Origin of the sequence: Streptomyces sp. NBC_00568, assembly GCF_026341855.1 — a bacterium.
Lineage (GTDB): Bacteria > Actinomycetota > Actinomycetes > Streptomycetales > Streptomycetaceae > Streptomyces.
Window position 1 is genome coordinate 4,776,799 of record NZ_JAPENW010000001.1, and the last position, 229,199, is coordinate 5,005,997.

Annotated in this window: 196 protein-coding genes, 2 tRNA genes, 1 other RNA gene, 3 pseudogenes and 1 riboswitch (2 of these 203 only partly in view); of the genes and pseudogenes, 92 read left to right on the top strand and 110 right to left on the bottom strand. The window is 71.7% G+C overall.

Annotated features, from left to right (window positions below; all coding sequences use genetic code 11):
- From OOK38_RS20685 to OOK38_RS20725, 9 genes are all read right to left on the bottom strand, one after another.
- Positions 1-962, bottom strand: the 5' portion of a protein-coding gene (locus OOK38_RS20685) for an extracellular solute-binding protein (RefSeq protein ID WP_266758367.1). 307 nt of this gene lie to the left of the window's left edge; 962 of the gene's 1,269 nt are visible here — the first part of the coding sequence; it begins with the start codon at positions 960-962; the stop codon falls past the left edge of the window.
- Between the two features lie 411 nt (positions 963-1,373).
- Positions 1,374-3,044, bottom strand: coding sequence for a histidinol-phosphate transaminase (locus tag OOK38_RS20690; RefSeq protein ID WP_266758365.1), 1,671 nt, complete (start codon positions 3,042-3,044; stop codon positions 1,374-1,376).
- A 181-nt stretch (positions 3,045-3,225) separates the two neighbouring features.
- Positions 3,226-4,371 (bottom strand): aldose epimerase family protein, encoded by a 1,146-nt coding sequence (locus OOK38_RS20695; RefSeq protein ID WP_266758363.1) that lies wholly within the window; start codon positions 4,369-4,371, stop codon positions 3,226-3,228.
- Between the two features lie 55 nt (positions 4,372-4,426).
- Complete coding sequence (gene mmsB, locus OOK38_RS20700) at positions 4,427-5,671, bottom strand: multiple monosaccharide ABC transporter permease (RefSeq protein ID WP_266758361.1); 1,245 nt, start codon at positions 5,669-5,671, stop codon at positions 4,427-4,429.
- Positions 5,668-7,218: a multiple monosaccharide ABC transporter ATP-binding protein gene (gene mmsA, locus OOK38_RS20705; protein ID WP_266758359.1), complete on the bottom strand. Its 1,551-nt coding sequence runs from the start codon at positions 7,216-7,218 to the stop codon at positions 5,668-5,670. The genes mmsB and mmsA overlap by 4 nt, the downstream gene beginning before the upstream one ends.
- A gap of 32 nt (positions 7,219-7,250) precedes the next feature.
- On the bottom strand, positions 7,251-8,363 hold the full coding sequence (gene chvE / locus OOK38_RS20710) for a multiple monosaccharide ABC transporter substrate-binding protein (protein WP_353962497.1): 1,113 nt from the start codon (positions 8,361-8,363) through the stop codon (positions 7,251-7,253).
- A gap of 140 nt (positions 8,364-8,503) precedes the next feature.
- Entirely contained in the window at positions 8,504-9,472 is a 969-nt protein-coding gene (locus OOK38_RS20715) for a hypothetical protein (protein WP_266758357.1), read from the bottom strand.
- 121 nt (positions 9,473-9,593) lie between these two features.
- Positions 9,594-10,598 carry a zinc-binding dehydrogenase gene (locus tag OOK38_RS20720; protein WP_266758355.1) on the bottom strand — a complete coding sequence of 335 codons (1,005 nt, stop codon included), beginning with the start codon at positions 10,596-10,598 and terminating at the stop codon, positions 9,594-9,596.
- Complete coding sequence (locus OOK38_RS20725; protein WP_266758353.1) at positions 10,595-11,752, bottom strand: mandelate racemase/muconate lactonizing enzyme family protein; 1,158 nt, start codon at positions 11,750-11,752, stop codon at positions 10,595-10,597. Before OOK38_RS20725 ends, OOK38_RS20720 begins: the two co-directional genes overlap by 4 nt.
- A gap of 252 nt (positions 11,753-12,004) precedes the next feature.
- Here OOK38_RS20725 and OOK38_RS20730 point away from each other — a divergent pair, with 252 nt between their 5' ends.
- Positions 12,005-12,784: a hypothetical protein gene (locus OOK38_RS20730; protein WP_266758351.1), complete on the top strand. Its 780-nt coding sequence runs from the start codon at positions 12,005-12,007 to the stop codon at positions 12,782-12,784.
- 579 nt (positions 12,785-13,363) lie between these two features.
- On the opposite strand, the gene OOK38_RS20735 is transcribed toward OOK38_RS20730, so the two are convergent.
- Positions 13,364-13,813, bottom strand: coding sequence for a MarR family winged helix-turn-helix transcriptional regulator (locus tag OOK38_RS20735; protein ID WP_266758349.1), 450 nt, complete (start codon positions 13,811-13,813; stop codon positions 13,364-13,366).
- Positions 13,814-13,922: 109 nt separating this feature from the next.
- Here OOK38_RS20735 and OOK38_RS20740 point away from each other — a divergent pair, with 109 nt between their 5' ends.
- Together OOK38_RS20740 and OOK38_RS20745 are read left to right on the top strand one after the other, a co-directional pair.
- Positions 13,923-14,945, top strand: coding sequence for an NADP-dependent oxidoreductase (locus OOK38_RS20740; protein ID WP_266758347.1), 1,023 nt, complete (start codon positions 13,923-13,925; stop codon positions 14,943-14,945).
- A 92-nt stretch (positions 14,946-15,037) separates the two neighbouring features.
- Entirely contained in the window at positions 15,038-15,457 is a 420-nt protein-coding gene (locus tag OOK38_RS20745; protein ID WP_266758345.1) for an organic hydroperoxide resistance protein, read from the top strand.
- 63 nt (positions 15,458-15,520) lie between these two features.
- On the opposite strand, the gene OOK38_RS20750 is transcribed toward OOK38_RS20745, so the two are convergent.
- Positions 15,521-18,103 (bottom strand): M14 family zinc carboxypeptidase, encoded by a 2,583-nt coding sequence (locus OOK38_RS20750; protein WP_266758343.1) that lies wholly within the window; start codon positions 18,101-18,103, stop codon positions 15,521-15,523.
- 289 nt (positions 18,104-18,392) lie between these two features.
- Between OOK38_RS20750 and OOK38_RS20755 the strand changes: the two genes are divergently transcribed.
- Together OOK38_RS20755 and OOK38_RS20760 are read left to right on the top strand one after the other, a co-directional pair.
- Positions 18,393-19,256: a hypothetical protein gene (locus tag OOK38_RS20755; RefSeq protein WP_266758341.1), complete on the top strand. Its 864-nt coding sequence runs from the start codon at positions 18,393-18,395 to the stop codon at positions 19,254-19,256.
- Positions 19,257-19,866: 610 nt separating this feature from the next.
- Entirely contained in the window at positions 19,867-20,697 is an 831-nt protein-coding gene (locus OOK38_RS20760; protein WP_266758339.1) for an EI24 domain-containing protein, read from the top strand.
- Positions 20,698-20,745: 48 nt separating this feature from the next.
- On the opposite strand, the gene OOK38_RS20765 is transcribed toward OOK38_RS20760, so the two are convergent.
- Together OOK38_RS20765 and OOK38_RS20770 are read right to left on the bottom strand one after the other, a co-directional pair.
- On the bottom strand, positions 20,746-22,053 hold the full coding sequence (locus OOK38_RS20765; RefSeq protein ID WP_266758337.1) for a pyroglutamyl peptidase: 1,308 nt from the start codon (positions 22,051-22,053) through the stop codon (positions 20,746-20,748).
- A 183-nt stretch (positions 22,054-22,236) separates the two neighbouring features.
- Complete coding sequence (locus OOK38_RS20770) at positions 22,237-23,265, bottom strand: LysR family transcriptional regulator (protein WP_266758335.1); 1,029 nt, start codon at positions 23,263-23,265, stop codon at positions 22,237-22,239.
- 58 nt (positions 23,266-23,323) lie between these two features.
- Here OOK38_RS20770 and OOK38_RS20775 point away from each other — a divergent pair, with 58 nt between their 5' ends.
- A complete protein-coding gene (locus OOK38_RS20775; RefSeq protein ID WP_266758333.1) occupies positions 23,324-24,136 on the top strand; it encodes an NAD(P)-dependent oxidoreductase in 813 nt (270 codons plus the stop codon).
- 8 nt (positions 24,137-24,144) lie between these two features.
- Positions 24,145-24,540 carry a RidA family protein gene (locus OOK38_RS20780; protein WP_266758331.1) on the top strand — a complete coding sequence of 132 codons (396 nt, stop codon included), beginning with the start codon at positions 24,145-24,147 and terminating at the stop codon, positions 24,538-24,540.
- 33 nt (positions 24,541-24,573) lie between these two features.
- Here OOK38_RS20780 and OOK38_RS20785 read toward each other — a convergent pair whose 3' ends face one another.
- The gene (locus OOK38_RS20785) at positions 24,574-25,149 is read right to left on the bottom strand and encodes a TetR/AcrR family transcriptional regulator (RefSeq protein ID WP_266758329.1); all 576 of its coding nucleotides are present in this window, start codon (positions 25,147-25,149) and stop codon (positions 24,574-24,576) included.
- Between the two features lie 102 nt (positions 25,150-25,251).
- Between OOK38_RS20785 and OOK38_RS20790 the strand changes: the two genes are divergently transcribed.
- A complete protein-coding gene (locus tag OOK38_RS20790) occupies positions 25,252-27,714 on the top strand; it encodes a glycoside hydrolase family 3 C-terminal domain-containing protein (RefSeq protein ID WP_266848660.1) in 2,463 nt (820 codons plus the stop codon).
- 111 nt (positions 27,715-27,825) lie between these two features.
- Here OOK38_RS20790 and OOK38_RS20795 read toward each other — a convergent pair whose 3' ends face one another.
- Positions 27,826-28,800, bottom strand: a complete 975-nt coding sequence (locus OOK38_RS20795; RefSeq protein ID WP_266758325.1) for an aldose epimerase family protein — start codon at positions 28,798-28,800, stop codon at positions 27,826-27,828.
- Positions 28,801-28,810: 10 nt separating this feature from the next.
- A complete protein-coding gene (locus tag OOK38_RS20800; protein ID WP_266848662.1) occupies positions 28,811-29,710 on the bottom strand; it encodes an SGNH/GDSL hydrolase family protein in 900 nt (299 codons plus the stop codon).
- A gap of 308 nt (positions 29,711-30,018) precedes the next feature.
- On the opposite strand from OOK38_RS20800, the gene OOK38_RS20805 reads away from it, so the two are divergent.
- Positions 30,019-30,513, top strand: a complete 495-nt coding sequence (locus OOK38_RS20805) for a DUF3145 domain-containing protein (RefSeq protein WP_261702513.1) — start codon at positions 30,019-30,021, stop codon at positions 30,511-30,513.
- A gap of 129 nt (positions 30,514-30,642) precedes the next feature.
- Here the strand turns inward: OOK38_RS20805 and fabF are convergent, their stop codons facing one another.
- The 5 genes from fabF to OOK38_RS20830 form a co-directional block, all read right to left on the bottom strand.
- Positions 30,643-31,914 carry a beta-ketoacyl-ACP synthase II gene (fabF, locus tag OOK38_RS20810; RefSeq protein ID WP_266758319.1) on the bottom strand — a complete coding sequence of 424 codons (1,272 nt, stop codon included), beginning with the start codon at positions 31,912-31,914 and terminating at the stop codon, positions 30,643-30,645.
- A 127-nt stretch (positions 31,915-32,041) separates the two neighbouring features.
- The gene (locus OOK38_RS20815) at positions 32,042-32,290 is read right to left on the bottom strand and encodes an acyl carrier protein (protein WP_028800941.1); all 249 of its coding nucleotides are present in this window, start codon (positions 32,288-32,290) and stop codon (positions 32,042-32,044) included.
- Between the two features lie 75 nt (positions 32,291-32,365).
- The gene (locus tag OOK38_RS20820; protein ID WP_266758317.1) at positions 32,366-33,397 is read right to left on the bottom strand and encodes a ketoacyl-ACP synthase III; all 1,032 of its coding nucleotides are present in this window, start codon (positions 33,395-33,397) and stop codon (positions 32,366-32,368) included.
- A gap of 13 nt (positions 33,398-33,410) precedes the next feature.
- Positions 33,411-34,328, bottom strand: coding sequence for an ACP S-malonyltransferase (locus OOK38_RS20825; RefSeq protein ID WP_266758315.1), 918 nt, complete (start codon positions 34,326-34,328; stop codon positions 33,411-33,413).
- Between the two features lie 89 nt (positions 34,329-34,417).
- Positions 34,418-35,623 (bottom strand): CdaR family transcriptional regulator, encoded by a 1,206-nt coding sequence (locus OOK38_RS20830; RefSeq protein WP_266758314.1) that lies wholly within the window; start codon positions 35,621-35,623, stop codon positions 34,418-34,420.
- A gap of 95 nt (positions 35,624-35,718) precedes the next feature.
- Between OOK38_RS20830 and OOK38_RS20835 the strand changes: the two genes are divergently transcribed.
- A complete protein-coding gene (locus OOK38_RS20835; RefSeq protein WP_266849366.1) occupies positions 35,719-36,375 on the top strand; it encodes a pirin family protein in 657 nt (218 codons plus the stop codon).
- Positions 36,376-36,401: 26 nt separating this feature from the next.
- Here the strand turns inward: OOK38_RS20835 and OOK38_RS20840 are convergent, their stop codons facing one another.
- Positions 36,402-36,995 (bottom strand): TetR/AcrR family transcriptional regulator, encoded by a 594-nt coding sequence (locus OOK38_RS20840; protein WP_266848664.1) that lies wholly within the window; start codon positions 36,993-36,995, stop codon positions 36,402-36,404.
- Between the two features lie 105 nt (positions 36,996-37,100).
- Between OOK38_RS20840 and OOK38_RS20845 the strand changes: the two genes are divergently transcribed.
- Positions 37,101-37,922, top strand: coding sequence for an NAD(P)H-binding protein (locus tag OOK38_RS20845; RefSeq protein WP_266848666.1), 822 nt, complete (start codon positions 37,101-37,103; stop codon positions 37,920-37,922).
- Positions 37,923-37,949: 27 nt separating this feature from the next.
- On the opposite strand, the gene OOK38_RS20850 is transcribed toward OOK38_RS20845, so the two are convergent.
- The gene (locus OOK38_RS20850; RefSeq protein WP_266758309.1) at positions 37,950-38,771 is read right to left on the bottom strand and encodes a serine hydrolase; all 822 of its coding nucleotides are present in this window, start codon (positions 38,769-38,771) and stop codon (positions 37,950-37,952) included.
- A 19-nt stretch (positions 38,772-38,790) separates the two neighbouring features.
- The gene (locus tag OOK38_RS20855) at positions 38,791-39,261 is read right to left on the bottom strand and encodes a GNAT family N-acetyltransferase (protein WP_266758308.1); all 471 of its coding nucleotides are present in this window, start codon (positions 39,259-39,261) and stop codon (positions 38,791-38,793) included.
- 96 nt (positions 39,262-39,357) lie between these two features.
- Between OOK38_RS20855 and OOK38_RS20860 the strand changes: the two genes are divergently transcribed.
- Complete coding sequence (locus tag OOK38_RS20860) at positions 39,358-39,831, top strand: MerR family transcriptional regulator (protein WP_266758306.1); 474 nt, start codon at positions 39,358-39,360, stop codon at positions 39,829-39,831.
- 60 nt (positions 39,832-39,891) lie between these two features.
- Here OOK38_RS20860 and OOK38_RS20865 read toward each other — a convergent pair whose 3' ends face one another.
- The 3 genes from OOK38_RS20865 to OOK38_RS20875 form a co-directional block, all read right to left on the bottom strand.
- Entirely contained in the window at positions 39,892-40,746 is an 855-nt protein-coding gene (locus tag OOK38_RS20865) for a DUF4429 domain-containing protein (protein WP_266758304.1), read from the bottom strand.
- Between the two features lie 75 nt (positions 40,747-40,821).
- Positions 40,822-42,030 (bottom strand): alpha/beta hydrolase, encoded by a 1,209-nt coding sequence (locus OOK38_RS20870; RefSeq protein WP_266758302.1) that lies wholly within the window; start codon positions 42,028-42,030, stop codon positions 40,822-40,824.
- 350 nt (positions 42,031-42,380) lie between these two features.
- Positions 42,381-43,055: a TetR/AcrR family transcriptional regulator gene (locus tag OOK38_RS20875; RefSeq protein WP_266758300.1), complete on the bottom strand. Its 675-nt coding sequence runs from the start codon at positions 43,053-43,055 to the stop codon at positions 42,381-42,383.
- 120 nt (positions 43,056-43,175) lie between these two features.
- On the opposite strand from OOK38_RS20875, the gene OOK38_RS20880 reads away from it, so the two are divergent.
- Together OOK38_RS20880 and OOK38_RS20885 are read left to right on the top strand one after the other, a co-directional pair.
- Entirely contained in the window at positions 43,176-44,798 is a 1,623-nt protein-coding gene (locus tag OOK38_RS20880) for an MFS transporter (RefSeq protein WP_266758298.1), read from the top strand.
- A 246-nt stretch (positions 44,799-45,044) separates the two neighbouring features.
- On the top strand, positions 45,045-45,347 hold the full coding sequence (locus tag OOK38_RS20885) for a small hydrophobic protein (protein WP_266758296.1): 303 nt from the start codon (positions 45,045-45,047) through the stop codon (positions 45,345-45,347).
- Positions 45,348-45,482: 135 nt separating this feature from the next.
- On the opposite strand, the gene OOK38_RS20890 is transcribed toward OOK38_RS20885, so the two are convergent.
- Together OOK38_RS20890 and aceE are read right to left on the bottom strand one after the other, a co-directional pair.
- Complete coding sequence (locus OOK38_RS20890) at positions 45,483-46,262, bottom strand: potassium channel family protein (protein ID WP_266758295.1); 780 nt, start codon at positions 46,260-46,262, stop codon at positions 45,483-45,485.
- A 78-nt stretch (positions 46,263-46,340) separates the two neighbouring features.
- Positions 46,341-49,088, bottom strand: coding sequence for a pyruvate dehydrogenase (acetyl-transferring), homodimeric type (gene aceE / locus OOK38_RS20895; RefSeq protein ID WP_266848668.1), 2,748 nt, complete (start codon positions 49,086-49,088; stop codon positions 46,341-46,343).
- Between the two features lie 467 nt (positions 49,089-49,555).
- Here aceE and OOK38_RS20900 point away from each other — a divergent pair, with 467 nt between their 5' ends.
- From OOK38_RS20900 to OOK38_RS20925, 6 genes are all read left to right on the top strand, one after another.
- Positions 49,556-49,984: a DUF3052 domain-containing protein gene (locus OOK38_RS20900; RefSeq protein WP_081217087.1), complete on the top strand. Its 429-nt coding sequence runs from the start codon at positions 49,556-49,558 to the stop codon at positions 49,982-49,984.
- 173 nt (positions 49,985-50,157) lie between these two features.
- Positions 50,158-50,616, top strand: a complete 459-nt coding sequence (locus OOK38_RS20905; protein ID WP_266758292.1) for a peroxiredoxin — start codon at positions 50,158-50,160, stop codon at positions 50,614-50,616.
- A gap of 114 nt (positions 50,617-50,730) precedes the next feature.
- Positions 50,731-51,306 carry a TerD family protein gene (locus tag OOK38_RS20910; RefSeq protein ID WP_266758290.1) on the top strand — a complete coding sequence of 192 codons (576 nt, stop codon included), beginning with the start codon at positions 50,731-50,733 and terminating at the stop codon, positions 51,304-51,306.
- A 101-nt stretch (positions 51,307-51,407) separates the two neighbouring features.
- On the top strand, positions 51,408-51,983 hold the full coding sequence (locus tag OOK38_RS20915) for a TerD family protein (RefSeq protein WP_266758288.1): 576 nt from the start codon (positions 51,408-51,410) through the stop codon (positions 51,981-51,983).
- A 135-nt stretch (positions 51,984-52,118) separates the two neighbouring features.
- A complete protein-coding gene (locus tag OOK38_RS20920; RefSeq protein WP_266758286.1) occupies positions 52,119-53,267 on the top strand; it encodes a DUF475 domain-containing protein in 1,149 nt (382 codons plus the stop codon).
- 96 nt (positions 53,268-53,363) lie between these two features.
- Positions 53,364-54,101: a Tellurium resistance gene (locus OOK38_RS20925; protein ID WP_266758285.1), complete on the top strand. Its 738-nt coding sequence runs from the start codon at positions 53,364-53,366 to the stop codon at positions 54,099-54,101.
- Positions 54,102-54,210: 109 nt separating this feature from the next.
- Here OOK38_RS20925 and OOK38_RS20930 read toward each other — a convergent pair whose 3' ends face one another.
- Positions 54,211-55,113 carry a TerD family protein gene (locus OOK38_RS20930; protein WP_266758283.1) on the bottom strand — a complete coding sequence of 301 codons (903 nt, stop codon included), beginning with the start codon at positions 55,111-55,113 and terminating at the stop codon, positions 54,211-54,213.
- 181 nt (positions 55,114-55,294) lie between these two features.
- Here OOK38_RS20930 and OOK38_RS20935 point away from each other — a divergent pair, with 181 nt between their 5' ends.
- From OOK38_RS20935 to OOK38_RS20945, 3 genes are read left to right on the top strand one after another with little or no spacing between them, the layout of a single operon-like run.
- Positions 55,295-56,464 (top strand): HpcH/HpaI aldolase/citrate lyase family protein, encoded by a 1,170-nt coding sequence (locus OOK38_RS20935; protein WP_266758281.1) that lies wholly within the window; start codon positions 55,295-55,297, stop codon positions 56,462-56,464.
- 44 nt (positions 56,465-56,508) lie between these two features.
- The gene (locus OOK38_RS20940) at positions 56,509-59,004 is read left to right on the top strand and encodes a phosphoribosyltransferase (RefSeq protein ID WP_266848670.1); all 2,496 of its coding nucleotides are present in this window, start codon (positions 56,509-56,511) and stop codon (positions 59,002-59,004) included.
- Positions 59,004-59,831, top strand: coding sequence for an HAD family hydrolase (locus tag OOK38_RS20945; protein ID WP_266758278.1), 828 nt, complete (start codon positions 59,004-59,006; stop codon positions 59,829-59,831). The genes OOK38_RS20940 and OOK38_RS20945 overlap by 1 nt, the downstream gene beginning before the upstream one ends.
- Positions 59,832-60,214: 383 nt before the next feature.
- Here the strand turns inward: OOK38_RS20945 and OOK38_RS20950 are convergent, their stop codons facing one another.
- On the bottom strand, positions 60,215-60,442 hold the full coding sequence (locus tag OOK38_RS20950; RefSeq protein WP_266758276.1) for a zinc ribbon domain-containing protein: 228 nt from the start codon (positions 60,440-60,442) through the stop codon (positions 60,215-60,217).
- A gap of 368 nt (positions 60,443-60,810) precedes the next feature.
- Between OOK38_RS20950 and OOK38_RS20955 the strand changes: the two genes are divergently transcribed.
- The 3 genes from OOK38_RS20955 to OOK38_RS20965 all read left to right on the top strand — a co-directional run bounded on the left by OOK38_RS20955 (position 60,811) and on the right by OOK38_RS20965 (position 65,564).
- Positions 60,811-62,844, top strand: coding sequence for a transglycosylase domain-containing protein (locus OOK38_RS20955; protein ID WP_323178818.1), 2,034 nt, complete (start codon positions 60,811-60,813; stop codon positions 62,842-62,844).
- A 177-nt stretch (positions 62,845-63,021) separates the two neighbouring features.
- Complete coding sequence (locus OOK38_RS20960; RefSeq protein ID WP_266765669.1) at positions 63,022-64,236, top strand: hypothetical protein; 1,215 nt, start codon at positions 63,022-63,024, stop codon at positions 64,234-64,236.
- 194 nt (positions 64,237-64,430) lie between these two features.
- Positions 64,431-65,564, top strand: a complete 1,134-nt coding sequence (locus OOK38_RS20965; protein WP_266758274.1) for an amidase domain-containing protein — start codon at positions 64,431-64,433, stop codon at positions 65,562-65,564.
- 225 nt (positions 65,565-65,789) lie between these two features.
- On the opposite strand, the gene OOK38_RS20970 is transcribed toward OOK38_RS20965, so the two are convergent.
- Positions 65,790-67,226 (bottom strand): hypothetical protein, encoded by a 1,437-nt coding sequence (locus tag OOK38_RS20970; protein ID WP_266758272.1) that lies wholly within the window; start codon positions 67,224-67,226, stop codon positions 65,790-65,792.
- Positions 67,227-67,301: 75 nt separating this feature from the next.
- Positions 67,302-68,117 carry a DUF4097 family beta strand repeat-containing protein gene (locus tag OOK38_RS20975; protein WP_266758270.1) on the bottom strand — a complete coding sequence of 272 codons (816 nt, stop codon included), beginning with the start codon at positions 68,115-68,117 and terminating at the stop codon, positions 67,302-67,304.
- A 488-nt stretch (positions 68,118-68,605) separates the two neighbouring features.
- Between OOK38_RS20975 and OOK38_RS20980 the strand changes: the two genes are divergently transcribed.
- Positions 68,606-68,680 (top strand) — tRNA-Val (locus OOK38_RS20980).
- A 67-nt stretch (positions 68,681-68,747) separates the two neighbouring features.
- On the opposite strand, the pseudogene OOK38_RS20985 reads toward OOK38_RS20980, so the two are convergent.
- Positions 68,748-69,758, bottom strand: a pseudogene (locus tag OOK38_RS20985) (tyrosine-type recombinase/integrase); the annotation flags it as partial.
- Here OOK38_RS20985 and OOK38_RS20990 point away from each other — a divergent pair.
- Together OOK38_RS20990 and OOK38_RS20995 are read left to right on the top strand one after the other, a co-directional pair.
- Complete coding sequence (locus OOK38_RS20990) at positions 69,698-70,063, top strand: GntR family transcriptional regulator (protein WP_266758268.1); 366 nt, start codon at positions 69,698-69,700, stop codon at positions 70,061-70,063. The pseudogene OOK38_RS20985 and the gene OOK38_RS20990 overlap by 61 nt on opposite strands.
- A 248-nt stretch (positions 70,064-70,311) precedes the next feature.
- On the top strand, positions 70,312-70,818 hold the full coding sequence (locus OOK38_RS20995) for a hypothetical protein (RefSeq protein WP_266765668.1): 507 nt from the start codon (positions 70,312-70,314) through the stop codon (positions 70,816-70,818).
- Here OOK38_RS20995 and OOK38_RS21000 read toward each other — a convergent pair.
- Positions 70,760-71,566 (bottom strand): IS5 family transposase, encoded by an 807-nt coding sequence (locus tag OOK38_RS21000; protein WP_266758267.1) that lies wholly within the window; start codon positions 71,564-71,566, stop codon positions 70,760-70,762. The two genes, OOK38_RS20995 and OOK38_RS21000, sit on opposite strands and share 59 nt — an antisense overlap.
- A gap of 513 nt (positions 71,567-72,079) precedes the next feature.
- Here OOK38_RS21000 and OOK38_RS21005 point away from each other — a divergent pair.
- Both OOK38_RS21005 and OOK38_RS21010 read left to right on the top strand, forming a co-directional pair.
- A protein-coding gene (locus tag OOK38_RS21005) for an IS5 family transposase (protein WP_266755043.1) occupies positions 72,080-72,897 on the top strand; the annotation gives its coding sequence in 2 pieces (ribosomal slippage) (positions 72,080-72,431 and positions 72,431-72,897; 819 coding nt in all).
- A 391-nt stretch (positions 72,898-73,288) separates the two neighbouring features.
- Positions 73,289-74,221, top strand: coding sequence for a hypothetical protein (locus OOK38_RS21010; RefSeq protein WP_266758265.1), 933 nt, complete (start codon positions 73,289-73,291; stop codon positions 74,219-74,221).
- 469 nt (positions 74,222-74,690) lie between these two features.
- Here OOK38_RS21010 and OOK38_RS21015 read toward each other — a convergent pair whose 3' ends face one another.
- A complete protein-coding gene (locus tag OOK38_RS21015) occupies positions 74,691-75,569 on the bottom strand; it encodes a tyrosine-type recombinase/integrase (RefSeq protein WP_323178846.1) in 879 nt (292 codons plus the stop codon).
- A gap of 3 nt (positions 75,570-75,572) precedes the next feature.
- On the opposite strand from OOK38_RS21015, the gene OOK38_RS21020 reads away from it, so the two are divergent.
- A complete protein-coding gene (locus tag OOK38_RS21020; RefSeq protein ID WP_266758263.1) occupies positions 75,573-76,037 on the top strand; it encodes a hypothetical protein in 465 nt (154 codons plus the stop codon).
- 124 nt (positions 76,038-76,161) lie between these two features.
- Here OOK38_RS21020 and OOK38_RS21025 read toward each other — a convergent pair.
- A tRNA-Ser gene (locus OOK38_RS21025) sits at positions 76,162-76,260 on the bottom strand.
- Positions 76,261-76,745: 485 nt separating this feature from the next.
- Here OOK38_RS21025 and OOK38_RS21030 point away from each other — a divergent pair.
- Positions 76,746-77,510, top strand: coding sequence for a hypothetical protein (locus OOK38_RS21030; RefSeq protein WP_266758261.1), 765 nt, complete (start codon positions 76,746-76,748; stop codon positions 77,508-77,510).
- Positions 77,511-77,836: 326 nt separating this feature from the next.
- Here the strand turns inward: OOK38_RS21030 and OOK38_RS21035 are convergent, their stop codons facing one another.
- Entirely contained in the window at positions 77,837-78,517 is a 681-nt protein-coding gene (locus OOK38_RS21035; RefSeq protein WP_266758259.1) for an adenylate kinase, read from the bottom strand.
- Positions 78,518-79,239: 722 nt separating this feature from the next.
- The gene (locus tag OOK38_RS21040) at positions 79,240-80,433 is read right to left on the bottom strand and encodes a lipase (protein ID WP_266848673.1); all 1,194 of its coding nucleotides are present in this window, start codon (positions 80,431-80,433) and stop codon (positions 79,240-79,242) included.
- A gap of 469 nt (positions 80,434-80,902) precedes the next feature.
- Here OOK38_RS21040 and OOK38_RS21045 point away from each other — a divergent pair, with 469 nt between their 5' ends.
- Positions 80,903-82,378: an APC family permease gene (locus OOK38_RS21045; RefSeq protein WP_266758255.1), complete on the top strand. Its 1,476-nt coding sequence runs from the start codon at positions 80,903-80,905 to the stop codon at positions 82,376-82,378.
- Positions 82,379-82,530: 152 nt separating this feature from the next.
- On the opposite strand, the gene OOK38_RS21050 is transcribed toward OOK38_RS21045, so the two are convergent.
- Both OOK38_RS21050 and OOK38_RS21055 read right to left on the bottom strand, forming a co-directional pair.
- Positions 82,531-84,711, bottom strand: a complete 2,181-nt coding sequence (locus OOK38_RS21050; protein ID WP_266758253.1) for a VCBS repeat-containing protein — start codon at positions 84,709-84,711, stop codon at positions 82,531-82,533.
- A gap of 221 nt (positions 84,712-84,932) precedes the next feature.
- Positions 84,933-85,379: an Lrp/AsnC family transcriptional regulator gene (locus tag OOK38_RS21055; protein WP_266758251.1), complete on the bottom strand. Its 447-nt coding sequence runs from the start codon at positions 85,377-85,379 to the stop codon at positions 84,933-84,935.
- Between the two features lie 76 nt (positions 85,380-85,455).
- Between OOK38_RS21055 and OOK38_RS21060 the strand changes: the two genes are divergently transcribed.
- Entirely contained in the window at positions 85,456-86,364 is a 909-nt protein-coding gene (locus OOK38_RS21060; protein WP_266758249.1) for an SMP-30/gluconolactonase/LRE family protein, read from the top strand.
- Positions 86,365-86,611: 247 nt separating this feature from the next.
- On the opposite strand, the gene OOK38_RS21065 is transcribed toward OOK38_RS21060, so the two are convergent.
- A complete protein-coding gene (locus OOK38_RS21065) occupies positions 86,612-86,944 on the bottom strand; it encodes a hypothetical protein (RefSeq protein ID WP_266758248.1) in 333 nt (110 codons plus the stop codon).
- A gap of 197 nt (positions 86,945-87,141) precedes the next feature.
- Between OOK38_RS21065 and OOK38_RS21070 the strand changes: the two genes are divergently transcribed.
- From OOK38_RS21070 to OOK38_RS21085, 4 genes are read left to right on the top strand one after another with little or no spacing between them, the layout of a single operon-like run.
- The gene (locus tag OOK38_RS21070) at positions 87,142-87,606 is read left to right on the top strand and encodes a MarR family winged helix-turn-helix transcriptional regulator (RefSeq protein WP_266758244.1); all 465 of its coding nucleotides are present in this window, start codon (positions 87,142-87,144) and stop codon (positions 87,604-87,606) included.
- Positions 87,607-87,644: 38 nt separating this feature from the next.
- A complete protein-coding gene (locus OOK38_RS21075) occupies positions 87,645-89,177 on the top strand; it encodes an MFS transporter (protein WP_266765666.1) in 1,533 nt (510 codons plus the stop codon).
- Positions 89,178-89,180: 3 nt separating this feature from the next.
- A complete protein-coding gene (locus OOK38_RS21080) occupies positions 89,181-89,768 on the top strand; it encodes a hydrolase (RefSeq protein ID WP_266758242.1) in 588 nt (195 codons plus the stop codon).
- Between the two features lie 38 nt (positions 89,769-89,806).
- Complete coding sequence (locus tag OOK38_RS21085; RefSeq protein ID WP_266758240.1) at positions 89,807-90,721, top strand: LysR family transcriptional regulator; 915 nt, start codon at positions 89,807-89,809, stop codon at positions 90,719-90,721.
- A 212-nt stretch (positions 90,722-90,933) separates the two neighbouring features.
- Here the strand turns inward: OOK38_RS21085 and OOK38_RS21090 are convergent, their stop codons facing one another.
- Both OOK38_RS21090 and OOK38_RS21095 read right to left on the bottom strand, forming a co-directional pair.
- Positions 90,934-91,848: a ketopantoate reductase family protein gene (locus OOK38_RS21090; protein WP_266758238.1), complete on the bottom strand. Its 915-nt coding sequence runs from the start codon at positions 91,846-91,848 to the stop codon at positions 90,934-90,936.
- A gap of 140 nt (positions 91,849-91,988) precedes the next feature.
- Entirely contained in the window at positions 91,989-92,762 is a 774-nt protein-coding gene (locus OOK38_RS21095; RefSeq protein WP_266758236.1) for an MBL fold metallo-hydrolase, read from the bottom strand.
- 102 nt (positions 92,763-92,864) lie between these two features.
- Here OOK38_RS21095 and OOK38_RS21100 point away from each other — a divergent pair, with 102 nt between their 5' ends.
- Positions 92,865-93,095, top strand: a complete 231-nt coding sequence (locus tag OOK38_RS21100; protein ID WP_266758234.1) for a DUF2277 domain-containing protein — start codon at positions 92,865-92,867, stop codon at positions 93,093-93,095.
- A 13-nt stretch (positions 93,096-93,108) separates the two neighbouring features.
- On the opposite strand, the gene OOK38_RS21105 is transcribed toward OOK38_RS21100, so the two are convergent.
- The 5 genes from OOK38_RS21105 to OOK38_RS21125 all read right to left on the bottom strand — a co-directional run bounded on the left by OOK38_RS21105 (position 93,109) and on the right by OOK38_RS21125 (position 99,203).
- Positions 93,109-93,741, bottom strand: a complete 633-nt coding sequence (locus OOK38_RS21105) for a DedA family protein (RefSeq protein WP_266758232.1) — start codon at positions 93,739-93,741, stop codon at positions 93,109-93,111.
- A gap of 303 nt (positions 93,742-94,044) precedes the next feature.
- A complete protein-coding gene (locus OOK38_RS21110) occupies positions 94,045-94,500 on the bottom strand; it encodes a DoxX family protein (protein ID WP_266758230.1) in 456 nt (151 codons plus the stop codon).
- Between the two features lie 85 nt (positions 94,501-94,585).
- Positions 94,586-96,454, bottom strand: coding sequence for an FAD/NAD(P)-binding protein (locus OOK38_RS21115; RefSeq protein ID WP_266765665.1), 1,869 nt, complete (start codon positions 96,452-96,454; stop codon positions 94,586-94,588).
- Positions 96,455-96,723: 269 nt separating this feature from the next.
- Positions 96,724-98,391 (bottom strand): alkaline phosphatase D family protein, encoded by a 1,668-nt coding sequence (locus tag OOK38_RS21120; protein WP_266758228.1) that lies wholly within the window; start codon positions 98,389-98,391, stop codon positions 96,724-96,726.
- Positions 98,392-98,558: 167 nt separating this feature from the next.
- Positions 98,559-99,203 carry an HNH endonuclease family protein gene (locus OOK38_RS21125; protein ID WP_266758227.1) on the bottom strand — a complete coding sequence of 215 codons (645 nt, stop codon included), beginning with the start codon at positions 99,201-99,203 and terminating at the stop codon, positions 98,559-98,561.
- A gap of 482 nt (positions 99,204-99,685) precedes the next feature.
- On the opposite strand from OOK38_RS21125, the gene OOK38_RS21130 reads away from it, so the two are divergent.
- Together OOK38_RS21130 and OOK38_RS21135 are read left to right on the top strand one after the other, a co-directional pair.
- Positions 99,686-100,267, top strand: coding sequence for a TMEM165/GDT1 family protein (locus OOK38_RS21130; protein WP_266758225.1), 582 nt, complete (start codon positions 99,686-99,688; stop codon positions 100,265-100,267).
- A gap of 613 nt (positions 100,268-100,880) precedes the next feature.
- Positions 100,881-101,543, top strand: a complete 663-nt coding sequence (locus tag OOK38_RS21135; RefSeq protein ID WP_266758223.1) for an HAD-IA family hydrolase — start codon at positions 100,881-100,883, stop codon at positions 101,541-101,543.
- A 340-nt stretch (positions 101,544-101,883) separates the two neighbouring features.
- Here OOK38_RS21135 and OOK38_RS21140 read toward each other — a convergent pair whose 3' ends face one another.
- Complete coding sequence (locus tag OOK38_RS21140; RefSeq protein ID WP_266758221.1) at positions 101,884-103,155, bottom strand: peptidoglycan-binding protein; 1,272 nt, start codon at positions 103,153-103,155, stop codon at positions 101,884-101,886.
- Between the two features lie 382 nt (positions 103,156-103,537).
- On the opposite strand from OOK38_RS21140, the gene OOK38_RS21145 reads away from it, so the two are divergent.
- Positions 103,538-105,496: an MDR family MFS transporter gene (locus OOK38_RS21145; RefSeq protein WP_266765664.1), complete on the top strand. Its 1,959-nt coding sequence runs from the start codon at positions 103,538-103,540 to the stop codon at positions 105,494-105,496.
- Positions 105,497-105,499: 3 nt separating this feature from the next.
- Here OOK38_RS21145 and OOK38_RS21150 read toward each other — a convergent pair whose 3' ends face one another.
- A complete protein-coding gene (locus OOK38_RS21150) occupies positions 105,500-106,021 on the bottom strand; it encodes a GNAT family N-acetyltransferase (RefSeq protein ID WP_266758219.1) in 522 nt (173 codons plus the stop codon).
- Positions 106,022-106,259: 238 nt separating this feature from the next.
- Here OOK38_RS21150 and OOK38_RS21155 point away from each other — a divergent pair, with 238 nt between their 5' ends.
- Complete coding sequence (locus OOK38_RS21155) at positions 106,260-107,069, top strand: hypothetical protein (protein ID WP_266758217.1); 810 nt, start codon at positions 106,260-106,262, stop codon at positions 107,067-107,069.
- Positions 107,070-107,479: 410 nt separating this feature from the next.
- Positions 107,480-107,893 carry a hypothetical protein gene (locus OOK38_RS21160; RefSeq protein ID WP_266765663.1) on the top strand — a complete coding sequence of 138 codons (414 nt, stop codon included), beginning with the start codon at positions 107,480-107,482 and terminating at the stop codon, positions 107,891-107,893.
- A gap of 171 nt (positions 107,894-108,064) precedes the next feature.
- On the opposite strand, the gene OOK38_RS21165 is transcribed toward OOK38_RS21160, so the two are convergent.
- Positions 108,065-108,520: a DUF1992 domain-containing protein gene (locus OOK38_RS21165; RefSeq protein ID WP_266758216.1), complete on the bottom strand. Its 456-nt coding sequence runs from the start codon at positions 108,518-108,520 to the stop codon at positions 108,065-108,067.
- 119 nt (positions 108,521-108,639) lie between these two features.
- Between OOK38_RS21165 and OOK38_RS21170 the strand changes: the two genes are divergently transcribed.
- Positions 108,640-109,035: a hypothetical protein gene (locus tag OOK38_RS21170; protein ID WP_266758215.1), complete on the top strand. Its 396-nt coding sequence runs from the start codon at positions 108,640-108,642 to the stop codon at positions 109,033-109,035.
- An 87-nt stretch (positions 109,036-109,122) separates the two neighbouring features.
- Here OOK38_RS21170 and OOK38_RS21175 read toward each other — a convergent pair whose 3' ends face one another.
- The 3 genes from OOK38_RS21175 to proP form a co-directional block, all read right to left on the bottom strand.
- Positions 109,123-109,794, bottom strand: coding sequence for an O-methyltransferase (locus OOK38_RS21175; RefSeq protein ID WP_266758214.1), 672 nt, complete (start codon positions 109,792-109,794; stop codon positions 109,123-109,125).
- A gap of 109 nt (positions 109,795-109,903) precedes the next feature.
- The gene (locus OOK38_RS21180; protein ID WP_266848675.1) at positions 109,904-111,046 is read right to left on the bottom strand and encodes a DUF2330 domain-containing protein; all 1,143 of its coding nucleotides are present in this window, start codon (positions 111,044-111,046) and stop codon (positions 109,904-109,906) included.
- 106 nt (positions 111,047-111,152) lie between these two features.
- Entirely contained in the window at positions 111,153-112,538 is a 1,386-nt protein-coding gene (gene proP, locus OOK38_RS21185) for a glycine betaine/L-proline transporter ProP (RefSeq protein ID WP_266758213.1), read from the bottom strand.
- Between the two features lie 423 nt (positions 112,539-112,961).
- Between proP and OOK38_RS21190 the strand changes: the two genes are divergently transcribed.
- A complete protein-coding gene (locus tag OOK38_RS21190) occupies positions 112,962-115,010 on the top strand; it encodes a bifunctional glycosyltransferase 87/phosphatase PAP2 family protein (RefSeq protein ID WP_266758212.1) in 2,049 nt (682 codons plus the stop codon).
- Between the two features lie 98 nt (positions 115,011-115,108).
- Here the strand turns inward: OOK38_RS21190 and OOK38_RS21195 are convergent, their stop codons facing one another.
- On the bottom strand, positions 115,109-116,353 hold the full coding sequence (locus OOK38_RS21195) for a cytochrome P450 (RefSeq protein ID WP_266758211.1): 1,245 nt from the start codon (positions 116,351-116,353) through the stop codon (positions 115,109-115,111).
- 329 nt (positions 116,354-116,682) lie between these two features.
- Between OOK38_RS21195 and OOK38_RS21200 the strand changes: the two genes are divergently transcribed.
- Positions 116,683-117,852 carry a steroid 3-ketoacyl-CoA thiolase gene (locus tag OOK38_RS21200; protein WP_266758210.1) on the top strand — a complete coding sequence of 390 codons (1,170 nt, stop codon included), beginning with the start codon at positions 116,683-116,685 and terminating at the stop codon, positions 117,850-117,852.
- Between the two features lie 190 nt (positions 117,853-118,042).
- Here OOK38_RS21200 and OOK38_RS21205 read toward each other — a convergent pair whose 3' ends face one another.
- The 11 genes from OOK38_RS21205 to OOK38_RS21255 form a co-directional block, all read right to left on the bottom strand.
- Entirely contained in the window at positions 118,043-118,729 is a 687-nt protein-coding gene (locus OOK38_RS21205; RefSeq protein WP_266758209.1) for a YoaK family protein, read from the bottom strand.
- 193 nt (positions 118,730-118,922) lie between these two features.
- Complete coding sequence (locus OOK38_RS21210; RefSeq protein WP_266758208.1) at positions 118,923-119,714, bottom strand: ABC transporter permease; 792 nt, start codon at positions 119,712-119,714, stop codon at positions 118,923-118,925.
- The gene (locus OOK38_RS21215) at positions 119,711-120,736 is read right to left on the bottom strand and encodes an ATP-binding cassette domain-containing protein (RefSeq protein WP_266758207.1); all 1,026 of its coding nucleotides are present in this window, start codon (positions 120,734-120,736) and stop codon (positions 119,711-119,713) included. The genes OOK38_RS21210 and OOK38_RS21215 overlap by 4 nt, the downstream gene beginning before the upstream one ends.
- Before the next feature lie 60 nt (positions 120,737-120,796).
- On the bottom strand, positions 120,797-121,639 hold the full coding sequence (locus OOK38_RS21220) for a DUF4097 family beta strand repeat-containing protein (protein WP_266758206.1): 843 nt from the start codon (positions 121,637-121,639) through the stop codon (positions 120,797-120,799).
- Between the two features lie 82 nt (positions 121,640-121,721).
- On the bottom strand, positions 121,722-122,240 hold the full coding sequence (locus tag OOK38_RS21225; protein WP_266758205.1) for a toxin-antitoxin system HicB family antitoxin: 519 nt from the start codon (positions 122,238-122,240) through the stop codon (positions 121,722-121,724).
- 477 nt (positions 122,241-122,717) lie between these two features.
- The gene (locus tag OOK38_RS21230; protein WP_266758204.1) at positions 122,718-123,137 is read right to left on the bottom strand and encodes a transglycosylase SLT domain-containing protein; all 420 of its coding nucleotides are present in this window, start codon (positions 123,135-123,137) and stop codon (positions 122,718-122,720) included.
- A 376-nt stretch (positions 123,138-123,513) separates the two neighbouring features.
- Positions 123,514-124,374 carry an ECF transporter S component gene (locus OOK38_RS21235; protein WP_266758202.1) on the bottom strand — a complete coding sequence of 287 codons (861 nt, stop codon included), beginning with the start codon at positions 124,372-124,374 and terminating at the stop codon, positions 123,514-123,516.
- Positions 124,371-126,161 (bottom strand): ABC transporter ATP-binding protein, encoded by a 1,791-nt coding sequence (locus tag OOK38_RS21240; protein ID WP_266758200.1) that lies wholly within the window; start codon positions 126,159-126,161, stop codon positions 124,371-124,373. The genes OOK38_RS21235 and OOK38_RS21240 overlap by 4 nt, the downstream gene beginning before the upstream one ends.
- The gene (locus OOK38_RS21245; protein ID WP_266765661.1) at positions 126,158-127,231 is read right to left on the bottom strand and encodes an energy-coupling factor transporter transmembrane component T; all 1,074 of its coding nucleotides are present in this window, start codon (positions 127,229-127,231) and stop codon (positions 126,158-126,160) included. The genes OOK38_RS21240 and OOK38_RS21245 overlap by 4 nt, the downstream gene beginning before the upstream one ends.
- 730 nt (positions 127,232-127,961) lie before the next feature.
- The gene (locus OOK38_RS21250; RefSeq protein ID WP_266758198.1) at positions 127,962-128,618 is read right to left on the bottom strand and encodes an SCO2322 family protein; all 657 of its coding nucleotides are present in this window, start codon (positions 128,616-128,618) and stop codon (positions 127,962-127,964) included.
- Positions 128,615-129,856 carry a prenyltransferase/squalene oxidase repeat-containing protein gene (locus tag OOK38_RS21255; RefSeq protein WP_266758196.1) on the bottom strand — a complete coding sequence of 414 codons (1,242 nt, stop codon included), beginning with the start codon at positions 129,854-129,856 and terminating at the stop codon, positions 128,615-128,617. Before OOK38_RS21255 ends, OOK38_RS21250 begins: the two co-directional genes overlap by 4 nt.
- A gap of 133 nt (positions 129,857-129,989) precedes the next feature.
- A riboswitch (cobalamin riboswitch) is annotated at positions 129,990-130,053 on the bottom strand.
- A 113-nt stretch (positions 130,054-130,166) separates the two neighbouring features.
- Between OOK38_RS21255 and OOK38_RS21260 the strand changes: the two genes are divergently transcribed.
- Positions 130,167-130,829 carry a phosphotransferase gene (locus tag OOK38_RS21260; protein WP_266758194.1) on the top strand — a complete coding sequence of 221 codons (663 nt, stop codon included), beginning with the start codon at positions 130,167-130,169 and terminating at the stop codon, positions 130,827-130,829.
- A gap of 20 nt (positions 130,830-130,849) precedes the next feature.
- Here the strand turns inward: OOK38_RS21260 and OOK38_RS21265 are convergent, their stop codons facing one another.
- A complete protein-coding gene (locus OOK38_RS21265; protein ID WP_266758192.1) occupies positions 130,850-131,959 on the bottom strand; it encodes a PP2C family protein-serine/threonine phosphatase in 1,110 nt (369 codons plus the stop codon).
- A 160-nt stretch (positions 131,960-132,119) separates the two neighbouring features.
- Between OOK38_RS21265 and OOK38_RS21270 the strand changes: the two genes are divergently transcribed.
- A complete protein-coding gene (locus OOK38_RS21270) occupies positions 132,120-134,198 on the top strand; it encodes an NB-ARC domain-containing protein (protein ID WP_266758190.1) in 2,079 nt (692 codons plus the stop codon).
- Between the two features lie 16 nt (positions 134,199-134,214).
- On the opposite strand, the gene OOK38_RS21275 is transcribed toward OOK38_RS21270, so the two are convergent.
- Complete coding sequence (locus OOK38_RS21275) at positions 134,215-135,294, bottom strand: MBL fold metallo-hydrolase (protein WP_266758188.1); 1,080 nt, start codon at positions 135,292-135,294, stop codon at positions 134,215-134,217.
- A gap of 193 nt (positions 135,295-135,487) precedes the next feature.
- Here OOK38_RS21275 and OOK38_RS21280 point away from each other — a divergent pair, with 193 nt between their 5' ends.
- Together OOK38_RS21280 and OOK38_RS21285 are read left to right on the top strand one after the other, a co-directional pair.
- Positions 135,488-136,945 (top strand): aldehyde dehydrogenase, encoded by a 1,458-nt coding sequence (locus OOK38_RS21280; RefSeq protein WP_266758187.1) that lies wholly within the window; start codon positions 135,488-135,490, stop codon positions 136,943-136,945.
- 2 nt (positions 136,946-136,947) lie between these two features.
- Complete coding sequence (locus OOK38_RS21285; RefSeq protein WP_261708451.1) at positions 136,948-137,181, top strand: ferredoxin; 234 nt, start codon at positions 136,948-136,950, stop codon at positions 137,179-137,181.
- Positions 137,182-137,566: 385 nt separating this feature from the next.
- On the opposite strand, the gene OOK38_RS21290 is transcribed toward OOK38_RS21285, so the two are convergent.
- Entirely contained in the window at positions 137,567-138,268 is a 702-nt protein-coding gene (locus OOK38_RS21290) for a TetR family transcriptional regulator (protein ID WP_266758184.1), read from the bottom strand.
- 240 nt (positions 138,269-138,508) lie between these two features.
- Between OOK38_RS21290 and OOK38_RS21295 the strand changes: the two genes are divergently transcribed.
- The 3 genes from OOK38_RS21295 to OOK38_RS21305 are packed head-to-tail and all read left to right on the top strand — an operon-like array spanning position 138,509 to position 141,827.
- Positions 138,509-139,984, top strand: coding sequence for a glycosyltransferase family 4 protein (locus tag OOK38_RS21295; protein ID WP_266758182.1), 1,476 nt, complete (start codon positions 138,509-138,511; stop codon positions 139,982-139,984).
- Positions 139,978-140,751 (top strand): class I SAM-dependent methyltransferase, encoded by a 774-nt coding sequence (locus OOK38_RS21300; protein WP_266758180.1) that lies wholly within the window; start codon positions 139,978-139,980, stop codon positions 140,749-140,751. Before OOK38_RS21295 ends, OOK38_RS21300 begins: the two co-directional genes overlap by 7 nt.
- Positions 140,748-141,827 carry a prenyltransferase/squalene oxidase repeat-containing protein gene (locus OOK38_RS21305; RefSeq protein ID WP_266758178.1) on the top strand — a complete coding sequence of 360 codons (1,080 nt, stop codon included), beginning with the start codon at positions 140,748-140,750 and terminating at the stop codon, positions 141,825-141,827. Before OOK38_RS21300 ends, OOK38_RS21305 begins: the two co-directional genes overlap by 4 nt.
- 103 nt (positions 141,828-141,930) lie before the next feature.
- Here the strand turns inward: OOK38_RS21305 and OOK38_RS21310 are convergent, their stop codons facing one another.
- A complete protein-coding gene (locus OOK38_RS21310; RefSeq protein WP_266758176.1) occupies positions 141,931-142,224 on the bottom strand; it encodes a hypothetical protein in 294 nt (97 codons plus the stop codon).
- Positions 142,225-142,385: 161 nt separating this feature from the next.
- Between OOK38_RS21310 and OOK38_RS21315 the strand changes: the two genes are divergently transcribed.
- Positions 142,386-142,949 (top strand): hypothetical protein, encoded by a 564-nt coding sequence (locus OOK38_RS21315; RefSeq protein ID WP_266758174.1) that lies wholly within the window; start codon positions 142,386-142,388, stop codon positions 142,947-142,949.
- On the opposite strand, the gene OOK38_RS21320 is transcribed toward OOK38_RS21315, so the two are convergent.
- The 5 genes from OOK38_RS21320 to OOK38_RS21340 form a co-directional block, all read right to left on the bottom strand.
- Positions 142,946-143,956 carry an LLM class F420-dependent oxidoreductase gene (locus tag OOK38_RS21320; protein WP_266758173.1) on the bottom strand — a complete coding sequence of 337 codons (1,011 nt, stop codon included), beginning with the start codon at positions 143,954-143,956 and terminating at the stop codon, positions 142,946-142,948. The genes OOK38_RS21315 and OOK38_RS21320 overlap by 4 nt on opposite strands.
- Positions 143,957-144,072: 116 nt before the next feature.
- Positions 144,073-144,894 (bottom strand): DUF5336 domain-containing protein, encoded by an 822-nt coding sequence (locus OOK38_RS21325; RefSeq protein WP_266758172.1) that lies wholly within the window; start codon positions 144,892-144,894, stop codon positions 144,073-144,075.
- A 173-nt stretch (positions 144,895-145,067) separates the two neighbouring features.
- Entirely contained in the window at positions 145,068-146,033 is a 966-nt protein-coding gene (locus OOK38_RS21330; protein ID WP_266758170.1) for an N-acetylmuramoyl-L-alanine amidase, read from the bottom strand.
- 22 nt (positions 146,034-146,055) lie between these two features.
- Positions 146,056-146,706, bottom strand: coding sequence for a class I SAM-dependent methyltransferase (locus tag OOK38_RS21335; RefSeq protein ID WP_266758168.1), 651 nt, complete (start codon positions 146,704-146,706; stop codon positions 146,056-146,058).
- Positions 146,707-146,933: 227 nt separating this feature from the next.
- On the bottom strand, positions 146,934-148,679 hold the full coding sequence (locus OOK38_RS21340) for an MFS transporter (protein WP_266848678.1): 1,746 nt from the start codon (positions 148,677-148,679) through the stop codon (positions 146,934-146,936).
- Positions 148,680-148,972: 293 nt separating this feature from the next.
- On the opposite strand from OOK38_RS21340, the gene OOK38_RS21345 reads away from it, so the two are divergent.
- The 4 genes from OOK38_RS21345 to OOK38_RS21360 all read left to right on the top strand — a co-directional run bounded on the left by OOK38_RS21345 (position 148,973) and on the right by OOK38_RS21360 (position 154,346).
- Complete coding sequence (locus OOK38_RS21345; protein ID WP_266758164.1) at positions 148,973-151,387, top strand: acyl-CoA dehydrogenase; 2,415 nt, start codon at positions 148,973-148,975, stop codon at positions 151,385-151,387.
- 7 nt (positions 151,388-151,394) lie between these two features.
- Complete coding sequence (locus OOK38_RS21350; RefSeq protein ID WP_266758162.1) at positions 151,395-152,588, top strand: lipid-transfer protein; 1,194 nt, start codon at positions 151,395-151,397, stop codon at positions 152,586-152,588.
- Between the two features lie 170 nt (positions 152,589-152,758).
- A complete protein-coding gene (locus tag OOK38_RS21355) occupies positions 152,759-154,186 on the top strand; it encodes an MFS transporter (RefSeq protein ID WP_266758160.1) in 1,428 nt (475 codons plus the stop codon).
- A gap of 34 nt (positions 154,187-154,220) precedes the next feature.
- Complete coding sequence (locus tag OOK38_RS21360) at positions 154,221-154,346, top strand: hypothetical protein (protein WP_266758158.1); 126 nt, start codon at positions 154,221-154,223, stop codon at positions 154,344-154,346.
- Positions 154,347-154,364: 18 nt separating this feature from the next.
- Here OOK38_RS21360 and OOK38_RS21365 read toward each other — a convergent pair whose 3' ends face one another.
- The 4 genes from OOK38_RS21365 to OOK38_RS21380 all read right to left on the bottom strand — a co-directional run bounded on the left by OOK38_RS21365 (position 154,365) and on the right by OOK38_RS21380 (position 158,050).
- The gene (locus tag OOK38_RS21365; protein WP_266765660.1) at positions 154,365-154,997 is read right to left on the bottom strand and encodes a response regulator transcription factor; all 633 of its coding nucleotides are present in this window, start codon (positions 154,995-154,997) and stop codon (positions 154,365-154,367) included.
- Between the two features lie 130 nt (positions 154,998-155,127).
- A complete protein-coding gene (locus tag OOK38_RS21370; protein ID WP_266758156.1) occupies positions 155,128-156,375 on the bottom strand; it encodes a sensor histidine kinase in 1,248 nt (415 codons plus the stop codon).
- A 14-nt stretch (positions 156,376-156,389) separates the two neighbouring features.
- Positions 156,390-157,109: an ABC transporter permease gene (locus OOK38_RS21375; protein ID WP_266758154.1), complete on the bottom strand. Its 720-nt coding sequence runs from the start codon at positions 157,107-157,109 to the stop codon at positions 156,390-156,392.
- Entirely contained in the window at positions 157,109-158,050 is a 942-nt protein-coding gene (locus OOK38_RS21380) for an ABC transporter ATP-binding protein (RefSeq protein WP_266758152.1), read from the bottom strand. Before OOK38_RS21380 ends, OOK38_RS21375 begins: the two co-directional genes overlap by 1 nt.
- 297 nt (positions 158,051-158,347) lie before the next feature.
- Here OOK38_RS21380 and OOK38_RS21385 point away from each other — a divergent pair, with 297 nt between their 5' ends.
- The 3 genes from OOK38_RS21385 (at position 158,348) to OOK38_RS21395 (ending at position 161,436) form a co-directional block, all read left to right on the top strand.
- Positions 158,348-159,205: a MaoC/PaaZ C-terminal domain-containing protein gene (locus OOK38_RS21385; protein ID WP_266848680.1), complete on the top strand. Its 858-nt coding sequence runs from the start codon at positions 158,348-158,350 to the stop codon at positions 159,203-159,205.
- Positions 159,206-159,239: 34 nt separating this feature from the next.
- Positions 159,240-160,316, top strand: coding sequence for a Zn-dependent alcohol dehydrogenase (locus tag OOK38_RS21390; RefSeq protein ID WP_266758149.1), 1,077 nt, complete (start codon positions 159,240-159,242; stop codon positions 160,314-160,316).
- 163 nt (positions 160,317-160,479) lie between these two features.
- Positions 160,480-161,436, top strand: a complete 957-nt coding sequence (locus OOK38_RS21395) for a 3-oxoacyl-ACP reductase (protein ID WP_266758147.1) — start codon at positions 160,480-160,482, stop codon at positions 161,434-161,436.
- Positions 161,437-161,538: 102 nt separating this feature from the next.
- Here OOK38_RS21395 and OOK38_RS21400 read toward each other — a convergent pair whose 3' ends face one another.
- Both OOK38_RS21400 and OOK38_RS21405 read right to left on the bottom strand, forming a co-directional pair.
- Positions 161,539-161,724, bottom strand: a complete 186-nt coding sequence (locus OOK38_RS21400; protein WP_266766034.1) for a hypothetical protein — start codon at positions 161,722-161,724, stop codon at positions 161,539-161,541.
- 1,494 nt (positions 161,725-163,218) lie between these two features.
- Positions 163,219-164,262 (bottom strand): annotated as a pseudogene (locus tag OOK38_RS21405) (hypothetical protein); the annotation flags it as partial.
- Positions 164,263-164,506: 244 nt separating this feature from the next.
- Here OOK38_RS21405 and OOK38_RS21410 point away from each other — a divergent pair.
- The 3 genes from OOK38_RS21410 to OOK38_RS21420 are packed head-to-tail and all read left to right on the top strand — an operon-like array spanning position 164,507 to position 167,619.
- Complete coding sequence (locus tag OOK38_RS21410; RefSeq protein WP_266758145.1) at positions 164,507-165,358, top strand: Nif3-like dinuclear metal center hexameric protein; 852 nt, start codon at positions 164,507-164,509, stop codon at positions 165,356-165,358.
- The gene (locus OOK38_RS21415) at positions 165,355-166,098 is read left to right on the top strand and encodes a zinc ribbon domain-containing protein (protein ID WP_266765659.1); all 744 of its coding nucleotides are present in this window, start codon (positions 165,355-165,357) and stop codon (positions 166,096-166,098) included. Before OOK38_RS21410 ends, OOK38_RS21415 begins: the two co-directional genes overlap by 4 nt.
- 12 nt (positions 166,099-166,110) lie before the next feature.
- Positions 166,111-167,619: a bifunctional RNase H/acid phosphatase gene (locus tag OOK38_RS21420; RefSeq protein WP_266758143.1), complete on the top strand. Its 1,509-nt coding sequence runs from the start codon at positions 166,111-166,113 to the stop codon at positions 167,617-167,619.
- Positions 167,620-167,631: 12 nt separating this feature from the next.
- Here OOK38_RS21420 and OOK38_RS21425 read toward each other — a convergent pair whose 3' ends face one another.
- Positions 167,632-168,432, bottom strand: coding sequence for a helix-turn-helix domain-containing protein (locus tag OOK38_RS21425; protein WP_266758141.1), 801 nt, complete (start codon positions 168,430-168,432; stop codon positions 167,632-167,634).
- Positions 168,433-168,651: 219 nt separating this feature from the next.
- Between OOK38_RS21425 and OOK38_RS21430 the strand changes: the two genes are divergently transcribed.
- A complete protein-coding gene (locus OOK38_RS21430; protein ID WP_266758139.1) occupies positions 168,652-169,668 on the top strand; it encodes an NAD(P)-dependent alcohol dehydrogenase in 1,017 nt (338 codons plus the stop codon).
- 7 nt (positions 169,669-169,675) lie between these two features.
- Here OOK38_RS21430 and eda read toward each other — a convergent pair whose 3' ends face one another.
- Complete coding sequence (gene eda, locus OOK38_RS21435; protein ID WP_266758137.1) at positions 169,676-170,320, bottom strand: bifunctional 4-hydroxy-2-oxoglutarate aldolase/2-dehydro-3-deoxy-phosphogluconate aldolase; 645 nt, start codon at positions 170,318-170,320, stop codon at positions 169,676-169,678.
- A gap of 190 nt (positions 170,321-170,510) precedes the next feature.
- A complete protein-coding gene (yaaA, locus tag OOK38_RS21440; protein WP_266758135.1) occupies positions 170,511-171,311 on the bottom strand; it encodes a peroxide stress protein YaaA in 801 nt (266 codons plus the stop codon).
- 271 nt (positions 171,312-171,582) lie between these two features.
- Here yaaA and OOK38_RS21445 point away from each other — a divergent pair, with 271 nt between their 5' ends.
- The 4 genes and pseudogenes from OOK38_RS21445 to rnpB all read left to right on the top strand — a co-directional run bounded on the left by OOK38_RS21445 (position 171,583) and on the right by rnpB (position 175,573).
- Positions 171,583-173,016, top strand: coding sequence for an RNB domain-containing ribonuclease (locus OOK38_RS21445; protein WP_266758133.1), 1,434 nt, complete (start codon positions 171,583-171,585; stop codon positions 173,014-173,016).
- A gap of 333 nt (positions 173,017-173,349) precedes the next feature.
- Positions 173,350-174,168 (top strand): AraC family transcriptional regulator, encoded by an 819-nt coding sequence (locus OOK38_RS21450; protein WP_266765658.1) that lies wholly within the window; start codon positions 173,350-173,352, stop codon positions 174,166-174,168.
- Between the two features lie 156 nt (positions 174,169-174,324).
- Positions 174,325-175,089, top strand: a pseudogene (locus tag OOK38_RS34625) (DMT family transporter); the annotation flags it as partial.
- Between the two features lie 70 nt (positions 175,090-175,159).
- Positions 175,160-175,573: RNase P RNA component class A (gene rnpB / locus OOK38_RS21460), an RNA gene on the top strand.
- An 87-nt stretch (positions 175,574-175,660) separates the two neighbouring features.
- Here rnpB and OOK38_RS21465 read toward each other — a convergent pair.
- The 3 genes from OOK38_RS21465 to OOK38_RS21475 form a co-directional block, all read right to left on the bottom strand.
- Positions 175,661-177,013, bottom strand: coding sequence for a hypothetical protein (locus OOK38_RS21465; protein ID WP_266765657.1), 1,353 nt, complete (start codon positions 177,011-177,013; stop codon positions 175,661-175,663).
- 185 nt (positions 177,014-177,198) lie between these two features.
- A complete protein-coding gene (locus OOK38_RS21470) occupies positions 177,199-177,534 on the bottom strand; it encodes a MazG-like family protein (protein ID WP_266765656.1) in 336 nt (111 codons plus the stop codon).
- A 170-nt stretch (positions 177,535-177,704) separates the two neighbouring features.
- Positions 177,705-178,250, bottom strand: a complete 546-nt coding sequence (locus OOK38_RS21475; RefSeq protein WP_266758129.1) for a DoxX family protein — start codon at positions 178,248-178,250, stop codon at positions 177,705-177,707.
- Positions 178,251-178,382: 132 nt separating this feature from the next.
- Between OOK38_RS21475 and OOK38_RS21480 the strand changes: the two genes are divergently transcribed.
- Positions 178,383-178,709: a nuclear transport factor 2 family protein gene (locus tag OOK38_RS21480; RefSeq protein ID WP_266848682.1), complete on the top strand. Its 327-nt coding sequence runs from the start codon at positions 178,383-178,385 to the stop codon at positions 178,707-178,709.
- Between the two features lie 131 nt (positions 178,710-178,840).
- On the top strand, positions 178,841-179,833 hold the full coding sequence (locus OOK38_RS21485) for an aldo/keto reductase (RefSeq protein WP_266758125.1): 993 nt from the start codon (positions 178,841-178,843) through the stop codon (positions 179,831-179,833).
- Positions 179,834-179,932: 99 nt separating this feature from the next.
- Here the strand turns inward: OOK38_RS21485 and OOK38_RS21490 are convergent, their stop codons facing one another.
- A complete protein-coding gene (locus tag OOK38_RS21490; RefSeq protein ID WP_266758124.1) occupies positions 179,933-180,700 on the bottom strand; it encodes an ABC transporter ATP-binding protein in 768 nt (255 codons plus the stop codon).
- Between the two features lie 92 nt (positions 180,701-180,792).
- Positions 180,793-182,262 (bottom strand): ABC transporter permease, encoded by a 1,470-nt coding sequence (locus tag OOK38_RS21495; RefSeq protein WP_266758122.1) that lies wholly within the window; start codon positions 182,260-182,262, stop codon positions 180,793-180,795.
- Positions 182,263-182,623: 361 nt separating this feature from the next.
- Between OOK38_RS21495 and OOK38_RS21500 the strand changes: the two genes are divergently transcribed.
- Positions 182,624-183,808, top strand: a complete 1,185-nt coding sequence (locus tag OOK38_RS21500; RefSeq protein WP_266758120.1) for a D-alanyl-D-alanine carboxypeptidase family protein — start codon at positions 182,624-182,626, stop codon at positions 183,806-183,808.
- Positions 183,809-184,078: 270 nt separating this feature from the next.
- Here OOK38_RS21500 and OOK38_RS21505 read toward each other — a convergent pair whose 3' ends face one another.
- On the bottom strand, positions 184,079-184,837 hold the full coding sequence (locus OOK38_RS21505) for an SDR family oxidoreductase (RefSeq protein ID WP_266765655.1): 759 nt from the start codon (positions 184,835-184,837) through the stop codon (positions 184,079-184,081).
- A 154-nt stretch (positions 184,838-184,991) separates the two neighbouring features.
- Here OOK38_RS21505 and OOK38_RS21510 point away from each other — a divergent pair, with 154 nt between their 5' ends.
- Positions 184,992-186,638 (top strand): alkaline phosphatase, encoded by a 1,647-nt coding sequence (locus tag OOK38_RS21510; protein WP_266758118.1) that lies wholly within the window; start codon positions 184,992-184,994, stop codon positions 186,636-186,638.
- 4 nt (positions 186,639-186,642) lie between these two features.
- Here the strand turns inward: OOK38_RS21510 and OOK38_RS21515 are convergent, their stop codons facing one another.
- The gene (locus tag OOK38_RS21515) at positions 186,643-187,653 is read right to left on the bottom strand and encodes a Gfo/Idh/MocA family protein (RefSeq protein WP_266758117.1); all 1,011 of its coding nucleotides are present in this window, start codon (positions 187,651-187,653) and stop codon (positions 186,643-186,645) included.
- A gap of 81 nt (positions 187,654-187,734) precedes the next feature.
- On the opposite strand from OOK38_RS21515, the gene OOK38_RS21520 reads away from it, so the two are divergent.
- From OOK38_RS21520 to OOK38_RS21530, 3 genes are read left to right on the top strand one after another with little or no spacing between them, the layout of a single operon-like run.
- Positions 187,735-189,123, top strand: coding sequence for a multidrug effflux MFS transporter (locus tag OOK38_RS21520; RefSeq protein ID WP_266758115.1), 1,389 nt, complete (start codon positions 187,735-187,737; stop codon positions 189,121-189,123).
- Positions 189,069-190,250, top strand: a complete 1,182-nt coding sequence (locus OOK38_RS21525; protein ID WP_266758113.1) for a serine hydrolase — start codon at positions 189,069-189,071, stop codon at positions 190,248-190,250. Before OOK38_RS21520 ends, OOK38_RS21525 begins: the two co-directional genes overlap by 55 nt.
- Before the next feature lie 51 nt (positions 190,251-190,301).
- The gene (locus tag OOK38_RS21530; RefSeq protein WP_266758111.1) at positions 190,302-191,297 is read left to right on the top strand and encodes a small ribosomal subunit Rsm22 family protein; all 996 of its coding nucleotides are present in this window, start codon (positions 190,302-190,304) and stop codon (positions 191,295-191,297) included.
- A 34-nt stretch (positions 191,298-191,331) separates the two neighbouring features.
- Here OOK38_RS21530 and ddaH read toward each other — a convergent pair whose 3' ends face one another.
- Positions 191,332-192,165 (bottom strand): dimethylargininase, encoded by an 834-nt coding sequence (gene ddaH / locus OOK38_RS21535; protein WP_354006128.1) that lies wholly within the window; start codon positions 192,163-192,165, stop codon positions 191,332-191,334.
- A gap of 155 nt (positions 192,166-192,320) precedes the next feature.
- On the opposite strand from ddaH, the gene OOK38_RS21540 reads away from it, so the two are divergent.
- Both OOK38_RS21540 and OOK38_RS21545 read left to right on the top strand, forming a co-directional pair.
- Positions 192,321-192,941 carry a TetR/AcrR family transcriptional regulator gene (locus tag OOK38_RS21540; protein ID WP_266758109.1) on the top strand — a complete coding sequence of 207 codons (621 nt, stop codon included), beginning with the start codon at positions 192,321-192,323 and terminating at the stop codon, positions 192,939-192,941.
- 160 nt (positions 192,942-193,101) lie between these two features.
- Positions 193,102-193,836, top strand: coding sequence for a bifunctional DNA primase/polymerase (locus OOK38_RS21545; protein WP_266848684.1), 735 nt, complete (start codon positions 193,102-193,104; stop codon positions 193,834-193,836).
- A 33-nt stretch (positions 193,837-193,869) separates the two neighbouring features.
- Here the strand turns inward: OOK38_RS21545 and OOK38_RS21550 are convergent, their stop codons facing one another.
- From OOK38_RS21550 to OOK38_RS21580, 7 genes are all read right to left on the bottom strand, one after another.
- Positions 193,870-194,883, bottom strand: coding sequence for a hypothetical protein (locus OOK38_RS21550; protein ID WP_266758106.1), 1,014 nt, complete (start codon positions 194,881-194,883; stop codon positions 193,870-193,872).
- The gene (gene efeU / locus OOK38_RS21555; RefSeq protein ID WP_266848686.1) at positions 194,840-195,715 is read right to left on the bottom strand and encodes an iron uptake transporter permease EfeU; all 876 of its coding nucleotides are present in this window, start codon (positions 195,713-195,715) and stop codon (positions 194,840-194,842) included. The genes OOK38_RS21550 and efeU overlap by 44 nt, the downstream gene beginning before the upstream one ends.
- 2 nt (positions 195,716-195,717) lie before the next feature.
- Entirely contained in the window at positions 195,718-197,028 is a 1,311-nt protein-coding gene (efeB, locus tag OOK38_RS21560) for an iron uptake transporter deferrochelatase/peroxidase subunit (RefSeq protein WP_266758103.1), read from the bottom strand.
- A gap of 10 nt (positions 197,029-197,038) precedes the next feature.
- Positions 197,039-198,187, bottom strand: coding sequence for an iron uptake system protein EfeO (gene efeO / locus OOK38_RS21565; RefSeq protein WP_266758102.1), 1,149 nt, complete (start codon positions 198,185-198,187; stop codon positions 197,039-197,041).
- Positions 198,188-198,377: 190 nt separating this feature from the next.
- The gene (locus tag OOK38_RS21570; protein WP_266765653.1) at positions 198,378-199,199 is read right to left on the bottom strand and encodes a heme ABC transporter ATP-binding protein; all 822 of its coding nucleotides are present in this window, start codon (positions 199,197-199,199) and stop codon (positions 198,378-198,380) included.
- A gap of 59 nt (positions 199,200-199,258) precedes the next feature.
- Entirely contained in the window at positions 199,259-200,266 is a 1,008-nt protein-coding gene (locus OOK38_RS21575; protein WP_266765652.1) for an iron ABC transporter permease, read from the bottom strand.
- A gap of 107 nt (positions 200,267-200,373) precedes the next feature.
- The gene (locus tag OOK38_RS21580; RefSeq protein ID WP_266758101.1) at positions 200,374-201,390 is read right to left on the bottom strand and encodes a hemin ABC transporter substrate-binding protein; all 1,017 of its coding nucleotides are present in this window, start codon (positions 201,388-201,390) and stop codon (positions 200,374-200,376) included.
- A gap of 110 nt (positions 201,391-201,500) precedes the next feature.
- On the opposite strand from OOK38_RS21580, the gene OOK38_RS21585 reads away from it, so the two are divergent.
- The 3 genes from OOK38_RS21585 to OOK38_RS21595 all read left to right on the top strand — a co-directional run bounded on the left by OOK38_RS21585 (position 201,501) and on the right by OOK38_RS21595 (position 205,495).
- Positions 201,501-203,141, top strand: a complete 1,641-nt coding sequence (locus tag OOK38_RS21585; RefSeq protein WP_266848687.1) for an HtaA domain-containing protein — start codon at positions 201,501-201,503, stop codon at positions 203,139-203,141.
- Between the two features lie 60 nt (positions 203,142-203,201).
- Positions 203,202-204,725, top strand: a complete 1,524-nt coding sequence (locus OOK38_RS21590; RefSeq protein ID WP_266758098.1) for an HtaA domain-containing protein — start codon at positions 203,202-203,204, stop codon at positions 204,723-204,725.
- A 125-nt stretch (positions 204,726-204,850) separates the two neighbouring features.
- Positions 204,851-205,495 carry a PhzF family phenazine biosynthesis protein gene (locus OOK38_RS21595; protein WP_266758096.1) on the top strand — a complete coding sequence of 215 codons (645 nt, stop codon included), beginning with the start codon at positions 204,851-204,853 and terminating at the stop codon, positions 205,493-205,495.
- Between the two features lie 385 nt (positions 205,496-205,880).
- On the opposite strand, the gene OOK38_RS21600 is transcribed toward OOK38_RS21595, so the two are convergent.
- Both OOK38_RS21600 and map read right to left on the bottom strand, forming a co-directional pair.
- Positions 205,881-206,558 (bottom strand): heme oxygenase (biliverdin-producing), encoded by a 678-nt coding sequence (locus OOK38_RS21600; RefSeq protein ID WP_266765651.1) that lies wholly within the window; start codon positions 206,556-206,558, stop codon positions 205,881-205,883.
- 223 nt (positions 206,559-206,781) lie between these two features.
- Complete coding sequence (gene map, locus OOK38_RS21605; protein ID WP_266758094.1) at positions 206,782-207,639, bottom strand: type I methionyl aminopeptidase; 858 nt, start codon at positions 207,637-207,639, stop codon at positions 206,782-206,784.
- Between the two features lie 58 nt (positions 207,640-207,697).
- On the opposite strand from map, the gene OOK38_RS21610 reads away from it, so the two are divergent.
- Positions 207,698-207,934, top strand: coding sequence for a hypothetical protein (locus OOK38_RS21610; protein WP_266758093.1), 237 nt, complete (start codon positions 207,698-207,700; stop codon positions 207,932-207,934).
- 178 nt (positions 207,935-208,112) lie between these two features.
- On the opposite strand, the gene OOK38_RS21615 is transcribed toward OOK38_RS21610, so the two are convergent.
- Together OOK38_RS21615 and OOK38_RS21620 are read right to left on the bottom strand one after the other, a co-directional pair.
- The gene (locus OOK38_RS21615; RefSeq protein ID WP_266758091.1) at positions 208,113-209,429 is read right to left on the bottom strand and encodes an MFS transporter; all 1,317 of its coding nucleotides are present in this window, start codon (positions 209,427-209,429) and stop codon (positions 208,113-208,115) included.
- A gap of 136 nt (positions 209,430-209,565) precedes the next feature.
- Positions 209,566-210,168, bottom strand: coding sequence for a hypothetical protein (locus tag OOK38_RS21620; RefSeq protein ID WP_266758089.1), 603 nt, complete (start codon positions 210,166-210,168; stop codon positions 209,566-209,568).
- A gap of 185 nt (positions 210,169-210,353) precedes the next feature.
- Here OOK38_RS21620 and OOK38_RS21625 point away from each other — a divergent pair, with 185 nt between their 5' ends.
- From OOK38_RS21625 to OOK38_RS21635, 3 genes are all read left to right on the top strand, one after another.
- Positions 210,354-211,460: an exo-alpha-sialidase gene (locus tag OOK38_RS21625; RefSeq protein WP_266765650.1), complete on the top strand. Its 1,107-nt coding sequence runs from the start codon at positions 210,354-210,356 to the stop codon at positions 211,458-211,460.
- 68 nt (positions 211,461-211,528) lie between these two features.
- Positions 211,529-212,233, top strand: coding sequence for an NADPH-dependent F420 reductase (gene npdG / locus OOK38_RS21630; RefSeq protein WP_266758087.1), 705 nt, complete (start codon positions 211,529-211,531; stop codon positions 212,231-212,233).
- Positions 212,234-212,287: 54 nt separating this feature from the next.
- Entirely contained in the window at positions 212,288-212,449 is a 162-nt protein-coding gene (locus OOK38_RS21635) for a hypothetical protein (RefSeq protein ID WP_266758085.1), read from the top strand.
- A 59-nt stretch (positions 212,450-212,508) separates the two neighbouring features.
- Here OOK38_RS21635 and OOK38_RS21640 read toward each other — a convergent pair whose 3' ends face one another.
- Entirely contained in the window at positions 212,509-213,306 is a 798-nt protein-coding gene (locus OOK38_RS21640; protein ID WP_266758083.1) for a site-2 protease family protein, read from the bottom strand.
- Between the two features lie 475 nt (positions 213,307-213,781).
- On the opposite strand from OOK38_RS21640, the gene OOK38_RS21645 reads away from it, so the two are divergent.
- A complete protein-coding gene (locus tag OOK38_RS21645) occupies positions 213,782-217,360 on the top strand; it encodes a BTAD domain-containing putative transcriptional regulator (protein ID WP_266765649.1) in 3,579 nt (1,192 codons plus the stop codon).
- A 62-nt stretch (positions 217,361-217,422) separates the two neighbouring features.
- Here OOK38_RS21645 and OOK38_RS21650 read toward each other — a convergent pair whose 3' ends face one another.
- The 3 genes from OOK38_RS21650 to panB form a co-directional block, all read right to left on the bottom strand.
- Positions 217,423-218,247, bottom strand: a complete 825-nt coding sequence (locus OOK38_RS21650; protein WP_266758081.1) for an ABC transporter permease — start codon at positions 218,245-218,247, stop codon at positions 217,423-217,425.
- A complete protein-coding gene (locus tag OOK38_RS21655) occupies positions 218,244-219,278 on the bottom strand; it encodes an ATP-binding cassette domain-containing protein (protein ID WP_266758079.1) in 1,035 nt (344 codons plus the stop codon). Before OOK38_RS21655 ends, OOK38_RS21650 begins: the two co-directional genes overlap by 4 nt.
- A gap of 188 nt (positions 219,279-219,466) precedes the next feature.
- Positions 219,467-220,351: a 3-methyl-2-oxobutanoate hydroxymethyltransferase gene (panB, locus tag OOK38_RS21660; RefSeq protein WP_266758077.1), complete on the bottom strand. Its 885-nt coding sequence runs from the start codon at positions 220,349-220,351 to the stop codon at positions 219,467-219,469.
- 239 nt (positions 220,352-220,590) lie between these two features.
- Between panB and OOK38_RS21665 the strand changes: the two genes are divergently transcribed.
- The 4 genes from OOK38_RS21665 to OOK38_RS21680 all read left to right on the top strand — a co-directional run bounded on the left by OOK38_RS21665 (position 220,591) and on the right by OOK38_RS21680 (position 225,559).
- Positions 220,591-222,192 (top strand): MFS transporter, encoded by a 1,602-nt coding sequence (locus OOK38_RS21665; protein WP_266758075.1) that lies wholly within the window; start codon positions 220,591-220,593, stop codon positions 222,190-222,192.
- Between the two features lie 99 nt (positions 222,193-222,291).
- Positions 222,292-222,912: a TetR/AcrR family transcriptional regulator gene (locus OOK38_RS21670; protein ID WP_266758073.1), complete on the top strand. Its 621-nt coding sequence runs from the start codon at positions 222,292-222,294 to the stop codon at positions 222,910-222,912.
- A 200-nt stretch (positions 222,913-223,112) separates the two neighbouring features.
- The gene (locus OOK38_RS21675; RefSeq protein WP_266848689.1) at positions 223,113-224,150 is read left to right on the top strand and encodes an endonuclease/exonuclease/phosphatase family protein; all 1,038 of its coding nucleotides are present in this window, start codon (positions 223,113-223,115) and stop codon (positions 224,148-224,150) included.
- Positions 224,151-224,338: 188 nt separating this feature from the next.
- Complete coding sequence (locus OOK38_RS21680) at positions 224,339-225,559, top strand: MFS transporter (protein WP_266758069.1); 1,221 nt, start codon at positions 224,339-224,341, stop codon at positions 225,557-225,559.
- Between the two features lie 4 nt (positions 225,560-225,563).
- Here OOK38_RS21680 and OOK38_RS21685 read toward each other — a convergent pair whose 3' ends face one another.
- Positions 225,564-227,618, bottom strand: a complete 2,055-nt coding sequence (locus OOK38_RS21685; protein ID WP_266758067.1) for an NAD(+) synthase — start codon at positions 227,616-227,618, stop codon at positions 225,564-225,566.
- A 224-nt stretch (positions 227,619-227,842) separates the two neighbouring features.
- Positions 227,843-229,199, bottom strand: the 3' portion of a protein-coding gene (locus OOK38_RS21690) for a protease pro-enzyme activation domain-containing protein (RefSeq protein WP_266848691.1). Its footprint extends 584 nt past the window's final position; the window shows 1,357 of its 1,941 coding nt (coding positions 585-1,941); its start codon lies beyond the right edge, outside the window; the stop codon is at positions 227,843-227,845.

Here is a 229,199-nt window from a genome sequence, read left to right on the forward strand (position 1 = left end):
CCCTGCTTGAAGGCGGTGATCCAGTCGGCCGTGCCCATGGTCGGCACGGTCTTGCCGGTCCTGCTCGGCAGGTCGACGGTGCCGTAGGACACATGCGTCGAGGAGTCCTCTATCTGCCGCATCAGGGAGAGCGGGGCGTTCACCATGGCGGCCTCGCCGTCGATGAAGGCGCTCATCGCCGCGCCCCGGTCGAGCCTGCCGGGCGCGACCGGGCCCGTGAGGCCCGGCTCGACCAGTTTCGACCTGAGCCAGGTGAGGGTCGCGACGTTGGCGTCGGAGGCGAGGTCGTAGCCGCCGCCGGGGTTGGTGTAGCCGCCCTCTCCCGCCAGCAGCCACCCCAGGGTCTCGGCCTCCGCCTCCTCGGGCCCCAGCGGAAGCGCGATCGGGTACTTCACGCCCTGGGCCTTCAGCACCCGCGCGTCGACCAGGAGTTCCTGCCAGGTCGTCGGCGGTTCGAGGCCGGCCTGCCGGAACAGGCCCTTGTTGTAGTAGAGCAGCCGGGTGCTCGCGGTGAACGGCAGCGCGTACTGGGTGCCCGCCACCTCGCCCGCCTGGGCGAGGCTCCGTACGAACCCGGCCTGGACGGGGATCGAGAGCAGCTCCTCGGCGGAGTACAGCTGCCCGGCGGCCGCGTACTCGGCGAAGCTGCCGGTCTGTACGACGTCGGGCGCCTTGCCCCGCTTCACCAGCGCGGCGACCTTCGCGTCCACGGTGTCGGCCGGGTAGACCGTCGTCACCACCCGCACGTCCGGGTGGGCGGCCTGGAAGGCGAGCCCGACCCGGTCCCAGTAGCCCTGCGAGTTCTTGTGGACGCTGTCGCCGTAGTTGGTCGCCACGACGGTCAGGGTGGTGGTCTTCGCGTCCTTCGTCCCCGACCCCGCGCCGCAGCCGCCCGCGCCCGCCGTGAGCCCGAACGCGGCGATCATCGTCATCATGATCCGAGCACTGCGACGCACGGCCATCACTCCTGTTCCAGCCATTCTTGACGCGCGTAGACGAAGAGCGTCGATCGTAGGCCGGGCGGCGGGCGGCGCACAGGGCCGCGACGGTTGCGTTTTGGTTCCGGCGGTGTGTCGGCGGTGGCGCGAGATCACCGGGCTGTGACGGAGGGCGGGGACGCGTGTACCGCAAACGCGTCCGCGCTTCGATTCCGCCGGCCGTCCGACGTCGTGTCCGGTGCCGGTGCCGGTGCCGGTGCCGGTGCCGGTGTCCGTGGCGCCGTGCGCCAGGCCCGTGCGGCGCCGGACACGTGGATCCTCCGGCGCCGGGCGCGGGGTCACCGTCGCCCCGCCCGCGCCGTCGGACACGGATGGCTCCCGGCGGCCGGCCCATGGCCGGTCGTCGGGTGTCCGCCCGCTGATGTGAGTGGCCTGCTAACCGGCCTGGTTGTACAGCATCGCGCCCACGGCTCCCCAGCCGCCGTCCGACTGGGGCGGCGGTGGCTCCGGCTGGGTTCTGCCCCTGACCTGGGCCGCCGTCAGGCCGCCCTGAGCGCCCAGGGAGGCGGCGCTGGCCATGCCGGGCATCCCCGTCTGGGCGGCCGGCTGGAGACCCGCCGACTGGGCCGGGGCGGGCATGGCCGCCGGGGGCATCTGCGCGGGCATCGCACCCGGACCCTGGGCCGCGGCAGGCCAGGCGGTGGGCTGCGGAGGAGCGGGATAGCCAGGGGCCGCCGCGGGCTGCTGCGGGGCGGAGTAGCTCGCGGCCGCCACGGGCTGCTGAGCGGGGTAGTTCGCGGCGGGCTGACCGGACGGCAGGGGCTGGGGGGCGGGCGGGGCCTGCACCTGCGCGGGCTGTCCGGGCCAGGCGTTGGCCTGGGCGGCCAGTCCCTGCATGCCGGCTCCGTTGGTCGCGCCGACGAGCCGGTCCACCGCCGCCGTACCCGAGCTGTAGCCGGTCCCTTGGCTCAGCTCGGGTACGGCGGTTCCCCTCCTGGACCCGTAGAGCACCTGCTCCAGGCCGGACACCAGGCGACGCACGTCCGTCTGGGGGCGCACCACGAGTCTCAGGAAGCGGCTGGACGAACCGACCTTGTTGCCGCACTCGCGGACCAGGATGCGGTGCTCGGTGAGCAGCCGGTCCCGGACCACGGTGCCTTCGGCGCCGACGGGGAGGCGTACGAACAGGAAGTTGCCCTGTGAGGGGTAGATCGTCAGGCCGGGCAGCGCGGAGAGCTGGCGAGCCATGTCGAGCCGGTCGCGGCGGACCATGTGCAGGCTCTCCATGTACTCCTTGCCGTGGTTCTTGAGCATGAACACCACGGTCTCCGCGAAGGAGTTGAGGTTCCACTTCGGCAGCATCGAACGGACCTTGCCCGCGAGCGAGGGGTTGGCGACCATGTAGCCGAAGCGGATGCCGTGCAGGCCGAAGTTCTTGCCGAGGCTGCGCAGCACGATGACGTTGGGCCGCATCACGGCGTCCTCGACCACGCTCGGCTCCGACTCGGCGTCGGCGAACTCCAGGAAGGACTCGTCGATGATGACCAGGTCCAGGTCGGCCATCGCGTCCATGAACTGGATGAGGGACTGGCGCGGCAGGAAGCCGCCGTCGGGGTTGTTCGGGTTGCAGATGACGGCGACCTTGGTGCCGCGGGCGCGGATGAACTTGGCGTACGCGGCGAGGTCGAGGGCGAAGCCGGTGGACTCCTGGAGCGGGAACATGTCGACCCGCTTGCCGGTCTCCATCGGCTGGTCGGTCCAGCGGCCGAACGTGGGGACGGGTATCGCGAGGGACTCACGGACCAGCAAGTGATCGATCCATGTGATCAGTTCGGTGGAACCGTTGCCCATCGCGACGCACTGCGGCGGAAGTTGGAGCAGCGAGCACAGCTCACTGGTGATCGTGTCGGCGCTGCTCGGGTAGTACGTGATGATCTCGCGCAACCGGCCCGCGAGTTCGTCGAACATCGCGGGGGTGGGGAAGTACGGGTTGCACGGAATACAGAAATCCACGGGCCCGGCTCCGTCGCCCTCCCGCGTCAGTGCGGCCATCGACGGGCTGTGCGCCGCGGTGCCGCGAAAGAGCGAGGTGACATTGCCGGCCATGGAACCTCCGTATGGGCGGGCCCGCTGGGGAGGACGGGCCCTCCGTCTTTGGGTGGCCCGTGCGGGGGAGCACGGGCCGCCCTCTCATACGGATACGGATGTGTCGCTGTTCAACCGCTGCGAAATCGTGCGGACTTTGTGAACCGGCTGTGAAGCCCGGTCACGCGCCGCTCGGTTCCGGTCACGCACCGAACGAGTGCACCGTGGTGGTCCGGTAGATCTGTCCGGGCCGCAGCACCGTCGAGGGGAACGACGGATGGTTCGGGGAGTCCGGGAAGTGCTGGGTCTCCAGGCACAGGGCGTCGCCCTGGCGGTAGATGTGACCGCCGGTGCCGACCAGGGTGCCGTCCAGGAAGTTGCCCGAGTAGAACTGCAGGCCGGGCTCGGTCGTCGCGATCTTCAGGGTGCGCCCGGAGGAGGGGTCGCGGAGCGTCGCGACCTGCTGGGGCTTCGCCGTGATGCCCTTGTCGAGGGCCCAGTTGTGGTCGATGCCCTTGCCGTACAGAAGCTGCTGGTGGGCGACCCGGATGTCCTTGCCGACGGTCTTCGTCCGGCGGAAGTCGAAGGGGGTGCCGGCGACCCTGGCCAGTTCACCGGTCGGGATCAGACCCGAGTCGACGGGGGTGTAGCGGGCGGCCGCGATCTCCAGCTCATGGTCGTAGATCGAGCCGCTGCCCTCACCGGCGAGGTTCCAGTAGACGTGGCTGGTGAGGTTGACGACGGTGGCCTTGTCGGTGGTGGCCTCGTAGTCGACGCGCCAGTCGCCGTGCCTGGTCAGGGTGTAGGTGACCTTCGTCCTGAGCGTGCCCGGGTAACCCATCTCGCCGTCGATGCTCGTGTAGTGCAGGACGAGTCCGACGTCGGAGCCGGACGTGAAACCCTCCACGTCCCAGACGCGCTTGTCGAAGCCCTTCGCGCCGCCGTGCAGGCTGTTGACGCCGTCGTTGACGGAGAGCTGGTGACTCTTGCCGTCCAGGGTGAACTGCCCCTTGGCGATCCGGTTGCCGTACCGGCCGATCAGCGCGCCGAAGTACGGGCTGGAGGCGACGTAGTCGTCGATGTTGTCGAAGCCCAGCGAGACGTTCTTGTACCTGCCGTGCCGGTCGGGGATCTCCAGGGACTGGACGATCCCGCCGTACGACAGGACCTTGAGCCGTGTCCCGCCGTTCTCCAGCGACCACCGGTGGACCTTCGTCCCGTCGGTGAGCCTGCCGAAGAGCTCCTTCTCGGGCTTCCTGCCGCCCGAGGCGTGCGCCGTGCCGATGGTGGCCGCGGTTAATCCCGCTGCCGCCGCCGCTGCTATGACCGTACGTCTGCTCGTGTCCATTTTGCGGCTCCTGCCCCATGGAGGGGCCCCGCCTTCCGGCGGGGCCCCGGCTGACTTACGAACCGACCTTGCGCTTGTTCCACACGTCGAAGCCGACCGCTGCCAGCAGGACGAGACCCTTGATGACCTGCTGGTAGTCGCTGCCGATGCCGACGAGGTTCATACCGTTGTTCAGCACGCCCAGGACGAGACCACCGATGATCGCGCCGAGGACCGTGCCCACGCCGCCGCTCATCGACGCACCGCCGATGAAGGAGGCCGCGATGGCTTCGAGTTCGAAGTTCAGGCCCGCCTTCGGGGAGGCCGCGTTGAAGCGGGCCGCGAAGACCAGGCCCGCGAGTGCGGCGAGCATGCCCATGTTGAGGAAGACCAGGAAGGTGACCTTCTTGTCCTTCACACCCGACAGCTTGGCCGCCGGAAGGTTGCCGCCGATCGCGTAGATGTGCCGGCCGATGACCGCGTTGCGCATCAGGTAGCCGAAGCCGGCGACCAGGACCCCGAGGATCAGCAGGACCACCGGAGCACCCTTGTAGCTGGCGAGCAGCATGGTGACGGTGAGCACGGCGGCGACCAGCGCGACGAGCTTGAGCAGGAAGAGGTTCTTCGGCAGGACGTCGAGCGAGAACTCCTGCTGCCGCTTGCGGTCGCGGACCTCCTGGAACACCACGAACGCGACCAGGCCGAGGCCGAGCAGCAGCGTGAGGTTGTGGTAGTTGGTGGTGGGTCCGACCTCGGGCAGGAAGCTGTTGGCGACCTTCTGCAGGCCCTCGGGGAACGGGCCGATCGTCTGGCCCTCGAGGAAGATCTCCGTCAGACCGCGGAAGGTCAGCATGCCCGCCAGGGTCACGATGAACGACGGTATGCCGGCATACGCGATGAGGAAGCCCTGCGCCGCACCCGCCAGCGCGCCCATGGCCAGGCACAGCACCACGGCTATGGGCCACGGTATGTCGTGGTTGACCATCAGCACGGCTCCCACCGCGCCGACGAACGCCGTCAGCGAGCCGACCGACAGGTCGATGTGGCCCGCGATGATGACGAGCATCATGCCGATCGCGAGGATCAGGATGTAGCTGTTCTGCAGCACCAGGTTGGAGACGTTGCGCGGCAGCAGCAGGTCGCCGCCGGTCCACACGGCGAACAGCACCACGATCAGGCCGAGGGCGAACAGCATGCCGTACTGCCGCATGTTGCGGCGCATGCCGTTCAGCATCAGCTGAAGCAGGTTCTCTCCCGTGTCCGGGCCGCTCTTGCCGGCCGGCGCCGGGGCCGGCGTCTTGGCGGTCACATCCGTGCTCATCGGGTTACCTCTTTGTCCTTCGTCATCTGGCGCATCAGCGTTTCCTGCGAGGCCTCCGCCCGCGAGAACTCACCCGTCAGCCGTCCTGCGGCCATCGTGTAGATGCGGTCGCACATACCGAGCAGCTCCGGCAGCTCGGAGGAGATGAAGACGACCGCCTTGCCCTCGGCCGCCAGCTTGTCGATGACCGTGTAGATCTCGAACTTGGCGCCCACGTCGATCCCGCGGGTCGGCTCGTCGAGGATCAGCACCTCGGGCCCCGCGAAGATCCACTTGCTGAGGACGACCTTCTGCTGGTTGCCGCCGGACAGCTTGCCCACCGGCTCGAAGACGGTCGGCGCCTTGATGTTCATGGAGGTGCGGAAGCCCTCGGAGACCTGCCGCTCCTCGTGCTCGTCGACCACACCGCGCTTCGCGACCTTGTTCAGGGCACTGAGCGTGATGTTGCGGTTGATGGTGTCGATGAGGTTGAGCCCGTAGTGCTTGCGGTCCTCGGTGACGTACGCGATCCCGTGCTTGACCGCTTCGGACACGGACTTCGTACGGATCTCGTTGCCGTCCCTGACCACCGTGCCGCCCGCGTACCGGCCGTAGGAGCGCCCGAAGACGCTCATCGCCAGTTCGGTACGGCCGGCGCCCATGAGTCCCGCGATGCCGACGATCTCGCCGCGCCGCACGGAGATCGACACGTCGTCGACCACCTTGCGCTGCTGGTCGATCGGGTGGAACACGGTCCAGTCGCGGATCTCCAGGGCGGGAGCGGCGCCCGCCTCCGGCTCGTGCGGCGTCCGCTCCGGGAAGCGGTGCTCGAGGTCGCGGCCGACCATGCCGCTGATGATCCGGTCCTCGGTGGTCTCCGGGGCCTTCACGTCGAGCGTCTCGATCGTCCGCCCGTCGCGCAGGATGGTCACCGAGTCCGCGACCCGTTCGATCTCGTTCAGCTTGTGGGAGATGATGATCGAGGTGATGCCCTGGGCCTTCAGCTCCAGGATGAGATCGAGGAGTTTGCCGCTGTCCTCGTCGTTCAGGGCGGCCGTCGGCTCATCCAGGATGAGCAGCTTCACCTTCTTCGACAGCGCCTTCGCGATCTCGACGAGCTGCTGCTTGCCCACGCCGATGTCGGCGACGCGGGTCTGCGGGTTCTCGTCGAGCCCGACCCGCCGCAGCAGCTCGGCGGCGTGCCGCAGCGTCTCGGGCCAGCTGATGAGCCCGCGCGTGGCGTGCTCGTTGCCGAGGAAGATGTTCTCCGCGATGGAGAGGTAGGGCACCAGGGCCAGTTCCTGGTGGATGATCACGATGCCGTGATGCTCACTGGCCCTGATGTCCTTGAAGGAGCAGACCTCCCCCTCGAAGAGGATGTCCCCCTCGTAACTGCCGCTCGGGTGAACGCCGGAGAGGACCTTCATGAGGGTCGACTTGCCGGCGCCGTTCTCGCCGCAGATGGCGTGGACCTCGCCCTGCTGGACGGTCAGAGTGACGTCCGAGAGCGCCTTGACACCGGGAAAGGTCTTGACGATCGAGCGCATTTCCAGGACGGGTCCCGCCATGGTCGTGCCTTCCAATCACTAGGGGGTGGCGGTTACTTGAGGTCGCTGTCCTTGTAGTAGCCCGTGGCGACGAGCTCCTTCTCGTAGTTGCTCTTGTCGACGCTGACCGGCTGCAGCAGGTAGGCGGGGATCACCTTGGTGCCGTTGTCGTACGTCTTGTCGTCGTTGATCTCGGGCTTCTTGCCCTTGAGCGCGGCGTCGACCATGTTCCCGGCGACCTTCGCGAGCTGGCGGGTGTCCTTGTAGACGGTCATCGTCTGCTCGTCCGCGATGATCGACTTCACCGACGCGAGCTCGGCGTCCTGGCCGGTGACGACCGGCAGCGGCTTGCTCTTGGAGCCGTAGTCGTCCGACTTCAGCGCGGAGAGGATGCCGATGGAGATGCCGTCGTAGGGCGAGAGCACGGCGTCGACCCGGGCGCTCTTGTACGAGGAGGTCAGGATGTCGTCCATGCGCTTCTGGGCGGTGCCGCCGTCCCAGCGCAGGGTGGTGACCTGGTTCAGCGCGGTCTGGCCGGACTTGACGACGAGCTGCTTCTTGTCGATGTACGGCTGCAGGACCTTCATCGCGCCGCCGAAGAAGTACTTCGTGTTGTTGTCGTCGTTCGAGCCGGCGAAGAGCTCGACGTTGAACGGGCCCTTCTTGGAGCCGTCCGCGAGACCGAGCTTCTGCAGGATGTAGTTGCCCTGGAGCTCGCCGACCTTCGAGTTGTCGAAGGACGCGTAGTAGTCGACGTTCTTCGTGCCGAGGATCAGGCGGTCGTAGGAGATGACCGGGATCTTCGCGTCGGCGGCCTGCTGGAGCACGTTGTTCATCGACTTGTTGTCGATGGCCGCGATGATCAGGGCCTTCACACCCTGCGTGATCATGTTCTCGATCTGCGAGACCTGCTGGTCCGGGTCGTCCTCACCGAACGCGAGCTTGGTCTTGTAGCCCTTGGCCTCAAGGTCCTTGACCACGTTGTTGCCGTCGCCGATCCAGCGCTCGGAGGACTTCGTCGGCATCGAGATGCCGATCGTGGCGCCCTTGGTGTCCCCCGACTTGTCCTTGCTGCCGCCGTCGCTGTTCTGGCCGCAGGCGGACAGGGCGAGGGCGAGGGAGGCTGCTCCGGCTATGGCGGTGAGGGCGGCTCTGCGGTTACGCATGATCATCATCCTTGATGTCTTGGACCGGGCTCGGTCTCGCGGAACTCGAACGCTCCGGGAGGGTGGAGAGGGAAGGCTGAGAAGGTGTGTTGGATTGTGCGCGACTGTGTCGGCTTGTGTGAAGGGGGTTTGTGCGAACGTTATGAGGGAGTGTCGAACCGTGTGAGCGCCCCGGGCAGGCGGCTGCCGAGCGGCGCCATGTCGCCGTCCGCTCCGTGCCGCGCGAGGAGGTCCAGGGCGAGCCGGCCGCGCCGCACTCTCTCCCGGGCCGTGCTCAGGGTCAGGTCCCGCAGATGGTGGCCGTACGGGTATATCCCGGGGGTCTTGGACAGCCCGAACTTCAGATAGAGCGGTGCGCCGCGCCTGATCAGCTCGGCGACCTCGTACATCCGCACGTACCCGCCGAGATCGTCGGGGGCCTCGATGTACATGTCCATGGGGGCGGCGGAGACCCGCCGGATCTCGGTGAGGTGATCGAGCGTCAGATCGCTCGGCACGTTCACCGAGTCGGCGCCGAGGTTCTCGTACACGGCGTACGAGGCCGGATTGACCGGACCGATCAGCGCCGAGACCTTGAGGGTGGTGTCGGCCGGGATGATCCCGGTGGCCCGTGCCCGGTGCAGCGTCCACAGCACGCCCTCGTCCGCGACGAGCAGGCACTTGACGCCCAGCTCCGTCGCCCGGACGGCGTCCTCGACACAGCCGGCCACCGCGTCGTGGCCGCGGGCGCGCAGCCCGCCGCCGCGCGAGTCGGTACGGACCGAGGCGCCGATGTCCCAGGTGCCGCGCGGGCCGGTGAACAGGCAGAGCTCGATGTCGCGTTCACCGGTGGCCTCGACCATCTCGGTGATCTCGGCGTCGGTCAGCATCCAGACACCGCTGCCCTGACTGATCCGGTGGATCGGCACGTCGAGCCGCGAGGACTCCTTGAGGACCACGGCGAGCGCCTCGGGCCCCTCCACGGAGGGAACCTCGGTGCGCCAGCGACCGCCTCCGGGGAAGGTGTGCGGCGAGGCGTCGGCGGGGGAGAGGGCGGGCGCGCCCAGGCCGAGCGCGGCGAGTGCCTGCTCACCGGGTCGACGGGCTGCCTTAGGGGAGGCGTCGGTCACGAGCTGTCCTTCATGTTCGATATTTCGGGCAAGGTTCGCGGCTATGGGTGTGCGGGGGCCCGGAGTACGCCGGTACGGAGCCGTCAGGGATCCCCGTACCGGCGTACGGCTCGGGTGGCGGTCACGGCTTCAGCAGGACCTTTCCGACCTTGGGATCACCGGACCCCACCAGCTCGATGGCCTCCGCGAAGGAGGCGAGCGGCAGCTCGTGCGTCACCAGCGGCGACGGGTTCAGCAGACCGGCCCCGAACACCCGCACCGTGTGCGCCCAGGCCTCCGGCGGCGCCCCGAACACGGTGTGCACCTCCAGCTGCCGTACGACGAGATCGGTCGGGTCGAGCCCCTCGGCGCCCGGCGCCGGGATCCCCGTGAGGACCAGGCGTCCGCCGCGCCGCAGCAGGGAGGCGGCGGTGCGCGCGGCGGACGCGGACCCGGCGGTCTCGATCACGACGTCGAAGTCGTCGGGCAGTTCCTGGTCCCTGGTACGGAAGTCGGTGGCGCCGAAGTCCTTCGACAGCGCGGCCCGGTCCGGGCGGGTGCCGACCACGAGCAGTTCGGCCGGGGAACCCGCCTTCAGGAACTGCACGGCGAACATGCCGAGCGTTCCGGTGCCCACCACGGCCACGCGCTCCCCGGGCCGCGCGTTCGCCTTGAGCGCGGCGGCCGCGATGCAGGCGGCCGGTTCGAGCAGGGCGGCGGCGGTCAGATCGGCGTCGTCGGGCAGGACGTGGAGCAGTCGCGCCGGGAGCGTCAGCGTGCTCGCCATCGCGCCGGGCTGGGTGAAGCCGGTCTCCTCGTACCCGGCCGTGCACAACGTTGTCTCGCCCGCGTGGCAACGGTCGCAGACCTGGCAGTTGCGGAAGCCCTCACCGACGACCTTGCGGCCGACCAGCGTCCCGGGGACACCGGCGCCGACCTCCTCGACGGTCCCGGACCACTCGTGACCCGGGGTCAGGGGGTAGCGGACGTACCCCTCGGGCCGGTTGCCCTGGTAGACCTCGCGGTCGCTGCCGCAGATGCCGACCGCGTGCACCCGCACGAGCGCCTCGCCCGCCGACGGCCGCCGCGGCTCGTGCGCGGTCAGCCGGTGCTCGCCCGGCCCCTCGACGACGACCGCGGTGCTCACTGGGCCCCCTTGGGCTTGCGCTGCTCCCAGCCGTCGGCCCACAGGTCGAACCGCGCCTGCTGCTGCGGGAACTCGGCCGCCGCGTCGACGTCCAGCTCGACGCCGAGACCGGGCTCGTGGGACAGCTGGAAGTAGCCGTCGACGACCTGCGGGGCGCCCTTCACGACCTTCTTGATCTCCGCGTCCGCGAAGTCGTTGAAGTGCTCCAGGATCTTGAAGTTCGGCGAGGTGAAGCCGACCTGGAGGGAGGCGGCGGTCAGGACCGGGCCGCCGACGTTGTGCGGCGCGACCAGGACGTAGTGGGCCTCAGCGGTGGCGGCGAGCTTCCGGGTCTCCCAGATGCCGCCGATGTGGCCGACGTCGGGCTGGATGATGTCGACCGCCTGGCTCTCGAAGAGCTCGCGGAACTCGATGCGGTCGTGGATCCGCTCACCCGTGGCGACCGGGATGTCGACCTTGGCGGCCACCTTCTCCAGCGCCTTGAGGTTCTCCGGCGGCACCGGCTCCTCCAGCCACGCGGGCTTGAAGGGTGCGAGCTCGTGGGCGAGCCGGACGGCGGTGGACGGCGAGAAGCGGCCGTGCATCTCCAGCATCAGCTCGGTGTCGGGCCCGATCGCGTCGCGCACCGCCTCGATGAGCGACACCGAGTAGAGAGTGGCCTCGTGGTCGAGCTCGAAGTGGCCGGTGCCGAAGGGGTCGATCTTGAGGGCCTTGTAGCCCCGCGCGACGACCTCCTGCGCGGCCTTGTGGTAGGCCTCCGGTGTCCGTTCGGTGGTGTACCACCCGTTGGCGTACGCCTTGACCTTGTCGGTCACCTTGCCGCCGAGAAGCTGCCAGACCGGCACCCCGAGCGCCTTGCCCTTGATGTCCCAGCAGGCCATCTCGATGACCGCGATGCCGGACATCACGATCTCGCCGGCGCGCCCGTAGTCGCCGTACTTCATCCGGCGGACCAGGTCCTCGACAGCGAACGGGTCCGAGCCGAGAATATGGTTGGCCTGCGCCTCGTGCAGATAGCCGATGAGCGCGTCGGTGTGGCCCAGCATGCGAGTCTCGCCGACTCCGGTGATGCCCTCGTCGGTGTGCACCTGGACGTAGGTCAGGTTCCGCCAGGGTGTCCCGACCACGTGTGTGGTGATTCCCGTGATGCGCACGGCAGATGCCCCCTGTGCTTCAGCTCTGTTCGAAATTTCGTCACACGTTCGAAATGCTGGCGTGACAGTAAGGACGCGGCCCCGCGAGTGTCAATGGGTCGGGCGCATAACGGTTTCGATGAGATGGGCGCAGGATGGCGGGGAATGTTCGGGGGTGTCTCTATCTGCCGTACCGGAACCTGGGATTCCGCACAGAACATTCACAACTGCGCCTAGGAACGTTACCCGCGGCGAACTTAGTCTTCCCGCGTCATGGACTACTGCCACGTGTGCCGCAGGCACCTCAACGGCGCCCTCGCCTGTCCTGGGTGCGGCACTCCGGTCGAAGAACTCGACGCGGATGCGGAGGACACCGACGCGCGCCCCGAGGCGGGCGCCGACGCCGACGCGTACGACGGCGGGGGCGACGGCGGGGACGACGACGAGGTGCGCTCCGGACGGGCCGCCGACCGGCGGCGTGGCCGGAACCGCGACCGGGACGCCGGGAGCCCGGGCGGCCCGCAGGGCCCGGCGGCTCCGGCCGGCACCAGCCGGCGCGACCGCAAGGCCGCCGCGCACCGCCGGCGCCGTCGCCGCACCCTGTTCGTCGCGGTGGGCTTCGTCCTCGCGGCCGCCGGTCTGAGTCTCGCCGAACTCGGCGTCGACGCACCCGGGTTGGGCCCCAGTCCCGCCGTGGCCGGAGGCGAGTCGCCGGACGGTTCCGCCTCGGCGAAGGCGACCGCCCACGTGAAGAAGAACCCGTCCGACCGCGGCAGCGCGTCGGCCGACGGTACGCCCGACGCCTCGGCGTCGCCCTCCGGTTCCGCCTCCGCCTCCCCCTCCGTGTCAGCCTCGGCGACGAGCGAGAAGAGTGCCGGCGGCGAACGGTCGGCGACCGCGGGTACGCTCCCGGGCCACTTCACCTCGGCCCCGGCGGTCTCCTCTCCTCCCCGGACGTCGGCACCCGCCACAGCGGCACCGACGACCTCGGCCCCCGGATCGGACCCCTCACCGTCGGAGACGTGCGACCGCTTCCTGTGGTGGTGCAGCTGACGCCCGCCGTCGTACGCCGGGGCCCGCACCGGCCCCGGTACGGCAACGGCGAGGCGACACCGGGCTCTTGAGGCGGTCGCGCGACGGTCCGCGTTCCGGGACATCCCCGGCGATTCCACCCGCCGTCCATCGGCGGTTCGCGTCGGACATCCCGGACGCCGACAGCCACGACAGCCACGACAGCCCCTACGGGCCACCGCGAGCCGCTGCGAGCCACCACCCCGCGCCCGCGAGCCACCACCCCGCGCCCGCGAGCCGCTACGAGCCAGTGCGCCGCGTCCGCCAGCCGCTGCGAGACACTGCGCCGCGTCCGCCAGCCGCTGCGAGACACTGCGCCGCGCCCGTGAGCCACCATCCCGCGCCTGCCAGCCGCTACGAGCCACCGCCCCGCGCCCGCGAGCCACGGCGCCGCGATGCGTTCCGTTTCCCGCGCCGCGATCCGTTCCGTTTCCTGCGCGGTGGCGTGCTGCGGTCTCCGCGCGGTGACGTGCTGCGGTTCCCGCGCGGTGACGTGCTGCCTCCCGGCAGGTGGCCCGACTGCGGCCCCGCCGGTCCGCCGCCGCGCCGCCGCGCGGACCCTCAGCGCTCCGTGCCGTCCGTGCCCAGCATGCGGCGCAGCAGGTCGCGCAGTGTGAGGCGTTCCTCGTCCGAGAGTTCCGCGAGGGGTTCGCGGGCGAAGTTCAGTGAGTCGCGCAGGCCGCGGGCGACGCCGCGCCCCTCGGCCGTCGCCGCGGCCAGTTTCACCCGGCGGTCCGCCGGGTCGGGGCGACGCTCCACCAGGCCCCGCGCCTCCAGCCGGTCCACGATCCCGGTGACGTTCGACGGCTCGCACTTCAGCTGCTGCGCCAGACGCCGCATCGGCAGCGGCTCCAGCGAGAGCAGGCTCAGCAGCCGCGCCTGCGCGCCGGTGAGGGCGTGCTCGGCGGCGGCGTCCTCGTACTCCTCGTGGTAGCGGGCCACGACCGTACCGATCAGCTCGACGACCTCGATGGTCAAAGGGTCGATCCGGGGTCTCTTATGGGTGGCCATGCCGACGAGAGTACCGCGTTACTTGACATCATGAAATATTCAGGCGCATGGTTGTTTCAGGTACTGAAGTATTAGAGCCGCTCGCCGGTCACCGTGAAAGGCGCACCTCATGTCCGAGACCCCCCAGCTTCCCTCCGTCGGCCGCGCATGGCACCTCGTCAGCCGTCCGGTCGGCTGGCCCGAGCCCGCGGACTTCGCCCTCGTAGAGGCCGAGGTCCCGCAGCCGGGTCCGGGTGAGGTCCTGGTGCGGAACAGCTATGTGTCCGTCGACCCGTACATGCGCGGCCGCATGAGCGCCGCCAAGTCCTACGTCGCCCCCTTCGAGCTCGGCAAGACCATGCAGGGCGGCGCGGTCGGCGAGGTCATCGCCTCGAACGCCGAGGGTGTCTCCGTGGGCGACCACGTGCTGCACTTCTTCGGCTGGCGCGAGTACGCCGTCGTGGACGCCAAGCAGGCCGTCAAGGTGGACCCGGGGGCCGCGCCGCTGTCGACGTACCTCGGCGTCCTCGGCATGACCGGCCTCACCGCGTACGCCGGCCTCCTGCGCACCGCCTCCTTCAAGGAGGGCGACTCCGTCTTCGTGTCCGGCGCCGCCGGTGCCGTCGGCAGCCAGGTGGGCCAGATCGCCCGGCTCAAGGGCGCCTCGCGCGTCATCGGCTCCGCGGGGTCCGACGAGAAGGTCAAGCTGCTCGTCGAGGAGTACGGCTTCGACGCCGCCTTCAACTACAAGAACGGCCCGGTCGCCCAGCAGCTGCGCGAGGCCGCCCCCGACGGCGTCGACGTCTACTTCGACAACGTGGGCGGTGACCACCTGGAGGCGGCCATCGGCTCGCTGAACCAGGGCGGCCGCATCGCGATCTGCGGCATGATCTCCGTCTACAACAGCACCGAGCCCGTCCCCGGCCCGAAGAACCTGGCCCGCCTGATCCAGACCCGCGGCCGCATCCAGGGCTTCCTGGTCGGCGACCACTACGACCTCCAGAAGGAGTTCGTCCAGGAAGTCGGCGGCTGGATCCGTTCCGGTGAGCTGAAGTACTCCGAGACGGTCGTGGAGGGCATCGAGAACAACCTGGAGGCCTTCTTCGGCGTCCTGCGCGGCGACAACATCGGAAAGATGATCGTCAAGCTCTGACCTGTCGCTGGACTTCCGGCATACGGTAACTTCTTTCCGAAGTCGTCGCGATCGTGGGCGCGAGTCGCGGCGGACCAAGGAGGAACGCACCTATGTCCATCCAGCAGACCGACGTCCTGTACACGGCCGTCGCCACCGCCGAGAACGGCCGCGACGGCCGGGTCGCCACCGACGACGGGGGGCTCGACGTCGTCGTCAACCCGCCCAAGGAGCTGGGCGGAAGCGGCGCCGGAACCAACCCGGAGCAGCTCTTCGCCGCCGGGTACAGCGCCTGCTTCCAGGGTGCCCTCGGGGTCGTCGCACGCCAGGAGAACGCCGACGTCTCCGGCTCGACAGTGACCGCGAAGGTCGGCATAGGCAGGAACGACGACGGCTTCGGGCTCGTCGTCGAGATCTCCGCGGTGATCCCGAACGTCGACGCCACCACCGCCCGCGCACTCCTGGAGAAGGCCCACCAGGTCTGCCCGTACTCGAAGGCGACCCGCGGCGACATCACCGTGACGCTTGCCTGACGGCGCTCGTTGCACACGGCGGAGGCCGCACCCCGGGACGTGGGGTGCGGCCTCCGCCTTTCCTCAGAGCCCTCGGGACACCGTCAGCAGCGCCCTCGCCACCTGCGGGAACTCTCCCTTCGGGTGATCGCGGAAGAGCGGCTCGGTACCGAACAGCACGGCGCGCGGCCCCGAGACCACCGAGGCCCGGCCGCCGGCCGCCGTCGGCCCGCCCGATCCGTCGGCCAGCGGCCGCCAGTGCCCGGAGACCAGGGGATCGCCGGTCGCGTACGACTGCTCGACGCGGACCCCGGAGCCCGGGTCGGTGAACCAGACGGGCGCGTAGACGAAGCTGTGGTCGGGGGCGCCCGCCGTCACGGAACCGCCCGAATTCACCACGCGCACCACGCCGTTGGCGTCCTGGTCGCCCTCCACCGGGCGCACGTCGAGCAGTCCGGCGGCCGCGTTGAGTGCCGCACCCGTGGCGCCGCGTCCGACGAGGCCGTGCGTGCCCAGGAAGGTGTCGAGAGCGGATCGCGCGGCGGGCGTGAGGGCCGCGTGGTCCAGCCCCGACGACACGAACAGCACGTCCGCCGCCGACCAGTCGAAGCCCGCGTCGAGGATCGCCGTCGACACCGGCACCACGTCGAAGTTCATCTCGCGGAGCGCGAAGAGCTCGCCGGGCGTGACGGCGGCGGCGACGCGGACACGCCGCAGCGGGACGCCCCGCGCCGCCGCGCCGGAGGAGTCGTCACGCGCCGCCCCCGCCGCGTCGAAGGAGACGTCGTACGCGCGGGCGGCCTCGACCGCCTTCGCACGGGCCGACGCCGGCACGACCACCCCGCCGTCACCGTCCTGCCGTACCGGAACACCCTGCTTCAGAAGGGAGTTGAGAGCGGCGACCTCCTGCGGTGTGCCGAGCCGGAGCCGCAGGTCGCCGCGTGCGGCGACCCGTCCGGCGCGCGGCGCCGCGTCGACCGCGCGCAGCGGGAGGGCCGACAGGCCCCCGCTCTCCACCCGCTCGACCGTCGCGCCCCACAGACGGCCGAGGCTCCAGCCCGAGATGTCGTACATCGTCGACACCTTGTCGCTGATGTCCCGCCCGTCCGCGAGCATGACATTGGCCAGGCCTCGCTTGGGCTGACGCAGACTGACGACGAAGGAGCCCTTCGGGTACGAGCGTCCCGCGAGCCGGAAACCGCGCGCGGCGCGGGTGACGCGCACGTCATTGGCGATCAGGTGGTCCACCAGACGCGCGGCGGCGGCGCCCGAACGCTGGGCCGCGCCCGCCGGAATGACGTACGCGCTCGGGAAGTCGGTCGTGTAGACATCCTCGGGGCCGATGCCCGGGACGCCGGGGACCGTCTCGGCGGAGACCGGTACCTGCGCTGCACCGGTCGCGCCCCGCCGGAAGACCTCGATCTGGTCGGCGATGAGCGAAGTCCGGTGCGTCCGGGCGAAGTCGAGCGTGGCACGCAGCGCGGCGCCCGCGACATCGACGTTGATCGCCGAGCGGCGCCTCAGCTCGGTCACCGGCAGGGTGTCGTACGCCGTGCCGTTCACGTTCATCGGGATCTCGACGGTGTGCGCGGCGACCGTGCCGTGGAAGGCCGCGTACTGCGGGGTGAAGATCGGCGGCCAGTCGTCCCAGCCCTCCTGCTGGTCACGGAAGGGGATCTGGGCGGGCTCCACACCGTCGGCGGCGGGGGTGTATCCGAGGCCGTTGACGGCGGCCTCCATGCCGAGGGCGTTGGCGTAGGTGTTCTTCAGGAAGAGGTCGTACTCGTAGTTCTCGCCGTGCGGCGGGGTCGTCGGCTCGATGAGCGTGCCGTTGACGTAGCCGTGCAGATCGAGCATCACGGCCGGCTGCTTGTCGATCGCGATCTGCCGCATCGCGCGTGCCTCGGGCTGCGAGGCGGTGATGAGGTCCCGGTTCAGGTCGAAGCCGTTCGCGTTGGCGCGGGTGCCCGCGATCCGGCCGTCCGGGTTCGCGGTGATGTTGAAGTAGATCCGGCTGTGGGCGAGAAGGTCCTTCGTCCTCGCGTCCGTGTCCGTGGCGAGCTGCTCGATGACAGAGAGGGCGGCGTCCGTTCCCTCCCACTCGTTGCCGTGGATGTTGCTGTTGAAGAAGACCGGCGTCTTGTAACCGCTCTTGACCGCGGGGTCCCCGGCGGCGGCGCCCGGCGCGTTCTCGATGAGCTCGCGCATCCGCTCCTGGGCGCGGGTCCGGGCGGCGGACTCCGGGGCGGTGACCGTGACGAGGAACAGACGGTGGCCGCCCGCGGACCGCCCCGCGACCTCGACGCTCACCCGGTCGCCCAGCCGCTGCAGGGCGTTCAGCTTCGGCGCGATGGCGTGGTACGGGGTGAGGCCGAGCTTGATGGACTTGTCGGCGAGGTTCACCGGGTCGGGGGTGAGGACCTGTTGGCGGGGGTAACCGCGGGTGCTCGCCGAGAGGCCGGTGACGGGGGCGGTGAGCGCGGCGCGGGCGGCGCTCGCGGGCGCCCGGGCGGCACTGTCGGCCGCGGCGGCGCCCTCGCGGACCGGTGGCCTGCGGTCGGCGGTGGCGCTGGTGGGGGCGAGCACCAGCGAACCGGCCGCGACCGCCGCGACGGCGGCGAGCAGGGCGGCTCTCGGCTGGGGTCGGCGAGGCTTCGGTAAGCGCATGCGTCGTACCTCCGGGGCAGGGGTTTCCTGAGGGCGTGCCGGCGGCTTCCCGAGGTCGGTCCGAGGCCCGCACGGACCGGCTCGGGTCGGTACGGCGAGGTGTACCTGTTCGACTCTCGCGCAACAAGAGCGCCTTCCCGTCACAACAGTCCTCGCGTCCGCCCCGACGGCCGTCATGGATGCCCCGGACGGCGCATCACCGGGGGGCCGGAGCGGGCATGCTGAGTGCGGCACCCGGCCCGATCCGCCGGACAGGTCCCGGCGGCGACACGTGCGGCGAGGAGAGCCCATGTCCCCGATTCCGTCGCTCCCCAGCGGGGAGGACGTGCTGCGCATGATGCGCACCACGACCGAGATCACCGGCCAACTCCTCGACACGGCGGGGAACATCACCAGAATCGCCGTCAACACCCTCGACCCCCGGGACGGCTCCGGGACCGAGGCGCTGCGCGTCCTGCGCGAGACGACGGCCGAACTGGCCGAGGCGAGCGCCTCCCCGCAGGCGCAGGAGGCCTTCTACAAGATCGTCGACACGCTGACCCGGCTCGGCACCAGCGGGGCGCCGCTCGCCGTGCACCCCGTGAGCGAACCCGCCCAGGCGCTGCTCGCCGCGATCGGCGACAGCCTGCTGCCCGTCCTCGACGCGGTGGAACCCGCGGTTCAGGAGGCCGTCGTCGCGCTCGGCGAGCTCGTCGAGGCCACCTCGCCGCTGCTGCCCGCGGCGGCCGGCGTCGCCGCCGGGGCCCTGCTCGCGCTCACTCCGGTGCTCCGGGCGGCGGCGGGCGTCCTGCGTGACTCCTCGCCCGAACTCCAGCGCGTCGCCGACGCGTTGACGGCCGCGCTGGCTCCCCTGCTGCCCCTGCAGGTGGCCCTGGCCGAGCGGGCGGCCGCCGCGGGGGCCGGTGTCGTCCGGGCCGGGCTTCCCCCGCTCGCCGACCTCGCCGAGGCCGCTGCCGCCGCCGCGACGGCGGCGCGCCCGCTTCTCGTCGCGAGCGAGGAACTCCTCGTCGCCGGCCTCGAGCAGCTCCAGCCCGTGATGCTGAGCTCCGCCCGGCGCGCCGGCCGCGTCGCCCGGGCCGCCGCGGTCCGCGTCACCGCCGCGATGGCGCCCGCGGCGGATCAGGGGGTGGTGGTCGCCGTCACCGTCGCCTAGCACCGCCTCGACCGTGCGGCCCGTCCCCGTGGCCGGTGACGGGCCCACCCCCACTGCGCGGGCCGTCACCGCCCAGCGGGCGGTCACCGCGCCCGGTGCCGGTGCCGACCCGCTGTGTCGAGGCCGTCGCCGCAGCATCGAGGCGGTCGCCACCGCCCGGTGCCGGGGCGCCCCCCGCAGCGTCGAGGCCGTCCCACCACCCGGTTCCGGGGGCCCTCCCAACATCGTCGAGGCGGCGCCCACCGCCCGGCACGAGGCGGCGCCCACCGCCCGGTGTCGAGGCGCTCCCCGCAGCGTCGAGGCGGCGCCCACCGCTCGGTGCCGGGGCGCTCCCCGCAGCGTCGAGACGGCGCCCACCGCTCGGTGCCGGGGCGCTCCCCGCAGCGTCGAGGCGGCGCCCACCGCCCGGCACAAGGCGGTCACCACCGTCCGGTGTCGAGGCCGTCGCCGCAGCATCGAGGCGGTCGCCACCGCCCGGTGCCGGGGCCCTCGCCGCAGCGTCGAGGTGGTCGCCACCGCCCGACACGGGGACAGCCTCGCCACCGCCCGGTGGCGAGACCGTCCCCACCGCCCGGTGCCCTCTCCCGCGGCAGCCCGATAAAGTTTCCCCATGCGCGATCTTGGGGTGGGCTTCGGTTACTTGCTGCGCGGCCAGCGATGGGTGGCCCGGCACGGGAAGAGCTATGGGTTCGGGCTGTTGCCGGGGCTCATCACGCTCGTGCTCTACGCGGCGGCGCTGGTCGCCCTCGGCGTCTACGGAGAGGACTTCGTCACCTGGGCGACCCCGTTCGCGGACGACTGGACCAGCCCCTGGTCGGGCCTGTTCCGCGGCTTCCTCACCGCCGTGCTCTTCGCGCTCGCCCTTCTCCTCTCGGTGCTCACCTTCACCGCGGTCACCCTGCTCGTAGGACAGCCCTTCTACGAGAGCCTCTCGGAGCGGGTCGACCGCGACGTCTCCCCGGACGGCACGGCCCCCGAGTCGGGGCTGCCGCTCTGGCGAGAGCTGTGGATCTCCGGACGCGACAGCCTCCGCATCCTCGTGCGGGCCCTTGTCTGGGCGATCCTCCTCTTCGCGCTCGGCTTCGTCCCGTTCATCGGCCAGACCGTCGTCCCGGTGCTCGGCTTCGTGGTCACCGGGTTCTTCCTCACCGAGGAACTCGTCGCCGTCGCCATGCAACGCCGCCGCGTCGACCTCCGGGAGCGCCTCGCCCTGCTCCGCTCCCGCAAGACGCTGGTCTGGGGCTTCGGCACCCCGCTGGGCCTCGCCTTCCTCGTTCCGTTCGTCGCCGTCTTCCTGATGCCGGGAGCCGTCGCGGGCGCCACCCTGATGGCCCGCGACCTGCTCGGCGAGGAGATCGGCGAGGGTGCCGGCGACGACCCCGGGACAGCCGCCGACGGAGACCCCGAGACGCTTGCCGAGGGGGAGAGGGCCACCCCCTGACGGAGATCCTCGCCGTCGCCGTCAGCACCGTCCCGGCCGGACTCGGCGTCACCCCCGCGTGCGCCCCGTCCCCCTGACGGCCGGGGCGGCCGCGTCCGCGGCCACCGTCAGGATCGCCCGCACCTGATCGATGATGTCGAGGCGGTTGCGCACGAACTCGGGGTCCGTCACCGTCCCGGTCGCCGGGTCCGTGTTGCCCGTGCCGAACTGCAGGACGGGCGTGTGGACATGACCGCCGGGCAGGTTCGCACCGAGGCCGAGACGGTCGCGCAGCAGCGTCGCCCGGTAGGCGATCTCGTTCGACAGATAGTCCCCGCCGCCGCCCGCCCGGGCCCGCGAACCCGGAGTCGGTCCGTCGGGGCGCACGACGGGCTCGGTCCCTCCCGCCGGGATCTCGGTCACCGAGGTGTGGTCGTAGACCGGGAAGCGGCCCGTGTGCTCGGCGACGATCTGCTTGTACGGGAGGGTCGTCGACGTCCACTCGGGCTGCGAGGCCGGGTCGGTGACCGGGACGGTCCCCGTCCGGGAGACGTTCTCGTTGTCCGGAAAGCCGCCCCGCCAGGCCCCGTTGGTCCGCTCCACGTCGAACCGGCCGACGCGGCCCTGGCTGACCGTCGCGAACAGGTCCACGTGCGGGAGATACGGCCGCAGGGTCCGCTCCACCGTCCCCTCCCCGGAACCGGAGGTCCGGGAGGTGTCCCCGGCGAAGTCCCGCCAGCGGACCGGGAACACGACGGTCTCCACGCGCGCCGGACCGTCCGCCGTCCGGATCGTCGTGCCGTCGAGGGCGAGCGCGGTCGCCCCGGACGGGTTGGAGATCCGGATGTCGCGGTCGAGCGTGAACGGGTCGAACCCGGTGACCAGGATGCGCTTCACCCCGTTACGCGACGGGTAACGCACGGCGTCCTGGCCGCGCGAGCTCCGCTCCAGGCCGTCCAGCAGACGGGCGCGTCCGGCATCGGTCAGCGCGAACCCGGGCTCCCAGCCCCGCACTTCGCGGGCCAGGCCGAGCCGCGCCCAGTACAGCGGCCGGTCGTCGTCCCGGCTCAGGTCCCCGCCCGCCGGCCCCCGGCCCTGTGCCCGGTCGACCGCCCGCCGCCACAGCCGCGCACCCTGCCGCCGCACGATCCGCTCGGCCTGCGCGTACGACTCGGCCCGGCCGAGCGCCCGGACGAACTCCGGTGCCACCGTGTCGAATCCGGAGCGCCGCAGGATCTCCTGGGGTGCCGCTCCGTCCAGTCGTCGCTCCTCGGCCGTGGGGGTCCCGGCGGCCGTCGCCGACGGGGCGGGCGTCGCGGCGAGTCCCGCCAGCAGCGTCAGCCCGAGTATGCCGATCCGAACGCGTAACCGAGTCAAGGGAGTTCGTGCCTTCCGTCGCGTGGAGGTGCTGCCGGACGGCGGCAGTATCCCGTGACGGGCGGGGCGTTCACCACGGTGCGGGGCGGAAGTGGCCGAAGGGCGTGGGGTGTTGAGCGGGGCGGAAGGGCGATGCCTCCGGGGCCCGGCAGGCGGCTTCGTCCGCCGGCTTCCGCGCGGTGGTCAGACGGGTATCCTCGCCGCCGACTCCCGCAGCGCGGCCAGGAACGCCTCCGCCGCCGGCGTCAGGGACCGCCCGCGCACCGTCGCCGCGTACACCGCCCGGGCCGGCGCCTCCTCGTCGAGCACCGGCAGCAGCGCGATGTCCGGGCGTACGGACTCGGCGGCGAGCGCGGGGATCAGGGTCACTCCGAGCCCGGCGGCCACGTACCCCTGTTTCGCGGTCCACTCGGCGACGACGTGCGCCACCCGTGGCCGGAACCCGTGCCGCAGGGCCGCGTCGAGCAGAGTGCCCTCGGGCCGGGGACTGCCGGATATCCAGTCCGCGTCGGAGAGTTGGGGCAGGCGTACGGAGGGCTCGGCCGCGAGGGGGTGGGCGGCGGGGACGGCGACGTAGAGGGACTCGTCGAGCAGGTGGTGCAGGGTGTACGCGTCCAGCGGGGCGCGGCCCGTCGTCGAGACCACCGCCAGATCGAGACGGTCGGCGGTCAGCCGGTCCAGCAGGACGGGGGTGAACCCCTCCTGGCGGGTGAGCCGGACCGCGGGGTGCCGGGCGCGGAAGGCCGCGATGGCCCGTGGCACCAGCGCCGCGTCCGCCGTGGCGAAGGAGCCCACCCGCAACCGCCCGCCCGCCGCCTCCCGCAGCGCGGCCAGCTCGCGTCCCGCCCCGCGCAGCCGCTCCAGCACCGCCTCGGCGTGCGGCACGAGGACCCGGCCGGCCTCCGTCAGCCGCACACCCCGGGGCAGCCGGTCGAAGAGCGGCGCTCCGCCGAGCGCCGCCTCCAGCGCGGAGATCTGCCGTGACACCGCGGACTGCGTCCACCCCAGCGTCCGGGCGGCCACGGTGAACGAACCGTGCCGCGCGACCTCGACAAGGACACGCAGCCACACGGTGGAGAGATCGGGGGCTCCGTACGGAGCCGTGTCGTACGGAGCCGTGTCGTACGGAGCCGTGTCGTGCGGCGGCGCGGGGTGCGAGGCATCGTCGTGCACGGTTTCGTCGTGCACGGCTTCGTCATGCGGGTTCGGCATGGCACACATGCTAGACATTCGCTTGTCGCATCAATGCCCCGCGCCTAGCGTCCCGTTCATGGAAAAGATCGCTTTTCTCGGACTCGGCCACATGGGCGCCGCCATGGCCCGCCGACTCCTCGGCGCACAGCACCCGTTGACGGTGTGGAACCGCACCCCCGCGAAGGCGGAGCCGCTCGTCGCGGCGGGCGCCGTGCTCGCCGCCTCGCCGGCCGGAGCGGTGCGGGACGCGGACGTGGTGATCACGATGCTCGCCGATCCCGCGGCTCTCCAGGCGGTCGCCGAGGCTGTCGTGCCCCAACTGCGCCCCGGCACCCACTGGGTGGAGATGTCGACGGTCGGCCCGGACATGATCGAGGAACTGGCCGCCCGGCTGGGGGAGGGGGTGACCCTGGTCGACGCACCGGTCATGGGCAGCACCGACAGGGCCGGATCCGGCCGGCTCGGCGTTCTCGCGGGCGGCGACGCCGCCGGTGTCGAGCACGTGCTCGCCCGCTTCGGGACCGTGACCCGCACCGGCCCGCTCGGCTCGGGCGCCGCGCTGAAACTCGTCCTCAACGCCGCCGCCCTCGGCGGCGTGGCCCTGGTCACCGAGGCCCTGGTCCTCGCGGACGCCCTCGGCCTGGACGAGGACACCGCACGCACCGCGCTGGCGAACGGTCCCCTCGGCGGCGCCGTCGGCCGCGCCTTCGCCGAGGGCGCGCACTTCGGCACCTCGCTCGCCGTGAAGGACATCGCGCTCGCCACGAAGTCGGCCCGGCTTCCCGCCATGGAAGCGGTGCTCGAGCACTACCGGCACGCGGCCGAGGACCCCGCCGTGGCCGGTGCGGACATCACGCGAGCCGTCACCCGCATCCGCCACCCGGCCTGAGGAGCGCCATGCGCATCACACTCGACAACCCGGCCTCCGCGCCGCAGCCCGCCAACGCCTACTACTCCCAGGTCGCCCGCGTCGAACTCCCCGGCGGCGGCGCCCTCCTGTACCTCTCCGGTCAGGTCGCGGACGGCGCGGACCTCGCCACCCAGAGCCGCGGCGTCTTCGAGACCATCGCCGCGCTGCTCCACGCGCACGGGGCGACCCTCGCCGACGTCATCAACATCCGGACGTATCTGACCGACATCGACAGGCTGGACGAATACGGCGCCGTACGCCGGGAGTTCCTGACCGGGACCGCACCGACCAGCATGACCTTCGAGGCCTCGCGCCTGTTCAAGCCGGACGCCCTCGTGGAGGTGGAGGTCGTCGCGGCGGTCAGTGCCCGGCCGGAGTCCTGAAGGGATCGGCGCCCGGCCGGAACCCGAGGACGCTCAGCGCTCGCCGAGCAGCGTGAGGAAGTCCCGGAACGCGGCCGGCATGTCCACCGACTCCGGGTCCAGCAGCCATTGGTACTGGAGCCCGTCCATCACGGCGACGAGCAGGGGGGCGGCCCGCTCCGGGGTGAGGCCGCTCGGCAGCCGCTCCCCGTACTCGGCGCGCAGCACCGAGGCCATGTTCGCGCGCACCGCCGTGTAGCGCTTCGTGAAGAACTCGCGCGCCGGGTGCCCCTCGGTGACGCTCTCGCCGAGCAGTGCCGAGAACGTCTGGATGATCCCGGGCCGCATGGCGTTGTACTCGACCAGCGAGACGAGCAGATCGGCCCGCCAGGTGGTGTCCGGCACGGCGTCCCACTGGTCCCGCTCCTTGAGCACGGCGACGAGCAGGGCCTCCTTGGTCGGGAAGTGGTGGAGCAGGCCCTGCTGGGTGAGACCCACGCGCTCGGCGACCGCGGCGAGGCTCGCGCCCCGGTAGCCGCGTTCGGCGATCACCTCCAGCGCCGCGCGCACGATCTCCGCGCGCCGCTCCTCGCTCCTGGTCCTGGTCGCCATGGCGTCACCGTACGGCATCCGACCACCTCATTGTAACGGCGAAGTCACGAAACCTACCGCTCTACAGGTAGCCGATGCAGGATGTGGGGGACCGACGGCTTTCAACGAGGAGGTGCCGCCATGGCGGAGACTGCGGTGGAGACGGCGAAGGACCGGAACGGCACGGAGGCGGACGCGGCCCGCGAGGCCGTCGTCGAGGCGGCCCTCGGCAGGCTCGACCTGGACGCGAAGGCCCGGCTGTTGTCCGGCCGGAACATGTGGACGCTGCCCGCGCTCCCCGAGATCGGACTGGAGTCCCTCGTCATGTCCGACGGGCCCATCGGCGTCCGGGGCGTCCACTGGACCGCCGACGACCCCTCCGTCGCCCTCCCCTCGCCCACCGCGCTCGCCGCCACCTGGGACCCGGACCTGGCCCGCCGCGCGGGCACGCTGCTCGCCCAGGAGGCCCGCCGCAAGGGCGTCCACGTCCTGCTCGCCCCGACCGTCAATCTGCACCGCTCGCCGCTCGGCGGCCGCCACTTCGAGGCCTACAGCGAGGACCCGCTCCTGACCGGCGCGATCGGCAGTGGCTACGTCCGGGGCGTGCAGTCCGGCGGAGTCGGCACCACCGTCAAGCACTTCGTCGCCAACGACGCCGAGACCGACCGCTTCACGGTGAACAACCTCGTCTCCGAACGCGCGCTGCGCGAGCTCTACCTGGCCCCCTTCGAGACCATCGTCGAGAACGCCCACCCCTGGGGCATCATGACCGCCTACAACTCGGTCAACGGCACGACGATGTCCGAGCACCGCTATCTCGTGAACGAGATCCTGCGCGGCGAATGGGGCTTCGACGGCTTCAACGTCTCCGACTGGATGGCCGCCCGCTCGACCGGGGCCGCGATCGAGGGCGGCCTCGACGTCGCCATGCCCGGCCCGAGGACCGTCTACGGCGCACCGCTCGCCGCCGCCGTCCGCGCCGGCGAGGTGGCGGAGGCCACGGTGGACGCGGCCGTCCGCAACGTGCTCCGCCTCGCCGCCCGCGTCGGCGTCCTGGAGGGCGCCGAGCCGGTCGTGACCGAGCCGCCCCAAGCCGTGGACGGGGAGGCGCTGGCCCGCGAGATCGCCCGTCGCGGCTTCGTCCTCGTCCGCAACGAAGGCGCCCTGCCACTGGCCGAGGGGCACCGGGTGGCCCTCATCGGTGCCGCCGCCCGCGACGCCCGCGTCCTCGGCGGCGGTTCCGCCACCGTCTTCCCCGCCCGGATCGTCTCGCCCCTCGACGGACTCACCGCCGCCCTCCCCGAAGGCAGTCTCAGCTACGCCGTCGGCGCCGACCCGACGGTGGAACTCCCCGTCGCCGACAAGGGGTTCGAGCTGCGCGCGGTCTGCCGTGACGCGGCCGGCGAGATCATCGCCACCGCCTCCGCCCCGAACGGCCAGATCCAGTGGATGGGCGACGACCTGCCCGAGGGCGTCACCCCCGACACCCTCCACACCGTCGAGCTCACCGGCACCTTCACCCCGCGCGACAGCGGCCCGCACACCTTCGGGATCAAGGGCCTCGGCGCGTTCACCCTCACCGTCGACGGCACGACGTACTTCGACGACGTCCAGGGCGCCGCCAAGGACGACCCCTTCGTGACGTTCTTCGGCGCCCCGGTACCCCGCGGTCAGGCCGAACTCACCGCGGGCGAACCGGTCGAGGTCTCCCTCACCCACGTCGTCGCGTTCCCCGAGGGCGTCCCGATGAAGGTCGTCGGCTTCTCGCTCGCCCACCAGGAGCCGGTGCGCGACCCGGACGAGCTGATCGCCGAGGCGGTCGAGGCGGCCCGCGCCGCCGACACCGCCGTCGTCGTGGTCGCCACCACCGACCGCGTCGAGTCCGAGGGCTTCGACCGGGCGGACCTCCGGCTCCCGGGCCGGCAGGACGAGCTGGTGCACGCCGTCGCCGCCGCCAACCCGAACACCGTCGTGGTCGTCAACTCGGGCTCCCCGGTGGAACTCCCGTGGCGTGACGAGGTCGCCGCCGTGCTCCTCAGCTGGTTCCCCGGCCAGGAGGGCGGCGCCGCCCTCGCAGACGTCCTCACCGGTGCCCATGAGCCGGGCGGCCGCCTCCCCACCACCTGGGGCTCCCTCGCCGACGCCCCGGTCACCCAGGTACGCCCGGCCGACGGCGAACTCCCGTACACCGAGGACGTCTTCATCGGCTACCGCGCCTGGGAGAAGGAGGGCAGGACCCCCTCGTACGCCTTCGGCCACGGCCTCGGCTACACCGAGTGGACGTACGAGTCGATCGCGGTCGAGGGCCGCACCGTCACCGTCCGTGTCCGCAACTCCGGGGAGCGCGCCGGGCGTGAGGTCGTCCAGGTCTACCTCGCCCCGGCGGAACCCGACGCCGAGCGGCCCGTCCGCGCGCTCGCCGGTTTCGCGGGGGTCGAGGCCGGACCCGGCGACAGCGTCGAGGCCGTCGTGGAACTCCCGCGCCGCGCTTTCGAGGTCTGGGACACCGCCGCGGGCGCCTGGGCGTTTGTGAAGGGTTCGTACGAGATTCAGGCAGGCCGTTCCCTCACGGACCGCCGACTGAGCACGATCATCGAGGCGTGACCGGCGTACGCCCCTCGAGCAGCCCCGGTCCGGAACCTGACCTCCGGACCGGGGCTCGCCGCTCTCTCCTCCGCCCCGTGTCACGCGGAACGAGGACCGGCCGCCCAGCCCTCAGTCCCGCACGGAGAACCCGTACACCGTCTCCGACCTGAACACGTCGCCCGGCCGCAGTTCCGTGCTCGGGAACTCCGGCCGGTTGGGGGAGTCGGGGAAGTGCTGGGTCTCCAGCGCGATGCCGTCGTTGGGGGCGAAGGGGCCGCTCAGGTGATCGGCGGTGTAGAGCTGGAGGCCGGGTTCGGTGGTCGACACGGTCAGCACCCGCCCGGACGCCGGATCGTGCAGCTCGGCGACCTCCACGGGAGCGGCGGTGACCCCCTTGTCGAGCACGTAGTTGTGGTCGTATCCCGCGCCGGTCTTGCGGGGTTCCCGGAAGTCGAACCGCGTGCCCTCGACGGGGTCGATCTCCCCGGTCGGAATGAGGTCCGCGGCCACCCGCGTCAACCGCGAGGCGTCGAGGCGGAGTTCGTGCCCCAGCGCGCTGCCCGAGCCGCTCAGGTTCCAGTACGTGTGGTTCGTCAGGTTCAGGACGGTCGGCGCGTCGGTGACCGCCTCGTAGGCGATGTGCAGCGCACCCCGCTCGTCGAGCGTGTACGTCGCCGAGACCTCCAGGCGGCCAGGGAAGCCCTCCTCGCCGTCCGGGCTGACCCGGGAGAGCCGAACGCCGTGTCCGACCGGCTCGGCGTCCCACACGCGCTTGTCGAAGCCGCCGTCACCGCCGTGCAGCGAGTTGGACCCGTCGTTCGGGTCCAGGTGGTGGTCCGATCCGTCCAGCGAGAAGCGGGCGCCCCCGATCCGGTTCGCGTACCGCCCCACCAGCGCCCCGAGATACGGCCCCGGATGCGCCGTGTAGCCCGCCAGGTCGGGGAAGCCCAGCGTCACGTCCACGGCCCGCCCGTCCCGGTCCGGCACCTCGGCCGACTGCACGACCCCGCCGTACGTGAGCACGCGCACCCGGACCCCGGACCGCTCCAGCGTCCAGCGGTGGACCGGGGTGCCGTCGGAAAGTGTGCCGAAAAGTTCACTCATGAGGGAAACCCTAGGTCACCGGTTTGCGGGCGGTGACGGTCCGGTAGGCGATCTCCGCGAGTCGCGCCTGTCCGTTCTTGCTCGGATGGAACCAGTCCCAGTGGCTCAACTGGTCGGTCCCGAAGCGGTAGTCGAACACCGCGCCCCCGTCGAAGCGGCAGCGCCGGTCCTTGGCGCACACCTCTTGGAGCACCTGGTTGTACGCCTCCACCCGGTCCTGCACCTTTCCGCGCCGCAGTGTCGCCGCCGAGTCCAGCGAGTCCGCGTCGCCGAGCATCGAGGGGCAGATGCCCAGCTTCCAGACCTGCTTGCCGAGCGGATTGCCGCGCCCCTCGGACCACAGCCGCTTCAGATCCGGAACGCTCGACACGTACACCTGGGCCTTGGGCAGAGTGCCGCGCAGGGTGTCCATCGCGTCCTGGAAGGCGGTACGGAAGTCGGCGACGGAGGTCATCGCCGATGTGGAGGAGCGGCAGGCGTCGTTGGCGCCCGCCATCACCGTGACCAGCTCCGGCTTCCGGGTCGCGGCCTGCGCCATCTGACCGGGCAGGTCGGCCATCCGGGCACCGGTCACCGCGTAGTTCCAACTGCGATCGGCCGCCCCGGTCGTGCCGAGCAGGCGTACGGCGAGACTGTTGACCTGCGGATCGCTGCCGGTCGCCCACGACACCTCGGGGCAGTCGGACAGCACGCTGCACGCGTCGAAGCCGCGGGTGATGGAGTCTCCGACCGCGGCCATGGACTCCGGACTGCGGTCCCAGACCGGCGCGGGTTTCGGGGACGGCCGCGCTCCCGTGCCGCTCGGCGCGGAGGAATTGCCACCGGTGGCGTCGCACGCGGCGATGGCCAGAAGAGCCGTCGCCGCCGAGAAGGCGAGGACGGCCCGTGAACGGTGGCTGCGATTCCGCATCCCCTGGTCCCCTCGTTCGTTGTACAGGGTTGGTCGGCACCCGTTCCGCACGGTCGGTCGCACCACGTCGTACACGGTCGGTCGCACCGCGTTTCCCTGGGCGGCCGTCTCTGCCCGGGGGACGACCCCGGCCCCCCGGCAAGGGGGTCCGGACGCGTCCCGCCGGGTGAAACCTCGGAGGTTCACGGCGCTTGGACCGACGGTACGTCACACTCCTTGCGCCGCCGCACGGTAGCCTCGCCCCGTGGCCGCCCTGCCACTGCCGTTCCGCTAAGTTACAAGATGTCTCGCTCTGTCCGGAGGCCCCAGTGACGACACGTGGAGTTCTCTACGTGCACTCCGCGCCCCGCGCGTTGTGCCCGCACGTCGAGTGGGCGGTCGCGGGGGTGCTCGGCACGCGCGTCAACCTCGACTGGATCCGGCAGCCCGCCGCGCCGGGCACCTGGAGATCCGAGTTCTCCTGGAAGGGCGAGGTCGGCACCGCCTCCAAGCTCGCCTCCGCGCTGCGCGGCTGGCACCTGCTGCGCTTCGAGGTCACCGCCGAGCCCTGCCCCACCGCCGAGGGCGAGCGCTACAGCTGCACCCCCGAGCTCGGCATCTTCCACGCGGTCACCGGCATCCACGGCGACATCCTCATCCCCGAGGACCGCCTGCGCGCCGCGCTCCTGCGCTCCCAGCGCGGCGAGAGCGACCTGGAGGCCGACCTCGCCAAGCTTCTCGGCAAGCCCTGGGACGACGAACTGGAGCCCTTCCGCTACGCGGGCGAGGGCGCCCCGGTCCGCTGGCTGCACCAGGTGGTGTGACCCGTACGGACAAGCACCCCGCGGGGGAGCGGTCCGCGGAAGGCACCCGACCGACGACGAACGGCGTGTGGCCCGCACCCCCGGCAAGGGGATGCGGGCCACACGCCGTTCAGCGGAGAGAACCCGGCGTCAGACGGTACGGAACGCCAGGACCACGTTGTGCCCACCGAAGCCGAACGAGTCGTTCAGCGCGGCGATCCGGCCCTCGACGGGCAGCTTGCGCGCCTCGCCGCGGACGATGTCGGCGGCGGCCTCGGCCTCGGGGTCGAGGTTCTCGACGTTGATGGTCGGCGGCGCGACCCGGTGGTACAGGGCGAGCACGGCCGCGACCGACTCGACGCCGCCGGCGCCACCGAGGAGGTGACCGGTCATCGACTTGGTGGCGGAGACCGCGAAGTGGTCGGCCTCGTCGCCGAACACCTTGCGCAGCGCCTTCAGCTCGGCCACGTCACCGGCCGGCGTCGAGGTGGCGTGCGCGTTCACGTGCACGATCTCGGCGGGGTCCAGGTCGGTGTTGTCGAGCAGGTTCTGCAGGGCGTGCGAGATGCCGCGGCCCTCGGGCTCCGGCTGCACGATGTCGTGCGCGTCGGCCGAGATGCCCTGGCCGACCGCCTCGGCGTACACCCGGGCACCGCGCTTGGCGGCGTGCTCGGCGGACTCCAGGACGAGGACGCCGGCGCCCTCGCCGAGGACGAAGCCGTCACGGGCGACGTCGTAGGGGCGCGAGGCACCCTGCGGGTCGTCGTTGTTCTTGGACATCGCCATCATGTTGCCGAACGCGGCGATGGGAAGGGGGTGGATGGCCGCCTCGGTGCCACCGGCGACGACGACGTCGGCGCGGCCCGTGCGGATCATCTCGATGGCGTAGCCGATGGCCTCGGCGCCGGAGGCGCAGGCCGAGACCGGGGTGTGCACACCGGCGCGGGCGCCCACGGCGAGCCCCACGTTGGCGGACGGACCGTTCGGCATCAGCATCGGAACGGTGTGCGGGGAGACGCGGCGTACGCCCTTCTCCTTCAGCACGTCGTACTGGTCGAGCAGGGTCGTTACGCCACCGATGCCGGAGGCGATGACAGCGCCCAGCCGGTCGGGGTCGACGCTCGGGTCCTCGCCCGCCTTGTCGGTGAAACCGGCGTTCGCCCAGGCCTCCTTGGCCGCGATCAGCGCGAACTGCGCCGAGCGGTCCAGGCGGCGGGCCTGCGGGCGGGGAATGACCTCGCTCGGCTCCACGGCGATCTGCGCCGCGATACGGACCGCCTGGTCGGCGGCCCAGTCCTGCTCCAGGGGGCGTACACCGGAACGTCCGGCGATCAGGCCCTCCCAGGTAGAGGCTGCGTCGCCACCCAGCGGTGTGGTTGCGCCGATACCGGTGACGACCACGGTGCGATTGGTCGGGCTCACGGGAATTCTTTCTCCAACGGATACGAGGATTCAGCGGCGCCACCGCCGGGTGGCGGGGCATCAGTCCGGGCGAACCAGGGCACGGGGCCCGGGCGAACCCGGGCGGTCGGCCCAGGTGACCGGAAGATCAGGCCTGGTGCTTGAGGATGTAGTCGGTCGCGTCGCCGACGGTCTTGAGGTTCTTGACGTCGTCGTCCGGGATCTTGACGTCGAAGCGCTCTTCGGCGGCGACGACGACCTCGACCATGGACAGCGAGTCGACGTCCAGGTCGTCGGTGAAGGACTTGTCCAGCTGGACGTCCTCGGTGGGGATCCCGGCGATCTCGTTGACGATCTCGGCGAGACCTTCGACGATCTCTTCCTGAGTGGCGGCCATGTCAGGCGCTCCTTCGGTGTGTTTCCAGAGGGGTGGCGGTTTTCCGTACGGACCGGGTGATCCGGTACGGAGTGCCTAGGGGAGGGTAACGACCGTCGCGGCGTACACGAGACCCGCCCCGAAGCCGATGACGAGCGCGGTGTCGCCGCTCTTCGCCGCACCGGTCGCCAGGAGCCGCTCCATTGCGAGCGGGATCGAGGCGGCCGAGGTGTTGCCGGTGGTGCGCACGTCACGCGCGACCGTGACGTGTCCCGGCAGTTTCAGCGTCTTCACCATCGAGTCGATGATCCGCTCGTTGGCCTGGTGGGGAATGAAGACATCCAGGTCGTCCGAGCTGATCCCGGCCGCGTCCAGCGCCTGCTGGGCGACCTTCGCCATCTCGAACACGGCCCAGCGGAACACCGCCTGGCCCTCCTGCGTGATGGCAGGGAACTTGATCTCGCCCTTGGAGTCGAGCGGGAGCTGGGAGACGTCGCCGATCCTGAAGCGGTCCCACGGCACGGTCTGCTTGATCGTGCCGGCCTTGTCGCCCTCGCTGCCCCAGACGGTGGGGCCGATGTGCGGCTCCTCGGAGGGACCCACGACGACCGCGCCCGCGCCGTCGCCGAAGAGGAAGGCCGTCGCGCGGTCCTCCAGGTCGGTGAGGTCGGACAGCCGCTCCACGCCGATGACGAGGACGTACTCGGCCGAACCCTCGACGATCATGCCCTTGGCGAGGGTCAGGCCGTAGCCGAAGCCCGCGCAGCCGGCCGAGATGTCGAAGGCCGCGGCCTTGTTCGTGCCGAGCTTGTCGGCGATCTCGGTGGCGATGGCCGGGGTCTGGCTGAAGTGCGACACGGTGGAGACCACCACGGCGCCGATCTGGTCGGCGTTGATCCCGGCGTCGGCGATGGCCTTGCCGGACGCCTCGATCGACATCGCGGCGACGGTCTCCTCGTCGGAGGCCCAGTGCCGCGTCTCGATGCCGGAGCGCGAGCGGATCCACTCGTCGGACGAGTCGATCGTCTCCAGGATCACTTCGTTGGGCACCACCCGGACGGGACGGTAGCCGCCGACGCCGAGGATGCGCGCGTAGGGGGCGCCCTTGGGTGCCTTGATCTTCGACATGCTCTCGGGCTCCTTAGGCCGCGCTGTGCTCGGCGATGAGCTCGCGAGCCGCGTCGAGGTCGTCGGGTGTCTTCAGGGCCAGCGTCGTGACGCCGGGCAGCGCGCGCTTGGCCAGACCGGTCAGCGTGCCGCCGGGGCACACCTCGATCAGCGCGGTGGCGCCGAGCTCCTTGAAGGTCTCCATGCACAGGTCCCAGCGGACCGGGTTGGCGACCTGGCCGACCAGGCGCGAGACGACCTCGGCACCGGAGCCGACGGCCTGACCGTCGCGGTTCGAGACGTAGGTGATCCGCGGGTCGGCCGGGCTCAGGTCCTCGGCGGCCTTCGCCAGCGCCTCGACCGCGGGGGCCATGTGGACGGTGTGGAACGCGCCCGCCACCTTCAGGGCCACGACGCGCCGGACGCCCTCGGGCTTGTCCGCCTCCAGGGCGGCCAGCTGCTCCAGCGTGCCGGCGGCCACGATCTGGCCCGCGCCGTTCACGTTGGCCGGGGTCAGTCCCAGTTTCTCCAGGTGCGCGACCGTCGTGTCGGGGTCTCCGCCGAGCAGCGCCGACATACCGGTCTGCGTGATGGCGGCGGCCTCGGCCATCGCCAGGCCGCGCTTGCGTACGAGGGTCAGCGCGGCGGTGTCGTCGAGCACGCCCGCGAACGCCGCGGCGGTGATCTCGCCGACGCTGTGGCCGGCGACGGCACCGGGGGTCACGTCACCGAGTGCCGCGGCGGACAGGAGACCGGCGGCGACCAGGAGCGGCTGGGCGACAGCCGTGTCGCGGATCGCGTCCGCGTCGGCCTGCGTGCCGTAGTGGGCAAGGTCCAGCCCGATGGCGTCCGACCACGCGGCGAGGCGTTCGGCGGCGCCGGGGAGGTCGAGCCAAGGAGTCAGGAAGCCGGGCGTCTGAGCGCCCTGGCCGGGAGCGACGAGTACGAGCACTCTCACACTCTCTCTTGTGGACGGCCACGGCCGCCCGTGGGGACAGGGACGAAGAACACGAGGGGGAATTGTAGGTCCCCGACAAAAGCCTAGGTTTGGGGATCTCCATCGGCCAGACGCCCCAGGATGAGCGCGATCCGCAGCGTGAACGCGGATCGTACATCCGAGGGCGACCAGCCGGTGACGTCAGTCACACGTCGGAGCCGGTAGCGCACGGTGTTGGGATGGACGAAGAGCATCCGGGCGGCGCCTTCGAGGCTGCTCGCCTGCTCCAGATAGACGCTGAGCGTCTCCAGCAGCGCGGAGCCGGCTTCCTCCAGCGGTCTGTAGATCTCCTCCACCAACTGCTCGCGGGCGGACGGGTCTCCGGCGATCGCGCGCTCCGGCAGCAGATCGTCCGCCAGGACCGGGCGCGGGGCGTCCTGCCAGGCGAAACATGCCTTCAGCCCGGCCGCCGCGGCCTGCGCGGACCGGGTCGCGGCGAGCAGATCGGGCACGATCGGCCCGGCGACGACGGATCCGGCGGCGTACGGACCGATCAGTGACTTGGCGACGGCGAGCGGGTTGTCGCTGCCGCCCGCGATGACGACCAGCCGGTCCCCGAGCACCCCCGTCAGCACCTGCAGCTTGGCGTGCCGGGCGGCCCGGCGGATCGCCTCGACCGTCAGTTCGCTGTCACCGTCGGGTGCCGTGCCCAGCACCACGCAGACATGTTCGGGCGAGTTCCAGCCGAGCGCGGCGGCCCGGGAGACGGCGCCCTCGTCGGCCTCGCCGGAGAGCACCGCGTTCACGACGAGCGATTCGAGCCGGGCGTCCCAGGCACCGCGTGCCTCCGCCGCCTGCGCGTACACCTGGGCGGTGGCGAAGGCGATCTCGCGGGCGTAGACCAGGAGCGCCTCGCGCAGCACGGACTCGTCGCCGGGAGCCGCCACCTCGTCGATGGCCGATTCCATGACCTCGATTGTGGTCCGCACCATCTCCACCGTCTGGCGCAGCGTGATGGCCCTGGTCAGCTCGCGTGGCGCGGTGCCGAAGACATCGGTGGAGATGGCCTGCGGCGCGTCCGGGTGCCGGAACCACTCGGTGAAGGCGGCGATACCGGCCTGGGCGACCAGGCCGATCCACGACCGGTTCTCCGGCGGCATGGCCCGGTACCACGGCAGCGTCTCGTCCATCCGCGTGATGGCCTGGGCGGCGAGACTGCCGGCCGACTTCTCCAGCCGCTTGAGGGTCGCGGAGTGCGTGTGGACGTCGTGCGCTGGGCGCTCGGTGTTGCTGGATTCGGGTTCGGGCACGGGACAAGACTGCCTTATCAGGACGGAGCCGTGCGGCGCCGGGTCGCAAGTATGGGCGGGGCGGTCGCCGGGCCGGGGCTACCGTGGTGGATGTGATGGACGTCCGCCGCGCCGACGAGCGCTACCGCGGAGGGGACCCGGCGGCCGGGATCTCCTCGCTCCACGCCTTTTCCTTCGGCCCGCACTACGACCCCGACAATCTCCGCTTCGGCGCGGTGATCGCCTGCAACGAGGAGCGGCTCGCCCCCGGCGCCGGCTTCGACGAGCACCCGCACAGCCACACCGAGATCGTCACCTGGGTGGTGGAAGGGGAGCTGACCCATCGCGACTCGGCCGGACACGAGTCGGTGCTGCGGCACGGCGATGTCCAGCGGCTGAGCTCCGCGGGCGGCGTCCGGCACGCCGAGCGCAACGACGGCGAGCTGCCGCTGGTCTTCGTCCAGATGTGGCTGGCACCGCTGGAACCGGGCGGCGACCCCGCGTACGAGACCGTCCACGGCATCGCCGACTCCACCCCGTACGCCGTTCCCGAGGCGGGTGCCATGCTCCATGTGCGCCGGCTGACGGCGGGCGAGCGCACGGCCGTCCCCGACGCGCCCTTCGTCTACGTCCATGTCGTGCGCGGTGAGGTCCGCCTGGACGGCGAGGAGCTGGGGGAGGGCGACGCGGCCCGCATCACGGACGCCAAGGACCTGGAAGTGGTCGCGGGCGCTCCCGCCGAGCTGCTCGTGTGGGAGATGGCGGTCGGCTGACACCGGGATGCCGTTCGGACCACCGCCTACGCCGACGCGTCGAGCTCGCGGATCAGCCGCTCTCCCTCGCGGGTCATGATCTCCGGGTCGCGCAGGGCGTGGGAGAGCAGGGACATGCCCTGGTAGGCGCCGACCAGCGCCAGGGCGCGGCCCCCGGGGTCGATGGCACCGATCTCCCTGTACTGCGCTTCGACCCAGTCGAGGAGCTGGCGGACGACCTGTCCCGCCGTGAGGTCGAGGCCGCCCTCCTCCCGCTTGCCGAGCTCCGCCGCGAGGGTGCCGGTGGGGCAGCCGTAGCGCGCCGCGGTGTCCCGCCCGGAGACCCATGCCTCGATGAGCCCCTTGAGGCGGGCCCGCGGGTCGGGGAGCCGGTCGAGTGCGTCGGTGAGTTCCCGGAGCCGGCCGGAGTGCTCGGCGAGGGCGGCCTCGACCAGCTCGTCCTTGGTCTTGAAGTAGTAGTACACGTTGCCCGCCGGGACCTCGGCGGCGTGGGCGATGTCGGCGATCGTCGTGCGTTCCACGCCCTGCTCGTGCAGCACCCGGGCCGCGGCCGCCGTCAGCTGCCGCCGCTTGCCGGCCGCTCGGGCCCGCGGTCCCCGGGACTTCTCTGAGTCAGTCACCCGACTGACTATAGACAGCCCGCGCCCCGCCTTGCTAGCGTCCTGCCATCGAAGTAAGTCAGCTGACTGACTAACTTGTCGTCGAAATCAGTCGAGGAGATCCCCATGTACGTGGTGACGGGTGCGACCGGGAACGTCGGACGCGCGCTGGTGCGGACGCTCACCGGAGGCGGACTGCCGGTGACGGCGGTGGCCCGGAGGATCACCGGGGCCGATGTGCCCGAAGGCGTCCGGGCCGTCGCCGCCGACCTGGCCGAACCGGACGGGCTCGGGCCCGCGTTCGAGGGCGCCGAGACACTGTTCCTGCTGGTCGCGGGCGAGGACCCGCGGGGAATCCTGGAGGCGGCGAAGACCGCCGGGATCCGCCGGGTGGTGCTGCTGTCCTCACAGGGCGCGGGAACCCGCCCCGAGGCCTACGGGCACCCGGTCCGCTTCGAGACGGCCGTACGGGAGTCCGGACTGGACTGGACGATCCTGAGGTCGGGCGGAATGGCCGCCAACGCCTTCGCGTGGGCCGAGTCGATCCGCGCCCGGCGCGAGGCCGCCGCGCCGTTCGGTGACGTCGGCCTGCCCTTCGTCGATCCCGAGGACGTCGCGGCCGTCGCGGCGGCCGCCCTGCGCGAGGAAACGCACGCCGGGGCCACCTACACCCTGACCGGTCCCGCGCCGACCACCCCGCGCGAACGGGCCGCGGCGATCGCTGCCGCCCTGGGCGAGCCGGTGCGCTTCACCGAGCAGACCCGCGAGGAGGCGCGCGCCCTGATGGCGCGCTTCATGCCGCCGCCCGTGGTCGAGGGCACCCTCGCGGTCCTGGGCGAGCCGACCGAGGAGGAGCGGCGGGTCAGCCCCGACGTGGAGCGCGTCCTCGGACGGGCACCGGGCACCTTCGCGGCCTGGGCGCGGCGCAACGCGGCGGCGTTCCGCTGAGTGCCCGGGAAGCGCCGCCGGCCGTCGTCAGGAGGTGAGGTCGGCCAGGACCGCGTCGGTGAAGGGGGTCCACGCCTCGATGGCCCAGGGGCCGAAGGCCCGGTCGGTCAGCGCGACACAGGCGGCGCCCACGACCGGGTCGACCCACAGGAACGTACCGGACTGCCCGAAGTGGCCGAAGGTCCGCGGGGAGGACGAACCGCCGGTCCAGTGGGGGGACTTGGAGTCGCGGATCTCGAAGCCGAGTCCCCAGTCGTTGGGGTTCTGGTGGCCGTACCCCGGCAGGACGCCCTTGGTCCCGGGGTACTGGACGGTCATCGCCTCCGCGACGGTACGCGGGTCGAGCAGCCGTGGCGCCTGGAGCTCGGCGGCGAACCGCACGAGGTCCTCGACCGTCGAGATGCCGTCCCTCGCGGGCGAGCCGTCCAGCGTCGTCGCGGTCATGCCGAGCGGTTCGAGGACCGCCTGGCGCAGATACTCCGCGAAGGGCATGTCCGCCGCCTTGGCGATGTGGTCCCCGAGCACCTCGAAGCCGGCGTTGGAGTACAGCCGCCGCTCCCCGGGCGTGAAGGTCGCCCGGTGCTCGTCGAAGGCCAGACCGGAGGTGTGCGCGAGCAGATGACGGACCGTCGAACCGGTGGGCCCGGCCGGTTCGTCGAGCTCGATCGCCCCCTCCTCGTACGCGACGAGCGCGGCGTACGCGGTGATCGGCTTGGTGACGGAGGCGAGCGCGAATCGGTGCTGCCCCGGCCCGTGCGAGCCGGCCACCGTGCCGTCCGCGCGGACGACCGCGGCGGCGGCGGTGGGAACGGGCCAGTTCGAGATCAGCGCCAGGCTCTGCAAGGACATGCTGTCGAGCCTAGATGCCTCACAGGCTCAGCCGCATCGAGGGGTCCGGCTTGCGGACGAACCCGAGGGCCGCGTAGAGCGGCTCGGCCTCGGCGGACGCGTTGAGGTCGACGTGGGCGACACCCCGCTCGCGGAACCAGTCGAGCAGGGTCTCCATGCAGGCGCGGGCGTATCCGCGGCGCCGGGCGTCCGGATCGGTGGCGACGCTGAACACGTGTCCGACCGCGCCGTGCGGGTTGTCCGCCCGGCCGATCCGGTACTCGATCGTCCCGGCGACCAGGGCCGCGAGAGCCTCCGGGCGGTCCGGATGGTCGACCACGAAGGCCACGAAGGACCCCTCGGCGTCGGCGAGCTTCCCCCGCACGGTGGGCAGCGACGCGGCGTGCCACTCGGCGGAGCCGCCGCCGTCGAAGAGCGAGTCGATCATGACCTGGCGCAGGCGCAGCACTTCCCCGGCGTCCTCGGGCGTGGCACGGCGTACGAGACTCATGATCCGCACGGTAGCCACCGCATCCCGGCCACGTCCTCGCATTTTCGACGGATTCCGCTTGCTTGGAGTGCACTCGAAGGTTTTAGCGTGGGGGCCATGACGGTGATGGAGACCACAGCCGAGGCCACCGGGACCGGGGCCGACACCTGCGCCGGTCCTCCCGAGAGGGAGCGGCGCCCTGACGGCCGGGACAACTACACGATCAGCGAGGTCGTCGCCTTCACCGGCCTCAGCGCGCACACCCTGCGCTGGTACGAGCGCATCGGGCTGATGCCGCACATCGACCGCTCGCACACCGGCCAGCGCCGCTACAGCAACCGCGACCTGGACTGGCTCGGCCTCGTCGGCAAGCTCCGGCTCACCGGGATGCCCGTCGCCGACATGGTGCGCTACGCGGAGATGGTGCGCGCGGGCGACCACACCTACATGGAGCGCTACGAACTCCTGGAGGAGACCCGCCGGGACGTCAAGGCCCGGATCGCGGAGCTCCAGGACACGCTCGCCGTGCTCGACCGGAAGATCAGCTTCTACGGGGACGCGGGGCGCGCCCTCGCCTCGGAGAGGTCCTGACGAGGGACGACGGGATCGCGGACCGGGACGGGCGGCGCCCGGGCCGCGCCGTCCCCGCGGCTACAGCTGGGCCAGCAGCTCCGCCTTCTTGACGGAGAACTCCTCGTCCGTGACGAGCCCCGCCTCGTGCAGTTCCCCGAGATGCCGGATCCGGTCGGCGATGTCGGCCGGGTCCCGGCGCGGCGCCGAGGACGCGGCCGAGGGCGCGGGACCGGCGGAGCGCGTGGCGGCGAGGACGGCCGCCGCGAACGGCAGCGACTCGTGGACGGGCCCGTACCCGAGCCCGAAGACGACCGCCGCCGGATCCTGGTCCGCCTGGGCGGGCTGGGCCGGCGCGGGGTCCCGCCGCAGCAGTCGCAGATGGCCCTCGAACACCTCCGGTGAGCGCCACTCGACCCCGCACAGCGCGGAGACCGGGAAGGTCTGGTCGCCGGCCTTCCACTTCGCCGAGGACGCGCCCGTCCAGAACCACCGGAAGGACACCGCCTTGCCGTCGAAGGTGGCCTTCCCGTCGTACGCCTTGAAGTGCAGGGGCGCCTCGGGGGGTCTCACGAGATAGCGCTCGGCGGGCTCGTCGTCCGCGGCGAGCTGTCCGCGCAGTTCGTCCGCGTAGTACTCGGCGAGCGTCTCGCGCTCGGCGGGCAGCACCAGACGGTAGGGGTCGCACCCTTCCTTGAGCTGTCCCGCGGCCGCCTCCATCAGCGGATCGGCGCCGGGCCTCGGCACCGCACGCAGAACGACCGTGCCTCGCTTCCCGGGCGTCAGCGTCACCGCCGCGATCGCCTCCAGGGGGATGCGGCGTTCGCCGAGCGCCTGGAACAGCTTCGGCGTACGGATCCCCCGTTCGAAGCGGATGAGCACGGAGTCGGACTCGAACTCCCAGGCGGCATGAAATCCGGCCAGTACGTCACCCATGCGGGCCATCGTATGCGGCACGCAAGCCTCCGTCGCCTCTCCGGGCGGACCGCAGTTTTTCGTCCTCTACGCGCGTCAGACCGACGCGCCGGCGGACAAACCCGTCCGGCACGCGTCATCGTCGTGCGCGCACTGGACCGCGCGGTACGCGCCAATGCCGATCTCCGCGAAGTTGCGGAGACTGTCCGTACCCGGCTCGAAGTAGCCGGCGTGCCCCTTCGCCCCGTCGGCGGACAGGACGCGCGCCCCGAACCCCTTCGACACCGGGTCCGCTCCGTGCCCGAGGCCGCCGACCTCCATGTACGGCACGTCCTTGATCCAGTCGTCCGCGTCGCGCATCGCCCAGACCCGGGCGGTGGTGTGCAGGTTCGCCGCCTTCCCCGTCCGCATGCCGGGGCTGCCCGCCACGGCTATGTCGGAGACCCGGGAGGGCAGCGAGCGGGCGGCCACACCGCACAGGACCGAGCCGTAGCTGTGGCAGTACAGCGCCACCTCCGTGGTCCCCGGCAGCGCCCGCACCAGCGCGTTCAGCCGTACCGCGCCGTCCTCGGCGCGCATGGCGGTGGCCGCGTCGATGCCCAGACCGCTGGGCGCCGTGTAGTCGGCCCACGCGATCACGGCCGTGCGCGCACCAGGGTCGGCCGCGCGCTCCGCCCGGTACAGCGAACTCGCCATGCCGACGGGCGCCGAGTACTTCTTGTACGTGCGCTGGAAGGTGAGCAGATCGGTGTCGACGCCGGGCACCACGACCGAGACGCGGTCCGCCTTGTCGAGGTTGCCGAAGACCTCGGCGACCCGCCCCGAGCCGTTGGGGTCGAAGGCGAGGATCTTGCGGCTCTTGTGCAGCAGTGCCTCGTAGCGGTGCATCCGGCGTCCCGCGTCGTGCTGGCCGAGCGAGGAGAGCCGGTTGTCGTGCATGCGCTTGTGCTCGACCTTGCGCTCGTGCTTCAGCGCGAGACGGTTCGCCTCGTAACGCAAGGTCACCGGCGCCCCGTTCATGTTGCCGACCGCGAGCGGGTAGCGGTGGGCGAGCCGGGCGAGCTGCTGGGCGTCGAGCGTGGTGAAGAAGCGGGCCAGCCGGTCCGGAGCGGAGTCCGGGTCCGGGAGACGCTGTCCGGCGATACTGCCGTGCTCCCACGCGGAGCGGGACGCCTGGAGCGGAGAAGCCGCTCGGTGACTGTGGAGTGCGGTCCAGCCACTGGTGGCCAGCATCACGAACACCACGGCCAGCGCGAGCAGTGCGCGCCAGACGTTGAGTTGGGGGGTTGTGTCGAAGGAAGTCACTGAGAGGACACCCTAGGAGAAGTGAGGAGCCTCCCGTTAAACGAGTGACTGGGATCACGTTTCTCATGGGGCGATTGGGGCAAACCGGGTTCAGTTTGAGATAAATAGTGACGCTCTGTACGTGGATCTCTGCGACGCGTGTGCGATATGTGCCGCTCGGCGTGGGGGTGTTGTGTGGTTGCGGGGATTCCGCGGAGATCTCGTGCGCACGTCATCCGTACAACGTGCGCGAGTGCGTACCGGGTTCCGCGCGCGGACGCCCGCGGGTGTCGCGCGAGGCCGGTGAAGGGCGCCGTGCCGGCGGTCGCCGTCCGGCCCGCGCCGCGACGGCGACGGAGCGTCACCGGGTGTCACCGCGGCGCGGTGCCCCACTTCTCCGCCAACGCGGGCCCCACATGGTCGAGATAGGTGGCGGTCAGCTCACGGATCGCCTCCACGCTGGTGTCCTCGCCGGCGCCCCACAGGCGGCCCGTCACCCGCATCACCCCGCCGAACACGGCGACCGCGATGCGCGGGCGCGGGTCCGCGTCCACATCGAGGCCCTCACGCTCCGCGATCAGCCGGGCGATCTCCTCCTCGATCTCCTCCGAGCGGCGCAGGTGCACGGCAAGCAGCGCGGGTGTCGACTCGATCAACTGGTAGGTGCGCATGTGCAGTTCGATCGGCACGACGGCCTCGATCGCCTCGCCGATGGTGTCCCAGCTCTCCAGGACCGCCCGGCGCAGGGCCTCCAAGGGGGCTTCGTGGGGCGGCCTTTCGCGTACCGCGGCGACGAAGTGCGACTCGGTGAGCCGCTGCAGGAAGAGGGCCGCGTCCTCCTTGCCCGCGAAGTAGCGGAAGAAGGTGCGCTGGGAGACGTCGACCGCGTCGGCGATCTCGTCGACGGTGGTCCGCTCGTACCCCTGGGTGGTGAACAGCTCGAGGGCGGCCCGCAGCAGCGCGTCCCGGGTGCGCTGCTTCTTGCGCTCGCGCAGCCCGGGGGGTGGCGCCGCCGTCTCCGCCGCCGTGCCGACCGTGTCCGTCATGGTGTCGCTCCCCTCCTCTCCGAACTGTTCGCCCAGTTCAGCCTATCTGTGAGTAACGTGACAGTTACCGACTTGTGATTTGGTTTGTCAATTGTCAGTGGCTGTCACTAGCCTCGAAAAATGACTAGTCAGACCACCATCGACAAGACGGGCCCGGGGGACAAGACTCCGGTCTCCCCGTTGGACCGGGCCCCGTCCACGGGCCTGCGCGGCCATCCGTGGTTCACCCTCATCACCGTGGCCGTCGGGGTCATGATGGTGGCCCTGGACGGCACCATCGTGGCCATCGCCAACCCCGCCATCCAGCAGGACCTCGGCGCCAGTTTCGCCGACGTCCAGTGGATCACCAACGGCTACTTCCTCGCCCTCGCGGTCACCCTGATCACCGCCGGCAAGCTCGGTGACCGGTTCGGCCACCGGCAGACCTTCCTCATCGGCGTCGTCGGCTTCGCCGCCGCCTCGGGCGCCATCGGGCTCTCCCACAGCATCGCCTTCGTCGTCACCTTCCGCGTCTTCCAGGGCCTGTTCGGCGCCCTGCTGATGCCGGCCGCGCTCGGTCTGCTCCGCGCCACCTTCCCGGCCGAGAAGCTGAACATGGCGATCGGCATCTGGGGCATGGTCATCGGCGCCTCCACCGCCGGCGGCCCGATCCTCGGCGGTCTGCTCGTCCAGCACGTCAGCTGGCAGTCGGTGTTCTTCATCAACGTGCCCGTCGGCGTCATCGCGCTGGTCCTCGGCGTGCTGATCCTCACCGACCACCGCGCCGCGAACGCCCCGCGTTCCTTCGACCTCCTCGGCATCGCGCTGCTCTCCGGCGCCATGTTCTGCCTGGTCTGGGCGCTCATCAAGGCCCCGGCCTGGGGCTGGGGCTCCGTCCAGACCTGGTCCTTCCTGGGCGCCTCGATCCTCGGCTTCGCGCTCTTCGCCCTCTGGGAGAAGCGCGTCAAGGAGCCGCTGATCCCGCTCGCGCTGTTCCGCTCGGTGCCGCTGTCGGCCGGTGTGGTCCTGATGGTCCTGATGGCCATCGCCTTCCTCGGCGGACTGTTCTTCGTCACCTTCTACCTGCAGACCGTGCACGGTATGAAGCCGGTCGAGGCCGGCCTGCACCTGCTGCCGCTGACCGGAATGATGATCGTGGGCTCGCCGCTGGCCGGTTTCCTGATCACGAAGACGGGCCCGCGCATCCCGCTGGCGGGCGGCATGGCGCTCACCGCGATCTCCATGTACGGCATGTCCACGCTGGCCACGGACACGAGCAGCCTGGTCATGTCGATCTGGTTCGCGGGCCTCGGCCTCGGCCTCGCGCCGGTCATGGTCGGAGCCACCGAGGTCATCGTCGGCAACGCCCCGATGGAGCTCTCCGGTGTCGCCGGTGGTCTCCAGCAGGCCGCCATGCAGATCGGCGGCAGCCTCGGCACCGCCGTCCTGGGCGCCGTCATGGCCTCCAAGGTCGACGGCGACCTCGCGGGCAACTGGGCCGACGCCAAGCTGCCGCCGCTCACCCCGGCCCAGCTGGACCAGGCCTCCGAGGCGGTCCGGGTCGGCATCGCGCCGGTCACCAAGGACACTCCGCCGGAGATCGCCGCGCGGATCACCGACGTCGCCCACAACACCTTCATCTCCGGCATGAGCCTCGCCTGCCTCGTCGCCGCGGGAGTCGCCGTCGTGGCCGTTTTCGTCGCGCTGCTCACCAAGCGGGGCGAGAACGCGGAGGCCGCGGGAGCGGGCGCCGGACACATCTGACGGACCCGCCGGCCCGGACTTTCCCTGGAGAGTTTTCGCCCATCGGAGTGATCGGGCCGGGGATTCCCCCGTTCGGACGCGCCGCAGGTCGCAGGGGGTCACGTCCTCCGTAAGGCCTGGAGGGTGACCGGTTCTGCGGCGCGCCGCCGGAGGGGGACCGCGCGTGCGCAGGCCTGGCGGCGTGGAACGGGGGTACCCGACTCATCGACCCGAACCGACCGCGAGGTCACGGGAGTTCAGGAGTTGATGATGGCGGGCTTCGGAAACGGTACGCGCAGGCACCCCCGTTCACGTGGCCGTACAGGCGCACGGACCGGGCCGGACCGCGCGACCCTGGGGATCGTCGGCGTCGTGTGCGCGGTGGCCGGCTTCTTCACGCTGGGCATCGTCCTCGGGCCGGCCGCGATGGTCTGCGGCTGGCTCGCGATGGGCCGCCGCTGGACCGGCTCAGGTCCGGTGCCGGCCCTGATAGCCCTGGTGCTGGGAGCGATCGACACGCTCCTGGCGGTCATCTGGCTGGCAGGAGGCGCGGGCAACGGCCTGCTCTGACACCGGCCGAGCGAGCGGCTGTCACGATCCGTGGGCCCGCGCGCCGCCCCGAGCGGCGCGCGGGCCCACTGGTCCGTACGGGGGCGTTCCACCGTCCCCTGGTCCCTGGTCCCAGGTCCATGTGTCCCCCGGGATCTACGTGGGGGAGTGTTCCTCCGTCCCCGCCGACAGCGGATGCGGCAGCATTCCCGGGCCGCCCGTCAGAGCGGCGACCTCCGCCCGCAGTGCCCGCACCTCCTCCGCGAGCGCCTCGATCGCCGCGGTCTGCCGCCGCTCCTCCACGTCGTCCTTCTCGAACCGGGAGATGAACCAGGCGGCGATGTTCGCGGTGACCACACCCAGCAGGGCGATCCCCGAGAGCATCAGGCCGACCGCCAGCACGCGGCCCATCCCCGTGGTCGGGGCGTGATCGCCGTACCCCACGGTCGTCATCGTCGTGAACGACCACCACACCGCGTCACCCAGCGTCTTGATGTTCCCGTTCGGTGAGTCCCGTTCCACCGACAGCACGGCGAGCGAGCCGAACATCAGCAGGCCGATGACCGCGCCCCCGACGTAGGTCGTCAGCCGGATCTGCGAGGCCATCCGAGCGCGCCGCCCCACCAGCATCAGCGTGGAGACCAGCCGCAGCAGCCGCAGCGGCTGAAGGATCGGCAGGATGACGGCGCACAGGTCCAGCCAGTGTGTGCGGACGAAGTCCCGCCGCTGCCGGGCGAGAGTGAGCCGGACGAGGTAGTCGGCGGCGAAGGCCCCCCACACCACCCACTCGACGACCGTGCAGACGCCCGCCACCGAACGGCCGGCGCCGCTGTCCACGATCGGCACGGCGTACGCGAGGGCGAACGCCACCGCGAGGACGAGCAGGGGCCGCTGGGTGCGCCGTTCCCAGCGATCCTGTGCCGATTCTTCCTTCATGCCCGCATCGTAGGAAGAAAAGGGAGGAGCGGGGGCGGCGGGCCCGTGCCCGCCGCCCCCGCTCCTCCGTACCGACGGCTACGCGTCGCCGCCCGCCGCGCCCGGGTCGGCCGCCGTCACGTCGAGCAGCTGATAGCGGTCGACCGCCTGCTTCAGCACCGACCGGTCCACCTTGCCCTCACGGGCCAGCTCGGTCAGCACGGCGACCACGATCGACTCCGCGTCGATGTGGAAGAAACGCCTGGCCGCGCCCCGCGTGTCCGCGAAGCCGAAGCCGTCCGCGCCGAGGGACTGATAGGTGCCGGGCACCCACCGGGCGATCTGGTCGGGAACCGATCGCATCCAGTCGGAGACCGCCACGAACGGGCCCTGGGCGGCGGAGAGCTTCCGCGTCACGTACGGGACGCGCTGCTCCTCCTCGGGATGCAGCAGATTGTGCCGCTCCACGTCGACGGCCTCGCGCCGCAGCTCGTTCCAGGACGTCGCCGACCAGACGTCCGCCCTGACGTTCCACTCCTCGGAGAGGATCCGCTGCGCCTCGACGGCCCAGGGGACGGCGACACCGGAGGCCATGATCTGCGCGGGGATCGTGCCCGAGGTGCCCTCGCTGAAGCGGTACAGGCCCTTCAGGATGCCCTCGGCGTCCACGTTCTCCGGCTCGGCCGGGTGCTGGAGCGGCTCGTTGTAGACGGTGAGGTAGTAGAAGACGTCCTCGCCGTGCGGGTGCTCCTCGGACGAGCCGTACATGCGGCGCAGACCGTCCTGGACGATGTGCGCGATCTCGAAGCCGAACGCCGGGTCGTAGGCGACACAGCCCGGGTTGGTCGAGGCGAGCAGCTGCGAGTGGCCGTCCGCGTGCTGGAGGCCCTCACCGGTCAGCGTGGTACGTCCGGCGGTCGCGCCCAGCACGAAACCGCGCGCCAGCTGGTCGGCCATCTGCCAGAACTGGTCACCCGTTCGCTGGAAACCGAACATCGAGTAGAAGACGTAGACCGGGATGAGCGGCTCGCCATGGGTGGCGTACGCCGAACCCGCCGCGATCAGCGAGGCCGTGCAGCCCGCCTCCGAGATGCCGTCGTGCAGCATCTGGCCGGTCGGCGACTCCTTGTAGGCGAGGAGCAGTTCGCGGTCCACCGACTCGTACTGCTGGCCGAGCGGGTTGTAGATCTTCGCACTCGGGAAGAACGAGTCCATGCCGAAGGTGCGGTACTCGTCGGGCGCGATCAGCACGAACCGCTTGCCGATCTCCTTGTCCCGCATGAGGTCCTTGAGCAGTCGCACAAAGGCCATGGTCGTGGCGATGGACTGCTGACCCGAGCCCTTCTTCACACTCGCGTACGTCTTGTCCTCGGGCAGGACCAGCGGCTTCGACCGCACGACGCGCGTCGGGACGTACCCGCCGAGCCCCTTGCGGCGGTCGTGCATGTACTGGATCTCCTCCGAGTTCCGGCCCGGGTGGTAGTACGGCGGCGCGCCGTCCTCCAGCTCCTTGTCGGTGATCGGCAGGTGCAGCCGGTCGCGGAAGCCCTTGAGGTCGGCGACCGTCAGCTTCTTCATCTGGTGCGTGGCGTTGCGGCCCTCGAAGTTCGGGCCGAGCGTCCAGCCCTTGACCGTCTGCGCCAGGATCACCGTCGGCTGGCCCTTGTGCTCCTTGGCCGCCGAGAACGCCGCGTAGATCTTCTTGTGGTCGTGGCCGCCGCGCCCGAGGTGCAGGATCTGGTCGTCGGTCATGCCCTCGACCATCGCGCGCAGCCGGTGGTCGTCGCCGAAGAAGTGCTGGCGGATGTACGCGCCCGTCTCTGTGGCGTACGTCTGGAACTGGCCGTCCGGCGTGGTGTTCAGGCGGTTGACCAGCACCCCGTCGCGGTCCTGCGCGAGCAGCGGGTCCCAGGTGCGGTCCCAGACCAGCTTGATGACGTTCCAGCCGGCGCCCCGGAACTGCGACTCCAGCTCCTGGATGATCTTGCCGTTGCCGCGCACCGGGCCGTCGAGGCGCTGGAGGTTGCAGTTCACGACGAAGGTCAGGTTGTCCAGGCCCTCGCGCGCGGCGATCGACAACTGGCCGAGCGACTCCGGTTCGTCCATCTCGCCGTCACCGAGGAACGCCCAGACGTGGGACTTGGAGGTGTCCGCGATGCCGCGCGCCTCCATGTAGCGGTTCATGCGCGCCTGGAAGATCGCGCCGAGCGGGCCGAGGCCCATCGACACCGTCGGGAACTCCCAGAAGTCCGGCATCAGCCGGGGGTGCGGGTACGAGGACAGGCCGTAGGGCGCCTTCGACTTCTCCTGCCGGAACGCGTCGAGCTGCTGCTCGGAGAGCCGGTCGAGGAGGAACGCGCGGGCGTAGATGCCCGGCGAGGCGTGCCCCTGGAAGAAGATCTGGTCGCCGCCGTCGCCCTCGTCCTTGCCGCGGAAGAAGTGGTTGAAGCCGACGTCGTAGAGCGAGGCGGAGGAGGCGAAGGTCGCGATGTGGCCGCCGACGCCGATGCCGGGACGCTGCGCCCTGGAGACCATCACGGCCGCGTTCCAGCGGGTCGCGTTGAGGACCTTGCGCTCGATCTCCTCGTTGCCCGGGAAGAACGGCTCGTCCCTGGTCGCGATCGTGTTGACGTAGTCCGTGCTGCGCATCTCGGGCACGGCCACGCGCTTCTCGCGTGCCCGCTCGATCAGCCGCAGCATCAGGTAGCGGGCCCGCTCACGGCCGCGCTCGTCGACGGCGGCGTCGAGGGAGTCGAGCCACTCCTGAGTCTCCTCAGGATCGAAGTCCGGGACCTGGCTGGGAAGGCCGCCAATGATGATCGGGTTGCGATCGGATCCGGAAGCCACGCTGTTCCTTCGCTGTCAGAGGGCTGTCTACGGTGGGTTTTCCCTGTATCTGCACCGTTCCCCATCGTGTACCTCGGGAACGCGTACGTCATCTCTACTAAGGGGTAACCGAGACGTTCGTACAGACCGTTGGGACGGGCCCGACCAAAACGCAACGATACGCTCAGTACGTGACGCGTTCCGCAAAGCCGTTCGGCTCTCGTACGGTCCAAGGGTTCCGAAGCCCATAAAAGGGGCAGAAGGGTGTGGTGCCCGTCACGTGGCGTCATGATGGCCCGCCGGGAGTTGCGTCGGCACTGCCAGGATCGTCACCGTTTCGGCGGTCTCGACGGCCGGGTACTTGCGCGATCCGCTCCGCCCGTGTGGACTACGGCCAACGCTTCGCGTACGCGCGTGGCTGAGACTCCCCCTGACTCTGGACGAGCAGAGGGAGACCCCAATCCCGAAACATGATCAGGAGGCAAGCCGTGAGCGCGACCGCGGACCACGCGGAGGAGCGGACCAACCCGGCCGCCAGGCTGGGGTTCGAGCCCGGACAGGTGGTCCAGGAGATCGGCTTCGACGACGACGTTGACCACGAGCTCCGTGAAGGCATCGAATCGCTGATCGGCCAGGATCTGGTCGACGAGGACTACGACGACGTCGCTGACGTGGTGCTGTTGTGGTTCCGGGACGAGGACGGCGATCTCACGGACGCACTGGTGGACGTCATCGGTCTCCTTGAGGACGGCGGCATGATCTGGCTGCTGACCCCGAAGACCGGCAGGGACGGTTACGTCGAGCCCAGCGACATCAGCGATGCCGCACAGACAGCCGGCCTCTCCCAGACGAAGAGCATCTCCGTCGGCAAGGAATGGTCGGGTACCCGCCTGGCCACCCCCAAGTCGAAGCGCTGAGCTGCAGCCCCGTCTGCAAGCAGAGCATCCGTGAGGCCCCCGCCGAGCCACCTCGGCGGGGGCCTCACGCATACGCCCGGACCGCCCCGGCGGGGCCGCGCCGGGGCCCGGTGTCGATCACTGCGTACGCTGGTCGTCACCCGAACAGACCTTTGGAAGGGAAGCGAGTGACTATGGCCATCGAGGTCGGCACCAAGGCCCCGGACTTCGAGCTGAAGGACAACCACGGCGCCACCGTGAAACTGTCCGACTTCCGTGGCGACAAGAACGTGGTGCTGCTCTTCTACCCGTTCGCCTTCACGGGCGTGTGCACGGGCGAGCTGTGCTCCCTGCGCGACAACCTGCCGCAGTTCACCGACCGCGACACCCAGCTGCTGGCGGTGTCCAACGACTCCATCCACACCCTGCGCGTCTTCGCCGAGCAGGAGGGCCTGGAGTACCCGCTTCTCTCCGATTTCTGGCCGCACGGCAACATTTCGCGCGCGTACGGCGTCTTCGACGAGGACAAGGGCTGCGCCGTGCGCGGCACGTTCATCATCGACAAGGAGGGTGTCGTCCGCTGGACCGTCGTCAACGCCCTGCCGGACGCGCGTGACCTGAACGAGTACGTCAAGGCGCTCGACACCCTGTGATTGGTCGGTTCCAAGCCCTGCAAGGCGAGGGAACCCGTCACTAGGATCGAACCGTTGATCCGATACCAACGCACCTACGGGGCTCCCCGCCCCTGAACACCATTGGGAGGACTCGTGGGAGTCAGCCTCAGCAAGGGCGGCAACGTATCGCTGTCGAAGGAGGCCCCGGGACTGACCGCGGTCATCGTCGGTCTGGGATGGGACGCCCGGACCACGACCGGCGTGGACTTCGACCTCGATGCCAGTGCCATCCTCACGAACGCGGACGGCAAGGTCAGCACCGACCAGAACTTCGTGTTCTTCAACAACCTGAAGAGCCCGGACGGATCGGTGGAGCACACCGGCGACAACATCACCGGTGAGGGCGAGGGCGACGACGAGCAGATCAAGGTCAATCTCGCCGCCGTTCCCGCCGACGTCACGAAGATCGTTTTCCCGGTGTCGATCTACGACGCCGAGAACCGCCAGCAGTCCTTCGGCCAGGTCCGCAACGCGTTCATCCGCGTGGTGAACCAGGCCGGCGAGGCGGAGATCGCGCGTTACGACCTCTCCGAGGACGCCTCGACGGAGACCGCGATGGTCTTCGGCGAGCTCTACCGCAACGGCGCCGAGTGGAAGTTCCGCGCCATCGGCCAGGGCTACGCCTCCGGCCTGCGCGGTATCGCGCAGGACTTCGGCGTCAACGTCTGAGCCTTCGGGCCTCGGACACTTCGGTCCGGTGCCGCACCTTTCCGGTGCGGCACCGGATCAGCCGTACCAAGTGAAGATCGACCTCGGGGAGGACCAGCATCATGGGCGTCACGCTCGCCAAGGGGGGCAATGTCTCCCTCTCGAAGGCCGCACCGAACCTCACACAGGTGATGATCGGGCTCGGCTGGGACGCACGTTCCACCACCGGAGCCGACTTCGACCTCGACGCCAGCGCGCTGCTGTGCAACGGCGGCCGTGTGCTCGGGGACGAGTGGTTCATCTTCTACAACCAGCTCAAGAGCCCGGACGGCTCGGTGGAGCACACCGGTGACAACCTCACGGGTGAGGGCGAGGGCGACGACGAGTCGATCCTGATCGACCTCTCCAAGGTCCCGGCCCACGTCGACAAGATCGTCTTCCCCGTCTCCATCCACGACGCGGACAATCGCGGCCAGACCTTCGGCCAGGTCAGCAATGCCTTCATCCGTGTCGTGAACCAGGCCGACGGCCAGGAGCTCGCCCGCTACGACCTCTCCGAGGATGCCTCCACCGAGACGGCGATGATCTTCGGCGAGGTCTACCGCTACAACGCCGAGTGGAAGTTCCGCGCGGTCGGTCAGGGGTACGCGTCGGGGCTGCGGGGCATCGCGCTCGACTTCGGGGTCAACGTTTCCTAGGCCCACCTGCACCGGTCGAAGGCGGACCCTTAGACTTCGTGGTCAACAGTAGGTAAAGCCGAGTACGGCGCGGGGGCGACCCTCCCCCAAGCTAGCGCTTGGGGGTGCCCCCACCACACGATGATTGGGTAGCCAGTGCTTCTGAAAACCTTCGGCTGGTCGTTCGCGATTACCGCGCTCGGTCTGGTCGCAGCGGCCTTCTACGGGGGGTGGACCGCCTTCGGCATCGTGGCGATCCTGGCCGTCCTGGAGATCTCGCTGTCCTTCGACAACGCGGTGGTCAACGCCGGGATCCTGAAGAAGATGAATGCCTTCTGGCAGAAGATCTTCCTCACCATCGGTGTGCTGATCGCCGTCTTCGGCATGCGCCTGATCTTCCCCGTCGTGATCGTCGCCATGAGCGCCAAGATCGGCCCGATCGACGCGGTCGATCTCGCTCTCAACGACAAGGACCAGTACCAGCAGCTGGTGACCGACGCCCACCCGTCGATCGCCGCCTTCGGTGGCATGTTCCTGCTGATGATCTTCCTCGACTTCATCTTCGAGGACCGGGACATTCAGTGGCTGCGCTGGATCGAGCGGCCGCTGGCCAAGCTCGGCAAGGTCGACATGCTGTCGGTCTGCATCGCCCTGATCGTCCTGCTGATCACCTCCATGACCTTCGCGGTCCACGCCCACCAGCACGGCGGCGGCCACGTCGACAAGGCGCAGACGGTGCTGATCTCCGGCGTCGCGGGCCTGATCACGTACATGATCGTCGGCGGCCTCTCCGGCTACTTCGAGGACAAGCTCGAAGAGGAGGAGGAGCGCGAACACGAGGCGGAGGAGGAGGCCGAGCGGACCGGCAAGAAGAAGCCGGCCGTCGTCCTCGCCGGCCAGGCCGCGTTCTTCATGTTCCTGTACCTGGAAGTGCTGGACGCCTCGTTCTCCTTCGACGGCGTGATCGGTGCCTTCGCCATCACCAACGACATCGTGCTGATGGCGCTCGGCCTCGGCATCGGCGCCATGTACGTCCGGTCCCTCACGGTCTACCTGGTCCGCCAGGGCACCCTCGACGACTACGTCTACCTGGAGCACGGCGCGCACTACGCGATCGGCGCCCTCGCCGTGATCCTCCTCGTCACCATCCAGTACGAGATTCACGAGGTCATCACCGGCCTCGTCGGCGTCATCCTGATCGCCTGGTCCTTCTGGTCCTCGGTGCGCCGCAACAAGGCCCTCGCCGAGGCCGAGGGAAAAGGCCCGACCTCGGACGAGAAGGCTGAGGTCTCGTCCGGGGTGTGACACCCCTCTGGTTGAGGAACGCTCTGAGCGGGGCGGTCGTGGAGGACGAGTCCTCGGCGGCCGCCCCGCCGCACATCGAGGAACGTGGGGGGCGGAATGGGCATCTGGCAGGACCTGTGGCGCGGGCGCTCGGCGGACTTCGACTCCGGCAGCGCGGCTTCCAACTCCATCGAACTGACCAAGCGCAACCACACGGTCTCGCTCACCAAGCAGGGCGCGGCCACCGGCAACCTCCGCATCAACCTGTCCTGGCGGATGCGTACCTCCGACATCAGCGGGCCGCAGCGCGGGAGCCTGCTGCGCCACCCCTTCCGCACCTTCAAGCCGGAAGTGGTCCAGGCGCACACCCAGAGCATGGTCAACGTCGACCTCGACCTCGGCGTCATGTACGAGCTGACGGACGGCACCAAGGGCGTCGTCCAGCCGCTCGGCAGCTTCTTCGGCGAGCTCAACGGCCCGCCGTTCGTCAAGCTCAGCGGCGACGACCGCTTCGGTTCGGGCTCGGGCGAGACGGCCTTCGTCAACCTCGACCACCGCGACGACATCAAGCGGCTGCTGGTCTTCGTCTACATCTACGACCAGACCCCGGCCTTCGACCGTACGCACGCGATCATCACGCTGTATCCGAGCAACGGCCCGCGCATCGAGATCGGCCTCGACGAACGCCATCCGCAGGCCCGCTCCTGCGCCGTCGTCATGATCGAGTTCAACAAGGGCGTGGTGACCGTACGCCGCGAGGTGAAGTTCGTGTACGGCTTCCAGGCCGAACTCGACCGCCTCTACGGCTGGGGGCTCCAGTGGGGACGCGGGTACAAGTCGAAGGTCGACCGTTAGCCGGTCCTCGCGCTCATCGGCCGGACGGCGCTCAGACCCGCCGGCCAGCCGGCGATCGCGCCCGCGGGACGGCCGGCGATCGCGCCCGCGGGACGGCCGGCGATCGCGCTCAGCGGCCGATGAACTGCGGCCCCTGCGGCGGCAGCCTGAAGTCCGGGTCCGGCCCCGCGCCCACCGCCTGCGGGAAGCCGTACGCGGGCTGCGTGGCCGGTGCCGTCTGGGGCTGCGGGTAGCCGTAGGCGGACTGGCCGCCCTGCTGGGCCGGCTGGGGGTAGCCGTACGCCGGCTCGGTCACCGCGGCGGCGGCCGGCTGCGGATAGCCGTACGCGGGCTGCTGGGGGACCGGGGCGGGCTGCTGCGTGACCGGGGCGGACTGCTCCGGCGGCAGCGGCACCGAGGTCTCGGGAGCCGTGGCGGGCGCGGCCCAGGCGGTGGCCTCCGGTGCGGAGCCGGCCGCCGCGGCGGCCTCGGACTCGTCCACCGAGATCCCGAAGTCGGTCGCGAGCCCCACCAGACCGTTGGAGTAGCCCTCGCCGAGCGCCCGGAACTTCCAGCCGTCACCGCGCCGGTACAGCTCGCCGCAGATCAGCGCGGTCTCCGCACCGGTCTCCGGCCTGATGTCGAAGTACGCCAGCGGTTCACCGTCCGTGACGGCGGCGTCGTACAGCAGAATGCGCAGATCGCGTACGTGATCGAAGGTGACGTCATCCGCCGAAGCGACCAGGAGAATGCGTCCGACACCGGACTCGACACCCGTCAGATCCGTCTGGATCGTGTCGGTGAGGCCCTCGGTGACCCGCTTCTTGCCGAGTCGCCACACCTTGCCGGACGGATGGCGGGGCTGGTTGTAGAAGACGAAGTCCTCGTCGGATCGCACACGACCGCCGGGGCCGAGGAGCAGCGCCGAGGCATCGACATCGGGGACACCCTGCCCGGGCGTCCAGCGCAGGACGGCGCGCACCGCTGTGGCGTCCAGCGGGACGTTCGACCCTTTCAGCATCGCGTGCGTCATGCGGTCATCCTGCCCTGTCGGTCCTGGTCACGACAATGCGGGGTCGTCCCGGAACCGGCGAGTGTTGGACACGGTGGAGTTACCTGAACTTCATGCCTGGTGGGAACCTGTGACATGGATCCATACGTACTATTACCGGCCACATCACATCCGGCCGCCCTAGCCGCCACGGGGGAGTTTCATGCGTCATTTCGGTCACATCACCCCGGAACAGCGGCAGCGCCTCTTCCACCGGGAACCGGGCGTCTTCACGTCCGACTCCCCGGCCAGAGTGCTCGCCGCGGCCCTCGGAGCGACGCTGTACAGCCCGGCGACCCGGCCGCAGCTCGCCGACGACATCGTCAAGCAGACCGCGCGGGGCGTGGTCTCGATGGTGCTGTGCCTGGAGGACTCGATCGACGACTCCGAGGTCGTGGGCGCCGAGGAGAACCTGGTCCGCCAGTTCACCGACCTCGCGGCACGCCCGGACGCCGGTGAGCCGCCGCTGCTGTTCGTGCGGGTCCGCCACCCCGAGCAGATCCCCGACCTCGTGCAGCGCCTCGGCCCCGCCGTCCGGCTGCTGTCCGGATTCGTGATGCCGAAGTTCACCGAGGAACGCGGCATGCCCTTCCTGGAGGCCCTCTCCTCCGCCGAGGCGGCGAGCGGCCGACGGCTCTTCGCCATGCCCGTCCTGGAGTCGCCCGAGCTGCTCTACCGCGAATCGCGCGTGGAGACCCTGGAGGGCATCTCCCGCGCCGTCGACAAGTACCGCGACCGGGTGCTCGCGCTGCGCCTCGGCGTGACGGACTTCTGCTCCTCGTACGCGCTGCGCCGGGCCCCCGACATGACGGCGTACGACGTCCAGGTGGTCGCCTCCGTGATCGCCGACGTGGTCAACATGCTGGGGCGGGCCGACGGCACCGGCTTCACCGTCACCGGGCCGGTGTGGGAGTACTTCCGCGTCCAGGAACGCATGTTCAAGCCGCAGCTGCGCCGCAGCCCCTTCCTGGAGGGACAGGCGGAGGAGCTGCGCGCCAGGCTGATCGAGCACGCCATGGACGGACTGCTGCGCGAGATCACCCTCGACCAGGCCAACGGCCTGACGGGCAAGACCTGCATCCACCCCTCCCACGTGCTGCCCGTGCACGCACTGTCCGTGGTCAGCCACGAGGAGTTCAGTGACGCCCAGGACATCCTGAGGCCGGAGCGCGGCGGCGGGGGTGTACTGAGGTCGGCGTACACGAACAAAATGAACGAGGTGAAGCCGCATCGCGCCTGGGCCGAGCGCACCCTGCTGCGCGCCGAGGTCTTCGGGGTCGCCCACGAGGACATCGGCTTCGTCGAGCTGCTCACCGCCGGGCTCCCGGCGTGAGCCGGACCGGCCGAGCGACGCGCAACCCCGACAGCAAGGAACCGATGAACACCCCAGCGCACGACCCGAACGACCCCGACGACAGGAACGCCCCGGACGCCGCGGACGACGCGGTGTGGACGGGTACCTGGGTCGCCGAGCGGCTCGGTGTCGAACTCGTCGGTGACGAGGGGCTGAGCGACCTCCTGGGGCTCGCGCTGCGGCGCAACCCCAAGCGCGCCCACCTGCTCGTCTCGAACGTCCTGGGCAAGCACGTGCCGCAGTCGCCCTCCGTCGTCCACGGATACGGATTCGCGCTCGGCCGGCGGGTGCGCGCGCTGCTGGGCACCGACGACGCCCGCGCCGCCGTGGTCCTCGGGTACGCCGAGACGGCCACCGGGCTCGGCCACTCGGTCGCCGACGGGGTGGGCGTCGCGCCCTACCTCCACTCCACCCGCCGCCCGGTCCGCGGCGTCCGGCGGGCGGGCGGCTTCGAGGAGTCCCACTCGCACGCCACCTCGCACCTCCTTCTCCCCGAGGACCCGGACCTGCTCGCGGGCCCCGGCCCGCTGATCCTCGTCGACGACGAGTTCTCCACCGGCAACACCGTCCTCAACACCATCCGCGACCTGCACGAGCGCTACCCGCGCGAGCGGTACGTCGTCGTCGCGCTGGTCGACATGCGGTCGGAGCCCGACCTGGTGCGCTTCGAGAAGTTCGCCGGGGAGATCGGCGCCCGCGTCGACCTGGTCTCGGCCGCGTCGGGCACCGTGCGCCTCCCCGAGGACGTCCTGGCCAAGGGGATGGCGCTCGTCGCCCGGCACGAACCGGCGGCGCCCGAGGCACCCGCCCCCGAGAGCGCGGGCCGTGCCGTCCGCGTCGAGCTCGGCTGGCCCCGCGGCCTCCCCGACGGCGGACGGCACGGGTTCACGCCCGGACACCGAATACGCCTGGACCGTGCCCTGCCCGCCATGGCCGCACGGCTCGCCGACGCCCTGCCCGAAGGGGCGCGCCGCGTGCTGGTGCTCGGCTTCGAGGAACTGATGTACGCGCCGCTCCGGCTGGCCCGCGAGCTGGAGCAGGTGGTGTCCGCCGAGGTGCGCTTCTCCACGACGACCCGGTCCCCGGTGCTGGCCCTCGACGACCCCGGCTACGCGATCCGCAGCCGCATCGTCTTCCCGGCCCACGACAACCCGGACGACGGCCCCGGCGAGCGCTACGCCTACAACGTCGCGGGTGCCGGTTTCGACGCCGTCGTGGCGGTCGTCGACTCCACCGCCGACACCCCCGAACTGCACGCGCCCGACGGCCTGCTGGCCCAGCTGGCGGCGCACACCCCGCGAGTCCTGCTCGCCGTCGTCCCGTCGTACGTCCCCGCACGGCCGTCCACCGAAAGGCCCTTCATGCTGCCCGAGCCCCTCCGCGGCCCCGCCTTCTCCTCGTACGCCCCCGACGAGGTCGGCTGGCTGCTGCAGGACCTGTCGGACGTGACGCTGGAGGCGCCGACCGAGGAGCGCGAGGAGGCGATCCAGAGCGGCGGCGCCCACTACGCGGAGTCGCTGCCGGTCGAGTACCAGCCGAGCCCCCAGTACCAGGAGCTCTTCCACGCGGCCCTCGCCACCTCGGCCGCCCGGATCGCCGAGGCCGTCGGCGCCGTCACCGAACTGGTGCTCGCCGAACGGTCTCCCCGCCCCGTCCTGGTGTCCCTGGCCCGGGCCGGCACCCCCGTCGGCGTCCTGATGCGCCGCTGGGCCGAGCACCAGCACGGCATCGAACTGCCGCACTACGCCGTCTCCATCGTCCGCGGCCGCGGCATCGACGCCAACGCGCTTCGCTGGCTCGCCGCCCACCACGACCCGGCCGACGTCGTCTTCGTCGACGGCTGGACCGGCAAGGGCGCCATCACCCGCGAACTCGCCGACGCGATCGAGGAGTTCGAGGAAGCCGAGGGCATCACCGGCTTCGATCCGGAGATCGCGGTGCTCGCCGACCCGGGCTCATGCGTGCGGACGTACGGCACCCGCGAGGACTTCCTGATCCCCTCCGCCTGCCTCAACTCCACCGTCTCCGGGCTGATTTCGCGCACCGTGCTGCGCTCCGACCTGGTCGGCGAACACGACTTCCACGGCGCGAAGTTCTACCGCGAGCTCGCCGGCTCCGACGTCTCCGTCGAGTTCCTGGACGTCGTCGCCGCCCACTTCCCCGACGTCGCCGAATCGGCCCGCGACCGGGCGAAGGAACTGCTCGCCGCCGACCGCGACCCCACCTGGGAGGGCTGGGCGGCGGTCGAGCGGATCAGCGAGGAGTACGGGATACACGACGTCAACCTCGTCAAGCCGGGCGTCGGCGAGACCACCCGGGTGCTGCTGCGCCGGGTTCCCTGGAAGATCCTCGCGCGCGCCGGAGCGGGCGCCGACCTCGACCACGTCCGGCTGCTCGCCGAACAGCGCGGGGTGCCTGTCGAGGAGGTCGAGGAACTCCCGTACACCTGCGTGGGGTTGATCCACCCGAAGTACACGCGCGGTGCGACCGGTGCCGACGGCAAGGCGGTGACCCTCTGATGTCCGCGCCCAAGGTGCTCGTCGCCAGCGACCTCGACCGCACACTCATCTACTCCTCGGCCGCGCTCGCGCTGACCATGCCGGACGCGCGAGCGCCCCGGCTGCTCTGCGTCGAGGTGCACGAGAGCAAGCCGCTGTCCTTCATGACGGAGACGGCCGCCGCGCTGCTCACCGAACTCGGCGACCTCGCCCACTTCGTGCCCACCACGACCCGCACCCGCAAGCAGTACCAGCGCATCAACCTGCCCGGTCCTGCCCCGGAGTACGCGATCTGCGCCAACGGCGGGCATCTGCTCGTCGACGGTGTCTCCGACCTCGACTGGCACCGGAGCGTGACGGAGCGGCTCGCCTCCGAGTGCGCGCCGCTCGACGAGGTGCGGGAGCACCTGGCGGCCACCGCGGACCCGGTCTGGGTGCGCAAGCACCGGATCGCCGAGGACCTGTTCGCCTATCTGGTGGTGGAGCGGGAACTGCTCCCCGAGCAGTGGGTGAAGGACCTGGCCGTGTGGGCGGAGAACCGCGGCTGGACGGTCTCGCTGCAGGGCCGCAAGATCTACGCCGTGCCGAAGCCGCTCACCAAGAGCGCGGCCGTGCGTGAGGTCGCCCGTCGTACCGGAGCCGTCCTCACCCTCGGCGCCGGGGACTCGCTGCTCGACGCCGACCTGCTGCTCGCCACCGACCGCGGCTGGCGTCCGGGCCACGGTGAACTCGCCGAAGCCGACTGGACCGCACCGGCGATCACCGCGCTGCCGGAGCGGGGTGTCGCGGCGGGGGAGCGGATCCTCCGCGAGTTCCTGGGCGCCTGCGCCGGCCCCGTACCGGCCTGACGGACAGAGGGGACCTCGGTTCCGGCCCCGCCGTGTCATGGGGCCGGGACCACCGGGCCCATGACGCCCGGCGCCGGACCGGTCCGGGCGATATGCCGGACGTGGTCCCGGTCCCGCCCTCTCGGGGGTGCCCAGGATGCTGGGCACCCGACGCGCTCACCCCGGGTCCGGTCTGCGTGGTTTTGTCGAACTAGGTTCCGGTTCCGCGCCGTTGAGGGCGCTTGAGGCCGCTCCGCCCCGGACGCGCCGGTCTCGGGGTCACCCGAGCGATATGTGGAACTTGGTGCCGTTACCGCCCTGTTGGGGCGACCGGAACCGTTCCGCCGCGACACGCCGGAGCCGTTTCGGGCATAGCTGAAGAGTTCCTGAGAAATCGCCCGGGATCAGCCGCAGCAGCCGCCGCCGCAGCACCCGCCTCCGCCGCCTCCGGCGCGCGGCGCGGGCGCCGGCGCGGACGCCGATCCACCCTTGGCGACGGCGACCGTCGACAGGAGTTTGACGGTGTCGTCGTGCCCTGCGGGGCAGTCCGCGGGGGCGGCGGATTCGGCCATCGGTCGGCTCAGTTCGAAGGTGTCGCCGCAGGTCCGGCAGCGGTACTCGTAGCGAGGCATGCGCACAGGTTAGCCGGAATCGGCCGGCGTCCGTAGGGCTCGGGAGCCTTTCCCGGCGCGCCGGAGCAAGGCCCCGGCAGGGTGCGCGGGAGCGGTTCGTCCCCGGTCGACTGGTGAGCCCCGTTGACCTCTGAACTTTTTTGTCTGGTTGCTGATCGAAGAGATCTCATTGGTCGCTGATAATTTAATAGGGCCGCGACGAGCCGCAAGGTCGGGGAGGGGGGCTCGCAGCCGCGTAAGCGGCCGCTGCAACTATCCGCGCGCGCAATTCCGAAGTGCGGAGGGAGACGCAGTCGTGACCAAGACGTGGCATCGAAACGATGCTCCGAATCCCCTGTCTTTGGGCCGCCCACGCGCAGGAGCGTGCCGTGGCTAGCACATCCGGACCGCAGCGCGGTCGCGGCTCTCGTCGCAAGCCCTCGCAGCCCACCCGACTGTCCCGCCTGGCCGCACGCCTCGTGCCGCTGGCCCGCCGCCTCAGACCGGCCTATCCACGCCCCGGCCGGGCCGGTTGGCGACGCTGGCTGCCCTCCTGGCGGCAGTGGCTCGGCGCCTTCGCGCTGTCCATCGGCCTGAGCGGTTCGCTGCTGGTCATCGCCTACGCCGCAACGGACATACCCCAGAACCTGAACACATATGCCACCCAGCAGGACAATGTCTATTTCTGGGCGGACGGCAAGCCGATGGCCCGTACGGGCTGGGTGCGGCGCCAGGACATGCCGCTGAAGGACATACCCGAGGATGTGCGCTCGGCGGTCCTCGCGGCGGAGAACGAGAGCTTCTACTCCGACCCCGGTATCTCCGCCAAGGGTCTGGTCCGCGCCCTGGTGCGCACGGTCGGCCAGGGGGACACCCAGGGCGGCTCCACCATCACCCAGCAGTACGTCAAGAACGTCTATCTGACCCAGAACCGATCGGTGACCCGCAAGTTCACCGAGGCCATGATCGCCCTCAAGCTCGACAACAAGATGAGCAAGGACAAGATCCTCGAGGGCTATCTCAACACCAGCTGGTTCGGGCGCGGCACCTACGGCCTCCAGCGGGCCTCCCAGGCCTACTACGGCAAGGACGTGAGCAAGCTCAACGCCAGCGAGGGCGCGCTCCTCGCCGCGCTCCTCAAGGGCGCGGGTCTCTACGACCCCACCCTGAGCAAGGCCAACCACGCCCGGGCGGTGGAGCGTTGGTCCTGGATCCTCGACCGCATGGTCAAGTCCGGCACGCTGTCGAAGTCCGAGCGGGCCAAGTACACGAAGTTCCCCGAGCCGGTCGAGCAGAGCGGGGCGTACGACACCGGTAAGCAGAGCGACTACCTCGTCGAGCTGGCGACCCAGTACGCCAAGAAGGCCGGGCACATCCCGGCCCGGGAGTTCGACCTGGGCGGCTACCAGATCTACACGACCTTCGACCGCGACCGCGAGACCGCGCTCACCGCCGCCGTGACCAAGGCCCGCAAGAAGGCGAAGAAGGACGACCCGGACAACGCGAAGGCCGCCCACTACGGAGCCGCCTCCATCGCCGCGAACGGGCGGATCCTCGCCGTCTACGGCGGCCCCGACCACCGCGAACAGGGCTACAACGAGTCCAACGCGACCACCGTCCAGGCCGGTTCGGCCTTCCTCCCCTTCGTCTATGCCGCCGCCCTGGAGCACGGCGTCACCAAGACCCGCGACAGCGCGGCCACGCCCGTCACCCCCGACTCGCTCTACGACGGCAACGACGGTGTCCCGGTCAGCACACCCGAGGGCCCCTACTGGGACCGCAGCGGCAAGAAGGTCGCCGCCCACAACGAAGGCAACAAAAACTACGGTCAGATCACGCTGCGTTCGGCCCTCGCCGCGAACGTGAACACGGTGTTCATGCAGCTCGGCATGGACACGGGCCTGGCGCAGGTGCGCAGGACCGCCGAGGCGTCGGGCCTGCTCCCCTCCAGCATCGGACCGCAGGTCCCCGGGCTCTCCCTCGGCACCTCCACGCCCAGCGCGATCCGCATGGCCAGTTCCTACGCCACCTTCGCCGCCGGCGGAACGCACATCGAGCCCTTCTCCGTGCGCCGCATCACCCGCAACGGAACCCGCGTCCGGCTGGACACGCCCGGACCCCATCGCGCGATGCGCGCGGAGGTGGCCCGCCAGGTCACCGAGGCGCTCTCGGACTCCTTCCGCACCGGTCACCCCGGCGCGGCCCCCCTCGGGGCGGAGGTGGCCGGCAAGAGGGGTTCCACACTGGACGACAAGGCCGCCTGGTACGTGGGAACGAACCGCTCCGTGTCGACGGCGGTGGTCCTCTACCGCATCGATCTGTCCAAGAGCCTCGAACCGCTGCCGCTCGAGGGGATCGCCGGCGCACCCGTCGCCGACGTGCCGTACGGCATCTGGTCCGGTGCCATGAGTCCGCTTCGCTGACCCCGTCGGCCGGCCACCGGGCTCGGCCCCCAGCGACGGCCACCCGGTGGCCGCGCCACGAACCTTCCACCCCCCTCGCAGAATGTGCCCCGTATGAACTCGAAGCACAGCCGGCGCCGTCGCCGCGAGCCCGATCCCGGTTCTGCCGCCGCTTCCGCACGCCAGGGCTTCGCGGCCATGACCGCCTTCCTCGTCGTCACGTCCATGGCCGCCACCTACCTGGCCCTGAACACGGACAGGGCCACACCGGCCGCGTCCGCCAGCGCGCACGCCTCCGGCGACGGCAAGGCGAAGAAGGAACCGGTCTGGGACGGGAAGACCAAGGTGCTGGGCGACGGCTCCACGTCCTACACCGGCCCGCAGAAGGGCGAGTTGAAGGCCGTACCGCTCAAGCCCGGTGAGAAGCCGCCCCAGTTCGTCGTCTTCTCCTGGGACGGCGCCCTCCAGGGCGACGACCAGCTCTTCTCGCACTACCGGGAGCTGGCCAAGGAGTACAACGCGCACATGACGTTCTTCCTGACCGGCATCTATCTGCTGCCCAAGGACAAGAAGACGCTCTACGAGCCGCCCATGCACGCGCCGGGATCGGCGGCCATCAGCTACGCCACCGACGAGCACATCCGCACCACGGTGGAGGAGCTCGGCAAGGCGTGGAAGGACGGCAACGAGATCGGCACCCACTTCAACGGCCACTTCTGCGGCGACAAGGGCGGCGGGGACTGGAGCGTGGCGCAGTGGGAGAGCGAGATCGACCAGTTCTTCTCCTTCGTCGAGAAGTGGAAGACCAACACCGGCGACAGTGACCTTCCGGCGCTGCCCTTCGACCCCGCGCGTGCCGTCAGCGGCGGGCGCGCGCCCTGCCTCGAGGGCCAGAAGAACCTGCTCAAGGCCATGAAGGCCACGGCCAAGAAGTACGACTGGCGCTACGACGCCAGCTCCGCGGGCGACTTCCAGATATGGCCCGTCAAGAAGGAGGGCATCTGGGACTTCCCGCTCCAGATGCTCCCTTACGAGGGCGGCAAGTACCAAGGCCTGTCCATGGACTTCAACTTCCTCTACAACCAGTCCGACGGTGAGACCGAGGGAGATCCGGCCAAGTACCCGCAGTGGGAGCAGGAGACCGTCAAGTCGTACATGGCCGGATTCGACCGCGTCTACTACGGCAGCAGGGCACCGCTGTTCATCGGCAACCACTTCGAGGACTGGAACGGCGGCATCTACATGAAGTCCATCGACCAGGTCATCAAGAACGTGTGCACGAAGAAGGGCGTTCGCTGTGTGTCCTTCCGTGAACTGACCGACTGGCTCGATGTGCAGAAGCCCGAGACCCTGGAGCGGCTGCGCAGCCTGGATCCCGCCCAGTCGCCGGACTGGGCGACCGTCGTGAAGTAGTGGTCGCGGACCGTGGTGAAGCGGTGGTCGCGGTGGGGCCGGTATGTCCGCGACAACCTTGAGCGTCAACTTACCTCCGACATAAGGGACTTGGTTGCGGTCGACGCGAACTCCCCCCGGATTCAGCACAGTTGAGTGGGACATGTAAAGATTCCCTTCCCCGGAGTCCGACCGGGGATCAAGGAGAATCGTCAGTGATATCGAAGAAGTTGAGCCGCAGTTGCTCGACCGTGGGGGCGATCACGCTCTCCGCCCTCCTGTTGCCCCTGTCCGCCGCCCACGCCGCGGCCCCCACTCCCCGGGTGACCGCGTCGACGGCCGACGCCTTCGGCCGCGTGGCCGATGCCGTGTTCACCGACCGCACGGCCGCCCTGCTGGACCGGGCCCCGACGGCCCGTACGGCCCTGAAGGCGACCACCGCGGGCATACGGGTCTCCGGCACCCTCGCGCACACCGAGAGCGCCGCGGTCTCCTCCCTGCACGGCACGCGGTCCCGCCTCGCGGCCCTCGGTGAGGCCTACAGCGCCGGCGACACCCGCGTCACCGTGAACAGGACCCGGGTGACGGGACAGCGGGCCACCGCCTGGGTCACCGAGACCACCACCCTCACCTACCGCAAGATCCGCGGAGACGAGCCCGCCACCACGGGCTTCCGCGCACACCATGTCCTGACCTTCGCCGCCCAGGCGGACGGCACCTGGAAGCTGACGGGCGAGCGCTCGACGGACAAGGGCCCCCGGCAGGTCAACGAGCCCGTCACCACCACGCCCCGCAGGACCACGATGGCCGCTGTCGACGCCCCCCGGGCAGCGACCACGTATCCCGCGCCCGCCAACGCCAAGAAGCTCACCGGCGCCCCGTACGACTACGCGGCCATGGCGACGTACGCCGAGACGTACTGGAAGAACTACAACCCCGCCTACCGGAGCTTCAACGCGGTCGGCGGCGACTGCACCAACTACCTGAGCCAGGTCCTGAAGGCGGGCGGCTGGGCGACGGTCACCAGCTCGGACGAGGAGTACGGCACCTGGAACTACGGCACGTCCTCGCAGACCGACACCTGGGTCGGCGTCAACGAGTGGTCCTGGTTCACCCAGACCGCCCGGCGTTCCACCCCCCTGGCGAACGTCTACCAGATGGACATCGGCGACGTGATGCAGATGGACTTCGACAAGGACGGGTCCAAGGACCACTCCATGATCACGTCGTACCGGAGCTCCGGCGGTGTGCCGTATCTGACCTACCACGACGCCGACACCTACCGCCGATCGGTGTCGAGCCTCATCGCGTCGTACCCGAACTCGGCGTTCTACGCGTACCGCACCTGATCGTTTCCTGATCGGCACCTGATCAGCGGCTGATCGGGCCAGACCTGGGCAAGGCCCCGCGGCGCGAGTGACGCGACCGTCGCGGGGCTGCCGCCGGGGACCGTGACGGGGCTGCCGCCGGGGACGGGGACGGGGACGGGGACGGGGACGGCCGCTCGGACGGGCCGGGGACCTGCTGCTTCCAGGGGCTCCCGCGGGCATTCCCGCGAGCTCCCCTGATCGCCCTCAGGCGCCGCCGCGCTCCTCGCGGATCTGCGCGACCACCCGTGCCACCGTCTGCCGCACCGCCTCGGTCTCGGTCAGGAAGTGCCAGTAGTCGGGATGCCGGCCCTCCAGCGTGGCGACCGCCCGGTCGAGCCGGGCCACGGAGTCGTCGAGGGGGCGGGCCTGCCGGGGATCGGGGGTGCTGCGGCCCGCCATGGCCAGCCGCTGCGCGTCCCGGATCGCGAACCGGGTGCGGTCGATCTCCTGCTGGGGGTCCTTCTGCACGGCGTTCAGCCGCCGCAGCCGGTCCCCGGCCGCCGACACGGCCTCGTCGGTGTTGTTCAGCAGCGCGCGCACCGTAGCCAGCAGCGAGGTCGCGTCCGGCCAGCGCTGCGCCTCACGCGCGGCCCGTGCCTCCTTCAGCTTCAGCTCGGCCTGCCGTACGTTCTCCTCGGCCTGATCCGGCACATGCTGGAGGTCCTGCCAGCACGCCGCGGAGAACCGCCGCCGCAACTCGCTCAGCACCGGCTCCACCTGCCCCGACCGGGTCGTCAGCGCCTGTGCGCGGGTCCGCAGGGAAACGAGCCGGTGGTCGATCTCGGCGGCCCGCTCCGGCAGCCGCGCCGCCTCCGCGCGCACCGCCTCGGCCTCCCGTGAAACCCGCTCGGCGCGCTCCAGCGTCTCCGGCACACCGTGCTGTCCGGCGCCCTGGTTGAGCTTGGTCAGCTCGGGCCCGAGGGCGGCGAGCCGGGCGGCGAGGTCGTCGGCCCCGAGCCCCGACTGCCGTACGGAATCGAGGGCGTTCGAGGCGGCGAGCAGGGCCTGCCGGGCGCGCTCGACGGCCGGGGCCAGGCGGGCGAGCTGTGTCTCGGCCTTGCCGAGCAGTGGGCCGAGACCCTGCTCGAACCGGTCCAGCTCGGCCTTCACGCGGCCCAGTTCGTCCTTCGCGGCGGTGAGTTCGCCCCGGGCCTGTGCCGCGACCGACGCCTCCAGCTCGTCCCGGTCCAGATCGTGGGCGTCGACGGCGGTGATGTACTTCTGGCTGGCCTCGTCGATCCGCCGCCCCAGCGCCTCGAAATCGGAGACCGCGCGCCGGGCGGCCGGGGAGTCGTCCACGGCCGTGATGGTCTCGATCGAGATGCGCAGGTCGCGCTGGGCGGTGTCCAGTTCGTAGAACGCCGCCGCCGCGGCGTCCTTGGCGGCCTGCGCCTCGGCCCGCTGGCCCTCGGCCCGCCCGCCGAACCAGCGCCGGGTGCCGCCTCCCGCGAAGGCCGCGGGCAGCGCGAGGGCGGCGAGCAGGGGCAGCGCGACGAGAGTGAGCACGTCACGGGCGACGTACGAACGAGGACGGCTCACCGGCCGCCGCCCGGGCGAGACGTTCCGCCGAGCGGGAAGAGGGTGTGCCGGCCGCGCGCGTCGCGCGAACGGCGAGTACGGCTGCGAAGGTGTCGCCGTCACATCCCTCTCCCGTGCTGTCATCCGCCTTGCCCGGCTGTCATTCTCCCACCGGTTAAGGACGAACACACGGGCCGGTCAGTTCGCGGTTCGTACTGTGATCTTTCCGTCGCCCGTGTGCGCGGAGACACGGTGGGCGCTCGTGTCGTCGCGGGGCACGTCCACGTCGACCGAACCGTCACCGCTCCCGGTCGTCACCCGGTAGGTGGCCCGGGGCAGCACGATCGAGACGGAGCCGTCCTGGCTGCGGGAGTCCACCAGGTCCGGCACGGCGCCGAGTTCGAGCCGTACCGAGCCGTCCTCGGTACGGGCGCGCACGCTCCGCGCGTCCACGCCGACCGCCCGGATCGAGCCGTCGCCGCTGCGCAGATCGAGCGGTCCCGAGGAGTCGCTGACCCGCACCGAACCGTCCGCCGTACGGATGCTCAGCGCCTCCTCGAAGCCCCGGGCGGTCACCCCTCCGTCCCCGTCCTCCACCTTGACGGCGGTCCCGCGCGGCACGACGATCCGGTGCCGGGCCGAGCAGTCGGCGATGACGCCCGAGCACTTCATCCGCAGCACCAGCCGGTCGTCGTCCTTCATCGCCCAGGTGACCTTCGGGTCCCCGCCGATGGCGACGTGTCCCTGGAACCACCGGGTGACCTGGACCTCACCGGCCTTCGCGGAGTCCGACACCACCAGATCGAGCGCGGAGTCGTCCGAGTCGACGGTCAGGGTCCGGCCCTGCAGCGCGAAGGACCGCTGCTCGGGCTCCTTGTCGTCCCCGGCGGACGCGCCGCACGCGGTGGCGCCGAGGACGATCGCGATCACCGCACCGCCGACGGCGGCGGCACGGGTGCGCGAGGCACCACGGGTGCGGGTCCGGGTACCGCTGCGGGTGGGTGTGCGGGCCATGATGATCTCCCCCTGGGACGGTCTGCGAGTCGCTTCGGCACCTCGACCGGAACCGGTCCGCGAAGCCTCTTCGACGTTAGGCACCAAGGGAGCCCGGCGGGATCCGGGCCGCTCCCGAATATGGGGTGGGGATAACCCCCGGGCCGAGCCCCGGGCCGCCCCGCCCGGCGGACAGCCGCGCCGTGGACGGCTCCGACGCCGACGCCGACGAGCAACCCTGGGCTGCCCCACCCGACAGCACCCCGACGTGGCGCCCGAGACCGGGCGCCAGCACTCCGCCGTCGGGCACCGGAGACCGGGCGACAACATCTGCTGCCTGCTGCACGGTGACCGCCCCGTCCGGGGCCCGCGCGTCGTCCTACCCGCTCCGTCCGTCACGGCCGGTCCCGGCCGGACCCGGCCTGTCCCGGGCAGGTCGGGGCCCGCCACTCGCCGGATACGGGTTTGCGGGGCATCCCCCCGGGCAATGTAGGCTGTCGACTCGTCCTGGGCGCGTAGCTCAGTGGTAGAGCGCCGCCCTTACAAGGCGGATGTCGGCGGTTCGAAACCGTCCGCGCCCACCAGGAAAAAGGCCCCCAGCCGATCATGGCTGGGGGCCTTTGACATCCAGATCTGACATCAGTGCCGGTACTACTCGCGCTGTAGCCGTCGCGTGAGCAGCCGATCCATGTGGCTGACGGCCTCGCGCTGCGTGTCCTGGACGACGTGAGCGTAGACGTTCATCGTCACGGCGATCTGGCTGTGCCCCAGGATCTCCATCACGACGCGAGGAGCCACGCCGGCCGCGGTGAGCAGGGTCGCGCAGCCGTGTCGGGCATCGTGCAGCCGGATGACCCGAAGGCCCGCGTTCCCGGCGACCCGGGTGAAGGAGCGGTACATGTTGCGCGGCTCGATCGGCCGACCTGTACGCGTGGTGAACACGTAGTCACTGTCCTCCCAGCTATCACCCGCCCGCTCGCGCATCGCGGTCTGGCGCATCCGCTGGTACCGCAGGGGTGCCACGCACATGGCCGGCAACGGCAGCACCTGCCGACGACGCCGACCCTTGGGATCGTCCTCGTACACCTCCCCTCCGACCCGCTGCCGCTGCTTCCGAACCCTGAGCTCGCGCTTGTCGAGGTCGACGTCCTGCCACCGGAGCCCGATGACCTCCCTGCGACGGAGACCGAGCGCGATGGAGAGCACGAAGGCCGGGTAGAGCGGATCGCACCGGGCCGCGGCGAGGAAGTCGAGCGTTTCCTCCAGGCTCCAGGGATCGAGGCTGCGGGAGTCGACCCGAGGCGCGTCGACCAGGGTGACGACGTTCCTGGCGATCAGCTCCTCACGGCAGGCGGCCGAGAGGGCGGTGCGGAGAACCTTGTGCGTCTCCTTCGCGGTGGCCGCGGTGGTCTGCTGCTCCAGCCGGACGAGGAAGCGACGGACGTCGGCAACGCTCAACGACTCCAGCTTCTTCGTGCCGAGCATCGGCACCAGGTAGAGCCGGACGTGGAACTCGTACTTGGCGTACGTGGTCCGCTTCCGCCGAGGCTTGATCATGTTCTCCAGCCAGTAGGGCAGCCACTCGGAGAGCTTGGCCGACCGTGTGGGCACGGGCACGCCCTGGTCGACCTTGGCGAGCAGCTCCCGACGCTTGGCGTCGCAGGGACGGCGAGCTTCCGGCAGGGGAGAAGCTCCCCTCAGAGGCAGAGCTGATGGCACTGCACTCCGTGTCGCGTACGGTCGCCCGCCAGGCAATCTCGCGACTTCGCGAGGACGGGTACGCGGTCTCTCACCAGGGCAAGGGCAGCTTTGCGGCCCTGCCGGGTGAAGGCACCCCGGTCAAGCGCAGTCCCGAGTTCGAGCAGATCACGGAGTATCTGTCCGAGGTCCGTCGGGACGTGCGCCGTCTCGCCGAGCGGATGGACCAGCTTGAGGACCTGGTACGCAAGCAGGCCCAAGGGCGGTGACCAAGACGTCAGCTCGACGCGCGATCTCTGAAAGCTCCTCAACAAGTCCCCCTAACTGCTCGATCAGTTCGCGCTTCTCTGCCGGGGTCAACACGGTCGCAGCCCTTTCGTTGCCCTCACGGCCTGAGAGGCCGTTCTCTTTCCGAATCTCGTGTGCGGTTTCTGCTGGTCAGACATGGGATTGCGGGTGCGGCGGAAGCCTCGGTTCGTTGCTGATCGAGTTGCCGTGGGGGTGGCGGATGCCGTCGATGCGGGCGGTTCTGGAAGCGCGGCGGAAGGCCGCGGTCGTGCGGGTGGAGGAGCTCGAAGCCGAACTCGAGCGGGTTCGGGCGGACTTGGCGGACGCCGAAGAAGTCCTCAGGCGTCGGGTGATCGGTCTCGAGCAGTATCTGGAGGCGCTGGCCGAGGAGGAAGCGTCGGCCGTGGTGGTCGGCGGGGTGTCGCGGAGGAAGCCGGTGGGCCCGCGCCGTGCGGTGCCGCATCGGGAGAACGCGGCCGGGGTCGAGGATCTGTCGGTGGACTACCAGGCGGTGATGGCTGCCGCGGCGGAGGCCGGAGTCGAGGGATTGGGCGCCCGGCGGACAGCGCTGGTACTCGGCTGGGACAGTGCCTCCGCCTCACGCGTCGAGGGTGCGAGAGCACGGTTGAAGAGGCTGGTGGAACGGGGCTGGCTGGTGGAGGCGAAGCCGGGAAAGTTCACGACGCCGCCGTCGGAACAGGTTGATCATGTCGGGCGGCCAGACGGCGGTTCATGAGTGCGATCATCGACCAGCGGATGACGGCCTCGCTCGTGTCGGTGCGTCGCTCGTAGTCCCGGACCAGGCGCCGGCTGCGCAGGAGCCAGGCGAAGGATCTTTCGACGACCCAGCGGCGGGGCAGTGCCTGGAAACCTTGGACGTCCTCATGGCGGTGGACGATGTCGAGGACGAGCCCGAGATGCTGGCTGGTCCAGTCGGTGAGGTGGCCGGTGTAGCCGCCGTCGGCCCAGACCCGCACCAGCCGTCGGAAGTCCTTCTTTGCCGCGGGCAGAAGCGTCCGGGCGGCGTCCCGGTCGGTCGTGGATGCCGGTGTGACCAGCACGTTCAGCAGAAGTCCGAGCGTGTCGGTGAGCAGATGCCGCTTGCGCCCGTTGATCCTCTTGCCCGCGTCGAACCCGCGTGAGGCGTGGGCGACGGTGGCGTCCGCCTTCACCGACTGCGAGTCCACGACCGCGGCACTGGGTTCCGGGCCGCGGCCCTCGCTGGTGCGGACGGCCTCACGGAGCCGTTCGTACAACTCGGCCACGAGGCCGGCGTCCCGCCAGCGGGCGAAGAAGGCATAGACGCGCGGCCAGGGCGGGAAATCGGACGGCATCGCCCGCCACTTGATGCCGTTGTCGACGAGGTAACGCACCGCGTCGATCATCTGCCGGTGGCAGTAGCCCTCCGGTCGGCCGCCCCGGCCCGCCAGCCAGCCCGGAACCGGCAGCAGATCCTTCACCAGAGCCCACTCGAAATCGCTCATGTCCGAGCCGTACCGGGGCTGGCGATCCGGCCGGTCGGCCGCGTTCCCGAACCTGTGGGCGAGACAGTCACACCCACGAGTGGACGAACTGGACTCGGCAACCGCAACCACGCGACACTTCGACAACAGGGCCTCTTGCTTCTCGCTGGACTCGACATCCGCGAGCTACCAAGAGGCCCTTCTTCCATGCACGCGGACCGGCCAACTCACCCGAACCAGGACGCTGTTCGAGCGCCACCGACCACGCGAGCGGATAGAGAACAGCCAGTTAGCCAGCCATTTTGGGGCGAGCCTCTAAGATCACGGCCCAACGTCGTGCTTTAACGGGCAGGTCCACAGACTGCCCGACTCGCCATCAGCTTAACGGGCCATGATCACTCGCCCCAAAGCAGCTCCACCCCAAAGCCGCTCCGCCGACCTCGTACCGCGTGCGCACGGGCCACTCTGCCTAAGAGGCCCTAACAGAAGCTGTTGATCATGTGACCTTCGGCTTGGACGGTCGTTGGTCTGATCGTGGGAACACGTCAGTCGAGGCCGTGGATCGTGTCGGATGAACTGTGGTCACTCATCGAGCCGTTGCTGCCCGAGCCGGCACCGAAACTGGTGGAGGGCAGACCACGGGTGCCGGACCGGCAGGCCCTGTGCGGGATCCTGTTCGTGCTGCACACCGGCATCCAATGGGAGTACCTGCCACAGGAGTTGGGCTTCGGCTCGGGCATGACCTGCTGGCGGCGCCTGGCCGCCTGGAACGAAGCCGGCGTGTGGGATCAACTGCACCTGGTGCTGCTGAGGAAGCTGCGGGCCGCGCAGAAGCTGGACTGGTCGCGGGCGGTGATCGACTCCTCCCACGTGCGGGCGGCCCGACGGGGCCCAAAAGCGGACCCAGCCCCGTCGACCGCGCGCGGCCGGGCAGCAAGCACCACGTCGTCACCGACGCCCAGGGCATCCCGCTCGCGGTGTCGCTGACCGGCGGGAACCGCAACGACGTCACCCAGCTCCTGCCCCTGATCGACAAGATTCCGGCCGTCGCGGGAGTCGTCGGCCGACCCAGACGCAGACCCGACGCCCTCCTCGCCGACCGCGCCTACGACCACGACAAGTACCGGCGCCTGCTATGGCAGCGCGGCATCCGACCGGTCATCGCCGAACGCGGCGTCGAGCACGGCTCCGGCCTGGGAACTTTCCGTTGGGTCGTCGAGCGCACCATCGCCTGGCTCCACGGCTTCCGCCGCTTACGCATCCGCTGGGAACGACGCGACGACATCCACGAAGCCTTCCTCGGCCTCGCCACCTGCCTCATCACCCACAGACACGTCCAACGCCTTTGTTAGGACCTCTAAATGTGCCAAGCCCCAAAAGCAAGGAGGCCCGACCCGGCGGCCGCCAAGATGTAGAGGGCCATGAGCATCCTAGGAGCCCAGATTTCGCGAGAGGTGAAGGATCGGTACACCTTTGGATTCTGCCCGCGCTCCAGCGCTTCCCATTCCGCGAAGAAGACCGCAGCCGGGAGGAATCTTTCGATGCGGTTGATTACCGCAAACTTTCCCGTATTCAGCTGCCCGAATGAGGTAACGCCGCCGTCCTCGACGAGTGACGGAACCGCCGGGGCCGCACCGTGCCGGGGGCCGAGCGGGGCGGGCCGCCCACCGACTAGCATCGCCGAGTTCGTGCCACCCACCGGCCCGGGCATCGCGGCACGGCGTACAGGGGAGCTGACACGGCATGAGAACGAAGAGCGCAGCGGCGTGGGCGGTAGCGGTGCTGATGCTCGGCGCAGCCGTGGGCGGCTGCGCCGAGCAATCGGACAAGGGACCGTCCGGCAGCAGCGCGAAGCACACGAAGTCCCACCGCGAACCCGAGGACAAGCCTGATTCACGGGTCGTCGAGGACGACGACGACCACACCGTCCTCGAACTGTCCGACGGCCGGCAGGTGTCCCTCCGCTTCACTCGCCGCGGCCTGGAGGCACAGCATCACCACGCCTCTGACGACGCCTGGTCCGCCCGGAAGACGGTCTATGAGACCGGCACCAAACCGTGCCACGGCATCAGGGCAAAGGCGTACCGGGACACCGTGTGGCTCGCGGCCGGCTTCGGCGCGTACTGCAGGGACGGCGAAGAACCGCAAGAGGTGATCGCGGCCGTCGCCACCGGGGACCTCTCCTCCTGGACCACCGACCCGACCAAAAACACCATCGCCTGGCCGAAGGCCCGCATCCGCGACGGTGGCGCCCGAGTGGACTTCGTCGATCCCAGCATGCTGGAAACCACCACGCTGACCTGGCGCAAAGGCTCCGGATTCGCCGAGGTGGCCACGAAGTACAAGCGCATCCACCCCTGGTTCGTGGGCCGGTGGCGAGCCACGGACGGCAGCCAGCAGCTGACCCTCCACCAGGTCGAGCCGGGCAGACGCGCACGCGTGGTCATCGAGTCCCGCACCGGCCCGCGATGCAAGGGCAGCGCCACTGTCTCCGGCATCGACCAGCACGACCTGTCCATGAGCAACTTCAAGCTCGATCAGGGCACCAGGACCGTCAACTGCCCGCCGGAGGAGACCAAGTACTCCTTCGACGTGAAGTCCTCGGACGGCCCGCTGCGCCTACGCAAGATCGGCAACCACCCGAAGACCGTCCTTACCTATGAGCGGGCGGGCTGACGTACGACTGCGCATGAGGGGCGGCGGCGTGGTCGGGTCTCTACCGTGTGGGTGGAGGAGGCGACGCTGATGGGGTCTGGTGGCCTCGTACTCTCCGGGCGCGAGGACGACGGACGGCGGACCTGCCGATCACTGTGGCGGTGCGCCAGTCGGCACGTCTGGTGGAACTGGGCGGACCGGCCGGACGATCCCTTGGAGATCTGCCCAGTACCGGAGTTGTTCCGCTGACATCCAATGCTGACATCAACGACCACGCACAGCCGCAGCCTTGGACGGTTGCAGATGGCTTCTGCGCGCACAGGTGGGCCCAGCCAAGGCCGAGTCGGAGTGAACTTACAAGGCGGATGTCGGCGGTTCGAAACCGTCCGCGCCCACCAGTCTCAGGACACGAACAAGGCCCAGGTCAGCCGGTGTGAATCCGGATGCCTGGGCCTTGATCCTTCTCGGCTGCTCGGGGCCGTCGTGCCACTCACGTGCCAGATGGGCCGCGCGGAGGCCGCCGCACCTTCCTGATCTGACCGTCCACGTAGTCGGCGATCTGGTGGTCGCGCCCGTTGACGAGGTGCTGATAGACCAGCGCGGCCCGCACCGACGAGTGGCCCATCCGCTGCATCAGCTCACGGGTGGTGGCGCAGCCGGTCGCGGCGAGGGTGTTGCCCGTGTGCCGGAGATTGTGGAAGTGGACGTCACCGAGACCGGTCGAGGCGAGGGCGCGGAGCCAGATCCGCCGGAAGTCGGTCAGTCGCAGGACAGCACCGCGGGCGCCGACGAAGACGAGCCAGGATCGACCGGCCTCCGCGTGCTCGGCCAGGTGGTGCGCGAGCTCGGGCACGAGCGAGGCCGGGAACGCCAGGGTGCGCACACCCGCCGCACTCTTGGGCGCCTTGACCGTGAGGCCGTCCGTACGGGTCTTGGCGTACGAGCGACGGACGGAGACGGTACGGGCCTCCAGGTCGATGTCCCGGCGTTGGAGAGCGGCCAGCTCACCGAAGCGGAGCGCGGCGAACGCGGCCAGGAGCACCAGGGCGCGGCAGTGAGGAGGGACCGCGTCGGCGAGCCGGTACACCTGGGTACGGAGAGGAACGGCCGCTCGGTGTGGGTGACCGTGCCCGCCCCCCTTGACCCGGCACGGATTGCGCTCGATCAGCCCGTCATCCACGGCCGTGTTCATGATGGCCCGGAGGACCTGGTACGCCTCAGAAACGGTGGCCGGTCCGACCCCCGCGTCGAGGAGATCGGTACGCCAGCGCCGTACCTGCGGCGTGGTGATCTCCCGCAAGGGGATCGCGCGGAACGTCGGCAGGATGTGGTCGTACGCTGACCACCCATTCGCGAGAGACGGGATCAGCGCATGTCCGGCAGACCGTCAATCGGCGAAGCAGCAGACCTCCTTCGGGCGCAACTGCGCGTAGGTCAGCTGTCGAGTCCTGCAACGACTGAGGACGCATGGTCTGCCTTCATCCGCTTCGGCCGGATGCGGTTCAACACGGCGGATTCGCCCGACGCCGATGGTCTGCTGTTTCAGTATGGGGTGCACGCCTTCGACGGTCCGGAGGCGTTCTCACTCGACCTCGCGCGCCAATTCGAAGTGCTGGGCGCGGACGGCGACTATGACCACTTCGTCCAGGTCCACTGCGAGCTGGTCTACGAACCGGTACCGGCTTTGGCCGCCCTGGGGGACTTCAACTCATGGTTCTTTCACGACTCAGGTGAGGATCTGGGGCGGTGGCTAGGAGCCCTCACCGCGCGGGATGCCTGGGCAGTCATCCGGGAGCAGCGACCAGTGAAGGTCGAGGTCTATCAAGAGGCCGTCTAGACAGCGTGCCCCCTGCGTGCCCGGTCGAGCAGGTAGACACGGAGAATGGCTGTCGTCGGCGGAACCGGGGCAGCAGAACAGCCCCTAACCGTATCGACTGGTCAGAGTCCGTTCTTGCCGGCGGTGGGTGTGGGATTTGAACCCACGGTGACTCGCGCCACGACGGTTTTCAAGACCGTTGCGATCTCGAGCGCCTTACCTCTTTGACCTGCAAGGCAACGCTTAGGGCGCCTCCGCAAGCCGCCCTCGGCCCATGCATGGCCCACTGGGGAGGGATTCCTCCACCGCGAGCCTCCTGGTGGCCGCCCGGATCCCGGGCCTGTCGCCGAGCCCTGATCCGCCGGAATGGCCGAATTGTAGATTCAGCGCGAATCCTCCAGAAGATCCCTTTTGAGATGGTGTTGCGCTTTTCCGAGCCGGTGCTGTTGGGGCTCGCCGCGCTTGCGATTCGCGGACGGGTGAAGCGATGACGATGTGGCTCAGCGACCATTCCCGAAAATCGCTGGCAGACGACTATCTAGCGGTTTGGTCGCCTAGGGGTGCCTTCGCCCGCCGCACCGCACCGACCTCTCCGCCTCGCGGGAGGCGGGGATTATCTGATGCCCCATTGTGATTCGCGGGTGTACAACCCTGTGTGGATGCCGGCTGTCTGTAGGGCGCTGGAGCGATGAGCCTTCGGTGCATTTCCGTAAGGAGATTGGGGATCAGGTGGGGAAGCAGGTCTGGAGAGTCGTCGTGGCCGGTGGTGCGGCGGCGGTGTTCACGGCCGTGGCCGCGGTGCCGGCCGGGGCGGCCGAGGGTGGGGTCTCGTTCACCCGTGTCCAGGTGAACGGCGGCAAGCCGATTGTGATCGGGGTGTCGAAGGAGGTCGCGGCGCCCGCCTCCTTCCGGATGGCGACCACTCACCAGTGGAAGTGGCCAGCGGTGTTCCTGTACCGCGGTGGTGCGGGTGATCGGCTGTGGCACGCCATCGAGACGAGCGACTGCATCAAGGTGAGCTCGGGCGTCTGCGACTTCAACGAGACGATGTACTTCGACCCGAGCGTGTGGGACATGCGTAACAGCGAGGCCGGGGCCTGGAAGGTCGGGGCCGAGGTGTACTTCGAGGGCGGCGGTGGTGACACCGACGACAAGGGTCTGACGGTCCACGTCAAGCGCAACTCCCGCCTGACCGTCAACGCCTCGCCCGAACCGGTGTCCAAGGACAGGACCATCACCGTGACCGGAAAGGTCACGCGGGCCAACTGGGAGACCAGGAAGTACGCCTCCTACGGAGACCGCCTGGTGAGCCTGCAGTTCAAGCCTGCCGGCACCGCCTCCTACACCACGGTGAAGAAGGTGTACTCGAACGGCTCGGGTGATCTCAGGACGACCGTGAAGGCCTCCAAGACGGGTACGTGGCGCTGGGTGTACTACGGCAACACCACCACCGGGCCGTCGACGTCGTCCGGGGACAACGTCGTGGTGCAGTGATGTCCGCGGTGCCGGCGGGCGGGTGGGGGCCGAGCCGGCGGTAACGGCTGCGACGGTCAAGGCGTCGGGTCCGTCGCGATCGCGACGGACCCGACGCCTTGCGTCCTGGCCGACCGCGAGCGGCCGTGCACGGGCCTCAGTGCAACGTGAGCCAGCGCGCCGTGCGGACCATGAGGCCGGTCACCGCTCTGGTGGGCAGGGCCGGATCTCGATGAGGCGACGACGACCACGGTTTTCAAGACCGTGTACCACTTGATTCGCTCGAGCCTGCAGTCCTCGGCGGTGGCCGTCAGGGACGGCCGCCCCGAACCTTCCCAGCGGAGGGGTCAACAGCTCGACGCGCAGGAGGCATCGACCTGGCCCTGACCGATCGCGACCAGCGCGCGGCCCATGACCTCCTGGACCTGGCCGAGGGCCGAGATCGTGGTCACCAGACCCGGGGCCTGGTAGTGGTCGACGACCGGCGCCGTCTCACTGCGATAGACCTCCAGTCGCCTGCGAACAGTTGCCTCGCGGTCGTCATCGCGCTGGAACAGCTCACCGCCGCAGACGTCGCAGGTTCCTGCCACTTCGGGTGGGCTGTAGTCGACGTGGAAGATGTGTTCGCGGTCTTGACGGCACAGCCATCGTCCGGCGATCCGCCTGACCACCTCGGCCTCGGGAATCTCCAGGTCGAGCACGGCATCCAGCGTCGACTCCGAGTCGGCCAGGATGCCGTCCAGCGCCTCCGCCTGGGCAAGATTGCGGGGGAAACCGTCCAGCAGGAATCCGCGCTCGGTGTCCGGGCGGGCAAGGCGCTCTTTGATCACCCCGATCGTGACCTCGTCCGGTACCAGAAGGCCGGCGCGCATGTGCGTGTGGGCGTTCTGCCCGAGCTCGGTGCCCTGGTCGATGTGCTCGCGGAACAGGTCACCGGCGGAGATGTGCTGGATCGACAGATGCGCGGCAAGGCGCACTGCCTGCGTGCCTTTGCCGGCTCCGGGCGGCCCGAGCAGGAGGATGCGCATCGATGAGGTGTCCCTTCGTCATGCGTGGCCAGGGTCGATCCCACGGATTCGGAGCAGCTGGGCGTCGTGACTGCGTAGAAGCCCTTTGTGCATTCCAGCATGACGGGACTTCGCATGCAGCCACATCGGGGGCCTAGTCCGTGCAACCCAGAACCATCAGGCGCCCCCAACGGACACATCGGGAAGTACGGCAGCCCCAGCCACCGGTCCCGCCGGGCAAGGCTCGCTGAGGCCCGTTGAGCGACCGGTATGACCGCCGCCGACTGATCCTGTCGGCGCATTACGGGAGATGCGGTGCAGGGCGTGGCCGTCGTCGGCCCTAGGTGCCGAAGCAACACACCCGGGTTATCCGCGGTGCCGCTGTTCACCAGGCCGGATGGGGCCGGGAGCGTTGGACAGGTCACGGGAGGCCATGTTCGATGGAGCCTTGTTGGCTATCGGGGGAAGGTGCAGGAATCCGCGAGCGGAAGGAGCCCCCGTGCTGAGGCAGGTCGCGGAGGGTGTGCTGATCCACGGGAGCGATTTCGTGCAGAGCAACAGCAGCGTGTTGTCCCTCGTGCGTCACGGAGCTGGTGACCGGTCAGGCCGCCGATCGCTCTCGTGAAGCGGGTCAGAAGAAAGACCCCCAGCTGATCATGACTGGGGGCCTTTCGCATTCGGGGCCGACAGCGGCGCCGGGACCACGCGCGCAGGCGCCTCGTGGGTGCCCCGGCCTAGTCGACCTAGTCGATGCGGGTGACGTCGGGGAGGTGCGGTGTGGGGTTGTCGAGCAGGGGGCGTCGGCGGTGCTTCAGGGTCCGGTCGAAGAAGGCGGTGAGGTAGGCGCGGCGGGCGTCGGTGCCGCTGACCGGGTCGATGTCTCCGACCATGGCCGCCACGACAGCGGGCGGTGGGGTGCCGAAGCGGGCGGCGAGCGCGGGGACGAGTATCTGGAAATCGCAGTAGGACTGGTGCCGTGCCCGTGCGGTCCACAGGTCGCGTTTCCAACCGGGGGAGTTCTTCCACAGAGCCTGCCAGGCGGCTACGTGGGTGTGGGTGAAGGGGAGCTCAGGTGTGTACGAGCTGCCCGCCAGGAGGAAGGGCTGCCGCAGTCCCGTACGCGTGACCGGTGCGAACAGTTCAGGGTCGTCCGGGCCGTAGCCGAGCGGCCCCTCGAGGACCGCACCGGCGCTGATGCCCCGGTCCAGACGCATCGCCTCGGCTGCGGCCGTGCCGCCCAGGGAATGGCCGAAGACTCCGACCGACCCGATGTCGAGCGCGGCTCCGAGTCCGGCCGGGAGGGTGCGGCCGTCGGCGTCGGGGTTGCCGCCGCGAGCGAGCAGGCGCAACTGGTTCAGCACGAAGCGCAGGTCGGCCACCCGGCAGTCCACCGCGGCCTTCATGACCTGGGGTGACAGCTCGCCCGCCAGAGCGGGGGCGGGGGTGATGACACGGCCGCCGGGGAACTCGACAGCGAGCGATTCGTAGGTGTGGTCGACGGCCACGACGGCGTACCCGTGACTGGCCAGCTCGGCGGCGACGGTGGTGTCGAGGAACCGCGGGTTGAGCCGGCCGGGCGTGTAGAGCACGACGGGCAGCCGCCTGGCCGCGTGCGCCACCGGGGCGCCCACGGTCGTATGCGTGCCGATGCCGGTCCAGTCGACGGAGCCGGCGGGGATGCCGAGGGACCCCGCGAAGGTGTCGAAGGCCGGACCGAGGCCGGGCGTGGCGTAGGGCGTCGCCGGTGCCTCGGCGTTCCGGCGCGCGGGATACCAGACGGTGATCATCAGCTCACGTGGCCGGGAGTCGTCCTCGGCCCACGGGTCGCTTCGCCGAGTGTCGACAAGGTGCAGGTCGACGGTGCCGACCGGGTGCGGTCCGGTGGGCGCGGGGAGGTCGCAGCGGAAGAGGCCACCGTCCGGGTCCGTTGCGGCCACCGGGTTCGTCGCGCCGCCCGGGTTCGTCGCGCCGCCCGGGTTCGTCGCGGCGCCCGCGGAGGAAGACAGCGCGAGGGTGGCAGCCGTGGCTGTGAGCCCGCCGAGGACTAACCGGCGGGAAACGGGGCGACCTGTTGTGCCTGCTGATGATCGGATCATGACTCGATCATGTCAGAGGTGATCGCCCGTGTTCCCGACCACGCGGACCACCTGACCGAGATCGGCCGGGCAGAACTCGGCCCCGCGTTCAGCGACTCCAGCCACCTCACACCGAGCAGGCGCCGGATGGCGCCGGATGGAGCCGGACGGGAGACGCGTACCCGGCATACGTGTTCCGCTCGCGGGTGCGCGGCTCCCCTGACGTGTCGTACAGGAAGAAGACGTGACACGGATGGTGAAGATGGGGCACCGGCCGTGAAACGTGCAGGGGCATGGTCGGACGGCCCCGACGGAAGGTGTGGTGGCTGAGGTGGCGGAAGACTCGATGGAGAGTCAGGCGAGCGAGCGGGTCGAGACCTCCGTGGAGCTCGGGGGCTACCAGCAGGAGCTGAAACGGACGCTCGGCTCCTTTCAGGTGTTCGCGATCTCGTTCGCGTTCATCTCGGTGGCCGTCGGCATCTTCGCGACCTATGACGACGTACTGCAGACCGCGGGGCCGGTCGGGATCTGGCTCTGGGTCATCGCGGCGGTGGGGCAGGTCCTGGTGGCGCTGGTGGTCGCGCAGCTCGCCGCCCGCATCCCGCTCAGCGGCTCCTCCTATCAATGGGCGTCCCGGCTGACCAACCCGAAGATTGGCTGGGGGTTCGGCTGGCTGGCCTTCTGTTATCTGGCGATCGGCGTGGTGGCGGTCGACAACGCGCTGGCGAGCCAGGCGTTCATGCCGCTCGCCGGCATCGAGCCGGACGAGGGCACCGCGCGCCTGATCACGGTCGTGGTGCTGCTCGTCCAGGCCCTGCTCGCAGTGGCCTCGACACGCCTCGTCAGCCTGATCAACACGGGCGCGGTTGGGATCGAACTGGCGCTGGTCGTGGTGGTGGCGATCGCGCTCACCATCGCCGTGGTGGTCACGGGTGATGGCGCGGCCGACAATCTCGTCTCGCGCGGTGTCACCGAGAACGCCCCCGACTACTTCGCCGTCGGCGGCGGGTTGATGCTCGCGATGATCATGGGCCTTGCGACGCTCGTCGGCTTCGACGCCGCGGCGAACCTGGCCGAGGAGGCCAAGGACCCCCATCGCAGCGTGCCGCGGGCGATCGTGGGGTCGGTGGTGGCGGCCGGACTGCTCGGCATGCTGTTCCTGATCGCGCTCACCGCCGCGATCGATGACATCCCCAAGGTCACCGCCAACGGCTCACCGGTCGCGGCGATCATGCGCGATCAGCTCGGTCCGGTGATGGAGAAGGTGCTGCTGGTCGCGATCACCTTCGCGTTCTTCGGCGCCGGGATGGTCGTGATGGTCGCTTGCTCGCGGATGATTTTCGCGATGTCGCGGGACTCACGCTTCCCTGCCCACCGGCTGATGCGACGGGTCAACCCACGCACACAGACGCCGATCCCGGCGACGGTCCTGATCTTCACCCTGGGGGTCGTCCTGATGGTCGCCCTGCCGGGTGCCGCACTCCTGGAGCTGATCACGGCGTCGACGATCCTCCCCGCGCTCACCTACGGCTCGACGGTCGTCCTCTACCTGGCGGTGCGGGGTGGACTGGATCGCAAGAAGGGCGCATTCGACCTCGGGCGCTTCGAGCTCCCTGTCGCGATCTGCGCGCTGGTGTGGACGCTCGTGGCACTGTTCGTCCTGGTGGCACCCCGGGAAGCGCTCGTCTCCGTCGTGATCGTGGTCGGCCTGCTCGCCGCGGGCGGGCTGTACTTCCTCTTCATGCTGAAATTCGACCGCGAGGCGCTGGAGACCGAGCCCGGAGACGTGGGTGCCTTCAAGTACTGACCTTCCGGGATCTTCCGGGATTCTTCAGATCCGCCGAACCGGAATCCCTCAGATCCGCCGAACCGGAATCCCTCAGATCCGCCGAACCGGATCCGGATGACGAAGACCCCCAGCCGTGGCCGGCTGGGGGTCTTCGTTCTGGTGGGCGGGGATCAGGCGAGCGACGCCCATGTCTTCCAGTACGTCGAGTCTCCGGCCTGGACGCGGTTCTTGAAGGTGCCGGTGCCGGTACCCGTGTTGAGCCAGAGGTTGTCGGAGGTGTCGCGGGAGACGAGGTCGTTCCTGCCGTCGCCGTCGATGTCCCCGGCGCCGATGACGTCCTTGTAGGTGCGGCCCCAGTCCTTGAAGATCTGGACGCGGTCCTTGAGCTTCCCGGTGCGGGTGCCGTCGTAGCGCCAGAGCTTCCCGGAACTGTCGAGGGCGAGGACGTCACCGAGGCCGTCGCCGTTGAGGTCGCCGGCGCCGATGACGCGCTTGTAGCCGGTCCAGGCGGAGCGGATCTTCACGCGCGGCAGGAAGCCGTCGGTGCCGTTGTGGGCGTAGAGGTAAAGATCGCCGGAGGCCGCGTTGCGGGCCAGCAGGTCCGGGCGGCCGTCGCCGGTCTGGTCGCCGCTGGAGAGCAGGGTGTTGTAGGCGCTCCAGTCCCGGGACAGGCGCCGGTAGGCGGAGTCGGGCGTGGGCAGTCCGCCGCACACGGGGGTGTAGAGACGGGTCTCGCCGCCGGGCAGCCGCACGACGAGGTCGTTGCAGCGGTTGCCGTCGAAGTCGCCGAACGGCACGAGCCGGGTCTCGTCCGCCCAGGGGCGCGCCTGGAAGGTGCGGAGGGGGTTGGCGGTGTCCTGCGTGAGCAGGTTCATTGTGTCGCTGCGACCCGTGCCCAGGATGTCCGAGCGGGTGTTGTCGGCGTAGTCGTGCCACTTGGGCAGGGACCGGGTGGACGTGGTCGCGGTGAACGCGGCCCGCGAGGAACCGTCCGCCGCCGACTGGGTCCAGACGGCCACCGGGCGTCCCTTGTCGTCGGTGGCCACCCGGCCCGTGCTGGTGGTCCCGTCCGTCAGGGAGTTCAGGGTGCGAGGCTTGGAGACGCTGCCGACCCCCACCGTCTGGGCGACGAAGTCGCGGCGGACGGTGCGGCTCGAGACGAATCGCTTCTGCGTGTACGTGACGACGAGCGAGCCGTCCGCGGTCCGCGTGTAGCCGAACGAGTCGTCCTCGGTGGACCCGGCCAGGTCCTGCCGGGCGTTCCAGCCGCCCCCGGCGGCGAGGCGCGTGGCGACGGCCGGGCCGCTCGCCCCTGAACCGACCGCCGTGACATCGCCGTTCGGGGCCGTGAGCAGCTCGGCGGGCTGGGAACCGTTCGCGTAGATCCCGGTGCTCTCGGCCGGACCCCAGTTCGCCGCCCCGGCCGGTTTGCGGGCGTAGTTGTTGAAGGAGAGCAGCTGGAACCCGCCCTGCGGGTGGGCGGCCAGCGTGACCAGCCGGGGCTTCTCGCCCAGTTGCGGCAGATCCCGCGGCGCGGTCCAGGACGCCGCCCCGGCCGGCTTCTCCAGGTACTTGTAGTGCCACTGGTACGCCGTCGGGTCCGGGTCGACCCCGTCACCCGTGTAGTAGCTGTCACCGCCCCAGATCAGCCCCAGGGCGCCGTCCTTGGCGACCGCGAGGCGCAGATCCCGCAGGTGGTAGTCGTAGACGTTGTCGGGCCGGACGATCGGCTCCGGGAGCCGGTCGAGGGCCACGGGCGCGGACCAGGTGCCCGTCGGACCCGAGCGCTCGACCACGGTCAGCCGGTGGTCCTTGTCCATCCAGGCCACGGCCTGGCGGCCCGTGGCGCCGGCCGCGACGGCGGTGACGCGCGTTCCCCGGTAGTAGCCGTCGGTCGCCGACGTGCCCTTCGCGACGACCTGGGCGGGCCCGAAGGCGGTGCTGTCGGGCGCCAGCCGGGACATCCGCAGTGTGGCGGTCGTCGCGTCGGTGGCCTTCTCCCACCACAGGAGCGTGAGCGCGCCGTCGTCCGTGCGGTGGAGTGTGGCGCCGGGCGCGGGCTCGGCCGACTGCCATGTGGTGCTGCCCGCGGGCCTGACCGAGAGCACGGTCTTGCCGCCCTGCTCGAAGAGTCCCGCCAGGGTGCCGTTGCGGGCCGACTGGAGGTCGATCACCGCGGTGACGCCGGGCAGTTGCTTCGGCGTGCTCCACGGGCCGATTCCGACGGCGACCGCGGAGGTGGTGGCGGTGCCGGCGGCGGACGGAGCCGCGTGCGCGCTCGGCACGGTGACCGCCAGCGCGAGTACGGGAGCCAGCGCGCTCCCCAGAAGCGCGCGCGACTGCATGATCATGTGGAATGCCCCCCCGGGCTTGATCTCATGAAAGTAGTCGCAGCGTATATCAGCCAAGATCACGAAAATGGGTGTGCCCGGGTTCGTGCCGACGCGGGATCCCACACGGGGCGTACCCGCACGGGGCGTACCGACGCGGGCAGGCGGTGACCTCGCTTCCGCGGGGGCCAGGACCCGCGCAGGTCCGCCGGGTCGGCGGCGTCCACGGACCGTCCGCTCCGCTATCCGGCGTCCAACGGCCTTTCGAAGAAGGTCTCCAGGACCACCGTGGCCTGCGTCCCGCTGACCCCGTCGATCGCGTACAGGCGGCGCAGCACGTCCTGGAGCCGCTCGGTGGTCGCCGTGCGCACCTTCACCAGGACGGCGGCGCTGCCCGCGATGACGTGGGCCTCCTGGATCTCCGGCACGGCGGCGAAGTCCTCGGCCCGGTCGCCCATCCACGCCGTCGAGTCGACCAGCACGAAGGCGAGGACCCCGCGGTCGAGCGCCGCCGGGTCGACGTCGACCGTCGTGGCCCGGATGACCCCCTGTTCGCGCAGCTTGCGCACGCGTTCGTGCGCGGCGCCCGCTGAGAGGCCGACCGCCTTGCCCAGAGCGGCGTACGGCTGGGTGGCGTCCTGCTGGAGCAGCGCGATCAACCCACGGTCGATGGCATCAACTGACTTCATGCAAAGACCATATCTGATTCGGTGCACTGCGTGTTACGTTGAATCACATCTTGGTCAGCCACTTCGAGAGGATGCCATGTCCGTCGACGGCCCGTACGAGATCCTGGACGACCGCTTCCGCACCGGACGCTGTGCGAACGGCGACAGCCGGCTGGAGGTCCTGTACGACGACTGCCGCTGGGCCGAGGGGCCGCTGTACCTCCCCGCCTGGCGCCAGGTGATCTGGAGCGACATCCCGAACGACCGCATCCTGCGCTGGGACGAGGCCACGGGCGAAGTCGGCGTGTTCCGCTCCCCGGCCGGCCACAGCAACGGCAACACGCTCGACCGGCAGGGCCGCCTGGTCACCTGCGAGCAGGGCAACCGCCGCGTCACCCGCACCGAGCCCGACGGGACGGTGACCGTCCTCGCCGACCGGTACGAGGGCAAGCGGCTCAACAGCCCGAACGACTCCGTCGTACGTTCCGACGGCACCGTCTGGTTCTCCGACCCGGACTTCGGTATCACCAGCGACTACGAGGGTCATCGCGCCGCGTCCGAGATCGGCGCGTGCAACGTGTACCGGATCGATTGCGCGACGGGGGAGGTGCGCCTCGCCGCCGACGGGTTCGCGGGACCGAACGGCGTCATCCTGTCCCCCGACGAGCAGCGGCTGTACGTCTCGGACTCGAGGGCCGCCCGGATCCATGTGTACGACGTCCGGGAGGACGGCACGCTCTCCGACGGGAAGGTCTTCGCGGAGGCGCGCGGCGACGTCCACTTCGACAACATCCGCTTCGACGACGAGGGCCGCCTGTGGGCCGCCGCGCTGGGGGACGGCGTCCACTGCTACGACCCCGACGGCACGCTCATCGGCCGGCTGCGCGTACCGGAGCCCGTCTCGAACATCGCCTTCGGCGGCCCGAAGAACAACCGCCTGTTCATCACGGCCACCACCTCGCTGTACTCGCTGGTGATGTCGGTGACCGGGGCGCCACGGCTCTAGAACCCGACGGGCGCTGCGGCTCTGGAACCCGACGGGTGCCGCGCTCTGGGACCGGACGGGCGCTGCGGCTCTGGAACCCGACGGGCGCCGCCTTGTGACGGTGTCTCACGCGTGCTCATGGCGGTGTCTTACGCATGCTCGTGACGGCGTCTCACGCATGTTCGCCGGATGGGGCCCAGGCGTGCATGGCCAGGTTTCACGGGCGCTCAGGGAAGGTTCTCGCGTGCCCGTGGAGGGCCCCGCGCACCTACGCCGGGGTCTCGCGCGTGTGCTTCAGCCGCATCCGTGCGTCGACCTTCTCCGGAGGGGTGACCTCCGACCAGAAGCGGTGGCCGGAGACGAACACGGCGAGCTCGCGTTCGCGCTGCCGGAGCTTCTCGACCTCGGCCTGTTCGTCGTCGGTCCAGCCGGGGGAGGCGGGGCGTTCCACCTTGCGCCAGCCGCCGGTGTCGCTGAAGCCGTCCAGCGGTTCCACCGACCAGGGGAGTCGTTTCAGCAGGGCCAGTAGCTCGGCCCGGACCTGATGCAGCTCCTCCTGACCGGCGAGGAGGTCACTCGGAAAGTCATAGGTCGCAGCCACGCGGCAATGCTACGCCTGTTCGATTTTGTGATGCGAGTTCCTTCCGGGACTTCACGCGAACGGGTGTTCCGGACCCCTCTGACCTGGGGAGGACCACGCCGTCCCGGCGTGTGGCGCCGGGTGCCGGGACGGAAGTGTTCAGGCAAACTGCACAGCCTGAACTGGACAGTCTGGGCTGTCTAATTTACGGTGGCCGTATGGATCAGAGCGGCAGCCACCGGACCGACGCGGGCGTCTCGGATTCCGCCGCCCGTGCCGCGCAGGATCTGCGGGTCGCGTTCAGCCTGCTCCGGCGGCGGATCCGTGAGGTCTCCGAGGCGCAGGACCTCACGCCCTCCCAGGTCTCCGCGCTCACCCTGGTGAGCAAGAGCGGGGCCGCCACGGCCAGCGCGCTGGCGGCGACCGAAGGGGTGCGCCCGCAGTCGATGGCCGCCACGCTCGCGGCCCTCGACCAGTACGGACTCATCCAGCGCAACCCGGACCCCGGGGACGGCCGGAGACAGCTGGTCACCCTCACGGACGCCGGGCGCGAGCGCGTCGAAGGCACCCGGCAGGCCCGTTCCGAGTGGCTCGCCCGAGCCTTCCAGGAGCGCTGCACGGAGGACGAGCGGCAGACGGTCATCGAGGCCATGGCCCTGCTGGAACGGCTCACCCGGCCGTGATACCTGCGCTCCGGGAGCGGTTCCGGCAGCGCCTCACCCTGGCGCACCGCCGTCCGCCCGACCGCTTCGACCGCCGGCTGATCGCCCCGATGGTCCTCGGTTCCGTGCTGAACCCCGTCAACTCCTCCATGATCGCGGTGGCGTTGGTGCCGATCGGCAGCGCCCTCGGAGCGCCTCCCGCGGAGACCGCGTGGCTGGTCTCCGGGCTGTATCTCGCCACCGCGGTGGGGCAGCCCGTCGTCGGACGGCTCGTCGACATGTACGGCCCGCGACGCCTCTACCTCGCCGGTACGGCGACGGTGGGCATCGCCGGACTGCTCGGCGCCCTCTCCCCGAACCTCGGCGCGCTGGTCGCCGCCCGGGTCCTGCTCGGATTCGGCACCTCGGCCGCGTACCCCGCCGCCATGCACCTCACCCGGAGCGAGGCCGAACGCACCGGGCAGGACAGCCCGGCCGGAGTGCTGACCGCGCTCGCGGTCCCGGCCCAGACCGTCGCCGTGGTCGGGCCGACCCTGGGCGGCCTGCTCATCGGTGCGGGCGGCTGGCGCACCATCTTCCTCGTCAACGTGCCGCTGTCGCTGGCCTGTCTGGTCCTCGGCGCGCTCCGGCTGCCGAAGGTCCGGAAGCCGACGCCGCACCCGGCCGGTAAGCCCCCGGCTCACCCGGTCCCGCCGACGCCGGGCACGACCGCCGCGGCGCATCCGAACTCCATCGCCCCGGAGCCACCCGGCCCGAACACCACCGCCCCGAACACCCCTGCCCCGGAGCCCGCCACCCCGCGGGGCGAGGCGCACGCCTCCGTCGCGCGCAGGATCGACCTCGTCGGCATGGCGCTCTTCGCCGCCCTGCTGGTCTCGCTGATGCTGTTCCTGATGGAGCCGCGGGCCGCCGACTGGTATCTGCCGGTGCTCGGTCTCGTCGCCGGAGCCGGCTTCGCGCGGCGGGAACTCCGGGTCCCGGAGCCGTTCATCGACCTGCGGGTACTGGGCGGCAACAGGCCCGTGCTTGCGACCTATCTGCGCCAGTTCCTCAGCTACACCACGGCCTACGCCTTCCTCTACGGGTTCACGCAGTGGCTGGAGGAGGGGCGGGGACTGCACGCGGCCGCCGCCGGACTCGTCCTGCTGCCGCTGTCGCTGAGCGCGCTGGTCGTCTCCGGCGTCACCGGACGGCGGGAGGCCGTCCGCGGCAAGCTGGTGATGGGCGGTCTCGTCCAGATCGCCGGATGCGTGGGGCTGCTGACCGTGCACGCGGGCAGCGCGATCTGGCTGCTGGCCGCCTTCGGAGCCCTCATGGGTGTGCCGCAGGGCCTCAATGGCCTGGCCAATCAGAACGCCCTCTACCGGCAGGCCGACCCCGCCCGGATGGGCTCCGCGGCCGGACTGCTGCGCACCTCCACGTACCTCGGCGCGATGGCGGCCTCCGCCGCCGGCGCCGTCTTCTTCACGCACGGCGCCGACACCGGCGGCCTGCACCGGCTGACCCTCTTCATGCTCGCCGGAGCGGTGCTGCTCCTGGCGGTGACCCTCATCGACCGATCCCTTCGCGAACTCACCCCCCGAAAGGCCTGAACCATGGCAGTCACCACGCTCGACCCCCGCACCGCGCTCGTCCTCATCGACCTCCAGAACGGCATCGTCGGCAACCCGGGCCTCGCCCCGCACGCCGCCTCCGACGTCGTGCCGCGGGCCGTCCGGCTCGCGGAGGCCTTCCGCGGCCACGATCTCCCGGTCGTCCTCGTACGGGTCACCGCCGCCGCCGACGGCGCGGACGCCGTACGGGGCCGCATCGACGGCCCGAGCCGTGGCCGCGCCTTCCCGGAGGGCTGGGACGTCATCGTCGAGGAACTCGCCGGGCACCCCGGGGACATCACCGTGACCAAGCGGAACTGGGGCGCCTTCTACGGCACCGACCTCGACCTGCAGCTGCGCCGCCGCGGGATCACCCAGATCGTGCTGGCCGGCATCGCCACCAGCATCGGCGTGGAGTCCTCCGCCCGCGCCGCCCACGAGCACGGCTACCACGTCACCCTGGCCACCGACGCCATGTCCGACCTCGACCCCGAGACGCACCGCAACAGCGTCGAGCGGATCTTCCCCCGCCTCGGTGAGACCGGGACGGCCGAGGAGATCGTCGAGCTGCTCGACAAGACGCGGGCCTGAACGAAGGCCTCCGACGGGCCGCCGCTACCTTGGGGTCCGTGACCCTGGATGATCTTCGCGTGTTCGTCGCCGTCTGCCGGGCCGGGAGCCTGAGCGCCGTGGCCCGGGAGCTCGGCTGCACGCAGTCGGCGGTGAGCCAGCACGTACGCCGGCTGGAACGGGAGGTCGGGGTCGGGCTCGTCGAGCGGCGGGCCCGGGGTGTGGTGCCCACCGGCGCCGGGCGGATCCTCGAACGGGCCGCCGCCGACGGGATGGCCGGCCTCGACCTCGCGCTGCGCCGGCTCGACGAGCTGGCGCGCGGGGGCGGCGGGGCGGTGCGGATCGCCACCGGCGGCACCACCGTGCGGCACTTCATGGCCGAGGCCGTGGTCGAGTTCCGGCGGCACCATCCCCGGGTGAGCCTGGAGTTCCGGACCGAGAACTCCAGCCGGAGCTGTTTCGAGGCGCTGGCCGACCACGGCCTCGACCTCGCCTGGATCACCCTCGGCCCGCCCGTACGCGGGGTCGAGCAGCGGCCCGTCGCCGAACTCCCCTGGGTGCTCGCCGTACGCGCCGACGACGAACTCGCCGGGCGGGAGCGGATCGAGGGGGAGGAGCTGGCCGGGCTGCGGACCGTCGGGCTGCCCGAGAACTCCACCTCGCGCGCCCATCTCGACTCCGCATACCGGGAGTTGGGGATACCCGCGAGCACCTCCGACACCAGCGTCGCCGACTGGGACACCGCGATCCTGCTCGCCGAACTCGGCCTCGGCCACGCCGTCGTCCCCGACCTGCCCGGCCTGCGCGGCCCCGGCCGCCCCGGCCTCCGCTTCCTCCCGATACCCGCCCTGCCGCCCCTCACGGTCGGCTGGGCGGTGCGCCGGTGGGACGCCCTGTCACCTGCGGCGCACGCCTTCGCCGACACGGTGGCCAGGCACCGCGCGGGCGGCGCCGGGACCGTGGCGGGGGACTGACGCCGGTACCGGTCCCGTAAGCCCGGGCATGCCCCCCGGATGCCGCCGGATGGTGCCGCTCGGTCTCGTAGGCCCCGGACGGCATCGGGCGCCGCCCGGATCCCGCCGGCCCGGGACGCTGCCGACCGCCGCCCCGGTCCCGTAGGCCCGGACGTCGTCGACCGCCGCCCCGATACCGTGAGCCGTGGACGGCATCCGGCGTCGCCCCGCCTTCAGCCGTCCGTGCCGACGGCCGGTGTCAGCTCCCGCACCAGCGCGCTCGCCACCGGTACCGGTACCCCGGACCGCTCCGCCGCCCGCAGCAACGCACCGCCGATGGCGTCGAGTTCGAGCGTGCGGCCCGCCTCGGCGTCGCGCTGCATGGAGGACTTGGTGCCCGCGGGGAACGCGTCGTAGCGGGCGAGGGCGGCCGCCGCGTCGACCGGGGCGCCGCACGCGCGGCCGACCGCCGCCGTCTCCTCGACGAGAGCGGTCAACTCCTCGCGGTGCAGCGTGCGTACGTCGCCCACCGGCACCCCGTACCGCGTCGTCAGCAGCGCGAACGGCGCGAGGAACGACATCTTCGCCCAGAGAGTCGCCGCCTCGCCGTCCTGGACCCGGGCCCGCACCCCGGCCCACTCCAGGGCCCCGGCGAGCGCGTCGACCGGCGCCCGGGGCGCCGTGTCGCCGGTCAGATCGACCTCGGCGAACGGACTGCCGTGCTCGATCACCCCGGGCGCGATCCGCGTCGACTCCACGCGGATCACCGCGGGGGCCACCTGCTCGGGGCGGTAGCGCTCCCGCAGCAGCGCCGGGTGCTCGACGCCGTTCAGGAGCGGGACGAGCAGAGCCTCCTCGCCCAGCGCCTTCGCCGGAACACGCTCCAGGGCGGCGTCCAGGGCCGTCGCCTTGACCGCGATCAGGCACACGTCGACCGGCTCGCGCAGCTCGGTGTCCGCCTCCACCCGCGCCGTGAAGTCGCCGAAGTGGCCGCTGCGCACCTCGATGCCGTCCGCGGCCAGCGTCCGCGCGGTCTCGTCCCCGGCGAGGCAGATCACCCGGTGGCCGGCGCGGGCCAGAAGAGCGGCGAGCAGCCCGCCGATACCGCCCGGACCCAGCACCGCCACCGTCGGCCGGTCGTTCGCCATATGTCCTCGCTCCTCTCGGCGGGACCCCGAGCGGGCCCCGGTGATGATCACAAGCGGCGGTCACCCGAGTCAATCCTCGGAGAAGCTTGCCCAAATCCAAGGATTCACTTGGGTGTTGCGGGGCGGGGCGGGTTGCGCGGCTACGGCACCCGTACCGAGGCTCCCGGTTCCGGCAGACGCAGCCGGTCCGTGAGACCGGCCTCCGCGAAGGCCTTCGTCAGCGTCGAACCGTCCTGGGTGAAGTGCCCCCAGTGCTCGAAGTGCAGCGGGACGACCCGGTCGGCGCCGAGGATCTCCGCCGCCCGGGCCGCGTCCTCGCTGGTCAGGGTCAGCGGAGCGTCCGGCACCAACGGCGTGCGCGCCGCCCCCGCGAACAGGACGGCCACGTCGAAGGGGCCCTCCCGGCCCGCGATCTCCCGTACGACGTCCAGGGACGCGTTGTCGCCGCTCACGTACACCCGGGGCAGCCCCTCCCCGGACAGCACGAAGCCGGTCACCTCGCCCACGAGGGGCAGCGAGCCATCGGGTCCGTGCTGCGCCGGGACGGCCGTCACGCGCAGCGCTCCGCCGTCCGGACGCGCCAGTTCGACGGACTCCCAGGGGCGTACGGCCCGTACGGGTGCGCCGATCCGCTCGTACGCCGACGCCGTCGACAGCGTCACCGGGGCGTCCTGGAGATACCCGCGCCCGGACGTGTCCAGGTTGTCCGGGTGCTGGTCGTGGGAGAGCAGCACGGCGTCGACCGGGCCGAGCTCCTCGGCCCGCAGCGCGGGCCCCGCGGTCTTCACCAGCGTGCGTGCGCCGACGGGGTACTCGCCGGGAGCGTCGAAGGTCGGATCGGTGAGAAGCCGCAGGCCGCCGATCGCGATGAGGGCGGTCGGGCCGCCGACGTAAGTGATCTCCAATGAGGTCATGCTCTGCTCAATCCGCCGCGTCGGCGGCGGTATTCCCCGGCCGGGGCGGCCCGCTTCCGCGAGAAGTGACCATGACGGCGCCGTACGCGCGAGACTGGAGTCATGTGCCGCAGCATCAAGACGCTTCGTCCGCCCGCGATCCCCGAGGAAGCCACCGAGGAGGAGATCCGTGCCGCCGCTCTGCAGTACGTCCGCAAGGTCTCCGGGTTCCGTGCCCCGGCCGCCCACAACCGTGAGGTCTTCGACCGTGCCGTCGAGGCGGTGACGGCGGCCACGGCCGAACTGCTGGACAGCCTGGAGGTGCGCGGGGCGGCGGCCCAGCGCGCCGGATAGCGCGGCCGGCGGCTCAGCCGCCGGTGGCCGGCTGCCGTCCCGCGGGGCGGCGCACGAGATAGGCCGCGCCCGCTCCCGCGGCGAACAGCGCTCCGAAGGAGACGCCCGTCGCGAGCCAGGTGGCGCCCAGCCACTGGCCGCCGAAGTAGCCGAGGGCGACGCTGTACCCGGCCCAGGCCAGTCCCGCGAGGACGGACCAGGGCAGGAACTCGCGGACCCGGCGGTGCGCCGCGCCCGCGCCGAGCGAGACGACCGAGCGGCCGGCCGGTGCGAAACGGGCGACGACGACCAGCACGCCGCGGGCCCCGCCGCCACGCGCCAGGACTTCGCCGAGACGTTCCTGCGCCCTGGTCAGACGGCGGGAGCGGGCGATGGCGCGGTCCAGGCGGTCGCCGCCGCGCCAGGCGAGGCGGTACGCCGCCATGTCGCCGAACACGGAGGCCGTGGCCGCGCAGAGGGTGAGCACCAGGATGTCGGGCACGGCGTGCGGAACGGCGCCGGTGGCGGAGCCCGCCGCGGCCGTCGCCGCCGCGATCACCAGGACACCGCTCGGCAGGACCGGCAGGAACACATCGAGAAGGACGGACACGGCGACCGCCGCGTAGATCCATGGGCTGCCTGTCAGCGACCCCACACTCTCCAGCACCGAAACTCTCCCCCGCTATCCCCCGTGGACACGACCGCGCCGCGACTCGCGGAGGAGTGGCGGGGCGTCGTGTGACAGCCATACAGCGTACGCCGCGGGTGTGACAGGAGATCCGCTGGGGCCGCAGGTGTCGATCACATCACGTTCACGCCCCCGCACGCTCCGGTACGGGTACGACTCCGATGTGTCCGCTATGGGCGCGGATGCGGGGCCCGGGTGAGCGGCGCGTGGACGGGGGCGAGCCCGTCCGGACGCGCGGGCGCCCGCCTCCGTGGGCGGGAGGCGGGCGCTCTCGTGCGGGGGTCAGGCGGTGACGGGCTCCGAGGCGCGCTGCTCCTCGGCGGCCGGGGAGGTGCGGGCGGCGAGCAGCCGGTCGAGGCCGAGTGCGCCGGAGCCCGTGAAGACGAGCAGGAGCATGGTCCAGCAGAACAGCGCGGAGAGCTCGCCGCCGTTCTGGATCGGCCACAGGGCCGCCGACTGGTGGACGTCGAAGTAGGCGTACGCCATCGAGCCCGAGGCGATGAACGCGGCGGCGCGGGTGCCGAGGCCGAGGAGCACGAGCGCTCCGGCGACGAGCTGGATGACGGCCGCGTACCAGCCGGGCCAGGTGCCCGCGTCGATGGTGCCGCCGTCGGTGCCGATCGCGCCGCCGAGCACGCCGAAGAGCGAGGCGGCGCCGTGCGCGGCGAAGAGCAGGCCGACGACGATGCGGAACAGGGCGATGGCGTACGGCTGGGCGCTGTTGAGGCGTCCGGTCATGTGGGGGAACTCCTTCGGTCTGGTTCGGTCCGGGCAGGGCCGGACCGTGGGACGGAACCGAGTGAGCCACCAAGGTTAGGTGCCCCTAATCTATGCTTGCAAGTTCAACATTCAGCCATGGCCGGGATTCCGTTTGCCGTTCCGTTTCGGTCGTCGCCGCACGTAGCGCGGCTCGCGCCACGGCATCGGCGTCCGAAAGCGTGACCGAATCCACTCCGGGTCGGGCGCCCGCCGCGGTCACCCAGTGCACGCCCTCCGTGGGCACCCCGAACGCGAACCGCCGTGCGTGCGGGCGGCCCTGACGGCTGATCAGGCGATAGGGCCGCGGCGTCACGTCCAGCCCCCCGGTCTCGTAGCCGTCGACGGTGTGCGGGCGGCACTGCCCCGTGCTCACCAGCCGGGCCAGGAGCTCGTCCGCGGTCCGTCGCACATCCGGTTCCGGTAGCCGTGCCTCCACGAGAGTCCTCGCGCGGACGGCCGACCCCGGAACATCGGGTGAGTGCGCCACCCATGCCCCGTCCTCGGCCCGCACCTCGAGCCTCGGACCGAGCACCTCCACGACGCCCGCCTCGATCAGCGCGGCCAGCTCCTCGATGCGCCGCCGGGGCGGGCCGATGGAGAGGAAGGCGTTCAACGGCGTGTACCAGCGGTCCAGATGGGCCCGGCGCGAGTCGCCCTTCAGCCCGCGGTGATCCACGATCCGGCGCAGCTCGTTGCGCAGATCCCGCAGCACGTCCAGGGCGGCCTTGTGCGGCCCGTCCACATTGCCGAGCGCGGCCTGCGCGGCGTCCTGCCGCAGATGGCCGAGCAGCCACTCCCGCCAGCCGCCGGGACCGGCGAAGGCCTGTCCCGCGTACGGGCGCGCCATCCGGTCCCAGGACCAGCGCTCGGTGTCCGCGACGCCGAACTCGTCCAGGACGCCGGCCTCTTCGGGATCGCGGTGCGGGACGGCGAGGAAGCGGTCCCGGAAATCGACAGGATCGCCGCGCCACCCGGAACGCGCCAACAGGCTTTCGTAGTAGACCGATTCCACCTCCTTGGCGACCAACGGCCATATCTCGCGCAGGAAGTCCGGCGCCTCACCGGAGTCCGCTCGCTCGCGGAAGCGGGAGACCACCTCTTCGGTCAGGACGAGCGGTGCATGACGGCCGTACGGGCCCTTCGCGTTGTCGCCGCGGGCCCGGTACGGGACCCCGCGCCGGGAGCCGGCGTACAGACGCGGCTCGTCGCCCGAGGGCAGATAGCGCAGGCCGCCGTCGGCCCGGACGAAGCGGCCGCCGCGCCCGGTCGTCAACAGGGCCGTGTGGTCGAAGAAGTTGAGCCCGAGGCCGCGCAACAGGACCGGCTCGCCCGGAGCGAGCGGGGAGAGGTCGACGTCGGCGGGGCTGGCCGGCGGAATGTGGCGCAGGCCGTGCCGCCCGGCGTACGCGGTCAGGCGCCGCTCGGCCTGGTCCGGGAGCACCGGCAGATGGCCCTGCGTGAGGACCACGGCGGAGAGCCCCGCCAGCGCGCGGCCGGTGGACAGGGCGAGTGCCTGGCGGCCGTCCGGTTCGTCCGTGAGCCGGAGCGCGCGGGCGGTGTGCACCTCGACCCGCACCTCGGGCGGGGCCTCTCGCACCACTTCGCCGAAGACCCACTCCAGATAGCGGCCGTACTGGGCGCGGGTGGGATAGGCGTCCGGGCCGAGTGCGCCGCCCGCCCACGCGTGCAGGCTCGGCCCCGGGCGGACCGGCCCCGAACAGTCCACGCTCTCGTCGGTGAACAGGGTCACCTGCGAGGCCACGGTGTTCATCAGCAGATGAGGGGACTGCGCGGTGCGCCAGACGCGGCCGGGTCCCGGCGGGTCCGGATCGACGACATGGACCGTCAACCGCCCGCCCGGTGCGAGGAGTTCGGGCGCGGAGGCGCAGAGGCGCTCCAGGACGCTGGTGCCCCGCGGGCCCGCGCCGACCAGGGCGACGGAGGCGTGGGGCCCGGCGGGTGACGAGGACCTCTGCGGGGCGAGGGCGGCGGAGCACTGGGGGGAGGGCTCTGCGGACAAGGATGTGACTCCCGGGCGTGGGGGGCGCAGGGCGGCGGACCGCCTACTGGAAGCGGACGGTCCGCCTCATCATGCCCGTCGCGTGCCGCGCGGGCCGAGCCCCGGGGCGCGTGATCGGCACCGGGTGTGGGATGCCTCACGCCCATCGGGGACGACACGCGCAACAACCATGGGGAATGGCCCTATTGCGGGGCGATCACGGACTCCTCCACCGTCGCCAGCCGGGCGGCTCCCCCCGCGCGGCCGCCTCCGCCTCGCGTCTCCCGCGCCTGTTCGAGGCGCAGCGCGGCCGAACGGCCGTGCAGCGTCAGGGTCATCAGCTGATTGCCGAACCAAGGGCCGCCGGCCTTCCGCCAGTCGACCGACGGGCGCCCGCGGCGGCCGTGCCGGGCGAGGAGCCCGCCGAGCATCCGGGCCGGGCGGCTCCAGCCGAAGCGGAAGCCGAGCCGTATCGAGAGGGGGATGGAGTTGTGGACGGGGGAGCAGGTCAGCTGGAGAACCCGGGCGGCGGGCTGCCGGGCGGGGTCGGCCCAGACCGGCTCGGCGACGTAGGCGTGGTGCACGTCTCCCGACAGCACGCACACCGTCGCCGGCGCGTGCTCTCCCGATCCGGCCTCGGCGATCAACTCCGCCAGCTCCTCGAACGACTCCGGGAAGGCCGCCCAGTGCTCCAGATCGGCCCCGCGGCGCAGCCGCTCGCCGAACCGCGCCCATCGAGCGCCGCGTTCGCCCCGGCACAGCACGGCGTCCCAGGTCTCGGCCTGGTGGATCAGCGGGGGCAGCAGCCAGGGCAGGGAGGTGCCGATCAGGAGATGGTCCCGGGAGTCCGGGGCGTCCAGGGCCTGCTCGCGCAGCCAGGCCGACTCCCCGGGATCGAGCATCGCGCGGTGCTGCTCGTCCAGGACGCGGGCCGAGCGGGTGTCGAGCATCAGGACCCGGGTCCGGCCGAAGTCGCGGCGGTAGCTCCAGCGGACCGAGGCCGGGTCGGCGTCGGCCTGTGCGGCGAAGGCGCGCAGCACGTCGGTGCCGTCGGGTGTCTCGCGCACGGCGGCGTACAGCAGGTCCCCGGCGAGCTCGCCGGGCGAGAGGTTGCCGAGGTGCTGGTGGACCCAGTACGACATCAGACCGCTCAGCACCCGCTCGCGCCACCACGGGGTCGCCCGGATCTCCTTGAGCCAGGCCGCGCTGGTGTTCCAGTCGTCGATGACGTCGTGGTCGTCGAAGATCATGCAGCTGGGCACCGTGGACAGCAGCCAGCGGATCTCGGGGTCGAGCCAGGATTCGTAGTAGAGGCGGGTGTATTCCTCGTAGTCCGCGACCTGATGGCCCGGGGGGTCCGCCAGGCCCCGCCGCGCGGCGATCCAGGCACGGGTCGCGTCCGAGACCTCGTCCGCGTACACCTGGTCGCCCAGCAGCAGCAGCACGTCCGGGCGTTCGCCGTCCGGGGCCGCGGCGATCCGGGCGGCGAGGGTGTCCAGGGCGTCCGGTCCGACCGGGTCCTTCTCGTCCGCGGGCGGTGCCGCCCAGCGGCAGGAGCCGAAGGTGACGCGGACGGCGGTGTCGTCGCCCTCGGGAGTGCGGACGACCGACGGGGGGAATCGCGAGCCGGGCAGGGGCCAGACGGTCGTGTCGTCCAGCAGGACCTCGTACGCGGTGACCGTGCCCGGTGTCAGTCCGCTGACCGGCACCAGCGCGTAGTGGTGGCCCGCGACCTGGAACGTACGGGCCTGTCCGCGGGAGCCGTCCGCGCAGCGCACCTCGGCGGTGCACGGGCGGCTCGCCTCGACCCAGAAAGTCGCCGACGAACCGTCCACGTACCTCAGCAGCGGTCCCAGGCGCAGTTCCGCCATGATGATCCCCCTCCTCCGTCGCCCCGTACGGTACGGAACGACGGAGGTCGGTGGGGAGGTTCCGGAAACCGTGGTGAATACCGTGGGGGGCGATGTCCGGAACCCGGGGGACCGGAGGCCGCCGACCGTGGGGGACCGGCGGCCGCCGGTGGGTGGGGCGGCGCGGGTCAGCAGCCGCTCAGGACCGAGGTCAGCTTGGACTTCTCCGCGGAGTCGACCTTGAGGTTGTAGTAGTACTTCACCTGGACCCAGGCGCGGACGTAGGTGCACGCGTACGCGGTGCGCGAGGGCATCCACGTGGCCGGGTCCTGGTCGCCCTTGGCCTGGTTCACGTTGTCGGTGACGGCGATGAGCTGGGGGCGGGTGAGGTCGTTGGCGAAGGCCTGGCGCTGGGCGGTGGTCCAGGCGGAGGCGCCGGAGTCCCATGCCTCGGCGAGCGGCACGAGGTGGTCGATGTCGAGGTCGGAGGCGGCCGTCCAGGTGGCGCCGTCGTAGACCGAGTACCAACTGCCGCTGGTGGAGGCGCAGGCGGAGTCGGTGACGACGCCGCTGCCGTCGCGCTTCAGGACCGTCTCGCGGGTGTTGCAGGCGCCGGAGATGGTGATCCAGTGGGGGAAGAGGTCGCGGTCGTAGCCGGTGCGGTTCTCCGTCGCGACGGTGAGGGACGCGAGGTAGGTGCGGGCGGTGGCCGCGCTGACCGGGGTGGGGAGGGCCGCGGAGGCGGTCGGGCCATTAAAAACACTGGCCATGGCTATGAGACCCGTGATGGCTGCGAGTATGCTCAGCCGTCGACGCGCGTAGACCTTTGGCATGCGAACTCCCTTGGAGTGGGGGGGCGTTGGAGAGCGAGCGAACACATGCTCGCGGCGTCGTATTGCCGGGAGGTAAGTGCGCGGTTAGAAGCTAGTGACGCGTACATGACATGACAAGGTTCATGACAGAACTTTCGGTTCCGTGGGGTATTCCGGTCCGGGGACCTTCGGCCCTGTGGGGCCGCTGCGGGGGTCGCGTACCATGGACGGCGCAGAAGGGGAGTAGCTCTTCGCCGGACCGTCGACATACTGCTCAGCTCGTCTGAGCCGGCGCCCGGAGGCAGGTCTCGTTCCACGAGGCCGGCCAGCGAGACCTTCGGCAAGCAGTGCACTTGCCCGTGCCGGGCCCTTCCGGCGTGGGTACTTCTGCCCGCGCCTCCCGGTGCGGGTATCGCTGTGTGCTGCCGTGCCGAGGTGTCGCGCAGTCACAGCACGCGCAGTCGCAACACTCTCGGCGGGGCAGCCCGACCGATTGAGGAATTTTGATCAGCTTCAGCGTGATGGCGCTCGTCTTCGGTGTCGTCTTCCTTGCCGAACTGCCGGACAAGACCGCCCTCGCCGGCCTCGTCCTCGGCACGCGCTACCGCGCCTCGTACGTCTTCGCCGGTGTCGCCGCCGCGTTCGCCGTCCATGTGACGCTCGCCGTCGCGGCGGGCAGTGTGCTGACGCTGCTGCCGCAGCAGATCGTGCACGCCGTCACTGGTGTGCTGTTTCTCGGCGGGGCCGCGGTGCTGCTGATGAAGAAGGACGAGGACGAGGGGGAGATCCGCAAGCCGGAGAACCAGAGCTTCTGGAAGGTCTCCGGGGCGGGCTTCATGCTCATCCTCGTCGCCGAGTTCGGCGACCTCACGCAGATCATGACGGCGAACCTCGCCGCGCGGTACGACGATCCGCTGTCGGTGGGGCTCGGTGCGGTGCTGGCGCTGTGGGCTGTCGCGGGGCTGGGGATCGTGGGCGGCAAGGCGCTGATGAAGCGGGTGCCGTTGTCGTTGATCACCAAGGTGGCGGCGGTGCTGATGCTGGGGCTGGGGGTCTGGAGCCTGTACGAGGCTGTCGCGGGCTGAGCCCGGCGGGGTCGCTGGCGCTGGCGTTCCGGGTGTGGGTCCGGTGTCCGGCCGGCCACCGGACAGCTGGGTCGGGTGCCGGTCAGCTGGGTCGGGTGCTGGTCCGGTGGGTGGGTCGGGGCCGTGCCGGTACATCCCAGTCCGTCGCCGCTGGATCAGACGTGGGCTACCTGTGCGAACCGCTGCTCGATCCGAACGTAAGCGACGGACATAGGGATGTACCGGCACGGCCCCTCCCGTGCGCCGCCGACTGCGGGTGCTTCGTGGTGTGGGAGATGTCCCGCCCGCGATGTAAGGCCCCTGCTGTGTGTGGACGGGGGTGGGTGCTTCGTGGCTCGGGGGGCGTCTCGCTCGCGAGGTGTGGCGCCTGTCGTGCGCTGTGGTTGCGGGTGCTGCGTGGCTTGGAGGTTGTCGTCCCGCCCATGCGTTCATCTCGTCCGTTTCAAGCGTTTCGACCATTTCGTGTGCAGGGGGTGGTGGCGCTGGGGGAGGTAGTTTTGTATGTTGTAGGAACAAAGTGGCTCCCGCCCGCACATCCCTGACCGGCGGGCGGGGCCGCCTTGTTTCCCGGGGGGCATGTTGGACCTCCCTATCTGCGCCTTGGAGCATGCCGATGACGACGGCCATCACCGTTCTGACCGCCCGCGCCTTCCTGCTCGACATGGACGGCACCCTCGTCAACTCGGACGTCGTCGTCGAGCGCTGCTGGCGCGGCTGGGCCGACCGGCACGGGCTGGACGGGGACGAGGTCATGAAGGTCGTCCACGGCAGGCAGGGGTACGCGTCGATGGCGGTCCTGCTGCCGGACCGGCCCATGGAGCAGAACTACGCGGACAACGCGCGGATGCTGGCCGAGGAGACCGCCGACATGGACGGCGTCGTCGCGATTCCGGGAGCGCCGGAGTTCCTCGCCTCCCTCGCCGGAGTGCCGCACGCGCTCGTCACCTCCGCGGACGTGGCGCTGTCGACCGGGCGGATGGCCGCGGCCGGGCTCGGACTTCCCGACGTGCGTGTCACCGCCGAGTCGGTCGGTGCCAGCAAGCCCGACCCCGCGGGCTTCCTGAAGGGCGCGGCCGAGCTGGGCGTCGCGCCCGAGGACTGTGTCGTGTTCGAGGACTCCGGGGCGGGGATCGCGGCGGGGCGGGCCGCCGGTATGAGGGTCGTCGGGGTCGGTCCTCGGGCGGGATTCCACGGGCCGGATGTCCTTGTACGGGACCTGACCGAGGTACGGGTCGAGGCCCTCGCGGACGGGACAGTTCGCCTTCACATCGGCTGAGGGCTGACCTTCGCATCGACTGAGTCGCCGGGCGGGGAGGGGGCTGGGGCGGGGATTCTCGCCCCCTCCGCCCCTACCCGACCCGTACCCGGGGCTCCGCCCCGGACCCCGCTCCTCAAACGCCGGAGGGGCTGAAACCGGAGGGGCTGGATCTTCGCCACGTGCGACCCGCAGCCGGGATGCGGCGGGAGGGGCCGTGCCGGTACATCCCGAATGTCCGTCGCTTACGTTCGGATCGAGCAGCAGTTCGCACAGATAGCCCACGTCTGATCCAGCGGCGACGGACTGGGATGTACCGGCACGGCCCCGACCCACCCACCGGACCCAGGCCCGACGCCGGTCACGGCTCGGTCGTCTCCGCCTCCAGGCTTGCCCGGGTGGCGGTGCCGTAGACCCCCGGCTCGTCACCCGAGATGCCCCGCGCCCACTGGTACCAGCGCACCGCGTCCTCGAGGCGGCGGTCGAACCGGCCGTCGGCGTTGCGCATGTACATCCTCAGCTGGGTCATCCGCAGCTGGAGTTCGGTCACCTCGGGGCCGCTGTCGCCGCGTCGCAGGGTCTGCGCTGACACGCCGTTCGAACCGCTGCCCGTGGACGCCACCGATCCCGTCGGGGTCGCCTTCGCGCTCGGGGACGTGGACGCGGGTGCCGACGTGGCCGACCGGGACGGTGATGCCGAGGTGTCGGACTCGGACGCCGACGGCGACGGGCTCGCGCTCAGGGAGGAGGCCGGAGCCGACGGCGCCGAGGACGTGGCGGACGTGCTCGCGGACGGCGACCCCGAGGTCTTGTCGGACAGCACCTCCGGCGCGCTCGCGCGGACGTCCTTCGGCAGTGCGCCGTCCCGCGCGGGAGTGTCGTACGACAGCAGTCCGCTCGCGAACCCCGCCGCGGCCACCATCGTGACCACGACTCCGGCGACGGCGATGACCCCGGTTCGCCGGCCGCGCCCCGGCCGATCGGAGGCAGGGGCCCCCGATCCGGGCTCGGGGGAGCGGTCCTGGAAGAGGCGGACGTCGGTGGCCCGCGCCTCCGACGGAAGTGCCTTCAGCCGCATGGTCGCGTCGGCGGGAACCGTGGCCGGTCCCCTGGTCGCGTCGGCCGGAACGGCGTTCAGCCGCATCGTCGCGTCGGCCGGAACGGCGTTCAGCCGCATGGTGGAAGAGGCGGCGTCCTCTCCGTTCGCCGGCGGCATCGGTATCCCGCCCGCCGGCGTGACCCCGTTCGGCCACGTGTCGTCGCCGTTCACCGGCGCCGTGCCGTGCGGAGGCGCTCCAGGGCCGTCCAGCGGCGTGGAGGCGCCCTCCGGGGCCCAGGAGCCCGCCTCTGCGGTCCAGGCGGCGGGGCCGGGGTCGCCCGGGGCCGCCTGGTCCGGATGCCCCGCGTTCGCACCGGGCAACTGGCCCCCTCCGGGATGCCCGGAACGCTCCGGGCCCAGCTCCACGTAGGGCCGGATGCGCAGCGGGTTGAAGTCCTCCGTCGCCGCGGCCTCCGCCGTGCGCGCGTCACGCAGGGCGTCGGACGCCCTGCTGGTGCAGGCGCAGGACGGGGTGCCGTCCTGCGCCCGGTGTGCGGCGCACTCGGGGCAGACATGCCCGGTCGGTTCAGTCACGAGTGGGTCCCTCCCCCTGAGATTTCCAGAGATTATCCGGACGACCTTCATACAACCTTCAAGCAGCCCCCCGGAATCCAGGATTCCGGTCGGTTCGACAGGCCATAACCGGACACACCGATCAGGATGGAGGGTGACCGGGACCCTCGGGGCTCAGGGAGGCCGCATGACCGGGGACGCGCACGGTTCGGACACGCCCGCCGGCCGGGGGACGGAAGGCGCGGACGAGTCGACCGGCGTCGGCACGGGCGGTCCGACCGGCCTGCACGAGTCGATCGAGGTGAGCGAGTCCGCGGTGCGGCGCCGCACCGCGGCCGCCACCGACGCCCGGGACACGGTGCACGGCAGCGTCTTCGTGTCCATCGGCGCGCTGCTGCTCGGCATGCTGCTCGCCGCGCTGGACCAGACGATCGTCTCCACAGCCCTGCCGACCATCGTCAGCGATCTCGGAGGCCTGGAGCATCTGTCCTGGGTGGTCACGGCGTATCTGCTCGCGTCGACGGCGGCCACCCCGCTGTGGGGCAAACTCGGTGACCAGTACGGCCGCAAGAAGCTGTTCCAGACGGCGATCGTGATCTTCCTGATCGGATCGGCGCTGTGCGGCATGTCCCAGAACATGGGCGAGCTGATCGCCTTCCGGGCGTTGCAGGGACTCGGCGGCGGCGGGCTGATGGTGCTGTCGATGGCGATCGTCGGCGATCTCGTCCCGCCGCGTGAACGGGGCAAGTACCAGGGGCTGTTCGGCGCGGTGTTCGGTGCGACGAGTGTGCTGGGGCCGTTGCTCGGCGGACTGTTCACGGAACATCTCAGCTGGCGCTGGGTCTTCTACATCAACCTCCCCGTCGGCGTCGTCGCGCTCGCGGTGATCGCGGCGGTCCTGCACATCCCGAAGAAGTCGGCCCGGCACGTCATCGACTACTTCGGTACGTTCCTGATCGCCGCCGTCGCCACCTGCCTGGTCCTGGTGGCCTCGCTGGGCGGCACCACCTGGGACTGGGGCTCGCCGCAGATCATCGCTCTCGCCGTCCTCGGCGTGGGTCTCGCCGTCGCCTTCGTCGTGGTGGAGCGGCGCGCGGCCGAACCCGTGCTGCCGCTCAAGCTGTTCCGTGTCCACACGTTCACGCTCTCCGCGATCATCAGCTTCATCGTGGGCTTCGCGATGTTCGGCGCGATGACCTACCTGCCGACGTTCCTCCAGGTCGTGCAGGGCGTGTCGCCCACGATGTCCGGCGTGCACATGCTGCCGATGGTGTTCGGGCTGCTGCTGTCGTCCACGGCCTCCGGCCAGATCGTCAGCCGTACCGGCCGCTGGAAGGTGTTCCCGATCACCGGCACCGGGGTCACCGCCCTCGGCCTGCTCCTGCTCCATCAGCTGGACGAGAACAGCAGCACGGGGGAGATGAGCGCGTACTTCTTCGTCTTCGGCCTGGGCCTCGGCCTGGTCATGCAGGTGCTGGTCCTGATCGTGCAGAACGCCGTGTCGTACGAGGATCTGGGCGTCGCCACCTCCGGCGCGACCTTCTTCCGGTCCATCGGCGCCTCGTTCGGCGTCGCGATCTTCGGCACGGTCTTCGCGAGCCGCCTCGGCGACAACCTGACGAAGACACTGGGCGGGCAGCAACTGCCCCCCGGCATCACCACGGACTCCCTGAAGGCCGACCCGAAGGGGATCGGCCAGCTGCCCGCCGATCTGCAGCAGCCCGTCCTGCACGCGTACGCGACGTCGATCACGGACGTCTTCCTGTACGCCGCCCCGGTGGCCCTGCTCGGCTTCGTCCTGGCCTGGTTCCTCCGCGAGGACAAGCTGCGCGCCTCCGTTACGGCCCCCGATGTCACGGAGACGCTCGCCAGCAACCCGGTCGAGCGGTCGTCGTACGACGAGGTGTGCCGGGCGCTGTCCGTGCTCGGCACCCGGGAGGGGCGCCGGGAGATCTACGAGAGGATCACCGCGCGCGCGGGCTACGACCTGCTGCCGGCGGCGAGCTGGCTGCTGCTGCGGATCAAGAAGTACGGGTGGGCGGAGCCCTCTGTCCTCGCCGAGCGCAGTGTCGTGCCCCTGGACGTCGTCCTGGCCGCCACGCGGCAGGTCGAGGAACGCCGGCTCGCCCGCCGCGAGGGCCTGGACCTGGTCCTGACCGACGCGGGCCACGAGGCCGCCGGGAAGCTGTCCCGGGCCCGCGAGGAGTCCCTCGCCGAGCTCCTCGGCGACTGGTGGGGGCCGGACCGCCCGACCGACCTCACCCAGCTGGTGGCGGAGCTGAACGACGAGATGTGCGGCTCCGACGCGGAGCGGCCCCACGAGCGCACGCTGCTCGGCCGGCCCCAGGGAGAGATGGGCTGAGCGTCAGCCGGTCAGGTCCTTGCGGAACCAGTGCTCGGCGTAGGCCTCGTCGTTGTGCGCCGCGGTCTCCTCGTAGCCGTGCCGGGCGTACAGCGTCCGCGCCTCGACGAGGTCGCCGCGGGTGTCGAGGACCAGCCGCCGGGCGCCCAGGCCGCGAGCGGCCTCCTCGGCCGCCGCCAGCAGAAGGGGCGCGCCGCCCTTGCCGCGCAGGTCCTCCCGGACGAAGACGCGGCGCAGCTCGCCCGTGGTGGCGTCGACCATCCGCACCCCCGCCGTGCCGCCGGGCTCACCGTCGTACCGTGCGACGAGCAGCACACCCGTCGGCGGCGCGAACTCGCCGCCGGTGTGCGCGGCGATCTCCCGCTCCAGCTCGCCGGGATCCGTCGTACGCCCTTCGTGCAGCAGGTACCACCGGTCGCTGACCTCCGTGTAGTACGCCCGCCAGAGCGCGGCGGCGACGGGGGAGTCGAAGGGTTCGGGGGCCACGCTCCAGGAAGCGGGCGTGCCGGAAGGCGATCGGGTCATGCGGGTCATTGTCGTCAGGCGCCGCCCCCGGCCCGCAACCGGATTGCGGCGCGGTCCCGAACAGCCCCACGCGGGGCGGGCGTTGCCGGTGCTGTCGGGTGGGCGACGGACGGGTCGCCGGCGTGCGGCCGGTTCCGGGTCGCGGCGGTCGGGGCGTGCGCAGGCCGTTTGAGGAGCGCCTTCCGGGCAACCCGGTCCAGGAACCGGCCCGTTGGGTCGAGAACCCCGGAAGGCACCCATGTCCACAGGCGTGATCATCGCTCTGATCGTGATTGTGGCGGCCGTTGCCGTTGTCGCGGCCGCCCTGCTGCTCCTCAACCGAAGGCCGCCCGGCGGGCGCACCCTGCGGCGGCGCTTCGGACCGGAGTACGACCGGACCGTCGCCCGGCACGACGGCGACACCAAGGCCGCCGAACGCGACCTCACCGAGCGGGTGAAGCTGCACGGTTCGCTGCGCGAGCGGCCGCTCGAACCCGCGGCCCGCGAACGGTACGCGGCCGGCTGGACGGCAGCCCAGGAACGCTTCGTCGACTCGCCGCAGGAAGCGGTCGCCGAGGCCGACCGGCTGCTCGGTGAGCTGGCCGGTGCGCGCGGGTTCCCCGACGAGGGCCGTTACGAGGAGCAGGTCTCCGCGCTCTCCGTGCACCACGGACACCATGTCCACGGCTACCGCCGCGTGCACCGTGCCGCGCTGGCCCGTACCGGCGGAGGCCAGAACGGCGGCGCCGACACCGAGCAGATGCGCGAGGCGATGCTCGAGGCCCGCGCCCTCTTCGACGACCTGCTGACCCCGACCCGTGAGGACACCTCCCCCGACCGTGCACGCGGCACGGACGACGTGAGCGAGCCCCGGCCCGCCCACCCGGAGCGCACCAGGCGGTTCGGCATGAGCAAGGACGCCCGGAGCCCCGAGCCCGCGGAGACGACGGAGAGCACCGCGCGCGCCCAGCGCACCGAGCGCACCGAGACCACGGAGAACTCCACCCCCGACACCCGCTCCCGCCACCTGCCCTGGTCTTTCACCAGGCGTCAGGCGAAGGGGAGTTGAGGAAGGTGAGCACCATGAAGCCAGACCAGGATCCCGAGCGGACCCCCTCCCGCGAGCCGGGTGCGATGAAAGGCCGTGTGACCCCTGTACCCGCCGAGCGCTCCCGGGACGACCGGGCGATGGCCGGCGAGGGCACGGCGGACCGCGCGGACGAGAACCGCGGGGAGGCCGAGGAAGTGTCGCGCCGCGAGGCTCTGAAGGGCCATGTCGATCCCGCGTCCGCCGACTCCGCCCCGGGCGACCGGGCGGGGACCGGCGACGGCGTGGCGGCCCGGACGACCGGGACCGGTGTGCCGGACCGCGAGGCCGCGGGTGTCTCCTCCGACGAGCGCGCGAAGCCGCGTGCCGACCGGAGCCGTGCGGGTGCCGGCGGCACGTCGCGCGAGACCGGCAGCCCCGCAGTGCCTCCCATGCCCCGTGGCGCCGACGCGGTGCGCCGCGACGGTGAGCGGCGGGACGCCGGGGGAGCGCTCCCCAAGGGCGGCCCGGCGGACACCGAGGGCCGCGCGGACGCGCGGGCGGAAGGCGGCTCCGGGCACGGCGAGCGGCTGCTGCCGTTGGACGAGCACGACAAGTTCTCGCTGCGGATGCGGCACGCGGTCGGCGGGTTCGTCGACGGGCCGCAGGCATCCGTGGAGGAGGCCGACCATGTGCTGGAGGAGCTCGCGGGCCGGTTCACGGAGGCCGTGACCCGGCGGCGGCGCACCCTGCGTACGTCCTGGCAGTCCGGCGGCGAGGGCAAGGCGACGGACTCCGACACGGAGCAACTCCGGCTCGCCCTACGGGACTACCGCGAGATGACCGAGCGGCTCCTGAAGCTCTGAGCGGGCTCGGACACCTCCGCGCTCGCCGGTGAGGCCGCGCCCCGGACCATGTTCCGGGGCGCGGCCTCACGGCGTTCGCGCGGACCGTCGTGTCCCTGGGTGCCGCGCGGCTCATCATGCAGCGGGACTCCGCCGGATTCCGTCCGGTGTTCCCGCGGTCCCTCCGCGGCCTCAGGCGGCTCCGCCGTCTCCCCGCTCCCCGGGGGGCCGGGCCTCGGGGGCCGGGTCCGCCCGCGCCGCGTGCCACTCCCGCACGATCTTCTCCACGTCGTAGGGCTTGAGCCCGAGGGGAGGTCCCGGCGGCGGCTTGAACATGACCTCGCGGATCTTGGCGTTGATGTCCTCGACGATCCGCCGTACGGCCCGCTCCGAGGGGGCCACCGACGCCGCGACGAGGGCGTCCTCCGCCTCCTTGCGCAGGGCCAGGGTGGGCGGCAGGACCGACAGCCCCTCACGGACCATCTTCCGCTTGATCCACCAGAGTTCGTCGTACGGCGTGTCGGTGATCTCCGGCAGCGGCTTGCCCGCGCCGGGGAGTTCCGCGAACTCGCCGCGGGCCTCCGCCTGTCGGATCTGCCGGTCGACCCAGGACTCGAAGCTGACGCCGGGTGGCTTGCGCTCGGTCATGGGTCCATTGTGCCGGAGGTCGCACCACGAGGGGAAAGGTCGAATTATCATGCGGCGGCGGCGAAGCAACGACGTTTCGCGTCGGCACCATTGGACCAGCACCTCACGAAGGAGCGCGCGTGCTCGAACTCACCATGGCCTCGGTGTCCGGGGCGGACGCCGGCGCGACGGCCGGGATGCTGATGGCCGACGCGCCGAGCGACCCCGGAGCCATGCTGCGGGTGGGCCGGGACCGGGCCGTGTGCCGTCTCGCGACCCCCGACGACTGGCTGTTCGTGTCCCGGGTCCACCTGGAGTTCCTCTGCGGCCCGGACGGCTCCTGGCAGGTGACCTGGCTCCGTGGCTCCCACACGGAGCCGTCCTCCGAGGTCCGGCTGATCCTGGCGGGGCTGGCGGCCCAGCCGCTTCCGTACGGCGGGACGGCCAAGTTGCCGACGGGCGGCTCCGGCGAACTCGTCATCCACGACCGCACCGGCCCCCGCACCGTGAACGTGGGCTTCTACCACGAGGCCTAGGACCGGCTCCGGCACGGAAACCGGTGCGAAGGCCCGGGCGAAGGGCCGAGGGCCGGTGCGGGTGGGCGGCCGGGCGGGACGAGGTGATCAGGCGAGTACGCGTGCCAGCGCGAACCCGTCGTACCCCTTGCTGCCCACCGTCTGCACCGCCGTGCCGTTCAACTTCGGGTGGGAGGCGATCAGTTCGAGTGCGGCCCGGGTGCCCAGCACGCTCGGGTCGGTGCTCGTCCCGTCGGTGACCGCTCCGCCGCGGACGACGTTGTCGAGGACGATCACGCTGCCGGGCCGGGTGAGCCGGACCGCCCACTCGATGTAGTGGGCGTTGTTCACCTTGTCCGCGTCGACGAAGACGAAGTCGAACGGCTCCGGGTTCTCGTCCGCCAGCTTCGGCAGCGACTCCAGGGCGGGCCCCACCCGCACCTCGGTGATCTCGCCGAGCCCGGCCCGGGCGAGGTTGGCGCGCGCGACCTCGGCGTGCCGGGGGTCGTACTCGAGGGTGATCAGCTGCCCGTCGGCGGGCAGGGCGCGGCCCAGCCAGATGGTGCTGTAGCCGCCGAGCGTGCCGATCTCCAGGATGCGGCGGGCGCCCTGGATCTCGGCGAGCAGCTGGAGCAGCTTGCCCTGGTTCGGCGCGACGTTGATGGGGGGCAGTCCGGCCGCGTCGCTGTCGCGCAGCGCGGCGGCCAGGGTCTCGTCGGCGGGGGCCAGGAGGGTGGTGAAGTGGTCGTCGACGTCGTTCCAGACCTGCGACTCGCTCATGCACCGGGCCTTTCGTATGCCTAGTTAGATGCGCTAAGGACTTCCGGGGACGAACTTAGTCCTCGACGCCGGTGCCTGCCAGCTCGATTCGGGCGCCCGGGGCCCGGTCTCAGCCGATCGGCGGCGGGATCCGCACCGGAGGGGGAGGCGGGACCGGCCGGCGGCCGCGGGCCCGCACGAACGCCCCCACTACCACCGCCGTGAGCAGCAGCGCCCCGCCCACCGTCAGGAGCCACACCGGAGTCCCGCCCACCCTCAGCAGCCGGTCCTCGTGGATCACCCGCCGATGGGCGGCGTCCGTCGCGGTGCGGCGCAGATGATGGTCGCCGGAGATCAGCGACGGCCGGGGGAACTCCTGGTCGATGGCGGTGAGGTAGTCGGTGCCGCCTTCGGTGAACCGGGCCAGCGGGTCCGAGGCCGCCTCGACGCGGCCCGCGTACACGACCTCGGGCCGGTCGCCGCCGATCGCCGTGCGCGGCTCCATGCGGTGCGCGGCGAGGACGTACAGGCCGAGCGACTGCGGGGTCTGCGCAAGCCGGGAGAGCCGCATCGGGTAGATCAGCTCGTCGCTGGCGAAGGTGAGGTGCAGGGGATCGAGGGTGCCGCCCAGCGGAGTGCCGGACTTCTCGGGGGCCAGCCGGATCGCCACGTACTCCCAGCCCAGGTCGACGTACGGGCGCAGCGCCCGGTCGAGCCGGGACGGCAGGCGGAATCCGTTGTCCGCGAGCCAGTCGCCGAGGGCGCCCGAGTCGGTGGCGGTGAGACGGGCGACGTCGAAGGGGCCCAGGCGCTCGCGGCCGACCACGTCCACCGAGGGAGCCGTCGCGCCCGCCCGAGGAGCCGCCGCGGTGTCGGTGTCGTGGGTGAAGGGCCAGTCGCCGTCGTGCGGCCAGAAGTGGTGGCGGGTCCGGTGCTCGGGCGCGGTCGCCCCGGTGAGCTGGTCGAACAGGGCGCTGCTGCCGAGTTCCACGGTCGCCCGGTGCGGGACCGGCATGATCCACGCGGCCTCGCGGGCGTCGCCGGTGACGGTCAGGGACATCACGATCTGTTCCTCGCGGCCGTCCCAGCGGACGGCGGACAGCTCGCGGCCGACGCCGACGTGCCGCCGCGCCTCCGGCACCATCGCGCCGCACCCGCAGGCATAGGCGGGTGCCACCAGGGACCCCAGCTGGAGCATCAGCAGCGTCAGGAGGACGGCCGGCAGCCGCCCCCGTGTCCGCCCTCGTTCGCCATTCGGCAGCCGCGCGCGCATCCCCCGTAGCCCTTCCGTCGTGCCGTCGGACAGGGACTCAGACGACACGACGGAGGCCGCGGTTCCAGGGCTGGGCGGGGGAGGGCGCGCCGCGGGAGGCGCGGCGTCAGTGCCGGGCGGGCTCCACCGCGGGCGCGGAACCCGGCAGCGGGCGGCCCGCCGACTCCGTCATGAACCACACGGCGACGCCACCGATCACGGCCGCGGCCATCATGTAGTAGGCGGGCATCATCATGTTCCCGGTCGCTCCGATGAGGGCCGTGACCACCAGCGGGGTCGTGCCGCCGAAGAGCGATACCGAGATGTTGAAGCCGATGGACAGCGAGCCGTAGCGGACCCGGGTCGGGAAGAGCGCCGGGAGCGCGGCGGGCATCGCGGCGGTGAAGCAGACCAGCAGCAGGCCGAGGGCGCCCATGCCGAGCGCGATCGCGAACAGGCTGCCCTGGCGGATCAGCAGCAGCGCCGGGACGGACAGGGCGAGGAAGCCCACGCAGCCGGCGGCGATCACCGGGCGGCGGCCGATCCGGTCGGTCAGCGCGCCCGCGAAGGGCTGCACGATCATCATCAGCGCCATCACGCCGAGGACCACGAGCAGACCGTGCGTCTCGTCGTACTTGAGCTCACTGGTCAGGTAGCTCGGCATGTAGGACAGCAGCATGTAGTCGGTGACGTTGAAGACCAGCACCAGGCCCACGCACAGGAGCAGGGCGCGCCACTGGCCGGTGATCATCTCGCGCAGCGGCACCTTCGGGCGGTCGGCCTCGGACTTCTCGATCTCCGCGGCGAACGCCGGGGTCTCCTCGAGCCGCATTCGCAGATAGAGGCCGATGATGCCCATCGGGCCCGCGATCAGGAACGGCACGCGCCAGCCCCAGGACAGCAGGTCCTCGGTGGACAGCAGGGCGGTCATGAGGGTCACCAGGCCCGCGCCGCCGATGTAGCCGGCGAGCGTGCCGAACTCCAGCCAGCTGCCGAAGAAGCCGCGCTTCTTGTCGGGCGCGTACTCGGCGATGAAGGTCGAGGCGCCCGCGTACTCGCCGCCGGTGGAGAAGCCCTGCACCAGACGCGCCGCGAGCAGCAGGATCGGAGCGCCGACGCCGATGGCGGCGTACGACGGGATCAGGCCGATCGCGAAGGTGCCCGCCGCCATCATGATCATGGTGAGCGCGAGGACCTTCTGGCGGCCGATCCGGTCGCCGAGCGGGCCGAAGACCATGCCGCCGAGCGGGCGGACGAGGAAGGCCGCGGCGAAGGCGCCGAAGGTCGAGAGCAGCTGGGCGGTCGGGTTGCCGGAAGGGAAGAAGACCTTGCCCAGGGTCACCGCGATGTAGCTGTAGACACCGAAGTCGAACCATTCCATCGCGTTGCCGAGCGCTGCCGCCTTCACGGCGCGCTTGACCAGTGCGGGGTCGGTGACGGTGACCTCGGGGGAGGCCGGGCGGGCGGGGGTCGGGACGGGTGCCGCGGGGGCTGTCGGGGTCGCGGTCGGCAAGGGCCTTCCTTTCGCCGGGGACAGGGACGGGTCCGCCCGGGGGCGGACCGGAGGCCCACCCGGAGGCGGACCGAAAAGCGACCTTAGGCCGGATCGTCCGCATGACGTACGGTGCGCGACCCGCAGCACAGCGCACCTAAAAGCGGCGTACGCAGGCGCGACGCGGCGGCCGGGGGTGCCCCTTCCCGGCCCCGCCTGTGATCTATGTCCCCAGCCCGGAGCGGAACCGGAGCCTTCGTGCGCCGCGGCCTTCCGGGTGGAGCCGTGGCCTTCCTGGTGAAAAGCGGGCAAGCGTCCGCTGAAGTGGGGGTTTCCAGCTCTTTTCGACGGAAGCGGCAGACGCCCCATAAGGTCCTGATATGGAGTGACGTAAGGGATGCACAAGACACACCGGAACCAATGGGTCGGGAGGGCCGACGGGGCGTGGCGAACGTGGAGCACGGCGGACGAGCGGGCGATGCCTTCAGGGGGGCGGCGGAGACCGCGAGAACACGGGTGCGCGCGCTCCGTGTCGGGCTGTGGATGATCGCCGCGATACTCGCCGTACGACAGGTCGCCGCCGTCCTCAGTACGCCTACTCCGGAGCGGCTGACGGACCTGGAGACCTGGGTCGGACCCCACGGCGTGCTCCACGTGAAGGGCTCGCTCTACGACTCGACACGGTTCACCGGCACCCCGTTCGGCGGACTCGTCCTCAAACCCCTCACCCGGTCGGCCGAACAGGCCCTCGGCTATGGCTGGACCTTCGGCACCCTGCTGCTGGTCGTCGCGCTCGGACTGGTCGCCGCGCGCGCCCTGCCGCACCCCGTGAGCCGCCGTACGTCGCTGCTCGCTGCCCCCGTCGCCATAAGCCTGCTCATGCTGTCGCTGCCGGTGCGCAACGCCCTCTACCTCGGCCAGACCAGCATCATCCCGGTGCTGCTCGTCCTGCTCGGCTGCTTCGCCGTCCGCGGGGAGTGCGTCTGCGGGGTCCTCATCGGCCTCGCGGCGGCCCTCCAGCCGACCGTGCTGCTCTTCGCGCCGCTGCTCTGGTTCACCGGCCGCCGCCGTGCCGCCGCCTCCACCGGGATCACCTTCGCCGCCCTCACCGCGCTCGCCTGGGCCGCGATGCCCCACGACTCGAACACCTACTGGGTGCACCACCTGGGAGGCGTCGGCCTCGGCAAGGACGCCGACGACCTCGCCAACCAGTCCCTGCACGGCGCGCTGCTGCGGTTCGGCCTCAGCGGGCCGCTGGAGATCGGCCTCTTCCTGGCGCTCGGCGTGGCCGTCGCCGTCTTCGGACTCCGTCGCGCGGTGCGCTACGCGCGCGACGGGCAGCTGCTGCTCGCCGTGGCGATCACCGGCTGCGTCGCCGTCGCCGTCTCGCCCACCACCTGGCAGCACCAGCTGCTGTGGGTGCTGCTCGCGCTCGTCGGCCGGGTCGGCAGGAAGACCTCGGACCGCCCCATGTGGCCCGTCGCCGTCATCCTCGTCATGACACTGCCGGCCAGGATGATGCTGCCGGGCACACCGGCGCTCTCGCCGGTGCGCGACGACGTGGTGCTGATCGCCGCGCTGGCCGCCGCCACCGTCGTACCGTTCCTGTCCCGCACCTCGGAGTTCTACCGGGCACCGATCCCCACCTGCTACGCGGAGCCCGTCCCCGCCCGGTGGAAGCAGGTGCCGCTGCTCCCGTTCCTCGGCCGGGTCCTCGCCCGCCCGAACCTGCTGCTCGAACTGCTCCTGATCCGTGTCGGGTACGCCGCCTACCAGCAGGTCAGGCTCGCCGCGACGGGGGGCACCAGCTCCGGCGGCCGGGCCGCGGCCGAGCACCACGGCGACCAGATCCTCGCCATCGAGCGGTTCCTGCACCTCGACATCGAGCACTGGGTCAACCACGCGGTGGTGAAGGTCCCCTTCCTGCGGGACTTCTTCGACTTCTACTACGAGTCGTTCCACTTCGGCGTCCCGCTCACCGTCCTCGCCGTGCTCTACGTCCGCCGCCCCGCCGACTACCGCTGGGCCCGCTCCGCCCTCTGCTTCGCCACCCTGCTCGCCCTGGTCGGCTTCTGGCTCTACCCGCTCGCCCCGCCGCGCCTGATGCCGGGCCTGGGCGTCATCGACACCGTGCACGGCGTGCAGGACTTCTCCAAGCCGGACTACGGCACCCTGACCGAGCTGACCAACCAGTACGCGGCGATGCCCTCGCTGCACTTCGGCTGGTCCCTGTGGTGCGGGCTCGTCATCGCGGTCCTGGCGCCCAAGTGGTGGATGAAGGCACTGGGCCTGCTGCACCCGTTCTTCACGGTCTCCGCGATCGTGGCGACCGGCAACCACTGGGTCCTGGACGCCGTCGGCGGCGCGGCCGTGGTCGCCGCCGGCTTCGGACTGACCCACGTCCTCCAGGGCCCGCGGCCCCGGGCGCCGAGGGAACCGGTCGAGGCCGGCTCGAGGAAGCCGGTCCCGGCGACGAGCCGTACTCCGAGCTGATCCGGGGGAGGCAGGGGTCGGGCGCGGGGGATGCCCCTGCCTCCCGCGGGACGGGCCGACGGTGCCGGGAGACCGTCGGCCCGAGCGTGCGGCGCCCGCTAGAGGTGACTGACCTGGAGTTCCTTGACCCCGTTCAGCCAGGCGGAGCGGAGTCGGCGCGGGTCGCCGGCGAGCCGCAGGTTCGGCATCGCGTCGGCGATCGCGTTGAAGATCAGGTCGATCTCCAGGGTGGCCAGGGACTTGCCGAGGCAGAAGTGCGGACCTCCGCCGCCGAAGCCGAGGTGCGGGTTGGGGTCACGGGTGATGTCGAAGACCTCGGGGCTCTCGAACACCTCGGGGTCGTTGTTGGCGGAGGAGTAGAAGATGCCGACGCGGTCGCCCTTCCTGATCCGCTGTCCGCCCAGTTCGGTGTCCTGGGTCGCGGTGCGCTGGAAGGCGACGACGGGGGTGGCCCAGCGGACGATCTCCTCCGCGGTGGTCTTCGGCCGCTCCCTCTTGTAGAGGTCCCACTGGTCGGGGTGGGTGAGCAGGGCGTGCATCCCGTGCGTGATGGCGTTGCGGGTCGTCTCGTTGCCGGCGACCGCCAACAGCAGGACGAAGAAGCCGAATTCGTCGGAGGCGAGGTTCCCCTCGTCCTCCGCCGCCACCAGGGTGCTGACGATGTCCTTGGCGGGGCACTGCTTGCGGTCGGCGGCCATGTTCATCGCGTACGAGATGAGTTCGGTGGCCGACTCGGCGCCGATCTCCTCGGTGATCGCGTACTCCGGATCGTCGTACGCCACCATCTTGTTGGACCAGTCGAAGATCTTGACGCGGTCCTCCTGCGGGACGCCGATGAGCTCGGCTATCGCCTGCAGGGGCAGTTCGCAGGCGACCTGGGTGACGAAGTCGAAAGCGCCGTCGGGGCCGGCCTGCGCGAGCGCGTTCGCGACGATCGAACCGGCCCGGGCGCGCAGGGCGTCCTCCAGGGAGCGGATGGCGCGCGGGGTGAAGCCGCGCTGCACGATCTGGCGGACCCGGGTGTGCTCGGGCGGGTCCATGTTGAGCATGATGAGCCGCTGGACCTCGATCTGTTCGCGCTGGATGTGCTCGTTGAAGCGGATGACGGCGGTGTTGAGGAACGAGGAGAAGAGCTCGGGGTGCGTGGAGACGTACTTGACGTCCGCGTGCCGGGTGACGGCCCAGTAGCCGTCGTCCTCGAAGCCCGCGACACCGGGCTGTTGCGGGATCCAGTGGACCGGTTCGGCCCGGCGCAGCTCGGCGAACTCCGGGAGGGGCACGCGCTGGTGCAGTACATCGGGGTCGGTGAAATCGAACCCGTCGGGCAGCGCTGGACAGGGCATCGGCAACTCCAGGTCTCGCGCCTACGGTGGTGACGGCCCGTTCCCGCGGGCGGTTCTGACGGTCCATCAGGAACGTGGAATCGCCGTGAAGGTAGTAACGGGTTCTACAAGTGGCAAGAGGCGCGGGCCTCCGAATTGCGTGCGGGATTGGTGCAGATCACGACTTCGGGAGCTGCAGGACCCTTGCGGCGCGGGGGGTTCGCTCAGCAAACTGCACGCAGAACTGGTACGCGTTCTAGTTCTGCGCGGTGGGTGGGCCGGGACGCCCCGCGCTGCGCGGTTCAGCAGGGCCTGGCCGCCGGGCAGGCCTGAGGAGAGGACGAGCCCCCATGGCCGCGGAACCCGTGATCGTCGAAGCCGTACGGACCCCCATCGGCAAGCGCGGAGGCGCGCTCGCCAATCTGCATCCCGCCTACCTCCTGGGCGAGACCTACCGTGAACTCCTCGGCCGCACCGGCATCCACGCCGACTGCGTCGAGCAGATCGTCGGCGGCACGGTGACCCACGCCGGCGAGCAGTCGATGAACCCCGCGCGCACGGCCTGGCTGACGATGGGACTGCCCTACGAGACGGCGGCGACGACGGTCGACTGCCAGTGCGGCTCCTCGCAGCAGGCCTCGCACATGGTCGCCAACATGGTCGCGGCGGGTGTCATCGACGTCGGGATCAGCTGCGGCATCGAGGCGATGTCGCGGGTGCCGCTGGGCTCGGGTTCCAAGCACGGTCCGGGCAAGCCGTTCCCCGACGAGTGGAACGTGGACCTGCCCAACCAGTTCGAGGCCGCCGAGCGCATCGCGCGCCACCGCGGTCTGACCCGTGAAAACGTCGACTCCCTCGGGCTCATCTCGCAGGAGCGGGCAGCCATCGCCTGGTCCGAGGAGCGGTTCAAGCGCGAGACGTTCGCCGTGCAGGTGCCCACCACCGAGGACGAGCAGCGCGCCGGGCAGGGCATGTGGCGGCTCGTCGACCGGGACGAGGGGCTGCGCGACACGTCCATGGAGGCCCTGGCGAAGCTGAAGCCCGTGATGCCGACGGCCGTTCACACGGCCGGCAACTCCTCCCAGATCTCCGACGGCGCGGCCGCCATCCTGTGGGCGTCCAAGCGGATGGCGCGGGCGCTGAAGCTGCGCCCGCGGGCACGGATCGTGGCCCAGGCGCTGGTGGGTTCGGACCCGCACTTCCACCTGGACGGTCCGATCGACGCCACCCGGGCCGTGCTCGGCAAGGCCGGGATGTCCCTGAGGGACATCGACCTCGTCGAGATCAACGAGGCCTTCGCGTCGGTGGTGCTGAGCTGGGCGCAGGTCTTCGAACAGGACCTGGAGAAGGTGAACGTGAACGGGGGCGGCATCGCGCTGGGCCACCCGGTCGGCGCCACGGGAGCCCGGCTCATCACCACGGCCCTGCACGAACTGGAGCGCAGGGACAAGGAGTTCGCGCTCATCACGATGTGCGCGGGTGGGGGGCTGGCCACCGGGACGATCATTCAGCGGTTGTAGCCCGCCGACGGCGTCGGCGACGCCGGATTTCCGCCGTCGGGGTCGGGTAACCGACGATCCAGGAAGGGGACTTCACCCGGATCGTGCGGGAGGCGGACGCTCGGATGCGGCGGACGCTCGGCGCCGCGTGACGTGGCGGCCGTCTCCGTCGCCGGTCGGCGGCCGTCGGCGACCGGTCATGGTGTCGGACCTACTCCGTCCCCGACGCCGTCACCGCGAGGGCCGCCGCCACCAGTGCCGCGATCAGCAGGGGGATGCCCAGGCCGTGGTGCAGGACCAGCCAGGCGCCGAGCAGGGCGCCCGCCAGCATGGCGAACACGGAGGCGGTGCGGCGCGGGGAGTGGTGGCTCGCGCCGCCGCCGAGGCGGGAGTCGGCGGCCAGGCCCGTCAGGGTCATCGTCAGGACGGTGGTCGTCAGGTCGGCCACGCCGAGCTTGCGGACCGTCGCGTTGCGCAGGCCCATCGCGAAGGCCGTGACGGCGATCAGGGTGTACGCGGTGGCGGTGGCGTCCGGGGCGGCGAAGGCGGCCGCCGCGCAGGCGGCCATCAGGACCGCCTCGGCGGCGAACGTGCCGCGGGCCCACGCGCGGCGCGAGCCCTTGCCGAACCGCACCGCGATCCGCCCGCCGGCCACCGCGCCCGCCAGGAAGCAGCACAGCGAGGTCAGGGTGTGCGACACGGAGAAGCCGGGTGCCCCTGCCGCGGCGAAGCCGAGCACCACGACGTTGCCGGTCATGTTCGCCGTGAAGACGTGTCCGAGGCCGAGGTAGCTCACCGCGTCGATGAGTCCGCTGACCACGGTCAGCGACAGCAGCGCGAAGGTCAGTCGCAGTCCTCGTGACTCCGGGTCGCGTGGTGTGGCCGTCTGCGTGGTCATGGAGCTCAGTCCACCACGGGGGGTCTCGGGTGCGGCCGCGCTCGGACGCGGGTGCGGCGTGCTTTCGGGCGACGATCGCGGCGGCGTGGGCCCGGCGGGCGGCCGGGAACGCCGACCGGGCGGCGTACGCCCGACGAGGTGTCGGAGTACGCCGCCCTCGGGCGGGACGAACCGGGGGAGGTGGTCCGCCCGGTCACTTGGGGTCGCGGTCGAACACCGCCTTCGACCAGCGGTAGCCGAGCGCCGCCAGGGCCAGGCACCAGGCGATGGTGATCCAGCCGTTGTTGCCGATCTCGGTGCCGAGGAGGAGTCCGCGCAGGGTCTCGATGGCGGGGGTGAAGGGCTGGTACTCGGCGATCGGCTGGAACCAGCCCGGCATCGCGTCGACCGGGACGAACGCGCTGGAGATGAGCGGCAGGAAGACCAGCGGCAGCGCGTTGTTGCTGGCCGCCTCGGCGTTCGGGCTGACCATGCCCATCCCGACCGCGATCCAGGTGAACGCCAGGGCGAACAGGGTGAGCAGCCCGAACGCCGCGAACCACTCCAGGACGGTGGCGTCCGTGGACCTGAAGCCGATGGCGACGCCGACCGCGCCGACGAGGACCACGCTCATGATCGACTGCAGGACACTGCCGACGACGTGTCCGATGAGCACCGAACCGCGGTGGATGGCCATGGTGCGGAAGCGGGCGATGATGCCCTCGGTCATGTCGTTGGAGACGGACACCGCGGTGCCGACGAGGGTGCCGCCGATGGTCATCAGCAGGATGCCCGGCACGAGATACGCGATGTACTCGGAGCGGTCGGCACCGCCACCGCCGATGCCCGCGCTCATCACGTCGCCGAAGACGTAGACGAACAGCAACAGCAGGACGATCGGCGTCAGCAGCAGGTTGAGGGTGAGGGAGGGGTAGCGGCGGGCGTGCAGGAGGTTGCGGCGGAGCATCGTGGTCGAGTCGCGTGCGGCGAGGGAGAGGGTGCTCATCGGACGGTCTCCTTGGGCTGGTTCGGCTGCTGGGTGGGCTGCTGGGTGGGCAGGGTGGTGCTGCCGGTCAGGGCGAAGAAGACGTCGTCGAGGTCGGGGGTGTGCACGGTGAGTTCGTCGGCTTCGATGCCGGCGGTGTCGAGTCGGTCGAGGATGGTGCGCAGGTCGCGTTGGCTGCCGTTGCTGGGGATCTGCAGGGTGAGGGATTCGTCGTCGCGGGTGGTTTCGTCCAAGGCGTGGGTGGCGGACCGGTAGGCGGCGGGGTCGGTGAAGCGGAGGCGGACGTGTCCGCCGGGGACGAGGCGTTTGAGTTCGTCGGCGGTGCCTTCGGCGGCGATCTTGCCGTTGTTCAGGACGGCGATGCGGTCGGCGAGTTCGTCGGCTTCGTCGAGGTATTGGGTGGTGAGGAAGACGGTGACGCCGTCGGTGACGAGTTCGCGGATGATCTGCCACATGTTGTGGCGGGAGCGGGGGTCGAGGCCGGTGGTGGGTTCGTCGAGGAAGATGATCCGTGGGTTGCCGACCAGGGTCATGGCGATGTCGAGTCGGCGTTTCATGCCGCCGGAGTAGGTGGAGGCGGGTTTCTTCGCGGCTTCCGTGAGGTCGAAGCGTTCCAGGAGTTCGGTGGTGGCCTGTCGTCCCTCGGCGCGGGAGAGGTGGTGCAGGTCGGCCATGAGGAGCATGTTCTCCTCGCCGGTGATCAGGCCGTCGACGGCGGAGAACTGGCCGGTGACACCGATCGCGGCACGGACCGCCTGGGGGTCCGCGGCGAGGTCGTGGCCCGCGACCTGGGCCTGCCCTCCGTCGGCCGAGATGAGCGTGGACAGGATTTTCACAGCGGTGGTCTTGCCGGCGCCGTTCGGGCCGAGCAGCGCGAACACGGACCCGGCCGGGATGCGCAGATCGATGCCGTCGAGCACGGTCTTGTCGCCGTAGGACTTGCGCAGACCGACCGCGGAGACGGCGGCGGGTCGCTGGGGAGCGCTGTTCCGGCTGGACGTGGGCATGACAGATGAAGGCATGGGGCCCTCCGGTCGAAGGCTGAAGTGGGTGAAGGGTGGGGCCGGTCGGGGCGGTGACGCTCAGGCCTTGGCGCGGCGGATGTCGATGTTGCCGTACCGGGTGCGGGCGCGGACCTGGACGGTGTCCTCGCTCTGCTCCGGGGTCTCGGACGCGGTGAGTGTGTTGCGCACCTGGCCGGAGCCCGAGCTGACGTCGAGCCAGGCGGCCGTGCCCTCGCGGACACCGACCTCGATGGCGCCGTAGGAGGTCTCCAACTGGACGGTGCCGCGGGCCACTTCACCCACCCGCAGGGTGCCGTGGGCGGTGGTGGCGGTGACCGAGTCCTCGGCACGCCGGATCTCGATGTCGCCGTTGGCGCCGCTCACCCGCAGTTCGCCGGTCGCGGCGCCGACGGTCGTGGTGCCGTGCGAGTTCTTCAGGACGGCCGGACCGTCGACGATGCCGACGCGCAGGCTGCCGGAGCTGGTGGTGATCTCAGCCATGCCCTCGACGCGGTCCACGGTGATCGACCCGTGCGACGCCTTCAGCTGCAGCGGTCCGGTCGTGTCGAGGCGGACGTCGCCGGACGACGTCTTCACCCGGACCTCGCCGAGCCGGCCCTCGCCGAGCACCTGGGCCCAGGAGCCGGTCATGTCGACGCGCGAGCCCGTGGGCAGTTCGACCGTCACGTCGACGGTGCCGGTGCGGCCGAACAGATTGGACTTGGGCGTCCTGACGGTCAGTGCGCCGCTCGTGTACGTGACCTCGGTCTGCTCGGCCGTCCGCACGTCCAGGTCCTTCTTCGGGTCGCGGGGCCGCACCTCGACGACCGTGTCGAGACGGTCGACCGCGGTGAACTGGATGGAACCGGCCTCCACGTGCGTCGTGGCCGAGATCGCTTCAGGAGTTTCGAAAGAAGGCATGGCTGTCCCGTCCTCTTGAGTCTCTGGGGCGTCCCCGCTGGGGGGACGTGGTGCTGATGAGGTGGAGCGGGCGGAGGCGCGGCTAGCGCACCCAGCCCGTGAAGCTCTGTCCGACGGTGCGGGCCTTCTCCGTCGTACGCGGCCTGGTGTCGCCGTCGACCGCGGACGACACGGCGCGCACCAGCCACGCGTTGACCGACAGGCCCTCTCGGTTCGCGGCCTCCTCGGCGCGGGCCTTGAGGTGGGCGGGCAGGCGCAGGTTGACGCGGGCGGTGCCGCCCTCGTCGCCCTCGGCCGGGACCGGGGTCCTGAACGATTCGACGGGCGAGGCCGGCTCCGCGGGGGCGCCGCCGTCGGCGGGCGGAAGTGTCACCACGAAGTCGGGGTCGAGCCCGCGCAGCCGTACGTCGACCGAGCCGGGGGCGAGTTCACGGGTGATCTCGTCCATCGCGGCGGAGAGCACGTTGAGCATGGTCAGCCGGGTCGCCGACTCCAGGGGAGCGGTGAGCCTGTCGGCCAGCTCGCGGGCTTCGTCGCCGCCGGCCTCGGCAGCCACCGCGAGTTCGCGGCGGAGGGTGTCGACATACGGGGTGAGGTCCATAGCGCCATCATGGCACCACTGTGGTGCCATGCGCAAGCCTGAATGGTGCCGCGCGGCGTGAATGTGGGGGCGGCCGTTCTACCTGCGGAAATGCGGAGAGGTGGCTCGGTCCGCTGGGGTGTCATGGGTGCGCGCGGGCCTTTGGGCGGCCGGAATGGCGTCAAGTGGCACCCGGTGGCACCCGGTGGCACCCGGTGGCACCCGGTGGCACCAGGTGGTGCCAGTGGGTGCCACTCGGCTCGCGTGATGGCGCGTGATGGCGCGTGATGCCAAGTGGTGCCGCGTGACGTCAGGTGCTGGCACGCGATGGCACGCGATGGCGCGAGGCGGCACGCGATGGTGCCGAAAACGATCCGCCTCCACCTCGCGGTCCGCCGCCGGCACTCGTCCGCGTGGGGAAGTCCGGGCACGCCGAAGGCGGCGACCCCGGGGTGTGGGGTCGCCGCCTTGTGTGTGGCTGTGAGGCCTGTGGGCTGATCAGTACCAGCCGTTGGCCTGCCAGAAGTTCCAGGCGCCGGCAGGGCTGCCGTAGCGCGAGTTCATGTAGTCCAGACCCCACTTGATCTGGGTCTTGGGGTTGGTCTTCCAGTCGGAGCCGGCGGTGGCCATCTTCGAACCGGGGAGAGCCTGGACCAGGCCGTACGCGCCGGACGAGGAGTTCGTGGCGCTGACGTTCCAGCCGCTCTCGTGCTCGACGATCTTGCTGAAGGCGTTGAACTGCGCGGCGTCCGGAATCATCTTGTGCGCGATCGACTTCGCGGAGGAGGCGGCGGTGGGCGTGGCGGCCTGAGCGGGCGCCGCGGCCAGAACCATACCGGTGGTGGCAGCGGCCACGGCGACACCGGCGAGGGCCTTCTTCGGGGAAGCGACGATGCGGCGGATGACAGAGACGGACACGGAGAACCTTTTTCTTCGGGGACATGGAGTCGCTCGCATGCCGTGACCACGTGGTGTGTGGAGGGGGCGTACGTCGGCGCCGCGATCCCGAGTGGGCTCGTGGCGCCTGGCGACTGCTCCAGAGAAACAGGCTCGAGCCGCGTCCGCAATGACCCCTTTTACTAGTCGTGGTCGCATCCGGGGTGAAAGTCCCTCATGTGACGTGGCTCTCAAACCCCAGGTCAGAGGGTATGACGACGCGTTCATGACATGGCGTGAGGTCTACGAAGCCGCTTCGTATGTGACCTGGGCCCTGTGGCCCGGTTCACCCCGCACCTGACGGACAGTGCGGGGCGCCGCACGGAGTGCCGCCGGGCGATGTGACGTGGGTCCCGGATCACCGGGGGTCGAACGTGACCGGGCTCTCGAAAGCCGCCCGGCGCGTGGCCCGGCGCAGCGCCTTGAGGAGGGTTCCGCCGACCGTCAGGGTCAGGACGACGGTGACGACCGCCCGGCCCAGGTCCCAGCCGAGGGACGTGGCCAGGCAGTACGCGAGGAAACGGGCGAGGTTGGCGGGGACGGCGGAGTGCGGGTCGAAGGCGACGTTCGAGGCCAGCGCGTCCATGAAGGGCCAGCCGGCCAGATTCATGACCGTGCCGTAGGCGAAGGCGGCGAGAAAGCCGTACCCGGCGAGCATCAGCAGTTCTCCGCGGCCGCGCAGGCGGTCCGCGCCCGGCAGCAGTCCGGCGCCCATCGTGAACCAGCCCATGGCCAGCATCTGGAAGGGCATCCAGGGCCCCACCCCGCCGGTCAGCAGCGCCGACGCGAACATCGTCACGGACCCGAGCACGAATCCGAAGCCCGGCCCGAGGACTCGTCCGCTCAGCACCATCAGGAAGAACATCGGCTCGATGCCCGCGGTCCCGGCCCCGATCGGGCGCAGCGCGGCGCCGGTCGCGGCCAGCACGCCGAGCATGGCGACCGCCTTCGGGCCGAGCCCCGACTCGGAGATCGTCGCCGCGACCACCGCGATCAGCAGGACGAGGAGCCCCGCGAACAGCCACGGAGCGTCCTGGGCGTGCGCGCTGACCTGCGAGCCCGGTCCCGCGAAGAGCGGCCAGGCGAATCCGGCGACCCCGGTGGCGCTGACCAGGGCGAGGGCGGCGACGGAGCGCGGGCCGAGACGGATGGCCCTGGCCTGGGGATGAGACCGGGAGCGGGGCCGGGAGTCGTGGACGGCGGTTTCGGGGGCGCTCACGCGAGGGCCTTCCTGACCTGGGCGACGGTGAGCCATGGCTCGGGGGCCAGGATCTTGGCGACCTGCGGGGCGAAGGACGGGGACGCGACGACCACCTCGGCGGTGGGGCCGTCGGCGACGATCTCACCGTCCGCGAGGATCACCACACGGTGGGCGAGGTCGGCGGCGAGTTCCACGTCGTGGGTGGCCAGCACGATGGCGTGCCCCTCGGCGGCCAGCCCGCGCAGCACGGTGACCAGCCGGGCCTTCGCCGCGTAGTCGAGACCGCGGGTCGGCTCGTCGAGGAGCAGCAGCGGGGGGCGCGCCGTCAGGACGACGGCGAGCGCCAGCGCCAGCCGCTGCCCCTCCGACAGATCGCGGGGGTGCGTGTCGTCCCCGATGTCCGGCAGCAGCCCGGACACCAGAGCCCGGCAGGTCCCGGCCCCGGCCCCGGCGTCCTCGTCGGCCGCCGCGCACTCGGCGGCCACCGTGTCCGCGTACAGCAGATCCCGGGGCTCCTGCGGTACGAGTCCTACACGGCGTACGAGGTCGCGCGGCGCCGTGCGATGCGGCACCGCCCCGCCGACCCGCACGGATCCGGCGGCCGGCTCGACCAGCCCGACCAGGGCCCCGAGCAGCGTCGACTTCCCGGCGCCGTTGCGGCCCATCAGCGCGATGGTCTCGCCGGGCCCCGCGGTGAGGTCGACCTGGCGGAGCGCCTCGACGCGCCCGCGCCGGACGGCCAGCTTCTCCACGACGGCCACGTCCGCCGGAAGCGGCGCGGGGTCGGGGCTGCGCCGGCGGAGGAGACGGGAGAGGGAGAAGGGGGAGGCGACGGGAGGGGTGAGAGGGGGGAGAGGGGAGGCGGGGTGCGTCGGCGTGGAAGGGAGGGGGAGGGCTGCGGCGGGTTGCGTGCCTCCGGTGCCGACGGCGTTTTCGGCGCGCCCGGTCGGCCCGGGGTCCGCGGTGACCGCGGTGGGTCCCGGGGGTGTCGTGGAGAGTCGCTCGCGCAGTGTTCCCGCACGGCGTCGCGCGTCGCGCACGGTCAGGGGGAGCGGGGACCAGCCGGCCAGGCGGCCCAGTTCCACCACCGGTGGGCAGACCGGGGAGACGGCCATGATCTCGGACGGGGTGCCGAGCGTCAGGGGTGCTCCCGGCGCGGGCAGGAGGGCGAGCCGGTCGGCGTACTGCACGACGCGTTCCAGGCGGTGCTCGGCCATGAGGACCGTGGTGCCGAGGTCATGGACCAGGCGCTGCAGGACGGCGAGGACCTCCTCGGCGGCGGCGGGGTCCAGGGCCGAGGTGGGTTCGTCGAGGACCAGGACCCGGGGGTGCGGGGTGAGCACCGAGCCGATCGCGACCCGCTGCTGCTGGCCACCCGAGAGAGTGGCGATCGGGCGGTCGCGGAGGTCGGCCAGGGACAGGAGGTCCAGGGTCTCCTCGACACGGCGCCGCATCACGGCCGGTGCCAGACCCAACGACTCCATGCCGTAGGCGAGTTCGTCCTCCACGGTGTCCGTCACGAAGTGGGACAGCGGGTCCTGGCCGACCGTGCCGACCACGTCCGCGAGTTCGCGCGGCTTGTGGGTGCGGGTGTCCCGTCCGGCGACGGTGACCCGGCCGCGCAGCGTTCCGCCCGTGAAGTGCGGGACGAGTCCGCTCACCGCGCCGAGCACCGTCGACTTGCCGACCCCGGACGGGCCGACGAGCAGTACCAGTTCGCCCTCCGGGACCTCGAAGTCCACGCCCCGGACGGTGGGTTCGGCGGCCCCGGCGTACGTCACGGAGACATCCTCGAAGCGGATCATGAGGGCTCCTCGGGGGCCGGGGTTCGCTGGGGGGTCGGGGCCACGAAGGCGGGGAGCAGGCCGAGCAGGACCGCCGCCGCCGGCCAGAGGGGAAGGGCGGGGGCCACGAGGGGGATGACTCCGGGGCGCAGCGCGGCGGGGTCGTAGGACGCGGCGACGATCATCAGGGCCGCCACCGCGACGCCCGACCCGGCGACCAGCCAGGCCCGCACGCCCCAGGTGTCCGGCCGGTACCGCGTCCGCGGTGAACGGCGGCCGCCCAGCCACAGGCCGCCGAGCGCCGCGGCGAGGCCGCCCAGCAGGACCGGCAGGCCGTAGGTGTCGCCCTCGGCGGTCAGCAGCCCGTATGTGCCCGCGCAGACGCCGATCAGGCCGCCCAGGGTGAGGGCCGCGGTGGTCCGGTGGACGGCGGGCGGGACCTGCGCCGTCCGCCCGTACCCGCGTGCGTCCATGGCCGCCGCCAGCGCGACCGAACGTTCCAACGCGCCTTCCAGCACCGGGAGTCCGACGTGCAGCAGGCCGCGCAGGCCCCGGTCGGGGCGGCCGCGGAGCCGGCGCGCGGCGCGCAGCCGCTGGACGTCGGCGATCAGATGCGGGGCGAAGGTGAGCGCGACGACCACCGCGACGCCCGCCTCGTACAGCGCTCCCGGCAGCGACTTGAGCAGCCGCGCCGGGTTCGCGAGGGCGTTTGCCGCGCCGACGCAGACGAGGAGCGTGGCCAGCTTCAGGCCGTCGTACAGCGCGAAGAGCAGGCCCTCGGCGGTGACCCGGCCGCCGATGCGGACCCCCTGAGCCCAGTGCGGGAGGGGGATCTCGGGGAGCGTGACGATCACATGAGTGCCGGGGATGGGGGAGCCGAGGAAGACGGCGAAGGCCAGGCGGATGGCGAGGACGGCCGCGGCCAGCTTGACGAAGGCGGTGTAGGAGCGCGCCCAGGGGGCGTCGGTGCGATGGGTGGCCACTACGTAGCCCGCTACTCCTATGAGGAGGGCGAGCAGGAGGGGGTTCGTGGTGCGGGAGGCCGCCGTGCCGAGACCCAGGGCCCAGATCCACCAGGCACCGGGGTGCAGGGCGTCCGCGCGGTGCGTCCGCGGTGCGGGGGAGCGCCGCGGTCGCCCGCCCGGGTCGGCCCCCGGCACCGACCACCGGCGCCGCACGGCCCCGGCTTCCCGGCCCTGCCCGGACACCCCTTGCCGGGACAGCCCTCGCCCGGGCACGCCCTGCCCGGACAGCCCTTGTCCGGGCACGCCTTGCTCGGACAGCTCCTGCTCGGGCACGCCCTGTCCGGGCAGCCCCTGCTCGGGCACGCCCTGTCCGGGCAGCCCCTGCTCGGACGCGCCCTGAGCGGACAGCCCCTGCTCGGGCACGCCCTGTCCGGACAGCCCTTGCTCGGACGCGCCTTGCTCGGGCACGCCTTGCTCGGACGCCCCCTGTTGGGACAGCCCTTGTCCGGGCACGCCTTGCTCGGGCAGCCCTTGCTCGGGCACGCCCTGAGCGGACAGCCCCTGCTCGTGCACGCCCTGTCCGGACAGCCCTTGCCCGGAAGCGCCTTGCTCGGGCACGCCTTGCTCGGACGCCCCCTGTTGGGACAGTCCTTGTCCGGGCACGCCCTGTCCGGGCAGCCCCTGCTCGGACGTCCCCAGTTGGGACAGCCCTTGTCCGGGCACGCCCTGTCCAGGGAGCCCCTGCGCGGAGACCCCCTGCTTCTCCTTGGACGTGTCCCGTGCGGGCAGGGGCAGCGGCCGTTGGCCCATGGCGGTGGTGGGGCGTTCTGGGTCGCCCTTGGTCATGATCCGCGCCTCAGTGCCGGTGCCGGCGGGCCTGCCAGACGGCACCCGCGCCCAGCACCGCCACCGCGGCGACGCCCGCCAGCAGGCCCACCGAGGGGCCGTGGCGGGCCGGCTCGGAGGCGTGCGGCCGGGCGGACGCGGTCGGCTCGGTGGCCGCGACCGGGTCGCCGCAGCCCGTTCGCGGATAGCCCGATATCGCGCACAGAAGGGCGTTGGTGTCGTAGCGCAGGGGTTTGGCGACCGCGGCCAGGGCCTCCGCGGTGCTCGCGTCGGGGGCGACGCGGGCGCAGGCGGTGCGCGGGGACGGCGGCGTCTCGCCGGACGGCGCGTCGGCGGCCGTACCGGAGTCGATGACCAGGGCCACGCGCTTCTTGCCCTGCTGGGCGGGCGTCCCGGCGCATATCGCGGCGAAGTCCCGCTTCCCGCGCGGCTGCACGGCGTGCTGGGAGTCCTCGCTCACCGCGAAGCGGAAGCCCTGGACATCACCGTCGGACGGCCGCGCGGTCGACGGACCCTGGGTGGCGTACGTCCACTTCCCGCCGGTCAGGTCCCAGAAGGACCAGTAGCGGTAGCCGACGGCCCGGGCCTGCCCCGCGCCGCCGAGGACGAGGAGCAGAAGGGCCAGCGCGAGCGCCAGGGCGGGCGCGGTCGTCCGACGGCAGGTCACAGCTGCTGCTTCTTGTTGCGGCCGCTGATCAGGAAGCCGATGCCGATGCCGGCGACCAGGCCGATGCCGATGATCCACCAGACGCCGAGCCCGTTGCCGTCGTCCTTCTTCTCGTCGTTCTTCTTCTCGCTCGGGGTGGCCGAGGCGCCGGCCGCGCTCGGCTTCGGGCCCGTCGCGGCCAGCTTCGCGACCAGGTCCTGACCGCCGAAGTCACGCGGGTCGGTGCCGGTGGCGTGCGCGGCGAAGATCAGCTGGGCGTACGCGGCGGGGCCCGACGTGGCCGCCCAGTCCGCGGAGTTCTTCTCCAGCCAGGCGAGCGGCTTCTGCGCGTCCTTCGTCGCACCGATGGCCGCCAGGGCCACGACCGCGTCCGCCGTGTTGCCGTAGTCGGGCTGGTCCTTCGCGCCCGGGAGTGCGGACTTCAGGTACGAGGTCTTCGCCAGCGCCTTGGCGAGATAGTCGGCGCCGTTCCCCGCCGCGTCCGCCATGCTGGGGGTTTCGGCGACGACGCAACCCGTGAGGTCGAACGCGTTGCCGGTCTCCGCCACGAAGCCCTGGCCCATGCCGGCCGTCACGCCCGCCGCGGTCGCGTCCGCGTTCGCCGCCAGCTTGCCCTTCTTGTCGGGCTGGTAGGCGAAGGCGCCGCCGCCCTCTCCCCCGCAGGGCATCGACAGCTTCAGCAGGGCGTCGTACGGGGACTTGCCGTCCTTGGAGACGTCCTGGGGCTTCTTGCCGACCGCCTTCAGCGCGCCGATCACGACGGACGTCGAGTTGGCGTCGCTGGGGCCACCGGCCATGTAGCCCCAGCCGCCGTCCTTGTTCTGCGCGGACTTCAGCCAGGTCACGGCCTTGCCGGTGGCGTCGTCGTGCCCGCCGAGCGCGGCGAGGGCCTGGACGGCGGCCGCGGTGCTGTTGGTGTCGACCTGTGTCTTGGCGTCGCACGCGGCCGCGGCGTCGGCGCGGTACGCGGCGAACGCGCCGTTCGCGCACTGCTGCCCGGTCAGCCAGTCGACGGCCTTCTCGGCGGGCCGCACCTTGACGGTGTGCTGGGCGAGCAGCGCGAGCGACTGCCGCCAGACGCCGTCGTAGGTCGGGTCGGTGGAGCCGTACAGGCCCGAGGGGATCGCCGTCGAAGGCGACGCCGAGGGTGACGAGTCGGCGGCGGACGCGGCCGGCGCGACGACCGCCCCGATCACGGCGGTGGCGGCCAGTACCGCTGCGGTGCGGCGAACAAACATGACTCTCCCTGCGGGGAGCCGGGCAGCACCGGGCACGTTGAGGCATCCGGGCGGCTCCGGCTCCGTATCCCTCGACGGTGCCGGCCGTCGGCGGGCTGCCGAGGGCGCGAGCCGGTCACGTCCCGTCCGAGGCGATCCGGCTCACCACCGAAGTGGCTCACGGTTGCGGGTCAGCGCCGGATTTGCACCGGCTTCTCCTCGTACGGGTGTGATGACGACGCGCTCACTCTACCGGCCGCGCGGATTCCGCCGAGTGTCGCCTGTGGCACGGGCCCGGAGTGATCCAGGTGACATCCGCTAGGTTCGGGCCATGCGAACGGGGAGACTGCTCGGCTCGGGGCGTTCGGCGGACGTCTACGAGATAGACGAGGCGTGGGTGCTGCGGCGGGACCGCGAGGGCTGGGGAGACGCGACGGCCGAGGCGGCGGTGATGCAGCACGTGCGCTCGCACGGCTATCCGGTGCCGGGTGTGCGGGCGGCGACCCGCGGCGATCTGGTGATGGAGCGGCTGTCCGGGCCGACCATGCTGGAGGCCTTCGGGCAGGGCCTGCTCTCCGCCCAGGAGGCGGGCCTCACCCTGGCGCGGCTGCTGCGCAAGCTGCACGCGGTGCCCGCCCGGCTCTCAACCGATCCCGCCGTCCGCGTCCTGCACCTGGATCTGCACCCCGACAACGTGATGCTCACCCCGGACGGCCCGAAGGTCATCGACTGGGCCAACGCCGAGGAGGGGCCGCCCGGTCTCGACTGGGGCATGTCCGCCGTGATCCTCGCCCAGGTCGCCGTCGGCGGCGAGCCGGTCGGGGACGTGGCCGCCGAGACGCTGGACGCGTTGCTCGACGGGAACGAGGACCAGGTGACCGAGGAAGGGCTCGTGGAGGCGGGGCGGCGCCGGGCGGCCAATCCGACCATGAGCGCGCACGAGGTCCAACTCCTGGGAGAGGCGGACGGGTTGATCCGCGCGCTGCTGCACTGAGCGGTGGCCGGAGCCGCGGGTCACCGCACGCGTGCGGGGACCGTGGCCTCCACCGGCTGGCACAGCACCAGGGCGAGATCGTCGGCGAGGGGCGCGCCGGTGTGCTGGAGCAGGCGGTCGTGCAGGGTGCCCAGGGCGTCCTCGGGGAGGGGCTCGCGCAGCGCGAGGGCGGCCTCGCCGAGCAGCGGGAACGGGGTGCCCTCCGGGTCGCGGCCCTCGGCCAGGCCGTCCGTGTAGAGGAGCAGACGGTCGCCCGGCTGGAGTCGCACACGGTACTGGCGGGGATCGGGGCGCAGCCCCAACGGCGGCGAGGGAACCTTGGGTTCGAGGAACTCGATGCTCCGGCCGGAGCGCAGCGGCGCGGGGTGCCCGCAGTTGACCAGCCGCACCTCGCCGGGCGCGAACTCGGCGAGCAGGGCGGTGACGAAGTCCTCCGGTCCCAGCTCCGGTGTGAGGCGCGTGTCGAGAAGGCCGGCGAGGGACGTCAAGTCCGGTGCCGTGTAGGCGAGTTCGCGGAAACCGGTGATCGTCTCGGCGGTCAGCCGGAGGGCGTCGAGGCCGTGTCCGCGTACGTCGCCCACCAGGACCCGCAGTCCGTACGGGGTCACCGCGACGTCGTACAGATCGCCGCCGACCGTCGACTCGTCGGCGGAGCAGTGGTAGCGGGTGCACACCTGAGTGCCGTCCAGGGTGCGGGAGATGGGCCGCAGGACCGCCTCCTGGGTGACGCGGGCGACCTCGCGGGACCGCGTGAGCGCGGCGGTCAGGCGCTCACCCCGGCCGGCGGCGTACACGGTGACCGCGCAGCCGAGCAGCAGCCCGCCGAAACGGACGCCGAAGCCGAAGCCGGTCACGGTGCGGTCGCCGAGATCCGTCGCGAGTCCCAGCGCCGCCGCCCAGACGCAGACCAGCACGGTGCACCGCACCCCGAACCGCACGCACGCCAGCAACGGCCCGATCAGCAGCAGGGTGACCAGGGACGGCACCCGGTGGTCCACCAGATGCGGCAGGGCGACCAGCAGACAGGCGGCCGGTGGCACCAGCGTCAGCCAGGAGAACCGGGTTCTGACGTGCCCACCGCTTCCGCCGTCGGCGGACTTCCGCTCGCCCCGCTGCTCCCTCTCGCGCATCACCCGACAATCCCCGAAAATCGCCCCCGCCGCCCTCACCGACGGAGACTTGATCGCATCTCGTCGCAAGGTGCCCGGAAGTGGCGTTGTGCTGCGGGCTTTCTGTCCGAGTCGGTGGAGCGGCGCATCGCGCGCGGGCGATCCGGCCACACTGGTCAGCGTGTCCGACAAGACGACCGGTGGACGGCCCGGCAATCTGCCCTCACAGACGCGGAGTTTCATCGGACGTCTGGAGGAACTCGGCCGACTGGAGCGAGAGCTGGATCCGGGTGCCGGGGCCGGCCGGCTGGTGAGCGTGGTCGGGGCCGGAGGGGTCGGCAAGACCCGGCTCGCCCTGCGGGCCGCCGGCCGGGTCGAAGGCGCGTACCCGGACGGCGCCTGGCTGGTGGAGCTCTCCCCGCTGCACACCGCCGGCCTGGTGGGCCTCGCGGTCGTGGAGGCGCTGCGGCTCACCGACCGGTCGACACGGCCGGTCACCGAGGTGGTCGCCGAATGGGCCGAGGGCAGAAGGCTGTTGCTGGTCCTCGACTCCTGTGAGCACGTCCTCGCGGACTGCGTGGGCTTCGTCGAGGAGCTGCTGCCCCTCCTGCCGGGCCTGCGGGTCCTCGTCACCAGCCGTGAGCCGCTCGGCCTGCCGGGCGAACACGTCCTGCGCCTGGACCCGCTGCCGGTCGCCGACGACGCGGTGGCCCTGTTCGCCGACCGCGCTGCCGAGACCGGACGCAGCCTCGACGACACCGACCGTCCCGTCGTGGAGGCCGTCTGCCGTCAGCTCGACGGCATTCCGCTCGCCATCGAGCTCGCCGCCGTCCGGCTCGGCGAGATCACCCTGGACCAGCTCAGCGGCCTGCTCGGCGAGCGGCTGCCGTCCCGGCTCGACCTGCTCGCCGCGCGCGAGGGCGACGGGCCGCCCCGCCACCAGACCCTGCGGACGGCCATCGGCTGGAGCCACGAGCTGTGCGCACCCCTGGAACGGCTGCTGTGGGCCCGGCTCTCGGTCTTCGCGGGCGGCTTCTGCGTGAGCGCCGCCGCCGACGTCTGCGCGGGCGGTCCGCTGCCCGCCGACCTGATTCCCGGCCTGCTCGCCCGGCTCGTCGAGCAGTCCATCGTGGGCCGCCACCCCACCGACCCCGCCCGCTACCGGCTCCTCGACACCGTGCGGGAGTTCGGCGCCGACTGGCTGCGCGCGCTGGGCGAGGAACGCACCGTACGGCTGCGCCACCGCGACCACTACCGGTCGCTGGCCCGGCAGGGCTGCGCCGAGTGGAACACCGCCCGCCAGGCGGCCTGGTGCGAGCGCGTCCTCACCGAGCACGCCAATCTCCGCGCGGCCATGGACTGCGCGCTCACCGGGTCCGACGGACGGGTCGCGCTGGCGATGGCGTCCGACATCGGCTTCCTGTGGCGGCACTGCGGCTATGTGCGCGACGCCCGGCACTGTCTCGACCAGGCGATGGCGGCCGACTCGGCTCCCGGGCCCGACCGTACCCGCGCGGTGTGGACACGGGGCGCGGTCGCGCTGCTCCAGGGCGATCTGGAGGCCGCGGCCAACTGGGCGGTGCGCTGCGCCGACGCGGCGAGGGAAGAGGGGGACCCGGCGGCGGTGGTGGCCGCGCTGTACCTGCGGGGCGGACAACTCGCCCTGAGCGGGCGCCTGTCCGAAGCGGTCAACGTCCTGGCCGGCGCGCCTCGGCTGCCCGTCCGGGGGGACTGGCTCGGGGCGGCACAGCTCCAGATCAGGGTGGCGCTGTCGTACGCGTATCTGTTGCGCGGGGAGCAGGAACGGGCGCGTGCGGTGGCCGAGGAGGTGCGCGCGGCGAGCCTGGCGTGCGGGGAGTCGTGGGCGGGAGCCTTCGCCGACGGGCTCGTGGCCCAGATCGATCTGGCCCGCGGGGACATCGGTGCGGCCCTCGACAACGCCCGGACCGCGCTGGCCGGGCACGGGCTGCTGCACAACACCGTGGGCGCGGCGATGGCCCTCGACGTGCTCGCCGCGGGGATCGTCGCGGCGGGCGACGGACACCGCGCGGCCCGCCTCCTCGGCATCGGCGAGCGCGTGTGGGAACTCACCGGGCGGGCCCAGATGGACTCACCCGATCTGATCGCCACCCGCCGCTCGCACGAACTCCGCGTCCGCGGCGAGATCGGCGACCCGGCGTACGAGAAGGCGTACGAGGAGGGGCGCACGATGGCGTACGAGGAGGGGCTCGACTACGCGGCCCACAGCCACAGCCGCTGAGTTCCGGGGCGGGGCGTCACACCGCCACGTACGTCACCGGGTCGCTGCCCGGCACGGCCTCCGCCCGTCCCAGCTTCACCAGTCGCCGTACATGTGCCTCGGCCTCGGAGACCGCGATGTTCCGTGATCCGTAGGGGATGTCGGCCCAGGGGCGGTTCCACTCCATGAGCTCGGCGAGCTGCCACGGCGTGAGCGGGACGGAGAGGAGGGTGAGCAGGCCGGTGAGCCGCTCCTCGTGGTGCGTGAGCAGCTCCGCGACCCGGGACGGGGCGTCGGTGAACACGTGCTGGTGGGCCGGGAGCACCTCGGCGGGGTCGAGGCGGCCGACGCGCTCCAGGGAGTCGAGGTAGTCGCCGAGCGGATCGGCGATCTCGCCGAGGCTCTCGATCCCGTTCGCGGAGGGGGGACGCCCGTGGGTGTCCGGGTCCTCGTAGAGGCCGATGTGCGGGGTGATCCTCGGGAGCAGGTGGTCGCCGGAGAACAGGCGTCCGTTCCCGGGCAGCCGGGCCGGGTGCTCCTCCTCCAGGTGGAGGCAGACGTGTCCGGGCGTGTGGCCGGGGGTCCAGACGGCGCGCAGCCGGCGGCCGGGCAGCGCGAGGAATTCGCCGGGGACGATCTCGCGGTCGGGGAGCGCGGGGGAGAAGCCGGGCAGGGTGCTGGGGCGGCGTACCGACGTGCTTGCCTCGCGCAGCGGGGCGATGTGCTCCTCCGGGGCGCCGGAGGCCGCCAACTTGGCGGCCATGTAGGCGAACCAGCGCTCGGGCCGGTTCTCCCGGGTGCGCCGGACGATCGCCGTGTCGGCGGCGTGCATCGCGATCCAGGCGCCGGACGCGTCGCGGACGCGGCCCGACAGGCCGTGGTGATCGGGGTGGTGGTGGGTGATGACCACGCCGTGGATCTCCGCGACGGAGGTTCCGCAGCCGGTGAGTCCCTCGACGAGGGTGTCCCAGGAGGCGGGGTCGTCCCAGCCCGTGTCGATGAGCACGGGTCCCGCGTCGGTGTCGACCAGGTACACCAGGGTGTGGCCGAGCGGATTGTCCGGGATGGGGACCCTGATCGACCGTACGCCCCCGCCGTGATCGGTCACCTGCGTCATGCGCTTCCACCCATCGCCGAGTTGTCGCCACTATAACTAGAACGAGTTCCAATGGGAGCCCGAGTCGACTGTTCTGTCCGCGGAGTCGGCCCCGTCCGTGCCGTGGACTCATCCGGCGAGAACTGGTATCAGTTCTCGTATCTGATGAAGCGTCAGAAGTGGTGGCAGAGAGCGTCCTTGGAGGCAGTCGGCCATGACCGAGCTCGTGGAACACGGACAGCTGTTCATCGGCGGGGAGTTGACCGACCCCCTCGGCAAGGACGTCATCGAGGTGATCTCGCCGCACACCGAGGAGGTCATCGGCCGGGTGCCGCACGCCTCGGCGGCCGACGTCGACCGGGCCGTCGCCGCCGCGCGCGAGGCGTTCGACCAGGGCCCCTGGCCGCGTATGAGCCTCGACGCGCGGATCGCGGTCGTGACGCGGATCAAGGACGCGATCGCCGTACGCCATGAGGAGATCGCCCGCGTCATCTCCTCCGAGAACGGCTCCCCCTACTCCTGGAGCGTCCTCGCGCAGGCCCTCGGCGCGATGATGGTGTGGGACGCGGCGATCACGGTCGCGCGCGGCTACACGTACGAGGAGGCGCGCGACGGAGTCCTCGGCAGGATTCTGGTGCGCCGTGAACCGGTGGGCGTGGTGGCGGCCGTGGTGCCGTGGAACGTCCCGCAGTTCGTGGCGGCGGCCAAGCTCGCGCCCGCGCTCCTGACCGGCTGCACCGTCGTCCTGAAGCCGTCGCCCGAATCGCCCCTGGACGCCTATCTGCTCGGGGAGATCGCGAAGGAGGCCGGGCTGCCCGAGGGGGTGCTCTCGATCCTCCCGGCGGACCGCGAGGTCAGCGAGTACCTGGTCGGACACCCCGGCATCGACAAGGTCTCCTTCACCGGCTCGGTCGCGGCGGGCAAGCGGGTGATGGAGGTCGCAGCGCGCCATCTCACCCGCGTGACCCTGGAGTTGGGCGGCAAGTCGGCGGCCGTGGTGCTGCCGGACGCGGACCTCGACACCTCGGTCCCCGGAATCGTCTCGGCGGCCTGGATGAACAACGGCCAGGCGTGCGTCGCCCAGACCCGCATCCTCGTACCGCGCTCGCGCTACGACGAGTTCGCGGACGCCTTCGCCGCCGCGGCGAACGCGCTGGTCGTCGGCGACCCGCTCGACCCGGCCACCCAGGTCGGCCCGCTGGTCGCCGAGCGGCAGCGGCGGCGCAACCTCGACTACATCCGCATCGGCCAGGAGGAGGGCGCCAAGATCCTGGCCGGCGGCGGACGTCCGCAGGGCCTCGACCGCGGCTGGTACGTCGAGCCGACCCTCTTCGGCGACGTCGACAACTCGATGCGCATCGCCCGGGAGGAGATCTTCGGCCCGGTGATCTGTCTGCTCCCCTACGGCGACGAGACCGAGGCCGTGAAGATCGCCAACGACTCCGACTACGGGCTGAGCGGCAGCGTCTGGACGGCCGACGTCGCCCATGGCATCGACATCGCCCGCCAGGTCCGTACCGGCACCTACTCGGTCAACACCTTCAGCCTCGACATGCTCGGACCGTTCGGCGGCTACAAGAACTCGGGCCTGGGCCGGGAGTTCGGGCCCGAGGGGTACGGCGAGTTCCTGGAGCACAAGATGATCCACCTGCCGGCCGGCTGGGAGGCGTGAGGATGGGCGACCGCTGGCAGGTCGAGGTCGACCGCTCCGTCTGCATCGGCTCCGCCCAGTGCGTCCACCACGCCCCGGACGCCTTCCGCCTCGACGCCGGCATGCAGTCCCACCCGGTCGAACCGGAGACCGACGCCAACGAGAAGATCCTCGAAGCGGCCGAGGGCTGCCCGGTCGAGGCCGTCATGATCTCGCTGCTGGGCAGCGGCGAGCCGGTGTTCCCGCCGGAGGAATAGGGGCGGGGCCGCACGCGGGGACCTCCCCGTCCCCGGATACCCTCCAGCCGATTTCGGCGGATCGACCGGGGCGGGGAGGCGCACAAGTCCGCGGCCCGGAAGCCGACGCGAGGCGGCGGCCCGTGCACCGCGCGGCGAGGGCGATCCCGCGTTCCGGAACCTCGGGGCCGCCGCCACGATCCTGCGCGACCGGGCGACGGCCCGCGACACCTGGACCGGCTCCGGCATCGAACTCCCGACGGGGAGGGTGGGATCGCGGGGCGCTTCGGCGCCGCCTGCGTACGGCTGGACACCGACGGAGAGCGGAGGTCGTGTGGATCGAGCGGTCGTGCCCGACCCGCGGGCGCGTGGTGAACGTGCCCGTGACGGGCGGGCGGGCGGGTTTCTACCGGCCCTTCGGGTCGGTCAGGTCGATCAGGCGGCACACCGTCTCGATGTCTATCTTGACCTGGGCGATCGAGGCGCGGCCCGAGAGCCAGGTGATCAGGGCCGAGTGCCAGGTGTGCTCGATGACGCGGACGGCGGAGAGCTGGGCCGGCGTCGGGTCGTCCAGGCCCATCGCGTCCAGGATGATCACCGTGGTCTGCCGCGAGACCTGGTCGACCTCGGGGCTGACACTGCGGTCCGCGAAGGTGAGCGCGCGGACCATGGCGTCGGCCAGGTGCGGCTCCCGCTGGAGGGCGCGGAACGCCCGCATCAGGGTCTCCGCCACCCGCTCCGCGGCCGTGTCCCCGGCCGGCGGCTTCTTGCGCAGCGTGCCGTGCATGTGCTCCAGCTGGTCCTGCATCGTGGCGACCAGCAGATGCACCTTCGAGGGGAAGTAGCGGTACAGCGTGCCGAGAGCGACCTGCGACGACTCCGCGACCTCACGCATCTGAACGGCGTCGAAGCCGCCCCGGCTGGCCAGCTGCGCGCTGGCGTGCAGGATCCGGCGACGGCGCGCCTCCTGCCGCTCGGTGAGCGGGGGAGAGGCGGGATGCGCGATGGGGTGCGGGGTGGAGCGCGCGGAGGTGGCCGGCGTGGCGGGCGTGCTGGCCCCCGGCGCCGGTCGCGCGTTCTTCGAGTCCGCCCTGGCTTCCGCAGGCATGGGTCCGTTCCGTGACATCAGCGAGAGGGGGCGACGAGCCGGCACGGCGAGGTGTGGCACCACCGAGCCGACCAGCCGACCCCGCCGCGCGGTCGTGGCGTGAATCACCTGATCCACCGCTCACACTGGCGCTACCTGCCGGTAGATTCAATGCTCCTTGAACGATCAAGTCTGAAACTTGTTCTAGATTAGCGTCCCGGCGTAATCTCGCGGGAAAGTGCAGGGAGAAGGGGACCGGAAGTGACCGCTGAGGCCATGGAGGCGGGCCCCGGTAAGGGTGCGGCTGCCGACGGGGACCGACCCCTGCGCATCGCGCTCCTCACGTACAAGGGAAACCCGTTCTGCGGCGGCCAGGGTGTGTACGTACGGCACCTTTCGCGCGAACTCGCCCGACTCGGTCACCGCGTCGAGGTCATCGGCTCCCAGCCCTACCCCGTGCTCGACGAGGGCCTTCCCGAGCTGAGCCTCACCGAGCTGCCCAGCCTCGACCTGTACCGCCAGCCCGACCCCTTCCGCACCCCCGCGCGCGACGAGTACCGGGACTGGATCGACGCCCTCGAGGTCGGCACCATGTGGACCGGGGGCTTCCCCGAGCCGCTGACCTTCTCGCTGCGCGCCCGCCGCCATCTGCGTGCCCGGCGCGGCGAGTTCGACGTCATCCACGACAACCAGACGCTCGGATACGGCCTGCTGGGCGATGTCGGCGCCCCGCTGGTGACCACCATCCACCACCCCATCACCGTCGACCGGCAGCTGGAGCTGGACGCCGCCGAGGGCTGGCAGCGCCGCGCGTCCGTCCGCCGCTGGTACGCCTTCACCCGCATGCAGAAGCGCGTCGCGCGCCGTCTGCCGTCCGTGCTCACCGTCTCCGGCACCTCCCGCCAGGAGATCGTCGAGCATCTGCGGGTCGAGCAGGACCGCATCCACGTCGTCCACATCGGCGCGGACACCGACCTCTTCTCGCCGGATCCCTCCGTGCCCCAGGTGCCCGGCCGGATCGTCACCACGTCCAGTGCGGACGTGCCGCTCAAGGGCCTGGTGTTCCTGGTCGAGGCGCTCGCGAAGGTGCGCACCGAACACCCCGGCGCGCACCTCGTCGTCGTCGGCAGGCGCGCCGAGGACGGACCGGTCGCCCAGGCCATCGAGCGGTACGGCCTCGACGGCGCCGTCGAGTTCGTCAAGGGCATCTCCGACGCCGAACTCGTCGACCTCGTCCGCTCGGCCGAGGTCGCCTGCGTGCCCTCCCTGTACGAGGGCTTCTCGCTGCCCGCCGCCGAGGCGATGGCCACGGGAACGCCGCTGGTGGCCACCACCGGCGGAGCGATCCCGGAGGTCGCGGGCCCCGACGGCGAGACCTGCCTGGCGGTCCCGGCGGGCGACTCGGGGGCGCTGGCCGCGGCCCTGAGCCGGCTCCTCGGCGACCCGCAGCTGCGGGCGCGGCTCGGCTCCGCCGGGCGCGAACGCGTCCTCGCGCGCTTCACCTGGGCCAAGGCGGCCGAGGGCACGGTGGCCCACTACCGCGAGGCCATGGCCCTCACCGCGTCCCGGTCCCGCTCGCGGAGGGCGATCCCCGCCGCGGACACGGCCGGGCGCGGCTCCACGCCCGGCCCCGAACACTCGGCGGCCCCGGGCCCCGACCGCTCCGAGGCAGCGGACAAGGCTTCCGCCGCCGAAGAACTAGTTGCAGCCAACCGCGAAAGCAGGGCCACGTGCTGACCGTCGACTTCTCCCGGTTCCCGCTCGCCCCGGGCGACCGGGTTCTGGACCTCGGATGCGGTGCCGGCCGGCACGCGTTCGAGTGCTACCGGCGCGGCGCGCAGGTCGTGGCGCTGGACCAGAACGGCGAGGAGATCCGCGAGGTCGCGAAGTGGTTCGCGGCGATGAAGGAGGCCGGGGAGGCGCCCGCCGGCGCCACCGCGACGGCCATGGAGGGCGACGCGCTCGCGCTGCCCTTCCCCGACGAGTCCTTCGACGTCGTGATCATCTCCGAGGTCATGGAGCACATCCCGGACGACAAGGGCGTTCTCGCCGAGATGGTCCGCGTGCTCAAGCCGGGCGGCCGTATCGCCATCACCGTGCCGCGCTACGGGCCGGAGAAGGTCTGCTGGTCGCTGTCCGACGCGTACCACGAGGTCGAGGGCGGCCACATCCGCATCTACAAGGCGGACGAACTGCTCGGGAAGATCCGCGAGGCCGGCCTGCGGCCCTACGGCTCCCACCACGCCCACGCGCTGCACTCGCCGTACTGGTGGCTGAAGTGCGCGTTCGGCGTCGACAACGACAAGGCGCTGCCCGTGCGGGCGTACCACAAGCTGCTGGTCTGGGACATCATGAAGAAGCCGCTGGCCACCCGGGTCGTCGAGCAGGCGCTCAACCCGCTGATCGGCAAGAGCTTCGTGGCGTACGCGACCAAGCCGCACCTGCCGAAGCTCGCCGAGCCGACCGCTGCCGGGACGACCGCCCCCGAGGCGGACGCCACGTGACCACTCCCCGGACAGAACACCTCGTCCTGCCCGGGGTCCTCACCGACGAGGAGGCCGCCGCCACCGTGCGCGGGATCCTCGCGGTGCAGCGCCCCGACGGAGCCATCCCCTGGTTCCGCGGCCACCACCTCGACCCGTGGGACCACACCGAGGCCGCCATGGCGCTCGACGCGGCCGGGGAGCACGAGGCCGCCGAGCGCGCCTACGCGTGGCTGGCACGGCATCAGAACGCGGACGGATCGTGGTACGCGGCGTACGCCGACGGGGACTTCGAGGATGTCACCGACCGCGGCCGGGAAACCAACTTCGTCGCGTACATCGCGGTGGGCGTCTGGCACCACTACCTGGCGACCGGCGACGACATGTTCCTGGACCGCCTGTGGCCCGCCGTTTACGCGGCCGTCGAGTTCGTGCTGCGGCTCCAGCAGCCGGGCGGGCAGATCGGCTGGAAGCGCGAGGACGACGGGACCGCGGTCGAGGACGCGCTGCTGACCGGGAGCTCGTCGGTCCATCACGCGCTGCGCTGTGCGCTCGCCATCGCCGAGCAGCGCGAAGAGCCGCAGCCCGACTGGGAGTTGGCCGCCGGAGCACTGCGGCACGCGATCCGGCGTCACCCGGAGCGGTTCCTGGACAAGGACCGCTACTCCATGGACTGGTACTACCCGGTACTCGGCGGCGCGTTGACGGGCGCCGAGGCCAAGTCCCGCATCGAAGAGGGCTGGGACCGCTTCGTGGTGCCCGGTTTCGGAGTGCGCTGCGTGGTTCCCAACCCGTGGGTGACCGGTGGTGAATCGGCCGAACTCGCCCTCGCCCTCTGGGCGGTGGGCGAGTCCGACCGTGCCCTGGAGATTCTCCAGTCCATCCAGCACCTGCGCGACCCGAAGACCGGTCTGTACTGGACGGGTTACGTCTTCGAGGACCAGGCCGTCTGGCCCGAGGAGCTCACCACCTGGACGGCGGGCTCCCTGCTGCTGGCGGTCGCCGCCCTGGGCGGCGACGAGGCCACCTGCGCGGTCTTCGGCGGCGAGCGCCTTCCGACCGGCCTGGACCCGGACTGCTGCGACCTGACCCGCTGAACCGTCCGGACGGTCCGGAGCCGCCGGGCCGTCCGGGGGTTCCGGACCGTCGGCACGCCTCGGTCCGTCGGGACACTCACGTCCGTCGGGATGCTCCGGTCCGTCAGTGCCGGTGCATGCGGTTGGCGATCGCGTGGCCCACGAACAGGTAGACGACGGCGGCGAGACCGTAGCCGGCGACGACACGCGCCCACTGCTCGTCGAAGGTGAACAGGTCACGCGACCAGCCGGCCAGCCAGCTTGCCACGTCATGGATGAACTGCACGAGATCGTTGCCGGGGTTGGCATCGAGCAGATACATCAGAATCCAGAGACCGAGGATGACGGCCATAACATCCGCGACGATCGCGATGACCGTCCCCGCAGAATTCGAGCCGTTGCGATATCGAGGGGACATGACCAGCGGGTTGCCCGTCAATCCTCGATGAAACCCGAACGGGTGGGCTCAAGTGGCGTGGCCGCCGGGGCCGGGTGAGGCTGCCGGGGAGCGCCGTGTTCCCCCGAGACGGGGGAGAACCGGCGGACCGGGGAGAACCGTTCCCTCATCCGGAGGATCCCGTGCCCGTACCGATGCGGCGCCTGATGGTGGCGCTGACCCTCTGCTGCACCCTGCTCGGCGCCACCACAGCCTGTGGTGGCGGCGGCTCCGGGCAGGACACCGCCGCCGTGGTGCGGGCGGCCGCCACCCCGACCCCGACCGGGTCCGCGGAGAAGCAGAGGTTCGCCAAGACCCGCTTCGTGGCGAACGCGGGGCTCGCGGCCGGCGCCACCTACCAGTGGATCGTCAAACCCTGGAAGGCGGGCAGGTTCAAGAAGGACGCCAAGGGCCGCAGGGTCGCCCTGGTCAAGGCCGGGCTCGCGGGCGCCTTCGCGTACAACCGGCTGAAGGCCGCCACGAGGAACGCCCAGGGCGACCCCACGCTCTCCAAGGCCCTCGCCCCGCTCGCCGTGGGCATCGAGGCGCTGAAGGACCTGCCCGCCAAGCTGCGCAAGGGCGACTCCACCGACACCGTGGTGAACTCCTTCGACGACATCATCAACAAGGTGAAGGCGGCCGGAAAGAGCGCGGGCGCCGAGGTACAGGACCAGGTGCCGTCGGCGTCCCAACTCAGCGGCGGCTAGGAGTTCAGCTCGGCCAGGACGCGGAGCGTGTGCGGGTCCGGGGACAGCACCAAGAGGTCGGTCACCGGGCCCTTGCGCCACAACTCCAGCCGCTCGGCGATGCGTTCACGTGGTCCGACGAGCGAGATCTCGTCCGCGAAGGCGTCCGGCACGGCCAGCACGGCTTCCTCCCGACGCCCTTCCAGGAACAGCCGCTGGATCCTTCGGGCCTCTTCCCCGAAGCCCATCCGGGCCATCAGGTCGGCGTGGAAGTTGCGGGCCGCGTGCCCCATCCCGCCGATGTAGAAGCCGAGCATCGCCTTGACCGGCAGCAGTCCTTCGGCGACGTCGTCGCAGACGTGCGCGCGGGCCATCGGCGCCACGAGGAAGCCGTCGGGCAGATCGGCGAGCGAGGCCTCGTACGCCTGCGGACGCGTCGGCGACCAGTACAGCGGCAGCCAGCCGTCCGCGATCCGGGTCGTCTGCGCGATGTTCTTCGGGCCCTCGGCGCCGAGCAGGACGGGCAGTTCGGCCCGGAGCGGGTGCGTGATCGGCTTCAGCGCCTTGCCGAGCCCCGTCCCGTCGGCGCCCCGGTACGGGTGGGAGTGGAAGCGTCCGTCCAGCTCGACCGGCCCCTCGCGCCTGAGGACCTGGCGCACGACATCGACGTACTCCCGGGTCGCGGTCAGGGGTGACCTGGGGAACGGCCGCCCGTACCAGCCCTCGACGACCTGAGGTCCCGACAGGCCGAGCCCGAGCATCATGCGCCCGCCCGAGAGATGGTCGAGGGTGAGCGCGTGCATCGCGGTGGTGGTGGGCGAGCGGGCGGCCATCTGCGCGATGGCCGTGCCGAGCCGGATGCGCTCGGTGTGCGCGGCGATCCAGGTGAGCGGGGTGAAGGCGTCCGAGCCCCACGACTCCGCGGTCCACACGGAGTGGTAGCCGAGCCGTTCCGCCTCCTGGGCCAGCGGCACATGGTCTGCCGAGGGGCCGCGCCCCCAGTAGCCGAGCGCGAGACCGAGCCGCATGTCGCCTCCAGAAGCAGAGTCCTGACGGTCCGTCAGTTCGTGGGGTGCTGCGACTGTACGACAACGGCCCCCCGCCGGAAAGGGCGAGGGGCCGGTGCGTCGGCGATGAGGCGGGGTCAGCCGCGCTGGATCCCCGAGGTGTCCTGCAGCACGCCGCGACGGCCGTCCTGCGTCTGCGCCACCAGGGTCGCACCGCGCTGCTCGACGGCCAGGTACCAGGTGCCCGGCGCCAGTTCGGCGATCGGCGTCTGCGCGCCGTCCTCCGAGAACAGCGGCCGCGCCGCCGGCACGGCGAACCAGAACGGCGAGAAGTCCTGGGCGGGCTGCTGCGTCTGCGGGGCCGACGGCTGGCTCGGCTGCCCGCCGAACGGCTGCCCCTGCTGCTGCGGCGGCTGGGCACCGTAGGGCTGCTGACCGGGCTGACCCGGCTGCGGGGCACCCGGGTACCCGTAACCACCCGGCGGCTGACCGCCGTAGGGCAGGGGGGCCGGCGGCTTGGGGGCACCGACGAGGGCGGCCTGGAGCGCGGGGACGAGCGGGGTGGCCACGGCGGCACCGGCCAGGACCAGGGTGGCGATGAGGCCGATGATCAGACCGGCGCCCGCGCCGACGTCTCCGAAGTCGGAGTCGATCGGGCCCAGCGGGTCGATGATCGACCAGAACGCGGTCCAGGCCGAGAACAGCGTGAGCGCGACACCGAGCTGACCGAGGTCGAGGCCGATGACCTTGCGCGGCTGCGGAAGCGCGCGGGAGACAACGATCAGAGCCGCACCGGCGATGCCACCCAGGTACATGCTCATCACCAGCCCGAGGTCGTCCCAGGCGTTGGGAGCGTTGGTGCCGTCGCTGTCGAACGTGTGCAGGAACGACGCGATGAACAGCAACACCGCTGCTCCGATCACCACGCCGTCGCCTCGAGTGAGGGAGCGGATATTCACTTCAGGTCCTTCGTCAGTCGTCTCGTCATCGATGGAGGCATCGCTGCTCGCCGTGTCGCCGTCATGGTGTCGCCGTCGGGACGCGGTGTGAAGCTCGGGGGTGGCCCTTTATCGTACGGACGACACTATCGTCCGTACGATCCGGGTGTCCGCCGGGTTCGGTCCGTAGATCACTACCCGTGCAGGAAACTCACGATTCCCTCAGAGATCCCCCGTGCCGCTTTCTGCCGCCATGCGCTACTGGTCAGCAGCGCAGCGTCCTTGGTATCGCGCATGTTGCCGCACTCGATGAACACCTTCGGAACCGTTGACAGATTGAGACCGCCGAGATCCTTCCGGACCACCAGTCCGGTGCCGTCGCCGATGTAGTTGGAGGGCGCGCTGCCCGTCTCGCGGACGAACAGGCCCGCCACGCGCTCACCGAGGTCGCGGGAGGAGTTGACGATCGGGCGGGTGTCGGCCGCGTTCGCGTGCACCGATCCCGGAAGGATCACGTGGAAGCCGCGGTTGCCGGCCGCCGATCCGTCGGCGTGGATGGAGACGACCGCGTCCGCGTGCGCCGCGTTGCCGATGCGGGCCCGCTCGTCGACGCACGGGCCCCAGGAGCGGTCGCCGTCCTGGGTGAACTTCACCGTGGCGCCCCGCTCTTCGAGGATCGTGCGCATCCGGTGCGCGACGTCGAGGGTGAACCGGGCTTCCGTGTAGCCCGCGTTGGTCGACGTGCCGGTGGTGTCGCACTCCTTCGAGTTCGTCCCGATGTCCACCTGGCGGTTGATCTCGGACGCGTGCTGGAAGTTGCCGGGGTTGTGCCCAGGGTCGATGACGACGACCTTGCCCTTGAGGGAGCCGGAGGCGGCGGGCGCGGAGGAGGAAGGCGCCGGGGTCGACGACTTGCCCGGCTTGCCGTCGTCCGTCGCCGAGGCGGACGGCCGCGCGGAGGGGGAGGCGGAGCCGGGCGCGGAGGACGACGACCCGGGAACGGCCCGGTCGGACCCGCCTCCGGAATCGTCCCCCACCGTCTGCCACACCAGCCATCCGGCCAGTGCGCCCGGGACGAGCGCGGCGAGCGCGACGGTGAGAGGTCCGCGCCGGGAGCGGCGCGGCTGGGGCGGATCGAAGTCAGGACCTACGTACGACACGTCAGCGACTCTAACCGGGCGCTCAGATCCCTGCTCCGGTTCGCCGCAGGACACGCATCGAGTCGGTCACCGCGATCTCGGTGAACGCGCCGGACTCCAGGGCCCGGAGGTAGACGCGGTAGGGGGCCTGGCCGGTGAACTCGTCGGCGGGGTCCGGGAACACGTCGTGGATGACCAGGAGGCCGCCCTCGGCGACATGCGGTGCCCAGCCCTCGTAGTCGCCGCTCGCGTGCTCGTCGGTGTGGCCGCCGTCGATGAAGACGAGACCGAGGGGCGTGCGCCAGAAGGCGGCGATCTGCGGGGAGCGGCCGACCAGCGCGACCACGTGCTCCTCCAGGCCCGCTCGGTGGAGGGTGCGGCGGAACGTGGGGAGCGTGTCCATGAGGCCGATCTCCGGGTCCACCGTGGACGGGTCGTGGTACTCCCAGCCCGGCTGCTGCTCCTCGCTTCCCCGGTGGTGGTCGACCGTGATCGCGGTCACCCCGGCCTCGCGCGCCGCGTCGGCGAGCAGGATCGTGGAGCGGCCGCAGTAGGTGCCGACCTCCAGGAGCGGCAGCCCGAGCCGGCCGGCCTCGACGGCCGCCTCGTACAGCGCGAGTCCCTCACCCCGGGGCATGAACCCCTTCGCGGCCTCGAAAGCGGCGAGGATCTCGGGCTTGGGTGCCGCGGGCATGGGGTCTCCTCCATCGGGTGCGAACAGTGCGTGCGGATGTCCGGCGCGGACAGCGGGTGTCCTGTCCGGCGCGGACGTCGGGTGCGGACGTCGGGCGCGGACGTCCGGTGCCGGCATCCGGTGCGAACGAACCGGGCGTACGGGTCCCTGGCCGCCCCATCGTGCACCACACCCCCGCCGCGTGGGCGGCGGGGGTGGCAATGATCACTGGGCGGAGGGCCCGGGCATCAGGCGGTGACGTCGGCGTTCTCGCCCGGCAGCGACAGGTCGAGGGCGACCGGCCGGTCGTCTCCCGCGTGGGTCGCCGACGAGGCGAGCGGGCCGTGGCCGGTGGCCCGGGCGGCGAGCACGTAGGGGCCCTGGGCCGGCACGGCGAGCGCGTAACTGCCGTCCTCGGCGGAGAGCGTGGCGCCCGCCTGGCGGCCGCGCCGGTCGATCAGGGTGACCTTGGCGCGGGCGACCGGGGTGCCCTCGGAGTTCAGGACCCGGCCGCGGAAGCCGCCGAGCACCTCGTGCGCCCGCTCCAGCGCGGCGTCCTCCTCGCTGCTGGCACGCAGCTGGGGCTTGGTCGCCGGGGGCCGGCCGGGCAGGAACAGGGCCATGAGCAGGCCGACCGCGACCGCGCCCGTGGCGATCAGGAAGGACACGCGGAAGCCGTGCATGGTCGGGACCGCGACCCCGCCGACGTGGTTCGCCGTGTTGGCGAGCACCATGCCGATGACGGCGCTCGACACGGACGTACCGATGGAACGCATCAGCGTGTTCAGGCCGTTCGCCGCGCCCGTCTCCGAGGCCGGGACGGAGCCGACGATCAGGGCGGGCAGCGAGGAGTAGGCGAGGCCGATGCCCGCGCCCAGGACGACCGCGATGACCAGGGACTGCCAGGCGGCGCTCATCAGGCCGAGGCCCGCGCCGTAGCCGATCGCGCTGATCACCATGCCGATGATCAGCGTGACCTTCGGGCCGTACTTCGCCGACAGCCGGGCGTACACGGGGGCGGTGACCATCATCGTCAGGCCGAGCGGTGCCACGAGCAGACCCGCGGTCACCATCGACTGGCCGAGGCCGTAGCCGGTGGACGCCGGCAGCTGGAGCAGCTGCGGCAGGACCAGCGAGACGACGTAGAAAGAGACCCCGACCATGATCGAGGCGAGGTTGGTGAAGAGGACCGCGGGGCGGGCCGTGGTGCGCAGGTCGACCAGCGGAGCCTTCAGGCGCAGCTCCATCACGCCCCACAGCAGGAGCACGGCGACCGACGCGCCGAACAGGCCGAGCGTGGTGGGCGCGGTCCAGCCCCAGTCGCTGCCCTTGGTGATCGGCAGCAGGAAGAGCACGAGTCCGGCCGACAGGCCTATCGCGCCCAGCACGTCGAAGGTGCCCTCGGCGCGCATCGGGGACTCCGGCACGAAGGCGAGGGTGAGGACGATCGAGAGGACTCCGAGGCCCGCGGCGCCGTAGAAGAGGGCGTGCCAGTCGGCGTGCTGGGCGACGAGGGCCGCGGCGGGCAGCGCGAGCCCGCCGCCGACGCCGATGGAGGAGCTCATCAGGGCCATCGCGGAGCCGAGCTTCTCGCGGGGCAGCATGTCGCGCATCAGGCCGATGCCCAGCGGGATCGCGCCCATCGCGAAGCCCTGGAGGGTACGGCCCGCGATCATCGGGAGCAGGGTGCTGCTCAGCGCGCTGACCAGTGCGCCGACCACCATCACGGCCAGGCTGGTCAGCAGCATGCGCCGCTTGCCGAAGAGGTCGCCGAGGCGGCCCATGATCGGCGTGGCCACGGCACCGGAGAGCAGGGTCGAGGTCAGGACCCAGGTGGCGTTGCTGGGCTCGGTGCTCAGCAGCGTCGGCAGGTCCTTGATGACCGGGACGAGCAGGGTCTGCATCACCGCGACAACGATGCCCGCGAAGGCGAGCACCGGCACGGTCGCGCCGCTCGGCCTCCGTGCGGGCTGGTCGGTCGTCGTGTGCGTCATCGCGTGGGGCCTCCAGGCCGTAAGAAAGGGGGGTGCTCGGGGGAGAAGCGAGCGGTGATCCGTGCGGATGCGGGGACGGTCGGTCGGGTGATCCATGTGGACACGGGGACGTCGGTCGGGTGATCCGCGCGGGATACGTGCAGGGGGAACCCGGTGCGCCTGGGCAACTATTCCGATGCTTCGGCGTACTAACGAATTCTTGACCGATCCATGGGTATCTGACCTACCGTCAGAATGAAACGTGTTCTAGTCTGGCGCGGATCCACGCACCTTGGGCCTTTGGGGAGGCACGCATGGGCATCGCGATCACGCCGGAGCAGCGGGAGCTGGCCGAGGCCGTACGCGGCTGGATCGCCCGGGCCGTGCCGCCCGAGGAGGTCCGCAAACTCCTGGACGCCCCCGGCGGCGGCAGACCACCGTTCTGGGACGCGCTCGCCGCACAGGGGCTCCTCGCCGCGCACCTTCCCGAGGCGTACGGCGGTGGCGGCGGCGACCTCGTCGACCTCGCCGTCGTCGTGGAGGAGGCCGCGCGGGCGGCGCTGCCGGGACCGTTCGTCGCGAACGTCCTGGCGTCGGCGGTACTGACGGCGGAGGTCGCCGGCGGGACGGGCGACGCCGTACGAGCGGCGGGGCGCGGCGATCTCGTACGGGCCCTGGGCCGCGGGGAGCGCATCGGCGCCGTCGCGTTCGGTGCCGGCTCCCTGACGGCCCGGGCGGCGGACGGCGGGTACGTGCTCGACGGGACGGCGCCACCCGTGCTGTCCGGCGCCGACGCGGACGTGCTCGTCCTGGCGGCGTCGTGCGACGGGGGGACGATGTCCGGCGATGGCGCGGCGGCCCGCGGGGCCGCGGGGTCCCGGCCTGGCGCGGAGGCGGGTGCGGACCTGTCGTCCGACGGTGCCGCGCCATCGGGAAGAGGCGGCTCGTCCGGCAGGGACACGGTGTCCCGCGGAGAGACGGCGGCAGGCGGGGGCGTGGCGTCGGGCGACGGCACGGCGTCACACGGGGACACCGCGTCCGGGGGCGTTCTCTGGCTGGTCGTGGACGCCGCCGATCTCGTCGTCCGGGCGCACGAGAGCGCCGATCCGACGCGCGCGACCGCCGAGGTCAGGGCGGAAGGGGTGCGGGTCCCCGCCGACCGCGTCCTCGCGGTCGACCCGTCGCTGGTGCGGGACCTCGCCGCCGTCGTCCTTGCCGCGGACGCCTGCGGCACCGCGGCATGGGCGCTGGACACGGCGGCAGGGCACGCCAAGGTCCGCGAGCAGTTCGGCCGGCCCATCGGCCGCTTCCAGGGCGTCAAGCATCTGTGCGCCGACATGCTCGTCCGGCTGGAGCAGGCGCGGGCCCTCACCTGGGACGCGGCACGCGCCGGGCAGGAGCCTTCCGGAGCCGGGCAGGAGCCGTCCGGTGTACGGGAGTTGGTGGCGTCCCTCGCCGCCGGAGCCGCCCTCGACGCCGCCTGCTCCTGCGCCAAGGACTGCGTCCAGATCCTCGGCGGCATCGGGTTCACCTGGGAGCACGACGCCCATCTGTATCTGCGCCGGGCCCTGGTGGCACGGCAGCTGCTCGGGGCGGGCGGCGGACACCTGCGGCGGGCCGCGCGGCTCGCCCGCGGCGGCGTACGGCGCGAACTGCGCCTGGAACTGCCGCCGGAGGCGGACGTGTTCCGGGCCGAGGCCCGTCGGGTGACCGACCGGGTGCGCGGGCTCGATCCCGCGGCCGTACGCCGGTCCCTGGCACCCACGGGACACGCCGCCCCGCATCTGCCGCCGCCGTACGGACTCGGTGCGGGACCCGTCCAACAGCTGGCTCTTCAGCAGGAGTTGGCGGCAGCGGGAGTGCGGATCAGTGATCTGGGGATCGCGACCTGGGTCGTGCCGTCCCTCATCGCGTACGGCACCGGCACGCAGCGGGAGCGCTATCTGCTGCCCACCCTGCGCGGCGACCTGCTCTGGTGCCAGCTCTTCTCGGAGCCGGGCGCCGGCTCCGACCTCGCCTCGCTGCGGACCCGCGCCGAGCGGACGCCCGACGGGCGGTGGCGGATCAACGGGCAGAAGGTGTGGACGAGCGCGGCGCAGTGGGCCGACCACGGCATCCTTCTCGCCCGGACGAACCCGGCGGCGCCCAAGCACAAGGGGCTCACCTACTTCGTCGTCGACATGAAGAACACGCGCGGCATCGACATCCGCCCCCTGAAGGAGATCACCGGGGACTCCCTCTTCAACGAGGTCTACTTCGACGACGTGCTGCTGCCCGCGGACGCGGTCGTCGGCGAGGTCGACGACGGCTGGCGCGTCGCCCGCAACACGCTCGGCAACGAACGCGTCCACATGGCCGACCAGTTGACCTTCGACACGGGCCTCGAGGCACTGATCTCCGCCGACGCCGATGATTCCCGCCTGGGAGCCCTGCTCGCCGAGGCGCACGCGCTGGCCTGCATAGGACTGCGCACCACCCTCCGGCAGGTCTCCGGCGTGGAACCGGGCGCGGGCGCCTCCGTGCGGAAGCTGGTGCAGACCGCGCACCAGCAGAAGGTCGCCGAACTCGCGCTCGAACTCCTCGGCCCCGCAGGCGCGTTGCGTGAGGGCCCGGGCGAGCGGGCCGTGCACGGTTTCCTGCTCTCCCGCTGCCTGACCATCGCGGGCGGCACCACCCAGGTCCAGCTCAATGTCGTCGCCGAGCGCATCCTCGGCCTGCCACGAGACTAGGAACGCCATGAAGACGTACATCGTCGGTGTCGGCATGACCAGGTTCGAGAAGCCCGAGACCCGGGACTGGCAGTACTGGGACATGGTCCGGGAGGCCGGCTCCAACGCCCTGGCCGACGCGGGGATCTCGTACACGGACGTGGAACAGGTCCCCGTCGGCTACTGCTTCCAGGCGTCCACCGCAGGTCAGCGCGCCGCCTACGAACTCGGCCTGACCGGCGTGCCCGTCTACAACGTCAACAACAACTGCGCCACCGGGGCGAGCGCGTTGATGCTGGCCCGGCAGTTCGTGGAGGGCGGGATCTCCGACTGCGTCCTCGCGCTGGGCTTCGAGAAGATGAAGAAGGGGGCCCTGGGCTCGGGCGCCGACGGAGGGGACTTCGCAACCTCGCCCGTCGCCCGCCACTACGGGATCATGGCCGCCCGGCACGGCTTCGAGATGTCCCCGCCCACCGCGCAGATCTTCGGTGACGCGGCCCGCGAACACATGGAGCGGTACGGCACGACGGAGGCCCAGCTGGCCGCCGTCGGCGCCAAGAACCACCGCCACTCGGCGCACAACCCCTACGCGCAGTTCCAGGACGTGTACTCCGTCGACGAGATCCTCGCCGCCAAGGCCGTGCACCGGCCGCTGACCAGACTCCAGTGCTCGCCCACCTCGGACGGAGCCGCCGCCGCCGTCGTCGTGTCCGAACGGTTCGCCGAGCGGAACGGGTTGGGAGACAGGGCGGTCGAGATCGTCGCCCAGTCGATGGCCACCGACACCGAGGAGTCCTTCGCCTCCGGCTCCTGCATCGACGTCGTCGGACAGCCGATGTCGCGGGAGGCCGCGCGCCAGGTGTACGAACGCTCCGGACTCGGCATCGAGGACGTGGACGTCGTCGAACTCCACGACTGCTTCTCCGTCAACGAACTGCTGACCTACGAGGCGCTCGGCATGTGCGGGGAGGGGGAGTCGGGCGGACTCGTCGAGTCGGGCGCGACGACGTACGGCGGACGGTGGGTGGTGAACCCCTCGGGCGGGCTGATCTCCAAGGGGCATCCCCTGGGAGCGACCGGGATCGCCCAAGTGGCCGAACTCGTATGGCAGTTGAGAGGGCAGGCCGCCGCGCGGCAGGTGCCGGGGGCGCGGGTCGGACTCGCCCACAACATCGGACTGGGCGGCGCCGCGGTGGTCACGCTGCTGCGAGCGGGGGCCTGAGCCACCGTGTCCTCGGCCGACGTGGTGCCCGTCCCGGCCCCGGAGCCGGGCCGGCCGGAGCCGGTGCCGGGCCGCGGGAGGCCTACCGACCCGCGGGAGGGCCTAGGTCCCGTGACGCACGCGCGCCTGCGTCGAAATCCCGATGCAAGGGGCGTAAGCCGCTTGAGAGCATGACACCCATGCTCCGAGCCGCTGAAGACACCCGCGTAACCGCATCCGGCGCGCCACCCACCTGGGTGGTGGTCGCGCTCGCGTGCGCGGGACAGTTCCTGGTCGTCCTGGACGTGTCCGTCGTCAACGTGGCCCTGCCGTCCATGCGGACCGACCTGGGGCTGAGCGCGCCGGGGCTGCAGTGGGTGGTGAACGCCTACTCGATCGCCTTCGCCGGATTCATGCTCCTCGGCGGGCGGGCAGGGGACCTGTACGGGCGCAAGCGGATGTTCCTGGTGGGGCTCGCGCTCTTCACGCTCGCCTCGGTCGGCGGCGGCCTCGCCCAGGAGGGCCCCCAGCTCCTGGTCGCGCGGGCCGTGCAGGGGCTGGGGGCGGCGGTCCTCGCGCCCTCGACCCTGACGATCCTGACGTCGGCCGTCCCGGAGGGCGCGGCACGCGCGCGAGCCATCGCCACCTGGACCGCCGTGGGCGCCGGTGGCGGCGCGGCGGGCGGACTCGTCGGCGGGCTGCTGGTCGACGGGCTGTCGTGGCGCTGGGTGCTCCTCATCAACGTGCCCGTCGGCGCGGTGGTGCTGGCGGGCGCGGCACGCTGGCTGGTCGAGAGCAGGGCCGGGGACGGGCGCCGGCTCGACCTGCCGGGCGCGCTCCTGGTGACGGCGGGACTCGCCACCCTGGCGTACGGGATCGTGCAGACGGAGGCCGAGGGGTGGACGGCGCCGGCGACGCTCGTGCCCCTCTGCGCGGGTGCGGTCCTCATCGGGGTCTTCCTGGTCGTCGAGGCGCGGACCAGGGCGCCGCTGATGCCGCTGAAGCTGCTGCGGCTGCGGTCGGTGTCCTCGGCGAATGCGGCCATGTTCGTCTCCGGCTCCGCGATGTTCTGCATGTGGTTTTTCATGACGCTGTACGCGCAGAACGTGCTCGGCTACTCGCCGCTGGACGCGGGCCTCGCCCTGGTGCCCAGCTCGCTCGCCGTGGTCGTCGGCTCGAAGCTGGCGCCGCGCCTCATGCCGGTGATCGGGGCGCGCGCCGTGGCGGTCCTCGGCACGCTCCTGGCCGCGGCCGGCTTCGGCTGGCAGTCCACCATGACGGCGGACGGCGCGTTCCTCACGGCGGTCATGCTCCCCGGCGTCCTGATGATGGCCGGCGCGGGCCTGGCCGCGACACCGCTGGCCGCGATCGCGACCTCGGGGGCCGCTCCGGAGGACGCGGGACTGGTGTCGGGCCTGGTCAACACCTCACGGGTGATGGGCGGTTCGCTGGGGCTCGCGATCATGTCCACGATCGCGGCGGCCCGTACGGGCGGCAGCGTCTCCGGGGAGGCCCTGACCGCGGGGTACGCCCTGGCGTTCCGTGTCAGCGGCGTGCTGCTGCTGGTCGGGGCGGTCCTGATGCTCGTCTGGCTGCCGCGGAAGAACTCACGGATGTGAGGCAACGAAATCCGATCCTCGCGGACTCCTTCACATGCTCACCTCCCGCCTCGTCGACCTGATCCGGCCGGTGGCCGGCTCCCGGCCCGACTGGTTCGTGTGCCTGGCACCGGACGACGGGTGTCATCGGTCGGCGCCGGCGGAGGTGACGAAGGGCTGAGGGCTCCGGGCCGGCCCGCTACAGCCAGCCCTGTTGGCGGGCCTCCCGCATCGCCTCCATGCGGTTGCGGGTGCCCGTCTTGCCGATGGCGGAGGAGAGGTAGTTGCGGACCGTCGACTCGGAGAGATGGAGCTTGCCGGCGATGTCGGCGACGGTCGCGCCGTCCGCCGACGCCTTCAGTACGTCGCACTCGCGGGCGGTGAGCGGATTGGGCCCGGCGCTCAGCGCGGCGGCGGCGAGCGCCGGATCGATGACGGTCTCCCCGGTCAGCACCCGCCGGATCGCCTCGGCCAGTTCCTCCACGGGGCCGTCCTTGACCAGGAACCCGGCGGCGCCCGCCTCCATGGCCCGCCGCAGGTAGCCGGGGCGGCCGAAGGTGGTGAGGATCAGCACTCGGCAGTCGGGCGCCTGCTCGCGCAGTTCGGCGGCGGCGTCCAGCCCGCTCATCCCCGGCAGCTCGATGTCCAGCAAGGCCACATCGGGCCGGCTGATCAGAGCCGTGTCCACGATCTCGTCCCCCGCGGACACCTGCGCGACCACCTCGATGTCCGCCTCCATCCCGAGCAGCAGAGCGAGTGCCCCGCGCATCATTCCCTGGTCCTCGGCGAGCAGGACACGGATGGACTTGGCGGGCCGGTGGTCCCGGGGCATCTCGTTCACGGGCCAAGGGTAGGCGGCGGGCGGCGGTACGGGCCCCTGCCACGGCCCTTCGGCCGGCGGTCTTCAGGACGCGCCTGAAGCCCGCCCGGGCGGGAGGCCTCGCGCCGGGCGCGGAGGCCGCCTAGATCGACGCCTCCGTCAAGTCCGCCGCCTCCACCGGAAGTTCGGCTGCCACTTCGAAGCCGTGGGGAGTCCGTCCCGCCCGCAGGGAGCCGCCCGCCGTGGCGAGGCGTTCGGTGAGGCCCTTGAGACCGGTGCCGCCGATGCCCGGCTCGGGATCGGCCGGGGAGGCGTCGGAGCCGTTGTCCGAGACGGTCAGGCGGACGAGGTCCGGCGTGCCGTCGACGGTGATCTCGCAGCGGGTCGCGTCACTGTGGCGTACGACGTTGGTGACGGCCTCGCGGAGCACCCAGCCGAGCAGGGCCTCGGTCTGCGGGACGAGGGGCGGCCCCGACTGCCGTACGACCGGCTCCACCCGCGCCGCGGACAGCGCCGAGCGGGCGCGGTCCAGCTCGGTGGCGAGGCTGCCCTCGCGGTAGCCGGTGACCGCCTCGCGGATCTCCGTGAGGGCCTGCCGGCCGACCGACTCGATGTCCGTGACCTGTACGAGGGCCGCGTCCAGATCGCGGGGTGCCAGCCGGCGGGCCGCCTCCGACTTCACCACGATGACGGAGAGCGTGTGCCCGAGCAGGTCGTGCAGGTCGCGGGAGAAGCGCATACGTTCCTTCTCGACCGCCCGGCGTGCCAACTCCTCGCGTGCTTCCCGCAGTTCGCGCACCGCCTCGGAGAGGGACAGGATCGCGGCCGTCACCATCGTGGACAGGAAGGTGCCGTAGGCGACGTTCACCGCGTCCCAGCCCGCCCGGGCGACGGAGACCGCCGCGGCGAGCGCGGTGAGGCCGAGGCCGATCTGCCCGAGCCGGGGGCCGCGCAGGACCGCACCGGTGGCCAGCCCGAGCAGCGGGAAGAAGTACAGCCAGGTACCGCCGTACCCGAGGGCCAGTGCGAAGGTGATCACCCCCATCAGGGCGAGCGCCACCCGGGTGGAGCGGGACTCGCGCTTCTGCTTCACGAACGCGCGGAACGTCACGTAGATGTACAGGGAGTTGAAGACGAACAGGCCCAGGCCGCCGATCCAGGGCTGCGGTGTCCTGCCCTGGAAGAGGTTGGAGAACGCGCCCATCCCCAGCAGCAGCCACGGCAGCAGCGCGAAGCCGGTGGGCGGCGGGCCCGGGTTCTCGGGCATCTGGCCGCCGTTCCTGCGCGCGGCCCGCTGCTCGGCCTTGAACCGTGCCATGTCCGCCTTCCAGCGGATCCGCTCGGCCCGCCACACACGGATCTGGCAGCCGAGGCCTTTCGTCCAGGACATGTCCCGCTCCCCGTTCAGACGGTTCGTGCTGATCGACGGTACGAGACCACGGCGTACGAACCGAACGCCAGCAGCCAGGCGGTCAGCACCGCCACCGCCCCGAGGGCGGGCGCCCGGCCCTCCGTGACCGACACACCCAGCTGCGCGAAGCGGTTCGTGGGCGTGTACGCGGCGATCGAGCGCAGCCAGCCGGGGAAGAGGGCGAGCGGGAACCACAGGCCGCCGACCACCGAGAGCCCCAGATTGCACACCATGTTCACGACCCCTGTGGTCTGCGGGGTCAGCCGGTAGCCGTTGCCGAGGCCCAGCAGGGTGAAGGGGACCGAGCCGAGCCACAGCAGCACGGCCGTGACGGCCCACTGCCAGGCGTCCAGCCGTACGCCGTTGACCAGGCCGCCGGCCGCCAGCACCGCGGTGATCGCGGGCAGCACGGTCACCGAGCCGGTCAGCGCCCGCCCGAGCACCACCTCGCGCGGTGTCATCGGCGTCACCCGCAGCTGCCGCAGCCAGCCGGTCACCTTGTCCTCGGCGACCCCGCCGCCGGTGTTCAGCGCCGAGCCCACCGCGCCGTACGCGGCCATGCCGACCATCGACGCCGTCCTCCACTCGCCGTCGTCGCCACCGCCGAGGTTGGTGAACAGCAGATACATCATCACCGGCATGGCGATCCCGCCGATCACGAAGCCGGTGTCGCGCAGCGTCCGGCGCACTTCGAGCCGCAGATAGTCGATCATCACACCTTCTCCGGAGCGCGCGAGGTGAGGGCCATGAACGCGTCGTCCAGGGACGCGGGGGCGACCTCCAGGCCGCGTATCGCGCCCAGTCCGGCCAGCGCGATCACCGTCGCGTCCGAGTCGACCGTACGCAGCCGGGCGCGCTCCCCGCGCACCTCCACGGCCACCACACCGGGCAGCAGCGCCAGGTCCCGCGCGCCGCGTCCCGCCAGGTCGAGGGAGACCAGGCTGCCGCCCGCCGACCGCTTGAGCTGTTCCCCGGTCCCGTCCGCGACGATCCGCCCGCGGTCGATGACGACGATCCGGTCGGCGTGCGCGTCGGCCTCCTCCAGGTAGTGGGTGGAGAAGAGCACCGTGTGACCGCGCCGGGCATACGTCCGCATCGACTCCCAGAACGCGTGCCGTGCCTCCACGTCGAGCGCGGCGGTCGGCTCGTCGAGGACGATCAGCGCGGGGTTCCCGGCGAGCGCCACCGCGAACCGCACCCGCTGCGTCTGTCCGCCGGACAGCCGGTCGACGCGCCGCCCCGCCAGCTCCGTGATGCCCGCGAGCCGCAGCGCCTCGGCCACCGGCAGCGGAGCCGGATAGCGCCCCGCCACGAAGGAGACCAGCTCCTGGACGGTGACGCGCGGCACCGGCCGGGTGTCCTGGAGCATCGCGCCGACCCGTCCGGCGCGCACCGACTCCTCCGGGCGGCCTCCGAAGAGGGCGACCGAACCCTCGTCCGGCTCGTTCAGGCCGAGCAGCAGCGAGATCGCGGTCGACTTGCCCGCGCCGTTGCGGCCCAGCAGCGCCACCGTCTCGCCGCACGCCACCTCGAGGTCGAGACCGGCCACGGCGCGCACGTCGCCGAAGGTCTTGACCGCCCCCGTGAAGGACACGGCCGGTGGTGTCCCTGTCGTCCGCGTCCCCGAGGTCCGCGTCCCCGTCGTCTGTGTCATGAGGACGACGCTAGGGCCCCGGGGGTCCGCCCCGGCAGAGGCACTTGTCGGCGATAGGCCGGGACAAATGTCACGGCCGGCCGTCGCGGCACGCGCCCGCCCGGGTCCTTCGTACCCCTTGGATCTGACATGGTGTCAGTAGTCTTCACAAGTAATGGGCGCTGGGCTATACAAGGGTTCGCCGGACTGGAACGCGTTCTAGAACGAGCGGGTTCCACGGCCCAGTGTCGACCTCGGTGCGGCCGACGGTGCGGACGGTCGCACCGAGGTCTTTCGCGCAGTCGAGTCAGGAGCCCCATGCCCATTGACGCCGCCAAGGCCGTCGCAGCGGAACCGCGGACCGGAGAGATCGCCTGGAACCACAAGGACGTCCAGCTCTACCACCTGGGCCTGGGCGCCGGGATCCCCGCGACCGACCCCGACGAGCTGCGCTACACCCTCGAATCCCGGCTGCACGTCCTGCCGAGCTTCGCCACGGTGGCGGGCGCCGGATCGCCGGGCGTGATCAGCGGCCTCTCCATGCCCGGCGTCGACGTCGATCTCGCCCGCGTCCTGCACGGCGGCCAGACCGTCCGGCTGCACCGCCCGATCCCCGCCGAGGGCACGGCCACCGCCACCGGCCGCATCGCCGCCGTGTACGACAAGGGCAAGGCCGCGATCCTCGTCATGCGCACCGAAGTGGCCGACGCCGAGGGCCCGTTGTGGACGAACGACGCCCAGATCTTCGTACGGGGCGAAGGCGGCTGGGGCGGCGACCGCGGCCCCAGCACCCGCCTCGAAGCACCGACGGGCCCGCCGGACAGAACCGTCGAACGCCCGATCCGCGAGGACCAGGCCCTGCTGTACCGGCTCTCCGGGGACTGGAACCCGCTGCACGCCGACCCCGAGTTCGCCAAGCTCGCCGGATTCGAGCGGCCCATCCTGCACGGGCTGTGCACGTACGGCATGACGCTCAAGGCCGTCGTCGACACCCTGCTCGGCGGCGATGTGGCCCGCGTCCGCTCGTACACCACCCGCTTCGCCGGAGTCGTCTTCCCCGGCGAGACGCTGCGCATCCGGATGTGGCGGCGTGACGGCGGGGTCCGGGTGGCGGTGAGCGCGGTCGAACGGGACGACGCGCCGGTCCTCGCCGACACCATCGTCGATCACACCTGACTGTCGTACGAACCGTCCTGAGGGGAGCCGCACCATGCGCGCAGCCGTACAGCACGAGATAGGCCAGGACAAACTCGAGGTCCTCGACGACGTCGAGGCGGTGGGCTTCGGACCCGGCAAGGTGCGCATCCGGGTGCGGGCCACGGGGCTGTGCCATTCGGACCTGTCCGCGATGAACGGCGTCCTGCCGCAGCCCGCGCCGTTCGTGCCGGGACACGAGGGCGCCGGCGAGATCACCGAAGTCGGCGACGGCGTCACCCACGTGAAGCCCGGCGACCGCGTGGTCATCTGCTGGCTCCCGGCCTGCGGAGTCTGTCCCGCCTGCAAGCGCGGCCAGACGGAACTGTGCCTGGCCGGATTCATGAACGCGGGCACCCCCAACTTCAAGCGCCCCGGCGGCGACCTCTTCGGCTTCGCGGGCACCGGCACCTTCGCCGAGGAGGTCGTCGTCGACGCGGGCTGCGCGGTCCCGATCCCCGACGACGTGCCCTTCGACATCGCCGCCCTGATCGGCTGCGGCGTCACCACCGGACTCGGCGCCGCACTCAACACCGCCGATGTGGAGGCCGGTTCATCCGTCGCCGTCATCGGCTGCGGAGGCGTCGGCATCTCCGCGATCCAGGGCGCCCGGCTCAAGGGAGCCGCCGAGATCGTCGCCGTCGACCCGGTCGCCTCGCGCCGGGAGGCAGCGCTCGGATTCGGCGCCACGAAGGCGGTCTCGCCCGACGAACTCGCCGACGCCAAGCAGTCGGTGACCGCGGGCGAGGGCTTCGACTACGTCTTCGAGGTCGTCGGCAAGTCCGCCACCGCACGCACCGCCTACGACCACACCCGCCGCGGCGGCACCCTCGTCGTCGTCGGAGCCGGCGCGATGGACGACTTCCTCCAGCTCAACATGTTCGAGCTGTTCTTCGACGAGAAGCGCATCCTCCCCTCCATGTACGGCGGCGGGGACGTTCTGCGGTCGTACGAGCGCACGATCGCCCTGTGGCGCGCGGGCCGCATCGACCTCGAAGGCCTGATCACCCACCGGGTGCCGCTGGCCGAGATCAACGAGGCGCTCGACCAGATGCGTTCGGGCACCGCACTGCGGACGTGCATCGAGATCTGACCCCGGCCGGCCGCCGAAGGGCCGGGACCCGACAGGGCGCCGGGGCCGGGCCCGGTAGACGGCCGGGACAGCGGCCGGGCCCCCGCCCCGGGGTGGCCGAGGTCCCGGCCCCCGGGGTGTCTGCCGAGGGCCGGGGCCTCCACGACAACCGTTAAGGACCCTGATGTCACTGCCACTTGAAGGGCTCACCGCGATCGTCACCGGCGCGGGGCGCGGACTCGGCCGGGCCGAGGCGCTGGAACTCGGCCGGCTGGGCGCGGCCGTCGTCGTCAACGACTACGGGCAGCCCGGACGGGACGGCTCGGGCGAGGCCTCGGCCACCCCGGCCGAGGAGGTCGCCGCCGGGATCCGTGCGGCGGGCGGCCGTGCCGTCGCCCACACCGGAGACGTCGCCGACCACGAACAGGCCCGCGAACTGGTCGACCTGGCGGTCGCCGAGTTCGGGAAACTGGACATCCTCGTCAACAACGCGGGCATCCTGCGCGACCGGATGGTCTTCTCGATGACCGAGGACGAGTGGGACTCGGTCATCCGGGTGCACCTCAAAGGTCACTTCAACACGACCCACTTCGCGTCCGTTCACTGGCGGGCCCGCTCCAAAGCGGCCGACGGCCCCGTGTACGGGCGGATCGTGAACACCTCGTCGGAGGCGTTCCTCGCCGGATCCGCCGGACAGCCCAACTATGCTGCGGCGAAGGGCGGGATCGTCGGTCTGACCACCTCGACGGCGCTGGCGCTCGCCAAGTACGGCGTGACGGCGAACGTCATCTGCCCGCGCGCCCGGACCCGTATGACGGAGGACGTCTTCGCCGGATTCGGGCGGCCCGACGACGGCCTGGACCCACTGGCCCCCGAGCATGTCGCCCCGCTCGTCGGCTACTTGGCCTCACCCGCCGCCGGGCACGTCAACGGCCAGCTCCTCGTGGTGCACGGCGGCATGATCGCGGTTGTCGAACGGCCGCGTGTGGCGGCGAAGTTCGACAGCAAGCAGGACACCTTCAGCCACGACGAACTCGACGCGCTGCTCACGCCGTACTACGCGGACCGGCCGGACGGCGAGACGTTCGCGGCGGCGGAGGTGCTGGGACTCAAGCGCGACCCGCAGGACTCCCCCCGCTGAGCAGCCGGCCGTCGGTGGACAGGGGAGCCTCGCACGGGAACGGCCCCGCTCGGCATGGTGCGAGCGGGGCCGTTCCACCGGCTGGGCGTGCCGTCCGCCTTGTCAGGCCGTCGTCGTGCCCGTCTGGCCGGACGGCTTGCGGTGGCGGCCCTGAGGGGTCGCCTCGCCGTCACGGCCGGAGACCGGACCGCGGTGCTTGCCGTGGCCTTCGGACCGCATCGTCGACGTCTCGTGGACGTCCGTGGCCTGCGCTTCCATGGTGCTGATGTCGTTCACTGAAATGTTCACCCCGTTGACAAGATTCTTCTTTACAGCCGGGGGATTTTAACGTGCCGTCATCGCGCGGGAGTCGGAGGGTGACGTTTCTTCGCCCTCGTCGCCCCTTTCCGACCCGTCCGTGATGGCGGCCGCTTCCGCACTCACGACCGGGGGAGCGGCTTCGTCCTCGGACGCCGGACCGGCCGACTGGAGCGGGCCTGTGTGGAGGGGCCTGCGGTGCGTCGGCGGGGTCCTCGGCCCGACGGGCTCCTGCTGCTCCGCGGGCGCCTGCGGGCCTGCGGGGGGCAGCGGGGCCCGCTCGGCGGGGAGCAGGGAAGCCTGCTCGGCGGGGAGCAGGGAAGCCCGCTCGGCGGGGAGCAAGGAAGCCCGCTCGGCGGGAAGCAGGGAGGCCCGCTCGGCGGGGAGCAGGGAAGCCCGCTCGGCGGGGAGCACGGAGGCTCGCTCGGCGGGAAGCAGGGAGGCCCGCTCGGTCTCGGCCCCGAACTCCGGGCCACTCGTCAAGGGCCTCAGGGCCACTTCGCCCCTGAACTCCCCGAAGGCCGAAGGTGCTTCGGCATGCGCGTTTCCGGCCCCGAGCCCCGTGCCGACGGGGAGTGCCGCACGGGTCCTGGTGCCGAGGCTCATGCCGGGCGGGGGTGTGTCGGCGACCTTGGTCCAGAGAGACGGCTCGGGCGTGGGCGGTTCGGTGATCTCGGTGGGGAGACTCCCGGCCGGTGCGACGGCTGCGACCGGCGGGAGTGGTTCGGAGCGCGCGGTCCTGTCGGCACCGGCACCGGCCGTGGTACCGGCACCGGTACCGGTGGTGGTACCGGTGGTGGCGTCGACGCCGGCATGGGCACCGAGCCTCGCGACGGGCGGGAGCGGTTCGGCTGTCTCGCTGGGATGGCCTGTGCCGGGCGGGAGTGGTTCGGCTGTCTCGGTGTGGTGCCCTGCGGCGGCCGGGAGTGCTCCACCGATCCTGGTGCCGAGGTTCATGCCGGGCGGGGGTGTATCGGCGACCTTGGTCCAGAGGGGCGGTTCGGGTGGGCGGGGTTCGCCGGCCGAGGTGTGGAGGCTCCCGACGGCTGGGCCCGCCGCGGCGGGCGGGAGTGGTTCGGCGGTGTCGGGGCCGATACGCACGACGGGCGGGAGCGGTTGGGCCGTTGCGTTGCCCGGGCCCCTGTCCGCCCGCCGCGCTTCGGCGGGTGCGGTCCTGGTGGTGAGGCTCGTCACCGTCGGCAGCGGCTCCGCGTCCCCGGGCGCGGGACCCGCACCGGTGCGCGCTGCCTCGGCGGCGCCGACGCCGAGGACCGCGTCGGTGCTCGGCGCCCCCGCCGTGTCCGTCCTCAGGGTCAGATGCGCCGAGGGCGTCCGGTCCGGGCCCGGTCTCGGGTCCGTCTGGTCGGGCGACGCGGTCGACCGGCCCTTCAGGGGCGCCTGCTGGAGGGGGACAGGGCGCGGCGAAGGGCGTCTCGGGGGAGCCGGATTTCCCAGGTCCGGCTCCCCCGCCCCGTCGGGTGCTTCCAGTCGTGCGACGCCGCACGGTACGACCCCCGTCGCGTACGGCAGTTGGAGCACCCCCTCGGTGGTCCACAGCCCGGTGCCGGGCAACCAGCCCTCGGGCGCCTGGCGATGGTGGATCCGGCGCTCGGACGGGCGCCACACGCCCACCCAGGTGCCGCCCGGCCCGTCGATGCGCAGGGCGACGGCGCAGGACTCCGGGGTCAGCACCTGTCCCGGCTGGATCGCGAACGGGGTGATCGAGCAGCCCGTAGCGCTCAGGCAGTCCGGGAAGCGGACGGGCAGGGTGCTCCCGAGCACGCCCCAGCCCAGACGTTCCCGGCCGGGGGACGGCGCGTCGGAACGGATGAGGAGAAGTCCGCTGTCCGCGTCCGCGAGAAGCAGCCGGTCGTTGCTGTGCTCGGCGATCTGGAGGAGCGGCGACACCTCTCCGCCGCGCTCCAGGTCGACGACCACGGTCTTGGTGCGGCCGTTCTGGAAGCGGTCCAGCGCGAGCAGGCGGCCCGTGCCGTCCAGCCACACCCCTCCCGAGCAGTGGCCCGGCACCTCGGCCAGGTGCTCGGGGCCGAAGGTGCCGCCCGTCACCAGCCACACCGCCGTGGATCCCCGGCCCACGGCGAGGGCGTACGCGCGCTCCCCGTCCGGCGCGGGCGGCAACAGCCGCAGCCGGGTGCCGGCGTCGGGGCACTCCACCGCGCCGAGCGGGAGCTCGCCGGTGCCGGGACCGGTCGGGTACAGGAGGGAGAACGCGTGCCGTCCGTCGGCCACGCGATGGATCAGCACCCGTCCGTCGGCCAGCGGCAGCACCTCGGTGCCGGGCTCCTCCGGCTGAGGGCCGGGCAGCGGCACGGCGTACGGCTCGGGGCCGTCCAGCGTCCAGCGCTCCGGGTACCAGGACTCGCCGTCGCGCGCGAGCCGCGCCCCGTAGGCGCCGTCGACGGTGATCACGCAGAGGGGACGGGCGGGCCACCGACTCGCGTCGTCGCCGTACTCGCCGCCGTTCTCGCGTTCGCTCTGCACCACGGGCTCCGTCGCACCGGCCGTCATCGTTCGGTCACCTCCGGCGACGAAGGTAGTTTTCGCACGCACAGACGTGGGACCGACGGGCTGCCGCTTCACACATAAGGGTGGCCATGTCGGGATTCGCCTGAGGGAACGGGGGCGGATGTGCTGAACGATGGTCGGGAGACCGGGCCGGCAGCGGCGGGAACGCGTCCGGTCCGCCGTCCGGGTGCCGGTCCCGTGGTCCGCGACCGGTCGGACCGGGACGTAAGCCAGGTAGCCTTTCCCCGTGCCCCGTCTGTCTGAAGTCATCGCCGCGCTCGACACCCTCTGGCCCCCGGAGCGGGCCGAGGGGTGGGACGCGGTCGGCACCGTCTGCGGCGACCCCGACCAGGAGGTCACGCGCGTTCTGTTCGCCGTCGACCCGGTCCAGGACATCGTCGACGAGGCGGTGAAACTGGACGCCGACCTGCTCGTCACCCACCACCCGCTCTATCTGCGCGGTACGACGACCGTCGCGGCCGGCACCTTCAAGGGCCGCGTCGTGCACACGCTGATCAAGAACGACATCGCGCTGCACGTCGCCCACACCAACGCCGACCGCGCCGACCCGGGAGTCAGCGACGCCCTGGCCGGGGCGCTGGACCTGCGCGTCGTACGGCCTCTCGTGCCGGACGCCACCGACCCCGAGGGGCGCCGAGGCCTCGGCCGCGTCTGTGAGCTGGACCACCCGCTGACCGTGCGCGAGCTGGCCGCACGGGTCGCCGAGCGGCTGCCCGCGACCGCGCAGGGCATCCGCGTCGCGGGCGACCCCGAGGCGCTGGTGCGCACCGTCGCGGTCAGCGGCGGCTCCGGGGACGGCCTCTTCGACGACGTGCGCGCCGCAGGCGTGGACGCCTTCCTCACCGCGGACCTGCGGCACCACCCGGTGTCCGAGGCCCGCGCCCACAGTCCTCTCGCGCTGCTCGACGCGGCGCACTGGGCCACCGAGTGGCCCTGGTGCGAGCTGGCAGCAGCCCAGCTCGACGAGATCTCCGACCGGAAGGGATGGGGACTGCGCGTCCACGTCTCCCGGACGGTCACCGACCCCTGGACCGCCCACGCGGCCTCACGCAACGACACATCAGGAGCCCCCAACTGAACGCCGCGCCCGCCGACCAGATCCGACTTCTCGACGTCCAGGCCCTCGACGCACGCCTGCAGCAGCTCGCGCACCAGCGGAGGTCGCTGCCCGAGCACGCCGAGATCGAGTCGCTGAACAAGGACCTCACCCAGCTGCGCGACCTGCTCGTCGCCGCGCAGACCGAGGAGAGCGACTGCGCCCGCGAGCAGACCAAGGCCGAGCAGGACGTCGACCAGGTGCGTCAGCGCGCCGTCCGCGACCAGCAGCGCCTCGACTCGGGTGCCGTCACCTCGCCCAAGGACCTGGAGAACCTCCAGCGCGAGATCGTCTCCCTCGCCAAGCGCCAGGGTGACCTGGAGGACGTCGTCCTCGAGGTCATGGAGCGCCGCGAGTCCGCCCAGGAGCGGGTCGCCGAGCTCACCGAGCGCGACGCCTCCGTCCAGGCGAAGATCGACGACGCGACCGGGCGTCGTGACGCCGCCTTCGAGCAGTTCGACGGCGAGGCAGCCACGCTCACCAAGGAGCGCGAGGTCATCGCCGCCTCGGTGCCCGCCGATCTCCTCAAGCTCTACGACAAGCTGCGCCACCAGCAGGGTGGCGTCGGCGCCGCCCGGCTCTACCAGCGCCGCTGCGAGGGCTGCCGCCTGGAGCTCAACATCACCGAGGTGAACGACGTGAAGGCGGCCTCCCCCGACACCGTGCTGCGCTGCGAGAACTGCCACCGCATCCTCGTGCGTACGTCCGAGTCCGGCCTGTAGGGAGTTCGGCGCGTGCGGGAGTTCATCGTCGAGGCCGACGGAGGTTCCCGGGGCAACCCGGGGCCCGCGGGCTACGGCTCCGTGGTCATCGACGCGGCCACGGGGGAGACGCTGGTGGAGCGCGCCGAGTACATCGGTATCGCCACCAACAACGTCGCGGAGTACCGGGGCCTGGTCGCCGGGCTGCAGGCGGCCCGCGACCTCGACGCGACCGCACGGGTCCGGGTCCGGATGGACTCCAAGCTCGTCGTCGAGCAGATGTCCGGACGCTGGAAGATCAAGCACCCGGACATGAAGCCCCTGGCGGCGGAAGCCGCCCGCGTCCTCCCGCCCTCCCAGGTCACCTACGAGTGGATGCCGCGCGAGCAGAACAAGCACGCGGACCGGCTGGCCAACGAGGCGATGGACGCCGGTAAGCGCGGCGAGGCGTGGTCGCCGTCGGCGTCGACGGCGGAACTGGACGCCCGGGCGGCACGCTCCGCGGCGCCCGAGCCGACGGGCCCACCCGGCGACGCGAAGGCGGGCGCGGCGAAGGCACGTGCGGCACTGTCCGCCCGCGGCGACGCGGCGCCCCGGGAGGGGCGCGAGGAACGGCGCGACCAGCCCCTGGCGAGCGGCACTCGGACGGCGGCCACGGGTCTCACCCCGTCATCCGGCGGCGAAGCCGCGAGGCCGACGAGCGACGCGGCGCCCGGGGAGGGGCGCGGGGAACGGCGCGACCAGCCCCTGGCGGGTGGCACTCGGACGGCGGCCATGGGCCTCACCCGGTCATCCGGCGGCGAAGCCGCGAAAACGGCGAACGACGGCCGGGTCGAGGGAACGGCGGACGACAGGCGGGCCGCGCGGAACGTGGCCACCACCGCCCCGACGACCGGCTGGGGCACCGCCCCCGACATGGGCGCGCCCGCCACCTTCGTACTCCTGCGGCACGGCGAGACCCCGCTGACGCCGCAGAAGCGGTTCTCGGGCAGCGGCGGCAGCGATCCGTCCCTGTCCGACGTGGGCCGGGAGCAGGCGGAGCGGGTCGCCGCCGCGCTGGCGGCACGCGGCACCATCCAGGCGATCGTGGCCTCCCCGCTGGCCCGGACCCGGGAGACCGCGGGGGCCGTCGCCGACCGGCTCGGCCTCGAGGTCGTCGTCGAGGACGGCCTGTGCGAGACGGACTTCGGTGCCTGGGAGGGGCTGACCTTCGCCGAGGTGCGCGAGCGCCACCCGGAGGACCTGAACACGTGGCTCGCCTCACCGGAGGCCGAACCGACCGGCGGCGGCGAGAGCTTCGCCGCGACAGCCCACCGCATGGCGGCCACCCGCGACAAGCTGATCGCCTCTTATGCGGGCCGCACGGTCCTGCTCGTCACCCATGTCACCCCGATCAAGACCCTCGTACGACTGGCGCTCGGCGCCCCGCCGGAGTCCCTGTTCCGGATGGAACTGTCGGCGGCGTCGCTCTCGGCGGTGGCGTACTACGCGGACGGCAACGCGAGCGTCCGGCTGTTCAACGACACGTCTCATCTGCGCTGAGCGGCACGGTGGTCAGCCGCGCCGGGCCGCACGGTCGCGCAGGATCCCGGCGGTCTCCCGGTCCGCCGGGAGGAACGCCTCCAGATGGAGCTCGGCGAGCGTGACGTCCACCGCCGTCGCGAACGATGTGAGTGTGGTGAGCAGCCTCAACTCGCCCTCCGGGCACCGCAGTCGCAGCGGCACGGCGAAGCCGAGGAAGTCCGCGCCGGGCTCGCTCGGCGGCACATACTCCGCCAACTCCTGCACCAGCGCGTCGAGATGCGGATCGGGGCTGCGGACGGACCGGGCCCGCAGGTTCTCCACGATGTGCCGGCCCCAGGCGTCCAGGTTCACCACGCGTGACGCCATCCCGCGCGGATGCAGGGCCAGCCGCAGTACGTTAACCGGCGGTGCCAGCAGCTCGGGAGCGGCCCCCTCGGCCAGGACGTCGAACGCCGCGTTGGCCGCGACGAGTTCACCGCGCGGCCCCGCCACCACCGCCGGATACGGCAGATGCCCTTCGAGGATGCTGTCCAGCGCCTCCCGTACGGGCTTCAGCGCGGCCGCGTCGAGCGGCGACTCGGTGAACGCGGGAGCGTAACCGGCCGCCAGGAGAAGCGTGTTGCGCTCCCGCAGGGTCAGGCCCAGTGACTCGGCGAGCCTGATCACGATCTCCCTGCCGGGCACCGAACGCCCGCGCTCGATGAAGCTGACGTACCGCTGTGTCGTGCCCGCCCGGGAGGCGAGCTCCAGCTGGCTCACCCGGCGCGCGTGCCGCCAGCGCAGCAGCTCCCGGGCGAAGGGCGGGGGTTCGGTGGAGATACCGCTCGTCATGGGATCAGTTGTACGTCATGGGGAGGACGGCGGAGCGGGAGCGGGAGCGGGCGCCACCCGATCCCCGACCGGGTGCCCGGCCCCCGTGCCGCCCGGCCCGTACGGCTGCCCCGGCCCGTGCCGCTGCCCCGGCCCGTCATACCTCGCCGGGAATTGAGGCGGACGCCCGTCCCGAACAGCATGGACGCATCCACTCAGGAGCCCACTCAGGGAGCGGACATGCGCGCCTACCACCTCGAAACGCTCGGCACCGTCGACGGGATCGTCCCGCGCGAGTCGGCCCGGCCCGAACCGGGGCCCCACGAGATCCTCGTCCGTGTCCGGGCCGTCTCCCTCAACAAGCGCGATCTGCTGATCCTGAAGGGGACCTACCCGCTGAAGGCCGTACCGGACGTGATCCCGGTGAGCGACGGAGCGGGGGAGGTCGTCGCGGTGGGAGCGGGGGTGACCCGGTTCGGGGTGGGCGACCGCGTGGCGGGCACGTACTTCCCGAACTGGCTGGACGGCCGGATCACCCCGGCCCTGTTCGACCAGCCCGGCGCCACCCTCGACGGCATGCTGACCGAGTACGCCTGCCTGAGCCAGGAGGCCGCGGTCCGGGTTCCGGACCATCTGACCTGGGAGGAGGCGGCCTGTCTGCCCTGCGTCGGGGTGACCGCCTGGCAGTCCCTGACGGGCGGCGAGCCGCTCACCCCCGGCCGGACCGTGCTCACCCTCGGCACCGGCGCGCTGTCCCTCTTCGTCGTGCAGTTCGCCAAGACGATGGGCGCCGAGGTCATCGTGACGACATCGAGCGCGGTCAGGGCGGACCGCCTGAAGGCGCTCGGCGCGGACCACGTCGTCAACTACGCCGAGAACCCTGAATGGGGACTCGCCGTCAGGGAGTTGACCGGTGGGCACGGTGCCGATCTGGTCGTCGAGACCAACGGGCCCGACACCATCGAGCAGTCGATGCGGGCGGCCGCCCTCTACGGCCAGATCGTGCTGCTGATCACCGGCAACCCGCGCAGGCACGGTATCGAGATCTCCAACGCGGCCTACGCGGCGAGTCTGGCCACGATCCGCCGGGTGTTCGTTGGCAGCCGCGCCCACTTCGAGTCCATGAACAGGGCGCTGGAGCTGCACGGGACCCGCCCGGTCGTGGACCGCGTGTTCGGTTTCGACGAGGTGCGGGAGGCGTTCCGCTATTACGAGAGCGGCGTGGCCTTCGGCAAGGTGGTCGTCCGCGTGGGCTGAGCGGGGGCTACCGGCGCAGCGCCGACGCCTCCCGCGCCAGTTCCTCCACCCGGCGCCAGTCCCGCGCGGCGATCGCGTCGGCCGGGAGCATCCAACTGCCGCCCACGCAGCCCACGTTGGGGAGTGCGAGGTAGTCCGGCGCGCACTCGGGGCCGATGCCGCCCGTCGGGCAGAACCGTGCCTGGGGGAGCGGCCCGGCGAGCGACTTCAGGTACGCCGTGCCGCCCGCCGCCTGTGCGGGGAAGAACTTCATCTCACGCACCCCCCGCTCCAGCAGCGCCACCACCTCCGAGGTGGTCGACACCCCCGGCAGGAACGGCACCCCGGACGCCTTCATCGCGTCGAGCAGCACGTCCGTCCAGCCGGGGCTGACCAGGAAGCGGGCCCCCGCCGCGACGGAATCCGCCACATGCTCCGGTGTCAGCACCGTGCCGGCGCCCACCACCGCGTCCGGCACCTCCGTCGCGATGGCCCGGATCGCTTCGAGCGCGGCCGGGGTCCGCAGCGTCACCTCGATCGCGGGCAGCCCGCCGGCGACCAGGGCCCGCGCCAACGGCACCGCGTCGGCGGCGTCCGCGACCACGACGACGGGGACGACGGGCGCGAGATCCAGGACGGAGGCATGCGGAGACGGGGGCAGCGGCGAGGTCATGCCCACATCCTGCCCGGGGTCTGCATCATGCGCAAAGACCGTTGCGCATGATGCAACGCTGTCGAAAGGGGGTGGCCGAAGGGGGTGGCCGAAGGGGGTTGTCAAAAGGGGGGTGGTCGAAAGGGGGGTGGTCGAAGGGGGGGGCGAAAGGGGGGTGGCCGAAAGGGAGTGTCCGAGCGTGGATCGCCGCTCAGTGGATCTCCTTCACCACCACGTCGAGCGCCCACGGCCTGCCCGCCCTGCCGGGGGCCTCCGCCTCCACGGCGTACCCGAGGTCCCGCAGCGCCTCCACCAGCTCCGCCGGGCTCTTCGGCGCCGCGCCCGCGGTGAGCAGGCTACGGACGATCTTGCCCTTGGTCGCCTTGTTGAAGTGGCTGACGACGGACCGTTTCTCGACCCCGTTCACCATCTGCGCGTGCAGCACCCGGACGGTCGCCGTCCGCCCAGCGACCTCCCCCTTGGGCTTCCACGCCGCCGTGTACGCCGAGGACCGCAGGTCCAGCACGAGCCCGTCTCCCGCGGCCTCGGGGAGGGCGGTCGCCATCGGCGTACGCCAGTGCGCGCCCAGCGCTCCGAGGCCGGGCAGCTTCACGCCCATCGAGCAGCGGTACGAGGGGATGCGGTCGGTCACCCGCACCGCGCCCCACAGTCCGGAGAAGACCAGCAGCGAGCGGCCCGCGCGCCGCTTCGCGGGGGTGTCCAGCGAGGCCAGGTCCAGGGAGTCGTACAGGACCCCCGTGTAGATCTCCCCGGCCGGGCGCGCGCCCGCGGTCCGCAGTTCCGTGTTCTTCGCGATCTCGCCGCGCAGACCCTCGCTCAGCCCGAGCACCTCGCGGGCCTTCTCCTCGTCGGCCGCGCACAGCTCGACCAGCTCGTCGAGGACCGCCTGGCGTGCCTCCGTGAGGCCGGGCAGGGACAGCGACTCCGTCTTGAGCGCGGTTCCCCGGCCGGAGGGGGCCTTGCCTTCGGAGGGCGGCAGCAGCACGAGCACGGTTGGTTCTCCTCACGGTGGATATGGCCCGGCGCCAGCCTACGGGGTGCGACCGGGGCGCTTTCGCCGTCCGGCCGGTCCCTACCGAGCCTCGCCGTCCGGCCGGTCCCCACCGGGCCCCAGGTGCCCGGCCGGAGCCACGTCCGGGCACCCCGCCGGGCAGCCGCACGCCGCCGGGCAGCCGCACGCCGGCGTACCGCCGCTCCCGCCCCCGGACCCCCGGCCGCCCGCTCGGCGTGCTCAACGGTTGCCCCCGGCCTACGCTCGATCCATGCCTCGCCGTCACGTCCGTGTCACCGGTGCACCGGAGGCTCCGCTGCGAGCCGCCCTCGGCGCTCTGCGGACCGAGCTCGGGGTGCCCGTGAGCTTCCCGGCCGAGGTCCTCGCGGAGGCCGGGAGGCCGCCCCGCCTGCCGTCGTACGACGCGACGGACATCCCCTTCTTCACCATCGACCCTCCGACGTCCGACGACCTCGACCAGGCGATGCACCTGTCGCGCCGCGAGCGGGGCGGCTACCGCGTCCGGTACGCCATCGCCGACGTCGCCGCCTTCGTGGCGCCCGGCGGAGCCCTGGACGCCGAGGCGCACCGACGCGTGATGACCCTCTACTTCCCGGACGGGAAGATCCCCGTCCACCCGCCCCGGCTCTCCGAGGGCTCCGCGAGCCTCCTCCCGGACCAGACCTGCCCGGCCGTCCTGTGGACGATCGACCTCGACGCGGACGGCCGTACGGAGACGACCGGAGTCCGCCGCGCCCTGGTCCGCAGCCGCGCCAAGCTGGACTACGCGCACGTGCAGCGGCAGATCGACGCGGGGACGGCGGAGGAACCGCTCGCCCTGCTCAAGGACGTCGGCACCCTGCGCGAGGGCCTGGAGATCGAGCGCGGCGGCATCTCGCTCAACGTGCCCGAGCAGGAGATCGTGGAGAAGGACGGGACGTACGAACTCGTCTACCGGGCCCCGCTGCCCGCCGACGGCTGGAACGCTCAGGTCTCCCTCCTCACCGGCATGGCGGCCGCCGACCTGATGCTCGCGCACGGCACGGGGGTGCTGCGGACGCTGCCCGCCGCGCCGGACGGGGCGGTCGGACGGCTGCGCCGCACCGCGCGGGCCCTGCACATCGACTGGCCGCACCACGTCTCGTACGCGCAGCTCGTCCGCTCCCTCGACCCGCACCGGCCGCACCACGCGGCCTTCCTCCTGGAGTGCACGACGCTGCTGCGCGGCGCCGGGTACACCGTCTTCCGGGACGGGGCGCTCCCCGAGGTCACCGCGCATGCCGCCGTCGCCGCGCCCTACGCCCACTGCACAGCCCCGCTGCGCCGGCTCGTCGACCGCTACAGCTCGGAGATCTGCCTCGCGGCCGCCGCCGGTGAGCCGACTCCCGACTGGGTCCTCGAGGCCCTCGACGCCCTGCCCAAGGAGATGGCGGAGGGCAGCCGGCGCGCGGGCACCGTCGAGCGCGAGTGCGTCGACATCGTGGAGGCCGCGCTGCTCAAGGACCGGGTCGGCGACCTCTTCGAGGCCTGCGTGGTGGACGTACAGGAGCACGAACCCACGGTCGGCACCGTGCAGTTGGAGTCCCCGGCGGTCTTCGCCCGGATCGCGGGCGGCACGACGGACCTGCCGCTGGGCGAACGCCTGCGGGTCCGGCTCACCCAGGCGGACCCCGGAACGGCGAAGGTAGAGTTCGCGCCTGCCTGAGCACGGCGACGAACCCGCCCGGTCCGTCGCCGAGTTCGCTTCCCTCCTCTCCCTGCCCCTTCCCTTCCTTTCCCTGCCTGCTCCCGCCTGCCTGCTCCCGCCTCCCCGCTCCCTCACCTCGACCGATCTCCCCGGCGCGGCATGGAAACGGGGGACACGCGTGTTGCCCTCGTAGCGGCGACCGGTGCCGCGGGAGAAGAGGTGGCGGCGGTGACACGGGCGACGGCGACTCCGGCCGGACCGGGAGACGCGATCACGGTGCTGAAGGGCGGGACGGCCGAGGTCGTACGGGGGACGGCGACCGCGGCCGTACGGCGTGGGCCGACGGCGGCCGTGAGGGAAGAGGCCCGTTGGACCCGGGCCACCCTCGGCCGGGACGGCCGGCCCCTGGACCTGCTGACCGCCCGCTTCGACCAGCACCGCTACGCACCGCACGCCCACGACGAGTTCACCATAGGCATCTGCGTCGGCGGCTCGGAGATCATCGACTACCGCGGCGGCCACATCCGGACCGGCCCGGGGTCCATCGTCGTGCTGGCCCCCGGCGAGATGCACACCGGCGGTCCCGCCGCCTGCGACGGCTACGCCTACCGGGCCCTGTACGCGGAGCCGTCCCTGCTCTCCGAGGCCGCCGTCGGCGGCCTCCCGCACTTCCGTGAACCCCTCCTCGACGACCCCGAACTCGCCGCCGCGTTGCGCTCCGCGCACACCGAACTGAGCGTCTGCCCCGACCCGCTGGAGGCCGAGTCCCGCTTCCCGTGGCTGCTGGCCGCGCTGGCCCGGCGCCACTCCACGGCCCGCCCCGACCGCGACGAGATCCCCGGCGCCGCACGTGTGGCCGACGCCGTACGGGACCGCCTGGCCGACGAACTCCAGGCCCCGCCCTCCCTCGCCTCCCTCGCCACGGACCTGGGCCTGTCCCGCTACCAGCTCCTGCGCGCCTTCCGTACGACCATGGGGATACCGCCGTACGCCTGGCTGGCCCAGCACCGGGTGCACCGGGCCCGCCGGCTCCTGGAGTCAGGACTGCGCCCCGCCGAGGTCGCCGGGCTCGTCGGCTTCGCGGACCAGGCGCATCTGACCCGCTGGTTCCGCCGCGTGCTGGGGGTGACACCGGCGGCGTACCGCGCGAGCGTCTTCCCGTCGCCGTAGCGCGGACCGGTCGTGCCGCCGCCCGGACCGGGCGGCCGTCGTAGCGCAACAGCGTTCAAGACGCCGCGCCGGGCGGCGGCCGAGACTGCCCCCATGACTGCACGCGGCTGGTTCCTGTTCTCCCTGATGGGAGTGGTCTGGGGCATCCCCTACCTGATGATCAAAGTGGCGGTGGACGAGCTGTCCCCGTCGGTGGTGGTGTTCACGCGCTGTCTGATCGGCGCCGCGCTGCTGCTGCCCTTCGCGATCCGTCAGGGCGGCCTGACCCGGACCGTACGGGCCCACTGGCGCCCGATGCTGGCCTTCGCGTGCATCGAGATCATGGTCCCCTGGTGGACCCTGACGGACGCCGAACGCCATCTGTCCAGCTCCACCGCGGGCCTGCTGATCGCCGGGGTGCCGATCATCGGCGTGGCCGCGGCCCGGCTCTTCGGCGACACGGAACGACTCGGCACCCGCCGTGTCGCGGGCCTCGCCCTCGGCCTGAGCGGTGTCGCCGTCCTCACGGCCCCGCATCTGACCGGCGGCGACGCCCGGTCGCTCGTCGAGGTGCTGCTCACGGTCGTCGGCTACGCCACCGCGCCGGTCATCGCCGCCCGCCACCTCAAGGACGTGCCGTCACTCCACCTCACGGCCCCCTGCCTGGCCCTGGCGGCGCTGGTCTACGCCCCCGCGGCGGTCGTCACCCGGCCGGACGCGATCCCTTCCGGACAGGTCCTGGCCGCCCTCGCGGGCCTGGGCGTCGTCTGCACGGCCGTCGCCTTCGTGGCCTTCCTGGAACTGATCAAGGAAGCGGGCCCGACCCGGGCGACGGTCATCACCTACGTCAACCCGGCGGTCGCGGTCGCCGCGGGCGCGGTGTTCCTGGACGAACGCCTGACCGCCGGCATCCTCGCCGCCTTCGCCCTCATCCTGGCGGGCTCGGTACTGGCCACGGCGACGGCCGGTCCTCGGCGGCGCCCCCGCCCGGTACCATGGTCGACACGGCAGACGAGCCGGGCGGACGGCCGCGTGGAGGTTCTTGTGGACCTTCCCGAGGAACGTCCGGGCTCCACAGGGCAGGGTGGTGGCTAACGGCCACCCGGGGTGACCCGCGGGACAGTGCCACAGAAAGTAGACCGCCGAGAACTCCGGTTCCCGGTAAGGGTGAAACGGTGGTGTAAGAGACCACCAGCGCCTGAGGCGACTCAGGCGGCTAGGTAAACCCCACCCGGAGCAAGGTCAAGAGGGGCCGCTTTCTCGGAAGAGAAGGTGGCCCTGCGCGGACGTTCGAGGGCTGCCCGCCCGAGTCCGCGGGTAGACCGCACGAGGCCGGCGGCAACGCCGGCCCTAGATGGATGGCCGTCTCCCCGGCCGCCGCGAGGCGACCGGGCGACAGAACCCGGCGTACAGCCCGACTCGTCTGCCATCAGGGCTCCGACCCGGTCCTACGACCTGGCCGGAGCCCTTCGGCATGTCCGGGAGCGCCGGGTGCCCTCGGGTTCCCGCAAGCTCAGTTCGTGACCGTGAACCAGGTGGCGCGGGACTTCTTCCACTCCGCGCGGGTGAGGTCCTTGGCCTCGGTGCCGTCGCCGTACAGGTCGGCGGAACCGTCGTCGGTGATCAGCTGGGCGCGGGCGCCGGACACCGTGAGGTCGGGGACGTCGACGATCGCCTCCCAGCCGCCGGGGTCCGAGGTGGGCAGGTCGAGGCGCTTGACCGGGGCGTGCCCCGCGACGCCGTCCCAGGAGTACAGGGCGTACGGGTCGGAGTTGTCGTCGGCGGCCCAGGAGCCGGCCACGATCAGGTACTGGTTCGACGCGTTCTTGCGGATGTCGCGGATCGCCAGGCCACCGAGGTCGAGTTCGACCGGCGTGCCGAAGGCGGCCGAGGTGCCGCTGCTCAGCACCTTGTCGAAGTTGGTGACCGGCACGATCAGAGCCTTGCCGCCGGGCACCGCGGGGGCGAGCGGCGCGCGGAACCCGAGGTAGGCCGTGGTCGTCGAGCCCGGCGCGAACTCCAGGCCCTCCACGTTGAACCCGTCGATCTGCTTGGGCACCTGCCCGTCCTCGGTGCCCGCCGCGAAGCCGTAGCGGTCGCCGTTCGCCTCGTCCCAGGCGACGAGATCGTCCCGCAGCTTCTTGTACGAACGGCCGTACGTCAGGGCGGTCGAGGCGCCGGAGCCGGTCACCGTGGTGGTGAAGACCGTGTTGCGGTCCGCCTTGTACTCGCCGTCCTTGTTGTTGCCGAGCGAACCCGTCCAGTAGACGGTGTCGCCGACACGGGTGGCGGCCTCGATGTCGATCTCCTTGGAGACGCCTGCCTTGGAGCCGAAGTCCCAGCTCTTGACCGGCGCGCCGGACGTCGAACGGTCGTACAGACGCAGGGTGTTGGACTCGTCGTCCGCGACGACCGTGTAGCCGCCGCCCACGTCGACGGCCGCCGAGGCGTCGCTGGAACCGGTGAAGTACCGGCTGTCGGAGGCCAGTTGGACGGCGGCCGACGCGGCGTAGTGCAGCGTCTTCGTGGCCGTCTGGCCGTCGACCCCGGTCACCTTCACGGTGAGGTCGGTGTAGCCCCGGCCGCGCGCGGCGACGGCGACCTTCCGGGTGGCGCCCGTGCCGGTGACGGTCACGTCGCCCGTGGTCGCCACCGCTGTCTTGCTGCTCTTGGTGACCGTGACGGTGAGCGCGCCGGCGTCGGCCCCGCTCTGCGCGACGGTCACGTTCACGGCCGGATCGGCGGTCGCGCCCACCGCGCCCGACAGATACGTGGCCGACAGCGAAAGGCTCGGCGTGCCGTAACTCGCCGCGTGTGCCTGGCTTCCCAGGCCCAGAGCCGCCAGGGTCAGCACGCCGGTGAGCATGGCTGCCGTCCTGCGGCCGGTGGGGAAAACGTAGTCCTGCACGGGGACCCTTTCGTCGGCTCTGCGTCGACGAGAAGGCTGAGCCGCGCCCGCCAACTCCAGGCCGCGAGGACACGTCCGCGGGGTGAACACTTCCGGTCGCCGCAGCCATGTTCGGGACCGGGGCCGTGGAGTCCCTTGCCTGGTCAGGTCGTTGGCGCCGTGCCGAGTGGGCGTTCGGCGACGGGCGCCGGGCCGAGCGAGCGGTCGGCCACGGACGTGAGGTGGGCCGTGAAGGCCTCGCGCGCGTCCGGCGCGAGGGTGCGCAGCGCCACCATCGCGGTGATCACGACATCGCACAGTTCCGCGCGGACGTCGTCCCAGGTGTGGCTCACGCCCTTGCGCGGGTTCTGGCCCGTCGCGCCGATCACCGCCTGCGCGACCTCGCCCACCTCCTCCGACAGCTTCAGCACGCGCAGCAGCAGGCCCTCCCGGCCGCGGTGCGGCTGGTTGGCGTCCAGCCAGGTGTGCAGTCCCTCGATCGTGTCCCAGACATCGTGACCGGGGGCCTTCGCGCCCGCGCCGACGGCGTTGTGCCCGGCAGGCTCGGCGGGCGCGCGCACCGCTCTGTCGGCGCCGGTGTGCCCGGCCGGATCGTGTGCGGTGTCGTCAGCCATGGACCGAGCCTCCCCAGCCGGCGGAGGGCCGACTCCTACTCGTCGAACAGGGCCTCCTGCTCGCCCTCCCGCGCCTTGCGCACCCGGTTGTTCCGGACGCCCACGACGACCGCCGTGACCGCCGCCGTGGTGCCGAGCGCGATCGGCACCATCCAGCCGCGGTTCACCGCGTGGCCCATCAGATGGTCGAGGGACAGCCGGCCGGGACCGGTCACCGCGAGGCCCGCCGCCGCCAGACCGAGGGACGCCGTGTACTCGTAACCACCGCTCTGCGCGAAGAACCCGTTCGGTACGTGCACGGCCGCCGCGCCCGCCATCGCACCGGCCGCCGCGGCGCCCGCCGCGGGCGTGGCGAGGCCCAGCGCCAGCAGGGTGCCACCGCCCGCCTCCGCGAGGCCCGCCGCCGTGGCGCTCGTCCTCCCGGGCGCATAGCCCATGGCCTCCATGGCGGCTCCGGTGCCCTCGATGCCGCCTCCGCCGAACCAGCCGAACAGCTTCTGCGCTCCGTGCGCGGCCAGCACGCCGCCCGTGCTCAGACGGAGCAGCAGCAGTCCCAGATCACGCCGGTCGATACAGGTCACGGTGACTCCCAGTGCAGACAGCGGCAACGGTTCCCTCCCGGGTCTCCACCGTCGCACCGAACGGACGGGTCCGGTGCACCCGCGCCGCCGTTCGGGTGGCGGGTGCGGGGGACCGGTGTGAGTCTGGCTCCCATGACGATTCAGGTAGCGAAACTCAGCGACCCGGCCGTCCGGGCCTTCGTCACCGCGGTGAACGCCCATGACCGGGATGCCTTCGAGGCGCTTCTCGCGCCCTCCGCCACCATGTCGGACGACGGCTCCGACCGTGACCTCGACGACTGGACCGACCGGGAGATCTTCTCCTCCCGCGGCCACATGGAGGTCGACAACGAGTCCGACGGCGGGCGTTCCCTCCTCGTGCGGTACCGCAACGACACCTGGGGCGAGATGAAGACGAAGTGGAGCTTCACCGTCGACGACGGCGGCCGGATCAGCCGCTTCGAGACCGGCCAGGCGTAGCCGCCCGTCGGCGGTTCGACGGTTCGGCGGCGAGCCGGCGAGGTTCGAGACCGAGTCGCGAGGCGTGACCGCCAGGTCCCGGCCCCGCGGTCTTGCCTTCGCGCGCGCTCCAACTCCTAGGGTGCGCGGGCATGGAGAGCTTCGGGAACAGGACCCTGGGAAACAGCGGGATCGACGTCAGCGCCCTCGGCTTCGGCTGCTGGGCCATCGGCGGTGAGTGGTCGGCGCCGGACGGGCAGCCGCTGGGCTGGGGCAAGGTCGACGACGAGGAGTCCGTACGGGCCGTCCGGCGCGCCCTCGACCTCGGCGTGACGTTCTTCGACACGGCGGACGCTTACGGCGCCGGGCACAGCGAGCGCGTACTCGCGCGGGCGCTCGGCAAGCGGCGGGCCGATGTCGTCGTCGCCACCAAGTGGGGCAATGTCATCGACGAGGAACGGCGGCTGCTCACCGGCAGCGACGACTCCCCGGCGTACGCCCGCCGCGCGCTCACCGCCTCGCTGCGGCGCCTGGACACCGACTGGGTCGACCTCTACCAGCTGCACCTCTCAGACGCGGACCCGGAGCGCGCCGCCGAACTCCGCGACACCTGCGAGGAGTTCGTACGGGAGGGGCTGATCCGGGCGTACGCGTGGAGCACTGACGACCCCGCACGGGCGGCGGTCTTCGCGGCGGGCGAGCACTGCGCGGCGGTGCAGCACCGGCTGAACATCCTGCAGGACGCGCCCGAACTCGTCGCCCTCTGCGAGGAGTCGGGGCTCGCGAGCGTCAACCGCTCCCCGCTGGCCATGGGGTTGCTGACCGGCGGGCACGCGGCGGGACGTGCCCTCGAAGCGGGGGACATCCGCAACGCGCCGCCCGCCTGGCTGCAGGGCTTCACCACGGAGGGCGGCGCCGACCCGGAGTGGCTCGCCCGGGTGGAGGCCCTCAAGGAGATCCTGACCAGCGGCGGACGCACCCTGGCGCAGGGCGCCCTCGCCTGGCTGTGGGCCCGCAGCCCGCGCACCGTGCCGATCCCGGGCTTCCGCTCGGTCGCCCAGGCCGAGGAGAACGCGGGCGCGATCGCCAAGGGGCCGCTCACCGCGGCGCAGTTGACCGAGGTCGACGGCGTGCTCGGACGGTGAGCGGCCCGGGACGCGCGCGTGGACGCGTGCGGGGCGAGAACGGATGCGCGAACCGATGCGCGAACCGGGGCGCGAACGGGGAACGGGGCCGCCGTGGGGTCAGTAGCCCTGAGCGGCGCCGTACTGCTGCTGCGCGTACTGCTGCCGCCCGGACAGGTGGTCCGCCTGCTGAGGGGCGGCACGGCGGGCGCCGCCCTGCTCGGTCAGGGTGATCAGCCCGGCCTTGATGGTCGCGAGGCGCGGTGCGCGGCGGGCGATGGACGAGTCGTGGGTGACCATGATGAAGGTCAGCCCGTACTCGTGCCACAGCCCTTCGAGCAGGCCCATGATGTCGTCGCGGGTGCCTTCGTCGAGGTTGCCGGTGGGCTCGTCCGCGAGCAGCACCTTCGGCTTCTTGACCAGCGCCCGGGCGATGGCGACCCGCTGCTGCTGACCGCCGGACAGCTCGGTCGGGACGTGCGTGAGCCGTTCGCCGAGGCCCACCGAGCGGAGGGCTTCGGCGGCCCGCTCGCGCCGCTCGGCGGGCTTGACGCCGAGCGGGACGAGGGCGGTCTCGACGTTCTCCTGCGCGGTCAGCGTGGGGATGAGGTTGAACGACTGGAAGATGATGCCGATCTTCTCGGCCCGCAGCCGGGTCAGCTTGGCCTCGCTGATGGAGGCGAGGTCCACGCCGTCCAGCTCGACGCTGCCGGAGGTCGGCCGGTCGAGTCCGCCGATCATCTGGAGCAGCGTCGACTTGCCGCCGCCGGTGGGGCCCTGGATGACGAGCTGGTCGCCGTCCTCGATGGCGAGGTCGACGCCGCGCAGCGCCTCGACCGTCTCCTTGCCCCGCGTGTAGCGCTTGGTGACGCCGGTGAGCTTGTACATGAGGTTTCTCCGAGGATGAAGGGGGTGGGGCGCCGCGGCCCGGGGGGAGCGGACACGGCGCCCCGGCTCAAGGGGTGTGGCCCGGGGGCGGGTTACGAGACGCTGCGGAGCGCGTCGGCCGGACGCATCCGGGAGGCACGCCAGCCGCCCATGGCGCCGGCGATCAGACCGCCCGTGATGGCCAGGCCCGCGGCGAGCGCGATGGTGGTCACCGAGACCGGCGCGGTGAGCGCGATGTCGATGGTGTTCTTGGCCGCGGAGGCCGCCTGGCCGCCGGGACCGCCACCGCCGGGACCGCCGCCCATGCCGCCACCGCCGCCGGTGGAGCCGAGCTCCGCCGTCAGCTTCGGGCTGATCGCGGTGACGGCGTAGGCCGCGCCGAGACCGAGGGCGATGCCGAGCGCGCCGCCGAGCAGGCCGTTGACGATGGACTCGCCGACGACCTGGCGGGTGACCTTGCGGGACGGCCAGCCGAGCGCCTTGAGGGTGCCGAACTCGCGCACCCGGCGGGAGACGGCGGAGGAGGTGAGCAGCGCCGCGACCAGGAACGCGGCGACGAGGACCGCGACGGAGAGCCACTTGCCGACGCTCGTCGCGAGGTTCGAGGCGGTGGACAGCGAGCCGGAGACGGTGTCCGCGAGGTCGGCGGAGGTGGTGACGGTCGTCCCGGAGATGTTCTTCTGGATGGCCGCCTTGACCGTGTCGATCTGCTTGGAGTCGGTCGCCTTGACGTAGATCGTGGTGACCTTGTTCTTCGCGTCGCCGAGCGTCTGGGCCTGCTTCAGCGGCAGGTAGACGTCGGTGGCCGACTCGCTGCTGTCGGGCGTCGCGATGCCGATGACCGTGTACTTCGTGCCGGAGATCTTGAAGGTCTCGCCGACCTTGTACTTGTTCTCCTTGGCGTACGACTTGCTGAGCACCGCGACCTTCGCGCCGGTCTGCGCGGCCGTGAACGTCCTGCCTGTGGTGATCTTCGAGGTGGCCAGCGGGCCGAGGTCCTGGTGGGCCACGTCGACGCCCGCGACGGAGTAGGAGTTCACGTCGAAGGAGGCGCCGCCGCCCTGCACCTGCGGCGCACCCGTGCTGCCGCCGTTCTGGCCGCCGGGGCCGCCCTGCTGGCCGGAGCCCGAGGTGGAGGACTTCGCCTTGCCCTGGGTGAAGGAGCCGTCGACCTTGGTGACGTTCAGGCTGAGCGCGCCCACCGCGCTCGACACGCCCTGCTGTGCCGCGACCTCGGTGACGAGCGAGGACTTCAGGGACTGCCCGCCCTGGGTCATCACGCGGTCCGAGCTCTGGGTCTTGCTGCTGTCCGACTTGGCGTCGAAGTCGAACTTCGGCCGTCCGGAGGAGTTGCCCGTCGGTGCCGTCTGGGCCTTGGTGACCGTCATGTCGGTGCCGAGCCCGTACAGCGACTTCAGGACCTTGTCCTGTGCCTGCTGCATGCCGGCCGACACCGAGCTGACGGTGATGACCAGCGCGATACCGAGCGCCAGACCCAGGGCGATCACCAGCGCCGCCTTCTTGCGCCGGCTCAGCTCACGCTTGAGATAGATGCCAAACATCCCGTTCCTCAAAGGTTCTTGGCGCCCCTGTGGGCGCGGCCACAAGCTATGAAGGAACCTTTGAGCCGGGCTGAGTAAGAGATGTGTGAGGGCTGAGAATCCGGACGCCGGAATCAATATTGCGTCAGACAGCCCATTCCTAGGCTTTCAAGGGCTCACTGCCAGGAAACGCCTGTTGAGTGGCCCTCGGTGAAGACCGGCGGGCCCGTTCTCCGAGCGTCTCCCGGTGGGACGGTGGAGGGTGCGAAGGGGGCCGGGCCCGCCCCTTCGCGCGCTGCTTTGCCGCCGCTTGGGAATCGGCGTTCCTTCTCTTTATCACCCCGCTGTCGGGCGTCCCGGACGGACTTTGTACGGTCCCGGGATGCGTGATTCTTCCGGGCTCTCCCGCCGTGCCGCTCTGGGCCTCGCCGCCGCCGTCCCCCTCGCCGCCGCGACGGCCACGACCGCCTCCGCCGCGACGACGATCGGCGGGCCGCGACTGGCCCGCGCCGGGGTCCAGGCGAGCCGTGCGTCGGGCCTGCCCAAGCGGCTCACCGCCCGTGCCTGGCTGGTCGCGGATCACACGAGCGGTGAGGTGCTCGCCTCGTACAACGCGCACCGGCGGCTCGCGCCCGCCTCCACCCTGAAGATGCTCTTCGCGGACACCGTGCTGAAGAAGTTCGAGCGCACCCGGACGTACAAGGTGACCGACGCCGACCTTGCCGACGTCCCCGCGGGCTCCAGTCTGGTCGGGGTGAAGCCCGGCATCACGTACACCGTCGAGCAGCTGTGGCAGGGCGTCTTCCTGCGCTCCGGCAACGACGCGGTGCACGTGCTCAGCCACATGAACGGCGGCGTCGCGGCGACGGTCGCCGAGATGCAGGCCCTGGCGAAGGACATGCAGGCCCTGGACACGCGGGTGGTCAGCCCCGACGGCTTCGACCACAAGGGCCAGTTGTCGTCCGCGTACGACCTGACGCTCTTCGCACGGCACGGCCTGGCGAGCGCCGACTTCCGCGGCTACTGCTCGACGAAGACCGCGGACTTCCCGGCCGGAGGCAAGAAGACCTTCCAGATCCAGAACACCGACCGCCTGCTCACGGGCGCGTGGGGCCTGGAGACGTACGACGGCCTGATAGGCGTGAAGAACGGTTACACCAGCCATGCCGGCAACACCTTCACGGGTGCCGCGACCCGGGGCGGACGGACCCTCCTCGTGACAGTGATGCACCCGAAGAGCGGTGGCAACGGCGTCTACGAGGAGACGGCCCGACTGCTCGACTGGGGGTTCGGGAAGGCGGCGGACGCCGAGCCGGTCGGCACGCTGGTCGATCCGCTCAGTGAGGGCGGCGCGAGCGCGGCGCCCACGCGGAAGGCGGCGAAGGGCGCCGGGGGAGCTCCGGCTGCGGACGCGAAGGCGGACGCGGGCGGACCGTCGTGGGGGCTCATCGGCGGGGCCGGGGGAGCGGTCGCGCTCCTCGCGGGCGGCGCGCTGGCGCTGCGCAACCGCGGGCGCGGGTCCGCGGGGGAACCGGCCGAGGCGGAGGGCCGCCGTCGGAGCCGATGACGGGGGCAGCCGCGCCGCGGTCCGGTGCACACCTCACGTCCCGCGCGAGGTCCGCCCCCACCCGGGCCGCGGAGCGACTGCCACCTCCCCCCTCGGTGTGGACCGTGGTCGAACCGAAGTCTTGTGCTTCAAGTGTGAAGTTCTGATGGGGGAGATGCTGAGCATAAAGCCGCTAACGGCTTATATGGTCCGGAGGTTCAGCTTCCGTTTGTGTAGGTTGACTGCTTGACCAGTTGCCGGTGAACCGCGCGGGCGCTCCGTATGTGCGCGTCACCCGCGGCCGACGTAGGGCATGGCCGTCGCCAGGACCGTCGCGAACTGCACGTTCGCCTCCAGGGGCAGCTCGGCCATGTGCCGTACGGTGCGCGCCACGTCGGCCACGTCCATCACCGGTTCGACCGCCGACTCGCCGTTCGCCTGGAGCGTCCCGGTCCGCATCCGCTCGGTCATGTCGGTGGCCGCGTTGCCGATGTCGATCTGGCCGCAGGCGATCCGGTACGGGCGTCCGTCCAGGGACAGCGACTTGGTCAGGCCGGTCAGCGCGTGCTTGGTCGCGGTGTACGCGACCGACCGGGGGCGGGGCGTGTGGGCCGAGATCGAGCCGTTGTTGATGATCCGCCCGCCCTGCGGGTCCTGCTCCTTCATCTGCCGGTACGCCGCCTGCGCGCACAGGAAGGCGCCGTTCAGGTTGGTGTCGACGACGTGCCGCCAGGCGTCGTACGGCAGCTCTTCGAGCGGTACGCCGCCCGGCCCGAACGTCCCGGCGTTGTTGAACAGCAGGTCGAGCCGCCCGAACCGGTCCCGCGTGGCGGCGAAGAGGGCCGCCACCTCGTCGGGGCGTGAGACATCCGTACGTACGGCGATCGAGGGCCCCTCGGGCGCGAGGGCCGCCGTCTCCTCCAGGGTCTCGGCCCGGCGTCCGGCCAGCGCCACCGACCAGCCGGTGCGCAGCAGTTCGGCGGCCACCGCGCGGCCGATGCCGGAGCCCGCCCCGGTCACCACCGCGATCTTCGTCTGCACGGGATTCATGGCGTTCATGGGCCCGCAGCGTACGGGAGGAGGGCTCGGCCGTTCCGGCGTCCGGAACTCACCCATCCGTCATCCGGCTGTTGTGTACGCGCCAAGTTGACGTTGATCCTGGCCACTCCAATGCCTCGTACGACCACTGTCAGGGGAGGGCCAGATGACACCCGCAGGCCACGACCATCCGTCGCAGCACACCCCCGAACTCCGCGCTGTCGCCCGTCACATCGGGCGCCGCCGATTCCTCACCGTCACCGGCGCCGCCGCCGCGCTCGCCTTCGCCGTCGACCTGCCGGCCGCGGGCGTGGCGAGCGCCGCCGAACTCGACGCGGCGAAGATCACCGACGACCCCTTCACGCTCGGTGTCGCCTCCGGCGATCCGCTGCCCGGCTCCGTGCTCCTGTGGACACGGCTCGCGCCCGCGCCGTACCAGGCCGACAGCGGCCTGCCCGCCGAACGCGTCACCGTGCACTGGGAACTGGCGCACGACGACCGCTTCCGCAGAGTCGTCAGACGCGGAACGGCCACCGCGCACCCCGAGTTCCACCACTCCGTGCACGTCGAGGTCGGCCACCTCGACGCGGACCGGGTCTTCTACTACCGCTTCAGGGCGGGCGGCTGGGTCAGCGAGACGGGCCGCACGCGCACCGCGCCCGCACCCGGCGCCCGGGTGTCCGCCCTCAGGCTCGCCGCCGTCTCCTGCCAGGCCTACCACGACGGGTACTTCACCGCGTACGGCCATCTCGCCGAGGAGGACGTCGACGTCGTCTTCCACCTCGGGGACTACCTGTACGAGTACGCCGTCAACTCCGTCGGCGGCGCCCGGAAGTACACCGACCGGACGCTCCCCGACCTCTTCAACCACGAGACCGTGACCTTGGAGGACTACCGGCTGCGGTACGCCCTCTACAAGTCCGACCCCGATCTGCGGGCCGCCCACGCCGCGCACCCCTTCGCCGTCACCTGGGACGACCACGAGACCGAGAACAACTACGCCGACGACATCGACGAGAACGGCGGCCCGCCCGAGGAGTTCCTGCTGCGCCGCGCCGCCGCCTACCGCGCCTACTGGGAGAACCAGCCCCTGCGCCACCCGCAGCTCCCGCACGGGCCCGACGCCCAGCTGTACCGCCGGCTGCGCTGGGGCCGGCTCGCGCAGTTCGACATCCTCGACACCCGGCAGTACCGCTCCAACCAGGCCTACGGCGACGGGTCGCACATCCCCGGGCCCGAGTCGGACGACCCGGCGCGCACCATCACCGGGCCGACGCAGGAGCGCTGGCTGATCGACGGCTGGCGCCGGTCGCACGCCCTCTGGAACGTCGTACCGCAGCAAGTCACCTTCTCCCAGCGCAAGCTGGACCTGAACCCGGTCGCCAAGGTGTCCATGGACGCCTGGGACGGCTACCGGGCCTCGCGGCAGCGGATCCTGGAGGGCGCCAGGTCCACCGGGACCGAGAACCTGATGGTGCTCACCGGAGACGTGCACGTGGGGTACGCCTTCGACATCCTGGACGACTTCGACGACCCCGCGTCGGCGGTGCTCGGCACGGAGATCGTCGCCACCTCCATCGCGAGCGGCAAGGACGGCGCCGACAGACCCGCGAACTGGGCCACCTACACCCAGGCCAACCCCCACCTGAAGTTCTACAACGGGCGGCGCGGCTATGTGACCGTCGAACTCGGACGGGAGGCGGCGCGGGCCGACTTCAGGACGGTGTCCGCGGTGACGACCCCGGGGGCGCCCGTCACCACGGCGGCGTCCTTCGTGACGGAGGCCGGGAACCAGGGGCTCGAGCCGGCCTGACGCCCTACGCGTCCCGCTCGCCGGGGTAGCGGACGCCGACGCGGTCCCGGATCGTGTCGAGCGTCCGCATCACGGCGAGCGTGCCGTCGAGCGGGACGAGCGAGGACTCTCTCTCGCCGGCGCGCAGGGCGCGCATCACCTCGGCGGCCTCGTGCCGGAGGCTGTCGCGCCGGCCCGACGCGGGGTCGGCGCGGAACGTCTCGGGCTCGCGGCCGTCGCGGTGCAGGACGAAATGGTCCGGGAAGAAGAAGCCGTCCGGGACGTCGATGCGGCCCGCGGAGCCGGTGACGGAGGCGGCGACGGGGGTGCCGCCGTTGATGGAGCAGTGCACCGAAGCGAGAGCCCCGCTCTCGAAGGAGAGCAGCGCACCCGTCTGGAGATCGACGCCCTCGTCGGAGAGCACCGCTCTCGCGACGACGTCCGAGGGCTCCCCGAGCAGCAGCTGCGCGAACGACACCGGATAGACGCCGAGATCGAGCAGCGCCCCGCCGCCCTGCGCCGGGTCCCGCAGCCGGTGCGAGGGCGGGAACGGCCCCGCGAGGCCGAAGTCGGCCTGCACCGTGCGCACCTCACCGATCACGCCGTCGTCGACGAGCGCCTTCAGCCGCCGGACCAGCGGATTGCAGTACATCCACATGGCCTCCATCAGGAAGCGGTCGTGCCGCCGCGCGAGCGCGACCAGCTCCTCGGCCTCCCGCGAGTTCAGCGTGAACGCCTTCTCGCACAGCACATGGCGCCCCGCCTCCAGGCACATCCCGGCCGCGACCCGGTGCGCCGAGTGCGGCGTGGCGACGTACACGATGTCGACGTCCTCGTCCGCGGCGAGCGACGCCCAGTCGCCGTACGCCCGCGGAATCCCGAACCGGTCCGCGAACGCCTTCGCCGAGGCGTCCGACCGCGAGGCGACGGCCACCACCTCGGCGTCCGGCATGTCCACCAGATCAGCCGTGAACGCCGCGGCGATCCCGCCGGTCGCAAGAATTCCCCACCGCACGCGTTCACGCTCGCCCGTCATGCCCGCCCCTTGATCTGTGACCCGAACACGCTGTTCGAACTGAGAGCATAGGGGGCGCATCTTTCGGAGAGGGAGGGGATCATGCCCGAGCGTGGCCGCACCACGCGGGACCAGGAGGGCCCGCGAGGGCACATACCGAACGCGGGTGCCGCCGACACCGCACCGGTGGCCGTCGAGGCGACCGGGCCGGCCGGCGAACCGGCGTCGGGCGCCGTGCCGCGACCGTCCGCCGGCCCCGGCGCACCGGGCCGCACCGGACTCCTCGTCACCCTGATTCTCGGCGGGCTCACCGCCACACCCCCGCTCGCGATGGACATGTACCTCCCCGCGCTGCCGGAGGTCACCGGATCGCTGCACGCGCCCGCCGCCACCGTGCAGCTCACGCTCACCGCGTGCCTCCTGGGCATGGCGCTCGGACAACTCGTCGTCGGGCCGATGAGCGACAAGTGGGGCCGCAGGCGCCCGCTGCTCGCCGGCCTCGCCGTCTACGTCGTCGCGACCGTGCTGTGCGCCCTCGCGCCCACCGTCGAACTCCTCGTGGCCTTCCGCCTCGCGCAGGGCCTCGCGGGCGCGGCCGGGATCGTGATCGCCCGCGCCGTCGTCCGCGACCTGTACGACGGCGTGGCGATGGCCCGCTTCTTCTCCACCCTCATGCTGATCTCCGGCGCCGCCCCGGTCGTCGCGCCGCTCATCGGCGGACAGATCCTGCGCGTCACCGACTGGCGGGGCGTGTTCGTGGTCCTCACCGCGGTCGGCATCGCCCTGACCGCCGTCGTCTGGGCGAGACTGCCCGAGACCCTCCCGCCCGCCGAACGGCACGGCGGCGGCGTCGGCGAGGCGCTGCGCGCGATGCGCGGACTGCTCGCCGACCGGGTCTTCGCCGGGTACATGCTCGCGGGCGGCTTCACCTTCGCGGCACTGTTCGCCTACATCTCCGCGTCGCCCTTCGTCATCCAGGAGATCTACGGCGCCTCCCCGCAGACCTTCAGCCTGCTCTTCGGCGCGAACTCCGTCGGCCTGGTGATCGCCGGCCAGGTCAACGGCAAGCTGCTGGTCGGCCGGGTCTCCCTGGAGAAGGTCCTCGCCGTGGGCCTCTCGCTCGTCGTCCTCGCCTCGGCCGCGCTGCTGCTCATGTCCAGCGGCGTCCTCGGCACGGTCGGGATCGCTCCGGTTTCCGCCGCGCTGTTCGTGCTGATGTCCGCCATGGGCCTCGCCCTGCCCAACACCCAGGCGCTCGCCCTCATGCGGGTGCGGCACGCGGCCGGATCCGCCTCCGCGCTGCTCGGCACCTCCTCCTTCCTCATCGGCGCGATCGCCTCCCCCCTCGTCGGCATCGCCGGAGACCGCACGGCCGTCCCGATGGCCGTCGTCCAACTGGCGGCAGCACTGGTCGCCATCGCCTGCTTCGTGGGACTGTGCCGTCCCCGGAGGACGGGACGCACACCGAACGGAAAGGCGGCGGACAGCTGAGCGCACCAAGACTGCGGACCGGCACACCGGAACGGGCCGGACTCGACAGCAAAGAACTGCGTCAACTCGTCCACGAGGTCCGCGCCCTCACGCGCGGGGCCGACCCCTGGGCGGCGGGCGTGGTGCTGGTCGCGGGGCGGGGCCCGGTCATCGCCGTCGAGGAGGCGGCGGGGTGGGCGGTGCGCTACGCGGCCTACGACGGGGAGAACGGCACCGGGACCGAACTGCCGCCGGGCGCCCGCGTGCCGGCGACCGTCCACACGCCCTTCGACCTGGCCTCGCTCACCAAGCTGTTCACGGCGGTCGCCGCGGTGCAGCAGTTGGAGCGCGGCACGCTGGGCATCGACGCGCGGGTCGGCGCCTACCTGCCGGAGTTCCGCGCGGCCCGCGAACACGGCATCACCGTACGGCAGTTGCTCACCCACACCTCCGGGCTGCGCCCCGAACTCCCGCTGTACGACTGCGCGGACGACGCGGCCCGGCTGGCGCTGCTGCGCGCGGAGGCCCCCTCCTCCGAGCCGGGCGCGTACCTGTACTCCGACCTCAACCTGCTGCTCCTGCAGTACGTGCTGGAACGCGTCACCGGCCGGGCGCTCGACGTCCTCGTCCGGGACGGCATCACCCGCCCGCTCGGGATGAACGCCACCACGTTCGGACCCTGCCCCGGCGCGGCGGCCACGGAGGACCAGCAGCGGCCGTGGGCCAAGGCGGACCGGGGCATGCTGCGGGGCGTGGTGCACGACGAGAACGCCTGGGCGCTCGGCGGGGTGGCCGGTCACGCCGGTCTCTTCTCCACCGCGCGCGATCTGGCCGTGTTCTGCCGCACCCTGCTCGCGGGCGGTTCGTACGGCCCCGCCCGCATCCTCGGCCCCGACTTCGTCGAACTCCTCCTCACCCCGCCCGGCCTCGGATTCGCCCTCGACCAGCCCTGGTTCATGGGCACCCTCGCGGGCCGCGGCGCGGCCGGCCACACCGGTTTCACCGGCACCTCGCTGGTCCTGGACCCGGCGACGGACACGTTCCTGGTGCTGCTCGCGAACACGGTCCACCCCCGCCGCCGCCCGGCGGACAACGCGCCCAGGGCAGCGGCGGCCACCCGGCTGCGGCGGGCGGTGCGCGGCATCTGAGAGATCGCCTCGTGGGCGCGGGCGGTACGGGGCACCTGAGAGAATCGGGCCGTGAACGCCCCCGTACCCCCCGCCGACACCCTGCGCAGCGCCCTCGCCGGGCTCCTCGACGGCCTGCCGCCGAAAGCCGCCGCACAGGCGGTCGAGCGGCTGATCGTGAACTACCGGGGGACCACCCCGACCCACGCGCCGATCCTCCGGGACCGCTCGGACGTGGCGGCCTACGCCGCCTACCGGATGCCCGCGACGTTCGAGGCGGTGTGCGCCGCGCTGGACGCGTTCGCGGACGCGGTGCCCGGCTGGGTGCCCGGGAGCCATGTGGACGTCGGCGGCGGCACCGGCGCGGCCATCTGGGCGGTGAACGCGACCTGGGAGGGCGTCCGCCCGGTGACCGTGCTCGACTGGGCCGAGCCCGCCCTCGCGCTCGGCCGGGAGATCGCCGCCGCCAACCCCGAGCTGAAGGACGCCGAGTGGCACCGCTCCCGTATCGGAGCGGCGCTCACCATCGAGAGCACTGATCTCGTCACCGTCTCCTACGTCCTGGGCGAGCTCACCGACGCCGACCGCGTCTCGGTCGTGGACGCCGCCGCGAGCGCCGCCCGGGCCGTCGTGATCATCGAACCCGGCACCCCCGACGGCTACACCCGGGTCCTCGCCGCCCGCGACCGCCTGATCGGCGCCGGCTTCCACATCGCGGCCCCCTGCCCGCACAGCGCCGCCTGCCCCATCGTCCCCGGACAGGACTGGTGCCACTTCTCCGCCCGGGTCGCCCGTTCCTCCCTGCACCGCCAGGTCAAGGGCGGTTCCCTGCCCTACGAGGACGAGAAGTTCAGCTATGTGGCCGCGACCCGCTTCCCGCCCGCCCCGGCGCCCAATCGCATCGTGCGCAAGCCGCAGATCCGCAAGGGGCAGGTGCTGCTCGACCTGTGCGAGCCGGACGAGGCACTGCGCCGCGAGACGGTGACCAAGCGCCACGGCCCGCTGTACAAGGCGGCCCGCGACGCGGACTGGGGCGACGCCTGGCCGCCGCCCGAGGACACTCCCTAGATCCCGCCCCGCCCCCACCCCCGCTCCCGGCCTCCTAGGTCCCGGCCCGGCCGCGCAGCTCCTGCGTGCAGCACTTCACGCTGCCGCCGCCCTTGAGGAGCTCACCGAGGTCGACGCCGACGGGCACGAAGCCGCGCTCCCGGAGCGGGTCGAAGAGGCCCGTCGCCTCCTGCGGCAACAGCACGTGCAGGCCGTCCGAGACCGCGTTGAGGCCCAGCGCGGCGGCGTCCTCGTCCTCGGCGGTCAGCGCGTCCGGGAACAGCCGGCGCAGCACCTCGCGGCTGCCGGGGGAGAACGCCGGCGGGTAGTACATGACCTCGTCCGCCGTGTCGTCGAGGACGGCGAGCGCCGTGTCCAGGTGGTAGTAGCGCGGGTCGACCAGGTCCAGGCCGATCACCGGACGGCCGAAGAACTCCTGTGCCTCCCCGTGCGAGAGCGGGCTCGCGCGAAAACCGCGGCCCGCGAGCAGGTACGACCCCGTGACCACGAAGTCGCCCTCTCCCTCGTTGATGTGCGCCGGCTCGCGGATGCGCGCGAAACCGCGGGCGCGGAACCACTCCAGGTGTGCCGCGGCCTCCGGCTCGCGCTCCCGGTAGGCGAACCGGGCGCCCAGCACCCGGCCGTCCACGACCGTCGCGCCGTTCGCCGCGAAGACCATGTCCGGCAGCCCGGGGCGGGGCGCGAGTTCCTCGACCGAGTGGCCGAGGGAGCGATAGCGGTCCCGGAGGTCCTCCCACTGGGCGAGGGCGAGCGGTACGTCGACCGGTTTGGCGGGGTCCATCCACGGATTGATCGCGTACGTGACGTCGAAGTGCACCGGTGGGCACATGAGGTAGCGCCGGGGCGTGGCGCGGCGGAGAGGATGCAAGGAGGGCTCCTTACGCAACCGCAGGGGCAGTTGATGCTCATGGTGCGGTGCGCACCGTCCCGGGAGCGGGAGGCGAACGGGCCGTGTCCACCGGAGGGACGGTGCCCCCGCCGGAGGCGAGACGCACCGTATCGCCGCCCTGATAGGTTTCCCGCATGGCCGAGAAGCCCAGCTCCAGCCCCGATTCCACCCGCCGCAGCGAGAAGTCCCGGCGCGCGATCTACGCCGCGGCCCTCGCCCTGGTCGGCGAGGCCGGATACCCCAGGACCACGATCGAGGGCATCGCGGCGCGGGCCGGAGTCGGGAAGCAGACGATCTACCGGTGGTGGTCGTCGAAGGCCGATGTGCTGCTGGACGCCTTCATGGACCTCGGCGAGCAGGCCGCCCGGGCGGCGGGACAGGAGCCGTACGAGATCCCGGACACCGGGGACCTGGCCGCCGATCTGAAGCTGGTGCTGCGCGCCACCGTCGACGAGCTGCTCGACCCCGCCTTCGAGGTGCCCTCCCGCGCCCTGGCCGCCGAGGGCCTCGTGAACGAGCGGCTCGGCGCCGAGTTCGTGGCCAGACTGCTCGAGCCCCAGCTCCAGCTGTACGTGCGGCGGCTGCGTTCGGCACAGGCCAAGGGCGACGTGCGCCGGGACATCGACCCCCGGATCGCCCTGGAGCTGTTCGTCTCCCCGCTCGCCCAGCGCTGGCTCCAGCGCACGGCCCCGATCTCGTACGACTACACGGACACGCTCGTCGACTACGCCCTGCACGGTATCGCCCCCCGCTGAGGGGGGAGAAATCTCCGCACTTCATGAAATAACGCCTGATCAGGGTGGGGTGAACGCATCGCCCCACCTACCCCGGTTGTCGGCTCCGGCCACCCGGGGCGCAGGATGGTGGGACCATGGGCAAGAAGGACGAGTGCACCGAGGCGAGGCGAGGGGATAGATGAGCGCAGAGTTCGGCCGCCGCTCCGGCGCGCAGGGCAGGATCTCCCAGTGGCTGCGCGGACGCAGGCCGAAGGCCCCTGCGGAGACGTCCGAGGGCGGGCGTGAGGCCCTGCTGCTCGCCGCCGCCGCCGCGGGGCTGCCGCTCGCGCAGGCCGCGTACCCCTCCGGCTACCGCTGTTCCTGCGACCGTGTCGGCTGTCCGACCCCCGCGCGCCACCCCGTCTCCTTCGCCTGGCAGACACAGTCGACGACCGACCGCGCGCAGATCGAGCGCTGGGCCCGGCACCAGCCGAAGGCGAACTTCATCACCGCCACCGGCATGGTGCACGACGTCCTCGACGTCCCGCTGGACGCCGGGCGCGAGGCGCTGGAGCGGATACTGGCCTCCGACATCGAGGTCGGACCCGTCGCTCGGACCGGCGACGGACGCATGCTCTTCTTCACCCTCACCCGGGGTACGCCCGAGGACGAGGACGAGTGGTGGCCCTGCGAGCTGGACTGCCATCCCGAGACGATGGACGAGCACCCCGGCTTCCGCTGGCACTGCCGCGGCTCCTACGTCCTCGTGCCGCCGGCCCAGCTGCCCGGCGGTCTGAGCGTCGACTGGGTGCGCGGGCCCGAGCACCCGCTGCCGGATCCGCTCACCCTCCTGGAGATCCTGACCGACGAATGCGCCCGCTACGCCGGGGAGAACGGCGCGGACCAGCTCGCCGCCTGGCCGCACCGGGGCTGAGATCCCGCCCGGCCGGCCGGAGCGGGGGCCGGGCTACTCGCCCTTGGCCCCCGTCAGCCCCTCGATCCGTCCGAGGACCGACACCCGCTGGTCGCCCGAACCCTTCGCCGGGTCCAGGACGACCTGGTTGGAGACGAACTCCAGGGTGAGGGACTGCTTGACCTCACCGGTCGTCAGGGCCTCGACGTCGGCGCTCGGGGCGGGAATCGCGGTGCCCGCCGCGGCGGTCTGCTTCTCGAAGCGCTGCGTGGCGAAGAACACCAGCGCCCCGCCGTCCGCGGTGCGCAGCCCCACCGGCGCGTAGGCGCGCGCGGTCAGCGGCTCGTCGATGTACTGCCTGGCGAGGCCGGGCTTGCTGGCGAACTTCTTGCGCTGGGCCCGCCACTGCGAGGTGTGGACGCCCGCGGCGAAGGTGTCGCCGCCCGCCTTCAGATAGGTCGCGTACGTCCGGCCGAGCTTCTCCGGCTCTATCGCGAGCGCCGCGTCGTCGGCCGTGACCGGCTGCGCCCAGCCGTCCTTGTCCTTCGTGAACTTCGGTACGTCACCGGCGCCGAGGACCGTCAGATACGAGGCCTGCCACACCTCGTCGGCGCTGTCCCGGGTGAAGACGAGCAGCCAACGGCTGCCCGGCACACCCTTGTTGGCCGCCGCGTTCGCCACGAACCAGCGCGGCCAGCCCGCCTTCGCCGGTACCGCGTACTCGGCGTCGCTGAACTTCAGCGGCGAATGCGCCGGATTCCCGCCCGGGTTGTTCGTGTGCCCGGCCTTCAGCTTGGCGCCGTCGATGTCCGCGAGCGGACCGGACACCCGGTCCGCGTCCTTGGAACGGTCGTACGTCCTGTCCGCCTCGTTGTAGGCGGTGGTGAAGTCCCCCAGCGCGCGGGCGGCTTCGGCGGCGGTCGCCGCGGGCACGACCTTTCGCTCGCCGTGCACCACCACGCAGCCGTTCGCCGCCAAGGACAGGACGGCCACCGTCCCCGTCGCCAGGGCGAAACGGATGGGACTACGAGGCCTTCGTGGGCTGCGACCCGTGCGATCCCTGCTCATCAGGTGCCTTCACCTTCCCCTTCCCGGAGGCGAACCCTACCGGGGCGAGGAAGATCGTGAGCGTCGGGACCAAGTACAGCGCCCACACCGTGACCTGAAGGACGGTCGGGTCGGGCTGGAAGTTGAAGACGCCCTTCAGCAGGGTGCCGTACCAGCTGGTGGGGTCGATCGTGTTGCTGATGTCGAAGGCGAGGTTCGTCAGACCGGGGACGAAGTCGGCTTCCTGGAGGTCGTGGACGCCGTAGGCCAGGACGCCCGCGGCGACGACGACCAGCATGCCGCCGGTCCAGGTGAAGAACTTGGCGAGGTTGATCTTCAGCGCGCCGCGGTAGAAGAGCCAGCCGAGGAGGACCGCGGTGGCCAGGCCGAGGGCCACGCCGATCAGCGGGCGGGGTGTGCCGTCGCTGGCCGCGTGCACCGACGCCCACACGAACAGGGCGGTCTCCAGGCCTTCGCGGCCGACCGCGAGGAACGCCGTCGCGACCAGCGCGCCCGTTCCCATGGCCAGGGCGGCGTCCAGCCTGCCGTGCAGTTCGGACTTCAGGTGGCGGGCGGTGCGCCGCATCCAGAAGACCATCCAGGTGACCAGGCCGACGGCGAGGACCGACAGCGAGCCGCCGAGCGCCTCCTGCGCCTGGAACGTCATCTCCTGGGAGCCGAATTCGAGGGCGCAGCCGAAGCCGAGCGCCACGGCGATCGCCACGCCGATGCCGATCCAGATCGGCTTCAGGGCGTCCCTGCGATCCGTCTTGACCAGGTAGGCGATGAGGATGCAGACGACGAGGCTGGCTTCCAGGCCCTCGCGCAGCCCGATCAGGTAGTTGCCGAACACGGCTACGCCTCCTTGGAGAACAGCGCGCGGCCCCACCAGTCGTCCTTGTCACGGACGCCGGGCGGGACGGCGAATATCGCCGAACTCACGTGCTGGATGTACTCGTTGAGCGCGTCGATACGCGACAGGTTGCGCTGCACGGGGATGAACCCCTTGCGCACGTCCCGCTGGTACGCGAGGAAGAACAGGCCCGCTTCGAGACGGCCGAGACCGTCCGTGCCGTCGGTGAAGGAGTAGCCGCGGCGCAGGAGCGTCGCCCCGTCGTTGGAGTGGGGGTGCGCGAGCCGGACATGGGCGTCGGGCTTCATCGCCTTCAGGAACGGCTCGTCGCGCTCCCTGGCCTTGCCGACGGGGGCGCCCTCGCCCTTGTCGCGGCCGAAGATGTCCTCCTGCTCCTGGAGCGGGGTGCGGTCCCAGGTCTCGATGTTCATCCGGATACGGCGGGCGACGAGGTACGAGCCCCCGTTCATCCAGTCGGGACCGTCCTTCTCGTCCACCCACACGAACTTCTTCAGCCGGTCCGTCTCGGTGCCCGCGATGTTGCGGGTGCCGTCCTTGAAGCCCATCAGGTTGCGCGGGGTCTGCTCCTCCGGAGTGGTCGACGAGGTCTTGCCGAAGCCGAGCTGTGACCAGCGGACGGCGACCTTGCCGAAACCGATGCGGGCGAGGTTGCGGATCGCGTGCACCGCGACCTGCGGGTCGTCCGCGCACGCCTGGATGCACAGGTCGCCGTTGCTGCGGGCCTTGTCCAGGTTGTCGCCCGGGAACCTCGGCAGGTCGACGAGCGCCTCCGGCCGCCGGTCCGCCAGGTCGAACTTCTCGAACAGGGACGGACCGAAGCCGATCGTCAGCGTCAGCCGGGAGGGCTTGAGTCCCAGCGCCTCACCGGTGTCGTCCGGCGGCGCCTCGGCCAGACCGCCGTACGCGCCCTCGCCGACCGCGTGCCCGGCGGTCATCCGGGCGGCGGCGGCCGTCCAGTCCTTGAGGAGCTGGACGAAAGCGGCCCGGTCGTCGGTCTTCACGTCGAACGCGGCGAAGTGCAGCCGGTCCTGCACCGCTGTCGCGATGCCCGCCTGGTGCGTGCCGTGGAAGGCGACCGCGGCGCCGGTCTCGGCCGCGGCCGGATCGACGTCGTTGCCGGTACGGGTCATCGCGACGGCGCCGCCGGCCGCGGCGGCACCGAGCGCGAGCCCGGCACCACCCCAGCCGATCAACGAACGCCGGGACGGCGCGGAGCCGGTGCCGGCCGACGTGGCCGCTTGCGTGCCGTCCGTGCTGTCGGTGCTGTCCGTGCTGTCCTGGGGGTCCGTCATGGCGTTGCTCCTACTTCACGACGGCGGCGGCGAGCTTGGACAGGGGCTCGGCGAGCGCGTTGACCGCGTCCTGGAGCTCCTTGCGGTCGGCCTTGCCGACCTTGTCGTACGAGGTGAAGTCGTACGAGGTCTTGTCCGTGCGGTACTTGTCGAGCAGCGTGTTCAGTGCGGCGAACTGCTTGTCGAGCTCCGTCGCCAGCGCGGCGTCGTTCTCCGCGGCGACCGGCTTGAGCAGCTCGTACGCCTTCTGCGCGCCCTCGACGTTGCCCTTGAAGTCGCTCAGGTCGGTGTGCGAGTAGCGGTCCTCCTCGCCGGTGACCTTGCCGCTGGCGACCTCGTCCAGCAGCTCCTTGGCGCCGTTGGCCATGGAGGTCGGGGTGATCTCGGCCTTGCCGACCCGCTTCTGCCAGTCGGTCAGGTCCGTGACCAGCAGACCGGCGAGCTCCTTCTCGCGGTCACCGATCTTCTTGTCCTGCCAGAGGGACTTCTCCAGGCGGTGCCAGCCGGTCCAGTCCGTGGCCGGGTCCTGGCCCTCCTCCAGGCCGTCCTCGCGGACGTCGACCTTCGGGTCGATGTCACCGAAGGACTCGGCGACCGGCTCGGTGCGCTCCCAGCCCAGACGCGAGGAGGCGAACTCCTTCTTCGCGGCCTCGATGTCACCGGCCTTGACGGCCTTGGCGAACGCCTCGGCCTTCGGCAGCGTGGCGTCGGCCTGCTCCTGCGCGTACTCGCGGTACGCGGCGACGGCCTTGTCCAGACGCGGGTCGCGCTTGGCGACCTTGCCGCCGGTGACGGTGAGCTTCTGGCGGACGCCGTGGCCCTTCATGCCCGGACGGCAGGCGATCTCGTACGAGCCGGCCTTCACCTCGGCGGTCAGCGTGTACTTGGTGCCGGGGCCGATGTTCTCCTTCTCGGAGACGATCCGGTCGTCGGGGAACACGATCTCGACCTCGGTGGCCTTCGACCCCTTGTTCTCGATCTTCAGCGTGACCTGGCCGGCCGGAACGGTCTTGACGGAGGTCTCGCACTTCGAGTCCGCGGCGGTCACCTGGATCGCGTCGCCGTTCTTCGCGTCGCTCTTCTCGGTGCAACCCGTGACGGCGGCCAGAGCGGCCGCGGTGGCGGCAGCGGTGACAACAGAGAGTCGGACGGCTCGCATTCAGGCTCCAAGAGAAGTTCGGACAAACCGTACGGTGGGGCCCGTTCGGCATGGTGAGGCTGGCCTAACTTATCTGAGGCTTCCCTCACTGATACCCGGCCGTGCAGTGATTCAGCTCTCACAGATGGCGCACAGGAACGGCTTGATCACGGTGACTCAAACCGGACCCCATGAAAAGGTCAAGGGATGGTCAAGCGTCCCGTTTCGGGGTGATCAGGGCGGCGCCGGTCCTGGGGTGCGGCAACACCTCGACCGGCTGCCGGTAGACGTCGGTCAGAAGCCCGTCGGTGAAGACCTCCGCCGGCCGGCCGTGGGCCGCGACACGACCGGCGCACAGAATCGCGACCCGGTGCGCGTACGCCGCCGCGAGCCCGAGGTCGTGCAACACCACGACCACCGCGTCCCCGGCGTGCGCCCTTTCCCGGCACACCCGCAGCACCAACTCCTGGTGCCGCAGGTCGAGGGCGGCGGTCGGTTCGTCGAGCAGCAGCAGCGGCGCGCGCTGCGCGAGCACCCGGGCGAGCGCGACCCGCGCGCGCTCCCCGCCGCTGAGCGCGGCGAACGAGCGGGGCGCGAAGGCGGTGACCTCGGTGGCCGCCATGGCGGCGGCGACCGCCGCGTCGTCGTCCCGCGGAGCGCGGGCCCAGGGCGCCCGCCCCATCCGGACGACCTCCTCGACCGTGAACGGGAAGGAGAGCGACGCCGACTGGGGGAGAACGGCCCGGCGCAGGGCGAGTTCGGCCGCGGTCCACTGCGCCGCCGGGCGCCCGTGCAGACGGACGACCCCTTCCGTGGCGGGCAGATCGGCCGCCAGCGCGGACAGGAGGGTTGATTTTCCCGCCCCGTTGGGCCCGACCAGCGCGAGCACCTCGCCGGCACGGGCGGCGACGTCGACACCGCGCAGCACCTCGTGGGCGCCGAGCCGGACATGGAGACCCTCGGCCGCGGCGAGCACGTCGCCGGGGGCGGCCGGGGGAGGCGGTGCGTGCCGCGCCGTACCGGAGAGCCGCAGGCTCCTGGCCGTGCGCGGGAACCTCAGGAGCGTGCGCCCGGTGTCGCTTCGAAGGGATCTCACGCCCAGCCTCCTTGCTTGCGGCGGGTCCTGCGCAGCAGCCAGAGGAAGAACGGGCTGCCCAGCAGGGCGGTGAGGACGCCGAGGGGAAGCTCGGCGGGCTGCGCGATCGTCCGGGCGGCGAGGTCGGCCGCGAGCAGCACGGCGGCGCCGCCGAGCGCGCTGCCCGGGATCAGGAAGCGATGGCCGGGCCCGGCGGCCATGCGCAGCAGGTGCGGTACGACGAGACCGATGAAGCCGATGATCCCGGAGACGCTGACGGCCGCCGCGGTGAGCAGAGCGATGACGAGCACGAGGACGATCCGCAACCGCTCGACGTCGACGCCCAGATGCCGGGCGGGGCGTTCACCGAGGGCCAGCAGGTCGAGTCTGCGGGCGTACAGCGGCGCCACGGACAGGCCGATCGCGGCGCAGGGCAGCACCGCGAGGACCTTCGGCCAGGTCGCCTGGGCCAGCGACCCGAGCTGCCAGAAGGTGATCTGGCTGACGGCCGCCGAGTCCGCGAAGAACAGGAACAGACCGATCAGCGCGCCCGTGAAGGCGTTCAGGGCGATCCCGGTGAGGATCAGCGTGACGACTTCGGTACGGCCGCCCGAGCGTGACATCGCGTAGACGAGCAGGACGGCCGCCAGGCCCGTGACGAAGGCGACGGCCGGAACCGTGAAGGTGCCGAGGAAGTCGAGGCCGAGCGCGATGGCGGCGACCGCGCCGACCGCCGCGCCCGACGAGACGCCGATGACGCCGGGTTCGGCCAGCGGATTGCCGAACACGCCCTGCATCAGGGCGCCCGCGCAGCCCAGCGAGCCGCCGATGAGCAGCGCGAGCACGATCCGCGGGAAGCGCACGTCCCACAGGACCGACTCCGGGACCCGGTCCAGCGCGGAGCCCCCGAGACCGGTCCGGTGCGCGACCGAGGCGAGCACGTCCCCGGTGGGGATCGGGTACGCGCCGAGCCCCGCGGCCACGGGGATCAGGACGAGCAGGGCGGCGAGCAGTCCGGCGGTCAGGAGCCAGGGAGCCCCGCGCGACCGCTTCCGCGCGGGAGGGGCGGCGGTCTCCTCGGCGGCCGGTTCGGCGGTCCTCCCGGAGGCCGCTTCCGTGGTCCCGGCGGCGGTCACCGGGCTTCCCCGTACAACTGACGTACCAGCGAGCTCAGTACCTGGTCCGTGCGCGGCCCGTAGTTCAGGAGCACCCCGTCCTCGACGGACACCACCCGGCGCTTCATGCCGGCGGGAGTCTGTGCGACTCCAGGGATCCGGACGAGCCCGTCCACGCCGCCGACGGACTCCAGGCCCTTGGACATCACGAGGATGGCGTCGGGCGCGGCCTGGGCGAGCGACTCGGTGGTGATGGCGGTGAAGTCCTTCCCGAGGCCCGACTCGGCACCCGCGTCGACCGCTCCGGCCGCTTCCAGCAGTGAGGTCGCGCCCGAGCCCCGGCCGCCGATGAGATAGACGGAGGCGGAGCCGCGGAGGTAGAGGAAGGCGACGCGCGGGTGATCCGCGTGGGCCGGAACCGCCTTGCGCACGGCGGCGATCCGGTCCCGCGACCGCTGTGCCAGCCGCTTCCCGGCCGCGGGCACGCCGAGGGCGTCGGCCACCGTCCGGATGCGCGGGCCCACGTCGTCGAGGCTTCGCGCCGGGTCGACGACGAGGACGGGGACACCGGCGTCGCGGATCTGCTCCATGGCCTCGTCGGGCCCGGTCGTCGTCTCGGCGAGGACGAGGTCGGGTTCGAGGGAGAGCACGCTCTCGGCGGAGACGTCGTGGTTGCGGGTGACGACCGGGAGCTTCTTCGCCTGGTCGAAGGTGGCGGTGATGTCGCGGGCGACGACCCGGTCGCCGAGCCCGAGCGTGAAGACGATCTCGCTGAGGCCGCCGGACAGGGAAACGATCCGGTCGGCCTTCTCGACGGTGGTCCTCACACCGCCGGACGACCGCACCGTGACCGGGAGCCGGGGTGTCCCGGGGGATCGCAGGGGTTCGACACGGTTGCCGCCGGCCGTTCCGGTTGTTCCGGCCGCCCCGGTGGCCGCCGACGGCGCGGAGTCGGCGGAGCCCCCGCATCCGGTCAGGGCGAGGGCGAGCGCGGACAGCAGTGCCCCCGCCAGTCGTGTGCGCAAGCGTTGCACTGTCCCGTCAGTCCTCTCGGTCCTCTTCCAGCACGTCCGGACGATAGTTTAGGTTAGCCTTACCTAAGTCGCTACCGCCTCTTCAGGCTCCCGGAATCCGGAGGACACCCATGCCCGCGCGATCGAGGGCCTTGGCCGCCGCGGTCTGCGCGGCCGTGCTGGGCGCTCTGCTCACCGCCACGGCCGCACACGCCGCGAACCGCACCGTGCAGGGCGGCCGGCTCGACTGGGGCATCAAATCGTCCTTCCAGAGCTACGTCACCGGGCCCATCGCGAAGGGGAGTTACTCCCTCACCGCGGGCGCGGCCACGGTCGGCGCGAGCCAGTTCCGCTTCCACTCGGCCACCGGCTCCTACGACGGCGACACGGGCGCCTTCGCCGCGTCCTACTCCGGCGGGGTCCACTTCGTCGGACACCGTCAGAGCGGCGGCGCCTACGAGCTCGACATGACGATCAGCCGTCCCACCGTCCGCCTCTCCGGCGGTGGCGGCACGCTCTACGTCGACATCACCAGCAAGGCGAAGGGCACCGGGGCGGTCACGACGTCCCCACAGGTGCCCTTCGCCGCCCTCTCGCTCGGCGGTATCGACATGAAGGGCGGCGGCACCGCCGTCCGGCTCGACAACCTTCCCGCCACGCTCACTTCACAGGGCGCCAAGTCCTTCGCCGGGTACTACACGGCGGGCACGGCACTCGATCCGGTGAGCCTGGAGGCGGACGTCCGGGCCGCGGCCTCGCCCCGGCCGTCGAGCACACCCACCGCCGCGCCGGCCAAGTCCCCGGCGAAGAAGACGACATCGGGGGCGATCGAGCACGGCGCCGTCGACTGGGGTGTGCGCCGCACCTTCCGCGAGTACGTCACCGGGTCCGTCGCCGACGGGAAGTGGACGCTGAGCGGCGGGGCCCGGGACGGCGGTGCGCTCTTCCGGTTCCCCGCGGGCGAGGGCACGTACGACAGGAAGAAGCGCGCCCTGACCGCCGCCTTCGAGGGAGCCCTGCGCTTCACCGGCCGTCAGGGGCTCGACCTCCGGCTGAGCGGCCTGCGGGTCACCGTCGCCGCCGGCAAGGGCACGCTCTACGCCGATGTGGCGAGCGCGGAGCTCACGGGGAAGAAGGTCCCGCTCGTGACCTTCGCGGCCCAGGGCATGACGTCGAAGGACGGCCTGCTCCAGCTCACCGAAGCACGGAGCGAGTTGACCGCCCGTGGCGCCAAGGCGTTCGGCGGTGTGTACCGGGCCGGCACGGAGATGGACCCCTTGACGCTCTCCATCGCCCTCACGGACGACGCGCGGCTCCCCGCCCTGCCCGACCTGGGTGACTCCGTGTCCGCTTCACCCGCGCCACGGACCTCGCGGACGGCCGGGGCCGAGAAGGCCGCCGCCGGACCGAAGACCGAGAACACCGCGAACGGCGGATCCCTCGGGGCATCCGTCCTGCCGGTCGGCCTCGCCGCGGGGGCCCTGCTCGCGGCGGCCGCCGCCTTCGTGGCCGTCCGCGGACGCCGTACGCGCTCCGCACAGGCGCACACGCCGGGCTCGGCGGCGACGGACTCGGGCTCGGCGGCGACGGACTCGGGCTCGACCGTGCCGGACTCGGGCTCGACCGTGCCGGGCACGGACGCCGACTCCGGTCCCGCATCCGCGCCCCCGTCCGCGCCCCCGTCCGCGCCCCCGTCCCCGCCCCCGTCCTCGCCCCCATCCACGTTCCCATCCCCGTCCACGTCCGTGCCCCCATCCGTGGACAAGGACTGACCCCCATCGATTCCTGCGCCCCCCGGCGCAGGACACCCACCCCTGAGGAGACCCACCACCATGGCCGCCAATCGCCGCCGCCCCCTCGCACTCGCCGCCGCCGTGGCGGTCGCCCTGGGGGCCGGTGCCCTCGCCGTGACCAGCGCGTCGGCCGCCGAAGCCCCGCTCAAGGACTACGAGTTGACCTGGGGCATCAAGCAGTCCTACCGCTCGTACGTGACCGGGATGGCGGCCGGTTCCTTCACCCCCGCCGACGGGGCGACGCAGGCGGCCGGCAACGGCGCCTTCACGTTTGCCGGCGGCAGCGGTACGTACGACTCCGACACCCACGCCGTACGGCTCGGCTTCGCGGGCAGCCTGAAGATCGCCTCCAAGCTGCACGGCTTCGAACTCACCCTGTCGGACGTCAGATTCGACAGCGGGGCGGCGGAGATCACCGCCGATGTGACGAGCGGTGGCACGACGCAGGACGACGTCCCGCTCGCCGATGTCACCGTGACCCGCACGATGGCCGGCATGGAGACCAAGCTGACCAAGGAGGCGGCGACGGTCCTCGGCAGCGCGAGCTACGAAGGCGCCGCGGGCGATCCGCTGACGGTGGTGCAGAAGCCGGCCGCCACGCCGTCGCCGACCGCGACCCCGACCGCGACGGACTCCACGTCCCCGGAGCCGTCGTCGTCGTCCTCGACCTCGGCCTCCGCGTCGCCCACGTCGTCGTCCTCGTCCTCGTCCTCCGCGTCGCCTTCGTCCTCGTCCTCGTCCTCGGCTTCGGAGAGCGCGAGCCCGAGTGCCTCGGCCTCCGAGACCCGCGTCGCCACGCGGGGCGAGATCGTCGACGGCACGCTCGGCTGGGGAGTGAAGCAGTCCTTCCGCACGTATGTCGTGGACGGTGCCGCCCAGGGGAAGATCGCCGCCACCGGCGGCGCGACGCAGGCCGCCGGCAACGGCGTCTTCACCTTCACGGACGCCACCGGCACCTATGACAACGACGCCGACACTCTCTCGGCCTCCTTCGAGGGCGCGGTGAACTTCAAGGGCCACGAGGCGAACGGCAGTTACGGACTCGACCTCACCCTCAGCGGCCTCACGGTGGAACTCGACGGCGGCTCCGGCGAGTTGACCGCCGACGTCGACAGCCTCGGCGAGACCTCCGAGGATGTCGTCCTGGCCGACCTGAGCGCGGACGCGGCCGACCTGGCGGCGCGGGACGACGTGGTCACCCTCGACGACGTGACCGCCACGCTGACCAAGGCCGGTGCGAAGGCGTTCGGCGGCTTCTACGCCGAGGGCGCCGCGCTCGACCCGGTCGACCTGTCGGTCGCGCTGAGCGAGGACGCGCAGCTGCCGGACGGGAACGGCGGGTCGGGTTCGGGTTCGGGTTCTGGTGCGGGTGGCTCCGGCGGTTCATCGGGCACCACCACCGGCGGCGTGGGGACGACCGGGTCCACGACGGGCGGTGTGAGCGGTGCGCTCGCCTCCACCGGTTCGCAGCTGCCGGCCGGCGCGCTGGGAGCCGCGGCCGCGGTGACCGTCGCGGCGGGCGCCGGCGTGGTGTTCGCGATGCGCAGGCGGCGTACGCAGTAGTCCGCCGGAGACCCGGCCGCCCATCCCTGACACCGCTCTCCACGAACACGGGGAGCTGCCGGGGGCGGGCGGCCCCATGAGGTGACCGCTGTTCGTGCAGGCCGGGGTGATGTTTGAATGCCGGAGTGACTGACTACGACGTGCTGCGGGTCTTCTGCGGACCAGGCGGCGGGTATGGCAATGAACTCGGTGTCGTACGCGAGGGCTCGGTGATGCCGGACCGCGCGGAGCGGCAGGAGTTCGCCGCGAAGCTGGGCTTCAGCGAGACGGTGTTCGTCGACGACCCCGAGCGCGGGGTCATCGACATCTACACCCCGACGCTGCGGCTGCCGTTCGCGGGGCACCCGTGCGTCGGGGTGGGCTGGCTGCTCGACGTGCCCGAACTGGTCACGCCCGCCGGTGCGGTGGGGGTCCGGCTGGACGGCGAGTTCAGCTGGATCGAGGCGCGGGCCGAGTGGGCGCCGCCGCGGACGCTCCGGCGGTACGCGTCCGCCGCCGAGGTCGACGCGCTGGAGGTGCCGCCGTCGGGGGAGTGGATCTACGCCTGGGCCTGGGAGGACGAGGCCGGCGGCAGGGTGCGGGCCCGCGCCTTCCCCGGCCGGAACGACGGCATCGAGGAGGACGAGGCCACCGGAGCGGCGGCGCTGCTGCTGACCCAGCAACTGGGCCGCGCCCTCAACATCACCCAGGGCAGCGGCTCCCAGCTCCTCACGGCCCCCCAGCCGAACGACTGGGTCGAAGTGGGCGGCCGGGTCCACCTGGAACGCTGAGACCCGTCGCACTACGGGCCCCACCAGGGACGCGACCAACGGCGCGCCCGACCCGCACCGGCCCGCGGCCGTGCACGCGGGGTGGTTTCCCGGGGGAGGGATCGGGTTCGTACGGGGCGGACTACGGGCCCCGTCAGGGGCGCGGGGAACGGCGCGACGAGCCCCCACCGGCCCGCGGTCGTGTATGCCGGGTGGTTTCCGCGGGGAGGGATCGGAGCAGCGTGGGGCGGGCTAGGGGCCCCGTCAGGGGCGCGGGGAACGGCGCGACCAGCCCCCACCGGCCCGCGGCCGTGAACCCCACGTGATTCCCCGGAGCGATCCGGGACCCGGGACTCGGAATCCGGGATCCGGGCCAGGGGCGAACCCCGGGCCCGGGAACGGATGATCACGCGGTCAGCGGGAACTCCTCACCGAGGGCCCGGAACACCCCGGTGTTCAGGGCGAACGCCCGCTTGCACTCCGTCACGATCCGCTGCTTCTCCAGATCGTCGGCCGGGACCCCGTCCAGCAGTTCGCGGTAACTCCGCTTGAACGCGGCCGGGTTGGAGATGTCCTCGAAGACGTAGAAGCGGACTCCGTCCCCCTTGCGGCTGAAGCCCCAGGTCTGCTCCGCCTTGCCGCGGATGATCTGGCCGCCGGAGAGGTCGCCCAGGTACCGGGTGTAGTGGTGGGCGACATAGCCGCCCGGCCACTCCCGGGCGCACCGCGCGACACGGTCCGCGTACGCACGGGTCGCGGGCAGCGCGGTGAGCGTCTCGCGCCAGTCGGGGCCCCGGAGATGGGCCAGGTCGCGCTCGAGAGCGGTGCGCCGCAGCAGCTCGGGCCGCAGGAACGGCCCGGCCACCGGGTCGGTCGCCAGCCGCTCGACGTCCGCCTCCAGCGCCTCGTACACGAACCACAGCTGCTCGGTGTAGCGCGCGTACGCCTCGACGCCGAGCCGGCCGCCGAGCAGGTCGCTCATGAACGTCGAGGTCTCCGCCTCGGTGTGCTGCTCGTGCGACGCGGTACGGATGAGCGTCGAGAAGGGTGTGCTCGCCGTGCTCGTGGTGTCCGGCGTGCTCATCGTGGCCGACGTGTCCGACGCGTTCATGGGGCCTCCGGAGCCGCTGAGGAAGGGCGAGAGCTGTTGCAAGGTCATGCGCATCTTCTATGGTTAGGCTTACCTAAGTCAACAGCCTTCCCGACATCCTGTCGGTAAAACGGTACCCCGATTCCCGGTCGCTTCCACATGAGAAAGCCCGCCCTGTGGACAGGGCGGGCTCAGACGGCTCGGGAACTCCGGACGGCTACGGCAGGGTGAGGATCTCCGCACCGCTCTCGGTGACGACGAGGGTGTGCTCGAACTGCGCCGTACGCTTCCGGTCCTTCGTCACGACGGTCCACCCGTCGTCCCACATGTCGTACTCGTGCGTGCCGAGCGTGAGCATGGGCTCGATGGTGAAGGTCATCCCGGGCTGGATGACGGTGGTCGCGTGCGGGCTGTCGTAGTGCGGGACGATCAGCCCGGAGTGGAACGACGAGTTGATTCCGTGCCCGGTGAAGTCCCGGACGACCCCGTATCCGAACCGCTTCGCGTACGACTCGATGACGCGCCCGATGATGTTGATCTGACGGCCCGGCCTGACGGCCTTGATCGCGCGGTCGAGGGACTCACGGGTCCGCTCGACGAGCAGCCGCGACTCCTCGTCGACGGCGCCGACCAGGTAGGTCGCGTTGTTGTCACCGTGCACGCCGCCGATGTACGCCGTCACGTCGAGGTTGACGATGTCGCCGTCGCGCAGGACCGTGGAGTCCGGGATGCCGTGGCAGATGACCTCGTTGACCGAGGTGCACAGCGACTTGGGGAAGCCGCGGTAGCCGAGGGTCGACGGGTAGGCGCCGTGGTCGCACATGTAGGCGTGGGCCACCCGGTCCAGCTCATTGGTCGTCACACCCGGCGCGATGAGCTTCGCGGCCTCGGCCATCGCCTGCGCGGCGATCCGCCCGGCGATCCGCATCGCCTCGATCGTCTCGGGCGTCTGCACCTCCGGTCCGGTGTACGGCGTGGGGGCGGGCTTTCCCACGTACTCGGGACGCCTGATGTTTCCCGGCACGGGAAGGGTGGGAGAGAGCTCCCCTGGTACGAGCAGCGACTGGCCAGACATGGCAGCGAGTCTAACCAGCGGGCATGGGGGAACATGTCCCTGGCGAAAGGAGCTGGTGATGGCCCTGTTCAAGAAGCGGACGGTCGGCAAGCCCGGCGAGTGGTACTACTGCCTGGAGCACAAGAAGGTCGAGGAAGGCCCCGAGTGCCCGGCCAAGGACCGCTTCGGCCCGTACACCACCCGTGCGGAGGCCGAACACGCGATGGACCTCGCGCGGGAGCGGAACCTCGAGTGGGAGACGGACCCGAAGTGGCACGACGCCACGGGCAAGGCGCCGGGCTCCGAGGACGACTGAGACACCGGGCCCTGGACCGAGGACCGAGGACCGAGGACCGAGGGCTGCGGAGACGCCGGGCCTCCTGACCCTGCCCTTGGCCTGCTCGGTCCTGGCCCGCTCTGTCTTGGCCTGAGCCTTCTTGTCCGCGGGGCGGTCGTGGGCGACCCGGGCCCGGCGAGCGGCCGCACGCGTCCCCTCAGGAAGCGGTCACCGGGGGCGCGGGCGGGAAGTCCTCCGCCCGTGCGGACCGCATCCGCAGCGCGTGCTCGTTCGTGCGGTCGTCGTACGACATCAGCTTCGGCAGGCCGACGGCGAGCAGCCCCACCGCCCCGACGCAGAGCGCGCCGCCGGCCCAGACCGAGGTCCGTACGCCCGCCCACGCGGCCATGCCACCGGCGCGGACCTGGCCGAGCTGGGGCCCGACGGAGTACGACAGCAGCTCGATCCCGGCGAGCCGTCCGCGCAGCTCGTCCGGGATCGTCTGGTTCCAGATGGCGGCGCGGAAGATTCCGCTGACCATGTCGCAGCAGCCGCCGAGAACGAGGCAGAGCAGCACCAGCCAGACGTTGTGCGCCACACCCGCGCCGGCCATCGCCAGCCCCCAGCACGCCGCCGCGAGCGCCACCATCCGCCCGTGCCGGTGTACGTGCGAGGTCCACCCGCTGGTGAGGCTGACGAGCAGCGAGCCGGCCGGAATCGCCGCGTACATCAGCCCCAGCGACCACGCGGCGTCCAGCTCGTCCGCGAGGAACGGCAGCACCGCGAGCGGCATCGCGAAGAACATCGCCGCGAGGTCGATGGCGTAGGTGCCCAGGAGTTCCTTGCGGCTCCACGCGTAGCGCGCGCCCTCGGCGATGGACCGCAGCGACGGTCTCGCCGCCTCGTGCGAGGCCGGCGACGGGGCGATCCCCGCGATCATGGCCACCGAGACGGCGAAGGTCACCAGGTCGACGGCGTAGGCCCAGCCCAGTCCGGCGTACGCCACGACGACGCCCGCCAGCGCCGGGCCGGCGACGCCGCCCACCGTCCAGCGCAGCGAGTTGAGCGCGCCCGCGGCCGTCAGATGCTCGTGGGCCACGATCCGCGGGGTGAGGGCGTCCATCGCGGGGCGCTGGACCGCGCCGAGGGCGGCGGAGAGCGCGGCGACCACGTAGAGGGGCCAGACCGCGGGGTGCGGCAGTGTCGCGTCGACGAGCAGGACGGCGCACAGCACGCCCTGCCCGGCCTCCGTCCAGATGATCAGCTTCCGCTTGTCCAGGGCATCGGCGAGCGCCCCGCCGTACAGCCCGAAGACGACCATCGGGATCAGTTCCACGGCGCCGATCGCACCGACCGCCGCCGCCGAACCGGTGAGCGTCTTCATCTGCACCGGCAGCGCGACGAACGTCAGGAAGCTCCCGAAGTTGGTGACGAGCCCCGCCACCCACAGCCGCCGGAAGTCGGCGGAGGTCCGCCAGGGCGCGAGATCGGGCAGCAGCGCACGCAGCGGGGAAGAGGGAACGTCATCACTCACGACGGGCCATGCTCGGCGGAGCGAGGACGCGGGGCAACTGCTTTACGGCGTCGGCCACGGACCGGGATACGTCCCCGGCCCCCGACGGCGAGCACGGGTTACCGGCCGCCGCCGGGGGTGCCGGAGCCGGCTTCCGCTACCACCGGTACGACGGTGGGGCCGTCAACTGGTCCGCGAAGCGGGACAGCCGGTCGCGGAAGCGGCGTCGCCCCCGGGGTGAGGGCAGCGCGTTCTCCCCGGCCGCCGCGCTGACCAGATGCTGCACGGTGTCGAGATCGAGCTCGGGGTCCGGCGGCACGGCGAGCGACTCGTGGGCCAGCGCCGGCAGCTCGCCGTCTCCCCGGGACAGGGCCAGCACCGTCGCACCGGCCCGCCGGGCGTCGTGCACCCGCTCCAGCAGCGGGGCCCCGGGCGCGTCCGGCGCCACCACGAGCAGTGTCTCGCCGCGCCGGGCCGCCTCGATCCGTCCGAGCCCCACCGCCAGGTGAGCCGGATCGGACTCCCGCGCCCCGTGCCGCACCAGCGTCGGCGACAGCTCCGGCGTCCCCGACCACGCCGCCTCGTCCACGAGATGCGCCGCGAGGTGCCAGGGCTCGTACTCCTCCGAGCCGACCAGCAGCAGCCCGCCGCCGTACGACACCACGGATCCCCGCAGCGTTCCCCCGAACCGCCGCGTCGCACCCAGCCATTCGGTCCCGGCAAGCACTTCGCGCAGCAGCGCGACCCGTACGGCATCCATGGCCGCATCCTCCCGCAACCTGCCACTCGTGACCCGGAGTTCACCACGAATTCGCCCAAGTTGGGCAGAAGTCCGCACCACTGACCCCACGAGCAACCACAGGAGGGAGCCCGACCATGACGGAGTCGAGCGCCGAGCCCAGCACCGGTACGGGCCCCGGGACGAACACCGGCATGAGCACCGGCATGAGCACCGGCACGAGTGCGGACGCGGCGGCGAGTGGCGGGGTGAGCGTTCCCTTCCGTGCCGGGCGCGAGGGCTACGCGAGCTTCCGGATCCCCGCCGTCGTCGCCACCGGAACCGGCACCCTGCTGGCCTTCTGCGAGGGCAGAGTCGGTTCCGCGCACGACCACGGCAACATCGACATCGTGCTCAAACGGTCCGCGGACGGCGGCCGTACCTGGGGCCCGCTCCAGGCCGTGGCCAAGAACGGCGTCAACCTCGCCGGGAACCCCGCGCCCGTCGTCCTCGACACGGGCCGCGTCCTGCTCGTCCACGTCCGCAGCGCGGCCTCCGCAACCGAGGACGCCCTGCTGCGCGGCAAGGTGAAGGTGGCCGACGGGCGGCGCGTATGGGTGCAGCACAGCGACGACGACGGGCTCACCTGGTCGGCCCCGAAGGAGATCACCGGGCAGGTGAAGAAGGCCGGTTGGCGCTGGTACGCCACCACGCCCGGGCACGCCGTCCAGCTCGCCTCCGGCCGGGTGCTGGTCCCCGGCAACCACACCCTGCCGCCCACGGGCACGGACAACGGCACCGAGGCGAAGTACAACAGCGGCCACTGCCTGCTCAGCGACGACCGCGGCGCGACCTGGTACCTCGGCTACCTGGACGAGAACACCAACGGCTACGTCAACGTCAACGAGACCAGCGCGGCCGAACTCCCCGACGGACGCGTCTACTTCAGCGCCCGCAACGACTCCCCGTCGCCCGGAAACCGCGCCGACGCCCACTCCCGCGACGGCGGCAGAACCCTGGTCAAGCCCTTCCGCCCGCAGGCCGGCCTCGTCACCCCCGTCGTCCAGGGCAGCCTCCTCCAGCTCCGCGACCCCGACCTGCTCCTGTACTCCGGACCCGCGGATCCGGCGTTCCGCGCCCTGATGACCATCCGTGCCTCGGCCGACGGCGGCACCACCTGGCGGTCCGCGCATACGGTGGACGGGCTGCCCGCCGCGTACTCCGATCTCGTGCGCGTCGACACCGCGACCGTCGGACTCCTCTACGAGACCGGTGACTTCGGCGCCTACGAGACGATCACCTTCCGGCGCGTCCCGGTGGCCGGGCTCGGGTGACCGCGGTCACCCGGGGAGCGCGGCCACCTGAGACCCACGGCCGCCGCGCGCGCACGTAAAGTCGGCCCATGACCTCTACTGACAGTGCACAGAAGGCCCCCGCCAAGGACCCCTGGGACCTGCCCGACGTGTCCGGGCTCGTCGTCGGCGTGCTCGGTGGCACCGGTCCGCAGGGCAAGGGCCTCGCCTACCGGCTCGCCAGGGCCGGGCAGAAGGTGATCATCGGCTCGCGCGCCGCTGACCGTGCGCGGAGCGCGGCCGAGGAGCTCGGCAACGGTGTGGAGGGAGCCGACAACGCGGAGACCGCGCGCCGCAGCGACATCGTGATCGTCGCCGTGCCGTGGGAAGGTCACGGCAAGACCCTCGAATCGCTGCGCGAGGAGCTGGCCGGAAAGCTCGTCGTCGACTGCGTGAACCCGCTCGGCTTCGACAAGAAGGGCGCGTACGCGCTGAAGCCGGAGGAGGGCAGCGCCGCCGAACAGGCCGCCGCCCTGCTGCCCGGCTCCCGGGTGACCGCGGCCTTCCACCACCTCTCCGCCGTGCTGCTCGCGGACCCGGAGATCGAGGAGATCGACACCGATGTGATGGTCCTCGGCGAGGAGCGGGCGGATGTCGAGATCGTCCAGGCCCTCGCGGGCCGCATCCCCGGTATGCGTGGCGTCTTCTCCGGCCGCCTGCGCAACGCCCACCAGGTCGAGGCCCTGGTCGCCAACCTGATCTCGGTGAACCGCCGCTACAAGGCCCACGCGGGTCTGCGGGTGACGGACGTATAGGTCGCGTGGGGGACACTGGTCGAAAGCAGTGTCCCCCCGACAGGAGCCGACCCCATGCCCCGCCTCGCTCTCTACGCCCTCGCCGTCTGTGTCCTCTCCGTGGCCGCGGCCGTCGTCTCGTTCGTCCAGGGCAGCTGGCTGGGCATCGTGTGGGTGCTGATCGCGGGCCTGTCGTCGAACATGACCTGGTACTACGCGCGGCGCGGCCGGGCGTAGCGGCCGGCCGGGAGTCCGGCCAGGTCAGGAGTCCAGGCCGGTCAGGACTTCAGGCCCGGTCAGGACTTCAGGCAGATGTCGTTGTTCTCCTGCCAGAAGCGGTAGAGCCACTGGCCGCAGTCCGCTTCACCGGGGCCGATGCCCAGGCCGCGCAGGACGGCATCGACGATGTCGAAGAACTCGCGGTTCACCGACGGGATCCACAGCACCGCGAACACCGCGAGCAGACCGAACGGCGCGAAGGGCTCGACCTGACGGCGGACGTCGTACGACAGCCAGGGCTCGATCACGCCGTAGCCGTCCAGGCCCGGGACCGGCAGGAAGTTCAGGATCGCGGCCGTGACCTGGAGCAGCGCGAGGAACGCCAGCGCGTAGCGGAAGGCGTCCGGGACGCCGTCCAGGGCGTGCAGCCAGAACGGCGCCGTGCACACGACGGCGAACAGGACGTTCGTCAGCGGGCCCGCCGCCGAGATCAGGCTGTGCTTCCAGCGGCCCTGGATGCGGTTCCGCTCGATGAAGACCGCGCCGCCCGGCAGCCCGATCCCGCCCATGATCACGAAGATCACCGGCAGCACGATGCTCAGCAGGGCGTGCGTGTACTTCAGCGGGTTCAGGGTCAGATAGCCCTTGGCGCCGATCGAGATGTCGCCGCTGTGCAGCGCGGTGCGGGCGTGCGCGTACTCGTGGAGACAGAGCGAGACGATCCAGGCGGCCGTCACGAACAGGAAGACGGCCATACCGGGCAGCTCGGCGAATCCGGTCCAGGTGGCCCAGCCGGTCACCGCCATGACAGTCACGATCCCGACGAAGACGGGACTGATCCTCCGGTCGCTGCGGCGGGTCGCGGCGGTGGTCATGGGGCTCCCTGGACTGGCTGGGCTGACACATGTGTGCTCGGGCCTGCCCGACCGTACCGGGCTCACGCCGAAAACGTCTCGCCATCGGACATTGGTTCCGGGGAGGGTGGGGGGATGGGGAGAAGACGTGTCTGGTCGCGGGCACCGCACGACGGACCCGGGGACGGAGCGGGACCCGACCCCGGCCGAGGGGTCGGGAGGACCGGTCCGCCCACCGGCGAGCGGCACGGTGCCCGGTGAGCGGCACAGTGCCCAGTGGCCCGGGACGACCGGCACGGTCCGTACGATCCACCTGGTGCACCAGGACTTCCCGGAGACCGCGCCCGGCTCACTCACCTGGGCACCGGTGCCCGCGTCGCGGTCGCCGGCGGCCGCGGACAGCGGCTCCCGAGCGGTTCGGCGACGGCCGGGCCGGTGTCCTCGCCGACCTCGAACTCCACGTACCCGACCCCCTCACCTGATGCCACCGGAGACAATGGACCCCGTGCGCTATCGCATCCTCGGTACCACCCGGGCACTCCGCCCCGACGGCACGTCCGTCCCGGTCGGCGGGGCGCGGCTGCGTGCCCTGCTGACCGTCCTCGCGCTGCGGCCCGGACGGACCGTTTCGGCCGCCGTCCTGGTCGACGAGGTGTGGGACGGCGACCCGCCCGCGGACGCGCCCGGCGCGCTGCAGGCGCTGGTCGGGCGGCTGCGCAGGGCGCTCGGGGCGGACGCGGTGGAGTCGGTGGACGGCGGCTACCGGCTGGCGGCGTCCTCCGACGACGTCGACCTGCACCGGTTCGAGCGGCTCGCGGGCGAGGGCATCCGCGCCCTCGCCGACGGAGACCCCGCCAAAGCGGCCGCCGTCCTGGAGGACGCCCTCGCCCTGTGGCACGGCCCGGCCCTGGCCGACCTCCCGGACCGCACCGCCGAGTCGGCCCGCTGGGAGACCCGGCGTCTCGACGTCCGCCGTGCCCGTCTCGGCGCGGCCCTCGCCCTCGGTCACGCCGAACAGGCCCTGCCCGAGCTCACCGCCCTCTGCGATCTGCACCCGCTCGACGAGCCGCTGCACGTCCTGCGGCTGCGCGCTCTCCGCGACGCGGGCCGGCCCGCCGAGGCCCTCGCCGCCTATGAGTCCGTACGCGCCCTCCTCGCCGACCGCCTGGGCTCGGACCCGGGTCCGGAACTGCGTTCCCTGCACGCGGAGCTTCTGGCCGGCCCCCGGGATCGGTCCGGCCCCCGGGACGGGTCCGGCGCTCGTGGCCGGACCGGGGCGCGTTCCGGCGCCGGAACACCCGCCGCCTCCGCTGCCCCCGCCTCCGTCGAAGGCGCGCTCGCCGCAGCCGCACACACCGCGGTCTCGGCCGAGGGGACCGGAACCGGCACCGGTGCAGGTGTCGGCGCAGGTGTCGGCACCGGCGCCTCAGGCACCGCAGGCGCAGGGGCCGGGCACCTGGCCCCGGACGCCGGGCATCCTGCGCCGGACGCCCCCGGCCCCACCGCTGGCGAAGCCGCCCATGCCCCGGGACCGGCGTTCACTTCCCGTATCAGCCCCGCGTCACCGCCCCCCGGCAACCTCCGGGCCCGGCTCACGTCCTTCGTGGGTCGGGAGTCCGACATCGATGCCATCCGGGGCGATCTCGCGGGGGCCCGGCTCGTGACCTTGCTCGGGCCCGGCGGGGCGGGCAAGACACGGTTGTCCCAGGAGGTGGCGGAGGCTCTGGCCCCCACCCTGCGGGACGGGGTGTGGCTGGCCGAACTGGCACCGGTGGACGACCCGAAGGCCGTGCCCGAGGCCGTGCTGACCGCGGTCGGCGCCCGCGAGACCGTGCTGCGCGGAGCGGGTGCCGAGGAGATGCGGGCCGTGGCCGAGCGGCACGACGACCCGCTCACCCGGCTCGCCGAACACTGCGCCAAGCGCCGGATGCTGATCGTCCTCGACAACTGCGAGCATGTCGTCGACGCCGCCGCGCGCCTCGCCGAGGCGCTGCTGGAACGCTGCCCGGGACTGACGGTGCTCGCCACCAGCCGTGAACCCCTCGGCGTACCGGGGGAGTTGCTGCGGCCCGTGGATCCGCTGCCGGAGCCCGTCGCACTGCGGCTCCTCGCCGACCGGGGAGCCGCCGCCCGGCCCGGCTTCCGTGTCGAGGACGACCCCGGGGCGGCGGCGGAGATCTGCCGGCGCCTCGACGGCCTTCCGCTCGCCATCGAACTCGCCGCCGCCCGGCTGCGGATGCTCACCCCGCGGCAGATCGCCGACCGGCTCGACGACCGGTTCCGGCTGCTGACCTCGGGCAGCCGCACCGTGCTGCCCCGGCAGCAGACCCTGCGCGCCGTCGTCGACTGGTCCTGGGACCTGCTCGACGAGGCCGAACGGGACGTCCTGCGGCGGCTGTCCGTCTTCGCGGGCGGCTGCGACCTCGCCGCCGCCGAGGCCGTCTGCGGCCCTGCGGCGCTGGACGTCCTCGGCTCGCTCGTCGACAAGTCCCTTGTCGTCGCGGCCCCTTCGGGCGAAGGGGAGACGCAGATGCGCTACCGGCTCCTGGAGACCGTGGCCGAGTACGCGGGGGAACGCCTCGACGAGTCCGGCGCCCGCCACGCCACCGAGCGCGCCCACCTCACGTACTACCGCGAACTCGCGCGTACCGCCGACCCCGTCCTGCGCGGCCCCGGCCAGCGTGCGGCGATCGACCTCATCGAGCGCGAGTACGAGAACCTGCGCACCGCCCTGCGGCACGCGGTGGCCGATCGCGACGAGCAGGAGGCGCTGTGCATGGTCCTCTCGCTGTCCTGGTACTGGCAGATCCGCGACCAGCGCGTCGACGCCCGCGCCTGGGCCCGTGAGGCGATGGCCCTCGGTCCCGATCCCTTCCTGCCGCCCGTGCGTCCGGCCGCCCCGCTGTACGTGCGCTGCACGGACGCCCCGCCGCCGATGCGCGCGGAAGTCCTCGAAGAGGCCCGGCGCGGTGTCCATCTCGTCCATCTCGCCTATATGGACATGGACATGGAGGCCTGGCAGACCCCGGACGCGCAGGAGAAACTCCGCACCATCGGCGCGACCTACGAGCCCGGTATGCCGCAGACCTGCCGCAACCCCGGCAACCTCTGGTTCTACGCCGTGCTGCTCACCAGCACCATGGACCGGTTCACCGAGGTGATCAACAAGACGGTCAGCACCTGCCGCGAACTCGGCTACGACTGGGAACTGGCCGCCGCCCTCCAGATGCGCGCCAACGTCCTCGCCAACCGGGCCGACCTGGCGGGTGAGGCCACGGTGGACGCCGACGAGGCCCTGGAGCTGTTCGACCGGATCGGCGACGCGTGGGGTGCCGCCGAGTCGCTCTCCGCGCGCGGTGAGGCCCATGAGCGCAAGGGCGACTACGCGGCCGCCGCGGCGGACTACGCGGCGGCCGAGAAGCACGCCGAACGGCTGGGCGCGCGGGCCCAGACGGCGGTGCTCAACGTCCGGCTCGGCAGTATGTACATCGAGTTGGGGGACGCCGAGCGGGGCGAGCGGATGATGCGCGACGTGCTGGCGGACGGGCACGGCGCCCACAACGAGGCCATGCCCGCGGCCCGGCTCTACCTCGCGACCTGGCTCGGACGCAGCGGCCGCGTGCCGGAGGCGCGCGAGCAGATACGGCTGCTCCGCCAGGACTTCACGGCCGGCTCCTTCGTCGTCTTCGACGGGTTCATGCTCGGCGTGGAAGCGTGGCTGGACGCGATCGACGGGCACAGCGAGAGGGCCCTGGACAAGGCGCGCCTGGCGATGGCGCGGTCCACCGACGCGCTGTCGCGGATGATCGCGCCGCACATGCCCTCCGCCCATCTGACCACGGCCGCCATCGCCCTCAGCGATCTGGACGGCGGTTCTCGCGCCCGCGACGCGGCCCGGCTGCTGGGCGCCGCCGACCGTCTGCTGCCGCCGGGCCATTTCGCCGGTCCCATGGAGGACGAGGTACGCCGGCGGGCCGAGGCGGGCGTGCGGGCGATGCTCGACGACGCGGCGTACGAGGCCGCGTACGCGGAGGGCGGCGGCCTCTCCGTGGAGGAGGCCACCGCCCTCATCTGAGGCGCGGACGCGAACCGGCGCGCCCCGGCCCCGGTGACGGGGCCGGGTCCGTGCGTGGGACGTCAGCTCTTGGTGCGGAACTTGTGGATGGCGACGGGCGCCATCACCAGGGTGAGGGCCAGCGACCAGCCGAGCGTCACCCACAGGCCGTGCGCGACCGGACCGCCCACCATCAGCCCGCGTGCCGCGTCCGCGAGGGAGGACAGCGGGTTGTACTCGGTGAAGTTCTGCAGCCAGCCCGGCATCGACTTGGTAGGCGCGAAGATCGACGAGCCGAACTGGAGCGGCATCAGCACCAGGAAGCCCATTGCCTGCACGGACTGCGCACTCTTCATGATCACGCCGAGGGTGAGGAACACCCACATCAGGGCTGAGCCGAAGACCGCCGACAGGCCCACGGAGGCGAACAGACCGGGCCAGTTGGTGATGTGGAAGCCGACCAGGACGCCGACGATCATGAGGATCGCGGTCGCGATCAGCATCCGCATCACCTCCACAGCGATCTTGGCGAACAGCACCGAGCCGCGCCCGATCGGCAGGGACCGGAACCGGTCCATGACACCGGAGTTGAAGTCGGTGTTGAAGCCGGTGCCCACTCCCTGGGCCATGTTCATGCCCATCATGGCCATCAGGCCGGGCACGACGTACTGGACGTACGCCTCCTGTCCGCCGCCGAGCGACTGCCCGATGGAGCCGCCGAAGACGTAGACGAACAGCAGCGTGAAGATGACCGGGAACAGGATCGCGTCGAACATCGACTCCGGGTCCTGGCGGATCCACAGCAGGTTGCGGCGGATCAGCGCGCCGGTGTGGCGGGCGTGCGCGCGGGGCGAGATGCGGGGGTCGGACTCGACCGTGAGGGGGGCTTCGACAACGGCGGCGCTCATGCGGAGACCTCCTCGTAGGCGCGGGCGGGGGTCTCGTCCTGCGGGGCACTGGCCTTGTGGCCGGTGAGGGACAGGAACACCTCGTCCAGAGTGGGCAGTTCGGTGGAGATGGAGGCGATCGTGATGCCGCGCGCGGTGACCGCGCCGACCACGGCGGTGAGTTGCTCGTCGCTGAGGATCGGGACCAGCACGCTGCCGGTCTCGGTGTCCACGGTCGTCGTGGCGAGGCCGGTGAGCCCCAGGTCGTCGAACATGGCGGCCAGCGGGCGCAGTTGCAGCGGGTCGACCGGGCGGATCCGCAGCGTCCGGCCGCCGACGCGCGCCTTCAGCTCGTCGACCCGGCCGTTGGCGATGACCTTGCCGCGGTCGATGACCGTCAGCTCGGAGGCGAGCTGCTCGGCCTCCTCCATGTACTGGGTGGTGAGCAGTACGGTGACGCCGTCGGCGACCATGCGCTTGACCTCCAGCCACACCTCGTTGCGGGTGCGCGGGTCGAGGCCGGTCGTCGGCTCGTCCAGGTAGAGCACGGCCGGGCTGCCGATCATCGAGGCGGCGAGGTCGAGCCGGCGGCGCATACCGCCGGAGTACGTCGACGCCGGGCGCTTGGCGGCCTCGGTGAGGGAGAAGCGCTCCAGGAGCTCGTCGGCCCGTCGGCGGGCGTCCTTGCGGGGCAGGTCGAGCAGCCGCCCGATCATGTAGAGGTTCTCCCAGCCGGGGAGCTTCTCGTCGACCGAGGCGTACTGGCCGGTGAGCCCTATCACCCGGCGCAGCTGCCGGGGCTGCTTCAGCACGTCGTAACCGGCGACCGTGGCCTGTCCGGCGTCCGGGGTGATGAGGGTGGACAGGCAGCGGACGAGGGTGGTCTTGCCGGCGCCGTTGGGACCCAGCACACCGAGGACGGTGCCCTCGCGCACATCCAGGTCGACCCCGTCCAGCGCCTTGGTCTCGCCGTAGTGCTTGACCAGCCCCCGTACGGTGACGGCGCTGCGGCCGGTCGCAGCTTGTCGGGGCGTGTTGTCGATTCGCGTCATGTCCATCAAGGTGCCAGTCGCCACCGACAAACGACCGACAGGACGCCTACAGCTCCGGGCCGCCACCGATAGGTCGCCGACAGTCGGCCGACAGGGCGTGGAGAGGAGGCGGAAAGGCGACAACCCGCCGACGGGGGACGATCGGCGGGTTGCCTTGGTGCCGCAGTGGCTCGGGGGCCTCGGTGGGCCTAGTGGACGGAGTGCTCCTCCAGCGGGAACGTCCCGCCGACCACGTCCTCGGCGAACGCCTTCGCCGCGTCGCCCATGACGCGGCGCAGGTCGGCGTACTGCTTGACGAACTTCGGCACCTTGCCGCCGGTCAGGCCGAGCATGTCGGTCCACACCAGGACCTGGGCGTCGGTCTCGGGGCCCGCGCCGATGCCGACGGTCGGGATGTGCAGGGTGCGGGTGACCTCGGCGGCGAGCTCCGCAGGGACCAGTTCGAGGACGACGGCGAAGGCGCCCGCGTCCTGGACCGCCTTGGCGTCCCGCAGCAGCTGGTGCGCGGCCTCCTCGCCCCGGCCCTGCACGCGGTAGCCCATGGAGTTCACGGACTGCGGGGTCAGGCCGATGTGCGCCATCACCGGGATGCCGGACTCGACCAGCAGCTCGATCTGGCGGTGCGAGCGCTCGCCGCCCTCCAGCTTCACCGCGCCCACCCCGGCCTCCTTGACCAGGCGGGTCGCCGAGCGCAGCGCCTGCACCGGACCCTCCTGGTAGGACCCGAAGGGCAGGTCGCCGACGATCAGGGCGCGACTGGTGCCCCGTACGACCGCCGCGGACAGCACGGTCATCTCGTCCATGGTGACGGGGACGGTCGTCTCGTACCCCAGGTGGCAGTTGCCCGCCGAGTCGCCGACGAGCATGACCGGGATGCCGGCCTCGTCGAAGACGGACGCGGTCATCGCGTCGTAGGCGGTGAGCATGGGCCACTTCTCGCCGCGCTCCTTGGCGGCGGTGATGTCGCGCACCGTGATACGGCGAGTGCTCTTGCCCCCGTACAGCGCCTTGCTGCCGGTGGCCTTGAGGGCACCCTCCGCAGGCTGCGTCGGGGCAGCCGAAAGCTGCGTCATCGCAACGGCTCCTTCTGTCATCTCGAGGCACCCTGACGGCGTCCCCGGATCACCTCCATGGTGGCACCTCGTGTCACGCGGGGCTAGACCGGGCCCGGCGGCCTCCGTGTCGCTCTCGCCACGCCCACCTCATCCGGTGGGCCGCCTGCGACCGGAGACCTAGGTCCCTTCGTAAGTTCTGCGTAAAGCCTTTCCAATACGGAACGGTGCCGTATCGAATTGGTTCTAGGGTGGTCGTCATGACAACTTCCGCTCCCCCGCCCGATCGACGCGTGCCCGAGGCGGTGCACCGGCGCCGCTGGGCGATCCTCGGCGTGCTCATGCTGAGCCTGCTGATCGTGGTGCTCGACAACTCCATCCTGAACGTCGCGATCAAGACGATCTCGACCCCGGCGCCCATCGGCCTCGGTGCCACGCAGGGTGAGCTGGAGTGGGCCATCAACGCCTACACCCTCGTCTTCGCCGGGCTTCTGTTCACCGCGGGCCTCCTCGGTGACCGGCTCGGCCGCAAGAAGGTGCTGCTCGGCGGTCTCGCCGTGTTCGGCCTCGGATCGGCGCTGGCCGCCGAGTCCGGCTCGCCGGTCCAGCTCATCGTGTTCCGAGCGCTGATGGGTCTCGGCGCCGCCTTCGTCATGCCGGCCACCCTCGCCGTCCTGATGAACGTCTTCGAGCGTGACGAGCAGCCCAAGGCCATCGGCATCTGGGCCGGCGGCGTCGGCCTCGCCATCGCGATCGGCCCGATCACCGGCGGCGTCCTGCTCGACCACTTCTGGTGGGGCTCGGTGTTCCTCATCAACGTGCCGATCGTGCTGCTCGCGATAGCCCTGATGATCTGGCTGGTCCCGGACTCGCGCGACCCGAACCCGGGCCGTCTCGACCCGGTCGGTGTCGTCCTCTCCGTCATCGGCCTCGTCCTGCTCGTCTACGGCATCATCAAGGGCGGCCAGCTCGCCGACTTCACCGACCCGCTGGTCCTCGCGACCATCGGCGCGGGACTCGTGGTCCTCATCGGCTTCGTGATGTTCGAGAAGCGCAGCGACCACCCGTCCATCGACGTGACGTACTTCAAGAACAAGGTCTTCTCGGCGGCGATGTCGGCCATCGCGCTGGTCTTCTTCGCGCTGATGGGCGTGACCTTCTTCTCGGTCTTCTACACGCAGAGCGTCCGCGGCTACTCGCCGCTGCAGACCGGTCTGCTGATGCTGCCGCTGGCCGTGGCCCAGATCATCTTCGCGCCGCGCGCCCGGCTGGTCGTCGACCGCTTCGGCAACCGCGCCACCTGCACGGCGGGCCTGGTGATCATCGCCGCGACGCTGGCCGCGTTCGCCACGCTGGAGGCGGACACCCCGATCTGGCTTCTCGAGGTCATCTTCTTCCTGATGGGCACCGGCATGGCGCACATCATGACCCCGACCAGCGTCGTCATCATGCAGGCGCTGCCGCGCGAGAAGGCCGGCTCGGCTTCCGCGCTCAGCAACACCTTCCGCCAGGTCGGCGGCGCCCTCGGCATCGCCGTCCTCGGTTCGGTGCTCTCCACGGCCTACCGCAACGGCATCGAGGACAAGCTCGGCCTCGTCCCGGCCCCCCTGCGGCACACCGCGGGCGAGTCCATCGAGGCCACCCTCGGGGTCGCCGCCAAGCTCGGCCCGCAGGGCAAGGCCCTCGTCACCCCGGCGAACGACGCCTTCCTGCACGCCATGCACGTCACCGCCCTGTGCGGCGCGGGTGTCGCGGTCATCGGCGCGGTCGTCGTCGCCCTGTTCCTGCCGGGCCGTCCGGCGGCCCCGCACCAGGGCAAGGACGAGGCCGAGTTGGTGACGGCGGACCTCGGACAGGACTGACAGCGGCGTCCGGGACCGCGGGCACCCCTCACCGGGTGCCCGCCATCGCCGTGCATCGGGGAGAATGACACCAGGTCAACGATGGGAACGGAGTTCGACGTGAGCCTCGCGGACAGCCGGGACAGACAGGGGTGCCCCACTCGGGGCCGTCCTCGGAGCGAGGCCGTGGAGCGCGCCATCATCGAGGGCGTCATGAAGCTCCTGGAGGAAGGGGTTCCGCTCGCGGACATCTCCATCGAGCGTCTCGCGCGCACCGTCGGCGTCGGCAAGGCGACGATCTACCGCCGCTGGAGCGGCAAGGAAGAACTCTTCGTCGACGTGCTGCGCGCCGCCGAGCCCGCGGACCCCGAACTCCCCGGCGTCTCCATGCGCGAGGACCTCGTCGTCCTGCTGGAGTCGCTGCGCCGGCGCGGCCTGGTCAGCCGCTCGTCGGCGATCCTGCACAACGTGCACGCGCAGATGAAGAGCAGCCCCAAACTGTGGGCCGCGTACGACGCCACGGTCATCGCCCCGAGACGCCAGCTGGGCTACGAGGTGCTGCGCCGCGGCCAGGAGAACGGCGAACTCCGCGACGACGTCGACATCGAGCTGCTCAACGACATGTTCGTCGGCCCGATGCTCGTCCGGACCGTCATGCGCCCGGACACCGAACTCTCCGAGGGTCTCGCCCAACAGATCGTCGACACGCTGCTGGAGGGGCTGCGCCCCGCCCGGCCGTGACGCGCCCGGGTTCTGACGGGTCGAATGTGCGCGTTTCGTCACAGAGGGCGCATCGTGGGCCCGTATGCGGAACTCCGGGCGGGAAGTTGGACGTCCCCTTGCCTGTACGGCCGTCACGGACGGCGAGAACGACACCGAACATCCCCTAGGGTCGTAGTCGAGGGGCAGACGGTGCGCACGGCATTTTGTGAGGCGACGGTATGGCGCAGGCGTATATGACGGAGACGGGCAGCGGCGGCCAGGGGCCGGACCGCAGAGAGCCCCGGCTTCGACGCCTGCTCGACGGCTGGCGCGGCGACCGCGGCATCTGGCGGCGCGGGCTGATCCTCGCCGCGATCGCGCTCCTGCTCGCCCTGGTGATGCTGACGCACGCGCAGATCCCGAACCGGATCGGCAACCTCGGCAGCCTCACCGAGACGTTCCTGCCGTGGCTCGGGGTGTTCATCCCGGTCCTGCTGGTCCTCGCCTTCGTGCGGAAGTCCGCCAGCGCCCTGATCGCCGTGGTGCTGGCGGGCGCGGTCTGGCTGAACCTCTTCGGCGGACTGCTCACCGACAAGACCGGCGCCGGCGGCGATCTGACCGTGGCCACCCACAACGTCAACGCCGACAACCCGGACCCTTCCGGCACCGCCCGCGACGTGGCCGCCTCCGGTGCCGACGTGCTGGCTCTGGAGGAGCTGACGGCATCGGCCGTGCCGGTGTACGAGAAGGCGCTCGCGCCGACGTACAAGTACCACTCGGTGCAGGGCACCGTCGGGCTGTGGAGCAAGTACCCGCTCAGTGCGGCCCGGCCGGTGGACATCAAGCTGGGCTGGACGCGTGCCATGCGGGCGACCGTGACGGCGCCGGCCGGCCGGGCCGCGGTGTACGTGGCCCATCTGCCCTCGGTGCGGGTGAAGATGAAGGCCGGGTTCACCGCCCGGCAGCGGGACAAGAGCGCGGACGCGCTGGGCGAGGCGATCGCCGGCGAGCCCGTGCAGCAGGTCGTCCTGCTCGGTGACCTCAACGGCACCATGAACGACCGGGCGCTCAACGCCGTCACCGCGCAGATGCGCTCCACGCAGGGCGCGGCGGGAACCGGTTTCGGGTTCAGCTGGCCGGCGTCGTTCCCGATGGCCCGGATCGACCAGATCATGGTCAGGGACATCGAGCCGGTGACCTCGTGGACCCTGCCCGAGACCGGCAGCGACCACCTCCCGGTCGCGGCCCGCGTCCAGCTGGACGCAACGGCTTCTTAACTCCCTGGGGCACCTCCCGGAATACTTCGCCGGGCAGGATTTGTTCAGCGACTGAACTTAATGTTTTGATCGACCCGTGACCCGCGCACATCGCTGTGCGCGGGCGCGTCCGTGCGCACCCGTGCCTCCGCCCGCCGCCCGCGTCCGCACGGGGCCCCGCTCGTCCCCGCTCCTCGGAAAGGCCTCTCATGCCTCTGGCCCTGCTCGCCCTCGCCGTGGGCGCCTTCGGCATCGGCACCACCGAGTTCGCCATGATGGGCCTGCTGCCCGACGTCGCGGACGACCTGCACATATCCATCCCGACCGCCGGACACCTGGTCTCCGCGTACGCGCTCGGCGTCGTCATCGGCGCCCCGCTGCTCGCCGCGGCCACCGCCCGCATGTCCCGCCGCACGGTCCTCATCGCCCTGATGGGCCTCTTCGTGGCGGGCAACGCGCTCTCCGCCCTCGCCCCCGACCATCACTGGCTGCTCGCCGCCCGCTTCCTGAGCGGTCTGCCGCACGGCGCCTTCTTCGGCGTCGGCGCCGTCGTCGCCACCGGTCTGGTCGCCCCCGAGCGCAAGGCCCGCTCCGTGTCGCTGATGTTCCTCGGACTGACCGTCGCCAACATCGCCGGCGTCCCGGCCGCCACCCTCGTGGGGCAGCACCTGGGCTGGCGGGCCGCCTTCCTCGGGGTGAGCGTGATCGGCGTGGCCGCCATCGCCTCGCTGTTCCTGCTGATCCCGCAGGCCCCCGCGCACACCCCCTCCGGCGGCCTGCGCGGCGAGCTCGCCGCCCTGCGCTCGCTGCCCGTCTGGCTCGCCCTCGGGACGACGGTCGCGGGCTTCGGGGCGCTCTTCTCCGCGTACAGCTACATCGCGCCCATGCTCACGGACGCCGCCGGATACGCCGAGGGCAGCGTGACGCTGCTGCTGGCGCTCTTCGGGGTCGGCGCGACGGTGGGCAACCTGCTCGGCGGCCGCCTCGCGGACCACTCCCTGCGCGGCACACTGTTCGGCGGCCTGGTGTCCCTCGTCGTCGTCCTCGCGCTCTTCCCGGTCCTCATGGGCGCCCAGTGGAGCGCCGCCGTCGCGGTCACCCTGCTCGGCACGGCCGCCTTCGTCACCGGCTCGCCCCTCCAGCTGATGGTCATGGAGAAGGCCTCCGCCGCGCCCTCCCTCGCGTCCTCCGCCAACCAGGCCGCGTTCAACCTCGCCAACGCGGGCGGCGCGTGGATCGGCGGGCTCGCCCTGGCGGCGGGCTTCGGCGCGACGGCGCCGGCGGTCGCCGGGGCCGGGCTCGCGGTCGTGGGGATCGGGGTGGCGGGTGCGGCCTACGCGGTGGACCTGAGCCGCACGACGCGGCCGGCCCGGCGCGCGCGTGTGGTCGCCGCCCGCGTACCCGACCGGCCGGAGGCGCTGCGCCGCTGAACGCTCAGCCCCGCGTCTCCGGGAGGTCGAAACGGGCCAGGTCGCGCAGCCAGACGCGGGCCGAACTGTCGGACGGCGCGCGCCAGTCGCCGCGCGGCGAGAGCGAACCACCGGCCGAGACCTTCGGTCCGTTCGGCATGGCCGAGCGCTTGAACTGCGCGAACCCGAAGAAGCGGCGGCAGAACACGTCCAGCCAGCGCCGGATCTCCGGCAGGTCGTACGCGACCCGCTCGGCCGCGGGGAAGCCCGGCGGCCAGGCACCCGCGTCCGGGTCGTGCCACGCGTGCCAGGCCAGGAAGGCGATCTTCGACGGCCTGAAGCCGTAGCGCAGCACGTGGAAGAGGGTGAAGTCGTGCAGGGCGTACGGGCCGATCTTCGACTCGGTGGACTGCATCTCCTCGCCCGGTACGAGCTCCGGGCTGATCTCCGTGTCGAGGATCGCGGCGAGCGTCCGGTCGGTGTCCTCGCCGAACTGCCCGCTGCCGATGACCCAGCGGATCAGATGCTGGATCAGCGTCTTCGGCACACCCGAGTTGACGTTGTAGTGACTCATCTGGTCGCCCACGCCGTACGTGGACCAGCCGAGCGCCAGCTCCGACAGGTCACCGGTCCCGAGCACGATGCCGCCGCGCTGGTTGGCGAGCCGGAACAGGTAGTCGGTGCGCAGTCCGGCCTGCACGTTCTCGAAGGTGACGTCGTACACGGGCTCGCCGGAGGCGAAGGGGTGACCCATCTCGTCCAGCATCAGGCGGGCGGTCGGCGTGATGTCCAGCTCGGCCGCGGTGACGCCGAGGGAGCGCATCAGCTCGTGCGCGTTGCCCTTGGTGTGGTCGCTGGTGGCGAAGCCGGGCAGGGTCCAGGCCAGGATGTCGCTGCGCGGCCGGCCCGCGCGGTCCATCGCGCGCGCCGCGACGATCAGCGCGTGCGTGGAGTCGAGACCGCCGGACACCCCGATGACCACCTTCGGGCCACCGATCGCCGCGAGCCGCTGCTGGAGCCCCGCGACCTGGATGTTGTACGCCTCGTAGCAGTCCTGGGCCAGCCGGTCGGGGTCCGCGGGAACGAACGGGAAGCGCTCGACGCGGCGCCGCAGGCCCAGGTCGCCGGTCGGCGGGTCGAGCCGGAACGTCAGCGTACGGAAATCGGCGGTGCGGGCGGCGTGGGTGCGGCGGTTGTCGTCGAAGCTGCCTGTCCTGAGCCGCTCCTGCCGCAGCAGGTCGAGGTCGACGTCCGCCACGGCGAACTGGTCGTCGAGCGGGAAGCGGTCGGACTCGGCCAGCAGCGCCCCGTTCTCGTAGATCATGGTCTGGCCGTCCCAGGACAGGTCGGTGGTCGACTCGCCCAGTCCGGCCGCCGCGTAGACGTACGCGGCGATACCGCGTGAGGACGCCGAGCGGCACATCAGCTTGCGGTCCTCGGCCCGGCCGACGGTGATCGGGCTGCCGGAGAGGTTGGCGAGGACGGTGGCGCCCGCGAGGGCCGCCTCGGCGCTCGGCGGCACCGGCACCCACATGTCCTCGCAGATCTCCGTGTGCAGCACCAGGCCCGGGACGTCGTCGGCGGCGAACAGAAGGTCCACGCCGAACGGCACGGACTCACCGCCGACCCGGATCGTGCCGCCGCGCTCGTCGTCGCCCGCGGCGATCTGCCGGCGTTCGTAGAACTCCCGGTAGTTCGGCGGGTACGACTTGGGTACGACCCCGAGGACCCGGCCGCGGTGCACGACCACCGCGCAGTTGTAGACCCGGTTGCGGTGGCGCAGCGGGGCGCCCACGACCAGGACCGGCAGGAGTTCGGCCGACCCCGCCACCACCGTCCGGAGCGCCTCCTCGACCTGGTCGAGCAGCGCGTCCTGGAGCAGCAGGTCCTCGATCGAGTAGCCGCACAACCCCATCTCCGGGAAGACGGCGACGGCGACACCCTCGTCGGCGCATCTGCGCGCCTGGCGCAGCACCGCCTCGGCGTTGGCCTGCGGGTCCGCGATGACGGTGTGGCCCGTGCAGGCGGCGACGCGTGCGAAGCCGTGCTGATAGAGCGACCGGAAGTTCAGAGGAGGCACCGGGCCAGTGTAATCGTCAGAGCGACGCGATGGGGTGGGGAGGGTGGTGCGGCGGACCACCCCGCCCGGCGGACGGACGCCGGGTGCGTGGATGCCGGGCGCGATCCCGGCGCGGGGAGGGGGGTCTCCCGCCGGAAGGGCGCGCACGGCGGGCGCGGATCCCGGGAAACGCGCGATGCGCCCGCCTCCGTCGGAGAGGCGAGCGCATCGCGTGTGACGCGGGGTCAGTGAAGGCGGTACGAGTCGACGTAGCCCGGGGCGGGGGAGCCCACGCCGGTGACGTCGTCGTAGCCCTTCACGGCCTTCAAGGAGCTGTCCTTGCCGAGGCTGCGGACGGAGGTGAGGACACCGTCCGCGGCGTCGAAGCCGTTCGCGAAGTCGACACGCGCCACGGCGAGTCCGGAGCCCGTGGGCTTGTCCGTGACGTCGTGGTACGCCTTCGAGCCGATCTTGGAGTAGATCGACGGGTTGGCGAAACCGATCGCCTTGCCGCCGCGCGCCTCCTGGGCGAGCGCCTGGACGGCCGCGATCACCGGCGCGGCGAGCGAGGTGCCGCCGATCCGGTACTCGCTGTACTGCTCCGTCCCGTCCGGGAAGGTCTGCGTCTGGCCGACCTTGAAACCGGTGTTGGGGTCGGCGATCGCCGCGATGTCCGGGACGACCCGGTTGCCCGCGGCGTTGTTGGCCTTGGCCAGCGCGTTCGGGACGACACCCTTCTGGTAGTAGGGCTCCGCCACCGTCTTGCTGGTGCCGCCGCCCGCGCCCGAGGTGAACGCGCCCGGGAACCCGGTCCAGCTCTTGCCGTCCTCGGACAGCGAGGCCTTCTCGGTGCCCCAGCCGGTCTCCCACAGGTACTTGTCGCCCTTGCCGACCGCCAGCGAGGTGCCGCCGACCGCCGTCACCCACGCCGAGTTGGCCGGGGTGTCGACCTGCTTCGTCCCGGTGTTGGCGACCTCGTCGCCGTTGTCGCCGGAGGAGAAGTAGAAGCCGATGCCCTCGACCGCGCCGAACTGGAAGACCTGGTCGTAGGCCGCGGCGAGGTCCGGGGTCTGGTTGGCCTCGATGTCGCCCCACGAGTTGGAGACGATGTCGGCCAGGTGCCCGTCGACGATCTTGTTGAGCGAGTCGAGCAGATCGTCGTCGTAGCAGGAGGCGGCACCCACGTACGTGATGCTCGCGCCCGGCGCGACCGCGTGCACGGCCTCGACGTCGAGGGTCTCCTCGCCGTACCAGCCGGCCGCCCCGCACTCCTCGGTCTTCGTGTACTTCTTGGGCAGCACCTGACGCAACTGACCGCTGGTGTACGCGGCGTCGCCGTGCTTCGCGGCGTAGGTGGCCGCGTCGAAGGCGATGGTCGGCGAGGCGTACGCGTCGGTGATGGCGACCCGCACGTTCTTGCCGGTGCGCGTGCCCGCTCCGTACGCGGCGCGCAGCTGCTTGCCCGTGTACCCCTTGACCGCGTACGGGATCTTCGTTCCGTACGCGTCCGGCAGGGTGCTCGCGATGTTCGAGCCGTGGTACGAGGAGAACGGCCCGGAGTTCTTGAACACCGCGTCCGGAGGCGGCAGTTGATCGGCGTGC

Coding starts and splice junctions, on each gene's coding strand:
- efeO (WP_266758102.1), bottom strand. CDS start 198,187: ATGCGAGCCGTCCGACTCTCTGTTGTCACCGCTGCCGCCACCGCGGCC.
- OOK38_RS20750 (WP_266758343.1), bottom strand. CDS start 18,103: ATGCGCTTACCGAAGCCTCGCCGACCCCAGCCGAGAGCCGCCCTGCTC.
- OOK38_RS20975 (WP_266758270.1), bottom strand. CDS start 68,117: ATGGCCCGCACACCCACCCGCAGCGGTACCCGGACCCGCACCCGTGGT.
- OOK38_RS20795 (WP_266758325.1), bottom strand. CDS start 28,800: ATGAGTGAACTTTTCGGCACACTTTCCGACGGCACCCCGGTCCACCGC.
- OOK38_RS20790 (WP_266848660.1), top strand. CDS start 25,252: ATGGCGGAGACTGCGGTGGAGACGGCGAAGGACCGGAACGGCACGGAG.
- OOK38_RS21095 (WP_266758236.1), bottom strand. CDS start 92,762: ATGACCTCATTGGAGATCACTTACGTCGGCGGCCCGACCGCCCTCATC.
- OOK38_RS20835 (WP_266849366.1), top strand. CDS start 35,719: ATGGACGTCCGCCGCGCCGACGAGCGCTACCGCGGAGGGGACCCGGCG.
- OOK38_RS20860 (WP_266758306.1), top strand. CDS start 39,358: ATGACGGTGATGGAGACCACAGCCGAGGCCACCGGGACCGGGGCCGAC.
- OOK38_RS21675 (WP_266848689.1), top strand. CDS start 223,113: ATGGCGCAGGCGTATATGACGGAGACGGGCAGCGGCGGCCAGGGGCCG.
- OOK38_RS21640 (WP_266758083.1), bottom strand. CDS start 213,306: ATGACCACCGCCGCGACCCGCCGCAGCGACCGGAGGATCAGTCCCGTC.
- OOK38_RS20690 (WP_266758365.1), bottom strand. CDS start 3,044: ATGGCCGGCAATGTCACCTCGCTCTTTCGCGGCACCGCGGCGCACAGC.
- OOK38_RS20695 (WP_266758363.1), bottom strand. CDS start 4,371: ATGGACACGAGCAGACGTACGGTCATAGCAGCGGCGGCGGCAGCGGGA.
- OOK38_RS21390 (WP_266758149.1), top strand. CDS start 159,240: ATGCGCGCAGCCGTACAGCACGAGATAGGCCAGGACAAACTCGAGGTC.
- OOK38_RS21625 (WP_266765650.1), top strand. CDS start 210,354: ATGAGCACCGGCACGAGTGCGGACGCGGCGGCGAGTGGCGGGGTGAGC.
- OOK38_RS21350 (WP_266758162.1), top strand. CDS start 151,395: ATGAAGACGTACATCGTCGGTGTCGGCATGACCAGGTTCGAGAAGCCC.
- OOK38_RS21070 (WP_266758244.1), top strand. CDS start 87,142: ATGGATCAGAGCGGCAGCCACCGGACCGACGCGGGCGTCTCGGATTCC.
- efeB (WP_266758103.1), bottom strand. CDS start 197,028: ATGACGGACCCCCAGGACAGCACGGACAGCACCGACAGCACGGACGGC.
- OOK38_RS20745 (WP_266758345.1), top strand. CDS start 15,038: ATGTCCATCCAGCAGACCGACGTCCTGTACACGGCCGTCGCCACCGCC.
- OOK38_RS21090 (WP_266758238.1), bottom strand. CDS start 91,848: ATGGCGAACGACCGGCCGACGGTGGCGGTGCTGGGTCCGGGCGGTATC.
- OOK38_RS21445 (WP_266758133.1), top strand. CDS start 171,583: ATGCCTCGCCGTCACGTCCGTGTCACCGGTGCACCGGAGGCTCCGCTG.
- OOK38_RS21550 (WP_266758106.1), bottom strand. CDS start 194,883: ATGAGCAGGGATCGCACGGGTCGCAGCCCACGAAGGCCTCGTAGTCCC.
- OOK38_RS21585 (WP_266848687.1), top strand. CDS start 201,501: ATGCCCGCGCGATCGAGGGCCTTGGCCGCCGCGGTCTGCGCGGCCGTG.
- OOK38_RS21135 (WP_266758223.1), top strand. CDS start 100,881: ATGACGACGGCCATCACCGTTCTGACCGCCCGCGCCTTCCTGCTCGAC.
- OOK38_RS21010 (WP_266758265.1), top strand. CDS start 73,289: ATGAGAACGAAGAGCGCAGCGGCGTGGGCGGTAGCGGTGCTGATGCTC.
- OOK38_RS21510 (WP_266758118.1), top strand. CDS start 184,992: ATGACACCCGCAGGCCACGACCATCCGTCGCAGCACACCCCCGAACTC.
- OOK38_RS21000 (WP_266758267.1), bottom strand. CDS start 71,566: ATGAGCGATTTCGAGTGGGCTCTGGTGAAGGATCTGCTGCCGGTTCCG.
- OOK38_RS20820 (WP_266758317.1), bottom strand. CDS start 33,397: ATGTCGAAGATCAAGGCACCCAAGGGCGCCCCCTACGCGCGCATCCTC.
- OOK38_RS21655 (WP_266758079.1), bottom strand. CDS start 219,278: ATGACGCGAATCGACAACACGCCCCGACAAGCTGCGACCGGCCGCAGC.
- OOK38_RS21600 (WP_266765651.1), bottom strand. CDS start 206,558: ATGAGCACGCCGGACACCACGAGCACGGCGAGCACACCCTTCTCGACG.
- OOK38_RS21125 (WP_266758227.1), bottom strand. CDS start 99,203: ATGCCAAAGGTCTACGCGCGTCGACGGCTGAGCATACTCGCAGCCATC.
- OOK38_RS21265 (WP_266758192.1), bottom strand. CDS start 131,959: ATGCGCGAGAGGGAGCAGCGGGGCGAGCGGAAGTCCGCCGACGGCGGA.
- OOK38_RS20890 (WP_266758295.1), bottom strand. CDS start 46,262: ATGAAGGAAGAATCGGCACAGGATCGCTGGGAACGGCGCACCCAGCGG.
- OOK38_RS21310 (WP_266758176.1), bottom strand. CDS start 142,224: ATGTCCCCTCGATATCGCAACGGCTCGAATTCTGCGGGGACGGTCATC.
- OOK38_RS21055 (WP_266758251.1), bottom strand. CDS start 85,379: ATGAAGTCAGTTGATGCCATCGACCGTGGGTTGATCGCGCTGCTCCAG.
- OOK38_RS21160 (WP_266765663.1), top strand. CDS start 107,480: ATGCCCCGTGGCGCCGACGCGGTGCGCCGCGACGGTGAGCGGCGGGAC.
- OOK38_RS20945 (WP_266758278.1), top strand. CDS start 59,004: ATGTCCGCGCCCAAGGTGCTCGTCGCCAGCGACCTCGACCGCACACTC.
- OOK38_RS21120 (WP_266758228.1), bottom strand. CDS start 98,391: ATGGCGGAACTGCGCCTGGGACCGCTGCTGAGGTACGTGGACGGTTCG.
- OOK38_RS21050 (WP_266758253.1), bottom strand. CDS start 84,711: ATGATCATGCAGTCGCGCGCGCTTCTGGGGAGCGCGCTGGCTCCCGTA.
- OOK38_RS21225 (WP_266758205.1), bottom strand. CDS start 122,240: ATGGACCTCACCCCGTATGTCGACACCCTCCGCCGCGAACTCGCGGTG.
- OOK38_RS21175 (WP_266758214.1), bottom strand. CDS start 109,794: ATGAGCGAGTCGCAGGTCTGGAACGACGTCGACGACCACTTCACCACC.
- OOK38_RS21215 (WP_266758207.1), bottom strand. CDS start 120,736: ATGCCTTCATCTGTCATGCCCACGTCCAGCCGGAACAGCGCTCCCCAG.
- OOK38_RS21515 (WP_266758117.1), bottom strand. CDS start 187,653: ATGACGGGCGAGCGTGAACGCGTGCGGTGGGGAATTCTTGCGACCGGC.
- OOK38_RS21610 (WP_266758093.1), top strand. CDS start 207,698: ATGGCCCTGTTCAAGAAGCGGACGGTCGGCAAGCCCGGCGAGTGGTAC.
- OOK38_RS21355 (WP_266758160.1), top strand. CDS start 152,759: ATGACACCCATGCTCCGAGCCGCTGAAGACACCCGCGTAACCGCATCC.
- OOK38_RS20950 (WP_266758276.1), bottom strand. CDS start 60,442: ATGCCTCGCTACGAGTACCGCTGCCGGACCTGCGGCGACACCTTCGAA.
- OOK38_RS21665 (WP_266758075.1), top strand. CDS start 220,591: ATGACAACTTCCGCTCCCCCGCCCGATCGACGCGTGCCCGAGGCGGTG.
- OOK38_RS21320 (WP_266758173.1), bottom strand. CDS start 143,956: ATGCGGCTCGGTCTCGCGCTCGGCTACTGGGGGCGCGGCCCCTCGGCA.
- OOK38_RS21680 (WP_266758069.1), top strand. CDS start 224,339: ATGCCTCTGGCCCTGCTCGCCCTCGCCGTGGGCGCCTTCGGCATCGGC.
- OOK38_RS21590 (WP_266758098.1), top strand. CDS start 203,202: ATGGCCGCCAATCGCCGCCGCCCCCTCGCACTCGCCGCCGCCGTGGCG.
- OOK38_RS20760 (WP_266758339.1), top strand. CDS start 19,867: ATGCGCGATCTTGGGGTGGGCTTCGGTTACTTGCTGCGCGGCCAGCGA.
- OOK38_RS21020 (WP_266758263.1), top strand. CDS start 75,573: ATGTCCGGCAGACCGTCAATCGGCGAAGCAGCAGACCTCCTTCGGGCG.
- OOK38_RS20925 (WP_266758285.1), top strand. CDS start 53,364: ATGGGCATCTGGCAGGACCTGTGGCGCGGGCGCTCGGCGGACTTCGAC.
- OOK38_RS20740 (WP_266758347.1), top strand. CDS start 13,923: ATGTCCGAGACCCCCCAGCTTCCCTCCGTCGGCCGCGCATGGCACCTC.
- OOK38_RS21210 (WP_266758208.1), bottom strand. CDS start 119,714: ATGAGCACCCTCTCCCTCGCCGCACGCGACTCGACCACGATGCTCCGC.
- OOK38_RS20735 (WP_266758349.1), bottom strand. CDS start 13,813: ATGGCCACCCATAAGAGACCCCGGATCGACCCTTTGACCATCGAGGTC.
- OOK38_RS20885 (WP_266758296.1), top strand. CDS start 45,045: ATGATGGCGGGCTTCGGAAACGGTACGCGCAGGCACCCCCGTTCACGT.
- OOK38_RS21545 (WP_266848684.1), top strand. CDS start 193,102: ATGAGCGCAGAGTTCGGCCGCCGCTCCGGCGCGCAGGGCAGGATCTCC.
- OOK38_RS21180 (WP_266848675.1), bottom strand. CDS start 111,046: ATGCGCGCGCGGCTGCCGAATGGCGAACGAGGGCGGACACGGGGGCGG.
- OOK38_RS21485 (WP_266758125.1), top strand. CDS start 178,841: ATGGAGAGCTTCGGGAACAGGACCCTGGGAAACAGCGGGATCGACGTC.
- OOK38_RS21200 (WP_266758210.1), top strand. CDS start 116,683: ATGGCCGCGGAACCCGTGATCGTCGAAGCCGTACGGACCCCCATCGGC.
- OOK38_RS21340 (WP_266848678.1), bottom strand. CDS start 148,679: ATGACGCACACGACGACCGACCAGCCCGCACGGAGGCCGAGCGGCGCG.
- npdG (WP_266758087.1), top strand. CDS start 211,529: ATGACCTCTACTGACAGTGCACAGAAGGCCCCCGCCAAGGACCCCTGG.
- OOK38_RS21290 (WP_266758184.1), bottom strand. CDS start 138,268: ATGCCTGCGGAAGCCAGGGCGGACTCGAAGAACGCGCGACCGGCGCCG.
- OOK38_RS20780 (WP_266758331.1), top strand. CDS start 24,145: ATGCGCATCACACTCGACAACCCGGCCTCCGCGCCGCAGCCCGCCAAC.
- OOK38_RS21495 (WP_266758122.1), bottom strand. CDS start 182,262: ATGTTTGGCATCTATCTCAAGCGTGAGCTGAGCCGGCGCAAGAAGGCG.
- OOK38_RS20940 (WP_266848670.1), top strand. CDS start 56,509: ATGAACACCCCAGCGCACGACCCGAACGACCCCGACGACAGGAACGCC.
- mmsA (WP_266758359.1), bottom strand. CDS start 7,218: ATGGCGGGACCCGTCCTGGAAATGCGCTCGATCGTCAAGACCTTTCCC.
- OOK38_RS21275 (WP_266758188.1), bottom strand. CDS start 135,294: ATGACGCAGGTGACCGATCACGGCGGGGGCGTACGGTCGATCAGGGTC.
- OOK38_RS20755 (WP_266758341.1), top strand. CDS start 18,393: ATGTCCCCGATTCCGTCGCTCCCCAGCGGGGAGGACGTGCTGCGCATG.
- OOK38_RS21155 (WP_266758217.1), top strand. CDS start 106,260: ATGTCCACAGGCGTGATCATCGCTCTGATCGTGATTGTGGCGGCCGTT.
- OOK38_RS20865 (WP_266758304.1), bottom strand. CDS start 40,746: ATGGGTGACGTACTGGCCGGATTTCATGCCGCCTGGGAGTTCGAGTCC.
- OOK38_RS21060 (WP_266758249.1), top strand. CDS start 85,456: ATGTCCGTCGACGGCCCGTACGAGATCCTGGACGACCGCTTCCGCACC.
- OOK38_RS21465 (WP_266765657.1), bottom strand. CDS start 177,013: ATGCTCACCGGCGTGCTGACCCTGGCGGCTCTGGGCCTGGGAAGCCAG.
- OOK38_RS21360 (WP_266758158.1), top strand. CDS start 154,221: ATGCTCACCTCCCGCCTCGTCGACCTGATCCGGCCGGTGGCCGGCTCC.
- OOK38_RS21480 (WP_266848682.1), top strand. CDS start 178,383: ATGACGATTCAGGTAGCGAAACTCAGCGACCCGGCCGTCCGGGCCTTC.
- OOK38_RS20905 (WP_266758292.1), top strand. CDS start 50,158: ATGGCCATCGAGGTCGGCACCAAGGCCCCGGACTTCGAGCTGAAGGAC.
- OOK38_RS20775 (WP_266758333.1), top strand. CDS start 23,324: ATGGAAAAGATCGCTTTTCTCGGACTCGGCCACATGGGCGCCGCCATG.
- OOK38_RS20930 (WP_266758283.1), bottom strand. CDS start 55,113: ATGACGCACGCGATGCTGAAAGGGTCGAACGTCCCGCTGGACGCCACA.
- OOK38_RS21145 (WP_266765664.1), top strand. CDS start 103,538: ATGCTGCTCGCCGCGCTGGACCAGACGATCGTCTCCACAGCCCTGCCG.
- OOK38_RS21285 (WP_261708451.1), top strand. CDS start 136,948: ATGGGCGACCGCTGGCAGGTCGAGGTCGACCGCTCCGTCTGCATCGGC.
- map (WP_266758094.1), bottom strand. CDS start 207,639: ATGTCTGGCCAGTCGCTGCTCGTACCAGGGGAGCTCTCTCCCACCCTT.
- OOK38_RS20815 (WP_028800941.1), bottom strand. CDS start 32,290: ATGGCCGCCACTCAGGAAGAGATCGTCGAAGGTCTCGCCGAGATCGTC.
- OOK38_RS21425 (WP_266758141.1), bottom strand. CDS start 168,432: ATGACGAGCGGTATCTCCACCGAACCCCCGCCCTTCGCCCGGGAGCTG.
- OOK38_RS21650 (WP_266758081.1), bottom strand. CDS start 218,247: ATGAGCGCCGCCGTTGTCGAAGCCCCCCTCACGGTCGAGTCCGACCCC.
- OOK38_RS21335 (WP_266758168.1), bottom strand. CDS start 146,706: ATGCCCGCGGCACCCAAGCCCGAGATCCTCGCCGCTTTCGAGGCCGCG.
- OOK38_RS21345 (WP_266758164.1), top strand. CDS start 148,973: ATGGGCATCGCGATCACGCCGGAGCAGCGGGAGCTGGCCGAGGCCGTA.
- OOK38_RS21255 (WP_266758196.1), bottom strand. CDS start 129,856: ATGTTTGTTCGCCGCACCGCAGCGGTACTGGCCGCCACCGCCGTGATC.
- OOK38_RS20800 (WP_266848662.1), bottom strand. CDS start 29,710: ATGCGGAATCGCAGCCACCGTTCACGGGCCGTCCTCGCCTTCTCGGCG.
- OOK38_RS21035 (WP_266758259.1), bottom strand. CDS start 78,517: ATGCGCATCCTCCTGCTCGGGCCGCCCGGAGCCGGCAAAGGCACGCAG.
- OOK38_RS21500 (WP_266758120.1), top strand. CDS start 182,624: ATGCGTGATTCTTCCGGGCTCTCCCGCCGTGCCGCTCTGGGCCTCGCC.
- OOK38_RS21395 (WP_266758147.1), top strand. CDS start 160,480: ATGTCACTGCCACTTGAAGGGCTCACCGCGATCGTCACCGGCGCGGGG.
- OOK38_RS21100 (WP_266758234.1), top strand. CDS start 92,865: ATGTGCCGCAGCATCAAGACGCTTCGTCCGCCCGCGATCCCCGAGGAA.
- mmsB (WP_266758361.1), bottom strand. CDS start 5,671: ATGAGCACGGATGTGACCGCCAAGACGCCGGCCCCGGCGCCGGCCGGC.
- OOK38_RS21505 (WP_266765655.1), bottom strand. CDS start 184,837: ATGAATCCCGTGCAGACGAAGATCGCGGTGGTGACCGGGGCGGGCTCC.
- OOK38_RS21645 (WP_266765649.1), top strand. CDS start 213,782: ATGGACCCCGTGCGCTATCGCATCCTCGGTACCACCCGGGCACTCCGC.
- OOK38_RS21110 (WP_266758230.1), bottom strand. CDS start 94,500: ATGACCGGACGCCTCAACAGCGCCCAGCCGTACGCCATCGCCCTGTTC.
- OOK38_RS20770 (WP_266758335.1), bottom strand. CDS start 23,265: ATGCCGAACCCGCATGACGAAGCCGTGCACGACGAAACCGTGCACGAC.
- OOK38_RS20880 (WP_266758298.1), top strand. CDS start 43,176: ATGACTAGTCAGACCACCATCGACAAGACGGGCCCGGGGGACAAGACT.
- OOK38_RS21385 (WP_266848680.1), top strand. CDS start 158,348: ATGCCCATTGACGCCGCCAAGGCCGTCGCAGCGGAACCGCGGACCGGA.
- OOK38_RS20960 (WP_266765669.1), top strand. CDS start 63,022: ATGACCGCCTTCCTCGTCGTCACGTCCATGGCCGCCACCTACCTGGCC.
- OOK38_RS21540 (WP_266758109.1), top strand. CDS start 192,321: ATGGCCGAGAAGCCCAGCTCCAGCCCCGATTCCACCCGCCGCAGCGAG.
- OOK38_RS20730 (WP_266758351.1), top strand. CDS start 12,005: ATGGACTACTGCCACGTGTGCCGCAGGCACCTCAACGGCGCCCTCGCC.
- OOK38_RS21080 (WP_266758242.1), top strand. CDS start 89,181: ATGGCAGTCACCACGCTCGACCCCCGCACCGCGCTCGTCCTCATCGAC.
- OOK38_RS21205 (WP_266758209.1), bottom strand. CDS start 118,729: ATGACCACGCAGACGGCCACACCACGCGACCCGGAGTCACGAGGACTG.
- OOK38_RS21370 (WP_266758156.1), bottom strand. CDS start 156,375: ATGTCCTGGACGAAAGGCCTCGGCTGCCAGATCCGTGTGTGGCGGGCC.
- OOK38_RS20995 (WP_266765668.1), top strand. CDS start 70,312: ATGCGGGCGGTTCTGGAAGCGCGGCGGAAGGCCGCGGTCGTGCGGGTG.
- OOK38_RS21380 (WP_266758152.1), bottom strand. CDS start 158,050: ATGACACAGACGACGGGGACGCGGACCTCGGGGACGCGGACGACAGGG.
- OOK38_RS21220 (WP_266758206.1), bottom strand. CDS start 121,639: ATGCCTTCTTTCGAAACTCCTGAAGCGATCTCGGCCACGACGCACGTG.
- OOK38_RS21520 (WP_266758115.1), top strand. CDS start 187,735: ATGCCCGAGCGTGGCCGCACCACGCGGGACCAGGAGGGCCCGCGAGGG.
- OOK38_RS20850 (WP_266758309.1), bottom strand. CDS start 38,771: ATGTCCTTGCAGAGCCTGGCGCTGATCTCGAACTGGCCCGTTCCCACC.
- OOK38_RS21620 (WP_266758089.1), bottom strand. CDS start 210,168: ATGGATGCCGTACGGGTCGCGCTGCTGCGCGAAGTGCTTGCCGGGACC.
- OOK38_RS21195 (WP_266758211.1), bottom strand. CDS start 116,353: ATGCCCTGTCCAGCGCTGCCCGACGGGTTCGATTTCACCGACCCCGAT.
- OOK38_RS20785 (WP_266758329.1), bottom strand. CDS start 25,149: ATGCCGTACGGTGACGCCATGGCGACCAGGACCAGGAGCGAGGAGCGG.
- OOK38_RS21430 (WP_266758139.1), top strand. CDS start 168,652: ATGCGCGCCTACCACCTCGAAACGCTCGGCACCGTCGACGGGATCGTC.
- OOK38_RS20875 (WP_266758300.1), bottom strand. CDS start 43,055: ATGACGGACACGGTCGGCACGGCGGCGGAGACGGCGGCGCCACCCCCC.
- OOK38_RS20935 (WP_266758281.1), top strand. CDS start 55,295: ATGCGTCATTTCGGTCACATCACCCCGGAACAGCGGCAGCGCCTCTTC.
- OOK38_RS20915 (WP_266758288.1), top strand. CDS start 51,408: ATGGGCGTCACGCTCGCCAAGGGGGGCAATGTCTCCCTCTCGAAGGCC.
- chvE (WP_353962497.1), bottom strand. CDS start 8,363: ATGCGTAACCGCAGAGCCGCCCTCACCGCCATAGCCGGAGCAGCCTCC.
- OOK38_RS21490 (WP_266758124.1), bottom strand. CDS start 180,700: ATGTACAAGCTCACCGGCGTCACCAAGCGCTACACGCGGGGCAAGGAG.
- OOK38_RS21165 (WP_266758216.1), bottom strand. CDS start 108,520: ATGACCGAGCGCAAGCCACCCGGCGTCAGCTTCGAGTCCTGGGTCGAC.
- OOK38_RS20845 (WP_266848666.1), top strand. CDS start 37,101: ATGTACGTGGTGACGGGTGCGACCGGGAACGTCGGACGCGCGCTGGTG.
- panB (WP_266758077.1), bottom strand. CDS start 220,351: ATGACGCAGCTTTCGGCTGCCCCGACGCAGCCTGCGGAGGGTGCCCTC.
- OOK38_RS20855 (WP_266758308.1), bottom strand. CDS start 39,261: ATGAGTCTCGTACGCCGTGCCACGCCCGAGGACGCCGGGGAAGTGCTG.
- OOK38_RS21280 (WP_266758187.1), top strand. CDS start 135,488: ATGACCGAGCTCGTGGAACACGGACAGCTGTTCATCGGCGGGGAGTTG.
- OOK38_RS21375 (WP_266758154.1), bottom strand. CDS start 157,109: ATGATCGACTATCTGCGGCTCGAAGTGCGCCGGACGCTGCGCGACACC.
- OOK38_RS21260 (WP_266758194.1), top strand. CDS start 130,167: ATGCGAACGGGGAGACTGCTCGGCTCGGGGCGTTCGGCGGACGTCTAC.
- OOK38_RS21150 (WP_266758219.1), bottom strand. CDS start 106,021: ATGACCCGATCGCCTTCCGGCACGCCCGCTTCCTGGAGCGTGGCCCCC.
- OOK38_RS21240 (WP_266758200.1), bottom strand. CDS start 126,161: ATGATCCGCTTCGAGGATGTCTCCGTGACGTACGCCGGGGCCGCCGAA.
- OOK38_RS21635 (WP_266758085.1), top strand. CDS start 212,288: ATGCCCCGCCTCGCTCTCTACGCCCTCGCCGTCTGTGTCCTCTCCGTG.
- OOK38_RS21365 (WP_266765660.1), bottom strand. CDS start 154,997: ATGCCCCGGGACCACCGGCCCGCCAAGTCCATCCGTGTCCTGCTCGCC.
- eda (WP_266758137.1), bottom strand. CDS start 170,320: ATGACCTCGCCGCTGCCCCCGTCTCCGCATGCCTCCGTCCTGGATCTC.